Here is a 230,686-nt window from a genome sequence, read left to right on the forward strand (position 1 = left end):
GACGATCAACACGATGGTCGACCAGCTGTCCGCGTTCGCCGACGAGGTCACCAGGGTCGCCCGCGAGGTCGGCACCGAGGGCAACCTCGGCGGGCGCGCGCAGGTGCGGGGGGTCTCCGGCGTCTGGAAGGACCTCACCGACAACGTCAACTCCATGGCGGACAACCTGACCTCACAGGTCCGCAACATCGCCCTCGTCTCCACCGCCGTGGCACAGGGCGACCTCGGCAAGAAGATCACGGTGGAGGCGAAGGGCGAGATCCTGGAGCTGAAGTCGACGATCAACACGATGGTCGACCAGCTGTCCGCGTTCGCCGACGAGGTCACCAGGGTCGCCCGCGAGGTCGGCACCGAGGGCAACCTCGGCGGGCAGGCCCAGGTGCGGGGCGTGTCGGGCGTCTGGAAGGACCTCACCGACAACGTCAACTCCATGGCCGTGAACCTGACCTCACAGGTCCGCAACATCGCCCAGGTCACCACCGCCGTCGCCAACGGCGATCTGTCCAAGAAGATCACGGTCGACGCGCGCGGCGAGATCCTCGAACTGAAGGACACCGTCAACACGATGGTGGAGCAGCTGCGCGCCTTCGCCGACGAGGTCACCCGCGTGGCCCGCGAGGTCGGCACCGACGGCCGGCTCGGCGGACGCGCCCGGGTGCTGGGCGTCTCGGGGGTCTGGCGGGACCTGACCGACAACGTCAACTCCATGGCCGACAACCTCACCTCCCAGGTCCGGAACATCGCGCAGGTGGCGACCGCCGTGGCGCAGGGCGACCTGTCGAAGAAGATCGACGTGGACGCCCGCGGCGAGATCCTGGAGCTGAAGACCACCATCAACACGATGGTCGACACCCTGTCCTCCTTCTCCTCCGAGGTCACCCGCGTGGCCCGCGAGGTGGGCTCCGAGGGCCGGCTCGGCGGCCAGGCGCGGGTCGAGGGCGTCTACGGCACCTGGAAGCGGCTCACGACCAACGTGAACGAACTGGCACTGAACCTCACCACCCAGGTCCGCGCGATCGCCGAGGTGGCCTCCGCGGTGACCCAGGGCGACATGTCCCGTTCCATCACCGTGGAGACGCAGGGCGAGGTCACCGAGCTGAAGGACAACATCAACCTGATGGTGGCCAACCTCCGCGAGACCACCCGCGCGAAGGACTGGCTGGAGTCCAACCTGGCCCGCCTGGCGGCGCTGATGCAGGGCCACCGGGACCTGATGGAGGTCGCCGACCTGATCCTGTGCGAGCTGACGCCGCTGGTGAACGCCCAGTACGGCGCGTTCTTCCTGGCCGACCCGGACGAGGACGGCACCTCTCTCCGTACCACCGTTCCCGCGAAGGGACTGGCGTTCATCGCCGGGTACGGCGCGTCCCAGGAGACCACCGTCGAGACCGGCGGTCTCCCCGTGCACGGCCTGGTCCGCCAGGCGGCCCGCGAGAAGAAGCGGATCCTCGTCAAGGAGGCCCCGCCGGACTACATCAAGATCAACAGCGGGCTGGGGGAAGCGGCTCCGACCAGCGTGGTCATCATCCCGATCCTCTTCGAGGACAAGCTCCTCGGCGTGATCGAGCTGGCGTCCTTCTCCCGCTTCTCCGATGTGCACCTGGCGTTCTTCGACCAGTTCGTGAACACCATCGGCGTCGCCATCAACACGATCATCGCCAACTCCCGTACGGAGTCCCTGCTCGGCGAGTCCCAGCGCCTGGCCATGCAGCTCCAGGAACGCTCGGACGAACTCCAGAAGCAGCAGGCGGAGTTGCAGCGTTCGAACGCCGAACTGGAGGAGAAGGCGGCCCTGCTGGCCACGTCGTCCCAGTACAAGTCGGAGTTCCTGGCGAACATGTCGCACGAACTCCGCACCCCGCTCAACTCCCTGCTGATCCTCGCGAGGCTGCTGTCCGACAACCCGGACGGCCATCTCTCCGACCAGGAGGTCCAGTTCGCGACGACGATCCACCGCTCGGGCTCGGACCTCCTGCAACTGATCAACGACATCCTCGACCTGTCGAAGATCGAGGCCGGCCGGATGGACGTACGCCCCAAGCGGCTTCCGCTCATCAAACTGCTCGACTACGTCCACGCCACGGTTCGCCCGCTCACCCTCGACCGCGGGCTCGCCTTCGAGCTGGCGGTCGGTGAGGACGTACCGCGCGCGATGTACTCGGACGAGCAGCGCCTCCAGCAGATCCTGCGCAACCTGCTCTCCAACGCGATCAAGTTCACCGCGACGGGCCGGGTCGAACTGCGGGTGCACCGGGTGAAGGACCCCGAGCACCGCTGGGGGTCCCCCCGCTCATGGGGGTCCCCCCGCTCGAGCGAAGTCGAGAGTGGGGGAGAAGCCGAGAGTGGGGGAGTCCAGGGCAGTGACGAGGTGGTCGCCTTCGTGGTCTCGGACACCGGCATCGGTATCGCCCCGGAGAAGCTTCCGGTGATCTTCGAAGCGTTCCAGCAGGCCGACGGCACGACCAACCGCAAGTACGGCGGCACGGGACTGGGCCTGTCCATCAGCCGGGAGATCGCGGGCCTGCTGGGGGGCCGTATCGTCGCCGAGAGCGAACCCGGCGAGGGGTCCACGTTCACGCTGTACGTCCCGGTCGTCAGCCCCGGCTGCTCGGCGACGGGTTCGACCTCCGCGGAGGCGACGGGTTCCACCTCCGAGGGCCTGCCCTGGCCGGCGCCCGAGGATCTGTCGGCCGAGTCCTACCCCACCGCCCACGACGCGGACGACTCCTGGCCCGCGCCCACCAAGCTGGAGGCGTGGAAGGCGGGACGCGCGGGCCGGGTCCTGTCCGGGCGCCAGGTGCTGATCGTCGACGACGACATCCGCAACGTCTTCGCCCTCACCCATGTCCTGGGCCGGGTCGGCATGCCGGTCCTCTACGCGGAGAACGGCCGCGAGGGCATCGAGACACTGGAGCGCAACCCGGACGTCGAACTCGTCCTGATGGACATCATGATGCCGGAGATGGACGGCTACGAGACCATCGCCGCCATCCGCCGCACTCCCCGCTGGACAGGTCTGCCCATCGTCGCGCTCACCGCGAAGGCGATGCCGGGAGACCGCGAGAAGTCCATCGCGCGGGGCGCCAACGACTACGTGCCGAAGCCGGTGGACGTCGACCAGTTGCTCACCGTCGTCTGCGCGCTCCTGGACCCCGCGAGGGCGGAGCCGCTGGGGCACGCAGATGCCGAGGGTGCTGTGGCCCCGCCCGCGGACCACTGAATGAGGCCACCCACTCGCATGAGCGCTCGTCACTCACACGGGGGCTCATCACTCACACGGGACTCACACGGGCGCTCGGTGCGCGACCAGCCACAACGAACTGGCAGCCGCCAGGCAGCTCCCGCCGCCCCGCCTAGCCCCGCCGTTGACGTGCTACGTCTTTGCCGCCCCGCCGTTGACGTGCCACGTCTTTGCTGGCGCGGTACGCCTCCGCTGACGCCCTACGCCTCCCGCACCCCCGCGTACATCTCATCGATCAGGTGCTTGTACTCCCGCTCCACAACCGGCCTCTTCAGTTTCAGACTCGGCGTGATCTCCCCGTGCTCCACATCGAGGTCCCGAGGCAGCAGCCGGAACTTCTTGATGGTCTGCCACCGCTGGAGCCCCGAGTTGAGCTCCTTCACATACCCCTCGACCATCGAGACCGTCGCCGGCGCCGCGACCACCTCCGCGTACGACTTCCCCTCCAGCCCGTTCTCCTTCGCCCAGTCCAGGATCGCCACCTCGTCCAGGGCGATCAGCGCCGTGCAGAAGTTCCGGTCGGCTCCGTGCACCAGAATGTTGGACACGTAAGGGCACACCGCCTTGAACTGTCCCTCGACCTCCGCGGGCGCGATGTACTTGCCGCCGGACGTCTTGATGAGGTCCTTCTTGCGGTCGGTGATCCGCAGATACCCGTCGGGCGACAGCTCGCCGATGTCCCCGGTGTGGAACCAGCCGTCCGACTCCAGCACCTCGGCGGTCTTCTCGGGCAGCTTGTGGTAGCCCTCCATGATGCCGGGCCCGCGCAGCAGGATCTCGCCGTCGTCGGCGATCCGCACCTCCGTGCCGGGCAGCGGCTTGCCGACGGTGCCGGTGCGGTAGGCCTCGCCCGGGTTCACGAAGGAGGCCGCGGAGGACTCCGTGAGCCCGTAGCCCTCCAGGACGTGGATGCCCGCTCCGGCGAAGAAGTACCCGATCTCGGGCGCGAGGGCCGCCGAGCCGGAGACGCACGCCCGCAGGTTCCCGCCGAACGCCTCACGGATCTTCGCGTAGACGAGCGCGTCGGCGACCTTGTGCTTGGCCTCGAGCCCGAAGGGAACGGACATCGATCCGGTGCGCCGGAAGTTGTCCTGCGCGGTCTTGGCGTACTCGCGCGCGACCTCCGCGGCCCACTGGAAGATCTTGTACTTGGCGCCGCCGCCCGCACGGGCCTTCGCGGCGACCCCGTTGTAGACCTTCTCGAAGATGCGCGGCACGGCGGCCATGTACGTCGGCTGCACGGCCGGCAGATTCTCGATGATCTTGTCGACCCGGCCGTCCACGGCGGTGACGTGCCCGACCTCGATCTGCCCGGACGTGAGCACCTTGCCGAAGACGTGCGCGAGCGGGAGCCAGAGGTACTGCACGTCCTCGGCGCTGATCAGCCCGGTCGCGGCGGTCGCCTTCGCCATGTACGACCAGTTGTCGTGCGGGAGACGCACACCCTTGGGGCGGCCGGTGGTGCCGGAGGTGTAGATGAGGGTGGCGAGCTGGTCCCTGGTGATCGCGCCGACCCGCTCCTTGATCAGGTCGGGGTCCTTCTCCAGCCGGGCCGCGCCGCGCTTCTCCAGCTCGTCGAGGGTGAGGATCCAGTCGGCGGTCTCGACCCCGGCCGGGTCGATCACGACCACATGGGTGAGGTCGGGCAGCTCGGCCTTCTTCTCGACCGCCTTGGCCAGCTGGGCCGCGTCCTCGGCGATCAGTACCCGGCTCTCGGAGTCGGAGAGGATGAACGCCGACTCGTCGGCGTTGGTCTGCGGATAGACCGTCGTCGTGGCGGCACCGGCGCACATGATGCCGAGGTCCGTGAGGATCCAGTCGAGCCGGGTCGAGGAGGCGAGGGCGACGCGCTGCTCGGGCTGCACACCCAGTTCGATCAGGCCGGCCGCGATGGCGTAGACCCGCTCGGCTGCCTGCGCCCAGCTCAGCCCCTTCCAGTCGTCCGGGCCCCGGCCGGAGGCAGGCGGCACGGGATAGCGGTATGCCTCGGCGTCCGGTGTGGCCGCCACGCGCTCCAGGAAGAGGGTCGCCACGCTCGGCGGACGGTTCTCGATCAGGGTCTGTGTGTCGCTCACGACATCCTCCGGGGCCCGCTGCTGTGCGGCTGGCTCATAAACGGCTGGGACTTGCGGCTGGGACTTGCGGCTTGGGGCTGGGGTGCGGCTGGGGCGTGCGGGTTTGGTACTACCAGCTGGGTACGGGCAGCTGGGGCTATGCGGCTGTCCTCACCCGCGAGTCGTTGTTAACTCGCGAGTAACCACCGAGCAGAGATCAGGGTAGAGCGCGACCGGCCGGTGCGTAAGGGGCGACGGCCTGTCACTTTCCACAGAGAGCGACGCTACGCACGCGTAGTGGCCCACCGCGTAGACACGCGGCAGGCCCCTGTTTGCGCGGTGAACGACGCCTACTTCTTTCCCTTGCCGGATCCCGCGTTCTCCTCGCTGCTCAGAACGGCGATGAACGCCTCCTGCGGAACCTCCACGGAACCCACCATCTTCATCCGCTTCTTGCCTTCCTTCTGCTTCTCCAGCAGCTTCCGCTTACGGGAGATGTCACCGCCGTAGCACTTGGCGAGGACATCCTTGCGGATGGCGCGGATGGTCTCGCGGGCGATCACCCGGGAGCCGATGGCGGCCTGGATGGGGATCTCGAAGGCCTGGCGCGGGATCAGCTCGCGCAGCTTGGCGACGAGCCGTACGCCGTACGCGTACGCGGCGTCCTTGTGGGTGACGGCGGAGAAGGCGTCGACACGGTCACCGTGGAGCAGGATGTCGACCTTCACCAGCTGGGCGTCCTGCTCGCCGGTGGGCTCGTAGTCCAGGGAGGCGTAACCGCGGGTCTTGGACTTCAGGTTGTCGAAGAAGTCGAAGACGATCTCGGCGAGGGGAAGCGTGTAGCGGATCTCGACGCGGTCCTCGGAGAGGTAGTCCATGCCGAGGAGGGTGCCGCGGCGGGTCTGGCAGAGCTCCATGATCGATCCGATGAACTCGCTGGGAGCGAGGATCGTGGCCCGGACGACCGGCTCGAAGACCTTGTCGATCTTGCCCTCGGGGAACTCGCTCGGGTTGGTGACCGTGTGCTCCTTCCCGTCCTCCATGATCACGCGGTAGACCACGTTGGGCGCGGTGGCGATGAGTTCGAGGTTGAACTCACGCTCCAGGCGCTCACGGATGACGTCGAGGTGCAGCAGTCCGAGGAAGCCGACGCGGAAGCCGAAGCCGAGGGCCGCGGAGGTCTCCGGCTCGTAGACCAGAGCGGCGTCGTTGAGCTGGAGCTTGTCCAGCGCCTCGCGGAGGTCGGGGTAGTCCGAGCCGTCCAGCGGGTAGAGGCCGGAGAAGACCATCGGCTTGGGGTCCTTGTACCCGCCGAGGGCCTCGGTGGCGCCCTTGTCCTTGCTGGTGATGGTGTCACCGACCTTGGACTGACGGACGTCCTTCACACCGGTGATGATGTAGCCCACCTCACCGACGCCGATACCGTCGGCCGGTGTCATCTCGGGGGACGAGACGCCGATCTCGAGGAGCTCGTGGGTGGCGCCGGTCGACATCATCTTGATGCGCTCGCGCTTGTTGAGCTGGCCGTCGATGACGCGGACGTAGGTGACCACGCCCCGGTAGGAGTCGTAGACCGAGTCGAAGATCATCGCGCGGGCGGGGGCGTCCTTGACGCCGACGGGTGCCGGGACGTCCCGCACGACACGGTCCAGCAGCGCCTCGACGCCCATGCCCGTCTTGGCGGAGACCTTGAGAACGTCCTCCGGCTGGCAGCCGATGAGGTTGGCGAGTTCCTCGGAGAACTTCTCGGGCTGCGCGGCCGGCAGGTCGATCTTGTTCAGCACCGGGACGATGGTGAGGTCGTTCTCCATCGCCAGGTAGAGGTTGGCGAGGGTCTGGGCCTCGATGCCCTGGGCGGCGTCGACGAGGAGGACCGTCCCCTCGCAGGCGGCGAGCGACCGCGAGACCTCGTACGTGAAGTCGACGTGACCCGGGGTGTCGATCATGTTGAGGATGTGCGTGTCGTTCTTGTCATGGGTGGGAGCCCACGGCAGACGCACGGCCTGCGACTTGATCGTGATTCCGCGCTCACGCTCGATGTCCATGCGGTCGAGGTACTGAGCACGCATCTGCCGCTGCTCGACCACACCGGTCAGCTGGAGCATCCGGTCGGCGAGCGTGGACTTGCCGTGGTCGATGTGCGCGATGATGCAGAAGTTGCGGATCAGTGCCGGGTCGGTATGGCTCGGCTCGGGCACGTGGCTGGGGATCGCGGGCACGCAGGGTCCTGATTCTTGAGGCGTCCGCAGTGTCTGCGGTCTCGGGTCGGATCGATACGTAGCCTCCATCGTCCCACGGGTGCGGGGCAGCGATCGGTTTGCCCCAATGCGGTGCCCGACGCGTGCCCGACGCGTGCCCGACGCGGCACCCCGATACGGGGGCGGCCCGACGGCCGGTTTGGGCTGTCCGTCGGCCCGCTGGTACTGTGAGGGGCTGTGTCTCATGCCCTCTCAGCACGAGGCACAACCCAAGAAATCATCGGTGCGGGGCCCGTGCGGTTCCGTGCCAGAACCTGTAGAGGCTCATTCGTGGCGAACATCAAGTCCCAGATCAAGCGGATCAAGACCAACGAGAAGGCCCGGCTGCGCAACAAGGCCGTCAAGTCCTCCCTGAAGACGGCGATCCGCAAGGCCCGTGAGGCCGCTGCCGCGGGTGACACCGAGAAGGCCACCGAGTACCAGCGCGCTGCCGCGCGCCAGCTCGACAAGGCCGTCTCCAAGGGCGTCATCCACAAGAACCAGGCCGCCAACAAGAAGTCGGCGCTTGCTTCGAAGGTCGTCTCTCTCAAGGGCTGAACCCTTCTGATCTGACCGGATCCCACGGGATCCGACTCGCCGGAACGACTCAGAGCGGGCCCTCTCTCCTCCGCTCCCGACCGGCACCCTCGGGTCCGCGCACGGCCTGCGTTCGCCACGCGGGCGCGGACCCATCACCTTGAACGCGTGACAGCTTGCAACGAAGGCCCCGGAGCCTGCCCTTCCCCAGGGCGGCCCCGGGGCCTTCAGCGTGCTTGCCCCTGCGGTGTGCAGGTGAATGCCGCGCGCGGTGAATGCGGCGCGTCGATGGTCACGACCAGAACGCGTTGCCCGTGTCGATGTCCTCGACGCACTCATCGAGGTCGGTCATCTTGTCTCCGACGATCCGGAAGACGATGCCTCCGTTCTCGTCGATGTGCTTGTCGCCCCGGTCCGCGGTGAACCGGTGCACGGAGACGGCGTGCCCCCGGCCGTCGACGAACACGTTGAGCAACGCGACCCGGAACGACCCACCCGTCTCCGAGTAGAGCCGGCCGTAGTAACCGTCGAAGATCGAGTCGACTCCCTTGAAGTCCCCCGACAACGGGTGCGAACCGGGCACATGGTGCGTGCAGTCCCCGGTCATCATCCCGCGCAGGGTCTCCATGTCCCCGCGCTGAAACGCCTCGTAACCCTTCCGAACGAGCGCGGCATGCGGATGCTCAGCCATGCCGACCGCCACCTTTCCTTGTCCGGCGATGTACGGCTGACACGACCGATTCTCCTCCGGTGAGCGGGAAGGGCCATGTGGATCACGGGGGGCAGGAGCCGACGGCTGTGGCTGTGGCTGTTGCAGTGGCAGTGGCAGTGGCAGTGGCCGTAGGTTCGGCGGACCGGGGAGCGGCGAGCGGCGCTCCGCTACCGTCCTCGCGAGCGGGCCGCCCTCGCGATGGTCACCACGGCCTTCTCCAGGGCGTACTCCGGGTCGTCCCCGCCGCCTTTCACTCCCGCGTCCGCCTCGGCGACGGCTCGCAGGGCGACGGCGACACCGTCCGGCGTCCAGCCCCGCATCTGCTGCCGGACTCGGTCGATCTTCCACGGCGGCATGCCCAGTTCCCGAGCGAGATCGGCCGGCCGGCCACCACGCGCCGACGACAGCTTGCCGATCGCCCGTACGCCCTGCGCCAGCGCACTCGTGATCAGCACGGGGGCGACACCAGTGGCCAGTGACCACCGCAGCGCCTCCAGCGCCTCCGCGGCCCTCCCTTCCACCGCGCGGTCGGCGACGGTGAAGCTCGACGCCTCGGCCCGCCCGGTGTAGTACCGCCCGACGACGGCCTCGTCGATCGTCCCCTCGACATCCGAGACCAGCTGGGACACGGCGGACGCCAGCTCCCGCAGTTCACTTCCGATGGAGTCGACCAGCGCCTGACATGCCTCAGGCGTCGCGGACCGCCCGACCGCCCTGAACTCTCCCCGCACAAAAGCCAGCCGATCGGCCGGCTTCGTCATCTTAGGGCACGCCACCTCCCGTGCCCCCGCCTTGCGCGCGGCATCCAGCAGCCCCTTGCCCCTGGCCCCGCCCGCGTGCAGCAGCACGAGGGTGATCTCCTCGGCGGGCGCCCCCAGATACGCCTTCACGTCCTTGATCGTGTCGGCCGACAGATCCTGCGCATTGCGTACGACGACGACCTTCCGCTCCGCGAAGAGCGACGGGCTCGTCAGCTCCGCGAGCGTCCCGGGCTGCAACTGGTCCGAGGTCAGGTCCCGCACATCCGTGTCCGGGTCGGAGGCCCTGGCGGCCACCACCACCTCCCGCACGGCACGGTCGAGCAGCAGGTCCTCCTGGCCCACGGCGAGTGTCACCGGGGCGAGAGGGTCGTCATGAGCAGTCTTGTTGGCCATCCCGCACAGCATCGCACGCGCCACTGACAACGCAGCCGACCACCGAGCGGCTCAGCCACGGGCAGTCTTACCGTGGAAAGCGACACCCGCAAAACGCGGGTGAGCGCACAGCGCCACGAGCCCCGCACACCTACCATCCGGAACCCAGACCCCGGACCCGGCACACCCAGCACCCAGCACCCAGCACCCAGCACCAGTACGGGCCGCCTGATCGCCAGGCCCCGCTCCTGCCCCTCAGCCCCCGGCAGGGCTACGGCTCCTCCCGCCACCCCTCCCACTCCCCCACAAACGCATCCAGCTCACGGGGATCCAGCCGACCGTCCTCGTCCCGCAGGACAACAAGCCACTGTGCGTCTTCGGCATCGTCCTCACCGGCCAGCGCATCCCGCACCAACTGCGGCTCCTCGGCCAGCCCGAACCGCTCCCCGAGTGCCGCCGCCACCTCCTCCGCGGCATCCCGGTCGGGCAGCACCAGCACATGTGTCACATCGCTCACGCGGCCATTGTCCGGCACCCCGCCGCGGACCAACCCCACGTCAGCCCTTGGGCACGATCTGCACATCCAGCTCGACCCGAATACTCGGCCCCACCACCGCGATCCCCCGCGCCAGCATCGTCTGCCAGCTCACCGTGAAGTCGTCCCGGCGCAACTCGGTCGTGGCCCGGCACGCCGCCCGCATCTCGCCCTCCACGCCGTTGCCGAGTCCGAGGTACTCCGTGTCGAGCGTGACCGTACGCGTGACCCCGTGCAACGACAGCGCCCCCGTGACCGCCCACCGGTTGCCGCCCTTGTGCACGAACCGATCGCTGTAGAACTCCAGCGTCGGAAACCGCCGGACGTCCAGGAAGTCCGCCGACCGCAGATGGTCGTCCCGCATCCGTACGTTCGTGTCGATGGACGCCGCGTCGATCACCACATGCATCGCCGACTGCTCCACCCGGTCGCCGATCCGTAGCGCCCCCGCGAACGAGTTGAACCGACCGTGGATCCGCGCCAGCCCGATGTGCCGCGCGGTGAACGCGATCGAGGAATGCGCCGGCTCGATCTCCCAGTCCCCCGACGCGGGCGGCTCCGGTGGTCGGGCGACCTGGAGGGTCACATCACCGAACGAGGCGAGCGCGTTCTCCCCGACCATCGCGGTCGCCCGGTACGGCGTGTACCCCTCCGCCGACACCGCGAGCCGGTACTCCCCTGCCGGCACCGTCGTCACGAACGACCCGAACGGATCCGTCCCCCCGCTGACCACTTTGCGCCCCATGCTGTCGCTGACCGCGAACTCGGCATGCGCCACCGGCTCGTTGACCGGGTCGAGTACCCGACAGCTGAGGACTCCGGCGGTCGGCGGGGTCCGCACCGCCGCCAGAGGACTCGCCCGTTCCGCCCGGTTCGTACGTCTTCCCAGCCAGCGACCGATCATCTTCGACACTCCTGCGACTTGAGATCACTGCTGCCGAAGACGCATTCGACCACCGATGGGTCTTTCGAGGCAACACGGGCTCACATCATGGGAAACCAGCCTGTGTGGTCAGAATCAGCCGTTCTGGTTGGTTTTCGCCTGCTCGTACCGGGACGTGCGACTGCGGCGCAACGCACGACCTCGACGTCAACGCGGCGCGAGCCGCGAGAATCCCCTCGTTCACCGAGAGAGAGGAAGTCAAGACCTCAGTCTCGCGCCACCCGAAGCTCTCCACCGCCCGTACCGCCGCCCGTACCGTGGCCTTCCACGACACCGGTACGGCCGCCATCTCCGCCATCCGTACCGTCGCCTCCTCCGGCGACCGCGACCGCCCCGCCCCGATCGGTCCGCAGCACCGTCGCGCCCCCGGCCCGCAGCGCCGCGACCGTACTCGGGGCCGGGTGGCCATAAGGGTTGTCGGCACCCACAGAAATGAGGGCCAGCCGCGGAGCGACCCTGCGTATGAGTCCGGGGTCCTGGTAGGCCGATCCATGATGGGCGACCTTGAGGACATCCACCCCCGCCAGCGCCACACCCGCCGGTGACCGCAACAGCGCCTGCTGCGCCGGAGGTTCGAGGTCCCCGAGTAACAGGAACCTCAGCCCTGCCGACCGGACCAGCAGGGTGACACTGGCGTCGTTCGGCCCCTCCGGCTCCGGTTCCGACCCCGGGCGCGGCCACAGCACCTCCCAGGAGAGCGCTCCGGCGCGCCTCAGCTCTCCGGCCGCGGCCCGCGTCACCGGAATCCGCCGGGCCGCAGCCTCCCTCCGTACGAACTCGGCCTGGTCCACGGGATCCTCGTAGCCCGTGGTCTCGATGGCGCCCACCGATCGTCCGCGCAGCACTCCGGGCAGCCCGGCCACGTGGTCGGCGTGGAAGTGGGTCAGTACGACCAGCGGGACCCTGGTGATACCGAGCGAGCGCAGACAGTGGTCGACGAGCGCCGGATCAGGTCCGGCGTCCACCACCACCGCCGTGCCCTCGCCCGCTGCGAGTACCGTCGCGTCGCCCTGTCCCACATCGCACATCGTCAGCCGCCAGCCCGGCGGCGGCCAGCCCGTGATCACCCTGGTCAGCGTCGGTGGCTGCACCACCACCAGCACGAGCAGCAGCCCGCATGCCCCGCACAGCCAGGGATGCCCCAGCAGCCGTCGGCCGACGAGCAGCACGACCACCGTGACAAGGAGGAGCAGCCCCGCCCCCGCCCAGGTGCCCGGCCAGTCCACTCCTCCTCCGGGCAGGGCCGCCCCGGTACGTGCGATCTCCGCGATCCACTCCACGGGCCAGCTCGCGCACCAGGCCGACGCCTTGGCCACCGGCATCGCCACCGGTGCCGTCGCCAGCGCCGCGAAGCCGAGCACCGTGGCGGGCGCGACCGCGAACTCCACGAGGAGGTTGCACGGCACCGCCACGAGGCTCACCCGTGCCGACAGCACGGCCACGACGGGCGCGCACAGGGCCTGCGCGGCAGCCGCGGCGGCCAGCGCCTCAGCCAGTCGCGGCGGCACCCGCCGCCTGCGCAACGCGAGGCTCCAGCGGGGCGCGAGCGTGAGCAGGGCGCCGGTGGCCAGCACGGAAAGGAGGAAACCGTAGCTGCGGGCCATCCACGGGTCGTACAGCACAAGGAGCAGTACGGCCGTCGCCAGCGCCGGGATCAGCGACCTGCGGCGCCCGGTGGCGAGCGCGAGCAGCGCGACGGCTCCGCAGGCCGCGGCCCGCAGCACGCTCGGGTCCGGCCGGCACACGACGACGAACCCGAGCGTGAGCACTCCCCCGAGCACCGCGGTCGTCCGCAGCGACATCCCGAGGCGGGGCGCGAGCCCGCGCCGCTCGACGTGCTGGGCCAGCCCGGGTGGCCCGACGAGCAGGGCCAGGATGATCGTGAGGTTGCTCCCGGAGACGGCGAGCGTGTGCGCGAGGTCGGTCTCCTTGAACGCCTCGTCCAGCTCCGGAGTGATCCGCGCGGTGTCCCCGACCACCAACCCCGGCAGCAACGCCCGCGCATCCGCCGACAGCCCGTCCGTGGCCTCCCGCAGCCCGGCCCGCAATCCACCCGCGAACCGCTGCGGCCCCGACGCCTCCTCCACCACCTCCGGCGCCGCCCGCCCCCGAACCCGCAACACGGCCGCGACCCGGTCGCCACCCGTCAAAGGGGGCGCGAGCCGCGCGGTCACCCGCACCCGCGTGGACGGCAGCAACCCCAGCCACGGCGAACGACCCGGCCCCTCAGCCCGGGGATTCAAGCCGGAGCTCCCCCCTTGGACCGCGGAACGCGAGTCATCCGTCGCCCCGTCAACTGCGGGCCGCAAGCCACCCACCGCCCCCTCAGACCCCGGGCGCAAGCCATCCATGGCCCCCTCAGACGCCGAACGCAAGCCCGCTGCCGCTCCGTCGACCGCAGGTCGGCCGGTCCCATCGGCGCCCGCGTCGACGAACATCAACACCGGCGTGCGTGTCGCCACGGCTCTTCCATCCGCCGCCTCGACGCGCCGCACGTCGGCGTTGATCAACACGGAGGTCGGAGCCGCGTGGTTTCCTCGGATCCGCGGCCGGGTGAGCCGGGGATCCGAGGTCACCACGACCTCCGCGGTGACCGTGGCGTACTGCCGTGCCAAGGCGGGCACCGGCCCTCTTCTCAGGTCGGCCCCGTGCAGCCCGGCGGAGACGGCGGCTGCCGCCACGCAGAGCAGCACGCCGGCGATCGAGACCCGCGCCCAGGTGACCGGCGCGAGGCGAGCCCCCGCACCGGTCGCGCGTGCGGGGCGACGACGCACCCGCCCGGTCACGAGAAGGACACCGACCGCGACGAGACACAGGGCCACCAGGCCGCTGACCCACTCCGGCGACGCGTTCAGTGTCAGCGCGGCCGTCGCCCAGGCCGCCAGCGCGGGCGGTACAAGCCGTAGATCCGTCGGCCCTTCCTGTCGTGGGTGGGCGGCCCCGAGCCGTTTCCCGGAGGTGGCGTGGACGGCAGGGCGGACCCCGGGAGCCTCCTGGGGCCCAGGTCCGGGCTCGGGCGGCATCTGGAGGCCGCGCTTGATCCCCGTACTCATGGCCGCACGAGATTCCGCAGGTCGGCAAAGCGGCGGTCGCCGATGCCGTTGACCTCACGCAGCTCGTCCACCGAGCGGAAGCCGCCGCGCTGGGCGCGGTAGTCGATGATGTGCTGGGCCAGGACCGGGCCGACGCCGGGCAGGGTGTCGAGCTGGTCCACGGTGGCCGTGTTGAGGGAGACGGGAGCCGCGGGTGCCGCTCCCGCCACGGAGCCGGCCACGCCGCCGACGGCCGGACCACCGCCCGAGGCCGGCACCGAGGGGGGAGCGGGTCCCCCGACAATCACCTGTTCCCCGTCCACGAGGAAGCGGGCGCGGTTGAGGCCGTCGATGTTCGTCCCGGGTCGCACTCCACCGGCCGCGCGCAACGCGTCGGCGACCCGTGAACCCGCCGGAAGGCGGTGGATTCCGGGATCGCGGACCTTGCCGCCGACGTCCACGACGATCTCCGCCGCCGTCCCCACGGCACTCGGCGCACCGGCCGGCACGGCGGGGGCCGACTCCTCGCCCTGCTCTCCCTCGCCGTACGCCTGAGCCGCCCGCACCACCTCGGGCGCCCTGACGGATTGGGTACGACCGGCCCAGAAGTGCTGCACGGCGAAGGCCGCGGCCACAACCAGCAGCACCGTCAGCGCGAGCACACCACGCCGTTCCAGACCGCACCGCGTCTGCAGCCACACCGGCATCCGCTCCCGCAGAGCCAACCCGGCCCGCAGCCGGCGCCCCGCCACAACAGCCCCGGCCCGGTCCCCCAGATCAACTTCCGGGTCGCCGAGGGCGTTGTCCGCGGCGGCGAACCCTCCCGGAGTCAGCCGGTCAGGGGGAGCCACGCCTTGTGCGCCCATGCCGCCACGGGAAGCCACACCCCCTGGAGCCAGACGCCCTCGAGAAGCCACACCCCCCACGGGCACGCGCCCCGGGGGAGTCGAACCTCCTACCGCAGCCCCAGCGGGCCGCGCTCCCCCGCCCCCGCCATCCCCACCGGCACCACCGGCACCATCAATACCGGTGCGGATACCAGTGCCGGCACCGGCAACCCGCCCCTCCTCACCCGGCGACCCCTTCCCCGAGTCCCGCCCCTCCCCCGCGCGTTGGGCGAACAGTGCCTCCGCCCTCCGGCGGAGTTCCTCGGCCGAGGCGTGCCGATGTCGGACCACACGGCCACGCAGGGGCGGTCGGCGGTGACGGGTACGGGCCCGGCCGTCGGAGGCGGGTCCACGTCCCGGTCCACTGGTTGCGTTCGTCGTCCGTGAACCTGATCGAAGTGCCATGCGCCGAGGATCAACCACATCGCCACTTCCGCGATGATCTTGGTCAATTCCCGGGGATTACCACCTAGTTGTGGATAACTCTGCCACTCACACGGGTGACCGAGCCCCACCGGATGTCCACACCGCATGCGATACCGTCCACACCGCGCTCCATACCGTCCACACCGCAACCGCTCTGCGGACACCCGACCCGCCGGTTCATCTCACCGCGGCGAGACCACAACCCCCAGCAACCCAGGCCCCGTATGCGCCCCGATCACCGCCCCGACCTCACTCACATGCAGATCCGCGAGCCCCGGTACCCGTCCCCGCAAGCGGTCCGCGAGCGCCGACGCCCGGTCGGGGGCGGCCAGATGGTGAACGGCGATGTCCACCTGCGCGCTGCCGGCCCGGTCGGCCACGATCTCCTCCAGGCGGGCGATGGCCTTCGAAGCCGTCCGCACCTTCTCCAGGGGCTCGATCCGGCCGCCCCGGAGCTGGAGCAGCGGTTTCACCGCGAGCGCGGACCCGAAGAGGGCCTGCGCCGCACCGATCCGGCCGCCACGGCGCAGAAAGTCGAGGGTGTCGACGTAGAAGTAGGCAGACGTTCCCGCGGCCCGTTTCTCCGCCGCTGTGACCGCCTCGTCCACCGTGCCGCCCGTCTCCGCCGCCTCTGCCGCGGCGAGCGCGCAGAACCCGAGGGCCATCGCGACCATCCCGGTGTCGACCACTCGCACCGGCACCGGCGCCTCACGCGCCGCGACGACCGCCGCGTCGTGTGTACCGGAGAGTTCGGCGGACAGATGCAGGGAGACGATGCCGGTCGCGCCGGACTCGGCTGCCTGGCGATAGGTCTCGGCGAACACCTGGAGGCTGGGGCGCGAGGTGGTGACAGGCCGTCGCTTCTGAAGCGCCTGGGCCAGGGAGCGGGTCGAGATCTCGGTGCCCTCTTCCAGCGCCTGGTCACCCAGGACCACGATCAGAGGTACCGCGGTGATGCCGTGGCGCTCCATCGTCCATTGCGGCAGGTAGGCCGTTGAATCGGTGACGATCGCGACATGGCGGGACATGAGCTGGAGGTTACCTGGCGTAGCGCCCACGCGGCAGCCCGACCCCTCTCACCTGGGCACACCTGGCCGGATCAAGTCGTGCTCTCAGGGCGGGGCTTCTTCTGCCAGGGGTAGGTCAGGCGCGGGCTCGGCGGGGTGATCGCGGGCGGCGTCGGCTCGGCGGTGTGCGCCCGAGGTGTCTCCGGCCAGGTCTGCCGGGATGCGGTGGCGTCGGCGGTCGGGGCCTCCGGCCATGGGGGCGGCGGGGTGGTCGCCGTGGCCATGGGCTCCGACGTGGTCCAGTGCCGCAGCGCTCCGGCCTCCACGTCGATCTGTGTGCTCAGCGAGTCCAGGTCGTCCTCGGCGAAACGGCGGGCCCGGTCACGGGCCGCCCAGCGCAGCGAGTCCGCCGACTTGACGATGCGCTCGGTGCGCTCGCGCAGCCCGGGCAGCCGCTCGGTGAGTGTGCGCCGGTCGGGCTCGGACTCCAGGCGCCTGAGTTCGGCGTCCAGTTCGTGTCCGTGCGCGCAGAGCCGCTCGAAGAGGCCGAGGGACTCCTTGAGGGACTCGTCCTCGGTCACGCCCGCGTACAGCGCGTCCTGGGTGGCACGCATCGACGTGCGCAGCTTCAGACGCAGCTGGGCGATCTCGCCTGCCGGGCCGGGCTGGGCGAAGGACTTGGCCCGCAGGGTGTGGTCTTCGACCGTGCGGCGGGCCTGAGTGATGGTGCGGTCCACTCCGCGCTTGGTGGCGCCGACCACCTTCACCGTGGCATAGACGCCGAGCACCACGAAAAGCACGAAGAGCAGGGCGACCACTGCGAACACTGCTTCCACCAGCTCCTCCTCGGACCGTCACGGCACACTCCGCGCCGCTCTTCAACGGTAAACGCAACGGGCAGGTCCGGAGTTCCAGAAAAACCCCGAACCTGCCCGTAGGGGACGACCCCGATACGCTCACACCCGACCCGTGCGCCCGACCCGTGCGCACCACCCGTGCGCCCGCCGGAATCGCCCGCGCACTCACTCACACGGACGCCGCCGACGTACGCCTGCGCAGGAGACGGACCCCTACACGCGAGGAGACCGACTCCTACACCAGGAGACCGACCCCTACGCCAGGCGTCAGACCTCTACGCCCGACGACGACCCCTACGCCCGGAGACGGCCCCCTACGCCGGAACGATGTTCACCAGCTTCGGCGCCCGCACGATCACCTTGCGGATCCCCGCCCCGTCCAGCGCCGCCACGACCTTCTCGTCGGCCAGCGCGACCTTCTCCAGCTCGTCCTCGGAGATGGCCGGCGAGACCTCCAAGCGGGCCTTGACCTTGCCCTTGACCTGGACCACGCAGGTCACGGTCTCGTCCACGACGTACGCCGGGTCGGCGACCGGGAAGTCATGGTGGACCACCGATTCGGTGTGGCCCAGCTTCCGCCACAGTTCCTCGGCGACATGCGGGGCCAGCGGCGCGACCAGCAGCACCAGCGGCTCGGCGACCGAGCGCGACACCGCGCCGCCCGCCTTGGTCAGGTAGTTGTTCAGCTCGGTGACCTTGGCGATGGCGGTGTTGAACCGCAGACCCTCCAGGTCCTGGCGCACCCCGTCGATCGCCTTGTGCAGGACCCGCAGGGTGTCCTCGCCGGGCTCGGCGTCGGAGACCGTGACCTCACCGGTCGCCTCGTCGACGATGTTGCGCCACAGCCGCTGCAGCAGCCGGAACTGGCCCACCACCGCGCGCGTGTCCCACGGCCGGGACACGTCCAGCGGGCCCATGGCCATCTCGTACAGCCGCAGCGTGTCCGCGCCGTACTCGGCGCAGATATGGTCCGGAGTGATCGCGTTCTTCAGGGACTTGCCCATCTTGCCCAGCAGCCGGGAGACCTTCTGGCCCTGGTAGTAGTACGCGTCGTCGCGCTCCTCCACCTCGGCGGCCGGTACGGCGATGCCGCGGCTGTCGAGGTAGACGTGGGCCTGGATCATGCCCTGGTTGAACAGTTTGTGGAACGGCTCGGCCGAGGACACATGACCCAGGTCGTACAGGACCTTGGACCAGAAGCGGGCGTACAGCAGGTGCAGTACGGCGTGCTCGGCGCCGCCGACGTACAGGTCGACGCCGCCGTGCGGCTGACCCTCGCGGGGGCCCATCCAGTACTGCTCGATCTCCGGGTCGACCAGCTTCTGGTCGTTGTGCGGGTCCACGTAGCGCAGCTCGTACCAGCAGGAACCGGCCCAGTTGGGCATGGTGTTGGTCTCGCGGCGGTAGCTTCGCAGACCAGCGCCGTCGCCCAGGTCCAGCGTGACGTTGACCCAGTCCTCGTTGCGCGACAGCGGCGTCTCCGGGGACGTGTTCGCGTCGTCCGGGTCGAAGGTGCGCGGCGAGTAGTCCTCGACCTCGGGCAGCTCCAGCGGCAGCATCGACTCGGGCAGCGCGTGGGCGATGCCCGCCTCGTCGTAGACGATCGGGAAGGGCTCGCCCCAGTAGCGCTGCCGGCTGAACAGCCAGTCGCGCAGCCGGAAGTTGACCGTGCCCTCGCCGATGCTCTCGCGCACCATCCACTCGGTGATGCGCGCCTTGGCCTCGGCGACGCCCAGGCCGTCCAGCGAGATGTCGCCGTTGGAGGAGTTGATGATCTTCGCTTCGTACGAGGCGAAGGCGTTTTCCCACGTCGTGGTGTCGGTTCCGCGGCCGTCGGTCGGCTCGACGATGCAGCGGATCGGCAGCTCGAAGGCGCGCGCGAACTCGAAGTCGCGCTGGTCGCCGGCCGGGACGGCCATGATCGCGCCGGTGCCGTAGCCCATCAGGACGTAGTCGGCGATGAAGACCGGGACCTGCTCGCCGTTGACCGGGTTGGTCGCGTACGCGCCGATGAAGACGCCGGTCTTGTCCTTGGCCTCGGCCTGCCGCTCGACGTCGGACTTCGTGGCGGCTTGCGACCGGTACGCGGCGACGGCCTCGGCCGGGGTCGCGTGGCCGCCGGTCCACGCCTCGTGCGTGCCCTCGGGCCAGGCGTCCGGCGTGAACTTCTCGACCAGCGGGTGCTCGGGGGCCAGCACCATGTAGGTGGCGCCGAACAGGGTGTCGGGACGCGTGGTGAAGACGGTGATGCGCTCGCCGTCGATCGGGAAGTCGACCCGGGCGCCTTCGGAGCGGCCGATCCAGTTGCGCTGCTGCAGCTTGATGGCCTCGGGCCAGTCCAGCGCCTCCAGGTCGTCCAGCAGCCGGTCGGCGTAGGCGGTGATGCGCATGTTCCACTGGCGCAGCTTGGCCTTGAAGACCGGGTAGTTGCCGCGCTCGGAGCGGCCGTCGGCGGTGACCTCCTCGTTGGCCAGCACGGTGCCCAGGCCGGGACACCAGTTGACGGGCGCCTCGGAGGCGTACGCCAGCCGGTACTCACTCAGGACGTCGGCCTTCTCGGCGGCGCTCAGCTCGCTCCACGCGCGCGTGTGGCCCGGTACGGCGCGTTCACCGGACTCGAACCGGGCGACCAGCTCGGAGATCGGGCGGGCCTTCCCGGCCTCGTCGTCGTACCAGGAGTTGAAGATCTGCAGGAAGATCCACTGGGTCCACTTGTAGTAGTCCGGGTCGATCGTGGCGAACGACCGGCGCCTGTCGTGGCCCAGGCCCAGCCGTCGCAGCTGGGACTTCATGTTCTCGATGTTGGCCTCGGTGGACACGCGCGGGTGCGTGCCGGTCTGCACGGCGTACTGCTCGGCGGGCAGACCGAAGGCGTCGAAGCCCAGGGTGTGCAGGACGTTGTGGCCGGTCATGCGCTGGAAGCGCGCGAAGACGTCGGTGGCGATGTAGCCCAGAGGGTGGCCGACATGCAGGCCGTTGCCGGAGGGGTACGGGAACATGTCCATGATGAACTTCTTGGGCTTGGCGACCAGCTTCGGGTCCCCGGCCAGGTCACCCTTGGGGTTCGGCGCCGCGTAGGTACCCTCGGCGTCCCAGACGTCCTGCCAGCGTGCCTCGATGTCGGCCGCCATGACGGCCGTGTAGCGGTGCGGCGCGGCCACCTCGGCGGTGACAGCGGGGTTCGTCTCGCTCATGATCCTCAAAGCTCCATCGATCGTCTCTGCCGGCGGCGTGACTCAGGAAACGAAAAATCCCCTCGCACAGGAGGGGACGCCGCGCCGATGCCGACCGCGGTCTCTCACCAGCGGTCGGGACTGATCAGCGCGGCCCGCTAAGCAGAAGGCGCACGGCACGCATGCGGTCAGAGTACCGCAGCCCTTGAGCACAACGCGACGCGCCTACGTATGCCTTCTTGGCACCGGGTGCTGCCCCCACAGCCCCTGCCGGGCGTCACCGCTCACACGTGACAACAACTGAATCAAGGCCAAAGGTTACTTCGCGTAACAACCACTAAGGGACATCACCACGGCCTCACGGCCGTTCGATGCCAACGCAATAGCTCAAACCTCGTACCGTTCGGTATGGCGCCACTTAAAGTTCGGCAGCGGGACCGCTTTCCCGAAACTGCTCGGAGTTGCCCCCATGAACCCTCGTCGTAGTAACAGCTCGCTCCCCCAACCGGGCCGGTCGGCCTATGGGGTGGCGTCGGCTGTCGTCCTGCTCCTCATACCCGTGGTCGTGCTGGTCGGAGGTGAACGGTTCCGCGACTTCCTGAACTTCGGCGCGGGCGTGCTGTCCCTCGTATCACTCAGCTGTTCGGTGATCTGGGGGCTGGTCGCCCAGGACCGGATCTTCCTGAACACACGCCAGCGGATCGTCGGGCAGGCGGTGCACCGGACGACCGCGGTCGCCTCGATCGCGTTCCTGCTGCTGCACATCACCACGAAGATCGCACTCGACCACACACAGCTGATCGCCGCGGTGATCCCCTTCTCGCTCGGCGTGACCGGCACCGCGGGCCTGATCGGCCTCGGCTCCCTGGCCGGCCTGCTCATGATCTTCGTCGGCATCACCGGCGCCCTGCGCAGCAGGTTCGCCTCCCCCGCCCCGGTGGCGGCCCGCTGGCGCGCCATGCACATGCTGGCCTACCCGGCCTGGTGCGCGGCGCTGGTCCACGGCCTGTACGCGGGCCGCACGGCCAAGCCGATCTTCGTGATCATGTACGGCTTGTCCGTGCTCGGCGTCGCCGCCGCCCTCGCCCTGCGCGCGGCCCCGCGCCCGGTCAAGCGCAAGGTCGCCGACCGGATCGCCGCGATCATGGGCACCTCGGAGCGTCCGGGCCGCGAGGAACTGGACGCCAGCCGGGCCCGGCGGGCAGCGGAGGCCACAGGCTCTGGCTCCCTGCCGGGCTACGAGAGCCAGCGCGGCACACGCTCCCAGACGCGCTCGAACCCCGCGTACGAGGCTCCCGCAGGCCCCGCGGCCCCGGAGCCCGCGAACGGCTTCGCGGCCGCCTACCGCGCCGTCTCCACGCCCTCCCGCCCGCCTCAGCAGCCCTTCACGGCCGACCAGACCGCGCGCATGGACCTGCCGATGGACATGCAGCCGACGGAGGCGATCCCGCGCATGGACAGCGGCGGCAGCACGTCGGGCAACTGGCCGATCCCGTCGCCGCCGCCGGTCGGCGAGGCGCCCCCGTCGGCCTACGACCCGCTCAACGACACCGGATACAACATCCCGGCCTATGGCAATTCGGGCGCATCCGGCTACGGGTCGAGTGATGTGTACGACACCGCTGAGACGAACGCCGTCTACGGCGCGTACTACCCGAACGACACGTACAACAACAGCGGTCCCGCCACTGAACCATCGCCCGGTGCCTCGCAGGACTTCAACGCACCGGGTTCGGGCGAACCTTGGAACATGCCTTCCGGAGGCTATAGGTGAACGAGGCCCTGCCCGACGTCCCAGAAGTCCGCGTGGTCGGTCTTCCCGTGCTCACGTCGGGTTTCGACCTTGTCGAACGACTCGATCTGCCCATGCACCTGAAGGTGCACGGGCCGCTCGAACCGATGGGCGGAGAGCAGCTCGCGCAGCTCTCCGAACGCATCAACCTGAAGGGCCGCGGCGGCGCGGGCTTCCCCTTCCACAAGAAGCTGCGCTCGGTCGCCGAGGCGGCGATCAAGCGCGGGGTACGGCCGGTCGTCGTCGTCAACGGCAGCGAGGACGAGCCGGCCTGCCGCAAGGACACGGTGCTGATCAACCGTGCCCCGCACCTCATCCTGGACGGCGCGCTGCTGGTCGCGGAGGCGCTGGGTGCCCGCACGCTCGTGATCGGGGTCACCCGGGAGTCGACCCAGCGCTCCATGGAGGCCGCGCTCTCCGAACGCGGCCTCAGCAACAGCCGGAGGTCGGCGCTGCGCGCGAGCGTGCAACGCAATCCGGTGCGCATGGTCACCGGTGCCGCCGCATCGCTGATCCGCTCCATCGACGGTGGTCCCGCGATCCCGCCCGGCCGCAAGGTCAGCGCCTCACAGAACGGCGTCGGCGGCGCCCCCACACTCCTGTCGAACGCCGAGACGTTCGCCCAGCTCGCGATCGGCGCCCGCATCGGCCCCGAGCGCTACGGCAACACCGGCCTCTACGACGAGCCGGGCACCGTCATGCTCACGGTCTCCGGCGCGGTCGCCCGCCCCATGGTGATCGAGGTCCCCACGGGCGTGCCGCTGCGTTACGTCCTCCAGCTCGCCGGTGCGCCGCCCGTTCCGCAGGGCGTGCTGACCGGCGGCTATCACGGCAAGTGGATCGACGCGGCGACGGTCAACGAGGCGATCGTCTCCCGCAACTCCCTGGATGCGGTGGGCGGTGCGCTGGGCGCCGGCGCGATTATGCCGATCACTCAGGAGACCTGCCCGCTGGGCGAGTCGCTGCGGGTGGCGCAGTGGCTCGCCGAGGAGAGCGCGGGACAGTGCGGCCCCTGCTACCTCGGCCTGCCGGCCGCCGCGCGCGGCATGGAGGACATCATCAACGGCGGCGGACCGGCCGCCCTTGAGGCCCTCAAGCAGGTCGCCAAGAACGTGAAGCGGCGCGGCGCGTGTTCACATCCCGACGGCTCCGCGATGTTCCTGGAGTCGACCATCAAGGCGTTCACGGACGACCTGGCCGCCCACGTCCTCGGAAACGGCTGCGGACGGCCCGTGGAGGGCGTTCTGCCGCTCTTCGAGGGCGGCCAGATGCCCACGGGCATCCCGGGCGGCGGCGAGGCCGAGGAGAACAGCCCCAGCCGTCAGAAGATCTACGTCGACTGGACGCTGTGCCGGGGCCACGGCCTGTGCGCGGACATCCTCCCGGAGGTCTTCGAACTCGGCGCGGACGGCTTCCCCACAGTCGCGCAGGCCCAAGTACCGCGCTACGCCGAGGCGAAGGCGCTGCGCGCGGTCCGTCGCTGCCCGGCGCTCGCACTGCGCCTGGAGGAGGACACCCGCGGGCAGGCCCCGTCCCGCAACCTCCCGGTCCTCTCCCAGGGCCGCGGTCGCCGGGCGCTGGGCCGCTGAACCACCGCGCCACCGCCAAGGGGCCGCCCGGGATCGGGCGGCCCCTTTCCATGCAGGCCCGGTCTTTCAACTGTCCCTGAAAACGCGAAGATCCCGCCGGATCGAGATGATCCGGCGGGATCTGGCTGTGGAACCAACTGTGGAGCTAAGGAGAATTGAACTCCTGACCTCCTGCATGCCATGCAGGCGCTCTACCAACTGAGCTATAGCCCCTTGTGGCCACGCGGCTGAACCGCACATTGACCGCGCCACCCGGTTTCCCCGGCGGCGACGCCAACATTACCGGGCCACCGGGGAGAGCACCAAATCGTTTCCACTCTGTCCGGATCGGGACGCTATGTCCACTCCACTCAAGCCGTGACGAACGAATAGAACCGCTTGAGCGTGCAGTGCTCTTCGAGGAGCCGACCGTAGATCGGCTCGCCCTCCAGTTCGCGGTACGTCTCGATCGGGTCGCCTTTTATGATCAACGCCCGCGCGCACTCCTCGCACCAGTACTGGTACTCGGGGTTGACCGGCTCCATGTCACGGACAATCGGCGTACCACTGCCGCACCAGTCGCACTTTCGCCTGTGTGCACCCATCGATCAGCTCCAGCTGTGGCCGCAGGCCGTGCACACGTAGGAAACCCCACCGTTGTCACCGAGCACTTGGGCCACATGGACAGAACCGCAGGAAGGGCAGCTGAGACGGATCACCGTGTCCCGTGTCGACGCTGCATCAAGGAGGTGGCCGACCTCCTTGAGGATGCTCGAAGGCATCACTGCTCCTTCCCGTCGGGCCGCGCTCCCTTCCGGCCGTTTGATTCTGCCACGGCCGGGCCAATACGGTCAGCGACGCCTCAGTACCAGTCCGGACACGGCACCCACGGCGGCGGTCCCGGCCAGCGCGAACATGCACGCCAGTAGCGCCTCCGCAGAGGTATACGCCCCGAAGACCCCGAGTGACTCAACTCGGTTCAAGAACAGCGTGCCGAACAGTGTGGCGAACACCGCGACTCCGGTCAGCCGGCCGAACTGCGTGACGGTGGCGAGCAGACCGCCGGCGTCCGCCGCGCCCTCGGGCGCCACCGTCACCGGCGCCCGGGGGCGCGTCGGAGCATGCCCGAATGCCGGATCGTGGTCCGCACGCCGGACGACGAGGAGACGGAGCGGCGCACGGCTGCGCTGAGGGCGCGGCGGACGTCGCTGGGGCCGTCGACGGACATGAAAAATCCCGCCCCCTGGGGGACGGGACCTTCGTCGAACGATCTTTGACAACTCGGCAGAGTGTCGATCTGTGATGCTGAGTGGAGCTAAGGAGAATTGAACTCCTGACCTCCTGCATGCCATGCAGGCGCTCTACCAACTGAGCTATAGCCCCTCGTGCCACGCGGCGAGCCGCATGGTGTTTCGCCCCGCTCAGCGGGGCGAACAAGAAGAACTTTAGCCTGTGACCTGCCGGAAAGTGAAATCCGGGTTTCCGGGTCCGTGGTCCCGCTACGCCGAGGCCGTAGGGCCGCTGCATCGAGGCCGTGGGGCACGGGGCCATGGGGGCGTCAGGCCGTGGGGCGGCTCAGTCGTCGTCGCCCAGCACCGGCTCCGGGAGGGTGCCGGCGTTGTGCTCGAGGAGGCGCCAGCCCCGGGCGCCCTCGCCGAGGACGGACCAGCAGCAGTTGGACAGCCCACCGAGGCTCTCCCAGTGCTGGGACTCCAGGCCGAGGAGACGACCGATGGTGGTGCGGATCGTGCCGCCGTGGCTGACCACGACCAGCGTGCCGTTCTCGGGCAGCTTCTCGGCGTATCGCAGCACGACGGGAGCGGCACGGTCGGCGACCTCCGTCTCCAGTTCGCCGCCGCCTCGGCGCACCGGCTCACCGCGCTTCCACGCGGCGTACTCGTCGCCGAAGCGGGTGATGATCTCCTCGTGCGTCAGCCCCTGCCAGACGCCCGCGTAGGTCTCCCGCAGGCCCTCGTCGCGGGCCACCTCCAGGCCGGTGAGCACGGCGAGCTCGGCGGCCGTGTTCGCGGCCCGCCGGAGGTCGGAGGCGACGACCGCGTCGGGCTGCAGGGAGGCGAGCAGCCGGGCGGCGCGGCGGGCCTGGCCGACGCCGGTCTCGGTGAGCTCCACGTCCGTGGTGCCCTGGAAACGGCTCTCCACGTTCCACTGGGTCTGGCCGTGCCGCCACAGGATGACGCGGCGGCCCCGGCCCGGTCTGCGCCGGCCACCCGACGGTGCGCTCACCGCAGCTCCCCGAACTCTGCGGCGTCCTCCTCGGCCCGCAGCTTGGTGTGCGCCTCGCCCTTGCCGCGGGTCGCCTTGGCGTCGGCGGGCAGCTCCAACTCGGGGCAGTCCTTCCACAGCCGCTCCAGGGCGTAGAAGACCCGCTCCTCGCTGTGCTGGACATGGACGACGATGTCGACGTAGTCGAGCAGGATCCAGCGGGCCTCGCGGTCGCCCTCGCGACGCACCGGCTTGACGCCGAGCTCCTTCGAGAGCCGCTCCTCGATCTCGTCGACGATCGACTTGACCTGGCGGTCGTTGGGGGCGGAGGCCAGCAGGAAGGCGTCCGTGATCGACAGGACGTCACTGACGTCGTAGGCGATCACATCGTGGGCGAGCTTGTCGGCGGCCGCTTGTGCGGCGGTGGTGATGAGTTCAAGGGAGCGGTCAGTCGCGGTCACTACATGGCTTTCGGTCGGCGGTCACTTGGCACCAAGGGTCTCACGGACCGCCGAGGGCACCCCACGTGATGGTCGCTTCACGTGGGGTGCCGCCCTCATCTCCGTGCGGTGCCGCCTCTCTTCGGGCCCTGTCCGAAAGCGTCGGGCCCCGTCCGAAAGCTTCGAGCCCTGCCCCAGGTGCTTCGGTCCCCGCCCTAGGAGGAGGACCCCGGCTGGTAGTCCTGGCCGAGAACCACGGTGACGTCGCCCGAGGAGACCGTGCCCTTGCTGACGGAGCTGAGGGGCAGGCCCAGGGTCTTGGCGACCTCGGTGGCGTTCTCCTTCTCGGCGGCGTCGGCGTAGACGACCCTGGAGGAGGTCCGGGCGGCGGTGGCCGTACCACCGTCCAGGAAGGTGAAGCCGCCGTTGAGCAGCACCACACGGGCCTTCTCGGCGTTGTCCTTGACGCCGCTGGCGTTCTGCACGGACACGCTGACGGCCGCGTCCTTGTCGGGGCTCTTCGCGGTGCCGCCGAGAACGTTCTTGACGACGCTCGCGCCGGCCTCGGCGCTCAGGGTGCCGTCGTTCTGGACGGGCACGAGAGCCGTCTTGTAGTCGCCGCCCTTGGCACGGTCGGCGAGCTTGGCGAGGAAGGTACCGAGGTCCTTGTCGGTCAGCGGCGGGTCGAGGATCTGCGCCAGTGTCTGCACCGTGGTGGTGGCGCCCGTGGGGTCGGAGGACACCTTGCGCAGCACGCCCTGCATGACCTGTCCGAACCGCTCCAGCTGGGCGTCCTGTGCCTCTCCGGAGGCGCTGTAGGTGGCGTAGGCGACGGCCGTCTTGCCACTGAGGGTCTGTGCCTTCCCCTTGCGGACCAGGGGCGCCTGGCCCTTCTTCTTGGCGGCCGGGTCGGGCACGTCGGCGTTGGTGTCGACGTCGATGTTGCCGACGAGGTCGACGAGGTTCTGGAGGTAGGGGGTGTCCAGGCGCCAGGTGCCCTCGATGTCGGTGCCGAGGACGGTGTCGAGGGCGCCACGGGTGCCGGAGGAGCCGTCCTCGTCGACCGACTTGGCGAGGGTGGTCGTGGTGCCGTCGTCGTCGGTCACGACGAGGGAGTTGGGCAGCAGCACGGTGGTGCCCTGCTTGGTGGTGGTGTTGTTGACGAGCAGCGCCGTGGAGGTGCCGCCCTTCGAGGTGTTGTGAAGGTGGACGACGAGCACGTCGCGGTTCTGTGCGCCGCCGGCCGTCGCGGTGTCGGTCTTGCCGTCGGACGACGACGACAGGCCCGGCAGCTTCCCGGCGTACCAGAGGTAGCCGACCCCGCCGACCGCGACCAGTGCCAGGACCACGACGAGGGCGACGAGTCGGCTGCGGGCGCGGCGTTTGGCCTCCTCACGGCGCTCGGTGCGGTTCTCGGTGAAGTTCAGCCAGTCGATGACGTCCTCGGAGTCGCCGTCGGGCTCCTCCACGAACGCGAACTGCTCGGCGTGGGGGTCGTGTTCCTCCTCGCCCGCCTGCGTCCGGCCGGGCTGGGCGTGCTGGTCCGTGTCGCCTCCGGCGCGCTGGTCCCGCCCGGGGGCGCCGGGTTCCTGGGCCGGGCCGGTCTGCTGCGGGATGTAGGCGGTCTGCTCGGCGACCCGGGGCTGCTGCCCACTGGCGGCGGTCCGGCCGTAGGGGTCGTACGAGGATGCCGGGCCGCCGGTCTGCTGGGTGCCGGTCGCGTACGGGTCGTAGGGCGGCACGGGCGCCTGCTGACCGGTGCCGTACGGGTCGTACGTCGGCGTCTGCTGCCCGCCCTGGGCGTAGGGGTCGTATCCGTAGCCCTGCTGGGTGTACGGGTCGTACGGCTGCTGGGCGGCCCGCTGAGGCTGCTGCGGAGCCTGTTGGGACGGGGCCTGTTGGGCCTGCGCCTGTTGGGACGGGGCCTGTTGGTAGACAGGTTGGCCGTATTCGTCATAGCCGACGAGTACGTACTGGTCGTCCTGACGGCCGCCGTAGCCCGCGTCGTATCGGTCGTTCACCGGTGCCCCTCTCGGCTCACTGGCCGCGGTACAGCTCACGCTTGTCGATGTAGCGCACGACTCCGTCCGGCACCAGATACCAGACGGGGTCGCCCTTGGCGACTCTCGCACGGCAGTCGGTGGAGGAGATGGCGAGGGCGGGGACCTCGACGAGCGAGACACCGCCTTCGGGGAGTCCGGGGTCGGACAGGACGTGGCCCGGCCGGGTGACCCCGATGAAGTGCGCAAGGGAGAACAACTCCTCCGCGTCCCGCCAGGTCAGGATCTGGCCGAGGGCGTCGGCGCCGGTGATGAAGAAGAGGTCGGTGTCGGGGTTGAGCGCCTTCAGGTCACGCAGGGTGTCCGTGGTGTACGTCGGACCGCCGCGGTCGATGTCGATACGACTGACCGAGAACTGGGGGTTCTCGGCGGTCGCGATGACCGTCATCAGATAGCGGTCCTCGGCCGCGGAGACCTTGCGGTGGCTCTTCTGCCACGGCTGGCCGGTCGGGACGAACACCACCTCGTCCAGGTGGAACTGCGCGGCGACCTCGCTGGCCGCCACGAGGTGCCCGTGGTGGATCGGGTCGAACGTTCCGCCCATGACGCCGAGTCGCCGCTTGCCGGGGTTCGACGGGCCGTTGCCCGGACCGACCGGCAGCCGCTTCCCGCCGCCGCTCACCGAACCGCCGCCACTGACCGAGCCGTCACCGCCGCTCGCGGAACCATCGCCGTCGGCCCCCGCCGGACCTCTTCGGCCGACGCTCGAACCGTCTGCGGCAGCTCTCGCCCGACCGTCCGCGGCGCTGCTCGCCCCGCTCCCCGCGCTGCTCTCCGCGCGGGTACCGGTGGCGTTCACCGCCGTACGGTCTTCCGTGCCGCTCGGCGTGTCATTCGCCAGACCGGTAGGCATGTCCTGCTCTCCCATGCGTGCAGACCCTACCGGCCCGACCTGAAGACACCGGCCGACAGATCCCCCCGGATTCCCCACGGACGGCCCAGGAAGGGGACCTTTGGGACGCGTGCCGGACTCCGGCCGGGCTCGTGCCGGACGCCCGCCGAGCCGCTGACCGGGCTCAGCGGTCGCGGTTGAAACGGGTGGTGATCCACAGCAGAAGCAGCAGGACGAACAGGGCACCGCCGCCGGTCAGCAGGGGGTTGAGGCTCTCGTGGTTGCCACCGTGCTCCCCGCCCTCGGCGGCGAGGGTGACCAACTGGGCAGCGGAGCTGTGGAAGCTCATCATCGGCAGGACCTATCCGGTGTGGGCGGGATAAAGATGTCGGCCCATCGTAAGCGGGCGGCACAACAGCGATCACGCCGACTCCATCATTGGGCCCCCGAGGCGCGTTCATGCCGGGGTCCGACATCCCTCGTGCCGGCCCCCGGCATCCCCCTGCCGGCCGTCGAAGGAACCTCCGCGCCGTCTCAGTCGTCTTTCCGCTTGTAGCCCCGCAGCAGGAACCACGCGGTGAACGCACAGCCCAGCACCATGACGACCAGGACGATCCGGAGCAGATTCCCGGCCCCTTGTTGCACGGCGACGCTCGCGGCCTCGGTGAGCCAGGTGGCCGGGGGGTTGTGCTCCATGGCGCGGAACTCCTTCGCTGTAGTGCCCGTCCACGGTATCTCCGCCTAGGGTGGGCTCTGCTTCGGGGGCGCAAAGGGCCACACAAAGCTCCGCAAAGGGCCACACACACGCACATGGGGGAAGACATGTCCGACGGCCACCAGCACAACGGGCACGAGAAGGTGCCGAGCAGGCAGCGCAAGCGCTTCCCGGGGGTCTCCTCGCGTGCATACGAGCACCCTGCCGACCGCTCCGCCCTGGTGGCGCTACGCAAACTGAGCGGGTTCGACACGGTCTTCAAGGCCCTCAGCGGTCTGCTGCCCGAGCGCAGCCTCAGGCTGATGTTCCTGTCCGACTCGGTGCGCGTCTCCGACGAGCAGTTCGCACACCTCAACGACATGCTGCGGGACGCCTGTTACATCCTGGACCTGGAGAAGGTCCCTCCGATGTACGTCACCCAGGACCCGAAGCCGAACGCGATGTGCATCGGCCTGGACGAGCCGATCATCGTCGTCACCACGGGACTCGTCGAACTGCTCGACGAGGAGGAGATGCGGGCGGTCGTCGGCCACGAGGTGGGGCACGCGCTGTCCGGCCACTCGGTCTACCGGACCATCCTGTTGTTCCTGACCAGCCTCGCCCTGAAGGTGGCCTGGATCCCGCTGGGCAACCTCGCGATCATGGCGATCGTGACCGCGCTGCGCGAGTGGTTCCGCAAGTCGGAGCTGTCCGCGGACCGCGCGGGTCTCCTGGTCGGCCAGGACCTCACGGCCTCCATGCGCGGCCTGATGAAGCTCGCCGGCGGCAACCATCTGCACGAGATGAACGTGGACTCGTTCCTGAAACAGGCCGAGGACTACGAGGCCGGGGGCGATCTACGGGACTCCGTGCTGAAGATCCTGAACGTGCTGCCGCGTTCCCACCCGTTCACCACCGTGCGGGCGGCCGAGCTGAAGAAGTGGTCCGAGTCCCGCGACTTCCAGCGGATCATGGACGGCCACTATCCGCGGCGCAGCGAGGACAAGGACACCTCGGTCACGGACTCGTTCCGCGAGTCGGCGGCGAGCTACGCCACCAACGTCAAGGACTCCAAGGACCCGCTGATGAAGCTGGTCAGCGACATCGCCGGTGGGGCCGGGGACCTGGGCGGCCGGGTGCGACGCGGCTTCGGCGGCTTCACGGGTTCGGCACCGCCGAAGGACCAGCCGCCGAGGGACACCTCCCCGAGCGACGAGGGCTGATCAACTCCGGACAGTTGGGCCGGCCTGAGAGGCGCGGGAACCGCGCGACCAGTCCCCATCGACCAGCTCCCGCCGACCGCGCCGCGACGAACCGGCGAACGGGCCCTGAAGGACGAACCGGACTCCCCCGGTTCACACCCGACGAAACCGGCCTCGCCCCGGGTTCACACCTTCGGCTGCGCGCTGGTCGCCAGTGACCCGCACAGGGCCGTCGCGCCGCCTGTCGCGTACGGGTCCGTGCCGGCCGGGCCGCCCGCCTTGGCTGTCTGGCCGGCGAGCAGCGGGTGCAGATGGTCGGTGGTGTCCTCGGCGCAGGACAGCGGCCCGGCCTGCACGTAGGAGACGACGAGCTGGGCCGTATGCAGCCGCAGGTCGTCGCGGTCGAAGCGGAAGTGCAGCTCGCGCCGGACGGTGAACAGGGAGGCCTCCGCCTTGCTGTCGGCGCCGGCGGGCCGCAGCGCGTAGACGAAGGTGTGGTCCGCGGTCACCTCCAGCGTCGCGGAGTCGGTCTCGGCAGCCTGCAGGGTGCCCTGGACCCGGATCTTCCAGTCGGCCAGCTCGGCGACGGACGTGTCGAAGCGGACCAGCCAGCCAGTGGGAGCGCGCCGTCCGTCGGCGACCGGCTGGGCGAAGCTCTGGTCGAACTGGTCGAGCTGGTGCGTGTCGAGAAGGACGCGCACGGGGCGGACCTGCTCGCCGGTGAGGACATCCGGGTCGAGCGAGGAGCGGACGAGGTAGTCCTTGGCGGTGGTCAGGGCGGCGAACACCTGACTGTCCGAGAAGTGCGCCGTGCGGCGGGAGGCCGGCAGCGGTATCCCTTGGGCGCCGATGCGGTACGGGGCGGCCGGACTGTGCGCGTACAGGACCTCGGGGTCGGTGTGGCCTGGCACCTTGCCCTGCGGGGCGAGCGGGATCACGGTCATCTGCAGCGGCTCGACGGGCCGCTGGGCGGCGGGGGCCTGATAAGGGTGGCGGACGCCCATGTAGATCGCGGTGCCGAAGGCGACGGCGATCAGCAGGACCAGGATCAGCGCCTGCCGGGGCAGCCCGCGGCGGAGGGGCGGCCTGCGGCGTACGGCGGGCCTGTGGTCGGCCATCCGCTCCTGGGCGGAGAACTCCTGGAGGCGGGCAGCTCGGACGAACGACTCGTCGAAGACGACGGATCGGTACTCGTCCTCGCCACTTCCGGGGCCGCCCTCGGGTGCCCCCTCAGGTGGTTCTCCAGGCCCTCCCATATCTTCAGGGTAGGTCGCCGGGAGCTCAGGTAAACGCCGTGATACACGACAAGTTCTGACAGGTTCTCACCAGGACAGGCCATGAGCTGCAGGGAGTCACTCAGGGCGTACGCGGGACCGCGGACACGGCCGGCTGGGAGTAGTCGGCGGACGCGGACGGCGCCGCCGCGGTGCCCTGCTCCAGTCCGGTGGAAGCGGGTGGCGGAGGCTGGTCCCGGTCGCCGGAGGAGGCGCTCCGGTAGACCGCGGCGAAGGCCAGCGCGACCATGCCGATCCCCATCACGAGGGCGAGCAGCCAGGCGACCGGACGGTGCCAGCGGACCTGTTTGCCGTACGTCCCGGAGGTGCCGTAGCGGCCTTCGAGGACATCGGCGTCGTCCAGGTCGTCGAAGGCCGGATCACGGCCGAACCCGCTGGGGTCCTCGGAGACGAACCCGTCCTCGTAACGCTCGCGACTGCCGTGGGCGCGGCGGGCCTCGGCCTCGGAGGCCTCCGCTCTCGCCTGCGCGGCGGCCAGGAGGCGCTCGACGGCGGTGGGCTCGTGCACCACGGCCGCACGTACGAAGGCCTCGTCGAACACCACGGAGGCGAACTCTTCGTCCGACACCCCGCGGTCGTGGTCGTCGTCGGGCTCCCAGCCGTCAGGGAACGGCATGCCCCCCACGTCCTCCGGCACGGATCCAGAGTAGACCTGGGGGGTCATTTTGGGCAGACGGTATGGAAATTCATCCAGTGGATGAGACACCGCTTCTGCGGCACGAACGGGGGTGCGGCGCTCGTGCCGGACGCATATGCCTCACCGCACGCCCCCGCCCCTCACCGCACGCTCCCGCTCCCCTCACACCGCACGCTCCAGCCCGCCCCGCGCCTCAGCGCCGTACGTGGCCGTCACCCGTGACGATGTACTTCGTGCTGGTCAGCTCCGGAAGACCCATCGGCCCGCGGGCGTGCAGCTTCTGCGTGGAGATGCCGATCTCCGCGCCGAAACCGAACTGGCCGCCGTCCGTGAAACGGGTGGAGGCGTTGACCGCGACCGTGGTGGAGTCGACCAGCTGGGTGAAGCGACGGGCGGCCTGCTGGGAGGTCGTGACGATCGCCTCCGTGTGGCCGGAGGTCCACAGCCGGATGTGCTCGACGGCCCGGTCCAGGGAATCCACCACCGCGGCGGCGATGTCGTAGGACAGGTACTCCATCTCCCAGTCCTCCGGGGTGGCCTCCACGACCGTCGCCTTGGAGTCCTTGGCGTACGCCAGCACCCGCTCGTCGGCGTGCACGGTCACGCCCGCCTCCGCCAGGGCGTCCAGGGCGCGCGGCAGGAACTCGGGGGCGATGTCCTGGTGGACCAGGAGCGTCTCGGCCGCGTTGCAGACGCTGACCCGGCTGGCCTTGGAGTTGATCAGGATGTCGATCGCCATGTCGAGGTCGGCGTGCGCGTCGACGTAGACGTGGCAGTTGCCGGTGCCGGTCTCGATGACCGGGACGGCGGACTCGGCGACAACGGTCTGGATCAGGGAGGCGCCGCCGCGCGGGATGAGGACGTCGACCAGGCCGCGGGCACGCATCAGCTCGCGCACGCTCTCACGGCTCTCGCCGGGCACCAGCTGTACGGCGTCGGCGGGCAGACCGGCACCGCCCACGGCGTCCCGGAGCACCCGGACGAGCGCGCTGTTCGACTCGTACGCCGAGGCCGAGCCGCGCAGCAGGACCGCGTTTCCGGACTTCAGGCACAGCGCCGCCGCGTCCACCGTCACGTTCGGGCGGGCCTCGTAGATGATCCCGACGACACCGAGCGGGACGCGGACCTGGCGCAGGTCGATGCCGTTGGGCAGGGTCGAACCGCGGACGACCTCGCCGACCGGGTCGGGCAGCGCGACGACGTCCCGTACGTCGGCGGCGATGGCCCGGACCCGCTCCGGGGTCAGGGTCAGCCGGTCGATGATCGCCTCGCTGGTGCCGGCCTCGCGGGCCTTGGCGATGTCCTTGGCGTTGGCCTCGACGATCTCGCTCGTACGGACCTCCAGCGCGTCCGCCATGGCGAGGAGCGCGTCGTCCTTCTCGGCCCGCGGGAGCGGGGCGAGGTCGGCGGCGGCGGCCTTGGCACGGTAGGCGGCCCGGGTGACCGGGGACATGGAGTCGTACGGCGAGAGCGTGGTCATGAGGGAAGCCTAGTGCGCCTCGCAGGCACGTCCACCGGGCATCCCACACCCCGAGACAAGCCCCGCAGAGCACGTAGACCGCTCAAAAGGGGTGTACGCCCACCGGGGTCGCGGGCGCCGGGCCGTACCCCTTGGAGATGCGGTGGTGGTAGGTCTGGCGGTCGATGACCTCCAGGCCCACGATCTCCCACGGCGGAAGCCCCGCGGTCTGCCGGTGCTCGCCCCACAGGCGCAGGGCGACGGCGGCCGCGTCGTGCAGATCTCGGGCCTCCTCCCAGTACCGGATCTCGGCGTGGTCGTTGGCGTATCTGCTGGTCAGGAGGAAGGGGTGGTCATGGGCGAGCTGCTCGAGAGCGCGCCGGACCTCCTTGAGCGGGGCCTCCTCGCCCGAAACACTCAAGGTGACGTGCCACAGGCGGGGCAGGTCCTCGGGCTCGCCCTCGTAGCGGGCGCCGGCCGCGACGCTCGTCAGGGCACGCTCCTCGCCGACCGCGCGCGAAGAAGCGCCGGCGGCACCACCGGCCCCACCGCGGGACGTCGCTACCCCTGTCCCAGGGCGCACTCGTCTCACGACGGCCTCCTTCACGCAAGGAACGACCTCGGGGGTCGGTCGGAATGTTTCCCTGGGACAAAGTTCAGCAGCCCGCAACGACTCGTGGGGCGGTTTTGCGGAACGTCCACCTCAGGGCGACACTCTCGCCGGGTCGTTCACCCCGTTTTCGGGTGTCCCGTGCCCGCCGACGGACCGGGCGACGCCGTACCCGACCCAGGCCGGGCACCCGGAAGGCGGCAGAGACGGGCACCACGAGCCGGGCAAGTCACGCACCCCAACCGGCCGAGTCACGCGCCACCAACCGACCAGGACGCCCTTCACGAACCGACCGAGACGCCCATTCACCAACCGACCGGGACACGCATTCACGAGCCGCCCCACGCCGAAGCTCAGGGACGCCGAAGCTCAGGGATGCAGGATCACCAGATCGTCCCGGTGGACGACCTCGCGCTCGTACGCCGGGCCCAGATCGCGGGCGAGTTCCCGGGTGGAGCGGCCGATCAGCAGGGGAATCTCCTTGGCATCGAAATTGACGAGCCCGCGGGCCACCGCATGCCCCTCGGCGTCGCACAGTTCGACGGGATCGCCTGCGACGAACTCGCCCTCGACGGAGGCGATCCCGGCCGGCAGCAGCGACTTGCGCCGGTCCACGACCGCCTTGACCGCGCCGTCGTCCAGCGTGAGCGATCCCTGCGGGGTGGACGCGTGCTGCAGCCACAGCAGTCGGTCGGCGGAGCGCTTGTCGGCGGGGTGGAAGTAGGTGCCGGTGTCGCCGCCGGACAGCGCGACGGCCGCGTGGATCGTGCTGGTGAGCACCACCGGGATACCGGCGGCGGCCGCGATCCGGGCCGCCTCGACCTTGGTGACCATGCCGCCGGTGCCGACACCCGCCTTCCCGGCGCTGCCGGTGTCCACCCCGGCCAGGTCGGACGGTCCCCGCACCTCCGCTATCCGCGAGGTCCCCGGCCTGCTCGGGTCGCCGTCGTACACACCGTCCACGTCGGAGAGCAGGACGAGGAGGTCGGCGTGGACGAGGTGGGCGACGAGGGCGGCGAGGCGGTCGTTGTCGCCGAAGCGGATCTCGTCGGTGGCGACGGTGTCGTTCTCGTTGACGATCGGGAGCGCGCCCATCGCCAGGAGCTTGTCGAGCGTCCGGGAGGCGTTGCGGTGGTGGGCGCGGCGGCTCATGTCGTCATTGGTCAGCAGCACCTGACCGACGCGCACGCTGTAGCGGGCGAAGGAGGCGGTGTAGCGGGCCACCAGCAGGCCCTGGCCGACGCTGGCGGCGGCCTGCTGGCGGGCGAGGTCCGTGGGACGGCGGCGCAGGCCCAGCGGGGCGAGCCCGGCGGCGATGGCACCGGAGGAGACGAGGACGATCTCCCGCTCTCCGCCGCTGCGGCTCTTGGCGAGGACGTCGACGAGCGCGTCCACCCGGTCGGCGTCCAGGCCGCCGGAGGCGGTGGTCAGCGACGAGGAGCCCACCTTGACGACGATCCTGCGGGCCTCGCTCACGGCCTGCCTTGCCCCTGCCACGTGCTGACCGTCCCCTCGCGTCACTCCGGGTGCCCCGCCCGCAATGTACGCGAAGGGGACCCGAGGACGCGCACGGGTTCCAGTCCCCGGACAGCCGTCCGTGACCGGCCGGTCACCCACCGCGCAGGACCGTGGAGGCGGCGCACCGCCCCACCTCCACCCACCTCGACCCGCACCGGCTCCTGTCGGCCGGCCTCTGCCGTCCACCTCTGCCGACCTCTGCCGACCTCCGCCGGCCGCCACCGTCACCCGGGGCTTCCGGTCACGTCATGCGCGTGTCGTCTCGCGGTCGGTGCGCGTTAACCCATTCGTCCGTCATACGACGACTTTGACGACTTTGGAGTGACCGCAGTGCTCACACGTCTCCCCCGTCGGCGGTTCCCGGCGAGGGCCCTCCGGCGGCGGCCCGCCCTGCGGCTTCCCAGCCGCCGGACCACGGTCGGAGGCCTTGCCGCGGCTGTTCTGGCGGCGGCGTTCGCCGCCCAGACCGTGGCGGCCCTGCGTCCGCACGTCCCGCTGCTGCTCGCCGCGACGGCCGCCTCACTGGCCATGGAAGGCGTCCTGTACCGGTGGCAGCCGGGCCTGCTGTCGCTGTTCGCCACGTCGCACGCGGACCTCACCCTGCGGCACGTACTGCGGGACCTGCTGCTGGTGGTCGGTCTGCTGCGGATCGGGGAGCAGGACCGGGAGACGGCGTACGCCCCGCTGGTCGCCGGACTGCTCGTCTTCTACGGACTGCACTGCGCGCTCCAGGCGGTCTCCGTGCTGGTCCGCCGTACCCGCACCCTCCCGGTGGTCACCCGGAACATCGACGCCTCCGCACTGCGCCTGTCTCCGGCCCCGCCCAGCCTGCTGCGCCGCTCCGGACACCGGCTGACGGCCTACGGCCTCCCGTCGACCGCCGGTCTGCTGGCCACCGCGGCGACCGGCGATCCCCGCTGCGCGGCCTTCGGTGTCGCGGTGTCCGTCGGGCTCACGCTGAAGGGCCTGTACGGCCTTCTCGTACGGCTGCTCCCGAGCCGCCGGCCGGCCGGTGAGCAGGAGGTCCTCGACTGGTTCGACGCGTGGCTGGCCCGGTACCGGCCGACCGTGGGCCTGTACTTCTCCGGCGGGACGTCCTCGGCGTACCAGGCGAACATGTGGCTGGAGCCGCTCGCGAAACTCGACGGGCGCCCGCTGATCGTGCTGCGCGAGCGGTTCATGGTGCAGAAGATCGCGGCGCCGGACGTGCCGATCGTCTGCCTGCCGAAGGTGTCGACGCTGCTGCGGCTGGAGCAGTCGACGCTCCAGGTCCTCATCCACCCGTCGAACTCCGGGAAGACCTCGCAGGTCCTGCGTATCCCCACGGTCAAGCACGCCTTCGTCAACCACGGCGAGAGCGACAAGCTGTCGTCCTGCAACCCGTACGTGAAGGCGTACGACGAGGTGTGGGTGGCCGGCCCGGCGGCGCGGGAGCGGTACGCGCAGGCCGAGGTGGGTGTCGAGGACAAGGACGTGGTGGAGATCGGGCGCCCGCAGTTGGATGCGGTACGGCCGTACGCGGGCCCGCCGACGGGGAAATACACCACCGTTCTGTACGCACCCACCTGGGAGGGCTGGGACGGCAATCCGGGCAACACGTCGGTGATCGAGGCCGGCGGGAACCTCGTCCGGGCGCTGCTGGCGGATCCCGGCGTACGGCTGCTGTACAAGCCGCATCCGCTGACGGGATCCGTGGATCCCCGTGCGGGGGCGGCGGACCTCAGGATCCGGGAGCTGGTTCGGGTGGCGAACCGGGAGCGGGCGGGCAGACGGCCGTCGGAGGACAGCGAACTCGCGCTGCGGACACGGGAGTTGGACCGGCTCACCACAGCCGCCTGCCGGGCCGGGGCGGACCAGGCCGAGCGGATGCTGGTGCAGTCCGCGCCCGAGCCGGGGCGGGCGGAGGCGGTGGCGCGGGCGACGGCGGCCTGGGAGAAGGCGTACTGGTCCTCGTTGCCGGCGTGGGAGCACCAGATCGTCACGGCCGCCCGGCCCGAGCTCTACTCCTGCTTCAACCGCGCCGACCTGCTGGTCAGTGACGTGTCGAGCGTGGTCAGCGACTTCCTGGCGAGCGGCAAACCGTACGCGGTGGCCAACACCAGCGGCCTGGCGGAGGACACGTTCCGCATGACCTTCCCGACCGCCGGCGCGGCGACCGTGCTGACTCCGGACGCGGCCGGGGTTCCGAAGCTGCTGGACGCGGTGCGGCACCCCGAGCGGGACGAACTCGCGGGTGCACGAGCCAAGTTGAAGCGACACCTGCTGGGACCGGACGAACCGGCCGCCCAGGCCCGCTTCGACGACGCCGTACAGGCTCTGGGTTCGGCGGCCCGGGAACACCGGGCCCGGATGGCGGAACGACTGGCGCCGGAAATCCCCGGTCCACGCCACGAGACCGCACCCGAAGCCGCGGGTATGCCGGAGTAGGCCACCGCACCCGACTCTCACCCCGGCACCCCGGCACCCCGGCACCCCGGCACCCGAATCCCCCGCGCCTCGCGCCCGCACGCCCTCGCGGCGAGACAGGCCGCGGACGGCCCGCCGGAGAGCTGCGCCGTGCAGCCTGCTGCCTTCTTACGCCGCCGCGGCCCGCTCCCCCGACGCGTTCGGGCGGGTGAACAGTGTGCGGCGGACCTTGCGGACCGCACTACGCAGGAGGATTTCGAGGGGGGCCTCGCGGTAGCCGGGGAAGGCGCGGGCCTCGCGGGCATCGGCGAGGTAGACCGAGTCGGGGATGTCCGCCGCGGCGTCGCGGAAGTGCGGGTAGGCCAGGTAGAGGCGGCGGCCCTTCTTCTCCAGGACGGCCGACGCCTCCTTCCTGGCCTTGACGAACGCCACCACGTCCGTGAGGAGGTCGGGCCGCCCGGCCGCCACGAGGTGCAGCCGCAGCCGTTCGTGGACCTTGAGGCGGCGGGCGACGTCCTCGTTCCAGTAGGCCGCCATCAGCGGCTGCGCCAGCTGGAACTTGCGCCGACGGATTTCCTCGCTGTCCGTGAGGAACTTCGGCCCGAACTGCGGGAGCAGCGTGACCAGGAAGGGGCGGACCATCAGCACGTCCCGCTTCGGACCCGGCGGAAGCATGTCCGCGATCAGCGTCATCAGGGCGCGTGCGGAGTCGAAGCGCAGGGTGTAACTCCCGCTCTTCGTCACGTGCTTGCCGTCCTCGCGGCCCACCAGGTAGTAGCAGGTGTGGTCGGCGACCACGGACACGCCGTCGGCCCGCAGATACGCCTCCATCGTGAACAGCGCGTCCTCGCCGGTCCACAGGGACTCGTCGAAGCGCATGCCGTGACGTTCCAGCAGCTCCCGGCGGAACAGCTTCTGCGCGCTCAGGGTGAACTTGATGTTGGAGGAGAAGACGTCGGTCCGCTTGAGCGACGTACCCCACATCGACTTCGGCGCACTGCGGTTGACGCCCTCGACCTTGCCGAGGACGACGTCCGTGCCGTTCTCGTCGGCCATCGCGACCATCCGCTCCAGGGCCTCGGGGCCGAGCCGGTCGTCGGCGTCGAGGAAGAAGACGTACCGCCCGGCCGCCTTGCCGAGGCCGACGTTGCGCGGGCCGCTGGGGCCGCCGGAGTTGTCCTGGCGGACCACGGTGACCGGCATGGGCGCGCGGGCGGCGAACTCCTCGAGGTACTCCCCGGTGCCGTCCTTCGAACCGTCGTCGACGGCGATGACCTCGATGCGCGTGGGGTCGATGGTCTGCGCCTCGACGGATGCCAGGCACTCGACCAGATACGGCATCGCTTCGTACGCCCCGATGATCACAGTCACATCAGGCTGCGCAACGGTCACTCTTCCCCCTCGTCACAGAAAATTTCCCCCGTATCGCCTCACTGGCAACCTCGTAGACGGTCGACCTGGGGAAGCGGTTGCCTCTTCAGCACGCCCAAGTGATCCACTTCACATGCTGAATCGACAGGTTGTGGGTAGAGATGGACGCCCTTACCTACGCAACAGGGCCCGGTTTTCGAGGATCACTCCTCGAAAACCGGGCCCTGGGGCGAAAAACGCCGGGTGGTCAGCCCGCCGTCACACCGTCCGACTCACCCGTCGGCGTCGGCGACGACCCCGGCGCGGGCATCGCGTTCATCAGCTCCGCCTGCCCCACCTGCTCCGCCTGCCCCGCCTGCTCGGCCTGCTCCACCTCGGCCTGCGCGGCCTCCGTGACCGCCTCGGCGGCTCCGGCGTCCACCGCTCCGGTGTCCACCGCTCCGGTGTCCACCGCTCCGGCCGCCGTGTGTGACTCCTGGCCGACGTTGCGCGTCTCGGCCTTGATCGCGAGGTTCGCCACCGCGGTGTTGAACTGCTCGATGGAGGTCGGCTCGTCCGGGCCCAGCAGGTAGTGCTTCAGCTCGCTGCGGTCCTCGGCCAGCGGGTCGGCCGAGGAGTCGCGGACCGCGTCCAGCAGCGTGCCCAGCTCGGCCGCGCTGTTGGTCAGGATCACCGCGGCGCGTACGGCCGTGTTCTGCCGCTTGAACTCCTCCGCGCCGAGCTCGCCGGAGTCGGTGACCGCGTACGGCTTGCCGCTGGCGATGAAGTCGGAGACCACGCTGGAGATGTCGGAGACCATCGCGTCGGACACGTTGAAGCAGTCGTACAGACGCGGCTGGGCACCCGCGATGACGCGGTGCTCCCAGTCGGGGAAGGAACGCCAGTACGCGTCGTTCCACTCGGCCCGCAGCCGGGCGATCTCCTCGTACTTCTTGACGTCGGTCACGCCGTCCCGGGTGGCCTCGGCCTCGTCGCCCTTGTCGCCGCCGCTGCCGGTCAGCGCGGCGATCCGGGCCTCGATCCGGGCCAGGTCCGCCGTGGCCGGCGCCTGTACGGCCGCGTCGGTGGTGAAGCGCGGGTCGGCGGCACGCTCGGTGGCGGCCTTCTCGACCAGGGCGACGATCCGGCGGTGGGCGGCGCCCGCCAGGGCGCTGACGGTGCCGGTGAAGGGGTGCGGCTTGTACAGGACGCGGACCGGCGGGTCGGCCTTCACCAGCTTCTTCACGATGTTCTCGCCGGCGAGAACGATCGAGGTGTTGCCCGGGTTGCCGTCCCAGCCCTCCCAGGTGGGCGCGTACAGAACGGTCGGGCAGGGTCCGTCAGGGGCTCCGCCGGGGCCCTCGGACACGCCCTTCCAGAGCTGGATCGGCGCCAACTGCGGGCGTCCGACCTCGACGATGTCGTCGTCGCGGACACCGACGTCGGCGATGGCGTAACGGTCGCGGCCGGCCCGGCCGGCGGTCCACACCTCGTCGTACACCTTGCTGAACGGGTTGACGCTGGCCAGCTTGTCGCTGTCGCCGTGGCCGATGAAGACGTGCTTCATGGTCGGGACGCGCAGCATGTGGATGTTCTTGCCGACGTTCGCCGCGTACAGCGTCACACGCACCGTGGACAGGTCCATGTTCATCAGGTGCACCCCTCCGGGCACGCAGATGACGGGGACCGTGGTGGGCGCCAGGTTCTGCAGTATGACCCGCTCACGCAGGATGATCAGCGGCCTGGAGTCCAGCTGCTCCATGGCCTCCAGCCACATGTTGACCTGGTAGACGGAGTCCTTGGAGCCGGAGAAGTACAGCACCGTCTCCGGCTTGTACTCGTGCAGCCAGGCGTCGACCGCGGCCAGGACCTTCTCGGCCTTCGGCGGGACCTTCGCGCCGCGCACGTACCGCATCAGTGCGAGGACGTACAGGGAGCCGAGGACCAGTGTGACGCCGATGCCGATGAAGCCGGGCACGGCGGAGTCCAGCTCCGCGGCGACGAGTATGCCGACCACGGCCGCGAGGTCGAGGTGCAGCATCTTCTCCGCCGCCCGGCTGAGCAGGACCTTCGGCGGGGCGTCCGGGATGCGGATGCGGGAGGCCAGGTCGACGTTGCGGGTGGCGACCGGCATCCGGCGACGGTTGCGGATCAGGGTCGCCAGAGCGCCGTGCGGGGCCTGGAGACCGTAGAACGCGATGAAGCAGGCGGTCGCACCGTAGAAGACCAGGCTGTCCGAAAGGTCGAGCCGGGCCAGCAGCAGGATCAGCAGGAGTTGTCTGATCAGGAAGCGGATCGACAGACCTGCGCGCACCTTGCTGAGGCGGTTGATCAGATAGCTGCCCTTGCGGTGCAGATAGTGGTCCGCCAGGTACGTCACGGCGGTCGCGGCCGCGAAGGCGGGAACGCTCGGGACGAGCGCGGCCAGCATGATGGCGGGGAAGCCCGCCACCATGAGGATCGCCGCGGCCAGTTCGGCCGCGCTGCCCACCCGGGCGACGCGAATAGCGGTCGATATCACGGAGAACCTGCTCTGAGAGGGGTGCCGGTTGCCATTGCCGAAAAGGTTCAGAAAGCGGATTGTGAAGACTCCGGAATTTTACGGACTCAGGCCCCTGCGAATGCACCGATAAGGGGCAGCCACAGAGGCCTGAACAACAGATGACTATTTGCCGTTGATTATGCCACGCCATCCTGGCGGTCAAGGACACTGGCCAGGGCCGCGTCGAAACCGGAGGCCTGCCCGGCCGCCGCCGTCGGGTCCTGCTGGCGGACGTCGATGACGTGTCCGGTCAGCTCGGACAGCAGCACGTCGAGCGAGGTGCGGGCCACCGCCTCGGAGGACAGCAGACTGCCCGCGGGCTCCTGGCCGAAGGCCTTGGTGCGCATCGGCGTGGCGGTGCGCTCCGGGTTGACGCAGTTCACCCGAATGCCGTCACCCGCCCACTCGTCGGACAGGGCCTGGGTGAGGTTCACCATGGCGGCCTTGGTCGAGGAGTAGAGGCTGTACTCGGCACGGCCGCGGGTGTAGCTGCTGGAGGTGTACAGCAGCAGCTGGCCCTTGGTCTCGGACAGGTACTTGTACGACGACCGGGCGATCTGCACCGGGGCCAGGTAGTTGACCTTCAGCGCTTCCTCGATGGTCGCGTTGTCGGTCTCGGCGAGCTTGCCGATACGCAGCACGCCCGCGGTGTTGACGACGTAGTCGATGCGCCCGGTCTCGGCGTACGCCTTGGACAGGGCGTCGTCGACCTCCTCCGGGTTCTCGACGTGGGTGCCGGTGGTGGAGCGGCCCAGCGCGTACACCTTGGCGCCGTAGGACTCGGCGAGTTCACCGATGTCCTTGCCGATGCCGTACGAACCGCCGAAGACGACGACCGTCCTGCCGGTCAGCAGTTCACGGTAGAGGTCCTCGCCCTTCTGCTCCGGGGCCGCCGTGGAGGCCAGCTGGAACAGCTTGTCGGCGATGAAGACGTCGACCGGCTGGGTGACCTTCATGTTGTACTCGTCGCCCGCGACGACGTGGATCGGCACGTCCGGAAGGTACTTGAGTACGACCGAGCAGTCGTCCGTGGCCTGGAAGTTGGGGTCGTCGGCGGCGACCTCGTAGGCCCGGCGGATCGTGGACAGCTTGAACGCCTGGGGCGTCTGGCCACGGCGCAGCCGGGAGCGGTCCGGGATCTCGGTGATGAACTCACCGTCGTCGCCGTGCTTGCGCGTGACGATGATGGTGTCCGCGGACGGGATGGCGACGTCGACGGCCTGGAAGCGCTCGAGCGCGGTGACGCAGTCGTCGATGACGCGCCGCGACAGCAGGGGGCGTACGGCGTCGTGGAACAGGACGTTGCGGTCCTCGCCGTCGGCCAGCCCCTCACCCAGGGCCGCGATGGCCCGTTCGGTGGTCTCGTTCCGCGTGGCGCCACCCTCGATGATCTTCTTGACCTTCTGGAACCCGGCCTTGGCGACGATCTTCTCGATGTCGGGCACATAGCCCGGCGCCATCAGCACGATGATGTCGTCGATCGAGTCGGCCTTCTCGAAGGTGGTCAGGGTGTGCTCGATGACTGCCTTGCCGGCGATCTTCAGCAGCTGCTTGGGGATCGACAGACCCACGCGCTGGCCGGTGCCACCGGCCAGGATCACTGCGGTGGTACGGGGCTTGGCTATGCGCTGTGACACAGGGTGACCTACCTTGGGGCGACAGGGAACGTGGAAATGGTCCCACTCCCGGTTACCGCAGTGCAAGGTGAGCGCCGTTCGCTGCATATGTGCGCGCAACCTGGCATTCATCTCGCACCGCTGGTGACGGCGGTGGGCCGTTCCACCCGTAGGGGCTAACGCCCGCATTCGTCGCTGTGAGTAACCCCACAGACCTTCGACATCGCGGAGCGTAACATCCAGTGGGCTCAGCGTCCGCACGGCCCCTTCGGACAGCGGTGCCCGAACACCTCGGGAGCGATCAGGGGCTCCAGGGACGGCTACCCGGCGGGTTTCGGCACGGCGGACGGCGGGGCGGCCGGCAGGGCGGACAGAGGGACGGGATCGCCCAGGGCACGTACCCCCATCCGGGTGATCCGCCCGGCCGTCCGGGCGGCGATTCCGGCGGCGACGATTCCGGCGGCCTTCACGGCCCAGCGCGGGGACGGGGTCTTCACGTCACAGGGTCGGGGAGCGCACGCGTTATTCATATGCGCCATATACGTCGCGAGGGCCGGGAGCGGACGCATTTATGTGTGTTACGGCGCTTTACGCAGCAAGGCGCCATATCGGGCGGACTGGGAACAGAGCTCCTCCGGGAGCCCATTCCACGGAATTCCTTGTGGTGATTCCGCAGCACTTCGGTCTTGTCGAGGGGTGCCCGAGACAGGACCGGGAGAGGCCTGGGACCCCGACGAGTCCCAGGCCTCCGCAGCGGCAGCGTCAGACGAGCTTCACGCCGGGCCTGCCGGCGTCCACTCGCAGCGTGGCCAGCGTGCTGGGTGCGGACTTCGGCTGGAGCACCGTGTCGACGACCCGGACCTGCGCGTCGATGCGGTCGCGGCGGATGTCGAAGAGGTGGTAGCCGCGGTGGGCGTCGATCACCTTCCAGTGCGGGTTGTCCGGCATGCGCGGGTCCCACTCCTTGTGGAAGGCCGCATGGTCCTGGTCGCCGTTGCTGGAGATGGAGGTACCGACGAACTCGGCACCGACCACCGCGGAGTCCGCCTTCGCGTAGTCCTCCTTGAGGTCGCTGATCATCGTCAGATGGCGGTCGCCGGACAGCACGACCGGGTTGCGGACGCTCTTGAACTCGTCGAGCAGCACGTTGCGTTCGGCCTGGTAGCCGTCCCAGGCGTCGTAGAACCAGAGCTTGCCCTCGCCGATCTGCAGGTCCGTCTCGGCCATCATGATCTGCGAGGCGATCAGGTTCCAGCGGGCGGGCGAGCCGTGCAGCCCGTCGAGGAGCCACCTCTTCTGCTGGGCGCCGAGCATGGTCAGCTTCGGGTCCTGGGCACCGGCCTGGCTGGTCGCCTGGTCGCTGCGGAACTGCCGGGTGTCCAGCACGTTCAGCCGGACCAGCCGACCGAACTCCAGGCGGCGGTGCATCCGGATGTGCGGCCCGTTCGGCACGGCCGTCGCACGCACCGGCATGTGCTCGTAGTACGCCTGGTAGGCCGCGGTCAGCCGCGACACGAACGCGTCGTGCGGCTGCTTGGCCGGATCCTGCGGGATCTCGCCGGCGAAGTCGTTGTCGACCTCGTGGTCGTCGAAGGTGACCACGAAGGGCGCGCTCGCGTGCATCTCCGCGAGGTCGGGGTCGCTGCGGTACTGGGCGTACCGGTTGCGGTACTGGGTGAGGCTGTACGGCTCGCCGGTCCCCTCGTGCCGTCGTACGGCCGTCGCCGAGGGCGCCGACTCGTAGATGTAGTCGCCGACGAACACGACCACGTCCGGATCCTGGGCCAGCATGTCGGCGTACGGCGTGAAGTAGCCGTTCTGCCAGTTCTGGCAGGAGGCGAGCGCGACCCGCAGGTTCTTGCCGGAACTGGTCGCGGCGGGGGCGGTGCGGGTGCGGCCGGCGCGCGAGAGCTGGCCGCCGGTGCGGAAGCGGTACCAGTACGTACGGCCCGCACGCAGGCCCCGTACATCGACGTGAACACTGTGCCCGTAAGCGGTCCGGGCCAGGGCGATGCCCCGGCGGACGACCTTTCTGAACCGCTCGTCCTCGGCGACCTCCCACTGCACGGGCACCGTGGCGTCCGGCATGCCGCCGCCGTTGAGCGGATCGGGAGCCAGCCGGGTCCAGAGCACCACACCGTCGGGCAGCGGGTCGCCGGACGCCACTCCGAGGCTGAACACACCGTCGGGCAGCGCGTTTTCGGCCGCTCGGGCGGTGTCCGGCAGCCACAGCCGGGCGGAGGCCGCGCCGCCGAGTACGGCGGCGCCGGCGGCCAGGAATCGGCGTCGGTCGGACGGTAGTGATCCGGTCATCGGGCGAACTCCCCTGCCTCGCTCGTCTTCTGGACCTTTGGAACCTCGCCCGCCGGGCGGTCCGCCCGCTGAACGCAGGACATCGCGTACATGACAGATGGGTAGACAACGGTAGACCCGTTGCGGCAAAGGAACCACACAGTGAACGTTAGTTGGTCACAACGGGTCTTACGGGTCGTCAGTTGCCGTTTCGTCGGGCTTTGTTCAGCCGACGGGCCGGTCCGGTTCGCCGGGCTTCGTTCCGCCGGCCGAGCGTCCGTTCGGGTGCTCCGCTCCGTACGCGAACCCCGAGCCCAGCCGTGCCTTCGCCGCGACGGTGCCGAGAGTACCCGCGCCGAAGGTGAACGCGCCCGTCGCCGTGATACCCGACGCCGTCGCCCTGAACGTCCCTACCGATCCGGCGTTCGTGTTCTCGCCGGTGGCGCCGACCGCCGGCAGGGCGAGGGCGACCGGGCCGGCACGTCGGCCGCCGCGAGAGGAAACAGGATCGGGCACGTCGACTCCGGCCGCCGAAAAGGGCAGCCGACTGCGGAGAGGTTCAAGATCCTCATCCGCGCTGCCCGGTACGACGAACCGGAGCGATGGTTGCTTGCCCTTCCCGTATGCCGAAGCTTTCCCTGGACTTGACTCGTCCTGTCGGCGGGCCGTGGGCCTGGTGTCGCAGCAGGGACTAGAACGGCTCGAAGTCGTTGAACTCCTGCGTCGCCTCGTCCCGTTCGGCCTGCTTGTCGCGGCGTCGCTGCGTGGCGGGCCGGGGCTCCTCCAAGCGGTGGTCCTCGCCACGGCGGCCGAGCATCTCGGCGCCGGCCATCATCGTCGGCTCCCAGTCGAAGACGACCGCGTTGTCCTCGGGACCGATCGCGACCCCGTCGCCGGACCGGGCGCCCGCCTTCATCAACGCCGTTTCCACACCGAGGCGGTTGAGCCGGTCGGCGAGGTAGCCGACGGCCTCGTCGTTGCTGAAGTCGGTCTGCCGCACCCAGCGTTCGGGCTTCTCGCCGCGCACCCGGAACAGTCCGTCCTCCTCCTGGACGACGGCGAAGCCGGTGTCGTCCACGGCCTTGGGCCGGATGACGATCCGGGTCGCCTCCTCCTGGGGCTTCGCGGCACGCGTCGTGGCGACCAGCTCGGCCAGCGCGAACGACAGTTCCTTCAGCCCCATGTGCGCCACCGCCGACACCGCGAAGACGCGGTACCCGCGGGCCTCCAGGTCCGGCCGCACGATCTCGGCGAGGTCCTTGCCGTCCGGTACGTCGATCTTGTTCAGGACGACGATGCGGGGACGGTTGCCGAGACCGCCGTACTCGCTGAGCTCCGCCTCGATGATGTCGAGGTCGGAGGACGGGTCACGGTCGGACTCCAGGGTGGCCGTGTCCAGCACGTGCACCAGCACGCTGCACCGCTCCACGTGTCGCAGGAACTCGAGCCCCAGGCCCTTGCCCTGGCTGGCGCCCGGGATGAGCCCCGGCACGTCGGCGATCGTGTAGACGGTGGACCCGGCGGTCACGACGCCCAGGTTCGGTACGAGGGTGGTGAACGGGTAGTCCGCGATCTTCGGCTTGGCGGCACTCAGCACCGAGATCAGCGAGGACTTGCCGGCGCTCGGGTAACCGACCAGCGCCACGTCGGCGACCGTCTTCAGCTCCAGGACGATGTCCTGCAGACCCCCCGGCTCGCCCAGCAGCGCGAACCCCGGCGCCTTGCGGCGGGCGGAGGCCAGCGCCGCGTTGCCGAGGCCGCCCCGGCCGCCCTGCGCGGCGACGTACGACGTCCCGTGCCCGACCAGGTCGGCGAGGACGTTGCCCGCCTTGTCCTGCACGACCGTGCCGTCCGGCACCGGCAGCACCAGGTCCTGACCGTCCTTGCCGGAGCGGTTGCCGCCCTCGCCGGGCTTGCCGCTGGTGGCCTTGCGGTGCGGGGAGTGGTGGTAGTCGAGGAGGGTGGTCACGGACTGGTCGACGGTGAGGATCACATCGCCGCCGCGTCCGCCGTTGCCGCCGTCGGGCCCGCCCAGCGGCTTGAACTTCTCACGGTGGACGGAGGCACAGCCGTGACCTCCGCTACCCGCGGCGACATGCAGCTCGACGCGGTCCACGAAGGTGGTCATGGGATGTGCCTCCAGTTACGTACGGAATTGTTCTTGGATCAACACGCGAAAGGCGGACCCGCTTCCCGTGAGGGAAGTGAGGTCCGCCTCGCGAAAGCTTCCGATCAGGCGACCGGAACGATGTTCACGACCTTGCGACCACGGCTGGTGCCGAACTCCACCGCACCGGCCAGCAGCGCGAACAGCGTGTCGTCGCCGCCACGGCCGACGCCGGCGCCCGGGTGGAAGTGGGTGCCGCGCTGGCGGACCAGGATCTCGCCCGCGTTGACGACCTGACCACCGAAGCGCTTCACGCCGAGGCGCTGAGCGTTGGAGTCACGACCGTTACGGGTGGACGATGCGCCCTTCTTGTGTGCCATCTCTCCTCAGTCCCTTACTTCGCAGCCGCGGGGATCTCAGTGACCTTGATCGCCGTGTACTGCTGGCGGTGGCCCTGACGACGGCGGTAACCGGTCTTGTTCTTGTAGCGAAGGATGTCGATCTTCACACCCTTGTGGTGGTCCACGATCTCGGCCTGGACCTTGATGCCGGCCAGCACCCACGGGTCGCTGGTCACAGCCTCGCCGTCGACAACGAGCAGGGTCGAGAGCTCGACCGTGTCGCCAACCTCGGCAGTGGGAATCTTGTCAACCTCAACGATGTCGCCGACAGCAACCTTGTGCTGGCGACCACCGCTGCGCACGATGGCGTACACGCAGATCTCACTCTCGCTCGGGAACGGCACCCCCGCAGTCCAGCCGCACGAGACACGAGCAGCCTCTCCTGAGCACCCAGTGCCCTGGAGGATGAGGTTTACGGGGATGTGACGCGTCTAGGGACACGCCGACGGTCCAGGTTACGGGGCCGCGGCCGAAGGGGTCAAACCGGGGCCGCGGCCGGTCACCTCGGGGCGCTTCGGTCGCCGAGGCTCTCCCGGTAGGCCACGCACTCCTCGTAGGAGGGCAGCAGTCCCTGCTCGCGGGCCTGGGCCAGGGTGGGCGCCTGCTCGTCCTTGGCGGAGAGCAGCGGGGCGATGTCCGCGGGCCAGTCGATGCCGAGGGCCGGGTCGAGCGGATGGATGCCGTGCTCGCGCTCGGGGGCGTAGCCCTCGGAGCAGAGGTAGACGACGGTGGCGTCGTCGGTGAGCGCCATGAAGCCGTGACCGAGGCCCTCGGAGAGGTAGACCGCGTGGTGGTCCTGGTCGTCGAGGCGGACGGCCTCCCACTGGCCGAAGGTGGGCGAGCCGGTCCGGATGTCCACGATCACGTCGAGGACCGCGCCGCGTACGCACTTGACGTACTTGGCCTGGCCGGGCGGCACGTCCGCGAAGTGGATACCGCGCAGCGTGCCCCGGCTGGAGACGGACATGTTGGCCTGGGCCAGGGTGAACGGGTGGCCGGCCGCCTCGGTGAAGGGAGGCGCCTTGAACCACTCGTGGAAACTGCCCCGGCCGTCGGGGAAGACCTTCGGCTCGTGCACCCAGGCACCGGAAAGGGAAAGGGGTCGCATCGCGGGGTCCTCAGCTCTTGTTCTGCTGGTTCGTCAGGGCGCGCTTGATGCGCCCGGCCGCCCGGCGCCACAGCGGACGCGAGGCGGGCTTCTGCTGCGGGGCGGACTGCTTCCCCGACTTGGCCGGCGGGGTGTGCCGGTCGATCACCCGGGCGACGCCGTCGGCGTCCACCACCACGTCGACCGGGAGCCGGGTCCAGCGTGCCGCGCCACGGGCGGCGGACGGTACACCGATCCGGACCGCCCAGCGGCGCCCGATGAGCCGATCCAGCGGTAGCGGGGCGCTCACGGTACGGCCGTCCACCACGGCGTCGGCGGGGAATTTGCCCACGTTCTTGCGCTCGAAACGCAGCCGCACCGGGTCCGTGCCATCCGGATCCGCGCCATCCGGGTCCGTGCCATCCGGATCCGCGCCCTTGGCCGCGAGGTGCAGCGGCAGCGGGAGCCGGACCATGGAACCGTCGACCACGGCCGCGGCCGGGTCCATCAGCGCCACCGCCTCGCGCTCCAGTTTGTTGGTGTGCTGGTCGACGTCGAGGGAGAGGTTGCCGGGCCCGTCGGTCCAGTACGGCAGGACCAGCCGTCTCGGCGCACCGGTGAGCGCGGCCAGGCGCCCACCGTCCACGTCCTCGCCGCGCACCGCGCCGAGCCGGGTCTCCTTGCTCCAGCCGCAGGACTTGATGCGCATGTGCAGGTCCCAGATGCCCTTGTCCAGGGGGGCGCCGGCGGCCGCCGTCTCCGGGTCGAGCACGGCGCGTGCCGTGATCCGCTGGCGGAAGGAACCCTCGCCCGCCTCCAGACGGTGCGGTTCGCACTCGACCGGCAGGTAGTACTGCGTGGCGTCCTCGCGGTGCCGGACCACCAGGTCCACGTCGCCGCGGTCCACCGGGGCGTCCAGGGCGATGTCCTGGCCGGCCAGTGCCTCCAGCGCCTTGTCGGAGAGCGGCAGGCCGAGCAGGTCGCGCTCACCGTCCCGGCGGAAGGTCATCGGGGCGCCGTCGACCTGGTACTCGGCGTCGAAGCCGATGTTCAGAACGCCGCCCTCCCACGCCAGGGAGGACAGGTTGCCGGTGGGCTTGATGCCGGCCTCCCAGCGGGCGAGTGCCCGGATGTCCTGGTAGAGGTCGGCGGCGATGAGTCCGGCCACCACCCGCTGGGTGGGGGCGACCTTGGCGAACACGCCCGGCCCGAAGCGTTCGGTGACCACGCCGCGGATCTCGCGGTACAGCTCCTCGGCATAGTCCTCGGGGAGCTTGAGGAGCCGCGCGCCGCGCAGCCGCTCGACCATCTCGTTGCGCAGCCAGCGACTGTAGAGCTTGTCGCGCAGCGGACCGGGCTCGGTGAGCTCCTCGACCACGTCGAGAGCCTCGCGGAGGTTCCCGAAGTAGCCGGCCGGGTCGAAGCGCTGGAAGCCGGCGTTGGAGCCGTCGTCGCGGGTGATGTGGTAGTAGCACAGGTAGTCGCCGAGGACGGCGACACTCTTCGCCCGGAGATACGCCTCGGCGACGAAGACGTGGTCCTCCAGCCGCCGACGGCCCTCCTTGAAGCGCATGTTGTGCTCGTTCAGGAACTCCCGGCGGAACATCTTGTGCGGGGTGAGGCTGTCGATCAACGGCGCGTTCGCCACCGTGGCGCGCGGCCGGTTGACGCGGAACAGCTCCTGCGGGACCGGGCGGCCGATGCCCGCCATCTTGCCGACGACCACGTCGGCGTCGTTCGCCTTGCCGTAGTCGTACATCCGCTCCAGGGCCTCGTCGCCGAGCCAGTCGTCGTGGTCGACGAACATCACGTACTCGCCGCGGGCGGCGTCGACCCCGGTGTTGCGGGGGCGGCCGGACCAGCCGGAGGACTCCTGGTGGATGACGTGCATGTGAGGGTGCTCGGCCGCCAACTGGTCCAGGCGGGCAGGCGTCTCGTCGGTGGAGCCGTCGTCGACGAAGAAGACCTCGAACTCGTCGGGGGTGAGGCTCTGACGCAGCAGGGACGAGACGCAGTCCTCGACGTATTTGCCGGGGTTGTAGACCGCGATGACGACGCTGACCTTGGCTGTCACGCCGGGTTCTCCTTCTCGCGGACCCGGTGGATCTCCGGGAACGCCTGGGTGAGGGCCGCGCGCCAGTCGCGCAGCGGCTCGATACCGGCCGGTCCGAAGCGCTCGTGGCCGAGCACGCTGTAGGCCGGGCGGGGGGCGGGACGGGTGAACGCCCCGCTGGTGGTCGGGCGGACCCGGTCCGGGTCGGTGCCGAGCAGGCGGAAGATCTCCCGGGTGAAGCCGTACCAGCTGGTCTCACCGGAGCTGGTGCCGTGGTAGATCCCGGCCGGGGCGGTGCCGGCCAGGGCTCCGCGTCCCAGATCGAGCAGCAGACCGGCCAGATCGGCGCTCCAGGTGGGCTGGCCACGCTGGTCGTCCACGACGTCCAGGGTGTCGCGCTCGCCCGCCAGACGGATCATGGTGCGGACGAAGTTGGGGCCGCCCGCGCCGTACAGCCAGGCGGTGCGGACCACGTAGCCGCGGTCCGGGAGGGTCTTCAGGACGGCCTGCTCACCGGCGAGCTTGGTGCGGCCGTACGCACTGCGCGGGTCGGTGGGGGCGTCCTCGGCGTACGGGGTGGTGGCGTCGCCGGCGAAGACGTAGTCGGTGGAGACGTGGAGCAGGACGGCGCCGGTCGCGGCGCAGGCGGCGGCGAGGTGGGCCGGGCCGTCGCCGTTGATGCGCAGCGCCTCGGCCTCACGGGTCTCGGCGTCGTCCACGGCGGTCCAGGCCGCGCAGTTGACGACCACGGCGGGGCGGTGCCGCTCCAGCGCGCGCTGTACGGCCGCGGGATCGGTGAGGTCCAGCGCCGCGCGGTCCAGCGCGACGGACTGCTCACCGTCGGCGGTCAGCCTGGCCAGCACGTCCTGGCCGAGCATGCCGCCCGCTCCGGTGACCAGCCAGCCGGCCGGCGCGCTTGCCCGTCCTTGGGTCGGATTCATGCTTCTGCTGTGTCCTCTGTACGGGTACGGGGTGGCGCGGGTGGACGGGACGACCCGGGTGCGGGGGACGGCCCTGGTGGGCGACGGGACAGCCCGGGCGTGTCGGTCACGGCCCTGGTGTGTGGGACCACCCTGGTGTAGAGGACGGTCTGGGCCACCGCCGGGTTCCCGGCAGCGCCCGGAACACGGGAACGGGCCCGGGGCGGACCCGGGCCCGGTATGACGGCGGGCGCGTCAGCCGAGGGCCGCCCGTTCCTTCAACGGCTCCCACCAGGCGCGGTGGTCGCGGTACCACTGGACCGTCTCCGCGAGGCCCTGCTCGAAGCTCTTGCGGGGCTCGTACCCGAGTTCCTCGCGGATCTTCGTGCAGTCGACGGAGTAGCGGCGGTCGTGGCCCTTGCGGTCCTCGACGTACTCGACGCTGGTCTCCCAGTCGGCGCCGCACGCCTTGAGCAACAGCCCGGTGAGCTCCTTGTTGGAGAGTTCGGTGCCGCCGCCGATGTTGTAGACCTCACCCGCGCGGCCCTTGGTGCGGACCAGCTCGATGCCCTGGACGTGGTCGTCGATGTGCAGCCAGTCGCGGACGTTTGCGCCGTCGCCGTACAGCGGGACCTTCTTGCCGTCGAGAAGGTTGGTGACGAAGAGCGGGATGACCTTCTCGGGGAAGTGGTGGTGCCCGTAGTTGTTGGAACAGCGGGTGACGCGGACGTCCAGGCCGTGGGTGCGGTGGTACGACAGCGCGATGAGGTCGCTGGAGGCCTTCGCCGAGGAGTAGGGCGAGTTGGGCTCCAGCGGGTGGGTCTCGGGCCAGGAGCCCTCGTCGATCGAGCCGTAGACCTCGTCGGTGGAGATGTGCACGAAGGTCTTGATGCCGGCCCGGTGCGCCGCGTCGATGAGCGTGTGCGTGCCGACCACGTTGGTGCGGACGAACTCCGCGCCGCCGTCGATGGAGCGGTCGACATGCGACTCGGCGGCGAAGTGCACGACCTGGTCGTGCTCGGCCATCAGCTTGCCGACCAGCTCGGGATCGCAGATGTCGCCCTGCACGAAGGCGAACCGCGGGTGCTCGCGCACCTCGTCGAGGTTGGCCGGGTTGCCCGCGTACGTCAGCTTGTCCAGGACGGTGATCGCGACATCACCGGGACCCTGGGGGCCGAGCAGTGTACGGACGTAGTGCGAGCCGATGAAACCGGCACCGCCGGTCACCAGGATCCGGGTCGGGTGGGCGGGAGAGGGGGCCGTCATGAAGAGATCTGCACCTTGCTGTGATCACCGAGCACGAGCCGGTGGGCCTTGGGGTTACGGGGAGCGGGCGTCACCTCGACGTCCCGCCCGATGAGCGAGGCCTCCACCCGGCGCACACCGGTCACGGACGAACCGCGCAGCACGATGGAGTACTCGATTTCGCTGTCCTCGATACGGCAGTCCTCCGAGACCGAGGTGAAGGGGCCGACGTACGCGTCGTTGACCACCGAACCGGCGCCGATGATCACGGGTCCGACGATCCGGCTGCCGCTGACGCGGGCGCCCTCCTCGATGCGTACCCTGCCGATGATCTCGCTGTTCTCGTCCACCGTGCCCGCGTTCAGCGGCTGCACGGTCTCCAGGACGGACCGGTTGACCTCCAGCATGTCGGTGACGTTGCCGGTGTCCTTCCAGTAGCCGGAGATCGTGGTGGACCGGACGTCACGCCTCTCGTCGATCAGCCACTGGATGGCGTGCGTGATCTCCAGCTCGCCGCGCCAGGAGGGCTCGATGGAGCGGACGGCCTCGTGGATGGCCTGGGTGAACAGATAGACGCCGACGAGCGCCAGATCGCTCTTGGGCTGCTTCGGTTTCTCCTCCAGGTTCACCACCCGGCCCTCGCCGTCGAGTTCCGCGACGCCGAACGAGGTGGGGTTGGGGACCTTGGTCAGCAGGATCTGCGCGTCGGGTCGCTCCGCGCGGAACTCCTCCACCAGACCGGTGATGCCACCGACGATGAAGTTGTCACCGAGGTACATGACGAAGTCGTCGTCGCCGAGGAAGTCCTGGGCGATGAGGACGGCGTGGGCGAGGCCCAGCGGCGCCTCCTGCGGGATGTAGGTGACCTTGATCCCGAACTGGGAGCCGTCGCCCACCGCCGCGCGGATCTCGTCCGCGGTGTCCCCGACGACGATGCCGACCTCGTCGATCCCGGCTTCGGCGATCGCTTCGAGGCCGTAGAAAAGCACAGGCTTGTTGGCGACCGGCACCAGCTGTTTGGCTGAGGTATGAGTGATCGGGCGGAGGCGGGTACCCGCTCCCCCGGAGAGCACGAGAGCCTTCACGTAATGCGCCCCAATACTGTGCACTTACGGGGATAAAAATCCCGGCTTGTACGAATTTAGCGTCAATCTCGGCTCACATCATAACCTTGCCGAGGGATCATTGATTCACCTTTCGTTCACACCCTCGTCCCCTGGGTGAACGAAACGCGCGGAGTAAAACGTAATCCGCCCCCGGTCGTCGAACCGGGGGCGGACCACGTTCTTTTCGGTGCGGGCCGTCAGTCCTCGTCCGCCGAGGTCGAGACGGACGGGACCGGCTGCTGCTCGGCCGCCGCCGTCTTCTTCGACGCCGCCTTCTTGGCGGTCGTCGTCTTGACCGCCTTCTTGGCCGTCGTCTTCTTCGCGGCCGTCTTCTTGGCCGCGGTCTTCTTGGTGGCGGCCTTCTTCGCCGTGGCCTTCTTGGCCGTCTTACGGGCCGTCTTCTTGGCCGGAGCAGCGTCGTCCGCCGCCGCTTCCTCGGTCGGCTCCTCCGTGGCAGCCGGCTCCTCCGTGACCGCCCGCTCCTCCGCGGCAGCCGGGACGACCACGACGGCCGCCTCCTCGGACGCGGTGGGCGCGGTGGCCTTGCGCACGGCGCGGCGCCTCGGCCGGGCCGGGGCGGCGCTCTCGGCGGGTGCCTCGGCGACCGACTCGGTCTGCTCGGCGGCCGCTGCGACCGCAGCCTGATCGACCCCCGGTTCGGGCGCCACGGGTGCGGTCTCGGCGACCGTCACGACGGCCGCCTCGGCTCCCGCGGGCGAACCAGCCGGCGCGGACGCCTTACGGGTCGCGCGACGCCGGGTACGGCCCTTGGGTGCGGCCTCCTCGGCGGACGGGGCCGGAGCCTCGACGACCGGAGCCTCGACGACCGAAGCCTCGACGACCGGGTCCTCCGCGGCAGCGGGCTCGGCGTGCGCGACCGCGGCCTCCTGCGGCTGCACCGGACGCTCGATCTCTTCCTGGACCGTCACGTCCTGGGCCGTCGGAGCGTCGGCGCGCGTGTCGGCCTTCGCCTCGGCCTCCGCCTCGGCGCGCCGGTCACCGCGTCGGCCACCGCGGCGGCCGTCCCGCCTCTCGACGCGCCTGTCCTCGCGCGTCTCGTCCCACTTGTCGCCGCGGCTGTCGTCACGGCTGTCGTCGCGGCTGTCGTCGCGGTTGGGCGTGCCCGCCGGAGCCGACGCCCGTCGGCTCGCCCGGCGCCGCGAGCGCCCCCGGCCGGCCGCGGCCTCCGCCTCGGCGACGCTGTTGTACAGCTCCTCGTCGGGCACGAACGCGGGCTCGGCCAGCGCCACCGGCTCGGCGACCTCCGCGGCGACCTCGGCCTCGCTCTCCTCCAGAACCTCAGGAGTCTCGACGTCCGTCTCGTGCTCGTGGACGTCACCGCCCCGCCCGCGCTTGCGGCGCTTGCCGCCGCCGCCACCGACGGCGGACGGCTGCTCCATGTGCACGATGACACCGCGGCCGTTGCAGTGGACGCAGGTCTCGGAGAACGACTCCAGCAGCCCCTGGCCGACCCGCTTACGGGTCATCTGCACGAGCCCCAGCGAGGTCACCTCGGCCACCTGGTGCTTCGTACGGTCGCGGCCCAGGGACTCCAGCAGGCGCCGCAGGACCAGGTCGCGGTTGGACTCCAGGACCATGTCGATGAAGTCGATGACGATGATGCCGCCGAGGTCGCGCAGCCGCAGCTGGCGCACGATCTCCTCGGCCGCCTCCAGGTTGTTCCTGGTGACCGTCTCCTCGAGGTTGCCGCCCTGACCGGTGAACTTTCCGGTGTTGACGTCGACGACGATCATCGCCTCGGTCCGGTCGATCACCAGCGAACCGCCGCTGGGCAGCCAGACCTTGCGGTCCAGCGCCTTGGCGAGCTGCTCGTCGATCCGGTACGTGGCGAAGACGTCGACCTCGGAGGTCCACCTGGACAGCCGGTCCGCCAGGTCGGGCGCGACGTGCGCGACGTACCCGTGGATGGTCGACCAGGCCTCGTCGCCGCTGACAATGACCTTGGTGAAGTCCTCGTTGAAGATGTCCCGCACGACCCGGACGGTCATGTCCGGCTCGCCGTACAGCAGCGTCGGCGCGTTGCCGCCGTTCTTGGCGTTCTTCTGGATGTCCTCCCACTGCCCCTGCAGCCGCTCGACGTCACGGCGCAGCTCGTCCTCGCTCGCGCCCTCGGCGGCGGTGCGCACGATGACACCGGCGTCCTCGGGGACGATCCTCTTGAGGATGGTCTTCAGCCGGGCCCGCTCGGTGTCGGGCAGCTTGCGGCTGATGCCCGTCATCGAGCCCTCGGGCACGTACACGAGGTAGCGGCCCGGGAGGGAGACCTGGCTGGTCAGACGGGCTCCCTTGTGTCCGATCGGGTCCTTGGTGACCTGCACGAGGACCGGCTGGCCGGACTTCAGGGCGGACTCGATGCGGCGCGGCCCATGGGCCATGCCCAGCGCCTCGAAGTTCACCTCACCGGCGTACAGGACGGCGTTGCGGCCCTTGCCGATGTCGATGAACGCGGCCTCCATGGACGGCAGCACGTTCTGGACCTTGCCCAGGTAGACGTTGCCGACGTACGAGGTCGCCTGCTCCTTGTTGACGTAGTGCTCGACGAGAACGCCGTCCTCCAGGACGCCGATCTGGGTGCGCTCACCGCTCTGCCGGACGACCATCACCCGCTCGACGGCCTCACGGCGGGCCAGGAACTCGGCCTCGGTGATGATCGGAACGCGTCGGCGGCCCTGCTCACGGCCTTCCCGGCGGCGCTGCTTCTTGGCCTCCAGACGCGTCGAGCCCTTGATGGACTGCACCTCGTCGGACGGCTCGGCGGCCTTGCGCGGCTCCCGGACCTTCACGACGGTGCGCTCGGGGTCGCCCTCGTCCGGCTCGGTGTCGGGGGACGTGTCCCCGGCACGACGACGCCGGCGCCGACGCCGGCGGCTGCTGCTGGAGCCACCGGAGTCCTCGTGGTCGTCCGCGTCGTCGGTCTCAGCGTCCTCCTCGACCTGTTCCGCGGTGTCCTCGGCGTTGTGCGCGGCCTGGGCGACGGCCAGGTGCTCGGCATCGCCCTCCTGGCCCTCGCCGGACTCGGCGTCGGCATCGCCGGAGTCGCCCCGGCGACGGCGACGGCCGCCCCGACGGCGACGACGGCGGGAGCCGGTCTCCTCGTTGTCGTCCCCATCGAGGTCGACGGTCTCCGCGGACTCGTCGCTCTCGTCGCTCTCGTCGGTCTCCTCCGGCTCCTCCTCCACGGCGGAGGCGGTGGGGGCGGCAGCGGCCCGGTCCTCGGACTCCTGCGCGAAGCCGGAGCCCCGGCGGCGGCGCCGGCGACGCCCGCCGCCCTGCTCCTCGGCGAAGTCCTCGGAGTACGGCTCGGTGTCCTGCTCGGGCTCCTCGACCACGTCGGTCTCCGCCTCGGCGGCGGCTTCGGCGGCGGCCCGCTCCAGCGTCTGGAACTGCGGCTCGGTGAACACGGGCGCCTGGAACACGGCGACAGCCGGCCGCGTGGGCCGACGCGGAGACTCGTCCTCGGTGGTCTCGCCCCCGGCCGGCCGCGCGGGCGCGGCGAAGCCGGTCGCGGCCTTGCGGGTGGCCCGCCGACGGCGACGCGGCGTGGCGTCCTCGACGGGCGCCTCGTCTGCGGCGGCCTCGGACTCGGTCTCCGGAGCATCGGCCGAAGCGGCGTCGGACTCGGTCTCCGGAGCACCGGCCGAAGCGGCTTCGGCCCGGGTGCCTCGACGCGCGGCACGGCCGCGGGTACGACGCGGCGCTGCGCCCTCGTCCCCGTCGGTCTCGGCAACCACCGGCGTCTCCACGGCGGCCTGGCTCTCCTGCGCGGCGGTCACGGCGTCGGTGTCGACCGCCGCGTCCGCGAGGTCCACCGGCTCCCCGGCGCTCTCGACGGCCTGCGCCACCTCGACGCTCTCGGCACCAAGGGCAACATCGGCGGTTTCGGCCGACTTCGGCGCCCCGGCAGGTGCGGCAGCCCGACGCCCGGACCGCCGACGCGTACGCCCGGCAGGCGCGGCGTCCTCGGTCGCGGCGGCCGGAGCCTCGGCGGCCTCGGTCACCACATCACCGGCGGTACCGGCGGATGCGGGCACCACGCTCTCCGCCGCCTCGGCCGCGACCGGCGCCGCCGCGGGCGCGGAGACCCGACGGGTGGCCCGCCGACGCGTGCGAGGCGGCGCGGCCTCCTCGCTGTCCTCGGCCACCGGCGTCCCGCTCGGCGTCTCGGCGACAGCCGGGCTCTCCGCGGTGGCGGGCTCGGCGGCAGCGGTCACGGGTACGACGACCTCGGCGACCTCCGCTGCCTGCGCGGACGCAGGTGCTCCGGCGGGTGCGGAAGCACGCCGCGTGGCCCGCCGACGCGTACGCGCGGCAGGCGCGGCCTCGGCTCCACCGGCGGTCTCCACCGCGGCCGCCGCCGCCGGCATCTCCTGAGCCTCAGCGGCCTCGGCACCCTCAATGCCCTCGGCGCTCTTCTGGTCCTCGTCGGTCACGAGATTCTCGTCAGCCACGAAGTCCTCGGCCGTTGCGAGGTCCTCGGCCTGCGCGGCCGCGATGGCCGGCGCGACGGTCTCGGCGGGAGTCTCCTCGACACCGACCGGCGGACCCGCCGGTCGGGAAGCGGCACGGCGCCGACGACGCGGCGGCAGGGTGTCGCTGGGGGTGTTCGGTTCGGAACCCTCGGTGGGTTCGGTCGGTTCGAGCATGCGGGCTTGTCTCCCGTCAGGCTCCCGGGCGCCGCACCTGGTCCGGCGTCGATCATGTCGATCGCCGTTGACGTCCGCGGCTCGCGCGATGCGCGGTGCCGCCGTCCGGGGCGCGGGCGCCGCACGGGAGCTCTCTGTGTCCTGTCTCACCGGTTCCGTACGCCGATTGCGTACGGCCTGGCGAAAGTCTTGTGGTCGGTGCGCTGCCCGACCCAGGTGGCTCCCGAGTACGAGGGCGGCGCTACGACATCCGTCCCTACGCGGAACCTTCCTTACGCCGGCGCCGTCGCGGCGGCAGCGGGTACGGCCTTTGAGGGGGCCGTCGCTGCCTCGCGGTCGGGCGCGAGCGGGTCGGTCACCGTGCCGGTCTCTTCATCGAACAGCCCCTGCGCCAGCCTGGTCACCGCTGCGGCGACCGGCGGCGCCAGGTCGGCCACGGCGCGAAGACCGGACAGGACGTCGTCGGGTCGTACGGCAGGCGTCACGTGCCGAACAACCAGCCGCAGTATCGCACAGGGCTGGTCGGTCGGCCTATCGGCCTGCGAACTGTGTGTTTCCTGTGAACTGTGTGTTTCGAGCCGGACGACCGCCGAGCGGGCGTCGAAGGTCCGGACGCCGTTCTTGGTCGTGCGCTGCACCTCGACGGCCTCGGCGGTGTTGAAGGCGGCAACCGCCCGCTCCGCCTCCGCCGGGTCCACGCCGTCCAGCCTGAGCTCCCAGACGGAAGCCGTGAGCCGGTCGGCGAGTCCCGAGGTCCGTACCTCGACGGCGTCGATGACATCGAGCCCCGTGGGCATCGACTCGTCGAGCAGAGCTCTCAACCGCTCCGGGTCACGCGCCGCGGTGAGCGCGATCTCCAGATACTCCGCCTCACTGCCCGTGCCGGTGGGTGCGGCATTGGCGTACGACACCTTCGGATGGGGCGTGAATCCCGCCGAATACGCCATCGGCACCTCGGCACGGCGCAACGCACGCTCGAAGGCGCGCTGGAAGTCACGGTGGCTGGTGAACCGGAGGCGGCCGCGCTTGGTGTAGCGCAGTCGGATGCGCTGCACCGCGGGTGCGGGCGGCGGGCCTTCGGGCTGTCGCTTGCCCAGTGTCGTTCAGTCCTTCGTGAGAGCGGTCGTACTGCTACCAAGAGTACGTGTCTCGGCGCCCATCGGTTCCCGCCGGTCCACCACCTGCGGTTGCCCCGGATCCCCGAAGAGCATGCGCCGGAAGTCGGCCCGCGCCTGCCGTACGGACTCGCGGGCGGCGACGAGGGTCTGCCGGGCGGCCCGCCCCACGGCACGGGCTGCGTCGGCCGCGGGCCGCAGCACCAGGTCCCGTACGGCGTGCCCGACCGGTGTGAGCACCCTGCGGTACACCCATCGCACCGGCTCGACGAAGATCCACCGGAAGAGAGTCCCCAGGAACCGTCCGACAGCGAGCGAGATGTGCCCGGCGATCCGCCAGGCGTGCCCGAGCGCGTCCCCCACCTCGCGCGCGATGACGGCCAGGACGCGTCCGACGGGGGTGAGGATCCAGCGCCACACGGCGAGCGCGGGCAGCACGAACAGGATCCGGGTGGCCCAGTGGAGAATCATGCCGACCAGCTGGACGAGCCCGGTCACGCACCAGGCGACGGCCCGGCCGACGGGCGCGAGGATCCACTCGTACAGCCATAGCGCGGGTACGACGATCAGATACCGCGCGAGCCAGACCACGGCGGTGTACACACCGAGGCCGAGGGCGGCGAACACGGCCCCGACGCCCTTGAGCAGCCACCTGATCCCGTGCCCAAGCGGGGTCAGCACGCGCGCGTGCACCCACGCGAGGGCGTGGCCGGCCGGAGTGAGCACGTAGCGGTACAGCCACGTGAGCGGCACGACGACGAGCACGTTCCCGAGCCAGCCGAGCGCCTTGCCGACGGGGACGAGGAGATAGCGCCAGAGGGCGACCGCGGGCCAGAAGAACAGGGCTTTGCCGAGCCATAGCAGGGCCCGCCCGAGCGGCCTGAGCAGGGTGTCCCTCAGCACGCGCCCGACGACGGCGAGCACGTCCCACACCATCCGCACCGGCATGACCAGCACAAGCACCACGATCCGCACAGGAATCCGGATCGCGACGACGAGGCACCCTTCGGGCGCCGCCTGCCCTGGCGGCCGATCTGGTGGTTTCTCGAGGTCCATGACGACGTAGACGCCACAGCCGCCCGTCCGGATCCCGTACCGCGCTGGTTGCTCCACGCCTCCTCGAAATCCCCACTTCGACCGGCAACGACGAGCCCGAGGCCAGGCGTTCGCGTTGCGGGCTACGTCGACCGGGTGAACAGTGGATTCATGGGCCCGGGTCCTCAACGGATGAAGCACCCACCACGCGAAGCGCATCTGGAACCTCTATGGCCAGAACCTTTCGGCGACGCGCCTTTCACAGCGTCAACGCATCCTTCCTGGTTGCGGCTCTCGCCCTTCCAGCGGGTCTGACAGGTGCGGTGACAACGCTTCAGGCCCCCAGCGCGAGCAGGCCGCAGTCGCCCGCTGAGACACCGCCTCCGTCTCCCGTGGACCCACCTCCCCCGGACACGCCGCCTCCCCCGGACACGCCGAGTGGTCCGGCGACGCCTACGGCCCCCGACACCCTGCCCGCACCGAGTGATACTCCGTCGCCGGATTCGGGGCACACACCGCCCTCTGACCAGCCGTCACAGCCGCCAGGTTCCGATGACGCGGGCCGAGCGGCGTCCGACCCCCCTGCGGAACAGACGAAACAGATCGACGACGTCATGACGCGTCTGGACGAGACGAAGGGTGACGTCCCCGAGGAACTCGTGCCGACTGTTGACGAATTGACGACCACTCTCGAAGCGGTCCAGGACCCGAAGACGTCGCCGCAGGACAGACAGGGAGTCATCGAGAGCGTCAAACAGCTGACCATCGCGCTGAAAGCCATCGGTGACGACAGCACACCCCCCAAGCTGCGGAAACGGTTGATCCCGTTCGTGAAGCAGGCGTCCGCCGCACTGAAGGTGGGTTACGCTCGGCGAGTTCCGGCCGAGGCGCGGTCCTTTCTCCTCATGGTCGTGAAGCGGACGACGTCCACGCTGAGCATGATCTGCGCCCCCCGGACGCCGCAGAAGCTGCGAGACCAACTGATCGCGACTTCGGAAGTGGTGAACCACACGGTGAGTTCGGGAGTGCTGAACCACACGGTGAGTTCCGGAGAACTGAACCCGACAGTGGCGGCGCGCTCCGGTACGGAGAAATCTGGTTGGTTCGCGTTGCAGCTGAGCGCCGCGGTGCAGACAGCCGCAGCCCAGCCGATGCCCCGGGAGAAGAAAGATGCCCTCGTGGGGACCGCGTACAAGCAAAGCAAGCAACTGAAGGTGCTCTCCGACCACAAGACGTCAACGAAGGACCGAACCGAAGCCGCTAAGGACATGCAGAATCGGTCCACTCGGTTGAGGCACCAACAGGAAGCTGCCGCCTCGGCTCAGGGGCAGCCGAAAGACCCTATCGGCAAGGCGGCCGAGGTCTGCACCAACGCTATATTCAATACGGTGCCGGAGCACAGAATCGCCCAGAGGCTGCAAAACCTGATTCCCGATAATTGGACACCAAAAGGAGTCAAGGATTTCTGGAAGGCTCGGGCAGAGGGAGACAAGATGCTCGACGTCCTCGCCCAGTTGCAGAACGACAAACGCGTCCACGCACCGGTCAAGATCGCGTCGCTCATCACCCAGCTCGCCAAGCTGGTTTCGAGGAGCGAACTGTTCTCCACCATCGGCTCTCCGGATTCCGGCTACTGCCAGGCGACAGCCATGTACCTCGACACCGACTTCGGGATCGCAGTCGGAACCTGGCTCGAGTAGCTCGGCCACCCTCAGACACCGGAAGAACTCAGCAGTTCCGCGAGGGGCACTTCAGAGTTGACGTGCGCCTCGGCAGCCCCGTATCTTTCCGACTCTCTCTGTGCCTCCTGCTCCAGATGCGTCTCCCCTTTGAAGTTGTATGACGAGATGATCGACGTGGGGGAGCGCCCCGGAATCCAGACCGCCGTCACATAGCGCGGTCTGCGCGTCAGATTGACGAGGTTGTTGTTGTGTCGCACCCTCCCGTGGTAGAAGACCTGCGGGATACATCCATTTTCCGGGGGGCAGTAGTACTGCCTGTCGTCCGCATCCCATGAATAATGAGGAGTTTTGAACTCCTCCACGTCGAGCTTTCCTCGGTCTTTCCTCATATAGGAGACCGTCAAGTCGAGGCTCACAACGTCGTACGTAGCATCCTTGGGCAGCTGCACCACGTGCTTGCTCGTGTATTCCTGCCCGGTTTCGAGACGATTGCCAGGTCCGTAGAAACGCCCGCTGCTGATCGTGGTGTACAGGAGTTGACCGACGTGAAGTTCCGCTTCCCCTGAATCCTCGCCCCGCTGGCCCGCGCTCTCTTTCCACTCCTGCATCAGGCTCCCGAGGGGAGGGTTTTGGTTGTAATCGGCGTCTCTGCCGCGGACCGTGTAGACGTCATTGACGATGTACACCGGAATCCCTCCGGTGTTCTTCATGTAAAGCGTCAGGGGGACCTGGAGGAACCCGAGCGAACGATCCAGCCGCGGCTTTCCGAACTCCGCCTTCATCGTGAGATGCATCGGGGCCGCCGTGGGCTGGTACATGGTGGAATACGCCAGGCTGACGCCGGTCAGGAGCGCGGTGGCGACCACTGAGGCCGCGAACCTCTTGGGCTGCGGGACTCCCTTCCACGAGGTGTTGCGCACGAGGAGGCACAGCGCCCAGAGGGACCAGCACCAGAGGGGCATGAACACCAGCACATAAGGCGTGAACTCCATCTCCTCGAGCCACATGAACAGCAGGAGACTGTCGGTGGCCAGGGCGATGAGCACGCCGAGCAGGACGATCGCCCCAGAGACCCGGAACTGCCGCCTCCCCCCGTAGTCGAGTGCCGCGACGGCCGCCACACCCTGCACGGCACCCGACAGGACGAACAGCACCCCACTGATCCGTTGCGCAAAGGTCAGGGCCCCGGAGGCGTCCGGCCATCCGACGACCGCGCTGAGGGCCATGGACGCGAGCAGCCCGGCCACCAGGACCACGGTGACCGCGCGCCGTCTCCCGGCATGGTCGGGCCACGTCCCGCTGTCGCCTCCGCGCCAGCAGAAGAGTGCCGAATCCTCCAGATCGAGGTCCTCGGGGTAGCCGAGGCGTCCGACGATTTTCCGCAGTTCGCCCGCTGACCAGGCACGGCCCACCGTCTCGCCGTTCACGACGACCCGGCGCAGCCCACGGCTGTCGGGTGGCTCGACAACGACCCAGGGACGGATGCTCCTCATGGCCCCAGGTTCGAACCCGGAACAGCCCGGTGCACGCGGGGCTACCCCGTTCGGCCGCCGGAGCCCGAGCGGCGACCACCCGCTCCAGCCTCAACCGACCTCTGTGGGCGGCTCCGTCGCGAGAACCTGTCCCACCGTGTCGGCGAGGGTGAGGTGGACGAGGGCGAGTCCCTGGGCATCATCAGGGCCGACTCGGTCTGGGACCTCGGCGAAAGCCCAGGCACTATGTGCCCATGATTACACTCACGAAGGAAGACGGCCCGGCCGACCTGGACGGGGTGACCCATCTGTCCATCGGGGTCTCCTGGGACCCCACCGCCGGCAGCAGCGGCGGAGTGCTGGGCAAACTCCGCCGGAAAACCGGCACCGACCTCGACCTGATCGCCATCGCCATGCACGACGGGGACCCCGTGCGCCTGGCGGGCCTCGACTCCCTCGACCCCATCGGCAACGGCTCCCTCCTGCACAGCGGGGACAACCAGACCGGCCGCGGGGACGGCGACGACGAGACCGTGACGGTCGAGTTCGCGAAGATACCGCCCCACATCACCTCGATCATGTTCGTCGCCGCCGCCTACAAGAAGGGCAGCTCCTTCCAGAAGGCACGCAACATCAGCTTCAAGGTGTACGACGCGACCGGCGGCACCTCGCAGCAGGTCGCAGACATCTGGCCGAGCATGCTCACCACGGACAACGGCTGCGCCGTCGCCAAAGCCGTCCGCTTCGGCGACACCTGGAAGCTCGAAGTCATCAACGTCACCGGCAAGATCAAACAGGGCGACCAACTCGCCCTGATGCGCTTCGCCGCGAGCAAGTAGCCGTCAACGGACCGCACGCGGCCAGGACCGCCACCCCACGGAAGCCCTGGCCGCGCGGCTCGGGTGCCCGCGCCCACTCCCGGCCCACCGCGTGCGCGCAGCCGATCCGTCCCGATCGATCAGTCGGCGACGAGGGAGAACTGAATCTTGATATAAAAATTTGATCTACAGCTGCTTGTTCAATCTGATACTTAATAATCAAGCCCTGCGGGGCGCACTGTAGTGAAAGGTCGCCAATGCCCGGCGCGCGCGATTGCACATCCAGTCGCCGGGCATAAAGCATGAGCGGACGAAGTTGATCATACTTGATCACTATCACGCATGCGACTCGCAATCGAGAGACCTTGCACTACCCTCAAGGACGTGCAAACTGTCGAAGCAATCAAATGGGCCCTCCTTGGCGGTGCATGCTCGGAGGCGCTCATCACCTTGGAGCAAATCGCAAAGGTGAGCGAAAAAACCCTGAAGTGGCCCTACCGGAAGAATGAAATTCCGATCCTTTGCACCGCCGTAGGAATTCGACTCTTCCTGGGCGGAACCCTGGCATCAGTAGTTGTATCAGAATTACAATTCTCGGTCTCCGCGAAGGTTGCAGCCTTTGCACTCGGAGCAACCGCACCACTCGCCTTCGCTCGAGTGATCAAAATTCTGCGACTCTTCAACCCGCGAGGAGGTGCCGCACTCAGGAATCTACTTCAATTCATCAATATGCTGAATCAGCAGAACACTCAACTCGGGCCTCCGGCAAACGACCGGCCTCCGACAAACGACGGCCCTGTCGCAAACAACCAGCCTCCCGTGAACGACGGACCTCCCGCAAACGAAACAACCAGGGTACCGAACCAGGCCGAATCACCTGAAAATCCTCAGGCCGATACACCGGACGAAACAGGAGAAAAAACCGATGCCGAACAGTAAACTGAATCAGCTTTTCTCACTTTTGGCTGAGGACGAGAGCGGCAGGGAGTTCACGGATTCCAAGAGGTACGGGATAATTGCCGCCCTGGCCGGAGAGCCTCCTCGACGTGGCGAGATCCAGTCGACGAAACCTTTGCCGGACGACCGTGAGAGCGGTTACTTACTCTCGGCACGGCATCGGAAACCTGCCATCTTGGCGAGCATCTTCGCACTCGCCCTCGGCGTGTTGGTGGGCGCTACGCTGCCATTTTCCTGGTATCCCGCTCCGAGCCCTCCGAGCTACGAATTCCCACCCATCACCCATCCGAGCATTCGGACCATCTACTCGGTAGAACAATCCCTCAATGATTCGGCTGTCAATTCGTCGATGAGTCCGGACGGAACGACCCTTGCTGTGGGTACGAAAAAGGGGGTGGTGAGTCTGATCGACACGGCAGACCCTGACCGCAAACCCCTTCAGCTCGAAGACTCAGGGACGATCACACACACTACCTTCAGCCCGAACGGAACCATTCTGGCGGTCGGGAACAGTGAAGGAAAGATCAGCCTCTGGCGCACAGCAGATCCTTCTCTTGATGCACCTGAGGAGACTCTGGCCATGCGCGAGGACGGAAAGTCTGGAGGCGCGGTAGCCGATATCGCCTTCAGCCCCCGTGGCGACCTGCTGGCAGTAGGAAGCAGCAGTGGGATTGTGCGCATCTGGAAAACGCACCACTCGAAGCCCTCCGAGGTGGTGGCCGGCCCCAGTCTGTTTGACTCGGTCTCTCGCCTTGCGTTCTCACGGGACGGTCACTTCCTCGCGGCCGGCGGCATCGACAAGACGGTGCAGCTGTGGGACATGAGCGCGCCGGGCAACCCCCTCGTCACGTCATACAACACAATCTCCTCGTCGGGGGACATCAACGCTCTCGCCTTCACCACGCGAGACCGCCTCGCCGTGGGCAGCGCAGACGGTGTCGTCTCCATTTGGAATGTCGCACAGCCGGAGAAGCCCAAGAAGATGTCCTCGTCGAAACCTCGCGGATCCACCAGTGATCTCACGTTCGACTCACAGGGGCGAGTGCTCGCAGCCAGTAACGCGAATGGGACCGTCTCGTTGTGGGAGGACATCGCCGACCTCGAAAGCCCCATCGTGCTGGGGAATGAGGAATCCCACTCAGGCCTCAGCAGCGTGAACTTCAAAGGCTCTCAGGACGTGCTGGCCGTGGGCGGGAGCAACGGATCAGTTCAGTTCTGGTCCAAGGCCTGGAAATAGAAGTGGCTCGCAGCGCGCGATCGAGCCCCCTCCCGTCGACGGGAGGGGGCTCAGAAGTACGCAGAGGCCGTTCCGCGGCATCCGACGGGATCAGTTCGGAGCCGGCTTCTTCACCGTCAGCGGCAGCAGCTTCTTACCAGTCGGCCCCACCTGAATCTGTGTGTCGAGGGCAGGGCACACCCCACAGTCGAAGCAAGGCGTCCACCGGCAGTCCTCGACCTCCGTCTCGTCGAGGGCGTCCTGCCAGTCCTCCCAGAGCCAGTCCTTGTCGAGGCCGGAGTCGAGGTGGTCCCAGGGCAGGACCTCCTCGTAGCCACGCTCCCGAGTCGTGTACCAGTCGACGTCGACGCCCAAGGGGGCCAGCGCCTTGTCGGCGCACCGCATCCAGCGGTCGTACGAGAAGTGCTCGCGCCAGCCGTCGAAGCGGCCGCCGTCCTCGTACACGGCCCGGATGACGCCACCGATGCGGCGGTCGCCCCTGGACAGCAGGCCTTCCACGATGCCCGGCTTGCCGTCGTGGTAGCGGAAGCCGATGGAGCGGCCGTACTTCTTGTCGCCGCGGATCTTGTCGCGGAGCTTGGTCAGACGGGCGTCCGTCTCCTCCGCCGACAACTGCGGGGCCCACTGGAACGGGGTGTGGGGCTTGGGGACGAAGCCGCCGATCGACACCGTGCAGCGGATGTCGTTCGCGCCGGAGACCTCGCGGCCCTTCTGGATGACGCTCATCGCCATGTCGGCGATCTGCAGGACGTCCTCGTCGGTCTCCGTCGGGAGGCCACACATGAAGTACAGCTTCACCTGGCGCCAGCCGTTGCCGTAGGCGGTGGCCACCGTGCGGATCAGGTCCTCTTCCGAGACCATCTTGTTGATGACCTTGCGCATGCGCTCGGAGCCGCCCTCGGGGGCGAAGGTCAGGCCCGACCGACGGCCGTTGCGCGTCAGCTCGTTGGCCAGATCGACGTTGAAGGCGTCCACTCGGGTCGAGGGGAGGGACAGGCCGATCTTGTCCTCCTCGTAGCGGTCCGCGAGGCCCTTGGCGATATCGCCGATCTCGCTGTGGTCCGCGGACGACAGGGACAGGAGGCCGACCTCCTCGAAGCCTGTCGCCTTCAGGCCCTTCTCCACCATGTCGCCGATGCCGGTGATGGAGCGTTCCCGGACCGGACGCGTGATCATGCCCGCCTGGCAGAAGCGGCAGCCTCGGGTGCAGCCGCGGAAGATCTCCACCGACATGCGCTCGTGGACCGTCTCCGCGAGCGGGACCAGCGGCTGCTTGGGGTACGGCCACTCGTCCAAATCCATGACCGTGTGCTTGGAGACGCGCCACGGGACACCCGACCTGTTCGGGACCACGCGCGCGATACGACCGTCCGGGAGGTACTCGACGTCGTAGAAGGCCGGGATGTACACCGAGCCCGTCTTCGCGAGACGGAACAGGACCTCCTCGCGGCCTCCCGGACAGCCCTCCGCCTTCCACTCCCGGATGATCCGGGTCATGTCCAGCACGGCCTGCTCGCCGTCGCCGATGATCGCCGCGTCGATGAAGTCGGCGACCGGCTCGGGGTTGAAGGCCGCGTGACCGCCGGCCAGGACGATCGGATCGTCGATCGTGCGCTCACGGGACTCCAGCGGGATGCCCGCCAGGTCCAGCGCCGTGAGCATGTTCGTGTAGCCGAGCTCCGTGGAGAAGGACAGACCGAACACGTCGAAGGCCTTCACCGGCCGGTGGCTGTCCACCGTGAACTGCGGGACGCCGTGCTCCCGCATCAGCGCCTCCAGGTCCGGCCACACGCTGTAGGTGCGCTCGGCGAGGACGCCCTCCTGCTCGTTCAGGACCTCGTAGAGAATCATGACGCCCTGGTTGGGCAGACCGACCTCGTACGCGTCCGGGTACATCAGCGCCCAGTGGACTTCGCACGACTCCCACGGTTTTACGGTGGAGTTGAGCTCTCCGCCGACGTACTGGATCGGCTTCTGCACATGCGGGAGCAGAGCTTCGAGCTGCGGGAACACCGACGCAGCGACTTCGGCAGGCATCTCGCGACCTTCGTGAGCGGGACAGGACTGACAGGGGTGACCATCCAGCGTAACGCGATCGCGAGGGCCCTTTGCACGGCCGAAGGGCCCGAGGGGCCACCGCCGCCCGTGCCCGGGACGCTCAGAGGGCCGCCGCGCCGTCCCTGATCCCCGCCCAGAACCCGGGCAGTTGCGCCTCCACGGCCGCCGCGCGCCGCTCCTCGCGCCCGTACAGCAGTCCGTACGTGAACGCGCTCTCCCCCGCCGTGTGTGCGACCGCGGACAGCTCACACAGGGTCTTCCGGGTCATCACGCTGTCCTGGTGGTCGCCGAGCAGGGTCTGCAGGGACTTCATGGATGTGGCCAGGCTCTTGGCCGGGCTGCCGAGGGCCAGGGTGGCGGCCTCGGCCGCGTAGCGGGCGCGCTTGGCCCGCTTGCGGGCCTCGTGCACGGCGAGGTCCCGCTCGGAGCCGGACGCCGACTCCAACGCCTCCTCGACGAGCCAGGAGACCTTGCCGAGTTCCTTGCGTACCGCCTCGGCGATCACCTTGCCGGGTTTCTTCCCGGCCGCCTCCCGCAGCGGCGGGTCGGCGATCAGCGCGTCCAGGGTGTCCAGCAGGGCGAGGTAGCGCGGGGAGTCCAGGACGCCGATCAGCCGGCCGCGCGAGCCGCCGTGGTTCTCGTCGGCCCACCGGCCCAGCCGGGCGCCGACGGGGCCGGAGACCAGGGTGTCGGGCACGTCCGCGAGGGCCGCGGTCAGACGTTCGGTCAGTACCTCGCGGTCCCGGTCCACGCCCAGCTCACCGGCCAGCCACTTCAGCTCCTCGCCGACGGGGTCGGTGGCGGCCCGGTCGAGCACCTTGCCGTACGACCTGAAGGTGCCGCGCATCCGGCGGGTGGCGACGCGCATGCTGTGCACGGAGTCCTCGACGTCCTGGCGTACGGCCGGGTCGAGCTCGACGATCGCGTCCCGCTGGGCCCGGAGGTACGTGAGGATGTGGTCTGCGGCGGTCACGGGTGGTTTCCGGGACGCCGGCGCACTCTTCGCCGTCGATTTCTTCGCCGTCGATTTCTTCGCCGTCGATTTCTTCCCGGTACCCTTGCGGGCCTTGGGAGCCGTTTCCGACAGCGCCCGCGCCAGCTTCGAAGCGGACGCGGACGGACGTACCCCCGCCTTGCGCAACCGCCTTTCCACCGTGTCCAGGAAGACCGGGTCGATCCCGTCGCCGAGTTCCACCTCGATCTCGGTCCACTGGGCCTCGCCGTCGCCCCCGGTCAGCCGTTCGGCCCGGACGGCGTCCACGCTGACCTCGGCGAGCAGCCGCCCCTCCCCGTCGACGAGGTCGCTCATGTCCCGGGCCGAGCGCAGCCGGACCACGGGCACCAGCTCGGCCCCCCGGACCCGGGAGCGGACCAGTCCGGCGAGGTCGTCGGGGAGGGAGTCGGACAGCGGTGCCCGCAACTCGTCCCGTACGCCCGGGGCCACGGGGAACTTCAGATGCCAGCCCGCGTCCGAACCTCCCGTGCGACGGCGCAGGGTGATCGAGGACGCGGCGAGGCGTTGATCGGCGGTGTCGTAGTAGGTGGCGTCCAACAGCGCGACACCCTTGTCGATCACGGCCTCGACCCCGGCGACGCCGGTCAGGTCGGGGAGCCCGCTCTCGTCGGATGCGTACTTCCGCTCGATCTCGCGCTGTCTGTCCACCATGGCCTGAATCTACTGCTCTGCCGGCGGTTGGGGCAGGGGCAGGTCCCTATGCGGACATCGGGCGCTGTACCCGGATCGACTGCAGCAGCCCGACCGCCACCCAGACCGAGAACATGGACGAGCCTCCGTACGACACGAACGGCAGCGGCAGTCCGGTGACCGGCATGATCCCGAGGGTCATGCCGATGTTCTCGAAGGATTGGAAGCCGAACCACGCCACGATCCCGGCGGCGACGATCGTGCCGTACAGCTCGGTCGTCTCGCGGGCGATACGGCAGGCCCGCCACAGCACGACCCCCATCAGCACGATGATCAGGCCGGCGCCGACGAAGCCCAGCTCCTCGCCCGCGACGGTGAACACGAAGTCCGTCTGCTGCTCGGGCACGAACTGGCCGGTGGTCTGCGAGCCGTGGAAGAGGCCCGAGCCCGTCAGGCCGCCGGAACCGATGGCGATACGGGCCTGGTTGGTGTTGTAGCCGACGCCCGCCGGGTCGAGGCTGGGGTTGGCGAAGGCGGCGAACCGGGCGATCTGGTACTCGTCCAGGACGTGCAGCTGCCACATGGCGACCGCCCCTGCCGCGCCCGCGCCGAGCAGTCCGAACACCCACCGGTTGGAGGCGCCGGAGGCGAGCAGCACACCCAGCACGATGATCACCATGACCATGACCGACCCGAGGTCGGGCATCAGCATCACGACGAGCATCGGTACGGCGGCCAGCCCGAGGGCCTGGAGAACGGTGCGGTGGTCGGGGTAGGGCTTGTCGCCCGCGTCGACCCGCGCCGCCAGCAGCATCGCCATGCCCAGGATGATCGTGATCTTCACGAACTCGGAGGGCTGGAGCGAGAAGCCGCCGCCCAGCACGATCCACGAGTGGGCGCCGTTGACCGTCGAGCCGAGCGGGGTCAGCACCATCAGGATGAGGAACACCGAGGCGCCGTAGAAGAGCGGCACGGCCGTGCGCAGGGCACGGTGGCCGACCCAGATCGTGGCGATCATCAGGCCGAGCCCGATGCCGGTGTTCAGGAAGTGCCGGAGCAGGAAGTAGTACGGGTCACCCTGGTTGATCTCGGTGCGGTTGCGGGTCGCCGAGAAGACCAGGAGCGAACCGATCCCCGAGAGCGCCAGCGCCGCCAGGAGTATCGGCCAGTCAAGTCGGCGGGCGAGCGAGTCGCGGGCGAAGACCCGCGTCCAGCCCGCTCGTTGGGGTCCGTACCCGGAGACGGAGAAGCTGTTCGCGCCCGTCATGTGAGCATCCTCCGGCCTCCCTTGCCGCGCGGTCTCCGTCGCCGGCGGGTGTTCTGGTTGCCCGTGGTGGCCGTCGGCGCCGTGCCCGGTACCTGCTGCCCACCCGGCTCGGTCACGGCCTTCTTGCCGGCTTTCAGCTCCTTGGCCGGGTCCTTGGCGATCTTCGGGGCGGTGATCGAGCCGTCCGCCTTGATCTTCGGCAGGCTCTTCTGCGGGGCGGGCAGCAGCGCCTTCTTGTTGTCGATGGAGCCGTCGGCCCGGACGCCGTACAGGGCGCTGTAGATGTTGCGCACGGCCTCACCGGAGGCGCCGGAGCCCGTGCCGGCCTGGGAGATCGTCATGACGATCGTGTAGTCCTTGGAGTAGGTGGCCAGCCAGGACGTGGTCTGCTTCCCGTAGACCTCCGCCGTACCGGTCTTGGCGTGCAGCTCGATCTTGTCCTGGGGCCAGCCCTGGAACTTCCAGGCAGCGGTACCGCTGGTGACGACACCCGCGAGGGCCTTGTTCATGCCCTCGTGCGTGGCCTGGCTGATCGGGAGCTTGGCCCTGACCCGCGGCTTGATCTCCTGGACCGTCTTGCCGTCGGCGCTGACGATCGCCTTGCCGATGGTCGGGACGTACTCGGTGCCGCCGTTGGCGAGCGCCCCGTAGATCATGGCCTCCTGGATCGGGGTGACGAGGGTGTCGCCCTGGCCGATGGAGTAGTTGATCGAGTCGCCCTCGCGCATCTTGTTGCCTTCAAGGCAGTTCTCGTAGGCAATCTTCTCGACGTAACTGCCGTCTTTCTTACCGGTCCTGCACCAGGACTCCTTGTTGGCCTTCCAGTAGGCCTCTTTCCACTGGCGGTCCGGGACGCGGCCGGTGACCTCGTTGGGCAGGTCGACGCCGGTCTCCTTGCCGAGGCCGAACTGGTGGGCGGCCTTGTAGAAATAGTCCTTGGGCTCACCCTTCTTCGGGTTGATGCCGCCGTCCCTCTTCCACTCGCGGTCGGCGAGGCCGTAGAAGACGGTGTCGCAGGAGACCTCCAGGGCACGGCCGAGCGAGATCGGCCCGAAATTCTCCCCCTCGAAGTTCTTGAAGACCTGGCCGCCCACCGAGTACGAGCTGGTGCAGGGATAGCCGCCGTCCCACTCGTAACCGGCCTCGACCGCCGCGGCCGTGGAGACCACCTTGAAGGTCGAACCGGGCGCGGACTGACCCTGTATGGCCCGGTTGAGCAGCGGGTAGTTGGAGTCCTTGCCGGTGAGGATCCTGTAGTCCTTGGCGGAGATGCCGCCGACCCAGGCGTTCGGATCGTACGTCGGGGCAGACGCCATCGAGACGATCCGGCCGGTCTTGGCCTCCATCACGACGACGGCGCCCGAGTCGGCCTTGTAGTTCTCGCCGGTGATCTTGTCGAACTGCTTGCGGGCGGTCTTCATCGCCTGGTGCAGCTCGTACTCGGCGACCCGCTGGACTCGGGCGTCGATGCTGGTGACCAGGTTGGAGCCGGGCTGGGCGGCGTCGGCCTCGGCCTTTCCGATGACCCGGCCCAGGTTGTCGACCTCGTACCGGGTGACGCCCGCCTTGCCGCGCAGCTCCTTGTCGTACTGGCGCTCCAGACCCGACCGGCCGACCTGGTCGGAGCGCAGATACGGCGAATCGGTGTCCCGCGCCTTGGTGATCTCCTCGTCGGTGACCGGGGAGAGGTAGCCGAGGACCTGAGCGGTGTTGGACTTGCCGGGGCTCGCGTAGCGGCGCACGGCCTGGGGTTCGGCGGTGATGCCGGGGAAGTCCTCGGCGCGCTCGCGGATCTGCAGGGCCTGCTTGACGGTGGCCTCGTCGGTGATGGGGATCGGCTGGTAGGGCGAGCCGTTCCAGCAGGGCTGCGGTGTCTTGGCGTCACACAGCCGGACCTTCGCCATGACCTCCTGCGGCTTCATGCCGAGGACGCCGGCCAGCTTGGTGAGGACGGCCTTGCCGTCGTCCTCCATCTTCAGCAGGTCGGTGCGGGAGGCGGAGACGACCAGCCGTGTCTCGTTGTCGGCGATGGGCACTCCGCGGGCGTCCAGGATCGACCCGCGCACGGCGGGATCGACGACCTGCTGGACGTGGTTGCCGGAGGCCTCCTTGGCGTACTCGTCGCCCTCCCGGATCTGGAGGTACCACAGGCGTCCGCCGAGGGTGCCGAGCAGGGAGAGGACGAGGATCTGGATGACAACGAGCCGGATCTGGACCCGTGGGGTCCGGCCGGTCTCGGGGATGTTGGTCACTGCGGCCGCCTCCCCCTCTCCGTGTGCGGGCGTGTGCGTGCGGACGTGCGTGCGGACGCATGATGCGCGTACGCATGATGAACGACGAGCCTGTGAGGCCACGTTCCACCGGAGCGTCCTCGTTCGGGTGACCTCTCCACTGGCGCGCTCCGCGCGCTGGCGCCCGCCCTCACAGCCGCTTGACCCCCTTGATGCGGCCCGCCCGTGCGGTACGGGTCCGGGCTCTGGTCTTCAGGCTGCCCAGGCCGCCGCGCTGGCCGCCGATCTTGAGGCCGGTGCCGGAGGAGAGCCAGCCGGAGGAGATGTCGGTGGTCTTGCCGGCGCCGGAGTTGGACTCGGCGAGCGGGTCGTTGTCCGCGCGCCGGGCCAGGGCCATGATCCCGGGCACGACGAACGGGGCGAGCAGCAGGTCGTACAGGCCGGCCGTGAACAGCAGGCTGTCAAGGCCGACATGGCGGGCGGCGGTGTCGCCGACGAGGGCGCCGATACCGGCGTACAGCAGGGTGGAGCCGATCGCGGCGGCCACGACCACCATCATCGGGCCGGTGGCCGACTTCAGGCGGCCGGTCTCCGGCTTGACGAGGCCGGCCAGGTAGCCGATCACGCACAGCACGAGGGCGTAGCGGCCGGCCGCGTGGTCGGCGGGCGGGACGAGGTCGGCGAGCAGTCCGGCGCCGAAGCCGACGAAGGCGCCGCCGACATGGCCGTAGACCATGGCGAGGCCGAGGACGGTGAGCAGCGGCAGGTCGGGGACGGCGCCGGGGAGGTGGAGGCGGGCGAGGACGCTCACCTGGACCATCAGGGCGACGACGACCAGGGCGGACGAGAGCAGGATCCGGTTGACACGCATGGGCTACAGCTCCTACTGCTCTTGCTGGATCTCGCCGTCGACCGGCGCGTTCGCGGACGGGGTGACGGTCACCGTCACGGTCGGCGTGGGGGTCGGCTTGGGTTTGGCGGGGAGCACCGTGTCGCGTGGGTCCTTCTTCGGGGCCTCGACGACCACACCGACGACGTCGAGCTTGGAGAAGCTGACGTACGGCGTGACGTAGAGGGTGCGGGTGAGGTCGCCGCCGGAGGGGTCGACGCGGGAGACGACGCCGACCGGGACGCCGGGCACGAAGGGCTTGTCGGCCTGCGAGCCGAAGGTGACCAGGCGGTCGCCCTTCTTGACCTCGGCCTTGCCGTTGAGGAGTTCGACGCGCAGCGGGCGGTCGCCCTGCCCGGAGGCGAAGCCCAGTTCGTCGCCGGCCTCCATGCGGGTACCGACGGTGAAGTCGGGGTCGTTGGCGAGCAGGACGGTGGCGGCGTCGGGGCCGACGGTGGTCACCCGTCCGACCAGGCCGTCCCCGTTGAGGACGGTCATGTCGCGCCGGATGCCGTCATGGGCGCCGACGTCGATGGTGATGGTCCAGGAGAAGCCCTGGGCCGCTCCTATGGCGATGACCTGGGCGCCCTTGATGCCGTACTGGCCCTCGCCGGAGATCTTCAGCATCTTGTCGAGCTGGGTCAGGCGGGAGCGGTTGCGGTCGTCGCTGCCGAGCTTCGCCTTGAGGGCCGCGTTCTCCTTCTCGAGCCCGGCGAGCCGGTCGTGGCGTTCACCGGAGTCACGGATGGCCGATACGGCGTTGCCGACCGGGTCGACGGCGGCCGACACGCTGTTCTCGATCGGGCCGAAGACGGTGGCCGCGGCCTGGCGGGCACCGTCGACCGGTGAGTCCTCCCCGCCGCGGATGTCCACCGTGATCAGCGCGAACGCGACGGCGACCAGCAGCACCAGAAGGAGCCGGCTCTCTCGTGTGTCCCTCACGTGCGGCGGCCGTGCCTTCCTCAATAGGAATGTGCAGAGGTTCAGTGTTCAGGTGTTGAGGGTGCAGATGTCGAGGTGCCAGGTGGTGTCAGGTGGGGCGTATTCAGGTCTTCACGTGTGCAGGTCTTCGTTTGTGCAGGTGTTCACGTGTGCAGGTGTTCACGTGTGCACGGCCGCAGGTGGGCAGAGGCTCACGGACGAGCTTATGCCTCTATATCAACGGTCCGCCGCACGAGAGAAGATCCTCTCGTACGGCGGAATCGAAGAGTTACCTCAGCCTGCGCGGCTGGGCGTCCAGGACCTGCTGGAGCGCCTCGAACTCCTCGACACACTTGCCGGAGCCGAGCGCCACACTGTCCAGCGGGTCCTCGGCGATGTGGATCGGCATACCGGTCTCACGCCGCAGCCGCTCGTCCAGGCCGCGCAGCAGCGCTCCGCCGCCGGTCAGAACGATTCCCCGGTCCATGATGTCGCCGGACAGCTCCGGCGGACACTTGTCCAGGGTCGTCTTGACGGCGTCGACGATGGCGTTGACGGGTTCCTCGATCGCCTTGCGGACTTCGGCGGCCGAGATGACGACGGTCTTGGGCAGCCCGGAGACGAGGTCCCGGCCGCGGATTTCGGTGTGTTCGTCAGCGTCGAGGTCGTACGCCGAACCGATCGTGATCTTGATCTGCTCGGCCGTCCGCTCACCCAGCAGGAGGGAGTACTCCTTCTTGATGTGCTGGATGATCGCGTTGTCCAGCTCGTCGCCCGCGACGCGGATGGACTGGGCGGTGACGATGCCGCCGAGGGAGATGACCGCGACCTCCGTGGTGCCGCCGCCGATGTCCACCACCATGTTGCCCGTGGCCTCGTGGACCGGCAGGCCGGCACCGATGGCCGCGGCCATGGGCTCCTCGATGATGTGCACCTGACGGGCGCCGGCCTGGGACGACGCCTCGATGACGGCGCGGCGCTCGACGCCCGTGATGCCCGAGGGCACGCAGACGACGACCCGCGGGCGAGCCAGATACCGCCGCTTGTGGATCTTCAGGATGAAGTAGCGGAGCATCCGCTCGGTGATCTCGAAGTCGGCGATCACGCCGTCTTTCAGCGGACGCACGGCAACGATGTTGCCGGGAGTGCGCCCGATCATCTTCTTCGCTTCGGCACCGACCGCGAGAATGCCACCGGTGTTGGTGTTGATCGCGACGACGGACGGCTCGTTGAGTACGATCCCGCGACCCCTGACGTACACCAGCGTGTTGGCGGTCCCGAGGTCGACAGCCATGTCACGGCCGATGAACGACATTGAGTTCCCCATCAGGATTCTTCTGGCCTTCCGAGCTGCTTTGAGGGCTTTTCAGGTCGGCGAGGTGGGTGCGGTGACGTGAAGGCTCCCATCGTAGACGCGCCTTCGCGAACACTGCGTGAGGGCCTCCGCCATTGTCAGCAGATGACGTACGGGTCCGCTTCTGGAGACGGGCGTTCGGGGACACGCGTTCCCCCGATCGGCCACGCATATGCCTGGGAGTCAAGGAGTCCGGGGGCTGGAGCCCCGGACTCCCGGGTCGGCCGCTCGGAGCGTTACGCGCGGCCGGGGAAGAAGATCTTCACCTCACGTTGGGCGGACTCCTCGGAGTCGGAGGCGTGGATCAGGTTCTCACGGACGATCACACCGTAGTCGCCGCGGATGGAGCCCGGCGCGGCGGCGATCGGGTCGGTCGGACCGGCGAGCGCGCGGACGCCCTCGATGACCCGCTCGCCCTCGACGATCAGCGCCACGACCGGACCGGAGGCCATGAACTCCACCAGCGGCTCGTAGAAGGGCTTGCCCTTGTGCTCGCCGTAGTGCTGCTCCAGGGTCTCCTCGTCCAGGGTGCGCAGCTCCAGCGCGGTGATCTGCCAGCCGGCCTTGCGCTCGATACGGCTGATGATCTCGCCCGTCAGGCCACGAGCGACGGCGTCGGGCTTGAGCAGGACGAGGGTGCGCTGGCTCACGTGGGCTCCTTGATCAAGGGGGTGCGGGATGATGAGGTTACCGGGCGGGTCCGGGCCCGTGTAACGCAGTGTCAGGTTGCGCGGTGGGCGTCGCGTTGTGTGGGGCGCTGCCCCCGGACCCCGCTTCGGCCCTGAAGAGGCCCGGCGCCGCCACAGGCGATGTCCGCCCCGTCGCGGCACTCGTCCTCAACGTCCTCACACACCGGACGGGCTGTTCTCGGCGGCCTGCGCCGCGAAGCGGGTCTTCGCCTCGTCGATCTTCCGTCCGTAGTGCACGGACGCCCACCACAGGGCGGCGAAGACCGCGCCGAGGAGGAACATCGACGGGACGACGACGCCGGAGGCGATCAGGGCGATCTGCAGGGCCCAGCCGAGCACGATGCCGCCGGGGCGGGTCACCATGCCGCAGAGCACCAGGCACAGGAACATGGCGATGCCGCTGACCGTCCACACCGTCGCCGTGGACAGGTCGGGGTCCTTCATGGCGACCAGTCCGGCGAAGCCGATGACGAAGAGCTCGCCGATCAGGGTCGATGCACAGAGCGTACGCACGGGTGGTCAGCCCCTCCCCAGGAGCAGTCGGGCCTCGCCGACGGTGATGACGGATCCGGTGACGAGCACCCCGCCGCCGGTGAACTCGCCCTCCTCCTCGGCCAGCGTGATCGCGGCCTCCAGGGCGTCCGGCAGCCGCGGCTCGACCTGCACCCGGTCCTCGCCGAACACCTCGACGGCGATTCCGGCGAGTTCGTCGGCGTCCATGGCCCGGTGGCTGGAGTTCTGGGTGACGACGACCTCGGCAAAGATCGGCTCGAAGGCCTCGAGCAGTCCGCGCACGTTCTTGTCCCCGCTGGCCCCGACCACGCCGATCAGCCGGCTGAAGTCGAAGGCCTCGCGGACCGCCTCGGCGGTGGCGCGGGCGCCGGCCGGGTTGTGGGCGGCGTCGAGGACGAGGGTCGGGGACCGCCGTACGACTTCGAGGCGCCCCGGTGCGGAGACGGCCGCGAACGCCTTGCGGACGATGTCGATGTCGAGCGGCTCGGGCCGCTGGGAGCCGACGCCGAAGAATGCCTCGACGGCGGCGAGGGCGACGGCCGCGTTGTGGGCCTGGTACGGGCCGTGCAGCGGGAGGTACACCTCGTCGTACTCCCCGCCCACCCCGCGCAGGGTGACCAGCTGCCCGCCGACGGCGACCTGCCGGGAGACGACCCCGAACTCCAGCCCCTCGCGGGCGACGGTGGCGTCGACCTCGACGGCCTTCTTCAGCAGCACCTGGGCCGCGTCGACCGGCTGCTGGGCCAGGATCACGGTCGCGTCCTGCTTGACGATGCCGGCCTTCTCGACGGCGATCGCGCCGGGCGTCTCACCGAGCCGGTCGGTGTGGTCGAGGTCGATGGGGGTGACGACGGCGACGTCCCCGTCGATGACGTTGGTGGCGTCCCAGGAACCGCCCATGCCCACTTCCACGACGGCCACGTCGACGGGCGCGTCCGCGAAGGCGGCGTACGCCATCGCCGTCAGCACCTCGAAGAAGGACAGCCGGTACTCCTGCTGCGCGTCGACCATCTCGATGTACGGCTTGATGTCGTGGTACGTCTCGATGAACCGCTCGGCGGAAAGGGGCGCCCCGTTCAGGCTGATCCGCTCGGTGATCGACTGGATGTGGGGGCTCGTGTACCTGCCGGTCCGCAGCTCGAAGGCGCCCAGCAGGGCCTCGATCATGCGGGCGGTGGAGGTCTTGCCGTTGGTGCCGGTGATGTGGATCGAGGGGTACGACCGCTGCGGCTCGCCCAGTAGGTCCATCAGCGCGGCGATACGGCTGACGGAGGGCTCCAGCTTGGTCTCGCCCCAGCGGGTGGCGAGCTCCGTCTCGACCTCGCGCAGGGCCTTGTCGATCTCGGGGTCCTTCGGGCGCGCGGGCACGTCGGCCTCCGGCGGCCCGCCCTGCGTGCGCAGGGTGCGGCTGCCGGCCTCGATCACCGCGAGATCCGGATCCCGGTCGGTCTCGGCGGCGATGATCTCGTCGAAGGAGCTGTCGTCGTGCGGGGGCTGGTCACTCACGAGGTCAGTCTACGTACACGCGGCTGCGGGCCCGACGCTGTACAGATGCCGTGGGTGGCAACAGCATCTGTACGGCACCAGGCCCGCGCACCGACGCGTCAGTGGAGAGCACTGCGCATGGTCCGGACCCACCGAGGCCGGGTCCGGATCACCTCCGCGTCGGCGGAGAGCAACGTCGGTCAGCTGGGCGGCAGCTTGGCCAGCTGGTTCTCGAGACGCGAGATGTCCTCGTCCGCCTTGGCCAGCCGCGTCCGGATCTTCTCCACGACGTGGTCCGGGGCCTTCGCGAGGAACGCCTCGTTGCCCAGCTTGCCCTGTGCCTGCTGCCGCTCCTTCTGCGCCGCGGCCAGGTCCTTCGCCAGCCGCTTCCGCTCCGCCACCACGTCGATCGCGCCGGAGAGGTCGAGGGCCACCTCGGCTCCCGAGACCGGCAGGGTCGCCGTCGCCGTGAAGGCGTCGCCCTCCGGCTGAAGGCGAAGAAGCTGGCGGATGGCGGCCTCGTGGGGCGCCAGCGTCGTACCGTCCAGCGACAGACGGGCCGGGACGCGCTGGCCGGGCTGGAGGCCCTGGCTGTCACGGAAGCGGCGGACCTCGGTGATCACCTGCTGGAGGGTGACGATCTCGCGCTCGGCGCCGGCGTCCCGGAAGCCGCTGTCCGTCGGCCACTGTGCGATGACGAGCGTCTCGCCGCCGGTGAGAGTGGTCCACAGCGTTTCCGTGACGAACGGGACCACCGGGTGCAGCAGCTTCAAGGTGACGTCCAGGACCTCGCCCAGGACCCGCTTGCTGACCTCGGCGGCCTCGCCGCCCGCCTGGAACGTCGTCTTCGACAGCTCGACGTACCAGTCGAAGACCTCGTCCCACGCGAAGTGGAACAGCGCGTCCGACAACTTCGCGAACTGGTAGTCCTCGTAGAACGCGTCGACCTCGGCGACCACGGAGTTGAGTCGGGAGAGGATCCAGCGGTCCGTGGCCGACATGGCGGACGGCTCCGGCAGCGGGCCGTCCACCGTCGCGCCGTTCATCAGCGCGAAGCGCGTCGCGTTCCAGATCTTGTTGGCGAAGTTGCGGGAGCCCTGCACCCAGTCCTCGCCGATCGGGACGTCGACACCGGGGTTGGCGCCACGGGCGAGGGTGAAGCGGAGGGCGTCGCTGCCGTACTTGTCCATCCAGTCCAGCGGGTCGACGACGTTCCCGAAGGACTTCGACATCTTCTTGCCGTTCTGGTCACGGACCATGCCGTGCAGGGCGATGGTGTGGAACGGCGGGGTCCCGTCCATCGCGTAGAGGCCGAACATCATCATCCGGGCGACCCAGAAGAAGAGGATGTCGTAGCCGGTGACCAGGACGGAGTTCGGGTAGAACTTCGCGAGCGACTCGGTCTGTTCGGGCCAGCCGAGCGTGGAGAACGGCCACAGGCCGGAGGAGAACCAGGTGTCGAGGACGTCGGTGTCCTGGTGCCAGCCCTCCGCTTCGGTCCCGGGGGGCTCCTCGCCGGGGCCGACGCAGACGACTTCGCTGTCCGGCCCGTACCAGACCGGGATCCGGTGGCCCCACCACAACTGGCGTGAGATGCACCAGTCGTGGAGGTTGTCGACCCAGTCGAAGTACCGCTTCTCCATCTCCTGCGGATGGATCTTGACCTTGCCGTCCCGGACCGCGTCGCCGGCCGCCTTCGCCAGCGGGCCGACCTTGACCCACCACTGCAGGGACAGGCGCGGCTCGACGGTGGTCTTGCAGCGCGAGCAGTGGCCGACCGAGTGGACGTACGGCCGCTTCTCGGCGACGATCCGGCCCTCGGCGCGCAGCGCGGCGACGATGGCCGAGCGGGCCTCCAGCCGGTCCAGGCCCTGGAAGGGGCCGTGGGCGGTGATGACGGCGTGCTCGTCCATGATCGTGATGGCGGGCAGGTCGTGGCGCCGGCCGATCTCGAAGTCGTTCGGGTCGTGGGCCGGGGTGACCTTGACGGCGCCCGTGCCGAACTCGGGGTCGACGTGCTCGTCGGCGACGACCGGGATGGAGCGGTCGGTCAGCGGCAGCTTGATGAGCTTGCCGACCAGGTGCTTGTACCGCTCGTCGTCCGGGTGGACGGCGACGGCCGTGTCCCCGAGCATGGTCTCGGCCCGGGTGGTGGCGACGACGATGGTCTCGTCGCCCTCGCCGTACTTCATGGAGACGAGTTCGCCGTCGTCGTCCTGGTACTCCACCTCGATGTCCGAGATGGCGGTCAGACAACGCGGGCACCAGTTGATGATGCGTTCGGCGCGGTAGATCAGCTCGTCGTCGTAGAGACGCTTGAAGATGGTCTGGACGGCCTGGGAGAGCCCCTCGTCCATGGTGAACCGCTCACGCGACCAGGCGACACCGTCGCCGAGGCGCCGCATCTGCCCGCTGATCTGCCCACCGGACTCGGCCTTCCACTGCCAGACCCGCTCGACGAAGGCCTCCCGCCCCAGATCGTGCCGGGACTTGCCCTCCTTGCCGAGCTCCCGCTCGACGACGTTCTGCGTGGCGATGCCGGCGTGGTCCATGCCGGGCTGCCACAGCGTCTCGTAACCCTGCATGCGCTTGCGGCGGGTGAGGGCGTCGATGAGCGTGTGTTCGAAGGCGTGCCCGAGGTGCAGGCTGCCCGTGACGTTCGGCGGCGGGATGACGACCGTGTACGGAGGCTTGTCGCTCTTCGCGTCGGCCTCGAAGTAACCCCGCTCCACCCAGCGCTCGTACAGCGGCCCCTCTACGTCGGCCGGCGCGTACTGGGTCGGCAGTTCGGTGGGGGGCGCTGATGGCTGCTGCTGAGCGTTCTCGGTCACGGGCCCAGTTTAGGGGTGTCACGGGGCAGTCCCGAAACGCGTTTGTTCTGTAACGGTGGGAGCCCGGACGCCGTCCGGGTACGGCCGCTGCGCCAGGATGTCCCGGATACCCAAGCATGTGGAGGGGAACCCAGGAATGAGTCACAACCAGCCGGGCCCGTACGGCGAACAGCCCCAGCAGCCTGGCCCGTACGGTCAGCAGCCGGGCCCCTACGGCCAGCCGCCGCAGGCTCCTCCCGCCCAGCCCGGCTACGGCTACCCGCAGCAGGCCCCTCCGGCCCAACCCGGCTACGGCTACCCGCAGCAAGCCCCGCAGGGCCTTCCGCCCCAGCAGCAGCCTTACGGGCAGCAGGCCCCCTACGGCCAGCAGCCGCCGTACGGCCAGGCTCCGTACGGGGCCCCGCAGCCGCCGGAGCCGGCCGGGGGCAAGAAGAAGACGGGCCTGATCATCGGGGCGGTCGCGGTGGTGGCCGCGATCGCGGTCGGTGCGTACTTCGTGATCGGCGGGGGCGGGGGCTCCGCCGGTTCGGCCATCGCCGACGACGGGGCACACAAGCTGACGACGCCGGCGACGATCATCGACGGGGAGTACAAGAAGAGCAACATGATGGAGGCCAGCGAGTTCTCCAAGCAGGACCTCAAGGACTTCGAGTCGTGGGGCGTGCAGAACGCCAAGGGCGCCAACGCGGGCTACATGGCGGGCACGGGCGACGCCATGAAGAACGTGATGTTCGCCGGCGTCTACGGCACCGTCGACGACCCGGAGAAGGTCGTCGACGCGATGTTCTCGAAGGTCAAGCAGGAGGCCGCGAAGGCTTCCGACTCCGGGGGCAAACTCCTGGGCAGCCCCGAGGAGTTCACGCCCGCCGGCTTTGAGAACGGCGTGATGAAGTGCCAGGCGGTCGAGTCCAGCCAGCAGGGTCAGAAGTTCACGATGCCGTTCTGCATCTGGGGCGACCACAGCACCGTCACCCATGTGACGTTGTACGACGCGGCCGCCGTGGTCTCCGGTAAGAACACCCTGCTGAAGGACGCGGCCGACCTGACCGCCAAGGTCCGTAAGGACGTGCGCGTGAAGGCGTGACGGCGCGGACGTCACTCCGGTGACGGCGCGGGCGTCACCGGAACGACGAGGGGCCCCGGTCCGTCGACCGGGGCCCCTTCCTGTCCGTCCTGTCGGCGGTCAGGCCGTCTTCTGCTCCCCCGGCCCCCGACCCCGCGAATCCCGCGGGATCAGCGTCGGGTTGACGTTGGAGAGGACCACGTCGGCGGTGATGACCACGCGGGCCACGTCCTTGCGGGACGGGACCTCGTACATGACGCCCTGGAGGACTTCCTCCATGATGGCGCGCAGGCCGCGGGCTCCGGTCTGGCGGAGGATCGCCTGGTCGGCGATGGCCTCCAGGGCCTCGCGCTCGAAGTCCAGCTCCACGCCGTCGAGTTCGAAGAGGCGCTCGTACTGCTTCACGAGCGCGTTGCGCGGCTCGACCAGGATCTGGAGGAGCGCCTCGCGGTCGAGGTTGTGGACGGAGGTGATGACGGGCAGCCGGCCGATGAACTCGGGGATCATGCCGAACTTGACCAGGTCCTCGGGCATGACGTCCTCGAACTGGTCCTTGGCCTCCAGCTCGCGCTTGGAGCGGATCGTCGCGCCGAAGCCGATGCCCTTCGCGCCGGCCCGGGACTCGATGAGCTTCTCCAGACCCGAGAAGGCGCCGCCCACGATGAACAGCACGTTCGTCGTGTCGATCTGGATGAACTCCTGGTGGGGGTGCTTACGGCCACCCTGCGGGGGGACCGAGGCCGTGGTGCCCTCCAGGATCTTCAGCAGGGCCTGCTGGACGCCCTCGCCCGACACATCGCGGGTGATCGACGGGTTCTCGCTCTTCCGCGCGACCTTGTCGATCTCGTCGATGTAGATGATCCCGGTCTCGGCCTTCTTGACGTCGTAGTCCGCCGCCTGGATCAGCTTGAGCAGGATGTTCTCGACGTCCTCGCCGACATAGCCGGCCTCCGTCAGCGCCGTCGCGTCGGCGATGGCGAACGGGACGTTGAGCATCCGGGCCAGCGTCTGCGCCAACAGGGTCTTGCCGGAGCCCGTGGGGCCCAGCAGGAGGATGTTGGACTTCGCCAACTCGATGGCGTCGTCACGGCCTTGGGCGCCGCCGTTCTCGCCGGCCTGGACCCGTTTGTAGTGGTTGTACACCGCGACGGAGAGGGCCTTCTTGGCCTGCTCCTGCCCGACCACATAGCCCTCGAGGAACTCGTAGATCTCGCGGGGCTTCGGGAGTTCCTCCCAGCGCACCTCGCTGGTCTCCGCGAGTTCTTCCTCGATGATCTCGTTGCAGAGATCGATGCACTCGTCGCAGATGTACACACCGGGCCCTGCGATGAGCTTCTTGACCTGCTTCTGGCTCTTGCCGCAGAACGAGCACTTGAGCAGATCGCCGCCGTCACCGATGCGTGCCACGGTGTGCTTCCCCTTCGCCTGGGAGACGCCTAGGTCCAGCGGCTCCTGGTGCTGCCTTATGTCCGACGGTACCTTGCCGAGCCCTCCGTTCGGGCCCCCCTTGGCGCGGTTCACTTTGACGTGCAACGTGTCAAACCATGCCAAGGGGCGGCAGACAATACAGCTTCCGTGTCAGAGCACGGACGCGTTGTTCATTTTCCGGGTGGAGATGATCTGGTCGATCAGACCGTACGCCAGCGCGTCCTCGGCCGTGAGGATCTTGTCGCGCTCGATGTCCTCGCGGATCTTCTCGATCGGCGTGGTGGAGTGCTTGGCCAGCATGTCTTCCAGCTGGGCGCGCATCCGGAGGATCTCGTTCGCCGCGATCTCCAGGTCGGAGACCTGGCCCCGGCCCGTCTCGCTGTAGGGCTGGTGGATCAGCACCCGGGCGTTCGGCAGCGCCATCCGCTTGCCGGGCGTACCGGCGGCCAGCAGGATGGCGGCGGCGGAGGCCGCCTGGCCCATGCAGACCGTCTGGACGTCCGGCTTCACGAACTGCATCGTGTCGTAGATCGCGGTCAGCGCGGTGAAGGAGCCGCCGGGGCTGTTGATGTAGACCGAGATGTCCCGGTCGGGGTCCATCGACTCCAGGCACAGCAGCTGTGCCATGACGTCGTTGGCGGAGGCGTCGTCGATCTGCACACCGAGGAAGATCACACGCTCTTCGAAGAGCTTCGCGTACGGGTCGTACTCGCGGACGCCCTGCGAGGTGCGCTCGACGAAGCGGGGGATCACGTAGCGGGACTCGGCTGCGGGGCCCGTGTACTCGGCGCGTGTGCGGTCGTACAGGCCGTTGCCGGGGAAGTCGTTCACTGTCTGTCTCCTAGGGGCTCAGGCGGTCGGCTGGGGGCTTGCTGGGGCCGTTGCCGGTCCCACGGGGTGGTCAGACCCCGGTGCCGCCGCCGCCCGGGATGCCGGCAGCCGTGCTGATGACGTCGTCGATGAGGCCGTACGCCTTGGCCTCCTCGGGGTCGAACCAGCGGTCCCGGTCCGAGTCACGGGTGACCTGCTCGACGCTCTGGCCCGTGTGCTGGGATGTGAGCTCGGCCATGCGCTTCTTGGTGTGCAGCAGCCGCTCGGCGTGGATCTTGATGTCCGACGCCGAACCCGCCAGACCGGCCGAGGGCTGGTGGATCAGGATCTCGGCATTCGGCAGCGCGAAGCGCTTGCCGGGGGTGCCCGCGCTGAGCAGGAACTGCCCCATGGAGGCGGCGAGGCCCATCGCGATCGTCATCACGTCGTTCTTGATGAACTGCATGGTGTCGTAGATCGCCATACCGGCCGTGATCGAACCGCCCGGGCTGTTGATGTAAAGGTTGATGTCCTTGTCGGGGTCGGCCGCGGCAAGGAGCAGCAACTGTGCGGTGATCTTGTTGGCAATGTCGTCGTCGACCGGCTGGCCGAGGAAGATGATCCGCTCGTTGAGCAGCCGGTTGTAGACCTGATCTCCGAGGCCACCACCGATGGAAGGCTCGCCGGCGGCTGAAGGCATCAGATTCGTCACGTATCCACCTGCTCGTCTTACGACGGCGTCGGGGCCGTCTCACGTTTCCCTGCGGGGCTGGAGCCGTTCGGGGACTCCACTGCCCTTCTGTTCATGGACCCTAACGCGCGGGTCCCTTCGGAGAATCCCGGGAAGGGTGGTGTTCGCCGGGGGCGTAGCGGCGTGCGGCTTTCGGTTCGCGGGCGGTCGCGGGTTGCGGGGCTACGGGTTGCGGGGGCTGCGGTTTGCCGGGGAGCCGGTCGCGCAGGTCCCCGTGCCCCTGGGTGGGCCCTCCTGCCGTACGACAGGAGGGCCCCGGGGTCATGCGACCCCGGGGCCCTCCCTACGACCTACCAGGCGCCGTGGGCTCAGCCCTCGGTCTTCTCCTCGGCCTTCTCCTCGGCCGGGGCCTCGGCGGAGTCGGTGGCGGCCTCGGCGGCCTCCGTCTCCTCCTCCTCGTCGTCCTCCAGGTCGATGATCTCGCCGTTGGTGTCCTTGACCGTGGCCTTCTCGACCACGACGGCCAGGGCCTTGCCGCGGGCGACCTCGCCGACCAGCAGCGGAACCTGACCGCCCTCGACGACCGCCTGGGCGAACTGGTCGGGGGACATGCCGGAGGAGGCCGCGCGCCGCATGAGGTGCTCGGTGAGCTCCTCCTGGCTGACGTTGAGCTTCTCCTGCTTGACGAGCTCGTCGAGGACGAACTGGGTCTTGATGCCCTTGACCGCGGCCTCGCGGGTCTCGGTCTCGAACTCCTCCTCGGTCTTGCCCTGGATCTCCAGGTACTTCTCGAGGTCGAGGCCCATCTGGCCGAGCTGGTGGTGCTCCAGGTTGTGCTTGCGGGTGTTGATCTCGTCCTCGAGAAGCTTCTCGGGGACGGGCACCTCGACGAGCTCCAGCAGCTTCTCCAGGACGCGCTCCTGGGCCTGCGTGGCCTGGTCGTACTGCTTCATGTTCTCAAGGCGCTTGCGGCTGTCCGCCCTGACCTCTTCGAGGGTGTCGAACTCGGAGGCGAGCTGCGCGAACTCGTCGTCCAGCTCGGGCAGTTCGCGGGCGGCGACCTGGGAGACCTTGACGGTGACCTCGGCCTCCTTGCCGGCCGCCGAACCGCCCTTGAGCTCGGAGGCGAAGGTGGCCTCGCCACCGGCCTCCAGGCCCTTCACGGCGTCGTCGATACCTTCCAGCAGCTCACCGGAGCCGATGGTGTAGGAGACGCCGCTCGCGACGCCGTCCTCCAGCACCTCTCCGTCGACCTTGGCCTCCAGGTCGAGGGTGACGACATCGCCGTCCTCGGCGGCCCGCTCGACCGGGGAGGTCGAGGCGAAGCGCTCACGGAGCTCGGTCACGGCCTTGTCGACGTCCTCGTCGCTGACCTCGATCGGGTCGACCTCGACCTCGATGCCGGAGTAGTCCGGGATCTCCACGGTCGGGCGGACGTCGACCTCAGCGGTGAAGTTCAGCGTCTCGCCGTCCTTCAGCTCGGTGATGTCGACCTCGGGCTGGCCCAGGACGTTGAGGTCGGCCTCGTTGACCGCCTCGGTGTAGAACTTCGGAAGCGCGTCGTTGACGGCCTCTTCCAGCACGGCGCCACGGCCGAACCGCTGGTCGATGACGCGGGCGGGGATCTTGCCCTTACGGAAGCCCTTCACCGTGACCTGCTGGTTGATCTTCTTGTACGCCGCGTCGAGGCTGTCCTTGAGCTCCTCGAAGGGCACCTCGACAGTGAGCCGAACCCGAGTCGGGTTCAGGGTCTCCACGGCGCTCTTCACGGTTCGGTCTCCTTGTGGCTGACTTCTTGGTTTCTGCCGAAGCCAGAACGGCTCCGACGGATTCGCCGCCCGGAGGACTTCGTTAAGGAGAGACACACGGGCGTGCAGCTTGCATAGTAACGGCAGCGGCGACACGGCCCCAAAGGCGATCACGGAACGCGATCACTCGAAGTGACCGCGCCCATGACCGTGACGGCCGGGGACGGCCGATCGATCGTCGGGGTGGCGGGATTTGAACCCACGGCCTTCCGCTCCCAAAGCGGACGCGCTACCAAGCTGCGCCACACCCCGTGCTGGTGCGAGACGTAGGGTACATGCCCGCGGGCAGCAAAGCCGCCGTATTAACAGGGTGTGCGACGAGGCGGGACGACCCGCTACGATGCTTCCTGTGCCGCGATCACGGATCGGGGCGCGCCCGTGCGGGCGTAGCTCAATGGTAGAGCACTAGTCTTCCAAACTAGCTACGCGGGTTCGATTCCCGTCGCCCGCTCCATACGACTCAGGGCCAGGTCAGAGGGTTGTTTCCTCCACCTGGCCCTGAGTGTTTGTTTCCGGGGGTCGTGTCGGCCCGAGCGTGTCCCCCGCGTGCCCCGGCAACGGCACGGATGTTCGGAATCCTCGGTACCCCGGCACGGTGTGGTTGTCCACAGCACGGCCGGCACTCGTCCCGCTCCGATCCGACGAGGCCTCCGGCCAGGTCGTGCGACAGCCGGACGGGCGACAACCTGACAGGCGATGTCGACTTCTCGGCGGTGGCCGGTGCGGGTGCGAATGCGGATACAGGAGGCCTCGCCTAGAACTGGATCGAGTTGAGGGTCTCCGCTATCGAGTTCAGGAACCGCTGGATGTCGTCGGCCATGCCGGTGGAGGCGAGGAAGAAGCCGAAGAGCACCGCCACCACGGCTGGGCCGGCCTTGATGGAGCCTCCTCGGATCAGCACCACCATGATGATCCCCAACAGAAGCACCACTGACAGCGAAATGGCCACAACTGATCACACCCTCGGTCGGTCCCTCTCCCGGCCCGGGGATGCAGCCCCGCGCACCCCCGCCAGAACCATCGTGCCACCAACACGGCCCGCATATGCGGGCCGTGACCCAACGTTGGCCATGACTGCCCGGGATCGCCACCCGGCCGCAGGCCCGGAACGCCTTCCACCGGAGCTTCCGTACAGCAATTCGACAGGGCACCCGGACAGGGCTTCGGCCCGACGGTTTCCGTGTCCACACACCGCGGGCGCGGCGTATTCGAGTTTCGGCCGCAGCAGGTACGGGCGACCTGTACGGCATGCCTAATTTGCACTGTTTAGCGGGGATGCATCCGGACACGTGCGTCAGGTACGTCACCTACGGCCACCTCTATAGCCACCTCCCGAGCCGCCTGGGGTGTGGCGGTCATCACGCGGGCGGCCAGGCCGACTTCGGGTGAACGCGGGGATGCGAAAACGTCAATCAGGAACGACTTCGCGGGTTTTACGAAAGCACATGGCCAGGGCTAGGGTGCCTCAGATGTTCCACGCCGCCTCGTCCCCCGCAAACGCAGCGAGGTCCCTGTGACGAATCCGCTGCGACCGCACGGCCAGAACCGAGCGCCACTCCCCCCGGCACAGTCGTCGGCGGACGGAGTGCCGAGTCCGCGCTCTCCGCGGAACCACCACGGCGAACAGGCCTCTTCCCGACCCTCGACCGGCGGCACCAGCGCCGGCACCCGGCCCGGCAAAGAGCGCGACGCGTTCTTCGACAACGCCAAGTACCTGGCGATCGTCCTGGTCGCCGTGGGCCACTCCTGGGAGCCCATCAAGGGCGACAGCCGGATCCTGGAGAGCCTGTACACGGTCGTGTACTCGTTCCACATGCCGGCGTTCATCATCATCTCCGGCTTCTTCTCCCGCAGTTTCGACCTGCGCGCCGACCGGCTCAAGCGCCTGCTCACCGGTGTGGTCGTGCCGTATGTCGTCTTCGAGACGGCCTACTCCCTCTTCAAGCGCTTCGTCGACCACGCGCCCGGCCAGGAGATCAGCCTGCTGGATCCCTGGTATCTGACCTGGTTCCTGTGTGCCCTGTTCATCTGGCGGCTGACCACGCCGATCTGGAAGCTCGTGCGCTGGCCGCTGCCGATCGCCCTCGGTGTCGCCATGCTGGCGTCCGTCAGCCCGGAGATCGGCGACGACCTCGACCTCCAGCGCGTGCTCCAGTTCCTGCCGTTCTTCGTGCTCGGCCTGTGCATGAAGCCCGAACACTTCCGGCTGGTGCGCCGCCGCTCGGTGCGGATCCTGTCGGTGCCCGTGTTCGCGGCCGCGCTGGCCGTCGGCTGGTGGGCCGTTCCCCGGATGAACACGGCGTGGTTCTACCACCGTGACGCCGCGCAGGAGTTGGCCGCGCCCTGGTGGTCCGGGCCGGTCATGGTCCTCGTACTGTTCGGCTGCTCGGTGCTGCTGACCGCCTGCTTCTTCGCCTGGGTGCCGGGCCGGACGATGTGGTTCACGGCCCTCGGCGCGGGCACCCTCTACGGCTATCTGCTGCACGGCTTCCTGATCAAGGCCGGCGAGTTCGGGAACTGGTTCGACCACGCCTGGCTGAAGCGTCCGCTCGGCGAGATCTTCGTGAGCGTCCTCGCGGCCGCCGTCGTGACCCTGTTGTGCACCCCGCCGGTGCGCCGGGTCTTCCGGTGCGTGATGGAACCGACGATGGAGTGGGCGTTCAAGCGGGACTCCGCCGACGTCACGCGCGGGCGTGGGAAGCGTGGGACGACCGAGCAGAGTGCACTTGAGCGCGAGAAGGTCAACGCCTAGTCTTCGGCCCTCGCCATCCGTCCTGGCCATCTGTGCTCGCCGCCCAGCCTCCTCTCCCGGCTCATCGGCCGGTCCATCGGCCTGACCGAGAAGCGCGCATCCGCGTGTACTTCTCGGTCAGTCGTATGTGGTGGGCTCGTCCAGGATCGGCAGAGGCAGAGGCAGAGGCAGAGGCAGAGGCAGAGGCAGAGGCAGAGGCAGAAGTGTCCGCGTCGGGGCGGGTGCCTCCTTCAGCCGTCGCGCCTCAGCCATCGCGCGTCAGCCGTCCCTCCTCAGCCGTCCCTCCTCAGCCGTCCCTCCTCAGGCGTCACGCCTCAGCTCTCGCCCTTCAGATGTCTCATCAGCCGCTCGAAGTCCTGCCAGCCCGACAGGTCCGACGGATCGCCCGGCAGCGGGTAGTACAGCGCGGGACGAGTCCGTGGGCCCAGTTCGCGCGGGGCTTCGGCGAGCGGGGTGCGGCGGGCCCGGTCGCCCGGCATGGTGCGGACCTCCTCGGCGCCCAGGACGAAGGCGTACGGCACGCCGGGGCCCTCGAAGCGGGGCGGGACGGACAGGTCACGGCGGGCCCGGCGGATCTGGACGAGCATGGACTGCAGGTCGTGCCGGGTGGCGAGGGCCTCCGCGGCGGCCTGGACGGCGTCCGTCGGGACCTGCTCCCCGGGGCCGTACCCGAAGGCCAGCGTCACGTCCTCCTCGACGCCGCCCTTGGTCCGGGTGATACGGACCGTCGCGAGTCCGGGGCGTTCCGGGGTGCCGACGACGACCAGCCAGGTCGGCGCCGGCGAGCGCTCGTACGCCACGTCGGTCAACTGGCGCAGGGACCAGGGGAGGTTGGCGGGTTCCTCGGTGCCCCAGCCGGACGGCGGCTCGCCGGTGATGTGCTGCCAGACGGCTTCCACGGCGCCGCCGAGGACGAGGCGGTCGTCGGCCGGGTGCACGGTGCGGAAGGAGATCGCCAGCTGGCGTTCGCCGGTGTCGCCCTGTTCGGCGAGGCCCTCCTGGAAGGTGGCGGCGACCGGGGTGCGCGGGTCCTCCCGGGTCGCGTCCGGGGGCACGACCGTGGCGAAGAAGCCGTTCTTCCACTCCAGGACGGCTCCGGACAGACCGTCGAAGTAGCCGTCCCGCTCGTCCTGCACCACCCAGCGCGAGGGCCAGCCCGGCAGGGCAGCCCGGACCGCCGGGGAGAGGCGGGTGCCTGCGGGGGTGACGATCTGGAGGCCGAGTTCGGCGTTCGCGGCGGCGCGGAACGCGTCGGAGAGCCAGGCGGTCATGGCGACCACCGGGCGGTCCTGGATGATGACGGCGACCTTGTCGGTGAGGACGTCCACGGCGGGCTGCGCGGCGGCCGGCACCGGTGCGACGCTCATGCCGTCCGTGTTCACCACGGCCAGCGACCAGGCGACGTCGGGCGGCCAGGCGGTGCCGCCCACCAGGGTGGCGAGCCGGGCGGCGAAGGTGCCGGCGAGCTGCTCGGCCTCCTTCACGCCGGTCGTGGCGCGGGCCTCGGTCCACCAGTACGGCACCTCGGGCGCGCTCGCCCCGAGCAGCCGTTCGGCCTCGCCCCTGACCTGCACCAGCAGGGGCGCCTCGACGGAGACCAGCGGGCGGCCCTGCTCGTCGCAGAGCTGCACCACCGCGCCCTCGCCCTCGGTGCCCACCAGTCGGTCCGGGCCGCCGGAGAGGAGCCCCGCGATCACGCTCAGGGGGTCGGGCATCTTCTTCGTGAGGGTGATGACGTCCTTCGTCATGGATTCACCTGGTCCCCGTGTAGACGGTCTGGATCAGCCGGTTCGACTGGCCCCTGCGGACCAGCACCCCGCGGCCGGGCGGCTGCGCGCTCGCGTACACACCGGGGAAGAGCTGGCCCTCACTGCGGTCGCCCGACATCACCAGCGCCGAGGAGCCGGACTCGCGCAGGCCCTGCAGCATCGGCTCGTACAGGCCCCGGGAGGCGCCCGCGACCCGGCGGGTGAGGATGAAGTGCAGGCCGATGTCGACGGCCGAGGGGATGTACGGCACGAAGGGCGCGAGCGGCGCCTGGCCCGCGGTGGTGAGGACGTCGTAGTCGTCGACGAGGATGACGATCCGCGGGCCGGAGAAGCTGCCCGGCTCCAGGTCCTCGCTGTCCGCGCTCTCGTCGGGCAGCCGCTTCTCCAGTTCGCCCGCGATGCCGGCGGCGAGGCCGGCGGCGAGCTTGGAGTTGTAGGCGTAGCCGCCCCGGTACTCCTCGGGGATGGCGCCGCGCAGACCGCGCCGCGGGTCGAAGACGCCGAAGACGAGCTCGTCGTCGCCGTAGCGCTCGATCAGGCCCTGCGCGATCACCTTGAGCAGGTTGGTCTTGCCGCACTCGCTGTCACCCATGATCATCAGGTGCTGGTCGTGCTGGAACAGGTCGAGCAGGACGGGCGCCAACTGGGTCTGGTCGAGGCCGATCGGGACGCGGCGCGGTTCGGCCGCCGGGCCGGGCAGCAGCTCCGGCTCCAGGACGTGCGGCAGTACCCGCACCGGCTGGGCGACCTCGCCGGTCCAGGTGGCGCGGAGCTGGCGGGCGGCGCGTTCCAGGACCGCGCCGAGGTCGGCGGTGTCGGCGAGGCCGTCGACGCGGGGCAGGGCGACCTGGGCGAAGAGCTTGCCGTCGGTGAGGATGCGGCCCTTCTCCTCCGGGGAGAGGGTCTCGCCGAGCTTGCGGTCGATGCTGGACTCGCTCGGGTCGTTCAGGCGCAGCTCGACCCGGGTGCCGAACTGCGACTGGGTGGCGATGCGCACGTCGTTCCAGCGGAGCATGCCGGCGACGACGTGGATGCCGTAGCCGCCGCCGCGTTTGAGGATGTCGACGACGGCGTCGTCGAGGTTCTCGAAGTCGTCGCGCAGGGCGCCGAAGCCGTCGATGAGCAGCACGATCTCGGTGGAGGCCAGCTCGGGCACCCGGCCCGCCGCGCGCAGGGTGCGCAGCTGCTCCAGCGAGTCGATGTTGTGGATGCGGAAGAGTTCCTCGCGCTGGTCGAGCATGGCGCGTACGGAGTCGATGGTGCGGGCGGCGCGTTCGCGGTCGGCGCGGCCGGCGACCCCGCCGACGTGCGGGAGGCCCGACAGGGCCTGCAGTCCGCCGCCGACCAGGTCGAGGCCGTAGACGCCGACCTCCTGCGGGGTGTGCGTCAGGGCCAGGGAGAGGGCCAGCGAGCGCAACAGGGTGGTCTTGCCGGACTGCGGGCCGCCGATGACCGCCGCGTGGCCGCCGGAGAGCGTGAGGTCCAGGTACCACTGGCCCTGCTGCTGCCTGGTCGGGTCGTCGATGATGCCCAGCGGCACCTGGAGCGGGCCTTTCCGCTTGGCGAGCTGCATGCCGCGCGCGCCCACCTCCACCGGCCCGGCGACCTTGTCGAGGGGGACGGCGGCGGGCAGCGGGGGCAGCCAGATCTGGCGTACCGGCCGGGCGCCCGCGTTCTCCAACTGGTCGATGAGGACGCCCAGTTGCGTGGGACCGGTCTCCCGGCGTCGCGTCTTCGGCTCCTCGGCGCCCGAACTCCCGTCCTGGCCGAGCGTGTTGTACGCCTCGTACGCCAGGGCCAGCGGCCCGGTGTCCTCGGCGTCGCGCTGCACGGGGCCGCTGTAGGCGCCCGAGACATAGCTGGCCTTGAACCGCTCGTAGTGGCTGGTGTCGACCTTGAGGTAGCCGAAGCCGGGCAGCGGGGGCAGGTGGAAGGCGTCCGTGGTGTCCAGGACCGTACGGGACTCGTCGGCGGAGAAGGTGCGCAGCCCGAGCCGGTACGACAGGTAGGTGTCCAGGCCCTTGAGCTTGCCGCCCTCGATGCGCTGACTGGACAGCAGCAGGTGGACGCCGATGGAGCGGCCGATGCGGCCGATGGACAGGAACAGGTCGATGAAGTCCGGCTTGGCGGTGAGGAGTTCACCGAACTCGTCGATCACCACGAACAGGTGCGGCAGCGGGTCCAGGTCGGGGCGCTTTTCGGCGCGCAGGGCGGCGTAGTGGCCGATGTCGGCGACGTTGCCCGCGCTCTTGAGGACCTGCTGGCGGCGCTTGACCTCGCCGGCCAGCGAGGCGTGCACCCGCTCGACCAGGCCGGCCTGGTTCTCCAGGTTGGTGATGACGCCGGCGACGTGCGGGAGGTCCGCGAAGGGGGCGAAGGTGGCGCCGCCCTTGTAGTCGACGAGGACCAGGGAGAGGTCCTCCGGGGCGTGGGTGGCGACCAGGGCGAGGACGAGGGTGCGCAGCAGCTCCGACTTGCCGGAGCCGGTGGCGCCCACGCACAGGCCGTGCGGGCCCATGCCGAGCTCGGAGGACTCCTTCAGGTCGAGCAGTACGGGCTCGTGGGAGTCGCTGATGCCGATGGGCACGCGCAGGAAGGCGCGTTCGCCGCGCGGCGCCCACATACGGTTCAGGTCGAGGTCGGCGACGTCGTCGATGCCGAGCAGTTCGGCGAAGTCGACGGGGCCGGTGAGCGGTGCGTCGACCATCGACTCGGCGGACAGCCGCATCGGGGCGAGCATCCGGGCGAGGCCCTCGGCGAAGGGGAGGCCGATCTCGTCGACGGTGCCGTGGGCGCTGATCGGCTCCGGCATGCGCAGGTCCTCGATGACGATCTGCTCGCCGTCGACGGTGATGCGCACGCCGACGCTGCCCGGCTCCTGGATCCGCTGGTCGAGGAGGTGCAGCACGGTGATGCTCATGTCCCGCAGGCCGACCGCGTCGTCGGGACGCGGCAGGTCCACGGCGTCCTGACCGTGCCCGTCGGCGACGACCAGCAGCCGGGAGGTCATGGCGAGGGCGTCCTTGCCGGACAGACCGCGGCGCACCTCGGCCGCGTAGGAGGCGCGGTGGCGCAGCTCGGGGCCGATCTGGCGGGCCAGTTGGGGCAGCGAGGGCGCGATGCGGCGGGCGGCGACGGGGCCGTCGAACTGTTCGCTGTCGAGCAGGTGGGGCAGCCACTTGGCCCACTCCCAGTCGACGATCCGGTCACCGGGCGCGGCCAGCGCCATGGCCACGTCGTCGGGGGCGTGGGTGGCGGCGGCCTGGACGAGGAGCGCGCGAACGACCCGGAGGGTGTCCTCGCGGCTGCCGATGACGGTGATGTTGCCGACCCGGTCGAGCGGGACGGTCAGCGGGAGTTCGGTGCCGTTGCCGAAGCGGGACACCAGCGCGGAGGCCTCGTTCAGCATGAACTGGTCGGGCGGGGTGAGCACCGAGGAGCTCTGCTGGCCCACCTTCAGGTCGCGCACCGGCATCTCTCCGGTGCCGACCCGCACCCGCAGGAAGTCGGCGTCCGTCCGGCGCCGCTCCCACAGCCGGGCGGGGTCGCGCACGATGTCGTACAGCGCGTCCGGCGGCGGGTTGAGCACGCCCGTGCTCTCGCGCCGCTCCCGCTCCTCCTTGGACAGTTCCTCGCGCGTGTCCTCCAGGTAGGAGAGGTAGGCCTCGCGCTGGGTGCGGCGGGTCCGCTGGGCCTTGCCGCGCTGGGAGAAGACCATGACGAGGGAGCCGGCGATGGTCACGACGAGGATGATCGCGCCCAGCCCCGCGAACTGGCTGTTGCGTACGACCGTCATCATCACGACGGACGACATCACACCGGCGACGGGCAGCAGCGAGGTCGCTATGGAACCCGTCTTGCCTTCGGGCAGGTTGGGCGGCGCCTCGATGGTGCGCGGCTCGGGGGAGGTCGGGGGCCGGGTGGTCCGGGCCGGCCGGTGGATCAGTCGGGTGCTCATCGTTGTTGTTGCCTTGTCCTCAGTGGTCCTCTGGATCCCTTCGTGCAGGGGTGGTTCAGCGGCTCTTCTGCGAGAGCTGGAAGACCTCCGCGGCCAGCCGGGTGGCCGCCTCCCGGGTGTCCCGCGCGAGCAGTTCGGTGCGGATGGCGCCGCCCGCCGCCAGGTGCCGGTCGTACGGCAGCACCCGTACGCTCGCCCCGGTCGTCTTCAGCTGCTCCGCGGCCTTGCCGAGGTCGACGCCGCTGTGCGGGACCGTTTCGGTGAGCACGACGACGGTCGTGGTGGTGATGTCCCGCGGCAGCCCGCGCATCCACTGCAGGACGGCGTGTGTGCTGGCGACGCCCTCCAGCGTCGCGGGCACGGTGAGGACGCGGGCCTGGGCGGCGGACAGCGCGGTGCGGGCGACCTCGGCGGGCATGGTCTCGCAGTCGACGACGGTCACCCCGAAGTAGCGGCGCATCGACACCATGACCCGCTCGTACGCCCGGGTGTCGAGCATCGCCCCGACCTGTCCCTGGCTGCCGGGCAAGAGCCAGGCGTTGTCGGGCAGTTTGACCAGGTAGCCGGTGATGTCGAGCAGCGTCATCTGCGGTTCGACGACGTCCGCGAGGTCGCCGGTGGTCCACCGCAGGGTCTCCGCGCCGAGCCTGATCGGCAGCGAACCGAGCGCGGGGTCGGCCTCCAGGGCGAGGACCGGGTCCTGACGGTAGTGCGCGTACGTGGTGGCGAGCAGGGCGGCGACGGTCGTCTTGCCGGAGCCGCCGCGGATGGACGTCACCGCGATCTGCCGGCCGGTGGTGACCGGCTGCTGCAGCACCTCGGCGGTCGCGGTGGTCTCGGCGACCTCGCGTGCGGCCGAGGAGGACACGGTCCGGCGTACGGCGCGCAGGGCGCGGGCGCTGAACGACTCCCCGCGCCGCGGTCCCCGCCCCGCGGAGGCGAGCTTCTTGTCGACGACCGGGCGGGAGTCAGGGGTGGCGCGGGGGGAGCGGGCGCGGGGCGCGGGTGCCTGGGGTTGGCGGGGCTGGGGTTGGCGGGGCTGGGCGGGTTGTTGTTGGGGATACGTCTGCTGGGGCTGGGGCTGGGCTTGCTGCGGCTGCTGGGCGTAGGCGGCGGCTTGGTCGCCGTAGGGCTGCTGCTGCGGGTAGCCGTAGGGCTGCTGGCCGTACGGCTGTTGCCCCTGGGCGGGGTACCCCTGCTGTGGGTAGCCGTACGGCTGCTGCGGCTGTGGCTGCTGCTGATGCGGCTCTTGTGGCTGTTGTGGCTGTTGTGGCTGCTGCGGCCGGCCGGGGTCGGCCTGCTGCGGGTAGCCGTAGGGCTGTTCGCCGTACGGCTGCTCCGGCCGGCCGGAGTCGGCCTGCTGCGGGTAGCCGTAGGCCGGGGCCTGGCCCTGCTGCTGAGGCTGGGCGCCCTGCTGCTGAGATCGAGGTCCCTGCTGCTCAGGCGGCTGTGGCTGCTGCTCCGGCTGCGCGCCTCCTTGTTGTTGAGGTTGCGGAGGTTGCGGAGGTTGCGGGATGCGCTGCTGGGCCGCGCCGCCTCTCAAGTCGCGCAGCACGTCGCTCTGCCAGTTGTCCCCGTTCGGCATGTCGCCCTTCTCTCCTGCTACGCCGCCGCCTCGTCGGCCCGCCCTGAGCGACGGCGCGGCGGCGTCTGGTCTTCGAAGCATCAGAAGCCTCTGAGGCTTCAGAAGCCTCAGAACTTGTCGAGCAGTTGCCCGTAGATGCCGAACGCCCCGATGGCGAGCGGGAACAGCCCGATCACGCCCAGGGACTCGATCAGGTCGGCGAACCGCCGCAGCCGTACCTGGACGTGCTCCGGCGGCTCCATCGCGAGGACCAGCAACGGCAGCAGTGCCGCCGCGGCGAGCAGGACGAGCGCACCGGCGCCTCCCGCGTGGTCCAGCCACAGCACCGCGAGCCGTACGACGAGCAGTGCCGCCGCCCCGAACAGCGCCACGACCTCTGCGACCAGCGGGAACGCCCGCGCCCGGGACAGCAGCACGACGGCGGTGAGGGAGGCGAGAGCCACCGTCCAGACGGTCGGCTCCTTCCCGGTGGTCAGCAGCCAGCCGCCGGCGGCGGCCGAGGCGGCGGTGACCAGGGTGGCGAGGGCGAGCCCGCGGTGGGTGGCGGCGAGGGCGTTGCCGACCTCGTGCCGGCTCACCGAGGTGCCCGAGGAACGCTTGTCGTCGAGCGCGGTGAGACCCGAGGCCATCAGAGCGAACCGCGGCAGCAGCCCGAGCAGGACGACGGAGACCACGGCCATCACGGCACCGATCCGGTCCGCCCGGTCCTGTGCGAGGGCGACGCCCTCCCACACGGCGGTCACCCCGACGATCGCTCCGGCCCCGATCAGCCCGCCCCGGCCGAGCGGCGAACAGTAGGCGAGCAGCACGAGGGTGACCACCAACGCGGCGGCGACGCCGGCCAGCCGGGCGGCCCCGGACCAGTCGTAGGCGTCGGCGGCGGTCCAGGCGGCCAGCAGGCCGAGCCCGCCGGAGGCCAGCAGCAGTGCGGTGGCCAGGCCCCGGTTGCCCTCGCCGATCTTCGCGATCGCCGCACCGACGACCAGGAACAGCGCGGTGACGAGCGCCAGCCCGGTGGCCACGGACTCCAGCGCGAACTCGCGCCGGGCCAGCAGGGCCGCGATCACGGCGAACACGACCGTGGCCACACCGGCGGCGGTACGGCGTACGGAGGGACGCCAGCGCCAGCCGCGCAGGTCGAGGTCGTCCGCGACCTGGTCGGTGACGTCGTGCACGACCGGAGCCGGCGGTGCGGCGTGGGCACGTACCAGGCGCAGCACGGCGCCGTCGGGAACCTCCGCCGACGACAGCGTGGCGTCGTGCGGCAACGCGGATCCGTCGGAGGTGATCAGCTGCCGGGTGGTCGGCCGGGACGCGGCCCGGTCGTCGAGCAACTGGAGTATGTCGGGGAGCAGCTGGCCGATCGGAGTGTCCGACGGCAACACGATGTCGGCGCGTCGCCGCTCACCGATCAGAGTGACCCTGCTGAGCTGGGTCCGGAACGAAGTCGCTGTGCTCACCACTCACCGGAACCTATCATCGCGTCGTTTCGGCCATTGTCGTTCGCCTGCATGAGCACGCTGGCCGTGCACACCCTGTTCACCGCTTCTCCGCGCCCTTGCCGCCGGCGCCGCTCGGGTCGGCGTCGGACGACGGGTCGTACAGCTGCTCCTGCTGTTGTTGCTGCTTCTCCTGATCGGCCTTCTGCTTCGCCAAGGTGGACTGGAGAAAGGACCAGCCGATACATCCGGCGCACAGTACGGCCGCGATCGCGATACCCGCGAACATCTTGCCGAACCGCTCGTCCGCCGTACGCCGGCCGCGCTGCGCGCCGAACAGCAGTGCGTCGCGCATCCGGCGCCGGCGCACCGCCACCGACTCCAGCAGCTGGCTGTCGTAGTCCCGTGACATTCAAGTCGTCCTGTGTAGGTGGGTGGGTGGGGAGGTTCCTGGGGCGGGCCCGGCCCGCAGAGCGTCAGTCGCCCGCAGCCAGGCCGAGCCGCTTCCGCATGGCGGCGTACTTCCGCCTGAGCCGCCGGGCGGTGTGCTCGTCGAGTACGGCGAGACGGCCCGGGTCGGCGTTGTGCGCGAGGTCGGACGCCTTCACCAGGCGGGCGCCGGGAACGGCCAGAATCCGTTCGGCGTACGCCTCCTGCTCCTCGTCCGACCGCTTGGTCATGGCCCGTACGACGTCCTTGGTGTCCTGCGGCAGCGCGGCGGTTTCCAGCCATTCCTCGCTGAGCACACCGTCCTCCAGGGCGTCGTGCAGCCAGGCCGCCGCGACCAGCTCATCGCCCCCGCCACGGGCGCGTACGCCCTCGGCGACGGCCGACAGGTGCTCGGCGTAAGGCCGTCCGGCCTTGTCCGTCTGCCCGGCGTGCGCGGCACGGGCGACGGCCTCGACCTCGCTCAGACTCATCTCCGCCCCGGTCCCGGGCGGCCTCTCCTGCGGCATGCGGATCCCCCCTGGCGTCGCTTCCGCAACATAAGACATGAACGCGCCACGCGTACAGCCGGAATACGGGAGTGTTCGGGAGCCTCTCACGGCTTTTCACACCCCTCCCGTCAATCCCGTCACGATCATGAAGACCACCCACAGCACGGGAACGAGCGCGACGTACGCGCGCGGCCGCCGGCGGATGGGCACGCCCGGGTCGTAGCGCGGGCCGAGCATCCCCGGCCCCGGGGCCGGGAGCTGCCTCACCCTGCGCACGGCGAGAAGGTTCCGGACCAGCGTCAACGGGGCGAAGACGAACAAGGAGAAGGGACTCCACCAGCCCACGCAGAGCGTGTGCGTCGTCAGCGTCCGGTACACGGCCAGCCCGCAGGTGAAGCACATCGGCCCGTCCATCCTCTTGAACCCCATGAAAATGACGAGGCCGCGGTGGGCGCGGAAGGTGACCTCGGCCGCGGGGGAACCTCCGCAGAACCTGCACATGGGCGAGGCGGGGTGGAGGGCTTCCAACTGAGCGATGACGGCACGGGAAGGGTTGACGTCGGCGGAGGGCTGCTCGGCGGGAGGATCGGCGTCGACCGCGGGATGGTGGGCGGACGGATCTGCTTCGGGCGCGGGATGGTGGGCGGACGGATCTGCGTACCAGGCACGGAGCGAGGTGGCTATGGCGTCCAGGAGCCCGTTCTCCACGGCCTGGGCGATCTCCCCGTCGCTCTTCCGCTCCGCGCTCACGACCGCGGTGGCGGCGCGTACGGCGTCGGCGGGCCGCAACCCTCCTTCCGGTGGAGCTTGGGGCAACGGACTGTGCATCCAACGGTGTTCGGGATTCACGGCGCCGACGTCCCACAGGGCGCGAACAGCACGCTTGAGCGGCTCGCTGTAGAGAGGGAACGCAACGTGGATGGCGCCGCTCGGCGACTTCTGACCCCCGCCCCACTTCACGTCCCGGTCCTCGTCGGTGAGCGCGTCGAAGGCGTCGGCGAGTTCCTGCCACGCCTGCGCGTCGTCACGGTCGAGCTGGGCGAGCAGGCGTCGGTCGTCGGCCGGGGTGACGACACGGGAGACATCCTCGAGCGCGGAGACACCGGGGGCCTCGGTGACGGCCCCGGCTCCGGGTTCGCGGCTGAGGAGGTTGAGGACGCCGAGGGGGGTGAGGCCCCGTGCGTGGGCCTCACGGACCTTCGTGTACCACTCCAGCCCCGCCTCGTAGGCACCGGGACTGCTGGCCTTCCGATGCATCCACTCGACCTCGATGGCATCGCCCCAGGCGTATCCGACGACTTCGCCGTCGGGGGCGGTGACGGTGACGTAGTGCACGGGGTTGGTCATGACGCTCAGGCCTTGGGGGCCGTTACCTCCGCAGATACTCGGTTCAGGCGCGGGCTCACCTGAATGTCAGTCGCGCTGGGCGAGGGCCCTGACCGCGGCGGAGTTCGGGGCCCCTTTCTCTGAGCGCGACAAGCGTCGGAGCCTCAGCTTGGGAGCCCGGAACGACATGGCTCCTCTCGCTGTCATTCGCACCTTGCACGAGCTCCGCGAGCAGTGCCGTCGGGGCGAGCCCCCGAGCCTTGCCGTCACGCAGAGCCCGCACCCATGAGGCACCGGCGTTGACGGCGTTGGGCGAAAGCCCCGGCGGCACCACGAAGCCGGCCGCACCGTCCTTGTCGTTCGCCCACACGTAGCCGATGACGGTGCCGGTCAGGTCGGCAACGCTGACGTGGGTGACCGGCCCATCGGTATGACGGCTGTACCTCGCCGGACCCGCCACCTGCTTGAACTGCCAGTCTTCCTCGAAGCGCGAGGTGAATGGTCGTTCGCCCATCACTTAGTCACCTTTGGCGAGAGCCTCGACCGCGGCGGCGTTTGCGGCGTCGGTGAGGGAGCCGGGAAGGGGGCGGCCCTTGCCGGCAGTCTCCAGGGCGCCGTACAACTCGGCGAGGGCCTGGGACGGCTGAAGGCCCCGCTTCTTGGCATCGCGCAGCCGACGGATCCAGAAGCCGCCTTCGTTCGCCGCACGGGGGCCACCAGCCTGCCGCGGTTCATACGCAGCGGCGTCCTCGCCACCGGCCCAGAGGTACCCGAGGACCGAGCCGTTCTCCTTGTCGACGACGGTGAAGTACCGCACCGGATTCTCGGTCCAGTCCTGATAGCGCGCCGGACCGCCCGGCTGCTCCCTGAACATCACGTCTTCTTCGAAGCGCGAGGGTTTCGGGTTCTCACTGCTCATTAGTCCACGTTCCTTGAGTCGTCTGCCCGGTCCGGGGGCACGGCTACGGCTACGGCTTCGGCTTCGGCATGACCTCGCCGTAGACCTGCCACTTCCCGGCCGCGTCCTGGAAAACGCGCGTCACCTTATACCCCGTACCACGAGCGAGCAGCAGCTCCCGCTCCCCCTTGTTCGCGGAGATGTGGTCGATCCAGAGAGCAGGTGTGCCCTTGGGCACCCGCAGGTGCAGGTGCACGGGCTGGAACGCGAAGGCCGGGTCCTTGCCGAGCGACGTGGAGGTGTATCCGGGGTCGTCGAAGAAGTTACCTTCCATTTCGAGTGGCGATCGCAGCTTGAGGTAGCTGACGTCGGTGCCTCGGACGATCATGACGTTCTCGGGCACGGGGTGGGAGCCCATGACCCGGTCCATGTTGTCGACGACGTGCTGCATGCCGTCGCTCAGCTTCACACCTTCCCGAAGCGGGTCGTTGATCTGCGTGTAGTAGTGGTCGCTGTACGTGTGCAGCGCGTTATGAGCCTCGGGGTCGAGGTTGTCGAGGAAGTCGTTCCAGTTCGCGTCGCCGTACGCCTTCCCCGCGTCGTTACTGGCGCTGGGCCCGAGGTTCGTGCCGTCCGCCAGCTCGGCCTGGGCCACCGCGTGCTTCTCCGCATCGGTGGCCAGGCTGTCGAAGTCGTCCGCCGACATGTGCGGCTTGTATTCGAACGGCTCCCCGGCCCCATGCCCCGGAACATCCGCGCCCTGGTGCCCAGGAGCGGCAGGAGTATCGGTGCCGTGGGCAGCGGCATCCCCGGTGTCCGCGTGGTCGCCGACGTGCGCGGCATCATCCGTGTGACCGACAGCGTCGTCACCGTGGCCCGCACCGTGCGAGGCGTCGTCGGTGTGACCGCCTCCCGGGAGGTCGTGCCCGGTGCCGTGGGGCGTGTCCGGGGTGCCGTGGCCACCCGTGCCGGGGACGTCATGGCCACCGGCGTGCGGCGTGGTGGTCGGGATCTCGTGTGCGGGGGCTGCCGCGCCCTGGTGGTACCACGGAGTCGCGGGACCCGGGTGTCCGATACCGCCGGGAACGTCGTGACCGCCCGTGTGCGGCGGCGACGTCGGAGTGTCATGCGGCGTGGTGGTCGGCGTCTGGTCGTACGCCGACGGCGAGGGCACCTGGTCATACGCGGACGGCGACGGCGCGTGGTCGAACGGGGACCCCGACGGCGCATGCCCGTACGGGGAGCCCGACGGCGTCTGCGCGTACGGGTTCGTGACCGGCGCCTGGTCATACGCGGACGGCGACTGTACGTGATCGTATGGGGAACCCGACGGCGCATGCCCGTACGGGGACCCAGACGGCGCATGTCCGTACGAACTCGGCGACGGCGCATGGTCGTACGCGCCCGACGACGGTGTCGAGTCGAAGGCACCACCCGGCGTGTGACCTGCGGCCGTGACCGGAGTGTGCGCGGGTGCGTTGTAGTGGCCGGCGCCGGGAGGCGCGTTGTAGTGGCCGGCGTTGTCGACCGTGTGTGCGGCCCCGTCGGCGCCCGCGTGGCTCGCGGCGTACGACGAGGTGGGGGCGCCCTGGGTCGTCCAGTGGGCCGGAAGGGTCGGCGTCGTCCCGTGGGGGACCGTCGGGGTGTTGGCCTCGTAGTGCACCGGCGTCGTGTCGATGGAGCCGTTGGGCGAGATGAGGTTGCCGTTCGGGTCCATCAGGCGTCCGTCGGGCAGAGTGACGGCTCCGTCCGGAAGGGTGGGGATGTCGATGTTGCCGACGCCCTTCAGCCCCTTCGCGATGTCGCCGATCTTCGACAGACCCGCACCCGCGCCCTTGGCGATGTAGGTCATCGGGTCGATGACCTTCCCGGCCTTGCCCGCAACCGACAGCACCTTCGCCACCGCACCGGCCTTGCCCGCACCCGACACACCGGCTCCGGCACCACCCGTGAACACGGTCGTCAGGACGTTGAAGGTGACCGCACCAGCGGCACGACCGGGGTTCTTGCCCCACTCGTCCCACGCCACCAGCGCCTTACCCGTCTCCTTCATCGCGGTACGCGAATCACGGATCCAGGACGGGAGCTTGTCGTCAGGCACCAACCAGAACGCCGTACCGACACCCGGAATCGACGCGAGAGCCAGACCGGTCGCCAACTGCGCCAGCCCCTTCCACGCCTGACCCATCGCGTCCCAGCCACCGAAACCGACCAGCGTGCCCAGACCCTTGATCGTCCCCCAGATACCGTCCACGATCAGGCCGTCCCACACGAACGACTTCACCCAGTGGCCGACCTCGTACCAGTGATGCTTCTCCTCCACCGGGTCACCCCAGGGAAGCTTCGCGTTCTTCAGATCGTCCGCGTTGAACCCGTACTGGTCCTTACGGTCCGAGCCGTCCCCCGCGACCATCTGCGTGCCGCCCCACAACGCGGTGATCTTGTTGTGGCAGGTCCGCTCCGCCGCCCAGAACGCCGCCACCGTCGCCGTGATGTCGTCGCGGATCTGGTTGTGCTCGTCGACCTTGTCCTCGTCGTACTCCCAGTCGTCATCGTCCTTCACCGACGAGACGAACGTGGTCGCCTTGGTCTTCAGCTCCTTCAACTTCGTGACAAGAGGCTGAACCTCGGTGGCATACGACGACAACGCACCCGAGACGGTCTCGAGATCGGTGGCGAAGTCATCCGCCCGCTCCTTGACCGGCTTGGTCGTCGCGAAGAGTTGCTCCGCCTCCGGGGCGGTGTAGTACGCCGACAACCCCTGGAACTGGGAGTGGACGTCACCGCCCGTACTCCGGACATGCGTCGCGTCCTTCTTCAGGTCCGCGTAATCCGTCTCCAGCTGCGGCAAGCTGCCCGTGAACTGAGGAATCTTCTCCGGCTGAATCACGACTTGCCCACCCCCGGCATATCCAGCTTCGGCTCGGCCAACGCCTTGCGCTGCGCCTCCGCCGCCATCTCCTGGTCACCGTTCAGGTAGGCGGTCGTCGCGTCCACCGCACCCTGCAACGACTTCCCCGCCCGCGCCGCCACGTACTGCAGATCCTTCGACGCCCGCTCCGCATACTGCGACAACGCCAGCGCGACGAGACCACCCGCCGCCTTCTCCCCGCCCTCGCCACCACCACCCTCGGCAGTGATCGTGCCCGCGCTGGTCGCCGCCGACGTCAGGTGCTTCCCGAACGCCTTCGCGTACTTCTCCAGATCCGACGCCGTATCACCGGTCGTCTTCAGGACATGCGAAATACCCTGCGGCTTCAAATCCCAGCCCGACACCGAAAACCCCCGTTTCCCTAAACTTCCGTGAACGCGAACCCGAACCCGAAACCGGACGCGAACCCGGCCTCGGACCCGTCCGTCAGCCGATGTTGTTGACCGCGGCCTTCGCCCGCTGGATCGTCGACTGCGCCGTACCGTCGTTCTTCTCCAGCGTCGACTTCAGCAGACCGATGATGCTCTTCACCTCGTTCGAGGCGTTCGTCCACCGCTGTTCCTTGCCGTGGTACTCGTCCGCCACGCCATCCGCCGTGAAGTCCGCCATCGCCGTCTTCACCTGACGGTCACGGTTCGCGATCACCTCTTCCAGACGACCGATCACCACCTGGATGTTCGACTGCGCATCCGCCGACGCGTTGATGTCGTACGACCGACGATCAGAACCCGAACCCGCCATCACACACCACTCCCCGAGAAGCCACACAAAAGGAAACAACCAGACAGACAGAAGGAAGGAAGGAAACCGGCAAACCGGGAGCGAAGCCTCAACAGCCCGGAACGCCCCGGCCACGCACGCGACTCAGCGGAAACGAGCCCCGTCGAAGTTGGCGGCACCCATCTGCTGCTTCGCGTTGTCGCCCTGCTCCTGGTCACCCGAGCTGAACGCCGAGTCCATCCCGGACTGACCGCCCAGGATCGCCGCCAGCGACGAGTTCAGGTCGGAGGTGATCCGGTCCGCCCGACCCTTGAACTGGTCGAACATCGCCCGACCCGAACCGTTGAACTTGCCCTCCAGCGGCGTCGCCGCCTGCACCAACTGCCGGATCAGCGAGCCGAGATCATCACTCGACCCCCGCGAATCACGCTGCAGCTGCGACAGCGTCTGCGCACCCATGTCGAACTTCATTACGCCTCCCCCGTACCGTCTGCTGCGGCGACCACTTCCCGGCCCACCGCAGAAGTTACTTCCAGCCATCTGTATCAAGCCGACAGCCGCCTGCGCAATCAGGGCCCCCAGCACCTGCACAAGCTCCACAACTCGGCAGGGGTCCCGTTAACCGGAGAGGTGAGCGAAGTCACCCCTCGGCCGCGCCATGTCACCATCGACCACCTCCGCTCACTCACTCCCTCGATGCGGTGCGGGGGCGGCCGGCGACGTGGAGGGTGCGGGTGGCCCGCACGCGCAAGTCGTTCCGACGCAGCACGCCGTGCGGGCCATGGTCGGCCGTCAGAGCAGCCAGCGCCTAGAGGTCCGCTCGAAGAGCATCCGCTGGGGCGGCCGAAGTCAGGCAGCAGCTGCCTGAACTGCCCGTCCTCCCCGGCGGCCACGCACTACGGTGGGATACATGCCCGAGCCCTCCGTGCGGGATTTGCCGAGGTACCGGGCGGGCTCCTGCGCCAATCTCTCGGCGCGAGGCCGCACAGCGTCCTGGACTGCTCGTGCGGGATCGGTACCCAGGCCATCGGCCTGGCCCTGGCCGGGCACCAGGTCATCGGCAGCGACCTGAGCCCGGTTGCCGCCGCGCGCGCCGCCGCCGAGGCGGCGGCCCGGGGCAGCCGGCTTCCGGCCGCTGCGGCCGACATGCGCCAACTGCCTTTCAAAGAAACGTCATTCGACGTCGTCCTGTGCGCGGACAACTCGCTCACTCACCTGCTCTCCGGGCAAGATCTCCGGGCGGCACTCCTCGGCATGAGACGGGTACTCCGAGACGACGGACTGTTGGTGATCACTGTCCGGGCCTACGACGAGACGCGCCAGACCAGACCCACGGCGACACCTCCCCAGGTCTCGGAGACACGCGACGGCCAAGTGATCACCTTCCAGCTGTGGCACTGGCACGAAGACGGCGAGCGCTACGACCTGGAGCACTTCCAGCTCACCCCCGCGGAGAACACCTGGCATGTCCGATGCCGCCGGAGCACCTACTGGGCGCTGACGCCCCCGCAGCTGACAGAGTTCGTGGCTGAAGCCGGCTTCACCAACATCACCTGGCACAGTCCGGCCTCCAGCGGGTACTACCAGCCCGTGCTCACCGCACACCGCGCTCCCTCAGCGCAGTAGTCCAGACATCGGTTCCGCCCTTCCTGGCTCTCCATTCCTCTCTGGCAAACCGGTGAACGTCGCAGGTCACAGCACTAGTTGGAGACGTGAGGGCTCGCCAGCGCAGCTCCGAAGTATCCCTTGCTGCTTCTGACGGTGATTCCCGCGCTCTTGCCGCACAGGTTGACCGAACCGCTCAGAACCGGACCGGAGGCCGAGCCGCGGGCGGTCCACAGGCAGCCGTCGCTGTTCTCCGTGGGTACGCCGACGACTGTCTCCGCCTTGCCGTCCCTATTGAGGTCGGCGAGATGGACGGTCGCGCCGAACTGGTCGCCGGTCTCCGCTGCGCCGGGCACGCCGGCCGTGTTCTGGGTGTATCCGACTGCCTTGGTTGTGGTCAGGCCGGAGGCGGAGCCGCGCAGCAAAACGGAGGTGCCCGCCATTTTGAGCTTGCCGACCGCCTCACTGGGAGAGCCGACGAGGACGTCGGCGTACCCGTCGGCGTTGACGTCGCCGACGCTGAGTGACTGTCCGAACTGGTCGCCGTCCTCAGCGGCTCCCGGGACTCCCGCCGTGTCCTGGTGGAAGACCTGCGGCCGCTGGTCGACGGTGATGCCCTGCGCGCTGCCGTAGAGGACCTGAATTTCGCCACCGCGGTGCGCCGCGCCGGTCGCGTTCATAACGGAGTCGTCATCCGCGATACCAGTGACGAGGTCGCCGTAGCCGTCACCGTTGATGTCACCGATTTGGCCGGCGTGGCCGTCGGCGTGGGGAAGTTCGGTGGGCCAATTGGCGAAATAGTCGTCAGTCGGGGGACCGTTGTCGAGGTACACAGATCCGCGGAGGTCGTCGTCCGAGGGACCAGGCAGCCAGAAGCGCTCCGCTCTGCCGTCACCGTTCACGTCGCCCATCACCACCCCACGGGTACCGCTAAGGCGCTCATCCAGATAGTTGGAGGCTGCCTTGCCTGTACGGGCGAAGGGACCGCTGTAGGAGGCGCCCTCGCATCGCGAGCCGATGGTCACCTCCGGGGCGCCGTCCCCGTTCATGTCGCCTGTGGCCAGGGAGTTCCCGAAGCCGCAGTAAGTGCGGCCGTCCCCATATCCGGCTGGCGGAGAGATGGCCGCGCCGCCCGAGAGCCCGCGGGGCCCACCCCATACGACGGTCGCAGAGCCCCGGGAATCCTTGTCGCCGACCTGCTCCCTCGGGGTGCCGACGATCAGATCCGCGTACCCGTCCCGATCCAAGTCGGCGCTGGTGACCGTCGTGCCGAAGGCGTCCCACTCCTCCGGGACGCCAGGGATGCCGGAGGTCGCCTGTGTGATGACCGTCCGGCGCGTGGTGCTCACTGATGAGGCCGACCCGTACAAGATGACGACCGCGCCAGCTTCCTCCAGGCTGCCATTGGCGGCGTAGGGCGCACCGATAGCCAGATCCCGGTAGCCGTCACCGTTGAAGTCGTCCTGGACAGCCGCGGTGTTGGCCCCCTTGTAAGGGCTGGTGGCGGCAGCCGTCGTCGGGGTGAGGGCAACGGCGAGAAGGGGGGCGAGCACGGCGGCGGCCGTGGCTGCTCTGCGCAACGGAACTCCTTGACGGAAGGACGGGGACTGCAAGGAACGCGGTACGACTGAAGCGACAGCACGTGAAGCTCAGTCGACCTACTGGACACACCAGAGGCCCTCATGGTTGTGCGCGCATCCCTCCCATCTCAGGGCTGCACCTGCACCGCCGTCTCGATAGCTCTCAAGCCTGCTGATCTGGGGGGACTCGGCAAAATTTGAACCTGCAACCTTCTGATCCGCAGCTCCAGCCGGATCGGCCGGTGACGGCCATGCGGCCGCTACGAGGCTCCGGAGGGACGCTACCGGGCGCGGACGATTGCCGGGGTTGCGGTACCTGACTGCTGTACCGCAGGATCCCGACGGGGGTGACCATGGAACGGCATGCGCTGGAGAAGCTGGAGGTCTCCCGGCCTACGCTGCCATGGCGATCACACGGCGGAGTCGGGCTTGAGAGCCTCGATGAATGCGACGAAGGCCCGGGTCGGGAAGAGGAGGGCGGCGTAGGCGGGGTCCTTGGAGTCTCGTATCGCTACTCGGGTGAAATCGTTTGCGATCTCTACGCAGGCGTTGCCGTCGCCGCTGCCGGAGTAGGACGACTTCCGCCAGTTCTCGGGGGTGGTCACCGGGAGCCTCACAGTTCCTTGGCCAGCGTCTCTGGAACTCTTAAGGATCCTGGGTCATCGCGTGGCCTCGAGAGGTGGAAGCGGTGACGAGCGCGGAGGGTTCCGGGCCGATCCTTGGGTAGAGCCCGTGTGCGGCATCACTGGCGGTGACGCGGTGCCAGCGTCTGGACTGTGTCCGGCTCTTTCGAGTCAGGCACACCCGGGGATCGCTGCCCCGCCGGACGCTGAACCGGTCACCGCAGATGAAACACGATGCCAGTGGCGGGGACCGCGCGCACTTCAAGCACGCGGCGTGTATGTCAGGTAGAACGAGAGTCAGTCCATCGGGTTACGCCCGAGCCGGAATCAACTTGCCGCAGCTTCCCCAAGCCAATCGCCGCACAGTTGGAGACCCTGTGGATGAAGTCTTGTGACCGATCGGGGTCGAGTGACATCGCCTCCACTCTACGGAAAAGTGTTCGGTATACGCCGAGTTGGGCTTCGGAGTCGATGAAGAGTGTGCCGTGCGGGCCGTCGCGGACCACGGTGTCCAGCCTGGGGACGGCGCAGCCGGCGTACACCATGGCGGCTGTGATGTCGGCGAAGTCGTCGAGGTCGAAGGGGATGACACGTACGGCGACATGCTCAGCTTCGGAGAGCTCCAGGACGCGGGCAAGCTGAGCGCGTGAGGTGACCTTGCCGCCGACCCTGATCCGCAACGCTGCCTCATGGACCAGCGCCTCGTACGTCACCGGGTGGGGCTTCTCAAGGATGACCCGCCGCTGCATTCGATGGCGGACGCGCAACTCAAGCTCATCCTCAGGAAGTTCGGGAACCCTGCGCGAGAAGAGGGCCCGGCTGTAGTCCTCCGTCTGCAGAAGCCCCGGGACGTGCAGGAAGTCCACATCCCACCGGTAAGCGGCGTGGTGCTCCAGCTCGGACAGGTCCAGGAACGAGGTAGGCAGAAGGCCTCGGTACTCCTCCCACCAGCCGCGCGTCCGGTCGGTGGCCATCGCTGCCAAGGCATCGACCAACGCCTCGTCCGTACACGCGTAGTGGGCCGCAAGGCGGCGAAGCCGCTGCTCGCTCACTCCTGTGATGCCGGACTCGATCTGACTGATCTGGACGGAGTTCACGCCGAGCAGCCCTGCCGCCTCGCGCGCACTGAGGCCGGCCACGTCCCGGAGCCTGCGCAGTTCGACCGCCAGACGCAGAATGATGCCGCCCGAGAAGTCGACGGGCAGGAACTCGGCTTTAGGCAGGAGGTCAAACTCTCCGCCATGTCCTGGCGAGGCACTGGCGGCTACTTGACGCCGATGACGCGTACGTTGCCACCCTTGCTGCGCATCCACTCCTCAAGCTCGCCGCCAGACAGCTCTCGAGATCCTGCCTTATCGACAACGACCGCAGGACCAAAAACGGATCCGGTCATCGCTTCGATCTTTGTATTCTCATCCAGCGTAACTTGGAACGAATTCTCATCGACAACAGAGTCACGGAGATCAGCTGAACGAAAATCAACATGCAACAGCGACGACCCCATGAAGCGCGTACCGCGACAACTCGCACCTGAAGCGTCGACGTCACAAAGAGAGGCCTTTACCAAGTTCGCAGCATCCAGATTGGCATTTCGCAGAATGGCATCATCCAGATTGACCCGCACGAGCGAAGCACCTGTGAGATCAGCTCCGGTGAGGTCCGCTCCCTGCGCATCCGAACGATACAGCTCAACTTGGACGAGCGTCGCGTTTATGAGCTTCGCGTCGGTGAACCATGACTCAGAGAAGTCACCGTACGAAAGGTCCGCACCGCTGAAATCAAGCCCCACGGCGTCAAGCCCACCTTCTCCTTCAAGCCACTCCCGCAACCGCTGAGCGGCGCTCTCGTTCTGCGGCAGCCCTACGGGAGCCCACCCCTTACGGGTACCAGATGACATCGTCTCCCCAGCCATTCTTTTCCACAATGGACGTCACGTCGTCGATCGCTGCCTGATTCGCGTTTCTAATATCCAGAATAACAATCCGTCCCTTCGCGACTATTTGTTCATGAAGTTTGTTGACCCATCGCCCATTGTTCGCTGGATCATACGCACCACGGAACGGCTTCGACTTGTCGCGGACATTGTTGAACGGCGGCCAGTCCGAGTGCACTCCCTTGATGTCATAGTACCGGCCAGTGCTCGGCGAGTAGAACTCACCGCGGTCCGCCTCAGTGGGCCGTTGGATGTCATCTGGTAGCCGCTGCTGCTCCCGAAGGTCTAGGCCCACACGCCCCTCGTCTTTCGAAGGTTCTGATATTCCGCCATTCTTGTCCGGGTCACGTTGCAAGGCGTCGAAATCTTCTGGGCTGCGCTGTGCGACCTCATCCAGATGTTGCCAGTGCGCCGCGCGTTCCTCCGGCGACATTTCGGGCAACGGATCGTTCTCGCGGGGGCGGTCCGCTCCCGTTCCGGCATCGGGTCCATTCGGCCCATCACCACCAGTGGCCGGACCGTCGTGGCCACCATTTACAGGTTCATCGGCGTGACCACCGATCGTCGGCTGCTCGTTGTCGCCACCCGTGATTTCGTGCCCGCTGCCGCCAGACGGCTCATGGGGACCGCCGTCGTGTTCACCACCATGACCGGTCGGCGGTTCGTGACCGGCAGACGGGCCCGCGCCATGCTCGTGACCTGTTCCGCCAGGGAGGTGGTCGCCCGCGCTGCCGCCGGGGAGATGGTTGCCCGCTGTGCCGACGGGGTGGTCTCCTCCAGCATGGACTGCGGGCACGTCGCCGCCCGCGTGCACCGCCGGTGCGGTAGGCACCTCCTCCCCGACCCGCCCCACGGCGCCGAGGTCGCTGCCCAGACGGACGTGTCGGCCTGCCTGGTCGGCGGTGTGGGCGCCCGCGCCCACCAGTGCCGGTTCCTTCACCGGGGAGTCGACTCGTGGCACGTCCGCGCCCGATGCCGGGTTGCCCGAGGTCGGCTTGTCGACCACGTCCGTGGGGGCGTTGTCGACGGTGTCGATGACGTTGCCGTGGTGGTCGAGGAGGTTGCCGTCGCCGTCCATGTAGTGGGCCGGGGAGCCCTCCACGCTCGGCAGTTTCGTCGTGCCGGCTGGGAGGACCGGGGTGTCGTGCGGGAGTTGGATGGTGCCGTCGGGCAGCTTGGTCGCGCCTTCCGGGATCGCCGTGCCCTCGGGGAGGTGCAGGGTGCCGTCGGGGAGCTTGACCGCCCCCTCGGGCAGGGTGAACGCACCCTCCGGCAGCGTCGGGATGTCGATCGCGCCGACGCCCTTCAACCCCTTCGCGATGTCGCCGATCTTCGACAGACCCGCACCCGCGCCCTTGGCGATGTAGGTCATCGGGTCGATGACCTTCCCCGCCTTCCCGGCCACCGACAGGACCTTCGCCACCGCGCCCGCCTTGCCGGCACCCGACACACCGGCTCCGGCACCACCCGTGAACACCGTCGTCAGAACGTTGAAGGTGACCGCCCCGGCCGCACGACCCGGGTTCTTGCCCCACTCGTCCCACGCCACCAGCGCCTTGCCCGTCTCCTTCATCGCGGTACGCGAATCACGGATCCACGACGGGAGCTTGTCGTCAGGCACCAACCAGAACGCCGTACCGACACCCGGGATCGAGGCAAGAGCCAGACCGGTCGCCAACTGCGCCAGGCCCTTCCAGGCCTGGCCCATCGCGTCCCAGCCACCGAAACCGACCAGCGTGCCCAGGCCCTTGATCGTCCCCCAGATACCGTCCACGATCAGGCCGTCCCACACGAACGACTTCACCCAGTGGCCGACCTCGTACCAGTGATGCTTCTCCTCCACCGGGTCACCCCAGGGAAGCTTCGCGTTCTTCAGATCGTCCGCGTTGAACCCGTACTGGTCCTTACGGTCCGAGCCGTCCCCGGCGACCATCTGCGTGCCGCCCCACAACGTCGTGATCTTGTTGTGGCAGGTGCGTTCCGCCGCCCAGAACGCCGCCACCGTCGCGGTGATGTCGTCGCGGATCTGGTTGTGCTTGTCGACCTTGTCCTCGTCGTACTCCCAGTCGTCATCGTCCTTGACGGAGGAGACGAACGACGTGGCGTCGGCCTTCAGCTGCTTCAGCTTGTCGACGAGGGGGCGGACCTCCGTCGCGTACGACGACAACGCACCCGACACCGTCTCCAGGTCCGTGGCGAAACCGTCCGCCCGCTCCTGCACCGGCTTCGTCGTCGCGAACAACTGCTCCGCCTCCGGAGCCGTGTAGTACGCCGACAGGCCCTGGAACTGGGAGTGCACATCCACGCCGGTCTTACGGACGTCACCCGCGTCCTTCTTCAGGTCCGCGAAGTCCGTCTCCAGCTGCGTCAAGTTCCCCGTGAACTGGGGAATCTGGCTTGGCTGGATCACCGCTTGCCCGCCCCCGGCATATCCAGCTTCGGCTCGGCCAACGCCTTGCGCTGCGCCTCCGCCGCCATCTCCTGGTCACCGTTCAGGTAGGCGGTCGTCGCGTCCACCGCACCCTGCAACGACTTCCCCGCCCGCGCCGCGACGTACTGCAGATCCTTCGACGCCCGCTCCGCATACTGCGACAACGCCAGCGCGACAAGACCACCCGCCGCCTTCTCCCCGCCCTCGCCCCCACCGCCCTCGGCGGTGATCGTGCCGGCGCTGGTCGCCGCCGACGTCAGATGCTTCCCGAACGCCTTCGCGTGCTTCTCCAGGTCCGACGCCGTATCACCGGTCGTCTTCAGGACATGCGAAATACCCTGCGGCTTCAAATCCCAGCCCGACACCGAAAACCCCCGTTTTCCTGAACTGCCGTGAACGCGAACGCGAACTCGAACCCGGGCTCGGACTCGGACCCGGGCTCGGACTCGGACTCGGCCCCGAACCCGGGCTCGGCCCCGAAGCCGAACCCGAACTCGGACCCGTCCGTCAGCCGATGTTGTTGACCGCGGCCTTCGCCCGCTGGATCGTCGACTGCGCCGTACCGTCGTTCTTCTCCAGCGTCGACTTCAGCAGACCGATGATGCTCTTCACCTCGTTCGAGGCGTTCGTCCACCGCTGTTCCTTGCCGTGGTACTCGTCCGCCACGCCATCCGCCGTGAAGTCCGCCATCGCCGTCTTCACCTGACGGTCACGGTTCGCGATCACCTCTTCCAGACGACCGATCACCACCTGGATGTTCGACTGCGCATCCGCCGACGCGTTGATGTCGTACGACCGACGATCAGAACCCGAACCCGCCATCACACACCACTCCCCGAAGTCTGGAAGAAAGCCCACACAGAACGAAGGCCAAGCTCAGCGGAAACGAGCCCCGTCGAAGTTGGCGGCACCCATCTGCTGCTTCGCGTTGTCGCCCTGCTCCTGGTCACCCGAGCTGAACGCCGAGTCCATCCCGGACTGACCGCCCAGGATCGCCGCCAGCGACGAGTTCAGGTCGGAGGTGATCTGGTCCGCCCGACCCTTGAACTGGTCGAACATCGCCCGACCCGAACCGTTGAACTTGCCCTCCAGCGGCGTCGCCGCCTGCACCAACTGCCGGATCAGCGAGCCGAGATCATCACTCGACCCCCGCGAATCACGCTGCAGCTGCGACAGCGTCTGCGCACCCATGTCGAACTTCATCACGCCTCCCCCGTTGGATCCTTACCATCAGGTCGTGTCCATTACATCTCTACCAACTCCCCGATCGCCCATGCAATCAACAATCGGCGGTAGTTACAGAGGCAGCACAAACACAAGACCACGACACGAGGGCGTATGCGAGCAAACGGTTAATAGGCGGACGTTGTGGGCGGTATGGGTGGTACGGGCGGTGCGGGCTGCACGAAGGCCGCCGTCGGTCCCTCGCGACAGATCAGCAGCAGCGCCCGGTCGTCGTTGACGTCCTTCGCCACTGCCTCGATCAGGTGCCAGGCGGCTCCGTGGAAGCCGCCGGCGACATAGCGGTCGGCCTCGCCGGTGAGGCGGTCTATGCCCTCGACTATGTCGCGGTCGGACGTCTCCACCAGTCCGTCCGTGAACAGCATCAGTACGTCACCGGGGCGGAGGGAGCCCTTCACGGGGTCGAACTGCGCGCCGTCGTACACACCCAACAGCGGGCCCTCGGCCGCTTTCTCCTCCCAGCGGCCGCTGCCCGCGCTGAGCTGGAGCCCCGGCGGGTGGCCGGCGGAGTACAGCTCGTAGTCGCCGGAGTCGAGGTCCAGGACCAGGTGGATCGACGTCGCGAAGCCCTCGTCCCAGTCCTGGCGGAGCAGATAGCCGTTCGCGGCGGGGAGGAAGGCGTGCGGAGGGAGCGAGCCCAGCAGGCCGCCGAAGGCGCCCGACAGCAGCAGCGCCCGCGATCCCGCGTCCATGCCCTTGCCGGACACGTCCGTCAGGACGACCTCCAGGGTGCGGTCACCGTTCGTCCGGGCCGCGACAACGAAGTCCCCGGAGAACGACTGGCCGCCGGCCGGGCGCAGCGCCATCTCGCGGTGCCAGCCCTGCGGGAGTGGAGGGAGCTTGCTCTGGACGCGGATGCGTTCGCGCAGGTCGAAGAGCATGGTGCCGCCGCGCCGCCACGGCACGCCGACCCGGCTGCGGAACTGGGCGATCAGGAGACCGAAGAACCCGCAGGCGGCGACCACCAGGACCACGCCCGGAGTGACCCGGGAGGGGCCCTCCGTGTACGGGCCGAGCTGCACCGACTCCACGATCAACGCGGTCGCCGCCGCCGCGTACAGGCCGAGCAGGCTCGCCGGGCGCAGGAGCAGCCCGCCCGCGACGATCGGCAGGACCAGGGCGGCCGGTGAGCACCACACCGAGTTCATGAGCGTGGTGGCCGCGATCAGGGGCACCGTGATGAGCAGGCCGGCCAGCGCGACCCAGTCCGAGCCGTCGCCGCGGAAGTAGTCCACGGCGCTTCTGCGCATGCCGACGCGGGCCCGGTGCCACTGCATCTTCAACCGGGCCGTGAACGTCTCGGCTTCCGCGCGCCGCCCTCGTCCTGCTGCCATTAGTTCGGGACCCTATCCATCGGACCAGCCGCTTGGCACGGGAGGTCCCACTTGTCCCCCGTCCGAGGCTGAACTTCACAGTGAACTTCACAGAAGGCCGCCGCGCTGCCATCACGTGGAAATTCCCTGGCCCGCCCCGCGATGCCTTGATAGGCATGGTCCATGGTGACTGACTGCGGGGCGGGCTGTGGGGCGGGATGCGAGACCGGCCGCGGGACCGGTTTTCGTGCTGGTTGTGGTGCTGATTGCGGTGCTGACTGTCGTGTCGGCTGCCGCGCCGGCTGCCGTGTTCGCTTGGTGCTGATGGCGAGTGCCGGCCATGGCTCCTGACGTACGCGTTCTGCGGCAGGACGACTGGCCTCGTTGGCGGCAGCCGGACGGGTGCGGGAGCTGCGGCAGGGGGCGTTGGCGGAGGCGGCGGTGGGGTTCGGGTCGCCGGTGTCGCCGTGGCTGCCGCACGGTTTCTAGAGCCGGGCGTGGTGGGACCGGACTGGGCCGGGCCGGGCGTAGTGGCTCCAGGATCCAGACCGGTTCGGGCCGGGCGTGGTGGATCCAGACCGGTTCGGGCCCGGCGTAGTGGATGGGGACCGGTTCGGGCCCGGCTTGCGACCGTCGGAGGGTTCCTGGGGTTCTCAGGGTTTCTGACAGGTCGGGCACCAGAAGAGGTTGCGGGCGGCGAGGTCGGCGGTGCGGATCTCGCCGCCACAGATGTGACAGGGCAGGTGGGCCCTGCGGTAGACGTAGACCTCGCCACCGTGGTCGTCGACGCGTGGCGGGCGGCCCATCGCCTCCGGGGTGTGTTCCGGGCGGACGGTGTCGATGCGGTTGGTGCGGACGCCCTCGTGCATGAGCTCGACGAGGTCCTTCCAGATCGCGTCCCACTCGGCCGGGGCCAGGTCCTGGCCGGCGCGGTACGGGTCGACGTGGTGCCGGAAGAGGACCTCGGCACGGTAGACGTTGCCGACCCCGGCGACGATCTTCTGGTCCATCAGCAGAGCGGCGATCGTCGTACGACTGCGGGAGATCCGCTGGTAGGCGGCGCTCGGGTCGGCGTCGTCGCGGAGGGGGTCGGGGCCGAGGCGGTCGTGTACGGCCTGCTTCTCGGCGGGGGTGATCAGGGCGCAGGTCGTGGGGCCGCGGAGATCGACGTACGACGTGTTGTTCGCGACGCGGAGACGGACCGTGTCCGTGGGCGCGGGCGCGGGCGCGGCGCCGAAGGTGACCTTGCCGAAGAGGCCGAGGTGGATGTGCACCCAGTCGCTGTCGCGGAAGCCGAGGAAGAGGTGCTTGCCGTGGGCTTCGGTGGTGGTGAGTTCCGTGCCGGTGAGGAGGGCGGCGGCGTCGGTGAACTTGCCCTGGGGGCTGGTCACCCGCGGTGCCGTGCCGACGAACGCGGCGGAGTAGTCCTTGGCCAGCCGGTGGATGGTGTGCCCTTCCGGCACGGCGTTCCCTTCCTTCGCGTCGCCCCCGGGGCTCAGCCCGGCCCCCGCTCTGGAGGCTGCCGCCCCGGACCCGCTACCGAACACTTGCCCCCACCCTTCAGGGTGGAGGTGTAGGGCATCCTGAGCCCAGCGGCCCGGAGGGCCGCAGCGGCACTGCTAAATTCGCCTTGTCCGACAACGTAGTTGGCGGACCTACCGCCGGACTGGCGGGACGTCAAGCCTGTGGAGACCTTGTCAGACCACCCTCGGGTGGCAGGGGCCGATGAAGCAGGAACCCAAGGGAGCACCGCGTAGCGGTGCTGACCGGAATCGCCTGCGTTCACGCAGGCGAGGATGTCAATGCTGCGGATGGTGCGCCGGGATCGGCGGCAGGTCGCCCGTCGTCTCGTAGGCGGCCAGCATCTCGATGCGGCGGCTGTGCCGCTCGTCACCGGAGAACGGGGTGTTGAGGAAGGTCTCGACGAACTTCGTCGCCTCCTCCTGCGTGTGCATGCGCGCGCCCACCGCCACGACGTTCGCGTCGTTGTGCTGGCGGCCCAGCGACGCCGTCTCCTCGCTCCAGGCGAGCGCCGCGCGCACGCCCTTCACCTTGTTCGCCGCGATCTGCTCGCCGTTGCCGGAGCCGCCGATCACGATGCCGAGGGCGTCGGGGTCGGCCGCCGTACGCTCCGCGGCGCGGAGGCAGAACGGGGGGTAGTCGTCCTGGGCGTCGTAGATGTGCGGACCGCAGTCCACGGGGTCGTGGCCGGCCGCCTTGAGCCAGTCGACGAGGTGGTTCTTGAATTCGAAGCCCGCATGGTCGGAGCCGAGATACACGCGCATGGGACGAGTGTGACACGAACGTTTCGGGGCAGCAGCCTCGGGGGTTCGGCGCGAAAACTCCAGGCAATGCTACGAAAGCTCAGGAAAAGCTCAAGTAACGATCCGGATTCAAAGGTTCACCTAACCCTTTGCCTCCGATTCACTGGACCGACTCGTTCGCCCTCGTACACCGCTCGTACGGGGCCAGTTCAACCGGCGCAAAGGAAATCCGCCCATGACGTCGCAGCCGACCCTCCCCCAGGCCGGTCACGCCCCAGGAGCCCCCGGTGAACCCGGCGGTGGCCTCCAGGCAGGCCTCAAGAACCGTCATCTCTCGATGATCGCCATCGGTGGTGTCATCGGGGCCGGACTCTTCGTCGGCTCCAGCTCCGGTATCGCCACCGCGGGCCCCGGCATCCTTCTGTCATACGCCCTGGTCGGCACGCTCGTCGTGCTGGTGATGCGGATGCTCGGTGAGATGTCCGCCGCCAACCCGACCTCGGGTTCCTTCTCGGCGCACGCCGACCGGGCGCTGGGGCGCTGGGCCGGGTTCTCCATCGGCTGGCTGTACTGGTTCTTCTGGGTCGTCGTGCTCGCCGTCGAGGCGACCGCCGGGGCCAAGATCCTGGAAGGGTGGGTGCCCGCCGTACCGCAGTGGGGGTGGGCGCTGATCGTGATGGTGGTGCTGACCGCCACCAACCTCGTCTCCGTCGGCTCCTACGGCGAGTTCGAGTTCTGGTTCGCCGGGATCAAGGTCGTCGCGATCGGTGCGTTCATCATCGTGGGCGGGCTGGCCGTGTTCGGCGTGCTGCCGGGCGTCGACAGCGACAAGGCCGGACTGGGCAACCTCACCGACCACGGCGGGTTCCTGCCCAACGGGCCCGGCGCCGTCCTCACCGGTGTACTGCTGGTCGTCTTCTCCTTCATGGGCAGCGAGATCGCCACCCTCGCCGCCGGTGAGTCGGAGGACCCGCAGCGGGCTGTGACAAAATCCACCAACAGCATCATCTGGCGTATCGGCATCTTCTACCTCGGCTCGATCTTCGTCGTCGTGACTCTGCTGCCGTGGAACGACAAGTCGATCGCCGAACAGGGCTCCTACGTCGCCGCCCTGGACTCCCTCGGCATCGCGCACGCCGGTCAGATCATGAACTTCATCGTGCTGACCTCGGTGCTCTCCTGCCTCAACTCCGGCCTGTACACGGCCTCCCGGATGGCCTTCTCGCTCGGTGGGCGGGGGGACGCCCCGAAGGCGTTCGCGCGGGTCAACGGCCGGGGTGTGCCGATGGCGGCGATCCTCGCGTCGGTCGTGTTCGGCTTCGTCGCCGTTTTCTTCAACTACCTGTCCCCGGACAGGATCTTCCTCTTCCTCGTCAACTCCTCCGGTGCGGTCGCACTGTTCGTGTGGCTGGCGATCTGCTTCTCGCAGCTGCGCATGCGGAAGATCATTCAGGCCGAGGCGCCGGAGAAGCTGGTCGTGAGGATGTGGCTGTACCCGTACCTGACCTGGGCGACGGCCGCGCTGATCGTGTTCGTCCTGGGCTACATGCTCACCGACACCGAGCACGACGGCCGGGAGACCGTGCTGTTGTCCCTGCTGGTTGCGGCGATCGTGCTCGTCATCGCCTTCGTGAAGGAGCGCGTCCAGAGCGGTCGTACGCCCAGGAAGGGCTGAGCGCGCCGCAGGCGCCCGACGCCGAAGGGGCTGTACCGCACGCACGTGTGCCGTACAGCCCCTTCGGCGTCTCACAGGACCGGCCTGGCGCCGAGAGACGCCGGGACACCGGGAAACGCGGCAGAGGCTCGCCGGGTTGACGTCGCAGTACGACGACCCGGCGAGCCTCTGCCGCGGGAACTCGGGAACTCCGGAACTCCGGAACTCCGGAGTCAGCGCTTGAGCAGCTTCCAGGCGGTGGGCAGGACGCCCATCGCCAGGGCGGCCTTCAGGGCGTCGCCGATCAGGAACGGGGTGAGGCCGGCCGCGATCGCCGCGGAGGCCGAGAGGCCGGCGGCGTAGGCGAGGTACGGAACACCGACGGCGTAGATGATCGCCTCGCCCACCAGCATGGTGCCCGCCATGCGCGGCACCGAACGGTCGGCGCCGCGGCGGGCCAGGGCGCCCACGGCGACGGACGCGAGGATCATGCCGAGGATGTAGCCGAAGGCGACGGAGACACCGGAGGTGCCGTTGGCGAACCACGGCACTCCGGCGAGACCGGCCAGCGCGTACAGGACGAGCGCGGACACCCCGCGGCGGGCGCCGAGGCCGGTGGAGACGAGCAGCGCGGCGAAGGTCTGGCCGGTCACCGGGACCGGGGAACCGGGCACGGGCACCGCGATCTGGGCGGCGAGGCCGGTGAGTACGGCGCCGCCGGCCACGAGGGCGATGTCCCGGACGCGGGAGGCGGGGAGCAGGTCGGCGAGGACCTGGCCGGTGCGGGCGGGGGCGACGGCGGTGCTCATGGGGACTCCGCGAGGGTGTGAACGGCGGGGGACACGGTGACGCTATCCCAGGCGCCTCGCGCCGTTCACCGTGAGCGCTCGACAAAGGGTGGAGCGGGGGCTTGGTGGGCTCTGCACAAAGAGTGGGAGTTACACCCGGTTCGACGTGATGCCGGTCACTGAGGTGGAGTGGTGCGGGCGACGCCCAGGGCGCCCTGGACCTCTGTAGGGTTCCGCCAACGCGTCCGGCTGCGTGGAGAGCAAGTGCCGTCTGCCGTCCGGGCGGCGGTGGGGTGTGACGGGGCTTTCGTCGACAGCGTGGACATGTGCCCTCACGCCCGTCGGTCACCGTCCGGGCAGCGGTGGGGGCTTTCGCCGGCCGCGTGGAGGCCGGCCGCGTGGACATGTGCCGTCTCGCCCGTCGGTCGCCGTCTGGGCAGCGGTGGGGGCTTTTGCTAGCTTCGTGCGCATGCTTGCCCAGGCTCGGAACTTCTCGTCGCGTCGCTATGTCGACCTGCGACGCGTGGGCACAGCCACCTGTCGCCGCCCCTGAGGCGGGCGGAACGGCTCCGGCGCGCCTCGACGCATGAGACGGCGCAGTGTCGGACCCGTTCCTGAGGAAGACTCCCATGCCCCGTACCGCGGCACCCCCTCTCACCTCCCCCGTACCCCGCGCCGCCGACAGCGACCGGCGCCGGACGAACGCGAGCGTCGTCCTGCGGTCCGTGCTGGAGCACGGGCCCGTCGCCCGCAGCACCATCTCCCGGCTGACCGGGCTGTCCCCGGCGTCGGTCACCGACTACTGCGCCCGCTTCACCGAGGCCGGGCTCATCCGTGAGGCCGCCGCGCCCAGGCGCTCCCAGGGTGCGGGCCGCCCACATGTGCCCGTCGACCTGGACGACTCCCGGTTCGTAGTGGGCGGAGTCCATGTGGCCGTGCCCTACACGACGGTCGCGGTGCTGAATCTGCGGGGCCAGGTGCTGGCCGAGCGGCGGTTGAAGCACGAGGGTCACGAGGGTACAGAGCCCGCGTCCGTGCTGGAGTGCGCCGCCGACGGGCTGGTGGCCCTGCTCGACGAGTTCCCGGGGTACCGGCCCCTGGGCGTCGGCTTCGCGGCCGGCGGCTGGGTGGACGGGGAGACCGGGACCGTCGTCGAGCACCCGCTGCTGGGCTGGCGCGAGGTCCCGGCACGGCAGGTGATCGGCGCCCGCGCCGGGCTGCCGGTCCATGTGGACGGGCACGCGCGGGCGTTGGTCAACGCGGAGCGGCTGTTCGGGCGGGGGCGCGGCAGCCGGAGCGTGCTGCACCTGTTCGTCGGCAACGTGGTGGACGCGGCGTTCGCGACCAACGACGCGGTGCATCACGGCCCCCGCTCGCAGGCCGGCGCGATCGCCCATCTGCCGGTTCCGGGCGGTACGGAGCCCTGCGACTGCGGCCGAACCGGCTGCCTCCAGGCCGAGTTGAGCGAACGGACGCTGTGCCGCCGGGCCCGTGCGGCGGGCGTCATCGCCGGGGTGAACCCGATGCGTGTGGTGGCCGCGGCGGCGGGCGGCGACGTGAGGGCCGTAGGGCTGCTGGTGGAGCGGGCGCGGACGGTGGGCCGGGCGGTGGGGCTGCTGCTGGACGTGCTGAACCCGGAGCGGGTGGTCGTCACCGAGATCGGGATCATCAGCCGTGAGGACTGCCTGCTCGCGCTGCGCGAAGCGGTCGGACCGAACCGCGCGGCGGACGTGGTGCCGACGAGTTTCCCGGATTCCGTGCTGGCCATGGCGGGCGGCGCGGTGGCGCTGGACGTGCTGTACCGGGATCCGCTGAGCCTTCCCTGCCGGGATCCGCTGAGCCTCCCAGCGGCACCGAATTAATTCAGAAAGTCGGAATGTTGACAGGGGGTGCGCATGACCGGGAACATCCTTCTCATGAGCTGTCGCACCCTTTGTTGCTGACGCGTTGACCGCCCGGAGCGCCGCCTTCTTGCCGCGCCCGGAGCGCCTCCTTCTTTCCGCGTGAATTCCTGTTCCGGTTTCCCTCTGCCCGGCTCTCCTCTGCCGGACTCCCCTCTGCCTGGCTTTCCTCTGCCCGGAATTCCGCGTGCCTCATCGCCTTCACCACTTCGTCCTACGGAGTTCCTCTCATGCCATCTCTGTCTGCCTCCGGCGTCGACCGGCGGCTTTTCCTGACCTCACTGCTCGGTGTCACCGCCGCCGCGGCCGGCCTGAGCGGCTGCGCGCAGAGCAGCGCCGCCACCAGCGCACAGGGCGCCCCGTCCGCTCCGCTGGCCGACAAGGTCCCGGCCGGTACGAGCCTGAAGATCGCCTCCTACCAGAACGTCCAGCAACTGCAGTTCAGGCTCGCAAAACTGGGTGACCTGCCGTTCAAGGTGAGCAGCTGGGCGAACATCGGCGCCGGTCCCGACGTCATCAACGCCTTTCGCTCCGGCTCCCTGGACGTCGCCGCCAACGCGGGAATCCCGCCGATCCAGGCGCATTTCCAGGGGTACGACGCGAAGATCGTCGCGATCGATATCACCCGCAAGCCGAACTACCTCTTCGCCACCAAGCCCGGCAGCGAGATCCGCACGGTCGCGGACTTCAAGGGGAAGAAACTCGCCTTCTCGCAGGGGCAGGCGCAAGGTGTCGTCCTCCTGCGGGCGCTCAAGAAGGCGGGGTTGGCCTACGACGACGTGAAACTCGTCCCGCTGACCAGCAACCAGTTCCTGACCGCGCTGCAGTCCGGCCAGGTGGACATCGCGCCGCTCGCCAACCAGCAGGCGCCCGCCTATCTGAAGCAGTACGAGTCCAGGGGCGCCCACGCCGTCACCACCGACGTGGTGGACCTGCTCAACCTGCTGTGGGCGCCGGTCTCCGTCCTCGACGACCCCGCGAAGGCGGCCGCGGTCGCCGCGTACATCCCGTACTGGGCCAAGGGCCAGGTCTGGCAGTACGAGCACCCGGACGTCTGGAACGAGGAGTTCTACGTCAAAACGCAGAACCTGACCCTCCCACAGGCGCAGTCGATCACCGAGCTGGCCAACAAGCCGTTGTTCCCGACGAGTTGGGACGAGGCCGTCAAGTGGGAGCAGGAGACGGCCGATCTGCTGGCGGAGGGCGGTTTCGTGAAGAAGTTCGACGTGGCCTCGCTGTTCGACCATCGCTTCGAGGGTCTCGCCGCGAAGTCCGTGTCGGCGGAGTACCGGAGGTGAGCGCCATGACCACGACCACGGCCACGGCCGCCGTCGCGGCCCCCGAGGTGAGCTCTCCGGTCCGCAGGCGCCGCCGGCTCTCCCCGGGCAAGCGCCTGCCCGCCTCCCGGCTGGTCGGCCCGGTCCTCTTCCTCGGCCTGTGGGCCGCCGCCTCCGCCGCCGGACAGCTCGACCCGGCCGCGATCCCGGCGCCCTGGACGGTACTGAAAACCGGAGCTCACCTGTGGGCCGCCGGGACCTTGCCGACCGACATCCTGACCTCACTCCAACGGGCCGGATCCGGCTTCGCGATCGGCCTGACCGCCGGAGTCGCGCTAGCCCTGGCCTCCGGGCTCACCCGGGCCGGGGAGGCGCTGATCGACGGGACCGTGCAGCTCAACCGGGCGATCCCGACCCTCGGTCTGATCCCGCTCTTCATCCTCTGGCTGGGCATCGGCGAGACCTTCAAGATCGCGATCATCGCCATCGTCGTCTATGTCCCGATCTACCTCAACACGCACGCCGCCCTGTCCGGCATCGACCACCGGTACGTCGAACTCGCCGAGGTGCAGGGCCTGTCGAGGTTGGCCTTCGTCCGGCAGATCGTCATCCCGGGCGCGCTGCCCGGCTTCTTCGTCGGGCTCCGGCTCGGGGTGACCGGTTCCTGGCTGGGCCTGGTGGTCCTGGAACAGATCAACGCCACCAGTGGACTCGGCTACATGATGTTCCAGGCCCAGAACTACGGCCAGACGGACGTCATCCTGGTCGGCCTGGCCATCTACGGCATCTTCGGCCTGGTCTCCGACAGCGCGGTCCGTCTGATCGAACGGAAGGTGCTGTCATGGCGACGCACACTGAGCAGCTGACCCGGCCCACCGTCCAGCTCCGGGGCCTGACCCGGTCGTTCGACCGGCGCACGGTCCTCGACAGCATCGACCTCGACCTGCCGCCCGGGCAGTTCACGGCCCTGCTGGGACACAGCGGCTCCGGCAAGAGCACGCTGCTGCGGGCGATCGCGGGCCTCGACCACGAGGTCGTGGGGAGCGGCCACCTCACCGCCCCCGAACGGGTGTCCGTGGTCTTCCAGGACTCGCGGCTGCTGCCCTGGCGGCGGGTGCTGGACAACGTACTGCTGGGAACCGACGGAGAGGACAAGGGGCGGGAGGCCCTCGTGGAGGTGGGCCTGGAGGGCCGCGAACGCGCCTGGCCCAACGAGCTGTCCGGCGGGGAGGCCCAACGCGCCGCCCTCGCTCGGTCGTTGGTCCGGGAACCCGAACTCCTGCTGGCGGACGAGCCGTTCGGTGCCCTGGACGCGCTCACCCGCATCAAGATGCACGGGCTGCTGCGTGAGCTGTGGAAACGGCACCGGCCCTCCGTGCTCCTGGTCACCCATGACGTGGACGAGGCGATCGTGCTCGCCGACCGGGTGCTCGTGCTCGACCAGGGCCGTATCGGCCTCGACCTGACCATCGACCGCCCGCATCCGCGCTCCTACCGGGATCCGCGGCTGGGCGAGCACCGGGAGCGGCTGCTGGCCGCGCTCGGCGTAACGGAGGACCACCGATGACCAGACAGCTCCACCTCAACGCGTTCCTGATGAACACCGGCCACCACGAGGCGTCGTGGCGGCTACCGGAGAGCGACCCGTACGCACACACGGAACTCGACCACTACGTCCGTCTCGCCCGGATCGCGGAGCGCGGCACCTTCGACTCCCTGTTCCTCGCCGACGGACCGCAGCTGTGGGGGAACCTGGCCCAGCGCCCCGCCGGCGCCCTGGAGCCGCTCACCCTGCTGACCGCCCTGGCGACGGCCACCGAGCACATCGGTCTGATCGCCACCGCCTCCACCTCGTACAACTCTCCCTACAACCTGGCCCGCAGGTTCGCCTCCCTCGACATCATCAGCGGCGGCCGGGCGGGCTGGAACATCGTCACCACGGCCGGTGCGGAGGCCGCCCGCAACTTCGGTCTGGCGGCCGAGCCCGCGCACGCCGAGCGGTACGCCCGTGCCGCGGAGTTCCTCGACGTGGCTCTGAAGCTCTGGGACAGCTGGGAGGACGACGCGATCGTCGCGGACAAGGCGGCCGGCGTCTGGGGCGACGACGCGAAGATCCACCCGCCCCGGCACCAGGGGACGTACTTCAGCGTCGCGGGGGCGCTCAACGTCCCCCGTACGCCACAGGGTTACCCGCTGCTGGTGCAGGCGGGGTCGAGCGAGGACGGGAAAGGCTTCGCGGCCCGGTACGCGGAGGCCGTGTTCACGGCCCAGCAGACCATCGAGGACGCACATACCTTCTACGCCGACCTCAAGTCCCGTACGGCGGCGACCGGTCGTGATCCCGACCACATCAAGGTGCTGCCGGGTATCGTCCCGGTGCTCGGTTCCACGGAGGCGGAGGCACTGGCGGCCGAGCAGCTCCTGGAGGACCACATCGTGTACACACACGGGACGACCCGCCTGGAGGGGCTGCTGCAGCTGGAGCCCGGGACGCTGGAGTTGGACGCCCTGCTCCCCGCCGACCTGCCCCCGGAGAGCGCGATCGAGGGCGCCAGGAGCCGCTACACCCTCATCGTCGAACTGGCCCGGCGCGAGCGGCTCACCGTGCGGCAGCTGATCGGGCGGCTCGGCGGCGGGCGCGGGCACCTCACCTTCGCCGGGACGCCCGAGCAGGTCGCCGACGAGATCGAGACCTGGTTCACCCGGGGCGCCGCCGACGGCTTCAACATCATGCCGGCCGTACTGCCGTCCGGCCTCGACCTGTTCGTCGACCACGTCGTCCCGCTCCTGCGCACCCGCGGTCTGCTCCGTGCGGAGTACGGACCACGCCGCACCCTGCGGGACCGCTACGGCCTGCCACGCCCCGCGAACCAGTACGTCGACTCCCCCGCGGCATCCGCTCTCGTCTGAAAGGACACCACCGGCCTGAGCCTCCCTCGCCCTCGCCCCAGCCACCGGCACGGCCCCCACGTGACACACGTGGGGGCCTGCTTCTTGCCCACACCCCCCTTATTGTTGCTAGCCTGCACCTGCAATTAATGTGCAATAAGAGCTCGGAGGGGACCTGCCATGCCCGTCTACACGCTTCCTGAACTGCCCTACGACTACTCGGCGCTCGCCCCCGTGATCAGCCCGGAGATCATCGAGCTGCACCACGACAAGCACCACGCGGCCTATGTGAAGGGCGCCAACGACACGCTGGAGCAGCTCGCTGAGGCGCGGGACAAGGAGCAGTGGGGCTCGGTCAACGGGCTGGAGAAGAACCTGGCCTTCCACCTGTCCGGGCACATCCTGCACAGCATCTACTGGACGAACATGAGCGGCGACGGCGGCGGCGAGCCCCTCTCCGGGGACGGTGTGGGCGAGCTCGCGGACGCCATCACCGAGTCGTTCGGCTCCTTCGCCGGGTTCAAGGCGCAGCTGACCAAGGCCTCCGCGACCACCCAGGGCTCGGGCTGGGGCGTGCTCGCGTACGAGCCGCTGAGCGGGCGACTGATCGTCGAGCAGGTGTACGACCATCAGGGCAACGTCGGCCAGGGGTCCGTGCCGATCCTCGTCTTCGACGCCTGGGAGCACGCCTTCTATCTGCAGTACCGGAACCAGAAGGTGGACTTCATCGAGGCGATGTGGCAGGTCGTCGACTGGCAGGACGTGGCCCGGCGTCACGAGGCCGCGAAGTCCCGCGCGGACGTCCTGCTGCTGGCGTCCTGACGGCACGGATCCGGGTCCGGACCCGGTAGAGCGTCCTGCCTCGTGATCGTCTTCTCACCCTTCACGACGGCGGGCGGAAAGAGGGAAAACCCCCGCGAGGACATGACTCGCGGGGGCTTTCCGGCGTGATCGGGACCGGTGGGCTACACCCATCGGTCCCGGTGGGCTACACCCTGTCCGGCTCGCACGGCACGTTGAGGGAGAGCAGCGCGGCACCACCGTCACTGTCCATGCGCAGTTCACTGATCGCCGCGTTGCGCAACCGCGGGAACACTCTGCGGTACTCCCCGGCCGGGATCGACAGCACAGTGCACAGGACGAGACGGAACAGGGTGTTGTGGGCGACCACGAGCACCCGTTCGCCGGGGTGGGCGGCGGCGATGCGGCGCAGGGCGTCGGACCCGCGGACGGCAGCCGCCCGTGGGTCCTCGGCACCGGGGAAGGGGTTCCCTACCGGGTCGGCGCGATAGGCCTCCGCGGCGGCCGGGTCCTCGGCCGAGAACTCCGTGAGCGTCCGGCCCTCCAGCACGCCGAAGTCGCACTCGCGCAGGCCGGGTTCGCGATGCGGGGCGAGGTCCAGGGCGCGGCAGGCGGGGTCGGCGGTGGCGACGGCCCGGGAGAGCGGGGAGGTCCAGATCGCGTCGACGGGGTGGGCGGCGGCCCAGCGGCCGAGGGCCTCCGCCTGGGCGCGGCCGGTGTCGGTGAGGGCCACGTCACTGATCCCCGCGTAACGGTTCTCGGCGTGCCAGATGGTCTGTCCGTGCCGGGCCAGCAGCAAGGTCGTCGTCATGGTCCAGCAGTATCCCGGTCCAGGCGGGTGCGCGTGTGGGCCGCGACGGGGTCCGGGAGCCAGCCGCGGGCCGTCAGTTCGTCGACGAGGCGGGCGTACGGCTCGGCGAACAGGGCCGTGCGGGCCGGGCGCGGCTCGACGACCGTACGGATGCGGACCATCCGCTCGGCGGTCTGCGCGAGCGGGGTCCCGATGGTTCCGTGCAGGGCCAACGCGGCCATACCCAGCGCCGGTTCGGTCTGTTCCGGTACGCGGGCCGGGCGGCCGAGGACGTCGGCACGGAGCTGGTTCCAGTACGCGCTGCGGGCGCCGCCGCCGGTGAAGGTGAGCGGTCCGTCCAGGGGGGCGCCGAGGTGGTGCAGGTAGTCCAGGCACAGGCGTTCCGTGAAGGCGACGCCCTGGAGGAGCCCGGCCCACAGGTCGGCGTCCTCGGCGGGCTCGCCGAGCCGCAGGGCGGTGGCGTCCGGCGCGCGGAACGGGAACCGTTCGCCCGGGGACACGAGCGGGTACGTGAGCAATCCGGACGGCTCGAAGGCGGCCGCCCGCCGGTCGAGCGCGCCGGGGTTCGCGTCCCCGAAGGCCGCCGTGAGCGCCCCCGCACCGACGCTCGACGCCCCGCCGGGCAGCCAGGTCCCGTCCGGGGCACGGTGGTTGTAGACCACGCCGGTGGAGTCCCGGACCGGGGCCGGGGCGGCGCCCTTGAGGACGAGGGTCGTGCCGAGCACCGAGTTCCAGGAGCCGGGCCGCAGGGCGCCCGAGGCGATCTGGGCCGCGCAGCCGTCGGTCATCCCGGCGATCACGGGCGTACCCGCGGGAATGCCGGTGGCGTCGGCGGCGGCCGGGCACACCTCTCCGAGGCGGGTGCCGGGGCGTACGACGTCGGGCAGGGCGCCCTCGGGCAGGCCCGGCGCCTGCGGCCAAGTCTCACGCCGCACGTCGTAGGCGGTCTTGAGGGCGTGGCTGGAGTCGGTCGGCACTGGGCGGCCGACCAGCCGTGCGGTGATCACGTCGGGCTGGTGGGTGACGCGGCCCGGGCCGTGGGCGTCGGTGAGCCACAGCGCCTTCGGCAGCGCCCAGGTGTCCTGCACCGCGAGGCCCGCCTCCCGCAGCCGCGCCGCCTCGGCCGCCGCCCGCGTGTCGTCGTACATCAGCGCCGGACTCACCGGCCGTCCCGAGCCGTCCGTCAGCAGCACCGTGCCGGAGGTGCCGCACACCGCGAGCCCGCCGATCCGTACGCCCGGGACGGCGGCCAGTGCCGCGCGGGACGCCTCGCACACCGCCCGCCACCACTGGCCCGGCTCCTGCTCGTGCCGCCCGCCCTCCCGGCGCCCGGCCAGTGGCGTGGTGCCGCTGCCGAGGACCGTGCCGTCCCCGGTGACGGCCAGCGCGCGCACGCTCTGCGTGCCCAGGTCGATCCCCAGCCACGCCATGTTTTCCTCCGCCATCCGGACCTCCACCTGTACGGGGTCTATGCGTACCCGGGCGAGCGGCTCAACATCGTGTCAGGAAGCGGGCGAGCGGAGGGCAACGATGAACGAACGGAACGGTCCGGTGCGTGTCGTGGCGGCCGGCGACCACTTCGTCCTGCCGGGACTGATCACCCAGGCGGTCGGTCAGGAAGTGGGCGAACGGCCGTTGGAAGTACGGGAGTTGATGCTCGGTTGGCCGCTGGAGCCGTTCGGTCCGGTGGCCGAGGTGCAGGAGGCGAGCGACGCCGAGGACGAGATGATCGAGGCGCTCTCCGACGGGCGCGAGGTGCTGGTCACCCAGATGGGCCCGGTCACCGAACGGGTGCTGGCGGCCTCTCCCGACCTGCGTCTGGTCGTCGTCTGCCGGGGCGGCCCGGTCAACGTCAACCTGGAGGCGGCGAAGTCCCACGGCGTCCGGGTGTGTTTCGCGCCCGGCCGCAACGCCGCCGCCACCGCCGAGTTCACCGTCGGCCTGCTGCTGGCGGCCCTGCGCCGTATCCCGCAGGCTCACGACCTGCTGGCCCGGCGGGGCAGCTGGGAGGGCGCCGCCTTCTACACGTACGAGCACAGCGGCCTGGAACTGGAGGACCTGCCCGTCGGACTGATCGGGTACGGGGCCGTCGGCAGCCGGGTCGCCCGGGTGCTGTGCGCCTTCGGCGCGCGGGTGATGGTGTACGACCCCTATGTGCGCGGCGAGATCCACGGCCTGCGGGTGTCCTCGCTCGACGAGCTCCTGTCCCGGTCCCGCGTGGTCACCCTGCACGCCCGTCTCACCGCCGAGACCCGCGGTCTGCTCGGCGCCCGTGAGCTGGGTCTGCTGCCGCGGGGCGCGGTGGTGGTGAACGTGGCGCGCGGACCGCTCCTGGACGAGGGCGCGCTCTGTGACGCGCTGGAGAGTGGGCAGGTGTCGGCGGCGGCCCTCGACACGTACGAGCGGGAGCCGCTGCCCGCCGGCTCACGGCTGCGGGCTCTCGCCGAGCGGGTGGTGCTGACCCCGCACCTGGGCGGCGCCAGCCGCGCGGTCGCGGAGAAGGCGGCGGCGATCGCGGCCGCGGAGGTGGGCCGCTGGGTGCGCGGGGAGCCGCTCGCGCACTGCCTGACGTGACATCCGTGACATCAGCGACTCCTGCGACTCCTGCGACTCCTGCGACTCCTGCGACGAGCACGACAACCGCGACGAGCGCCGGCGCGGCGCCCACGACAACCGCGACGACCGCGACGACCCGCGACGCCCTCAACGACCCGCGACGACCCGCGACGACTGGCCGAGGAGGCCCACATATGTACGTCGGTATCGACGTCGGCACGTCCATGGTGAAGGCCGCCGCCTTCGACGTCACCGGCCGTGAACGGGCCGTCGAGTCCCGCCCGGTCCGTCTCGATCTGCACGACGGCCGGGTCGAACAGGACATGGAGGAGGTGTACGGGGCCGTCGTCGCCGTCCTCGAAGCGCTGACGGCACGCGTGGCGGAGCCCGTCGAGCTGGCCGGGCTGACCGGCCAGGGCGACGGGGTGTGGCTGGTGGACCCGGAGGGCCGTCCGGTACGGGCCGCCGCCTCCTGGATGGACGGGCGGGCCCACGAACTGCTCGACCGGTGGCTGGCGGACGGCACGTTCGAAACAGTGTTCCGGCGGACCGGCAGCGCCCTGTTCCCGGGCAGCCCGGGTCCGCTGCTGGCCTGGCTGGACCGGCACGAGCCGAAGTCCCTGGACTCGGCCGCCGCGGCCGTCTTCTGCAAGGACATGGTGTTCCAGCGGCTGACGGGAGCGTCCCGGGCGGTGACGGACGTCTCGGACGCGTCGATGCCGTTCCTCGACCCGAGGACCCGGACGTACGACGAAGGGGTGCTGGAGCTGCTGGAGCTGACCCACCGGCGTGACCTGCTCGCCCCGGTCGCCGATCCGATCGCGGTGGGACACACCCGGGGCGAAGGCCTGCCGCCCGGCGTCCGGATCAGCAACGGCCCCTACGACCTGCCCGCGTCCGCGCTCGGCGCCGGGGTCACCACACCCGGGGACGGTCTCCTCATCGTCGGCACCTGTCTGGCCGCGCTGGTCGCGACGACCGACCTGGACCTGTCCGGTGAACCGGCCGGCCTGTACATCTCCACCGACCGGCCCGGCCACTGGCTACGCGCGCTGCCCGCGATGGTCGGCACGGCCGCCCTGGACTGGGTGCTGTCGACGACCGGGGTGCGCCACGAGGAGGTCGACGGCCTGCTGGCCGAGACCCCGCCCGGCGCGCACGGGGTGCGGGTACTGCCGTACTTCGCGCCCTCCGGCGAACGCGCCCCCTTCGTCGACCCCCATCTGCGGGCCGAACTCACCGGTGTCTCCCTGGAGTCGACCCGGGCCGACCTGGTACGAGGGGTCTGCGAGGGCATCGGCTACGCGGCCCGGCACTGCCTGGAGGCCGCCGGTCTGATGGGCTCGCTGGCCGTCTGCGGCGGCGGCACCCGCAGCCCCGCCTGGATGCGGCTGCTCGCCGACGTCCTCGGCCGGCCCCTGAAGGTCGTCGAGGGCGAGGTGGGCGCCCGGGGCGCGGTCCTCGCGGCGGCCGAGCGCTACGGGGTGACGCTGGACGCGTCCACCTGGACCCGCCCGACCAGCATCGTCGAACCGGACACGGACCGGGCCGCGTACTACACCCAGGGATACGAAGACCACCTGACCCGGCTGACCGAGGCCCGAAAGCGGTCCCAGCCGTGACCGGCCCCGGCTCACGCGCGGCGGGACCGGTTACCGGGGCCCCGGACACGCGACCGGACCGGTTACCGGGGCCCCGGACACGCGACCGGACCGGTTACCGGTGGCCCGGACACGTGACCGGAAGGTTTCCCGGGCTCCCGTCCGGTCGCCGGGGGCCTACGTTCCCCGCGCCGCGTCGTCCGACCGGCGCGACCCGAAAGCCAGGAGGCGCTCATGACGTTCGTGCGATGCCCCAGCCCGACCTGTCACGACAAGCTGCAGGACTTCCAGGACCTGAAGGGTGACCCGGAGATCGCGGCGGCCGAGCTGGTACTGCTGCCGAAGCTGAAGAAGGGCGACCATTTCGTCGCGAAGGCCTTCCACCGCTGCCACAACGGCAGCTGCCGCCGCGTCCAGAAGAAGAACGACTGGCAGGTCGGTACCTACCTGCCGGAGGGCTTCTGACTCCACGTCGACAGGTAGCCGCTGCCGGTCCTCCGGACGCCTACAGGTTGCTGAAGTCCGGGCCCTTGGTCCGGGTCCGCTTGATCTCGTAGAAACCGGGGACCGAGGCCACCGCGAGGGTGCCGTCCCACAGCCGGGCGGCCTCCTCGCCCTTGGGCGCCGGGGTGACGACCGGGCCGAAGAACGCGATCTGCCCGCCGTCGGAGCCGGGCACGGCGATGACGGGCGTGCCGACCTCCTGGCCGACCTTGTCGATGCCCTCCTTGTGCGAGGCACGCAGCTGGGCGTCGAACTCGAAGTCCTCCTGGTCGGCGTAGTCGATCAGGTCGGCGGGCAGACCGACGTCCTTCAGCGCGCCCGCTATGGCCTCGACCGTCGGACCCTCGTCGTTGTTGTGAATGCGGGTGCCGAGCGCGGTGTACAACGGGCCGAGGACGTCGGCGCCGTGCTTCTGCCAGGCCGCGGTCACCACCTTCACCGGCTTCCACGCCTTGGTGGCGAGAAAGTCCCGGTACTCCTCGGGCAGCTGGTCGAGCTTCTCCTCGTTCAGCACCGCGAGGCTCATGATGTGCCAGCGCACCTCGATGTCGCGGACCTTCTCCACCTCCAGCACCCAGCGGGAGGTCATCCAGGCCCAGGGGCACGAGGGATCGAACCAGAAGTCGACGGGGATCTTTTCGGAGGCGTTCGCGATCTCGGACATGACTCTCCTCGCAAGCCGGTTTTTTACGCGCAACACCGACACTGGCCATGTCATTCCCGCCCGCCGAGGTTCGGCGGCCCATGGCAGGATCAGCCCGTCCTCATACTGAACACCACCCGAGGGAGCGCCCCCGTGCCCGGTGAGAACCTGTCCCGCGACGAGGCCCGGGAACGGGCCGCCCTGCTGTCCGTCGACGGTTACGACGTGTCCCTCGACGTCCGCACGGCGGTCGGCGACCACACCGGGGACGGACCGCGGGCCTTCCGCTCGGTCACCACGATCCGCTTCCGGTGCAGCGAACCCGGCGCCTCCAGCTTCGCTGACCTGATCGCGCCGCGTGTGACCTCCGTCTCCCTCAACGGCAAGGACCTCGACCCGAGCGAGGTCTTCGACGGCTCCCGGATCGTCCTGGAGGATCTGTCCGCCGACAACGAGCTGGTCGTCGACGCCCAGTGCGCCTACTCCCGCACCGGTGAGGGCCTGCACCGCTTCGTCGACCCGGAGGACGGCGAGGTCTACCTCTACACGCAGTACGAGCCGGCCGACTCCCGCCGGGTCTTCGCCACCTTCGAGCAGCCGGACCTCAAGGCCCCGTTCCGCTTCGAGGTGCGGGCGCCTGAGGAGTGGACGGTCTGGAGCAACGGCGCCGGTGAACGCGCCGACGGGGTGTGGCGGTTCGCGGAGACGAAGCCGATCTCGACGTACATCACCTGCGTGGCGGCGGGCCCGTACCACTATGTGACCGACTCCTACGAGCGGGTCCTCGATGACGGTACCCGCCTGGAGATCCCCCTCGGCGCCCTGTGCCGCAAGGGCCTGGCCCCGCACTTCGACGCCGACGACGTGTTCCTGGTGACCAAGCAGGGCCTGGACTTCTTCCACGACCACTTCGACTACCCGTACCCCTTCGGGAAGTACGACCAGGCGTTCGTGCCCGAGTACAACCTCGGCGCGATGGAGAACCCGGGTCTGGTGACCTTCCGGGAGGAGTTCATCTTCCGGGGCAAGGTGACACAGGCGTCCTACGAGGGCCGGGCCAACGTCATCCTGCACGAGATGGCCCACATGTGGTTCGGCGACCTGGTCACCATGGAATGGTGGGACGACCTCTGGCTCAAGGAGTCCTTCGCCGACTTCATGGGCGCGTTCGCGCTGGTCGGCGCGACCCGCTTCGAGAACGGCTGGATCACCTTCGCCAACCGCCGCAAGGCCTGGGCGTACCGCGCCGACCAGCTGCCCTCCACCCATCCGATCACGGCCGACATCCGCGACCTCCAGGACGCCAAGCTCAACTTCGACGGCATCACGTACGCCAAGGGCGCGTCGGTGCTGAAGCAGCTGGTGGCGTACGTCGGCCAGGACGCGTTCCTGGAGGGCGCCCGCCGCTACTTCAAGCGGAACGCGTACGGCAACACCCGTCTGGGTGATCTGCTGTCGGTGCTGGAGGAGACCAGCGGCCGGGACATGGCCGCGTGGTCGCGGGCGTGGCTGCAGACGGCCGGGGTCAACTCGCTGACCCCGCAGGTGCTGTTGGCCGCGGACGGCCGCGTCGACGAGGTGGCGGTGGTGCAGGAGGCCGCCGAATCGCACCCCGAGCTGCGCCCGCACCGGGTGGCGGTGGGTCTGTACCGCCGTTCCGCGTCGGGTGAGCTGGAGCGGTACGCCCGTGCAGAGGCGGACGTCGACGGTCCGCGGACCGTCGTGGCGGAGCTGGCCGGCGCGGAGGCCCCCGAGCTGGTGCTGGTCAACGACGACGACCTCACCTACTGCAAGAGCCGCTTCGACGCGACCTCGCTGGAGACCCTGAAGGCGCACCTGGGCGAGCTCACCGACCCGCTCGCCCGGGCCCTGTGCTGGTCCGCGCTGTGGAACATGACCCGCGACGCGCTGCTGCCGGCCCGGGACTTCATCGACCTGGTACTCCGCTTCGCGGGGCGCGAGTCCGGCGTCGGGGTGCTGCAGATGCTGCACGCGTGGTCCGAGTCGGCGATCGTCCACTACGCGGCTCCCGCGTGGCGGACCGAGGGCGCCGCGCTGCTCGCCGAGGGCGCCGAGCGTGAGCTGCGGCGTGCCGAACCGGGCAGCGAGCGCCAGCTGGCGTGGGCGCGGTTCTTCGCCCGGACGGCTGCGGACCGGCGCGACTTCGACCTGCTCCAGGGGCTGCTGGACGGCACCTCGGCCATCGAGGGGCTGGCGGTCGACCAGGAGCTGCGCTGGGTGCTCCTGGAACCGCTCGCGGCACACGGCCTCGCCGACGACAGCGCCCTGGCCGCCGAACTGGCCCGCGACGACACGGCGTCCGGCAGGCGTCACCAGGTCCGCTGCCTCGCCGCCCGCCCCTCGGCGGCGGTCAAGGCACAGGCGTGGGCGCAGGTGGTGGAGTCCGACGCCCTGTCGAACGCGCTGGTCGAGGCGACGATCGCGGGCTTCGACCGGCCCCCGCACCGAGAGCTGCTGGCGCCGTACGCGCAGAAGTACTTCGACGTGATCGAGCGGGTGTGGCGGGAGCGGTCGATCCAGATCGCGATGCACGTCGTCCAGGGCCTGTTCCCCTCGCTCCAGGACTCGCAGGCGACGCTGGACGCGACGGACGCCTGGCTCGCCGCCCACGAGGACGCGGCACCCGCGCTGCGCCGGCTGGTGCTGGAGGCGCGGGACGACCTGGCACGGGCGTTGCGGGGACAGGCGTTCGACGCGAAGGCATCGGCCGTGAACTAGCGTCGCGCCAGGCATGAGGCGGGGCAGAAGGCAGGCAGAGCCGGGGCGAGAGGCGGACAGGCGGCGGGCAGAGCCGGGGCGAGAGGCGGACAGGCGGCAGGCAGAGCCGGGGCGAGAGGCGGACAGGCGGCAGGCAGAGCCGGGGCGAGAGGCGGACAGGCGGCGGGCAGAGCCGGGGCGAGAGGCGGACAGGCGGCAGGCAGAGCCGGGGCGAGAGGCGGACAGGCGGCGGGCAGAGCCGTGGCGAGAGGCGGACAGGCGGCGGGCAGAGCCGTGGCGAGAGGCGGACAGGCGGCGGGCAGAGCCGTGGCGAGGGGCGGGCAAGAAGGCGGAGCAACGGGCGGGCAAGAGGCGGAGCCTTGGCCAAAGTCTGGGCGTGTCGTCACCGTTACGGAATTCAGGCAACAGACGCCGTAACCTCTGGGCCGCACCAGAACGGACCAGGGGTTTTCCGCGCGCATTCGGCGTCCGAACACCCGTCCTTTAGTGCGGCCTTGTCCTGATTTGTCGACGGGTGTGTAACAACGGTTCAAGGCCGGATCGATGGCGGGAATCTGCCGGTCATGAACCACAACACCCCGGTCCCCCCGCTCTCCCCCCGCCCCCTCCGGAACCTCTCCGAGGCGCACCGCCGGGTACTGACCACCGCCCGTCTCCGCTCGTACGGCCTCTCGGCCGCGGAGGTCAACGAGCAGTGCCGCCCCGGCGGCCCCTGGCAGCAGATCCTCCCGGGGGTCTTCCTGCTCCACTCCGGCCCGCCGACCAGCGAGGAGCGGCTGCACGCGGTGCTGATGTACGCGGCGCGGGAGCAGACCGGCGGGGTTCCGGCCCAGCCCGGCCAGGACGACCCGCGCCGACCGGTGTACGGGGACGCGATGATCACGGGCCTGGCGGCGCTGACCCTGCACGGTTTCACCTCTCCCCCGCCGCTGCTGTCCCTGGACCGCATCGACGTCCTGGTCCCCCGGATGCGCCGGCTGCGCTCGTCGGGCTGCGCGCGGCTCGTCCGTACGGCCGCGCTGCCCACGCCGGATCCGGTGACGGGCCTGCCGGTCGCGCCGGTACCGCGGGCGCTGGCCGACGCGGTGGCGGAACTGGCGGACGCGGATGCCGTACGCCGGCTGCTGACCGAGGCCGTACGCGGCAGGCACTGCGAACCGGCGGCGGTGGTACGGGAGTTGAACAACGCCAAGTTGTTGAGCCGGCCGCACGTGGTGGACGCGGTCGACTCCCTCCTCGCGCAGGGCCGGGCGATCGCCGAGAGCCGCCTGTACCGGATGGTCCGCGAACACGGCCTGCCCGACCCGGTGTGGAACGTGGACCTGCGCCTCCCGGGCGGCCCGCACCTGGGCGGCCTCGACGCGTACTGGCCGGCGCAGGCGGTGGGAGTCGAGCTCGACACCCGCGCCCCCCGCCAGGGCCATCGGCAGGACGACGACGCCCTGTCGTCCGAATACGCCCGCAAGCGCGAGCACTTGGAGCGGCTGGGCATCACGGTCGTCCACATCACCCCGAGGAAGCTCCGGGAAGCGAGGGAACAACAGGCGACGGTGGTGCGCACGGCCCTGATGGCGGCGGGCGACCGAGATCCCGCCGCGTATGTCGTGGTCCTGCCCCGGTCGTGAGGGGCGAGGCAGGACCGGGAGAGGAGCGGAGGGGAGCGGAGGGGAGCGGAGGGGAGCGGAGGGGAGCGGAGGCGAGTGGGGAGGGGGCGAGTGGGGAGGAGGGGCCACAGGGCCGTCGGGATCCGGCCCGGCGGCCCTTTCCTCGCTCTCGTCGTCCGGCTCCCCCGAGCGCGTCAGCTCTTCCTGAGCACCAGTTCGGTGTTCCGGTCCTGTGCGTCGCCACCGAGGGTCAGGTTGGCGCCGGGTGCGTTGTAGGACAGCTCGCGGTAGAGGGCCGCGAGGCCGGTCTGGGAGAGGTCGGTGAAGTCCGTGCGGTGCGGGGCCGCGGACTCGACGCAGGTGGTGAAGATCGAGAGGGTGCCGTCCTTGTTGTCCGCCAGCTCGATGACCCGGGCCAGTTGCGGGAAGTCCACGTGGGAGGCGGTGGAGATCTCCCAGAAGGAACGGCCGCCGGACGCCGGGTGCGGGGTGATCTCGTTGCGGTGGATGTGTCCGTTCACCCAGGCCAGGACGTTGGTGTGGCGGCCGAGGAGGGCGATGAGCTCCTGGCCGTTGTGCCGCCGCTCGCCGGGGCGGGCCGGGTCGGGGCGGGTGTTCGTCATCGACGTGCTGGTGTGGTGGCTGAAGACGACCGCGTAGGAGTCCTTGTTCTCCCTCAGCGTCCTGTCCAGCCACATCAGCTGGGCCGTCCCGACGGAGCCCTGGTAGTGGCCGCCCGCGTCGGTGGTGTCGAGGCTGATGCCGATGACGTCGTCGGCGATGCGGAAGCTGTAGTACTGGGTGCCCGCGTCGAGGTTGGCGGTGGAGTAGCCGTGGCCGACCGGGCCGAGGCCGCGGTGGGCGGGGTCGAGGTGGGCCCGGATGTACTCGGTGGCGGTGTAGGGGGCGCGCCGCTCGTCCGGCGTGACCGAGCGCATGTCGCGGGTGTGGGCCTTGAGGAAGTCGCGGAAGGCGGTTCCCTTCGGGTCCTTGGCGTCCTTGATGGCGTTCTGGAGCTTCTTCGCCTCGGACGCGGACACGTTCATCAGCTTCCTGCCGCCGGCCGCGTACTCGGCGAGCCACGAGTCACCGTGGCCGTAGCAGCCGAGCGGCATGGCGTCGTGGTTGCCGACGGTGGAGTACCAGGGCAGGTTGAGTCCGGGGCTGTTCAACTCCCGCAGAGCAGCGGTGAGATAGCCCTGAAGGTGCGGGAAACCGAGCTGCTTGTCGGCGTCGCGCACGGCCGCGTCAGGCTGCCAGTACTGCTTGAGGCCGCTGTTCTGCACGCCCTCGTAGTGCCGCGGGTCACCGGAGTTGGCGGTGACCCGGCCGCCGCTCATGATCTTCAGGAACCAGTCCAGCTCGGTCTTGGCGTTGTTGTCGGTGTTGTCGCCGGTGGTCATGGCGAAGTGGAGCGGGGCGCCGGTGACGGGGGCTCCCCGCAGCGCGTTGATGCGCTCCACGAGCGATATCGCGCCGGGCACGGTCAGCGCCTCGTGCGGCCGCCAGGCGTGCCGGTCGGTGGAGCGCAGGTACTCCAGACGCATCGGGTGCTGGGCGTCGATCAGGTGCATGTCGGTGATCTGCACGAACGCGGCGAGCGTGGTCCGGCGGCCGGCCCGGCCCGTCTTCGGCGCGGCCAGCTCGGAGCGGACCCTGCGGCTCCAACCGGGGCCGTCGCCGAGGCGGCGGTAGCCGGAGCCGGTGCGCGGGGTGGCGACGGAGGCGAGGGTGGTGCCGCGGGTGTACGGGGCCAGGGGTGCGGCCGGGGCCATGGGGGTCCCCCCGGTCGAGCGAAGCCGAGACTGGGGGAGGGACTGGGCCACGGGGGCCTCGGCGGCCTCGCCCGCTTCCGTGCCCATGGTGGGGGCGGCCTGGCTGTCGGTGGGCCGCAGGGCGTAGCCGACGCCCGCGGAGAGGGTGACCGCCGCGGTGGCGGCGAGAACGGTACGGCGGTTGGTCCCGAGTGCGGAACCGGCGACAGAGCGTGTGCGCGACATGGCGCGATCTCCCCAAGTGCGAACGCGTCGGCAGTGGTCGCGGGTGATCGCTTTCGCGAACATCCCGCTCACTACCGATCGTTGACACCGGGTATGGCCTGCGCGTGAACGAGGCGGCAACACGCAGCGCCGATCACCGTACGTGGATCTTGGACTACCCCGCGCACCCTCGACCGGCCCCCGGACGGCCCGGGGGCGGCTACTCCGTGTTCATCTTTCGGGGTAGGGGAGCTGTCCCGGAGGGGGTTCCACCGGTGGCGGCGCGAGGTGCCCGGCGGCCGGCCGCTCGGGAGCCGACCGCTCGGCGGGTTCGAGGTGCCCGGCGGCCGGCCGCTCGCGCCACAGCCGGAGCCCGGTCTCGACCATCGGTACCCGGTTCAGCGCGGGCACGGCGTCCAGGTCGTGCCAGGCGGCCATGTCGGTGGAGCCGCCGATCTCGTAACGCAGCTCACCTCCGGTGACCCTCCCCTCGTAGACGAGCCGTACGCCGTGGTGGTCGACGGCGCGTCCGACGCGGCGGGGGAAAACCCTGCGGCTGGAGTCCACCCCGAGCAGGCCGGCGACCTCGATGCGGTAGCCGGTCTCCTCGGCCACCTCCCGCACGACGGTGTCGTAGGGGTCCTCGCCGTGCTCCATGCCGCCACCGGGCAGCACCCACTCCGGCGGCCCGCCGTCCAGCGCCGGGGAGCGGGAGAGCAGGAGCTGTCCGTCGCGCACGCATATGGCGTAGGCCGCCACCCGCAACTTCCTTCGCATCCAGGGACGTTAACCCGCCGACGGTCGCGTCCAGGGCGACTTGCCCCTTTTCGCGGCGACAGTGGTGCGCACGGCCCGGATGCCGGCGGACGGCCGAGATCCCGCCGCGTATGTCGTGGTGCTGCCCCGCCAGTGACGGACCGGGGCAGCCGTCACTACGGCACAAGACGTGCCCGTACCGTCTTGCCGGCGTCTGCACGCAGGAACCAGTCCAACTCGGCGGCGAGTTGAGCTACGACCAGCAGTCCACGGCCGCCCTCGCCCTCTGGCTCCTTTCTCATCTGCGGAAACACCCGTACCGGATCCGACACATCGATGGTGAGCGCACTGCCCCCCAACTCCATGATCCGCAGGAACAGTTCATGCCCGGGGATTCGAGCGTGCCGTACGGCATTGGCGACCAGCTCCGAGGTGACGAGGACGGCGTCGTCGATGTCTCCGGGCCACAGCCACATGGTGAGCCGACGGCGGGTGTGGAGGCGGGCGAGGCGGACACTGCGCAGCGTCATGGGGACACCCCTCCCCTCACCGCGTTTCCTCTACGACGCCGCAGCGCGCGAAAACGTTCGGCGCGCGCTCGGGAAATCGTGGGGAACCCGTTCGGAGGCGTACGTCACATCGCGGCGCCGGGCGGCACAGCTTGCGGCGCGGAGCGGTCGTAGGGCGAATTTCTGCAGCTCAGGGGAGGGGCGGCAGGAGTTCTGTAGCCGTCACATGACCTGGTGTGTCCCAGCCCTCGGGCATGGCGGCCAAAGAATTGGACAGGTAGGCCCATGTCGGCCGCATCATGGAAAAGCCTCGGCCACGCAACATGCACGTAATGACACACAGAGGGAGTCGTCGTGAGGGTCGGAATCGTCGGAGCCACCGGTCAGGTCGGCACGGTCATGCGCGGAATCCTCAAGGAGCGGAACTTCCCGGTCACCGAGCTGCGCCTGTTCGCCTCGGCCCGCTCGGCGGGAACGGTCCTGGACGGCGTGACGGTGGAGGACGCGACCACCGCCGACTACACCGGTCTCGACATCGTGCTGTTCTCCGCGGGCGGCTCGACCTCGAAGGCGCTGGCCGAAAAGGTCGCCTCTCAGGGTGCGGTAGTGATCGACAACTCCTCCGCGTGGCGCCGCGACCCCGAGGTACCGCTCGTGGTGGCCGAGGTGAACCCGCACGCGATCGCCACCCGCCCCAAGGGCATCGTCGCCAACCCGAACTGCACGACGATGGCCGCGATGCCGGTCCTCAAGCCGCTGCACGCCGAGGCGGGCCTTCAAGCCCTGGTCGTCGCCACCTACCAGGCCGTGTCCGGTTCCGGTCTGGCCGGTGTGGACGAGCTGTTCGAGCAGGTCAAGAAGGTCGGCGACGACGCGCCGAAGCTGACGCACGACGGTTCGGCGGCGGAGTTCCCCGCGCCGAACAAGTACGTCGCCCCGATCGCGTACAACGTGCTTCCGCTGGCCGGCTCGATCGTCGACGACGGTCTGCACGAGACGGACGAGGAGCAGAAGCTCCGCCACGAGTCCCGCAAGATCCTGGAGATCCCCGGACTGAAGGTCTCCGGCACCTGCGTGCGTGTCCCCGTCTTCACCGGCCACTCCCTCCAGATCAACGCCCGCTTCGCCCGCCCGATCACCGTGGACCGCGCCAAGGAGCTGCTCGGCGGCGCCCCCGGCGTCGCGGTCACCGAAGTCCCGACCCCGCTCCAGGCGGCCGGCCAGGACCCCTCGTACGTGGGCCGCATCCGCCAGGACGAGACCGTCGACAACGGCCTCGCCTTCTTCGTCTCCAACGACAACCTCCGCAAGGGCGCCGCGCTGAACGCGGTGCAGATCGCGGAGCTGGTGGCGGCGGACCTGAAGGGCTGACGCCTTCCGTACGCGCCAAGGGCGCCCACCGATGTTTACCGCGAGGTGACCGGTGGGCGCCCTTTCGCATGCTCAGAGAGCCAGATGCCGCCGCAGCGCCGCGTCGATCTCGGCCATGCGTTGCCGAGGTACGGAACCGATCGGCCGCAGCAGCCGCTCAGGGGTGAGCGCGCGTACTTGCTCGCACTGCACCTTGGAGTTTTTCAGGAGACCGCACTCCCCGGAAGGCAGCAGCACCTGGAACGGGTAGACCCGAGAGGTGTTGGTCGTCAAGGGCACCAACGTGACCACACCCCGCCCGGTCCGCTCCACCGCCGCGTTGGCGCCGTCGTTCGAGACGATCACCGCCGGGCGCGCCTTGTTGGCCTCACTGCCGCGGATCGGTTCGTAGTCGACCAGGTAGATGTCACCGCGCTTCATCAGTCAGTCCGTCCCCGGAGAACTGGTCCCAGAACTTCGCGTCCTCGCTCCCGTCCCACTCGGCGAAGGCCTCCGTGTACTCCTGCTCCAGCTGCGCTTGCCGCAGCAGCTCGATGGCGGCGTGTATCACGGCGGAGCGGGATTCAGCGTCCGTGCGTGACGCGTAATCGTCGACGAAGGCCACATCCTCCTGCGGGAGGCTCACACTGATCTTCATACCCAAACGGTAGCAGGGTATGACCGCTAGGGCTACCGCTAGTACTACCGTTCGGCAGCTACCTCTTGCCTACCTCATAGAGGAAACACCCGTACTCCACCGCCCGCACATGCACCAGCGCCACCTCCGGATCGGCGAACGCCTCCGTGAAGGCCGCCGTGAATGCCTCGAATACGTCGAACTCCTCGAACTCCTCGAACCCCTCGGGCCTCTCCACCAGCCGCCCGCCCAGGATGTACCCCTCGGCCGAGTACCGGCGGACCGTCCGGTGGTCGTCGGTGAAGGGCAGCCCGGCGTCCGGGGCCGGGCCCACACACTCGTCCGCGTGGATGAAGACGGGCCCCTGCTCGTCGTACGCACCCGGGTCGGCACCCGTCCTTGCCGCCCAGCGGCGCAGCGGGGCGTAGGAGACCAGGGCGATCCGCTCTCCGGGTGCGCTGCGGCGCAGGCAGCAGCGGAGCGGGGCGCCTCCCTCGTCGTCGATGACGGGACCCGTCTCGCGTCCCGCGTCGTCGATCATGCGCAGTTCCTTCAGGACCACCGGGTCGACAGGCTGTGCGAAATACGTCGTCATGTCTTCAGGCTCGCGCCTGTCCGGCCCGCTCACCGGCGGGAAATGGACATCGCTTTCCCCGCACCTCCCGTGGAAGGATGGCCGAACCCACCCATAACGAGGAGATGACCGCGTGCCTGGCACAAACCTGACTCGCGAAGAGGCGCGGCAGCGGGCGAAGCTGCTCACCGTTGACTCGTACGAGATCGATCTCGACCTCTCCGGCGCGCAGGAGGGCGGTACCTACAGGTCCGTGACCACGGTGCGCTTCGATGTCGAGGAGAGCGGCGCGGAGAACGGCGCGGAGAACGGCGCGGAGAACGGCGCGCAGTCCTTCATCGACCTGGTCGCCCCGACGGTCCACGAGATCACCCTCAACGGCGACCAGCTCGACCCCGACGAGCTCTTCGTGGACTCCCGGATCGCGCTGCCCGGGCTGCTGGAGGGCCGCAACATCCTGCGGGTCGTCGCCGACTGCGCATACACCAACACCGGCGAGGGGCTGCACCGGTTCGTCGACCCGGTCGACAACCAGGCCTACCTCTACACCCAGTTCGAGGTGCCGGACGCGCGCAGGGTCTTCGCGAGCTTCGAGCAGCCCGACCTGAAGGCCACCTTCCAGTTCACCGTGCGGGCGCCCGAGGGCTGGACGGTCATCTCCAACTCGCCCACCCCGGAGCCGACGGACAGCGTCTGGGTCTTCGAGCCGACGCCGCGCATCTCTACGTACATCACCGCGCTGATCGTCGGCCCGTACCACTCGGTGCACAGCGTGTACGAGAAGGACGGCCAGTCCGTGCCGCTCGGCATCTACTGCCGGCCCTCGCTCGCCGAACACCTCGACTCGGACGCCGTGTTCGAGGTGACCCGGCAGGGCTTCGAGTGGTTCCAGGAGAAGTTCGACTACGCGTACCCGTTCAAGAAGTACGACCAGCTGTTCGTACCGGAGTTCAACGCGGGCGCGATGGAGAACGCGGGCGCGGTCACCATCCGCGACCAGTACGTCTTCCGGTCGAAGGTCACCGACGCCGCGTACGAGGTGCGCGCCGAGACGATCCTGCACGAGCTGGCCCACATGTGGTTCGGCGACCTGGTCACCATGGAGTGGTGGAACGACCTGTGGCTGAACGAGTCGTTCGCCACCTACACCTCCATCGCCTGCCAGGCGCACGCCGCGGGGAGCCGCTGGCCGCACTCCTGGACCACGTTCGCCAACTCCATGAAGACGTGGGCGTACCGCCAGGACCAGCTGCCGTCCACGCACCCGATCATGGCCGAGATCAACGACCTCGACGACGTGCTCGTCAACTTCGACGGCATCACGTACGCCAAGGGCGCCTCCGTACTGAAGCAGCTCGTCGCGTACGTCGGCATGGACGAGTTCTTCGCGGGCGTGCAGGCGTACTTCAAGGCGCACGCGTACGGCAACACGCGCCTGTCCGACCTGCTGGGTGCCCTGGAGAAGACCTCCGGGCGTGACCTGAAGGCCTGGTCGAAGGCGTGGCTGGAGACCGCCGGCATCAACATCCTGCGCCCGGAGATCGAGACGGACGCCGCCGGTGTCATCACGTCCTTCGCCATCCGCCAGGAGGCCCCGGCCCTGCCCGCCGGCGCGAAGGGCGAGCCGACGCTGCGGCCGCACCGGATCGCGGTCGGCCTGTACGAACTCGACGACGACAGCGGCAAGCTGGTCCGCGACAAGCGCGTGGAGCTGGACGTCGACGGCGAACTGACCGCCGTACCGCAGCTGGTCGGCAAGCGCCGTCCGGCGGTGGTGCTGCTGAACGACGACGACCTGTCGTACGCCAAGGTCCGCCTGGACGAGCAGTCCCTCGCCTTCGTCACCGCACACCTCGGCGACTTCGAGTCCTCCCTCCCCCGCGCCCTGTGCTGGGCGTCGGCCTGGGACATGACCCGGGACGCCGAACTCGCCGCGCGTGACTACCTCTCCCTGGTGCTGTCGGGCATCGGCAAGGAGTCCGACATCGGCGTCGTGCAGTCGCTGCACCGCCAGGTGAAGCTGGCGATCGAGCTGTACGCCGACCCGGCCGCCCGCGAGACCCTGCTGACCCGCTGGACGGACGCCACGCTGGCTCACCTGCGGGCGGCGGCACCGGGCAGCGACCACCAGCTGGCGTGGGCCCGCGCGTTCGCCGCGACCGCCCGTACGCCGGAGCAGCTGGACCTGCTCGACGCTCTGCTGGAGGGCACGCAGACGATCGAGGGCCTGGCCGTCGACACCGAGCTGCGCTGGGCGTTCGTCCAGCGACTGGCCGCGGTGGGCCGCTACGACGAGGCGGAGATCGCCGGCGAGTACGAGCGCGACCGGACGGCCGCCGGTGAGCGGCACGCGGACACCGCCCGGGCCGCCCGCCCGACCGAGGAGGCCAAGGCGGAGGCGTGGGCGTCGGTCGTCGAGTCCGACAAGCTGCCCAACGCCGTCCAGGAGGCCGTCATCGGCGGCTTCGTCCAGACCGACCAGCGGGAACTGCTCGCCCCGTACACGGGCACGTACTTCGAGGTCGTCAAGGACATCTGGGAAACCCGCTCGCACGAGATCGCCCAGCAGATCGCGGTCGGCCTCTACCCGTCCCTCCAGGTCTCCGAGGAGACCCTGCGCCTGACGGACGAGTGGCTGGCCTCCGCGGAGCCCAGCGCGGCCCTGCGACGGCTGATCTCCGAGTCCCGCGCGGGCGTGGAGCGCGCGCTCAAGGCACAGGCGGCGGACGCGGCGGCGGCGGCCGAGTAGTCGTCGTCCGTACGGCGGCTAGGGGGCTCCCGGACTGTGCCGGGCCCCCCCAGCCGCCGTTTTCACGTGCGGGCAGTCGCTCGCCCAGTGCTCCACCGTGAGCCGGTCCTTGCGGGCGGTGCCCTGCTCCTCGTACGACGCGGACGTCTTCGGCGTGATCAGCACGAACCGGCCGCCGCGCAGGGCCTCGTAGAGGCGGCCTCTCTCCAGGGCCACGTCCGGGACGCGGTAGCCCGTCAGGTGTGCCCCGACCCCGAGCAGGCTCCGACCCGGGCGGCGCTCGCGGCGACCCAGCTGCTGGGGCTGGGGCTGGCGCTGACGCGGTACGTCCTGCGGCTCCCGCCGTCGGTCGCGCTGGTCCGGGAGGAGGTCGTCGCCTGGCTGGGGCCGACCGTACAGCGATACCTCACGGCGCCCAGTCCTTGAAAGTGACGGCCATGCGCTGCGGGTGGCGAGGAGGACGGCCTGCCCTGGGCATACCAAGGGCGCCGGCCTCGTCCACGTACGGCGGATGCGGGTACGTCGGCGGGGGCGGCGCCCTGAGGGAAGCGTGCGGGCAACCGGCGCGGGGCTCGGGCTGCGACGCTCCGGTCAGGCCTTGGCGTCGGCCTTGGGCTTGGTCTTGATGTTGCGGGTGGTCACGCGGTGCGACTCGTGCGACTTGTCAAGGACCAGCACCAGGCCGGCGATGACCCCGAACAGCACGAGGGGTGCCACGACATAGAGGCCCAGCGTCTCGATGACGCTCAGGCCGGTGCCGGGATCGTCGCCGTCGTCGCGGGTCAGCGCGAGCGCGGGGGACGACATGAGCAGCATCATCAGCGTCGTACCGGCAGCCAGGGCGCCGGCGCGCAGGGCGTTCTTCTTGTCCACGGTGCCAAAACTATCGAACGGCGGATCGGGGCGCTCCTCCGGGGTGCCGTATGAGGAGCCGGGGGGTGCGGTGCCGGGGGGTGCGGTGCCGGGGGGTGCCACGTCGTCCATGTGTCGTCGGTCCTGGGCCTGACCGCCGTTCCGGGCCGGGCGCTGTACCGCGCGGGGAGGTTCGCATCGGCAGCCTCGACGCGATGACCGTCAAGCTCCGCGACATCGGTGCCGTTTCCTCCACTTGAGCCCGGAAAGGCGTGGGTTCGGCATTGCCCTCACGACTGCCGCAGTACCTCCACCAGCGCCCGCAGCCTCGCCGATCCCGCCAGCTCCTCCAGGGTCACCGGGCGGCCCTCCCTGTCCGCGATCGGCAGGCGCCAGTTCGGGTACTGGTCCCAGGTTCCCGGGATGTTCTGGGGGCGGCGGTCACCCACGCCGTCGGGGAGCCAGATGCCGAGCATGCGGGCCGGGGTGTCGAGCAGGAAGCGGTGGACGGCCTGGATCTCGGCCTCCTCCGAGGCAGGATCCGAGGCGAGGCCGGAGGCAGGGCCCGAGGCGGGATCCGAGGCAGGGTCCGAGGCGGGATCCGAGGCCCGGTCTGAGGCGGGATCCGAGGCCCGGTCTGAGGCGGGGTCTGAGGCAGGGCCCGAGGCCGGGTCTGAGGCAGGGCCCGTGACGCCCGTCGCGCTCTGGAGGAGGCCCAGGCGGGTGAGCTCGGCCAGCCACTCGGCGATGTCGGCGGACGCCTCGGCCCGTTCCTCCTCCAGGGGGCGGGTCAACAGCCCCAGGCTGTCGCGGAGTTCGACGTGCTCGCCGGTGAGGCGGGACGCGGTGGGCGGCAGGTCGTGGGTGGTGGCGGTGGCCAGGCAGTCGGCACGCCAGCGGTCGGGCAACAGCGGGCGCCCGTCGCCCTCCCAGTCCCGCTCGAACCACAGCACCGACGTACCGAGCACCCCCCGCTCGCGCAGCGCCTCGCGCACCCCGGGTTCCACCGTGCCGAGGTCCTCGCCGATGACGACGGCCCCGGCCCGTGAGGCCTCCAGCACCAGTACGGCGAGCATGGCCTCGGCGTCGTAGTGGACGTACGTACCCTCTGTGGGCGCTTCGCCCAGCGGGACCCACCACAGGCGGAACAGGCCCATGACGTGGTCGATGCGCAGGGCGCCGGCGTAGCGGAAGAGGGCCCGCAGCAGCGAGCGGAACGGCTCGTAGCCGGACTCGGCCAGGCGGTCCGGGCGCCAGGGCGGGAGGCCCCAGTCCTGGCCGCGCGCGTTGAAGGCGTCCGGGGGCGCGCCGACGGACATACCGGCCGCGAAGTGCTCCCGCTGCGCCCAGGCGTCGGCGCCGCCGGGGTGCACCCCTACCGCGAGGTCGTGGACGACCCCGACCGGCATGCCCGCCTCGCGCGCCGCGCGCTGGGCGGCGGTGAGCTGGGTGTCGGTGAGCCAGGCGAGCCGGGAGTAGAAGTCGATCCGGTCCGTCAACTCTTCGCGGGCGCGGGCGGTTTCGGCCGAACGGGGGTCACGCAGGCCGGCCGGCCACTGGTGCCAGTCGGAGCCGTGGACCTCGGCGAGCGCGTACCAGGTGGCGTGGTCCTGAAGGGCCTCGCCCTGTTCGGCGAGGAAGTCGCGGTGGGCGGCGCCCCGACCGGGCCCGAGCGGCACCTTCCGCACCAGCTCCAGCGCCGCACGCTTCAGCTCCCACACCGCGTCCCGGTCGATCAGCGCGCCCTCCTCCAGTACCGAGGCACGCAGACGGTCGGCCCGCTCCAGCAGGGTCCGCAGGCCTTCGCGGTCCGGCGCGTAGGCGTACTCGGGGATGTCCTCCACCCGCAGGTGGATCGGGTCGGGGAAGCGTCGCGAGGAGGGGCGGTAGGGGGAGGGGTCCGTGGGGGCGCCGGGTACGGCCGCGTGCAGCGGGTTGACCTGGACGAAGCCTGCGCCGAGCGCGCGACCGGCCCAGGAGGTCAGTTCGGCGAGGTCTCCGAGGTCGCCCATACCCCAGGAGCGGCGGGAAAGGAGGGAGTAGAGCTGGACGAGCAGGCCGTACGAGCGTCCGGTGGGCGCGGGCAGTCGGGGCGGGGCGACGATCAGGTGGGCGTCGGCGGTGCGGCCGTCGGGGGCGGTCGCGGTCAACCGGTGGACTCCGGGCGGGAGTTGGTCGGTGTCGGCGCGGGTCTCGCCCTCTTCGGTGGTGATGCGCAGCCGGGTGCCGGGCGGGAGGGCGCCGAGGACCTCGGGCGTACTGCCGCTCCAGCCCACCACGGTCGGCGGCAGCAGCCGTGCGCGCAGTTCCTCCTCGCGGGCGGCGAGCGCGGCGCGCACCGCCTCGGGCGTGTCCGCGGCGACGCCCAGGGCGGCCAGGGCCCGGGTGACGGCGGTGGCCGACGCCACGACCGTACGGTCCGGGGAGGGGCTGTAGGAGGTGGCGACGCCATGCAGCGCGGCGAGCCGCGACAGCTCCTCGGCGAGCGGCTCGGCCTGCCGCGGCGTGGTCATGAACGGCTCCGCGTGGTCATGTGCAGCTCCGCGTGGTCAGGTACGGCTCCGCGTGGTCAGGGGCGGCTCCGCATGGTCAGGGGCGGCTCCGCATGGTCAGGGGCGGCTCCGCATGGTCAGGGGCGGCTAGGCATAGTTATGTTCCCGCTCCGCGCCGTCATCTACTACTCCGAGTAGGCGTCGGATTCGCTGGTCAGCGGGGCGGCGTCGGCGAGGGGCGGCTCGCTGGTGAGGGGCTCGGCGTCGGGCAGGGGCGGTTCGCTGGTCAGAGGGGCCTCTCCGCCGGCACCCTCCGCGCTGAACACACACAGGTGGAGATCGGCTGCGGCGGACGACTCCGCCTCGGACAGGGCGGGGGCGAAGGGGTCCGCCTCGGGTTTGGAGAGCGCCGAGAGCAGAAGATGCGCCGATGCGGCCATGGGGGCCTCCTTGTCGAGTACGACGAGCGGATACCGCAGCACTACCCAGCGGTCGCTGGGGCAGACGTACACGAAGGAACAACGTGCCTCTCGTCACATCCTGTTCCGGTGCGACCCTTCCAGTCGGGGGCATTTGCCGCACAACAGTCATTCCCTCCGAGCCGCGGGCCTCTGCGGGCCTCTGCGGGCCTCTGCGGGACGCGCAATGCGGTGAAGCTCGTGAACCAGGCGCTCGGAGGTCGTCGATAGACCAGGTGTGAGACTGTTCCGCCCCATGGGGGGCCACCCGGAGAAAGACCAGGGAGACGCGGAGGGCTCTGACGCGGCGCTGTTGCGTGCCGTCGCGGGCGGGGACTCGGCGGCGATGGCCGCGCTGTACGACCGGCACGCCGGGTGGCTGCACGCGCGGCTGACCCGGCGCTGCGCCGATCCAGAGGTCGTGCGCGAGGTGCTGCAGGACACGTTCGTGACCGTGTGGCGGTCGGCGGCCGGACATCGCGGCAAGGAGGCTGGCGGCTGGCTGTGGACGATCGCCGCGCGCCGCCTGGTCGACGCGCGGCGGGCACACGAGCGGGCGGCGCGGGTGGCGCCGTTGGAGCGGGCGGACGGCGGCGGGTACGAGGCGGCCGCGGTCGCACCGTCCGCGGAGGACCGGGTGCTGGCGGCGCTGGAGTACGGCGATGTCGGCACCGCCCTGGACCGCATCTCGCCCGAGTTGCGCGAGGTGCTGCGCGCGACGGTCGTCGACGGGCTGACCACCCGCGAGACAGCACGCCTGCTCGGCATCCCCGAGGGCACCGTCAAATCCCGCGCGATGCGCGCCCGCGCCGAACTCCGCGCGGTTCTCACGCAGTTGAACCCGTCCTCGATGACGCGGTCCTCGATGACCCCGCCCCCGATGGGAGGCCCGGCATGACCGTATGGCACGCGTCCGACGACCTGGTCGCCCGCTACGGCGACGGCACCCTCCCGGAACCGGATGCCTGGTCCCTGGAGAAACACCTGGAGAGCTGCGCCGGGTGCGCGACCCGCGTCTCCCGGGCAGTACGGCAGACGGTGGCGGGGGTGGCACTGGCGGAGGTACGGGAGGCGGTACTGGGAGCGGCTCCCGCACCGGCTCAGGCACCGGCACCGGCACCCGTACCCGTACCCGTACCCGTACCCGTACCCGTACCCGCCAAGAAGTCACCGCTCCCCTCCCTCACCCGCCTCACCCGCCTCACCCACATCCCTCGCCTCCCCCACATCCTCTGGGCCGCCGGCCCCGCAGTTCGCGGCGCCTGGCTCTCCGCTGTGCTGCTCGTCGCCTTCGGGGCCGTGGCGCTCGCGTACGGCGCCGACGTCACCGGCGTACGACCGCTGCTGCTGACCGTCGCACCGGTCGTGCCGGTCGTCGGGGTCGCCCTGTCCTACGGGTCGCACGCCGACCCGCTGCACGAGATCGCCGCCGCCACGCCGTCCTCCGGACTGCGGCTGGTGCTGACACGGACGGCCGCCGTGCTGGCGGTGAGCGTGCCGCTGCTGACGCTCGCCGGGCTGCTGGTGCCGTCGTCGGGGGCACCGGGCGCGGCAGCCTGGCTGCTGCCCGGGCTCGCGCTGACGCTGGCCTCGCTGGCCCTGGCCGGCTACGTCGGCTTCCGTCCGGCGACGGCCGTGACCGGCGGGGGCTGGCTGTGCGCCGTGCTCGCCCCGGCGCTCGCCACCCCGGACGGTCGGCTCACGGCCCGGCTGACCGAGCAGCTCGCGTACTGCCTCGACGGCGCCCAGGCCCAGGGCGGCTGGGCGGCGGCGGCTGTCCTGTCCGCCGTCCTGCTGGCCGCCCGCCGACCCGCCTACGACCGCCTGGAGACGCGTTGAGCCCGGCCGGGACCCCGTCTGTCCCCGCCCCCGTCTGCCCTCCCCTGGCCGCCCTCCCTGCCGTCGCCCCCCTCTCTGCCTTCCCTGCCCTCTCTGCCTTCCCACCCCTGGAGAACCGTTGAGCACGATACGAGTGATCGGACTGCGCGTCCGGCACCGCAGAACCGTCGCCCTCGACGCGGTGGACCTCGACTTCGGCCCCGGTGTGCACGGGCTGCTCGGTCCGAACGGGGCCGGCAAGACCTCGCTGATCCGGATCCTCGCCACAGTCGCCGCGCCGACCGGCGGCCGGGTGGAACTGCTCGGGGACGACATCAGCGACCACCGAAAGCGGGCCGCGGTACGCCGTCGGCTGGGTTATCTGCCGCAGGAGTTCGGCTACTACCCGGGGTTCACCGTGCGGGAGTTCGTCGCGTACGTCGCCTGGCTGAAGGAGATGCCCGCCGCCGTCGCCCCGGCCGCCGTGGAACGGGCCGTCGCCCGCGTCGGGCTCGCCGACCGCATCGACGCCAAGGTCAAAACGCTGTCCGGCGGCATGATCCGCCGCGTCGGCATCGCGCAGGCCATCGTCAACGACCCGGACGTGCTGCTGCTCGACGAGCCGACCTCCGGTCTCGACCCGGAGCAGCGCGTGGAGTTCCGCGAGTTGCTGCGCGAGCTGGGCGGCTCGTCCACCGTCCTGGTCTCCACCCACCTGGTGGAGGACGTGGCCGCGGCCTGCACGGAGGTCACCCTCGTCGAGTCGGGCCGGGTCGCCTACCGCGGCACGCCCTCCTCGCTCGCCGCGCTCGGCGAGTCCGCGCTCGGCGAGTCCGCGGACGGTGTCGCAGACGGCGTCATGGGCGTCGCGGGCGTCGCGGGCGACAACCCGATCGAGCGGGGCTACACGGCGGCCCTGCGCACGCACCGCGCGTCGGCCGCACCCACCACACCCGCCACACCTGCCGCGTCCGCGTGGGAGAGGACGGCGCGATGACCCTCGTGGCGGCGAGAGAACGAGAAGGATCGATCCGCCCCCACCACCCCCTGCGGGCCGAGGTGGTCCGCGGCTTCGGGCCCTGGGCCGGCGCCGCGGTCCTGGTGACAGTGGCGGTCGCGCTGGGCGCGAGCGCGCGGCAGTGGCAGGGCGGCTGGGCCGAGACCCGGGAGCACCTGCACACGGTGGCCGGGATGCTGGGCGTGCCGCTCGCCCTGGCCGCGGGCTGCTGGCACGGCGGACGTGAACGCCGACGCCGTACCGGGGAGCTGATGGCGACGGCCGCGCGCGCCCCGCTCGCCCGGCTGCTGGCATCGGGACTGCCGCTGATGCTGTGGGTGATCGTCGGGTACGCGGTCGCGGTCCTGCTGGCCTGGCTCGCCACCTGGTACTGCGCCACCGGCGACAGCCCGTACGTGATCGCGCCCCTCACGGATGCGGCGGTCCTCGCGTCGGCCGTCCTGGCGGGCCAGGTCGTGGGCCGGCTGGTGGCCTGGCGGCTCGCGGCACCGCTGCTGGCGTTGGGCGGGTACGTCGGCATCGGCATGCTCGCGTACGGCAGCGGCACCAACTCCTACGCGCCCCTGTCGCCGGGCGTCGACGGTATGCCCGACTCGGTCCCGGTGTGGTGGCAGCCGCTCGCGATGGCGGCGTGGGCGGGCGGTCTCGCGGGCGCTGCCGTCCTGGCGTACGCGGCCCGGCGCCGGGCCGTCGCCCTGCTGCCGCTGGCCGCCGCGGTCGCCGCCGGCACGCTGCTGGTGCAGACCGGCGAGGACGCCCTGTGGCGCACCGGCCCACTCGCCCGCCGCCAGGTGTGCGACACCTCCACCACCCCGCAGATCTGCGTGAACGCCCGCTACGAGGGCCTTCTCCCGCAGGTCAGGAAGGCCCTGTCCGGGCTCACCGGCCGACTGGAGGGCGTCCAGAATCTGCCGGTGCGGTTCGAGGACAGGCCGGGGGCTCCGGCGCGGGACGAGGCGCAACTGCCGACGCTCACCCCGATCGGCTGGTCCGTCGTACGGGGTGAACTCACCGATCCGCAGCGGTACGCGTGGGAGGCCGGGATGTTGCTGTACGGCCGGTCCGAGTGCGACCGGGCCGACCCGCGCTGGGATCCGGTCGACAGTGCCGTGGAGCATTATCTGGCGCCCAGCCCGGAGGAGAAGTACTTCGACGATCTGCTCGCCGGGAACGGCGCGGCGGACCGCGCGAGGCTCAACGCCCGGACCGCGGCCCGCGCCCGCCTGGAGGCGATGGGCGAGGACGAACGCCGGGCCTGGCTGTCGGAGTACTTCGCGACGACGGACCAGTGCGACGGGAGCGGGGTGCCGACGCTGTGAGCCGCGACGTCCGCCTCTACGCCCGCGCCCGCTCCACCACCTCGCGCGCCACCTCGCGCGCCACCCCGCTCGCCGGCTCGCTCCTGTACGCCCGCTCGCGTGCCGTCCCGCGCGCCCTCGCCGCGCTCCTCGCCACCGCGGCCCTCGCCGTAGCGGCGTCCGACGGTCTGGACGCCTACGTGGACCCCGAGCGGCGGGTGCCCGTGGTGGCGCTGGCCCCGCTGTTCGCCGCCGCGGTGATCGGGACGAGCCTGCACACCGCCACCGACGAACTGGATCGTACGGCGGTCCGCCCCTGGTGGCGGCGGCGCCTGGTCCATCTCCTGGTATTGACGGCGCTCACCACGGCCCTGCTGCCGTTGGCGGTGCTCGGACACGCGTCCGTTTTCGGCCCGCCCGCGATGATCCGCAACACGCTCGGCTCGACGGGCCTCACCGCGGCGGCGGCCGCCCTGCTCGGCGCCCGGCTGAGCTGGCTTCCGGCGTTCGGCTATGTCAGCGCGGTGTACCTGGGGTCCGCCGGGGCCCACGGGCGGTGGAGCACAGTGTGGGCGTGGCCGGTGCAGCCGGGCGGCGGGACGGGCGCCTGGGCCGCGGCGGCGGTCGTCTTCGTCGCGGGCGGGGCGCTCTACGTCGTTCGGGGGGCGCGGGCGGAGGCCGGGCCCCCCTGAGGGACCCGGCGCCCCTGAGGGACCGGGCGCTTCTGAGGGACCCGGCGCCCCTGTGTGACGCCCTCACCCCGCAGGGTCCCACGCCTCCACGGGCCCCGCGCCACGGACGGAACCGACCACATTCCCGTCCGGCGTGGGGCCCTGGAAGCCATCGGGATCACCAGGTGCCACCGGTGGCAGTGCGGGCGTCACCGGGTATGCAAAAGCCCGGATCATCGTCAGGCGGAAATGCCGTCGATCCGGGCCAGGGCGTCGTCCGCGCCGAACGGTTGCAAGTACGGCAGCCAGCGCGGATCCCTATGGCCGGTCCCGATGATGCGCCAGGCCAGGCCGGTGGGCGGGGCGGGTTTGTGGCGCAGCCGCCAGCCGATCTCGACGAGATGGCGGTCGGCCTTGGTGTGGTTGCAGCGACGGCAGGACGCGACGACGTTGTCCCAGACGTGCTTGCCCCCGCGGCTGCGCGGGATGACGTGGTCGACGCTGGTTGCGACGCCACCGCAGTACATGCACCGGCCCCCGTCACGGGCGAAGAGCGCCCGCCGGGTGAGAGGAACGGGCCCCCGGTAGGGGACCCGCACGAATCGCTTGAGCCGGACCACGCTGGGTGCGGGAAGTGTGACGGTCGCGCTGTGCATGAAGGCGCCGGACTCCTCAAGGCACACGGCCTTGTTCTCCAGGACGAGGATGAGCGCTCGGCGGAGCGGTACGACGCCGAGCGGCTCGTACGACGCGTTCAGGACCAGGACATGCGGCACGGGTGGCCTCCTTGGACGCCGGCGGCGCGTGGCTCGCGCCGGGACGATTTCGTAGTCAGTCTCCCCTCATGCCTGGTGGAAGCGCCACCATGTCCCGGTAACGGGCTGGGAGTGTTTTCGACCACATCAGCTTCCTTCCCAGGGTCACGAGCGGTTCATCCCACCTGTTCATCCCCAGGTGGGCGGGTTATCTCTCCCGAACATCGCAACAGTCCGCACACGTTGCCCCGATAGTGTGGTGAGCCTGCCCCGCCGGTGACCTTTTCGTGACCTTGAACCACGACGTACGCCCACGCCGTACGGAACCTGACCGCGACCGGAGGGGCGGACCGCTGCACTGGAGGTACCTGCCGTGTCCTTGTCCGCCGTCCTGTCGGCCGCTGCTCCGTCGCCGTCGCCGTCCCCCTCGGGGACGCCGACCGCTCCGGTCGTGCCATCGCTCCAGGACGCCCAGAAGAGCGCGACGAACGCCGCGGGCTGGATCGAGGAGAACTGGTCCACGTGGCTGGCGATCGGCCTCAGGGTCCTGCTGATCATGCTGATCGCGACGGTGCTGAGAGTCGCGGTGCGGCGGGCGATCACCAAGCTGATCGACCGGATGAACCGCACGGTCCAGTCGGTCGACGGCACGACCTTCGGCAGCCTGCTGGTGAACGTGGAGCGCCGCCGTCAGCGCTCACAGGCCATCGGCTCGGTGCTGCGCTCGGTGGCGAGCTTCCTGATCCTGGGCACCGCGGCCCTGATGGTCCTCGGCACCTTCGAGATCGACCTCGCCCCGCTGCTGGCGTCGGCCGGTGTCGCGGGTGTGGCGATCGGTTTCGGCGCACGGAACCTGGTCACGGACTTCCTCTCCGGCGTGTTCATGATCCTGGAGGACCAGTACGGCGTCGGCGACACGATCGACGCGGGCGTGGCCTCCGGCGAGGTCATCGAGGTCGGCCTGCGGGTGACCAAGCTGCGCGGCGACAACGGCGAGATCTGGTACGTCCGCAACGGCGAGGTCAAACGCATCGGCAACCTGTCCCAGGGCTGGGCGACGGCCGGGGTGGACGTGACCGTCCGGGCCGACGAGGACCTCGACAAGGTGAAGCGGACCCTGAACGAGGTCAGCGAGAAGATGAGCAAGGAGGAGCCCTGGAACGAGCTCCTGTGGGGCCCGATCGAGGTCCTCGGCCTCGACAGCGTCCTGCTCGACTCGATGGTCGTGCGCGTCTCCGCCAAGACCATGCCCGGCAAGGCCCTCACGGTCGAACGCGAACTGCGCTGGCGCATCAAGCGCGCCTTCGGCGCGGCGGACATCCCGATCGTGGGCGGCACCACCGTGCACCCCGAAGAGCAGCCCACCGACCCGACGGCCGCGGTGGCGGCCCCCTCGGTGTACTCCAACACGACGTCTCCGCAGGCGGAGGCGGCCTCCCCGATCGTGCAGCCGAGGACGACGCCGAAGTAGGGGTACGGCGGGGGTACGACCGGCCAAGTTCCGCACGTACGCCGCCGCCGGCGTCCCCGCCTACGCCCTCATCGACCGGCACAGCGGGACGGCCCACTGCCACACGGACCCCGTCCTCCCGGCGACGATCCCACCGAGGCCCACTACGGCACCGACACCAACGTGGACCTCGGACAAGGAGGAGACACGGCAACGGACAAGGGGGCCGCTGCGCAAAACTCGGCCAAGCTGATCGACACCATCCGCCAGGAGACGTAGCCCATGAACGAGTTCGACTTCACCAAGTCCAGCTACAGCAGCACCGCCGGCGAATGCGTCGAAGTCGCCCGCAACATCCCCCACACCGTCGCCGTCCGCGACTCCAAATCCCACGACGGCCCGATACTCCGCCTTGCCCCCAAAGCCTGGGCAGAGTTCACCGCGTCATTCGCCTGAGATTCCGCCCTCCTTCGTCCTCCCAAGCCAGGCAGCACCCTCCAAAGACCCAGGGCACCCTGTCCGTGGGCTCGACCATCGGAGAGACCACTGGCGGTTCGCCTCACTATGTGGCGGGGGTAGCGTCTGAGTGTTGCCGCAGAACGGAGTTCGCCGTGTCGCAGACCATCGAGGAGCACACCGGCGCTCGGATCGCCCGTATCCGGAAGCAGCGCGGCCTGACGCAGCAGGGGCTGGCGATGCGCGCTCACGTGTCGAAGTCGCTGTTGTCGAAGGCCGAGTGCGGACAGAAGCCCGCCTCCCCGGCTCTTGTCGCTGCCTGTGCCCGCGCGCTCGGCGTCTCCGCGTCCGAGTTGCTGGGGCAGCCGTACGCCAAGGAATTGCGGCGCGACCACATGGATGCCCTGATCCAGCCGATTCGTGAGGGGCTGGAGAACTGGGACATCGCTCTGGAATGGGAGACGGCTCCGCGCCCGGCCGCTTTGATCTGGACGGATGTCCAACAGGCTCTGGAGCAGCGCCGTCAGGCGCAGTACACGGACATGGTGCGCAACCTGCCGGTGCTGATCGACGAGTCGGTGCAGGCGGTGCACACCAGTACCGGGGAGGGGCAGCGGCTGGCCTACGAGTGTCTGGCGGAGACGTTCCGTTGACTGAGGCACTCGGCAACGTGCACCGCATCGCGGTGAGCCGCGGAGCACGCCTGCCCACACCCGCCGACGACGATCTCGACACCGTGGACGACCTGGAGGACGACGAAGACCAACAGGACAGCGCGCATCCCGTCGCCTGCCGCTGACTGCACCCCGCGACTCCCCGTCCCGGCCGGGACGGGCGGTGAAATCCCCGGAGCGCCATAAGTCTCCGGGGATTTATGTCCCCGGAGCGCTTGGCTCCTGGACGAGGGCTCGCCTGTTCCAGGCTCATTTGGAGTGAGCAAGAGCCAGATACGACAACCTGATCCCAGGGTGTCGTGTCGGCAACGGCGGTCCTGGTTGCACCGGCTCAGCGGGCCGTCCACCGGTCCATCTCCCGCGCCCGCGTGTCCAGCGCGGTGACGACGGCGGCTGACGCGGTCCGGGGACTGCCGGGAAACCTGCACGTCGCGCAGGACGCCACCACACACATGGCCGGACCCCGGTTCGGGCATCTCCAGCAGGATTCCCGCGCGTCGCACTCGCCGGCCATGGTCCGGCCCCAGCCGCACAGCCCCACGTAACGACTTCGTTTCCCGCCACTGGCCGGTATTGACGCCTCCCCCGCCCTCGGCCTACCTTCCTCCCACCGATAGGAAAGTTTCCTAACAATGGTTCCGAGATGGACTTCCCGATACACCACTGGGAAGCTGGGCAGCCGAAGGGCAGGTGTCGACAATCATGGCAGGAACCACCGGTACGCCGGGCACCCCTCGCGTTCTGCGGGCCATGAACGACCGGGCGGCGCTCGATCTCCTGCTGGAGCACGGACCGCTGTCCCGCACCCGGATCGGCAAGCTCACCGGCCTCTCGAAGCCGACCGCGTCCCAGCTGCTGGCCCGCCTGGAGGCATCCGGGCTGGTCCTGGCGACCGGCACCAGCGAGGGCCGACCGGGACCCAGCGCTCAGCTGTACGCGGTGAACCCCGCCGCCGCCCGGGTCGCCGGGCTCGACGTCACCCCGGCCGGTATCCGGGCCGCGGTGGCCGACATCACCGGCCGCACCATCGGGCAGTTCGAACTGCCGACCCCCGGCCGCAGCGCCCACGGCGCCGTGGACCGCGTACTGCGGGCCATGGACGGGGCGGTCAAGGACGCCGGTCTGCACCGCACCGACATCAACCGGCTCGTCATCGGCACCCCCGGCGCCTTCGACCCCGGCACCGGCCATCTGCGCTACGCCCCCCATCTGCCCGGCTGGCACTCGCCCGGCCTGCTGGCGGAGTTGGCCGCCGCGCTCGGTCCGATCCCCTTCGAGGCGGAGAACGACGTCAACCTCGCCGCCGTGGCCGAGCAGCGCATCGGCGAGGCTCGCGGCTGTGAGAACTTCACCCTGCTCTGGGGGGAGCGAGGCTTCGGTGCGGCGGTCGTGATCGGCGGCCGGCTGCACCGGGGTGCCACCGGGGGCGCGGGCGAGGTCGCCTTCCTCCCCCTGCCCGGGGCCCCGCTCATCCGCAATGTCGCCCGCAGCAACTCGGGCGGCTTCGAGGAACTGGCCGGGCGCCGGGCCCTGTTGAGCCTGGCCCGCGAACACGGGCTGACGCCGCCACCCGGCGGCAGCCTCACCGAGAAGGCCCAGGCGGTGGTCGCCGAGGCGGCCCGCACGACCCCGGGAGCGGGCGAAGCCATGCTCGCCGAGTACGCGACCTGGCTGGCGACCGGGCTCGCCGCGGTCGTCACGGTGATCGATCCCGAACTCATCATCCTGGCGGGCGGGGTGATCACGGCCGGCGGGGAACCCCTGCGGGCCCTGATCCAGTCCGAGCTCGCCGAGCTGGCCGTACCCCGGCCTCCCATCCGCCTCAGCACCACACCCGGCAGCGCCGTACTGAGCGGAGCCCTGCAGTCCGCCCTCGCCGCCACCCGCGACGAGGTCTTCGACACCACGGATCGCAGCCCTTGATCCGCACCATCGGGTGAGCGGCCCGACGGCGTGACCGATCGGACCGTCCGAGCCCTTCGACACCCCGCGTGAACCCCGCCCTCGCCGGCACACCCCCGCCGCGCAGTACCCGTTCCCGTTCCTGCTCCCGTTCCCGTCCCTGCTCCCGTTCCCGCCCCTGCCCCTGCCCAGAGGAGTTCCGTCATGCCCAAAATCAGCCGTGTCTGTCTCGCCGGCGCGGTCACCACGCTCGCCCTGACCGCCTCCGCCTGTACCGGCTCCAGTACGTCCGGCGCGAACGACGACGTGAGCAAGCCGTCCACCATCACCTTCTGGCATCCCTGGAGCGCCCCCAACGAGGTCAAGGCCATCGAGGCGAACGTCGCGGCCTTCGAGAAGGCGCACCCCACCATCAAGGTCAAGATCGTCGGCAATGTCGACGCCGACAAGGTGAACCAGGCGCTGCGCGCCGGCGGCTCCAACGCCCCCGACGTGGTGGCCTCCCCCGAGACCAGCAACGTCGGCAAGTTCTGCTCGTCCGGGGTCTTCGCCGACCTCAAGCCGTTCCTCGCGAAGTCGAAGATCGACACCGCGAAGACGTTCCCCAAGCCCATGTTGGACTACACCCAGTTCGAGGGCACGCGCTGCGCGCTGCCGCTGCTCGGCGACGCGTACGGCCTCTACTACAACAAGACGGCGTTCGAGAAGGCCGGCATCAAGTCCCCGCCGAAGACGCTCTCCGAGTTCAAGGCCGACGCGGTCAAGCTGACCAAGAGCAAGGGCGACAGCTACTCCCAGCTCGGCTTCATGCCGAACTTCCACGGCTACGAGGTCACCGTCCCGCACCTCGCGGCGCAGTGGGGACCCGAGTACTTCACCTCCGACGGGAAGTCCAACGTCGCCAAGGACCCGACTTTCAAGGGGCTGCTGACCTGGCAGCAGGACATGGTGAAGTCGCTCGGCGGCTTCAAGAAGCTGGAGAAGTACCGCTCCACCTTCGGTGACGAGTGGTCGGCGCAGAACCCGCTGCAGACCGGGCAGATCGCCATGAACATAGACGGCGAGTGGCGCGGCGGGATGATGGAGGACGCCGGTGTGAAGTTCGACTGGGGCGTCGCGCCGTTCCCCGTGCCGGACGACCAGGCCGCCACCTACGGCAAGGGCTTCCTGACCGGCACGGTCATCGGTCTCGCCAGTACCAGCAGCAAGCAGAACGCCGCCTGGGAGCTGGTGAAGTACATGACCACCGACACCGACGCGGTCGTCTCCTTCGCCAACGCCATCAACAACGTCCCCTCGACCTTCGAGGCGCTGAAGTCGCCGAAGCTCAAGAACGACGTGGCGATGAACGCGTTCGTGAAGATCGCCCAGAACCCGAACAGCAACACCACGCCCGCCGCGGTCAACGGCAGCGCCTACGAGGAGACGCTGCAGAATCTCGCGTACGACTACGAGTCCGGGAAGTCCAAGGACCTGGACGCGGGTCTGAAGAAGACCGCCGGACAGATCGACACCGACATCGCCAAGGCGAAGTAGTCCCATGGCGACCGTCTCCGGCCACGCGACGGCGCTTCGCTCGAAGCGCCGTCGGGAGGGGCTGCGCACGCTGGCGTTCCTCTCCCCCTGGCTCATCGGTTTCAGCGTCTTCTTCGCCTATCCGCTGCTCTCCACCGTCTACTTCTCCTTCATGAAGTACGACGGCTTCCGGCCGCCCACCTTCAACGGCCTCGCCAACTGGACGTACGTCTTCAGCCAGTACCCGTTCTTCTGGGCCGCGATGCGCAACACCCTGTGGCTCGTGGTGATCATGGTGGCGTGCCGGGTTCTCTTCGGGCTCGGGATCGGGCTGCTGATCACGAAGATCAAGACGGGTGCGGGGCTGTTCCGTACGTTCTTCTACCTTCCGTACCTCGCCCCGCCGGTGGCCGCGACCCTGGCCTTCGCCTTCCTGCTCAACCCGGGCACGGGCCCGGTCAACCAGGTGCTCGGCGATCTGGGCCTGCCCCAGCCAGGCTGGTTCAACGACCCGGCCTGGTCGAAGCCGGCGCTGACGCTGCTCGCTCTGTGGGGCATCGGCGATCTCATGGTCATCTTCATGGCGGCGCTGCTCGACGTGCCCAAGGAGCAGTACGAGGCGGCCGAGCTGGACGGCGCGGGGGCCTGGAAGCGGTTCCGGTTCGTCACGCTGCCGAACATCTCCCCCATCATGCTGTTCGCCGTCGTCACCGGTGTCATCCAGACCATGCAGTACTACACACAGCCGCTCATCGCCGGTAAGACGGCCAGCGGTGTCATCGGCGCCGGCGCAGGCCAGATCTACGAGCCCGGCTATCCGGGGAAGTCCACGCTCACGCTCCCCCAGCTCATCTACACCCTGGGCTTCCAGCGCTTCGACACCGGCTCCGCCTGTGTGGTCGCTCTCGTCCTGTTCGCTCTGTCCATGGCGTTCACCGCGCTGCTGATGCGCCGCCGCAGCGGCCTGATCACGGTGGAGGACTGATCCCCATGACCAACACCGTCACCGCACGCCCCACTGCCCCTTCGGCCGGCGGTCCGGCCTCCCCGGCCGGCCGTGGCCCGGCGGAGCGCGCCGCCCGCCGCCGGGCGCTGCTGCACTGGATCGGCGTGCACTCGCTCGGTATCGCGGCCGCGCTGTTCTTCGTGCTGCCGTTCGTCTTCATCCTGCTGACCTCCCTGATGGACGATCAGCAGGCGCTGACGAGCGCGCTGTGGCCGCGTTCCTGGAACTGGGACAACTACGCGCAGGTGTGGAACGCCCCCGGCTTCCTCACCTGGTGGCGCAACACCCTGCTGTACGCGGGTCTGGGCACGGCCTTGACCGTCGTCTCCAGCGTCCCGGTGGCCTACGCCCTGGCCAAGTTCCGCTTCCGCGGGCGACGCATCGCGATGATGCTCGTGATCTCCACGATGATGCTGCCGCCGCAGGTGATCATCGTGCCCATGTACCTGTTCTGGGCCAAGCAGATGCATCTGACCGGCACCCTGTGGCCGTTGATCATCCCGATGGCCTTCGGCGACGCGTTCAGTATCTTCCTGCTGCGTCAGTTCCTGCTGACCATCCCGGACGAGTATCTCGACGCGGCCAAGGTCGACGGCTGCGGTGATCTGCGCACCCTGTGGCGCATCGTCATACCGCTGGCCAAGCCGGGCATCGCCGCGGTCGCCCTGTTCCAGTTCTTCTACTGCTGGAACGACTACTTCGGCCCGCAGATATACGCCAGCGACAACCCGGCGGCCTGGACGCTGAGTTACGGGCTGGAGTCCTTCAAGGACAATCACCACACGAACTGGAATCTCACGATGGCCGCGACCCTGCTCGTCATGGCGCCGGTGATCGCGGTCTTCTTCTTCGCGCAAAAGGCCTTCATCGAAGGCGTGACACTGACAGGAGTCAAAGGGTGAAGCTGGCCGTCGTCGGCGGAGGATCGACCTACACACCGGAACTCATCGACGGATTCGCCCGGTTGAGCGACACCCTGCCCATAGAGGAGCTGGTCCTCGTCGACCCGGCCCTCGACCGTCTGGAGCTCGTCGGCGGGCTGGCCGGACGCATCTTCGCCCGGCAGGGCCACCCCGGGCGCATCACCACGACCGACGACCTCGACGCGGGTGTCGAGGGCGCCGACGCGGTGCTGCTCCAGCTCCGCGTGGGCGGACAGGCCGCCCGGCAAGAGGACGAGACCTGGCCGCTGGAGTGCGGCTGCGTCGGCCAGGAGACCACCGGCGCGGGCGGCCTCGCCAAGGCGCTGCGTACGGTCCCCGTGGTGCTCGACATCGCCGAGCGCGTCCGGCGGGCCAACCCGGACGCCTGGATCATCGACTTCACCAACCCCGTCGGCATCGTCACCCGCGCACTGCTCCAGGCCGGTCACAAGGCGGTCGGACTGTGCAACGTGGCGATCGGCTTCCAGCGGAAGTTCGCCGGAATGCTGGGAGTCACGCCGAGTGATGTGCACCTGGACCATGTGGGCCTCAACCACCTCACCTGGGAAACCCATGTGCGACTCGGCGGCCCCGAGGGCGAGGACGTCCTGCCGAAACTGCTCGCCGAGCACGGCGACACCATCGCCGGCGACCTGCGGCTGCCGCGGGACGTCCTGGACCGCCTGGGCGTTGTCCCCTCCTACTACCTGCGCTACTACTACGCGCACGACGAGGTCGTACGGGAACTGGGTACGAAACCGTCCCGGGCCGCGGAGGTGGCGGAGATGGAGCGGGAGTTGCTGGAGATGTACGGCGACCCGACCCTCGACGAGAAGCCGGCGCTGCTCGCCAAGCGGGGTGGCGCGTACTACTCCGAGGCCGCTGTGGATCTCGCCGCCTCGCTGCTTGGTGGAGGCGGCAGCCCCTACCAGGTCGTGAACACGTACAACAAGGGCACACTGCCGTTCCTGCCCGACGACGCCGTGATCGAGGTGCAGGCGGCGGTGGGGCACACCGGAGCCACCCCCCTGTCGGTCGCGCCGGTGGACCCGCTGTTCGCGGGGCTGCTGGCGAACGTCACCGCGTACGAGGACCTGGCCCTGGAAGCCGCTCTGCGCGGTGGCCGCGACCGGGTGTTCCGGGCGCTGCTCGCCCATCCCCTGGTCGGCCAGTACGCGTACGCCGACGGCCTCACCGACCGGCTGATCGCACACAACCGGGAGCACCTCGCGTGGGCGTGAGAGCACAGGTCCTCGCCGTGGACGCAGGGAACAGCAAGACCGACGTCGCGGTCGTGGCGGGCGACGGGAGCGTGCTCGCCACGGCCCGCGCCGGCGGGTTCCAGCCCCCCGTCGTCGGCGTCCGGGAGGCGGTCGACACGGTCGCCGAGGCCGTCGGCCGGGCCTTCGCCGAGGCGGGCGTCGACTCCGTGGACCATGTCTCCGCGTGTCTCGCCAACGCCGATCTGCCCGTGGAGGAGGAGCAGTTGGAGGCCGCGCTGCACGCCCGCGCGTGGGGCACGAGCGTGGTGGTCCGCAACGACACCTTCGCGATCCTGCGGGCCGGTGTGGAGGAGCCGCGCGGTGTGGCCGTGGTGTGCGGCGCGGGCATCAACTGCGTGGGCATGCGGCCCGACGGCCGCGTCGCGCGCTTCCCCGCGCTGGGCCGTATCTCCGGTGACTGGGGCGGGGGCTGGGCCCTGTCCGAGGAGGCTGTGTGGCACGGGGCGCGGGCCGAGGACGGGCGGGGCGGTCCGACCGCGCTGGCCCGCACCCTGCCCGCGCACTTCGGCCTCGGCTCCATGTACGCGCTGATCGAGGCCCTGCACCTGGGGCACATCGAGAACGCGCGGCGCCATGAGCTGACGCCGGTCCTGTTCGCCACGGCGGCAGGCGGCGACCCGGTGGCGCGCGCGCTCGTCGACCGGCTCGCGGACGAGGTCACGGCCATGGCGGTCGTCGCCCTGACCAGGCTCGGTCTGCTCGACGAGGAGACCCCGGTCCTGCTCGGCGGCGGTGTCCTGGCCGCCCGCCACCCTCAACTCGACGACCGCGTGCGGGAACTGCTGGCCGAGCGCGCCCCCAAGGCCGTACCCAGCGTCGTCACCGTGCGACCGGTCCTCGGTGCCGCCCTCCTGGGGCTCGACCACGAGGGCGCCCCCGCTCTGGCGCACGCCCGCGTGCGGGAGTTTTACGAGAGGGGCTGAGCGCCCCGGGAACCGGAACAGTTCAGGTTGGCGTATTCATGGGCAGGGGGGTGCGGGATCTTCGCTGCGCTGCGATCCGGGCAAGGCCCTACTGCGATCCGAACAAGATCGCATCAAGGCCTGTGCGGATGTCGGTCCCGGCGGCGATACTTACGGCCGTGCACCTTTTTCCCGCGCTTCCTGGCGTTCGGGCGGAGGTGACCGGCCGATGACCATGGGGGAGGTCAAGTGACGTATCAGCAGCAGGGGAGTGCGGCGCCACCGGGGCCGCCCGCGCCCACGATGCCCGCGGTGCCGCCGCAGGCGCCGCCGCCCGGCCCCCCGCCGGGTCCGCGGGGCCGGTCCGCTTCGCCCGGCGTGGCACCACCGCGGCGTACGGCGTGGGCGGAGGGCGTCGACCAGCTGCGGGCCGCGGCGACCACCGAGCCCGGGCGACTGCGCATCATCGGCGCCGTCCTCGCCCTCCTCGTCGTCGCCTTCGGCGCCGTCACCGCCTTGCAGACGGCCGACCGGTCGGCCGCCGCCGACGACGTGCTGAACAACAGCCAGCCGCTCAGCTCTGCCGCGGCCGACATCTACCGCTCGCTCGCCGACGCCAACACCACGGCCTCCAGCGGCTTCCTGGCCGGCGGCCAGGAGACGGCGGCCACCCGTGACCGGTACGAGAAGGACATCGGCAACGCCGCCGAAGGCCTGGTCAAGGCCGCCGCCAGCTCCGACCCCGGCTCCCCGGCGGCGGCGACCGTGGCCCGGCTGAACCGGCTGCTGCCGGAGTACAAGGGCCTGGTCGAGCGGGCCCGGACGTACAACCGGCAGGGTTATCCGGTCGGCGGAGCGTATCTGCGCTACGCCAACGAGAAGATGCAGAAGCAGATGCTCCCGGAGGCCGAGGACCTCTACACCAAGGAGAACCAGCGGCTGCGCGCCGACTACGCGGACGCCACGCCCTACCCATGGGCGGCGATCGGCCTCGGCGTCCTCGCGCTCGCCGGTCTCGCCTACGCCCAGCACCGCAACTACCGGCGCACCAACCGGGTGCTGAACCACGGCCTGGTCGCCGCCACGGCCACCGCCACGGTGGTCCTGCTGTGGCTGGTCGTCGGCCACAGCGTCGCCCGCGCGGATCTGAAAGCCTCCTACGCGGGCGGCGTCCGCTCGGTGGAGGTGCTGAACGACGCTCGCATCGCCTCCCTGAAGGCACGCGGCAACGAGAACCTGACGCTGGTCGCCCGCGGCGCGGAGACGAAGCAGGTGGGCGGCAAGGTCGTCGACGCCTACGACTACGACTTCAAGACCGACATGGACGCCCTCGGCAAGGGCCTGGCCAAGGCGGCAAAGCTCGCCGACGACGCCTCGGGCGCGAAACCGGTCACCGCGGCCGTCGGCAACATGAAGGTGTGGAAGGACCGCCACGGCGAGGCCCGCGGCGAGGATGAGAAGGGCAACTACGCCACCGCGCTGGCCAGGGTGATCGGGCCCACCGGCGCGACCGGCGAGTGCTTCGACAGCGTCGACGACAACCTCGACAAGGCGCTCGCCCACGAGACGGCCGAGTTCGAGCAGGCGGCCGGTGACGGTCTGGGCGCGATGACCGGGCTGTCGGTGGGCGCGGCCGTGCTGGCGGTCCTCGGCGCCGCGGGTGCGGTGCTGGGCATCGGGCGCAGACTGTCGGAGTACCGGTGAAAGGGGGCGTGACGATGCGCGGACGACGACTGCCGGCCCGTCTGAAGGGCTGGGGCGGGGTGGGGGCGATGGCGATCGTGTGTGCCCTCGTGGTGGCCTGCGCGCTGCTGCTGCCGCCGGCCCTGTCCCACGGCGACGGCACCACCGGCGCCGGTGGCCCGGGCGGCACCCGGGCCACCGCCCGGGCCACCCAGGCCAGGGCGGACGACGGCTGCCCGACACCGGCGATGAAGCAGGCCCCGGAGAAGCAGACCCTGTCCCCGTCGCGTGCCGACGGCAAGACCATCGAGGCGATCAAGAACCGTACGGGGAAGCGCAAGCTGATCGTCGGCGTCGACCAGAACAGCTACCGCTGGGGCTACCGCGACCCCAACAGCGGCGGCACCGGCGATCTGGAGGGCTTCGACATCGATCTGGTCCACCGGATCGCCCAGGACATCCTCGGTGACGCGGACGCGGTCCAGTTCAAGGCCATCCCGACCGACCAGCGCGTCCCGGCGATCCGGAGCGGCCGCGTCGACATGGTCGTCCGCACGATGACGATCAACTGCGACCGCCTCCGTGAGGTCGCGTTCTCCGCCCCCTACTTCAGGACCGGTCAGCAGGTCCTCGCCCCCAAGTCCTCGAAGATCACGGGCTACGACGGCTCGCTCGCGAAGAAGAGGATCTGCACGGCGGCGGGCTCCACCGCCCACACCCAGCTGGTCGAGGACCAGAAGGCGAAGACGCTGGTCTCCACCGCCGACCTGAGGACCACGGTCCCCAACCAACTCGACTGTCTCGTAAGGCTCCAGCTGGGCGAGGTCGACGCGGTGGTCACCGACGGCGCGCTCGCCGCGAGCCAGGCCGCGCAGGACCCGACGGTCGAGCTCAAGGGCAAGCCCTTCAACACCGAGTACTACGGAGTGGCGATGAAGAAGGACGCGGACGATCTGGTACGCCGGGTCAACCAGGTTCTGGTGGACTTCCGCAAGGACACGGCCGACGGCTGGCAGGTGTCGTACGACAGGTGGCTTTCCGCGACACTGGGCAAGGTCTCCACGACATCGAAACCGCCCTCACCGGCGGAGTACCTGCGCACGAGCTGACGGCTCCTCAGCAACACCTGCATCACATCATCAACTCATCAACTACTGACGGACACGGATTCTTCAGACGACCGACTGACGACACAGGACCGGCTGACGGCACACGACCGACGGACGGCACACAAGCAGCGAGAGGTGATCGATGGGCGTCACGGACCCCGCCGGGCCGGTGATGGACCGGGACGAGGTGGACCGTGCGCTGGCGCGGCTCGGCGCGGAGCACGAGGCGATCGAGACCTCGCTCCTCGCCCTCCAGGACCACGCGGGCCGCAGACTCCTCGAAGGCGCCGAGCTCACCGGTGTCACCAAGGAGCGCTGGCAGGCCGCGGATGCCTCCATCACGCTGCTGTGGGCGTACTTCGACACGTACACGGACGCGTTGCACTCCGCCCGCGGTGTCCGGGCCCGGCGCCGCTGGTCCAGCCGCGAGGACCTGGCCGAGCTGACCGAGCTGCTGCGTGGTGAGTCCGTCACGGTCGCGGGCTCGGCCACGGCGACCGCCAACGCGCCCACCCTGCACGGCGGTGCGAGCAAGCTGAGCGAACGGTTCTCGCTGGTCACCCTGGTGGACCGGATGAACGAGCTGTACGCGACCTCGCTGGACATGGTCGTCGCCGCCGACGCGGTGTGGTCGGCGCTGCCCGCCCGGATCGATTTACTCGCCGCGGAGCTTCAGCGCACCCGCCGTCTCGCCCACTCGGTCGGCGTGCGCCCCGGCGAACACCCTGCCGGTGACGACCTGGAACGCATCACCAGCACGCTGACCCACCTGCGCGAGCAGGTGATCTCCGACCCGCTGGCCTTCTGGACGCCCGCACCGGGCAGCTCGGCCCCGGGTGGCGGCAAGCCGGACACCACGGTGTACGACCGTGAGGCGCGCGCCCTGGAGGACGTACGCCGGGAGATCGACGCCGTGCTCACCGTCCGGCAGGACGCCGAGGTCCGGCTGGTAAAGCTGCGGGACGTGCTCTCCCGCGCGGACCGCACGCTCGCCGAGGCGCGCCTCGCGCGCGGTGAGGTGCTGGCGAAGATCGCCGCCACGGAGGTGCCGGTGGTGGGCGGCCCGCCGACCGCGCTGCAGGAGCAGCTGGCGACGGCCGCCGAGTACCGCAGACACGCCCAGTGGCACCGCCTGTCCCCGCTCCTGGACTCCCTGGAGCAGAAAGCGGAGGACGAACTGCTGCGCGCCCGCGAGTCGTTGACCGAGGTCACCGCGCCCCTGGCGGTCCGCGCGGAACTGCGCGGCCGCCTCGACGCGTACAAGGCGAAGGTCGCCCGGCACGGCCTCGCCGAGGACCCGTTCCTCATCGAGCGGTACGACGCGGCCCGCCGCATGCTGTGGAGCGCGCCCTGCGACCTGCGGGTCGCCGAACAGGCCGTCCTGCGCTACCAGCGGGCGGTCGTCGAACTGTTCGGCGCCCCGCGGGTGTCCGGGCAGGGCGGACCCGAGGACCGTAGGGGGGAGTCGTCGTCATGAGCCAGGCGGAGCAGAACCAGGCGGAGCAGAGCCGGGCAGGGCAGAGCCAGGAACAGCAGAGCCAGGCAGAGCAGAGCCAGGCAGAGCGCGGTCAGGCGGAGCAGAGCCAGGCTGGGCAGAGCCAGGCGCAGCGGCCCTGTCAGCGGCCCAGCTGCGACGGGGCGTACGAGGATGTGGGCGGCGGCGAGCTGTACTGCGACACCTGCGGTCTCGCCCCGGTCGTCTCGGCGACCGGCTGGGTCGGCTCACCGCCCACCGGGATCGCGGCAGGCGGCCACGGCTCCACGGGGTCGTCCGGCACCAGTTCCCCCTCCAGCGGCCGCAGTTCGCGTACGTCCCCGCAGTCGTCGAAGTCACGGCGCTCGGTCTCCGGGCGGCTGTCGCGGTCCCTGTCGGGCAAGGGCACGGGCCGCTCGGTGTCGGTGCGCAGCTCCGGCTCCGGTTCCGGGTCCTCCAGCCGCGGGCGGCTCGGCGCGGGCCTGGTCGACGTGCCGGGGGTGCCGCGCCCCGATCCGCGGGTGATGGTGCTGGAGAACCCCGAGGTGCCCGAGCGCAAGCGGTTCTGTTCGCGCTCCGACTGCGGGGCACCGGTGGGCCGCGCGCGTGGTGACCGGCCCGGCCGCACGGAGGGCTTCTGCACCAAGTGCGGCCACCCGTACTCCTTCGTACCGAAGCTGAAGACCGGCGACGTCGTGCACGGTCAGTACGAGGTCGTGGGCTGTCTGGCGCACGGCGGCCTCGGCTGGGTCTACCTCGCCGTGGACCGTGCGGTGTCCGACCGGTGGGTGGTCCTCAAGGGCCTGCTCGACACCGGCGACCAGGACGCGATGGCCGCCGCGATCTCCGAGCGGCGCTTCCTCGCGGAGATCGAGCACGCCAACATCGTGCGGATCTACAACTTCGTCGAGCACCTCGACCAGCGCACGGGTTCGCTGGACGGGTACATCGTCATGGAGTACGTCGGCGGCAAGTCCCTCAAGGAGATCGCCAACGCCCGCCGCACACCGGAGGGCAGGCGGGACCCGCTGCCGGTGGAACAGGCGTGCGCGTACGGCATCGAGGCGCTGGAGGCGCTCGGCCATCTGCACAGCCGCAACCTGCTGTACTGCGACTTCAAGGTCGACAACGCCATCCAGACCGAGGACCAGCTCAAGCTGATCGACATGGGCGCGGTGCGCAGGATGGACGACGACGAGTCGGCCATCTACGGCACGGTCGGCTACCAGGCTCCGGAGGTCGCAGAGGTGGGCCCCTCGGTCGCGTCCGACCTCTACACGGTCGCGCGCACCCTCGCCGTCCTGGCCTTCGACTTCCAGGGTTACACGAACGTCTTCGTGGACTCCCTGCCCGACCCCGACAACATCGCGGTCTTCCGCCAGTACGAGTCGTTCTACCGCCTCCTGGTCCGCGCCACCGATCCCGACCCGGCCGGCCGCTTCGCCTCCGCCCAGGAGATGGCGGAACAGCTGACGGGCGTGCTCCGGGAGGTCGTGTCGCTGCAGACCGGCCGGGCACGGCCGGCGCTCTCCAGCCTGTTCGGCCCCGAAGTCCGCGTCGTGGACACGGAGTTGTTCCCGAAGCTGGACGGGGAGGTGTCACGGCTGGGGGCGCGGGTGACGCCGGTGAGGCGCCGAGGCCGCAGGGGCGCCGCGGGCTCGCCCGTCTCCCCGGCGGGCTCGCCCGCCACCCCAGTCGGCTCGCCTCATCTGCAAGCGGTTTCCCATCAGGCCGCTCCCTCCTCTTCCGCCGCGCCTCCCTCTTCCGCCGCGTTTCCCTCTTCCGCCGCGTTTCCCTCGTCCGCCGCGTTTCCCTCCTCCTCCGCCGCTCTCTCCTCTCCGGCCGCTCGCCCTCACCTTTCCGTCGGGGTCGAGGGCGGGGTCGGGGTCGGGGTCGGCGGAGCCGGGCGGACGGGTGGGGCGGCCGCAAGCGCTCCGGGTCTGGTGAAGCCCGTCGACTCCCCCGCCGCGGCCCTGGCGTTGCCCGTACCGCACGTGGACGTCGCCGATCCGAACGCCGGTTTCCTGGCGGGTCTGATGACCACCGCTCCGGCCGAGCTGCTCGGCGCCCTCGCCGCCGCGCCGACCCCGTCCAGCGAGACCCGGCTCAGGCAGATCCGCGCCTGGCTGGAGAACGGCGACACCCACACCGCGCACGAGTCCCTGCTCCGGTTGGAGGAGGAGCGGCCCGACGACTGGCGGGTCGTCTGGTACCGGGGCGTGGCCGCCCTGGTGACCGGCGACGAGGAGGCAGCCGCGCTGACCTTCGACGCGATCTACGACGCCTTCCCCGGCGAGATGGCCCCCAAGCTGGCCCTGGGCCTGTGCGCGGAGGTGCTCGGCCAGCTGGACAACGCCGCCGAGTACTACCGCCTCGTCTGGTCGACCGACCCCAGCTATGTGAGCGGCGCCTTCGGTCTGGCCCGCGTCCAACTCGCCGCCGGGGACCGCCGTGGCGCCGTGAGAACGCTGGAGTCGGTGCCGGAGTCGTCCATCCACTACACCGCCGCGCGCGTGGCCGCCGTACGGGCAAGGCTGCGACAACGCACCGCGATCGCCTCCGACGTACCCTTCCTGGACGATCTGATCGCCGCCGCCGGTCAGGTCGAGGCCCTGGATGCGTACGGTCTGGATCCGTCCCGGCGAGAGCAGTTGTCGGCGGAAGTTCTCGGCTGCGCGCTGGACTGGATACTCTCCGGTGGCCAGGGTTTTGTGCCTCCCCCCACCGCCGGGGGACGGGTACTGCTCGGCAGTGGACTGGACGAGCAGGGCCTGCGCTTCGGCCTGGAACGTTCGTACCGCACGCTGGCCCGGCTGGCGTCGGGCGGCGAGGAGAGGATCGACCTGGTGGAACGTGCCAACCGTTACCGCCCCCGGACATGGGTGTAGTTGATGTCGCAGATGCCCCAGCTGTCCGCCTGCCCGAGCTGCGAGGAACCGCTCGACTCGGGTGACCGTTTCTGCGGTGCGTGCGGATATGACCTGTCCGCCGTGCCCGTACGGCCGGACGACAACCCGACCATCGCCATGAACGGCAGCGCGCCGCCCCCACCGGGCGGCGCCGCCGGTGCGCCCTGGCCGGTGATCCCCCAGCCGGGCGGCGCCGCCGAACCGGCCCCCCCGACGCACCCCCCGGCACACCTGCCGGCGGGCCTCCCGGGCACCGGCCCGGAGGGCACCGCCTTGCCGTCGATGCCACCGCTGCCGCCACTGCCGCCACTGCCGGCGCAGCCGCCGCACCCGGGATCGGAGCAGCCGCCGCTCACCGGTTCCCCCGTCTCCCCGGCCCCAGGCGTCCGCTTCGACCGCCCGGCGGAGCCCGAGGAGTACCCGCTCCAGGCACCGGAACCGCGCGCGACCGCCGGTGTGCCCACGCCGCCCGAGGGCACCCAGGTGTGCGTGGCCTGCCGGGCGGGCCGGGTGGACAGCGACGGCTACTGCGAGAACTGCGGGCACGCCCAGCCGCGCGAGCGCGACCACATGGAGCAGGACGCCGGCCCGGTCGCCGCCGTCAGCGACCGCGGTCTGCGCCACCACCGCAACGAGGACGCCTTCGGCCTCGGCTGTGCCGCGCTGCCCGACGGCTCGTCCGCGGTCCTGGCGATCGTCTGCGACGGGGTGTCCTCCGCGACCCGCCCCGACGACGCCTCCCTGGCCGCGTCCCGGGCCGCGAGCGAGACCCTGCTGGCCGCCCTGCCGCAGGGCACCCACCCGCAGCAGGCCATGCACGACGCGATCGTCGTCGCCTCCCGCGCGGTCAACTCGCTGGCCGACGAACCCGCCACCGCCCGCGAGCACGCCCCGCACCAGAACGCCCCTGCCTGCACCCTCGTCGGCGCGGTCGTCACCTCCGGTCTGCTGGTCGTCGGCTGGGTCGGCGACAGCCGCGTCTACTGGGTCCCGGTGGACCGCAGCGCGCCCCCGGCCCGGCTCACCGAGGACGACTCCTGGGCCGCCCAGATGGTCGCCGCGGGTCTGATGAACGAGGCGGAGGCGTACGCCGACGAGCGCGCCCACGCGATCACCGGCTGGCTCGGCGCGGACGCCTACGAACTGGAGCCGCACACCGCTTCCTTCAAGCCGGACCGGCCCGGGGTGGTGGTGGTGTGCACCGACGGACTGTGGAACTACGCGGAGGCGGCCGAGGAACTGGCCCAGGTCCTGCCGCTGGACGCCGCCGTGCGCCCGCTGCACAGCGCCCGCGTCCTGGTCGGTCACGCCCTGGACGGTGGGGGCCACGACAACGTAACAGTGGCCGTCCTGCCGTTCCCGGCCCCGCCTCAGGGGGCAGGATCCGCCTGAGGCCACACGCACGGGTCGCACGGGTTGCACGGCCTTGCGTCTCGTGCGGCTCGTGCGGCTCGTAGCGCCAGGACGCCTCGACGGACCGGAGGGGACCGGTCCGTCACATCGTCATCGCCCCGCATCCGTGGGGCGTTCAAGGGGGACGTTCATGGGGGACGTCCCACGGGGGACGGTCAAGGGGGATGTGAGTAGGCATGGCCAATTTCTCGAAGTCGAACGTGCCGCAGTTCTCGGTGGACGTGTACCAGAACGAGTACCTGCCCGAGGGCGGCCGCGAGGTCAACGCGATCATCACGGTGACCGCCACCGGCGGCGGTACGGTCGGGAGCGCGGTCGCGGCGCCCCACCTCTACGCGCCAGGGCAGGGCCCGTCCGCGGCCGTGGCGATCATGGTCGACTGCTCGGGCTCGATGGACTACCCGCGGACCAAGATGCGCAACGCCCGGGACGCCACGGCCGCCGCGATCGACACCCTGCGCGACGGTGTGCACTTCGCGGTGATCGGCGGCACCCACGTGGCCAAGGAGGTGTACCCGGGCGACGGTCGTCTCGCGGTCGCCGACGCCACCACCCGCGACCAGGCCAAGCGGGCCCTGCGCAAGCTCAGCGCGGGCGGCGGCACCGCGATCGGCACCTGGCTGCGTCTCGCCGACCGGTTGCTGTCCTCCGCGGACGTCGCCATCCGCCACGGCATCCTGCTCACCGACGGCCGCAACGAACACGAGTCGCCGGAGGACCTGAAGGCCTCCCTGGACTCGTGCGTCGGCCGTTTCACCTGTGACGCCCGCGGAGTGGGCACCGACTGGGAAGTGAAAGACGTCACAGGGGTCGCCTCCGCGCTGCTCGGCACCGCCGACATCGTCGCCGACCCGGCCGCCCTCACCGCCGACTTCACGCACATGATGGAGACGGCCATGGGCAAGGAGGTCGCGGACGTCGCCCTCAGGCTGTGGACCCCGGTCGGCACCACGGTGAAGTTCGTCAAGCAGGTCGCTCCGACGGTCGAGGAGCTCACCCACCGCCGTACGGAAGCCGGCCCGCGCGCCGGGGACTACCCCACCGGGTCCTGGGGCGACGAGTCCCGTGACTACCACGTCAACGTCGAGATACCGGCCGCCCACGTCGGCCAGGAGATGCTCGCCGCCCGGGTCTCCCTCGTGGTCCCGCAGCCCGAGGGCACCTTCCAGAGCCTCGGCGCCCAGGGTCTCGTACGGGCCGTATGGACCGACGACATGGTCGCCTCCACGTCGATCAACCCCCAAGTCGCCCACTACACGGGCCAGGCAGAACTGGCACAGGCCATCCAACAAGGGCTGGATCTACGCAAAGCGGGCGATACGGATGGAGCAACGGCCAAACTGGGCCGGGCCGTTCAGCTCGCCAGCGCCTCCGGAAACGCGGATACTGCGAAACTGCTTGCGAAGGTGGTGGACGTGGTCGATGCCACGACAGGTACTGTGCGACTGAAGGCGAAGGTCGAGAACGCCGACGAGATGACTCTCGAAACCCGGTCGACAAAGACTGTTCGTGTAAAAAAGTGACTTGAACGAGTTGCGAGCCTGGCCCCTCGGGGTTGGAGAAATCCGGTCATAACGGCCGGCCAAGGAGAGGGGGAAGCGCCGACATGCCGACCTGCCCGAACGGACACCAGTCGGGTTCCGACGACTGGTGCGAGGTGTGCGGTCACCGCATGGCCGGAGCCGTGCCCCCGCCCCCTCCTCCGCCGCCCCCCGGCGGTGGATACGGCTTCCCGCCGCCCCAGGGCACCCAGCCCGGTCAGCCCGGCGGACGTCCGCCGCACCTGTCCGGCGTACCGGACCCCGAGCCGGAGCTCTGCCCGCAGTGCCGTACGCCCCGCGAGGGCGGCGCACCGTTCTGCGAGGAGTGCCGGTGGAACTTCCTGACCAACACGGCGACCTCGTACACCCCGGCCGCCCCGCCCCCGCCGGCGCCCGGCCCCAACCCGGCCGCCCGCTTCCAGCAGCAACCGGGCCCGTCGTACGGCAGCGGTGACGGGTACGACTACCAGAGCTCCCGCCCGTCGCAGGTGAACCGCCCCGCCGAGCCGATACCGCCGGGCGCGCCGTTCGGCGGCCAGCAGGGGCCGGGTGGCCCGGGTGGCCAGGGCCCCGGTGGGCCTGGTGGGCCCGGTGGGCCCTCCGGTCCGGGCGGACCCGGTGGTCCCGGTGGTCCCGGCGGCCAGCAGGGCTTCGGCGGCCCCGGTGGCCCCGGACCCGGTGGTCCAGGTGGCCCCGGTGGTCCTGGTGGCCAGGGCGGTTACGGCGGTCCCGGCGGTCCCGGTGGCCAGCAAGGCTTCGGCGGTCCCGGCGGTCCGAATCCCGGTGGGCCGGGTGGCCAGGGTGGTTACGGCGGGCCCTCCGGTCCAGGCGGCCCCGGCGGCCAGCAAGGCTTCGGCGGCCCCGGCGGTCCGGGTCCCGGTGGCCCCGGTGGCCCCGGTGGCCAGCAAGGCTTCGGCGGTCCCGGCGGTCCCGGACCCGGTGGTCCGGGTGCGCCCGGCCCCTTCGGTGCCGACCCGTCGCGGCCGGTTCCGCCGCCGCCCGGGCCGACCCCGCACGGCGGCCCCGGAGGTCCCGGCGGCCCCCAGGCACCCCAGGCACCCCAGGCGTTCCATCAGCAGCCCGGCCCGTCGGGTCCCTCGGCCCCGCCCGGGTTCCCGCAGGAGAACCGGCCGCAGCAGGGCGGTCCGTCCTTCGGCGGCGGCAACGACGACTGGGTGATCTCCCCGCCGTCGGGTGGCCCCGGCGGCCCCGGCCAGGGCCCCGGCGGTGGTTACGGCTACCCGCAGCCCGGCTCGGCGCAGTCCCCTCCCGGCAGCGGCTACCCGCAGCAGCCGACGACGTGGACGGCGACGATCGGCCCGGACCGCGACTACTTCATGGCGATGATGCAGCGCTCCGGCCCCGAGGCCACGGGCCTCAACCTGCCCGCGTACTCGCCCGAGCAGCAGCGCACCCTCTCCGGCAACCAGCTCACCATCGGCCGCCGCCGCCACTCCACCGGCGACACCCCCGACATCGACCTGTCGGTGCCGCCGGAGGACCCGGGCGTCTCGCACCAGCACGCGGTGCTGGTCCAGCAACCGGACGGTTCCTGGGCGGTCGTCGACCAGAACTCGACGAACGGTACGACGGTGAACGGCGGCGAGGAGCCGATCCAGCCGTTCGTGCCGGTGCCGCTTCAGGACGGGGACCGGGTGCACGTGGGCGCCTGGACGACGATCACGATCCGGCGCGGTTAGATCCCACCAGGCCGCGGCTTGATCCCATCAAGCCGCGGCAGGTTCCGTCAGGCGGGAGGCGGCCAGGCGTCGTCAGTTTCCTTCAGGTGGGAAGTGGCCAGGCGTACGGCCCCTCCGGGTCGTCCAACCAGGCCCACTCGTGCTTGGCGCGGACCGTGATGCCGTACCGCTCGCGCTGCGGCTGCCCCTCGCGCTCCCACAGCGCGTAGACCTCCCGCGGATCGAGGCGACCGCGCGTCAGGGCGAGCAGGAACCGGAACAGTTCGTTCTCCCTGGCCCGGCGCGGCAGTCCGCCCAGCGGAGTCGGCGGCGGCTCGGGCCCGCCGCCGCGCAACGGCACGAAGTAGACGGGCGTGTGCAGAAAGCGTCCCTCGGCGTGCCCTGCGTCGCGCACGGTGAGAGCCACCAGGCCGGTGCCGAGCGGGGTCAGGATCCGGGCGCCGGGGCGGCACTGGGCGAGCCAGGCGCGGGGGATCGACGGGAGCGCGCAGGTCGCGACGATCCGGTCGAAGGGGGCACGTTCGGGCACGCCTCGCGCTCCGTCGCCGGTGACCACGACCGGGCGGTACCCGGCTGCGGCCAGATGCCGCCGGGCCGCCTCGGTGATCTCCGGTTCCAGATCGACGGTGGTGACGAGGTCGTCGTCGCCGAGCCGGTGCGCGAGCAGGGCCGCGTTGTAGCCGGTGCCGGCGCCGATCTCCAGGACTCTGTCGCCGTCCGTGATCCGCAGTTCGGCCAGCATCATCGCCATCAGCGAGGGCTGGCTGCTGGAGGAGACCAGTTCTCCGTCCCGCAGCCGGGTGGCCAGCGGGGTGTCGGCGTACACCCCGCGTACCCAGCGCTCACGGGTGCGCGGGTCGGGGCTCTCGCCCCACTGGCGTTCGTAGCCGTCGATGCCCCCGACGTAGTAGTACGGCACGAACAGATGCCGCGGCACCGCCTCGAACGCCTCCCGCCACACCGGGTCGGCGGCCCAGGCTCCGCTCGTGTCGATCTCCCGCACCAGCGCCGCCCGTGCCGACGTGGCGAGGTCGTCCAGGTCTTTGTCGAGAACATGCGCGCCCATGCGTCCACTGTCCTGCGGGAGCCGCAGAGAAGCTAGCGGTCCCGTCCGCACCCGCCCGGCCCCCTCCCGGTCCTTGCCCGGTCCTCGCCCGGTCCCGGCCGTGGGTCCTAGGCCTTGAGACCTGGGTCCTGCGGTCTGAGAACATGGAGGGCGTGAAAGAGATCCGGCGCGGCACGCTGCAGACGCAGACCTTCTACGAGCAGGTCGGCGGGGAGGAGACCTTCCGCCGCCTCGTCCACCGTTTCTACGAGGGAGTCGCCGAGGACCCGGTCCTGCGGCCCATGTATCCCGAGGAGGACCTGGGCCCGGCCGAGGAGCGCCTCACGCTCTTCCTGATCCAGTACTGGGGTGGCCCGACGACGTACAGCGACAGCCGCGGCCACCCGCGCCTGCGCATGCGGCACGTCCCCTTCACCGTGAACCGAGAGGCGCACGACGCCTGGGTGAGGCACATGCGGGACGCTGTCGACTCCCTCGGCCTGTCCGAGGAGCACGAGGAGACGCTGTGGAACTACCTGACGTACGCGGCCGCCTCGATGGTGAACACCCCGGACTAGCGTGATCCGCAAGCCGAGGACCCGGGCGAGAGCGTACGGACCCGACCGCACCAGCGTCCGCACGGTCACCGGCGGCCCGTCGAACAAGGTGCGCGCGGCGTTTCCGCACGGCGGTGTCGGCGACCTCACGGCCCTCCGCGGGCACGTCGGCCCGGACGATCAGCGCGGTGTCGGCGGTGTCGGCGGCGTTGCGGGGATCCCGCAGCCCGCCGACTACGGCCGGTCCCTGGACATGCGCGACCTCGTGGCCTGGAACCGGAACTGGGCCCGGAACCGGAACCGGACCACATCGGCGTCTGTCCGGGTCTGTCCGGCGAAAGCAACCGTAAGGGAGGAGCGGACGTCAGCGGCCATCAGGGGGAGGGCCGGACGACAGCGCCCGTGACTGGTGAGCGACGACAGCGCCCGTAGCCGATCAGCCGCTGATCAGTCGTCGATCAGCCGACCACGACACCCGCTGAGGGCCGACCGGGACACCCGCTGATGTGGTCAGCCATACACCCGCTGATAAATGATCAACGCACGCTGACGCCGAACGCCCCGAGCCCCGTCCTGCGTACGGCGATCGACCCGTACGGCGTCCGCAGCCTCAGCCACGCACCCGACGAGAACAACGCCAGATCCTCCGCACGCCGCGTCGGCCGCAGGAACCCCAGCGACTGCGCCGCGTGCACGGCCCGCACCGGCAGCCCGGTCCGGCCGACGGCCCGGGACCAGATCTCCCGCCCGATCCGGTCGAGCTCGGCCCGCGTACGCCGCTCGGCCGCCAACTCCTCCGTACGGGAGCGGAATTCGGCGACGCCCCCGGCAACCATCGCCCGCAGCGCGTCCGGCTCCGGCAGCCCGGACTCCGCCTGCCAGCCACCGCGCGGCGGCAGTACCCCGGCCCACGGCGGACCGGTGACCGCGTCCGGCACGACGGCGGTGGCCGCCGACTCGTCGACGGATTCCAGCAGTTCACCCGCGGACACGGTCACGTCCAGCGTGACGTCCAGACCGTTCTCATACGGCTTGGCGAGCCGTACCGCACGGATCGCCAGCACCTCGAAGGACGGCGGCCGGCCGAAGACGGCGAGCGCGGTGCCGGCCGCCTGGAGGCGCACCGCGGCCGAACGGTCGTAATGGAGCAGCCGGGAGAGGAAGGCCGCGAAGTCCGCCGCCTCCCCCTCGTCGGCCAGGTGGAGCACCGTCATGCGGCGACGGCCTCCGCCTCGGAGTCGTCGGTGTCGTCGGAGTCCATGTACTCCGTCAGGAACTCGCGTTCCTCCGCGGTGATCCGCCGCGGCCGCTGTGCCTCGAAGTCGAACGGCACGATCACCGTGGAGGCCTGGACGTAGACCTGGTCCGGGTCCTTGACCTCGTAGGTCAGCGTGAAGGAGGCCGCCCTTATCCGCGTGACCCACAGCTCGATGTCCACGGGCGTGTGCCGGTGGACGAGCTGCCTCTTGTAGTCGATCTCATGGCGCGCCACCACGGACCCCTGCTGGAAGTCCTTGTCCGGGCGGAACAGGAAGTCGATACGGGCTTCCTCCAGGTACCGGAGGAAGACCACGTTGTTGATGTGGCCGTACGCGTCCATGTCCGCCCAGCGCAGCGGGCAGCGGTAGATGTGCCGCAAGATCGATCAGTCCCGGGTCAGCTTCTTGTAGGTGGCGCGGTGCGGACGCGCGGCGTCCGCTCCGAGCCGCTCGATCTTGTTCTTCTCGTACGAATCGAAGTTGCCCTCGAACCAGAACCACTTGGAGTCACCCTCGTAGGCGAGGATGTGCGTGGCCACCCGGTCGAGGAACCACCGGTCGTGGGAGACGACCACGGCCGCACCCGGGAACTCCAGCAGCGCGTTCTCGAGGGAGGACAGGGTCTCGACGTCGAGGTCGTTCGTGGGCTCGTCGAGGAGCAGCAGGTTGCCGCCCTGCTTCAGGGTGAGCGCGAGGTTGAGCCGGTTGCGCTCACCACCGGAGAGGACACCGGCGGGCTTCTGCTGGTCCGGGCCCTTGAACCCGAAGGCGGAGACGTAGGCGCGGGACGGCATCTCGACCTGGCCCACATTGATGTAGTCCAGCTCGTCGCTGACCACGGCCCACAGGCTCTTCTTCGGGTCGATGTTCTCGCGGCTCTGGTCGACGTACGAGATCTTGACCGTGTCGCCGACCTTGATCGTGCCCGAGTCGGGCTCTTCCAGACCCTGGATCATCTTGAAGAGCGTGGTCTTGCCGGCCCCGTTCGGGCCGATGATCCCGACGATCCCGTTACGCGGCAGCGTGAACGAGAGATCATCGATCAGGACCTTGTCCCCGAAGCCCTTGTTGAGGTGGTTGACCTCGACGACGATGCTGCCGAGCCGCGGGCCCGGCGGGATCTGGATCTCCTCGAAGTCCAGCTTCCGCATCTTGTCGGCCTCGGCGGCCATCTCCTCGTAGCGGGCCAGACGCGCCTTGGACTTGGCCTGCCGCCCCTTGGCGTTGGAGCGGACCCACTCGAGCTCTTCCCTGAGCCGCTTCTGCCGCTTGGCGTCCTTCGCACCCTCGACCTTGAGGCGGGTGGCCTTGGTCTCCAGGTACATGGAGTAGTTGCCCTCGTAGCCGTGCAGACGGCCGCGGTCGACCTCGCAGATCCACCCGGCGACGTTGTCGAGGAAGTACCGGTCGTGGGTGACGGCCACCACGGTTCCCGCGTACTTGGCCAGGTGCTGCTCCAGCCAGTTCACCGACTCGGCGTCAAGGTGGTTGGTGGGCTCGTCGAGGAGCAGCAGATCGGGCGCCTCCAGCAGCAGCTTGCACAGCGCGACGCGGCGCTTCTCACCGCCGGAGAGGGTGGTGACGGGCCAGTCGCCGGGCGGGCAGCCGAGGGCGTCCATGGCCTGTTCGAGCTGGGCGTCGAGATCCCACGCGTTGCTGTGGTCGAGATCCTCCTGGAGCTTGCCCATCTCGTCGAGCAGAGCGTCGGAGTAGTCGGTCGCCATCAGCTCGGCGATCTCGTTGAACCGGTCGAGCTTGCCCTTGATCTCGGCGACACCCTCCTGGACGTTCTCGAGGACGTTCTTCTCCTCGTTCAGCGTCGGCTCCTGCAGCAGGATGCCGACGCTGTAGCCGGGAGCGATGAACGCGTCACCGTTCGACGGCTGCTCGATCCCCGCCATGATCTTCAGAATGGTCGACTTACCGGCACCGTTCGGACCGACCACACCGATCTTCGCGCCGGGCAGGAAATTCAGGGTGACGTCGTCAAGGATCACCTTGTCGCCGTGCGCCTTGCGCGCCTTGCGCATGGTGTAGATGTACTCAGCCAAGAGAAACCGTCCGGCAGCTTGAAATCTGGCAGTTAGCAGATACACCCCATCTTGCCGCACCGCCACCCCTGGGTCCTAACCCGTATGGGCGGGGGGCTGTGAGCTGGGGGTTCACTGGGGGTGACTGGGGCTTCGTCACTGGGTCTCCAACGCTTCGGTAAGCGCTTCGCTGAACCACCGGTGGCTGACGAAGGGCCCCACGCCCCGAGCAACCCGGTTCGGGCTCCGAGACGCAGTCTCCTGGTTCTTGCCGGTCAGCCCTGGGTCAGCCCTGGGTATCCCGCCTGCGTACGACGATCAGTGCCGCGCCGCCGAACACGACCAGGGCGATGGCCACGCCCACGATCATCGGGGTCGCGGCGGAGGCGCCGGTCTCGGCGAGGTTGACGTCCGCCGTGGTGGTTCCCACCGTCACGGGGCTCGGCTCGCTGAGGGTCTGGATCGTGACGCCGGTCGCGCTGCCCTGGGTCCGGCAGTCGAGGACGCCGGTGAAGCGCTTGTCGAAGCCGGCCGCCTCGATCGTGAAGTCGTACGCCTGGTCCTCCTGGAGCGGGACCGTCACCGTGCGGGACTCGCCCGCCGTGATGGTGTGCTCGGCACCCAGCAGGTCGAAGGTGAACGCCTCGTCGCCCTCGTTGGCCGCGGTGATGTCCAGGCCGCCCTTGGCGCAGTTCCTGGCCGCGGAGAGGGCGGGTATCGCACCGGTCGCAGCCCAGCTCGCGCCGGCCTTCGCCGAGACCGTGGACTCGCTGGAGCCGGCCAGGATCTGTGTCTGGCTGCGGCTCTCGGAGGTGAAGGCACGGCCGACCGGCACGGTCGTGGACGCCTGGACGGTCAGGTCCGCCGAGCCGGCGGGGGCGTCCTCAGGCACCTCGAAGAACAGCTGGCTGCCGTCGAGCGCGGAGGTGGCGTCCTTTCCGTCCTTGCCGATGATCCGCACCCCGCTGGTGGCGGCGTCCGCCGGCGGGGCCACCGTCACCGCGGACGCGTTGGTGTGCACGGTCACCGGGCCCAGCAGCGCACCGGGCCGGCCGGAGACCGCGGGCGGGTCGAGTGTCAGCGACGCCGCGGGTTCCGTCATGTTCCGGGCGCTCTTCTCCAGGTAGTCCGCGAGCTTCTCCGCCTGCGGGTCGAGGGCGTCGACGTCCGCGCCGTCCGAGTAGCGCCAGATGGCCACCTGGGTGCCGGCCGCCGCGTCCTGCTCGGTGAGCCCGCTGCCCACACGCGCCGTGGCGGCGAGCGCGGCGAGGTCGTTGACCTGCGGGTAGGAGTTCTGCAGGATCCACCGGATCCTGCCCGCGTCCTTGTTGGCGCCGAGCGAGGTGCCGCTCCACGGGGTCTCGTGGTACTTGGCGTCCCGCTGGGTGGGGTTGTGCAGGTCGACGCAGTACGTCTGCAGCATGCCGCCGCCCTCGACGGACATCTCGAACAGGCCCGCCGACACCGTCAGGTCCCCGGTCTCGCCGTGGATGACGGCGTCGCCGTACGTCTTCAGACCGCCTATGGAGGCGGTCGCCCCGCCTTGGTTCTGCGCGGTCTCGTCCGCCGATGCCGTACCGGCGCCGGCGAGCACACCGGCGGCGACGAGACCGGACACCAACGTCGCGGCGACGAGGCGGACCGCCCCTCGCCTGCGCGGCGACGGCGCGAAGAACGAAGAAAACACAGAATTCCCCTTCGAGCAGGACCCGTTGACGTGGGGGTTACGGTCCCACCAGCAGAATCAGAAGCTCCGAGAGCTACGTTCGGCATCCTAGGGACCGGGCGCACCAGGCTTCCCAGTGAGGCAGTCGGACCAGTGATCCGACTCGGAATCGTTATCGCCGAGACCACCCACACGAAGGGCTTATCGACAAATCCACCGGCGTCGCACGGAACGCATTCACCGATAAGCCACAGGTCGGTCAGGTCGGTCAGGTCGCTTCAACTCGCGTCAGGTCGCATCAGATCCCGTCAGGTCGGGTGAGACCCGGTGGTGGGTGACGTCATGTCACCGCCGCGGGCTCCCGGTGCTGTGGGGCGGCCGGCTCGGCGGGAGGAGTCTCCCAACTCGGCTCCGACTTGGGAGTCTCCCAACTCGGCTCCGCTTGTGACGATGCGCCGGCACCGGCCGTCACCGCCTCCCCCGGTTTCGTGCGCCGGAAGGCGGAGGTGCCGCGCGCCATGTCGTGACCGATCGCCACCGCGTCGATGTCCGCCGAGGTCCAGCTCTGCCCTTCCCGCAGCTCCGTACGCACCTTCAACCTGCCCTGCACCATGACCGGGTCACCCACGTTCAGCGAACCCGCCGTGTTGGTGGCGAGCTGCCGATTGGCCCACACCGTGAAGAAGTTGGTGTGGCCGTCCGTCCAGGTGCTCTTCTCGCGGTCCCAGTAGCGCGCGGTCACCGCCAGCCGGAACCGCGCCGACGCCCCCGACGCCAGCTCCCGGTACACCGGCTGCGTCGCCACGTTGCCCACCGCGCAGACCATCGTCTCGTTCATCACGAACCCCTCCCTCACCCGGCCGCTGACGCCGGGCAGACACGCGTACGGGCTCGTCCCGTACGGCTGCTTCCGTCTTCCGTCACGACCGCGTCCGCCGCGATCGCGCGAAATCCAGACTGCCTCCGCCGGGCCGAGCCCGCTGAGCCCTGTGGACCACCGCCCGCCTGTGGAAAACTCCCTCACCTGAACGAGGGACCGTGACGAGGTGACGAGGGCGGTCCTGGTCTGTCGGCGAGGTGAGCCGGTGACCGGGTGACGAGGGGAGTCCTCACCCCGGCCCCGCCCCCATCCCGGCCCCCACAATCCGCCCGTACTGCTCGCGGACCTCCCGGTACCGCAGCAACTCGGCCGCCACCGGATCCAGCACCCGGGCCCGACCGCACCCGGCCGCCGCCTCCCGCAGTCGCCGCTCCGCCTCCGTCCCGTACCGCCGGGCAGGCCCCCGCGCGGCGATCCGGCAGCTCCATTCGACGAGCGGGCCGCCGATGATCCCGGCCAGCATCAGCAGCACCGGCACGCCGAGGTTCGGCGCCATGAAGCCGATGATCTGGCCCACCAGCCACAGTCCGCCGACGACCTGGAGGATCGTCATCGACGCCTGCGCCAGCACGGCCGCCGGCCACCAGCCGGGTCGCGGCGGCCGCACCGACGGCAACCCGGCCCGCGCCGCCAACGCGTCCAGCGCCTCGGGCAGTCCCTGCGATCCGCGTACGGCCGCCTCGCGCACCGCCAGTGCCCAGGGAGCGGGCAGCCCGGCCGAGGCGCGGTCGGCGAGCGTCCGTACCGCCTGCTCGACGCGCTGACGGGCCGTGGCCTCCTCGTCGACCTGCGCACGCAACAGCAGTCGTCCGGTGGGGAGCTCGCTCCGACCCTGGTGCCAGTGCCACAGCCGCAGCCAAGGGGTTCCGCACGCGCGGTTGGCGTTGCGCTGCCACGCGCGTTCGGCCGCCTCACCCGCCGCGGTGGCGCCCACCGCGTCCGCGAGCCGCGCGGCGAACTCGTCCCGCGCCTCCTCACTGAGCCCGGTCCGCCGCCCGGTGGCGTAGACGGACCGCAGACGCCACGCTGCCGCGTCCACATCGGCCGAGATCCGACGCGCCGCGGCCCCGCGCTCCGCCAGGAACTGACTGAGCGCCTCCCGCAGTTCACCGACCCCGTCCCCGGTGAGCGCCGACAACGCGAGCACGGTGGTGCCCGGTTCGCCGTACTCCCCCAGTGCGATCCCGTCCTCGTCAAGCAGGCGCCGCAGGTCGTCGAGGACCTGTTCGGTGGCCTCCCCGGGCAGCCGGTCGATCTGGTTGAGCACGACGAACATGACCTCCGCGTGACCCGCCATGGGCCGCAGATAGCGCTCGTGCAGGATCGCGTCGGCGTACTTCTCGGGGTCGACGACCCAGATGACCGCGTCGACCAGCGCCAGGACGCGGTCCACCTGTTCGCGGTGCTGCACCGCGGCCGAGTCGTGGTCGGGCAGGTCGACCAGGACGAGCCCGCGCAACTGCGCCTCCGCCTGCGCGCTCTGCACCGGGCGCCGCCGCAGTCGACCCGGGAGGCCGAGACGGTCGATGAGACTCGCCGCGCCGTCGCTCCAACTGCACACGATGGGTGCGGCGGTGGTGGGCCGTCGTACGCCCGTCTCCGAAATGGTCACCCCGGCGAGCGCGTTGAACAACTGCGACTTGCCGCTGCCCGTCGCGCCCGCGATCGCGACCACGGTGTGCTGCCCGGACAGCCGCCGCCGTGCCACCGCCTCGTCGAGCACCCGGCCCGCCTCCGCGAGCGTCCGGCTGTCAAGGCGCGTACGGGACAGCCCCACCAGTTCCCGCAACGCGTCGAGCCGCGACCGAAGCGGCCCGTCGTAGGCGAGCGGGGTGACGGTCTGGGCACTGGACACTCTGGTCTCCATGACGACGGGCTGCGCCGCGGTCTCGTCGGTGACACGCCGCGCGATCAGACCGTCGTCCCAACCGGCTTCGGGGTCGGTACGGCCGGGAGCGTCCGTAGGCGGCGAGGTGTCCGTACGAGTCGAGGTGTCCGTATGACCGGAGGCGGAGCTGTTGCGCGCCACGCGCGCGTGGCAGCCGTTCGGGATTTCCTCGCGAGCTGTCGGCTCCTCCGGAGCTGCGGGAACTTCGGGAGCGGCCTTGTCGGCATGTCGCTTCCCGGCTGCCTCGCTGTCCGGATCCGCCTCCTCAGGGCGGCCGTACTTGGACCTGCCCTCTTCGTAGACGGCGTTTTCGGAACGCTCCTCCTCAGGACCCGTGTCACCCGAGCACCCTGCGTGATCCCTATGGCTTGTGTAGCCGGTGTGGCCGGTGTGGCCCATGTAGTCGGCATGGCCCGTCTGGCCCGTGTGATCTGTGTGGTTCATGTGGTTCATGTGGTCCGTGTGATCTGCATGGTCCGTGTGGTCCTGGTCTGTGACGGCGGTCACCGGTCACCTCTCCTTCTGCAGTACGGACAGCGCGGCGATGAGTTCGGCCTGCGGTTCGGGGTGGACGTCGAGGGCGTCGAACGGGGCGAGGCGGCGCTCGCGCTCGGTGTGCACGACCCGGTCCACGTGGTCGGCGAGCAGCCGCCCGCCCCGGTCGCGGAGCCGCAGCGCCCCGTGTGCGCCGATCCGCTCGGCGAGGCCCTCGCCGGCCGAGCGGGCCCTACGGCCGCCCAGCAGGGCGGTGGCGACGAGCGCGGCGATCACCTCGGGGTCCGGGGCGATGCTGCGGTCGAGGTCGCGGATCTCCTCCTCGGCGTACTCCTCCAGCTCCCGCCGCCAGCGGCGTACGGCCAGTCCGATGCGGTGTTCGGGGCTCTCCAGGGACGGGTCACGGCCGGTCAGCTCCGGGGCGCCGGCCGCCGGTTCGCGCCGCCAGGCGTCGTCGACGCGCTCGTCGGCGGCGGTGACGGCGCACAGCAGGAGGGCGCCGAGGCTCTCCACGAGCGCATCGAGGAGCTCACCGGCGGTGCAGTCGAGCGGGAAGGCCCGCCAGCGCTTCAGGGCGTCACCGGCGAGTACGGCCCCGGCCTGCAGCCGCCCCCGCACGCGCGCGTGCTCGCTGTCGTACGCCGATTCGACCGCGGAAGTGAGCCGCAGCGCGGCCGCGTACTGAGCGGCGGCGGCGCCGGCGAGCTCGGGCATCCGGGACTTGAGCGAGTCGAGGACGCCGTACGCCGTGCGGGCCAGGGAGTACTGACGAGCCGCCGGATCCTGCGCCTGATGGATCAGCCAGGTCCGCAGCGATGCCACGGCGCTGGCCGGCAACAGCCCGCCGCCCCAGGCGGACTCGGGCAGTTCGGGCACGGTGAAGCGGGGTACGTCGCCGAGGCCGGCCTTGGTGAGGAGGGCGGCGTACTGCCGCGAGACCTCGGCCACGACCTGGTGGGGTACCCGGTCGAGGACGGTGACGAGGGTGGCGTTGTACTCCTTGGCGGTGCGCAACAGGTGCCAGGGCACGGCGTCGGCGTAGCGGGCGGCCGTGGTGACCATCACCCAGATGTCGGCCGCGCAGATGAGTTCGGCGGCGAGGCAGCGGTTGTCGGCGACGAGGGAGTCGACGTCGGGCGCGTCGAGGAGGGCGAGGCCCGGCGGCAGGGTGTCGGCGGTCTCGATGCGCAGGACGCGCGCGGGATCCTCGCCGGGCAGCAGGAGTTCGTCCCCGGGTTCCTGGTGGGGCACCCACACGCGGGTGAGGTCGGGCAGCACGCGCATTCCGCTGAACCAGTGATGGTCCTCCGGATGGCAGACCAGCACCGGCGTGCGGGTGGTCGGCCGCAGCACGCCCGCCTCGCTGACACGGCGCCCGATGAGCGAGTTGACGAGTGTCGACTTACCGGCCCCCGTGGAACCGCCGATGACGACCAGCAAAGGCGCTTCGGGCTGTCTCAGCCGGGGCACCAGATAGTCGTCCAGTTGGGCGAGTAGTTCGTCGCGGTTGGCACGCGCGCGTGCCGCCCCCGCCAGGGGCAGCGGGAAGCGAGCGGCGGCGACACGGTCGCGCAGGGCGGAGAGTGCGTCGAGAAGCTGAGGCCGTACGTCCAAGGTCACCACATGCGAAGAATGCCCAATTTTAGGGGAATTCTGAAGCATATGCGCATGTCTGCGCGCCGATGGGACACAAGGGATGGAAGGGGCGACTGGGACATGGGCACAGTCCAGGCATAACGAGTGCACAACACCCGGGGCGTGAGACCCCAAAAGCGGTGCACGATTCGTACCTGCCTGCGATTATCGGGAGCGCTTCACTGAACCTCCACATCGAGTCACGGAGGCGAAGCAACAGGGACAAGGACGCGGGAGCCCTATTCTTGTCCCCGGCGACGTCACGGAACGACCCACACCCGGGCACCCACGACAGAGGCCACCACATCCGGCCCCCGTAGCTCAGTGGATAGAGCAGGCGCCTTCTAAGCGCTTGGCCGCAGGTTCGAGTCCTGCCGGGGGCGCATACCCCTCTCACCTGCGGAAACGCGTGAGGGGCTTTTACGTTTCCGGATGCACATCGCTCTAGAGCAGGCGCCTTCACCTGTCCGCAACCGCGGGTAACGGTGTAGCACCGGGTAGCACACCTTCGCTATCGTGGACAGCATGACAGCGCAGCCGGAGATCACTCAGCGCGATCTGCGCACCCGCTCCAAAGAGATCATGGACGCCGTCCAGGGAGGACAGGCGTTCACCGTCACCCGCGACGGGCATCGTGTCGGCGAGCTGATCCCGCTCCGCGGCCGTCGCCGCTTCGTTCCCCGCGCCGAGTTCGCGGCCATGTCGCGTACCGCCCCTGACATCTCGCTGGACGCCTTCCGCGACGACCAGGACGCCGTCGTCGAGCAGGAGTTGGACGACCCGTATGCCCGTTGAGCACGAGCAAGGCCTGCTCGACACCAACATCATGATCCTGCGCAAGTGGATCGACACCGACGAGCTACCTGCCGAGATGGCCATCAGCGCCATCACCCTCGCGGAACTCTCCGCAGGGCCCCACCAGGTGCGCGGCGGCGAGCAGAGCGACTACGACGAACACGCCGAGCGGGCCCGCCGCATGGACGTCCTGCAGCGCGCCGAAAACGAATTCGACCCCATCCCCTTCGACGTGGAGGCGGCCCGCATCTACGGCAGAATCTGCGCCGCCGTCGTCTCCACAGGCCGCAAGCCCCGTCGCCGTGTGGCCGACCTGATGATCGCCGCCGTCGCGGCCGCCGAGGGACTCCCCCTGTTCACCACCACCCCCGACGACTTCAAGGGCCTCGATGACTTGATCACCATCGTGCCCGTCACCCGGCCCGAGATCCTGCACGACCGGTAGTACCCCGTCCGGCCCCGCCCCTGCGCCGGAAGCCAAGGTGGTTCCCACTCCCGGTCGCGGACACCACCGCCCGTCACCAACTCACGTCACGCGAGAGCTCCGTCTGCACGGAGATGGCGCCCGGAGCCTCGGTGCCGGCACGCACCCATACAGTTATCCGATGACGCCGATCAAAAAGTTCCAAGTCACCCTCGACTGTGCGGAACCCGAGCGGCTCGCTCGTTTCTGGTGCGAGGTGCTGCGGTACGTCATACCGCCGCCACCGGCGGGGTTTGCCACTTGGGACGATTTCAAGCGCTCACAGCCACGTGAGCAGCGGGATTCCTGGTCCGCCTGCAGTGACCCCTCAGGAGTGGGCCCGCGACTGTACTTCGAGCGCGTCCCCGAAGGGAAGGCCGCCAAGAACCGGCTGCATCTTGACGTGCGGGTCGGCACCGGACTCGTGGGTAAAGAGCGCCTCGCCGCACTTGAGGCCGAGTGCGCCCGACTGGTCGCGCTCGGCGCCGTACACGTGCGAACGCTGTTTGCCGATGACGAGAACGAGTCGTGCATCCCGATGCAGGATATCGAGGGCAACGAGTTCTGTATCGACTGAGGGACCGCGAACGTGTCCTCGTCCTGCCCCCCATGGGTCAGGACGAGGACACACGGGACGGTAACCGGCCAAAGGTGCCCCGGAAATGACAGCAAGCGCCTTGACGATCTTCGTTCGCGAGGGACCTGCGTCTACGCCGGTGAGCACATCGCTTAGGCCCTGACACCTTCTAAGCGCTTGGCCGCAGGTTCGAGTCCTGCCGGGGGCGCCCAAAAGATGGCTGGTCAACGCCCGTGCGGGCGGCCAGCGGGGTCACCGTCCGCGCGGTCAGATCCGTCAGCTGGGTGGCGGTCGCGGCCGGGATGGTCACCTGGATCTGAATTTCGCGGCGCGTACGTAGGTAGCGGACCTCCAGCCGGTAGGCGTCGTAGAGCTGTCGCTGGGCCTCTTCGGACAGCGTGCCCAGCCGGACGCCGAGCTGGGGCAGCAAGTTGATCAGCTCCGGAGTGGCAGGAGGCCGAGCAGGAGGCGCTCGGCGGGCTGGCCCAGGCGCTGCGGGTGGTGGACCTGGATCACCCGGAGATGGACTGGGAGTTGCTGCGGTCGGCGGACCGGGCCGTGCACCGGCTGCGGCATGCCGAGCGGCGCCGGTCCCGGGAGGTTGCCGGTGGGGACGGGACGTCGGTCCGGCTCGGCCGCCTGCACGCGTCCCACGGCAGCTGCGCCGAGGTGGGCGGTTCTCTCCTGCCGGGTTCGACGGACGGGGGTGAGGAGTTCGGGGTTCTGGTGCGGGCGATGAGCGAGGGAGTCATCGACCGCGCGGAGGCCGAACTGATCGCCCGCAGCCGCTTGGCGGGCTAGTCGATGACTCATCTCGCCGCCCGCAGCGAGATGAGTGTGCGCCAGCTCTACCGTCGCCGCACTGCGGCCGAGCAGCGTCTGGTCGCGCATCTCGCCCTGGACGGCCGCGAGGCGTAGCCGTCGTACCGGAGGAAAGATCTTCGTCTCCGGATGGCAGAGCGGGGCGGCCGAAGTCTCCATACCCGGCAGAAGACCTTGTTCCGCTTCCGTGGCCAGGAGTCGGAGCAAGGGGATCCCTGGCGGGCCGGTTCAGCCGGCCCGCCCGAGGGTCCCGTGGGTGCCGGTCCGGGTGGCCGTCTTCGTGCTGACACCACCCGAGACAACCCGTCTCGGCGAAGGCCGGAAGCGCTGGTCAGGAAGTTGATCGATATTGCCCGTGCCTGCCCAGAGCGGCTCCGGAGTCTCACGGAGCGCCATGCGACTCCGGCTGATCCTGACGATCTCCGTCCCCGCGTAGCGACGCGGTTCCACGCGTCCCGGAACCATGCGAAGCCGCAGTACCTTGGCCGCCATGCATGTAGGAAGCGAAGAGACCCGGCTGATCTGTGTGCGCGGGAACTCAGCAAGCGGGAAGAGCTCAGTAGCAGCCGGAATCCGTTCTCAATTCGGCCGTGGGATCGCCCTGGTGGGACAGGACAACATCCGCCGTGTCCTACTCAGGGAGCGGGACCGCCCGGAGGCCGCGAACATCGGCTTGATCGACCTGACCGCGAGATACGCGCTGGACGCCGGGTACCACGTCATCCTCGAAGGCATCCTCTACGTCGCACACTACGGCGACATGCTCCAGCAGTTGATCGCCGACCACCAGGGCCGGACGCACTGCTACTACCTTGACGTCCCCTTCGAGCAGACGTTGGAGCGGCACGCGACCAAGCCAATCGCCGACGACGTCAACGAGAGCCAGCTACGCGAGTGGTTCCGGCCCCTCGATCTCCTGCCCGGCGGTATCGAGACCGTCCTCGGTTGTGACAGCAGTCTGGATGCGACCGTAGACCGCATCATGAAGGACTCGGAGCTCGCCGTTCTTGCCGAGACACCACGCTGACCACACATCGAGCGACGGCTCGGAACCGGTCGAACTCAGCGGGGGCGACGCTCCTTTCGCCTGTCACTCTTCGGACTGAACCGCGAGCAACGTCGCTACCTCCCCCGCACAGCCCCAGGACAAAGTGACCCCAGCTCCTCCATGGCCGTAGTTGTGAATCACAGGAGTTCCTGCACGCCGGTGATCGGCCTCGACCCGAACCTCGGGGCGCGTCGGCCGCTGTCCCACGCGGTGCTCGATGACGCGGGCCTTGGCAAGGCGAGGATCGATGGCCGCGTTGCGATCGACAACGCCGCGCGCGGCCGGTTCCACAGCCTCGGCGAGGTACTCATCCTCGATCGCCGTACCTCCCAGGACGATGGTGTCGCCGTGCGGGTAAGTACAGACGAGTTCCGGGGAGTACCCGGTGTCCTCGGAGAAGAACTCTGTGATGCCGGGGTTCTCGACGACGACGTGCTGGCCTTGGATGGGCCGGAGTTCAGGGTCTGCGGCCAGGAGGGCGGCGCCCATCCCGGAGCAGTTCACGACGGCCGCTGCCTCGGTGATGTCGTCGAGGGAGGCGAGGGTGCGCTGCTCCAGGGTGCCGCCCGCCCTCTGGGGCGCTGGTGTGTGGCTTCCCGAGGTTTGCGACCACAGCAAGCCCGGCCGCTGAACAGCGCCCACTGCACCTACTGCCCCGCTTCCGGAACAACCGGCACCAGCCGCGTCCGACCCTCCACCCGCACCGTCGCGCAAATCCGCAGGTCAGCGCCGTGCGCGTGACCAGCCATGTTTTGGGGCACCTGCCGGGGGCGCCACTGACATCACGTCAGAGTGGCTGCGTTTCGCCTGGTCAGACCGCGTCTGGCCCGAATGGATTTCCAGCGTACGCCGATTCGCCATGCAGCGCCGGAGTCCGGCCGACACGGGGCCCCTACGGGCGTCTGCCCCCCCCCCAGCGTCCCCCCTGCCGACGGCGGCGGCTGAATCCCGGTTCTGGATCCTGACCCGGTTCGGGCGGTCGAGTTCTGACCCACCGGGTCCGGTTGCCGGCGTTAACCGGCCGCAGCGCCGACGGAGCCATGTGGGGCGAACTCGGCGGCGCCGACCAGGTCAGGCGACGGAGCCGCGCGCAAGGTCTTCGCGCGCGACGGACTGAACGCCTCCATGGCCTCCGTGGCCCGTGAGGCAGGCGTGGGGATCGCCACCATGTTCCGCCGCTTCCCCACCAAGGAAGAGCTGGTCGCCGCCGTCTTCGCCGACCGTATGGACGCCTACGCCGACGCGGTCGCCGCCGCCCTCGACGACCCCGACCCCTGGCACGGCTTCACCGGCTACATCGAGACCGCCTGCGCCATGCAGGCCGCCGACTACGGCTTCGCCGACGTCCTGACCACGACCTTCCCCACCGCCAAGGCGATGGAGCAGCGCCGCAACGAGGCGTACGAGGGCATGGTCGAACTCATCGGCCGCGCCAAGGCCACCGGCCGTCTGCGTGCGGACTTCGACCCCTCGGACCTGGTCCTGATCCACATGGCCAACGCCGGTGTCGTCAACGCCACCGGCGAGGCCGCCCCCGACGCCTGGCGACGCGTCGTCGCCCTCATGATCCAGTCCCTTGAGGCTCCAGCCCGCGGCCCCCTGCCCGCCTCACCCGAACACGACGCCCTCTACCGGGCCATGCGCCGCGCCGGCCCGGCGGGCACCACCACACCGCAGCCGGGGTGGAGCGGGCGCGGGTTCGGGGTGGAGCGGGCGCGGGGCCCGGGGTGGAGCGGGCGCGGGGAGCGGGGTGGAGCGGGCGCGGGGAGCGGGGTGGAGCGGGCGCGGGGAGGAGCAGGCGCGGGGAGCGGGTGCGGGCCGGAACGGGCGCGCTACGCGTACCGGTAGATCCGGTCGTGGTCCTCCAGCTCCTCCGGTGTCACGTCCCACGGCGGCAGCTTCTCCTGCCATGCGACGACCCTGCCGTGCTGGGCGTCGCCCCGAGGGAGCGGCTCGGCGGGAAGGTAGCGGGCATCTCGGTGCCGCTGCTGCCAGCGGGACCACTGGAGGTCGACGAAGGCGTGATGCAGCCAGAAGACCGGGTCGTTGACGGACGCGCTGCTGACCATGTGGCCCCCCACCCAACGGTGGACCCTGTTGTGGTTGCGCCACGACGCCGGGGGGCGCCCGGGCCCCCACCCCTCCATCCTGTTACGGAATCCCTTGGCGGAGGTGGAGTCCCAGGGAGCCTGGTCGTACAGGGCATCGGCGAGAGCCGCCTCCAGTTCCGCGGACGTCGGCAGGGCGATCGGGTTCTTGGCCCGGCCCAGATCGCGCGTGAGGTACCGGGTGTCGGTCACCCCTTCCGTGATGGTCCACTGGCCGTGACGGAAGGCGAAGGGCCCCGACATGACCTGCCGGTCGGAACTCCGCCCGGTGCCCCCGAGCAGATCCTCGGTCCACGGCAGGGCCGTCCGGCTGCGGTCGCGGGTCCAGTCCCAGTAGGGCACCGTCACCGAGTCGTCCACCCGGCGCAGCGCCTGCTCCAGATCCAGCACGAACTTGCGGTGCCACGGCAGGAAGGAGGGCGCCATGTGGGCGGCACGCAGGCCGCTCTCGCCGTCGGACACGAAGTGCTCGATGTGCGTGCGCACGAACTCGCCGTACTCACCGCGGCGTTTGAGCTCGAGCAGCGCGTCGACGAACCGGCGCACCTCGGAGCGGGTGAGCGTGCTGACGTCCTTACGCGTGTACACCATGGAGATGGTCCTCCAGAGATCCCGGACGCCCGCTCGGCGTACTGCTGTCGTCCCCGCGTCCGCCGGATCCGCCCGGCGCCTCCAGCTGTGCGGTGGGGCCCAGTTCGTCCACGGCGGCACGCGCGGCGGCGAGTGGGGTCGGATACGACTGGTAGTGGTCGATCATGGTCATCCAGCTGCCGTCCGCCCGGCGCATCAGGTGCAACGGGCGTCCGTCCACGGTGACCTGCCACATTCCGGAGGCGTGGTCCCCGGGGGCGCCGACGTCGTACCCGATGACGGTGATACGCCGCCCGCGATACGTCTCGGCGAACCACGCCTTCTGCGGCATCGATCGTCCCGAGGCCGACGGGGGCGACAGGAGTGACAGAGCCGACAAGGCCGACGCCGTCGCCGCCGTGGTGCCCGAGGCGAACAGTCCCCACAGCATCCACCGCCGCCCCACGGGCTTCGCGGGGTACGAGGTGGTGGTCACCGGTCTGGTCAAGGTTCCTCCGAAGTCACAGCGGAGCCCGCGGCACGTGATCCGGGACGTCGCACCGAGGGTCCGCACACTCGGAGCGACATCGGTCCCGGCTGTCCGCGGGCACCGGCTCGGTTCTACAGTCCGCGGCCGAACAGGGAGAAGCTCGTCTGCTGGGTCGCGCTCTGCCGCTGTGCGTTGTGGGCGCTGGGCAGGGCCTCCTTGCCGTCCGTACCGAGCGCGCTCAGGGGCTGCGTCGGCTGCACCCTGACGGGCCCCCCGGCGACCTCCTTGACCACTCCGGCAAGGCCCATGTCCTTGGCCGCGGTGCCGTCGTGGGCGACAGCGGGCGCGGCGGCAGCGGCGGCAGCAGCCACGGCCATGGCCCCGGCGACGAGGGCGGCAGCCTTCAGAGACTTCATGGTGGGTCCTTTCTTCGGCGAACGCGCAAATCCCCGGAGGGAATTGCTTCCCCGCGTTCAACGAGCCCGGAGAGTCCTGGAAACTCCCTTCCGGGAAACTTCCCCTGACGCATGCAAAGGCTCACCCACAGGAATGATCTTTTCCGTGCGACTTTTCCCATCCTCCTACGAACGGCCGACGTGCGGCGCGCCGAAAGACGCCGAAGGCCGACTCCGCACGGTGCGGAATCGGCCTGTTCGAAGCAACACTCGAAGCGCCGGAGCGCCGGAGCGCCAAGGGGAGCCGAGGAGCGCCAGTTCAGGCGACGGCGGACAGCGAGGACCGCGGCATCGTCACTTGCCCAGCGGCAGACCACCGAGCAGCGACTTCTGACCGGTCAGAGCGGAGGCCGGGTCCTGCAGCGTGTTCGTCACCGGCTTGGTGTTCTTCGCGACGTCGAGCCCGCCCGTGCCCCGGGTCAGCGTCTTCACCGCGCCGTTCAGGCCGGAGACCGGCGTGTCCACGGCGAACGCGGGCGCGGCTGCGCCGGCGATGACAAGGGACCCGGCAACAACAGCGGCAGCCTTCAAAGACTTCATCGTGTTCCTTTCTTTCGGCAGGTAAACAGCCGGAGGGAATGCTGACGTCCTACCCAACGAGCCCCGGACGATCCGGAAACCGGGCAGCCCGAAGATTGCCGAGTCCTCATATGAGATCCCGGAAACACGGAATCGGAAGGCCGGGGACACGAACGAGGAAGAGCTGAGGAGAAGAAGAGCGGAAAAGCGGCTCCACCGAACCATGGAGCCCGGCCCCGCCGCCGAACCATGAGGCCCGCCGACGGAACGACAACGCCTCACCCACGGAACGACAGCGCCTCACCCACGAAGCGCCTGTGCCTCACCGACGGAACAACAGCGCCTTGGCCACAGAGCGACAGCGCCTCACCGACGGAGCAGGGGGCCCTCGCCATCGGAGCGGGACGCTCTCGCCCTCGACCGGCTGTTCCGGCGTGACCGAGCAGACACCAGGTCACATTTCACCACTCCGACACTTTCGCCGGGTTTCACCGAATTTGTTCCTTTCGCGTCTAGAGTTGCACATCTCCGGCGTGCCCCCTACGGCACGAACGCACCTCTCCTTCATGCCGTCCTCCTCTCGCCCTCATGCCTCGCACACTTTCCGGAAGGGCAACCCCGGTCATGCGCAACTCCCTGTTCCCCCCGCTGCGTCATGCGACGGTCGCCACCCTTGCCCTGGCCGGGATCTGCGCACCCGGCGCCCTGGCCGCCCCCGCGGCGCCGCCGTCACCGGAGAAGGACCGTCTCCCGTTCACGGAGCGGTACCACGCCCTCCAGCACGGCGGCATCGTGCGCGCGGCCAACGCCTCCGTCAGCTGCCGTGCGGCACAAGCGGTCACCGCGGGATCGAAGGCGCCCTCTTGTTCGTCCGTACGCAAGGGCAAGGCCGCCGGGGTGAACGGCCACTTCGGGATGACCTACATCGACGTCGACAAGGACCCCAACACGTACAACTCCTCGCGCGCGGAGGTCCGTCTGCCCAAGGGGTCACGGGTCAGCTACGCGCGGCTGTACTGGGGCGGCAACCTCCGGGTCGGTGAGCAGAAGCCGCAGAAGGACAACGGGCGCGTGCTGATCGCCGAGCCCGGCGGGGCCTACAAGGAGCTTCTCGCGGACACGGTGGTCGGCCACCGCGTGGCGAACGGCGCGGACGCCTTCCAGGCTTCGGCGAATGTCACTCGGCTGGTGCGGGACAGCAAGCCGGGCCTGTACACCGTGGCGCAGGTGAATGTGGCGAAGGGGAGGTCGAGGGCGGGCGCGTGGGGCGGCTGGACGCTGGTGGTGGCGTACGAGAACCGGGCGCAGCCGCTGCGGCGTCTGGCCCTCTGGGACGGCTTCGACGCGCTGCACTCGAGAAACTCGAAAGACTCGAAAACGGGGCTCGGACTCGGGAGGTTCGGGCTGCGCTTCCCGGCGGGTGCCGGGGGCCGCGCGGGCCTGGTGACGTACGACGGCGACCGTGGCCTGAGCGGCGAAAGCCTCCGCCTCACGACCACCCGTAGGGCCGCGGGTGCCGAGCGCACCGCCGTCACCGCGCTCACCGGCCCCGCCAACCCGCGCGGCGACGTCCTCAACTCCACGATCAGCCAGCCCGGGACGTTCCAGCCGAAGCGGGTGCCGGCGTACGCCAACACCCTCGGCTACGACTCGGACGTGTTCGATCTCGCACCGGCTCTGCGGCACGGCGGCAACCGGCTGGCCTTCCGGCTGACTTCGCCGAAGGACCAGGCGTGGGCGGGCGCGCTGTTCGCCGCCGTAGACGCCCAGCGGTGAGCGTACTTCTTCCGAACCGAGCGCCACTGTCAGCGAGGACATCGCGCATGCATCTGTCAGCAACCGGCCCCCGGCCGCGGGTCCTTCACGTCACGCAGCCCGTGGACGGCGGAGTCGCCCGGGTCGTGACGGACCTGGTGAGGGCTCAGCTCGCGGCCGGTCTCGCCGTCACGGTCGCCTGCCCCGGCGGCGCGCTCGCCACCGGACTGCGGACGCTGGGCGCGGACGTACGGCACTGGCACGCGACGCGGTCGCCGGGTGCGTCGCTCGTCCGGGAGGTACGTGACCTCACGGGCCTGGTCGACGAGGTGCGGCCCGATCTGGTGCACGCGCACAGCGCGAAGGCGGGACTTGCCGGGCGGCTCGCGGTGCGGGGGCGTCTGCCCACCGTGTTCCAGCCGCACGCCTGGTCGTTCCAGGCGGTCGACGGGCTCACCGCGACGCTCGCTCTGCGGTGGGAGCGGTGGGGAGCGCGCTGGGCCTCGCGCGTCGTGTGCGTCAGCGAGGCGGAGCGGGCGGCCGGGGTGCGCGCCGGGATCGACGGGCGGTGGCGCGTCATCCCCAACGGCGTCGATCCGCAACGCTGCAGACCCGCCCCGGCCGGTACCGCGCCCGGCAGGCCCGCCCCTGCCGGTACCTCGCGCGGCGGGCCGCCAGCGCTGCGTGCGGTCGATCCCGCGGCGCCGCTCGTCGTCTGTGTGGGTCGCCTGTGCCGGCAGAAGGGGCAGGACGTCCTGCTGGAGGCGTGGCACACCGTCGTGCGCCACGTGCCCGGCGCGCGTCTCGCCCTCGTCGGTGACGGGCCGGACCGTGAGCTGCTGCGCGGGCGGGCGCCCGCCTCGGTGATGTTCGCGGGAGACGTCGCCGACGCCGTCCCCTGGTTGCAGGCCGCGGATCTCGTGGTTCTGCCGTCCCGCTGGGAGGGTCTGGCGCTGGCCCCGCTGGAGGCGATGGCCTGCGGGCGGCCGGTGGTGGTCACGGATGTCGACGGCGCCCGCGAGAGTCTGCCGCCCGCGCTCGCCCGGCACTGCCTGGTTCCGCCCGAGAGTCCGGCGCTGCTGGCCGGGGCGGTCGCCGGACTGCTCCTCGATCCGCCGCTGCGCGAGTCGCTCGGCCACCAGGGCCGCCGGTTCGTGCTGTCCAGGCACGACGTGCGGCAGGCCACCGAAGCGGTGGCGGACCTCTACCGCGACCTGATCGGTCCATGGGCACCGGCCCCCTTCACGCCCACCGAGCAGCAGAGGGAGTCCATCCACTCGTGACCGCGGAAAGCACCGTCCCCTTCCCCGGCGCCCAGCACCAGGACCGCGGATTCTCGTCCGTCTCGGTCATGCCGCCCCGCGGCGCCGCCCCCGGTTTCCGGTACCCCGTCCGCGGGCGGCCCGCGCGGCTCGCCTCGCCGGTGCCGCTGCTCCTCGCGGACGGCGTGGCCGCCTTGCCGGCCGGCCTGACGCTGCTCGGAACGCCGCTTCCCGCGCTGTCCGTGAGCCTGCTCGTGGCCGCGTCGCTGCTGCCGCGCCCGGACGGCGTGCGACCGCCGGCGGGGATCCTGGACGAACTGCCCGCCGTCTGCGGCCGGATCGCGGTGACCTGGCTGGCGCTCGCGGCCCTCATGGCGGCCTACCGGCCGGACCACGCGCTGTCTGTCCACATCCTGCTGGCGGGCTTCGCCGTGCAGGCGGCGGTGGGCTGCGCGCTGCGCGGGGCCGTGCACGCGAGGCGTCGCACGGCGCTGCTGCGGCACCCGCACACCGCGCTCGTCATCGGCCCGGCGGCGACGGCGCAGCGCGTGGCCGCGGCCGTCCTGCGGCACCCGGAGTGCGGGGTGCGCCCGGTGGGCGTCGTCGCCGACCGCCCGGACGGCACCGGAAGTCTGCCGGTGCTGACGACCGGTGAGGAGGTCCAGCGGGCGACCATCCAGAACGGGGTGTCCGCGGTGCTGGCCGTCCACCCCTCCGTACGGACCGAGCAGGGACCGCTGCTGCGGGCGCTCGCCGAATCGGGCTACGTGATCTGGGAGGTCGACACGGACACGCCCTCGTACGGGTCGAGAGGACGGCTGGCCGGGTTCCCCTGCCGGCGCCTGCGGATGGCGGCGCCGCGCCACGTCGGCGTGGGCAAGCGCGCGCTCGACATCCTCGTGTCCGGGACGCTGTTGCTGCTGATCAGTCCGGTGTTGATGGCCTGCGCGGTGGTGCTGCGGATCTGCGACGGGCCCGGCGTGGTGTTCCGGCAGGAGCGCATCGGCAAGGGCGGAAAGCCGTTCACGCTGCTGAAGTTCCGCACCCACCGTCCGGCCGACGCACACGAGGCGGCGACCCGGTGGAGCGTGGCGAACGAGCACGAGATGCGCGGGTTCTGCCGCATGCTGCGGCGGACCTCGCTCGACGAACTGCTCCAACTCTGGAACGTGCTCCGGGGCGACATGAGCCTGGTCGGGCCGCGCCCCGAACGCCCGTACTTCGTGGCGCAGTTCAGTCGCGCCCACCCCGGTTACGCGGCCCGTCACCGCATGCGGACCGGCATCACCGGCCTCGCCCAGGTCCACGGGCTGCGCGGTGACACCTCGATCGAGGACCGCTGCCGGTTCGACAACGCCTACATCGACGACTGGTCGTTGTGGCAGGACGTCTGCATCCTGCTGCGTACGGCCGCCGCGCTCGTGCGGCCGACGGGGAGCTGACCGCCATGCGTCGTTCCCTGCCCCCGCTGCCCCTCCGTATCGCCGCACGGCCCCTCCGTATCTCGGCGCTGCCCCTCCGTATCGCCGCGCTGCCACCGGTACTGACCGTGGTCGCCGTGCCGGCCCTGCTGGCCCTGCCGACCTCCGCGGCCGGCGGAGACGGCCCGGGTCCCGCCGACGCGGTGTCCGGGCTGGTCGTGCTGTACTGCGTGGTCCGTCTCGTACGGGACCGGCGGCGCCCCCTGTCGCGTACCGCCGCGGTGGTGCTGGGCCTGCCGGTCGTCGGGGTCACGCTCGCCGCCCTGGGGGCTCTGTCGCCCGCGGACGGGATCACCGGCCTGGGCCGCTACCTGCAGATCTTCGTCCTGGTACCGGCGGCCGTCCTGTTGCTGGTCCGGGGCCGACGCGACTTCCTGCTGCTGGCCTGGTCGTTGGTGGGGCTGGCCCTGTGTCAGGGCGCCGTCGGAGTGCACCAGTACGTCACCGGGACCGGTGCCTCCTACCAGGGCGAGAACATCCGCGCCGTCGGCACCTTCGGGCCGCAGGACGTGATGGGCATGGCGACGGTGGTCGCCGTCGGCCTGGTGTGCGCGGTCGGTCTCGCGCTCGGGCAGACATCCCCACGGCAGCGGATCGGCGCCGTCGCCTGCGCACTGGCGCTGCTGCCCCCGCTCGCGCTGTCCTTCAGCCGGGGTGCCTGGATCGCGGCGGCGGTGGCCTGCGCGCTGCAGCTGGTGCTGGCCGGGCTCCGGCGCGCGCTCAGGATCGGGGCGGCCGTGGCCGCGGCGTGTGTGGTCCTGGTGGGTGGCCTGGGGGTCGGCAGTGAGCTGCTGCAGGAGCGGATCGACAGCATCACGCAGGTCACCGACGCCCCCGACCGGTCCGTCGCCGACCGTTACGCGCTGTGGTCTGCGGCCACCGCCATGTGGCGCGACCGCCCGCTCACCGGCGTCGGGCTGAAGGGCTTCCCCGAGTACCGGGACGGGTACGCCTCGCCGGAGCTGTCGTCGGGGAGCGACACCGAGGGCGCGGGCTCCGCGTACCTGCGGCAGCCGCTGTTGTCGCCGCACAGCATGTATCTGCTGGTGCTCAGCGAACAGGGCCTGATCGGGCTGCTCGGTCTCGCCGGAAGCTGGCTGGCACTGCTGGTGGGCGGGCTGCGCCGACTGCGCCGGGCCTGTACCTCGACGCCGTACGGAACGGAATGCGGGCTCGTCGCCTGCGGACTGATGGTCCGGCAGCTGATCGACTTCGTGTACGGCGACATCGGCGGCCCCTCCACGGTGCTGACCTCCGTGTGCTTCGGCCTGGTGGCGTGGTGGGCACTGGCCGGGACCGAAGAGGCCGAGGCCAGGACGCCGGCCGCGACGCCCGGGAGGGTGAAGGAGGCCGTCGGGCGATGACGGTGACGCCTCCGCGCACCCCGCAGGCCGCCGGGACTCCGAGCAAGGGGCCGGCCGTGCTCGCGATGCCGGCCGTCCGGCGGACCGATGACGGCGGCGACCTCGCCGCGGACACCGGAGGGTTCCTCGCCAGGGCCACCCTCATCACCGCGTCGCTGTCGGTGGGCGGGGCGCTGCTCGGTCTGGTGCGGGACCAGGCGCTGGCCCGGCTGTTCGGGGCGGGCAGCGAGACGGACGCCTTCCTGATCGCGTGGACCGTGCCGGAGTTCGCGGCCACCCTGCTCATCGAGGACGGGCTGGCCTTCGCGCTGATCCCGGCGTTCAGCATGGCGCTGGCCCGGCGCGCTCAGGGCGCTCCCGGTGACCCGGTCCGCTCTCTGGTCTCCGCCACCCTGCCCCGTCTGTGCCTCGCCTTCGTCGCAGTGTCCGCGTTGATCATCGCCACCGCCCCCTACCTGGTCACGTCCCTGGCGCCCGGCCTGCCCGACCCACGCACCGCCGTCGACTGCACCCGGCTGACGGCGACCTGCGTGCTGAGCTTCGGACTCGCGGGGTACTGCAGCGCGGTCCTGCGGGCGCACCGCCGCTTCCTGGCGCCCGCGACGATCTACGTCGCCTACAACACCGGCATCATCGCCTCCATGCTCCTGCTCGGCCAGCGCTGGGGCGTGCGTTCCGCGGCGGCCGGGGTCGCGGTGGGCGGCTGCCTGATGGCGGCGGTACAACTTCCGTCCCTGTGGCGACAGTTGAAGAGCCGCGCGCCGGCCACCGAGGGTGCTGGGGCCGCGGCACGACCGATGTCCCTCGTCCTGGTCACCACGGTTCTCCTGTTCGCGCTGTGCCGCCAGTCCCAGGTCCTGATCGAACGCTTCCTCGCCTCCGCACTCCCCGCCGGGGCCATCTCGCACCTCAACTACGCGCAGAAGGTGGCCCAGATCCCCATGACGCTGTCGCTGATGCTGTGCACCGTCACCTTCCCGGTGGTGGCGCGGGCCCTCGCCGACGGTGACCTCGCACGGGCCCGCGCCCGCGTGGAGCGGGACCTGGAGCTGGCGTCCTGCCTGGTGCTCCTCGGCATGGGCGTGGTGATCGCCTGCGCCCCTCAGATCGTCGAACTCCTCTTCCAGCGGGGCGCGTTCACCGCGCGGGACACGGCGGCGACGGCGGACGTCCTGCGGGTGTACGCCCTCGGGCTGCCCGGCCAGACCCTGGTGGGCGTCCTGATCCGCTCGTACTTCTCGACCGGACGCCCCATCTGGTACCCGTTCTTCGCGATGGCCGCGGGCCTCGTCGCCACGTCCTGGATCGGAGCGGCGACCGTGGGCTCCTGGGGCGTGTCGGGGATCGCCGCCGCCAACGCCGCGGGCATCACCGTCACGGCCGCACTGCTGCTCGCCGGACTCGCGGGGAGGCCGACCGCCGGGAAGGCGACCTGGGGGAAGCCGACCGCGCGGAAGCCGACCGCTCGGGAGCCACACGCGGGGAAGCCGACCACGGATGCCGCGCCGCACGCCGGCGTCCGCGGAGTCCCGATCCGGGTCCCGCAGGTTCTCGCCGAGCTGAGCAGGCCCCTGCGGGCGGCGGCGGTCGCGACGGCCGCGGGAATGTTCGCCGCCGCCGGGCCGGACTCCCCCGTGGCGGGCCTCGCGGCCGGCTGCCTGACCGTGACCGCTGTCTTTGTCCTGCTCGGCCGAGCCCTGGGCGCCCAGGGCTGCACGGCCGCGCTCCAGTCCGCAGGTTCCGTCACACGAAGGCTGACACATGGCCGTTCGGCTTGATTCCGGCACCGGCAGTCGCCCCCCGGTGCGCCCCGCGGCGGTCCCGTGGGTGGCGATGTACCACTCCGTGGGTGACTGCTCGGACGACCCGTACCGCATCACCGTCACACCCGAGCGGCTGGAGCAGCAGCTGGCCTGGCTGCGCCGGCGCGGACTGCGCGGCGTGGCCCTGCGCGAACTGCTCGACGCCCGCGCCCGGGGAAGAGCGCGCGGCCTGGTCGCTCTCACCTTCGACGACGGCTACGCCGACTTCCTCACCCACACCCTTCCGGTACTGCACCGCTGGAACTGCGGTGCCACCCTGTTCGTCCTGCCCGGGCGGCTCGGCGACGTCAACTCGTGGGACCCGCTGGGCCCGCGCAAGGAGTTGCTGACCGCGGACGGTGTCCGGCACGCGGCCGCCGAGGGCGTGGAGATCGGTTCGCACGGGCTCACGCACCTCAATCTCACCCGGGTCGACGACGGCGTCCTGAAAGCCGAGGTCGCCCACAGCAGGGCGCTGCTGGAGGAGCTGACCGGCGCTCCGGTCGACGGTTTCTGCTACCCGTACGGCAAGGTCGACCGGCGTGTCGCCGCCGCCGTACGCGAAGCCGGTTACGCCTACGCCTGTGCCATCGATCCCGGCCCGCTGACCGGCCGGCACGCCCTGCCCCGCGTGCACGTCGGCCAGAACGACACGGCGTGGCGGCTCCATCTCAAGCACCGGCTGCACCGGTTGCGCCGGCGTCCGGTGAAGGGCGTGTGACATGAGAGCGCTGCACATCATCACCGGCCTCGGCACCGGCGGCGCCGAACAGCAGCTCCGGCTGCTGCTGCGTCATCTTCCCGTGGAGTGCGAGGTCCTGGCCCTCACCAACCCGGGCGCTGTCGCGGCCGGGCTGGTCGCCGACGGCGTCCGCGTGCGTCACCTCGGTATGCGCGGCAATCGCGACCTGTCCGCCTTTCCGCGCCTGGTCCGCCTGATCCGCGACGGCGGCTACGACCTGGTGCACACCCATCTGTACCGGGCCTGTGTCTACGGCCGGCCGGCCGCCCGGCTCGCGGGTGTCAAAGCCGTCGTGGCCACCGAACACTCCCTCGGCGACTCCCAGATGGAGGGCCGGAAGCTGACCGCCGGCGTCCGCGCGCTCTACCTGGCGGGGGAACGGCTCGGTTCCGCCACGGTGGCCGTCTCCCCCACGGTCGCCGACCGCCTCGGCCGCTGGGGCGTGCCCGCACCGCGCATCGAGGTGGTCCCCAACGGCATCGACCTGGCCCGGTTCCGCTTCGACCCGGCCCGGCGTCGGCGCACCCGCCGGCACCTCGGGCTGCCGGAGGAGGCGTACGTCGTCGGCGGGATCGGCCGGCTCACCGCGGGCAAACAGTTCGACGTCCTCGTCCGGGCGATCGCCCGGCTTCCCGGCGACCACTGGCTGTTGCTGGTCGGCGGCGGCCCGCAGGAGAGCGTCCTGCGCCGCACGGCCCACGAGGCCGGCGTGGCCGACCGCGTCGTGTTCACCGGCGAACGCCCCTACCTGCCCGACGGTTCGGGCGGCCTCGACCTGCCCTCCCTCACCTCCGCCATGGACCTGCTCGCCTCGCCGTCCCCGGAGGAGTCCTTCGGGCTGGCGGTGGTGGAGGCCCTGGCGTCCGGCCTGCCCGTGCTCTACGCCTCCTGCCCGGCGATCGAGGACCTGCCCCCGCAGGCCGCCCCCGGCGCCCGGCACGTGCGCGGCGGACCCGCGGCGTACGCACGTGCCGTCGCCGAGGTCCGCGCGGCCGGCCCCGGACCTCGCACCGCCCCGGACGCCGCCCGCCGTTACAGCATCGCCCGCAGTGCCGCCCGGCTCATGGACGTGTACGCGGCGGCGGTGTCCCGTTCGTCGTCCCCCTCACCTCAGGGAGTCACCTCGTCATGACCGACCACTCCACACGGCTGCGGAGGCTGAGCCTCCGAACCCGCCGGACCGTCCTGTCCTGGTCGCTGCTCGCGGCCTGCACGCTCGTGGGCGGCGCGCTCGGCGGCGCCTACGGTGTGTACCGGGGCCCCGTGTACACGGCCACCAGCTACGTCGTCGTCGTACCGACGAACCCGTCCGACGCGGGCTCCGCGCTCGGCTTCGCGCAGGCGTACGGCCGGGCCGCCACCCAACTCGCGGTGCTCCTGGACGCACAGGCACAGGCGGGTGTACCGGTCAGCACGATGCAGAGCAACGTACGGACGTCGACCTCGCCGGACGCGCCGGTCGTCGCCGTTTCCGCCACCTCCCCGCGCCCCGCCCTGGCCTCCGGCATGGCCAACGGGGTCACGCGCGCGCTGACCCGGCACGCCAACGACACCGAGGAGAACACCCACGTCCGGCTGGTCGAGTTCTCGCAGGCGGTGCGGCCGACCGTGCCGACGTCCGCGTCGCCGGTGGTGACGGGTGCCGTCGGCGCGAGCGCGGGCGGCCTGCTCGGCGGCCTGCTGCTGCTCGTCAGGCCCCGCAGGCCCGAAAAGCACGCCCTGCCCCCGGCCTCCGTCCCAGGACCGGCCGTCGCCGCCGAACTGCACTGACAGCCCTGCGCCAGCACGCACCGCTGGCACCCGAAGCGTGAACGGAGCGCCCGGTGAAGTCCGCCTTCTCCACCGAACTTGTCACCGAAGAAACCGACTTCGCCGAACTGGCCGCGGACTGGGAACGGCTCTACCGGCGGTGCAGTGCGGCGACCCCGTTCCAGAGCCACGCCTGGCTGCACTCATGGTGGCTGTCGTACGGCCGGCGTGGGCGGCTGCGGCTGTTCCTGGTACGGCAGGACGGCGACCTGGTCGCCGCCGCGCCCCTGATGCTCGAACACCACCCATTCCCGGTGCTGGTCCCGCTCGGCGGGACCATCTCCGACCACACGGACGTGCTGATCGACGACGAACGCGCCGACGGTGCCGCCGCCGCGCTCGCCGAAGGCCTCTCGGCTGCCGCCCGCACCGCGCTGATCGACTTCCGCGAGGTGCGTCCGGGCGGCGCGATCGAGCGGGTGTACGACTGTTGGGGCGGCCCCCGGCTGCGGATGCAGGACTCCCTGTGCCTGGAACTGCCGGCAGTGCCCATGGACGAGCTGGTCTCCCGGCTCCCGTCGCGCACGGCCCAGCGGGTGCGGGCCAAGCTGCGCAAGCTGCGGGCACTCGGCGTGGAGCGGCACGTCGTATCGCCGGACGACGTGGACGCGGCGCTGCGGAGGCTGCTGGAGCTGCACCGGCTTCAGTGGGACGGGCGCAAGGTGACGTCGGAACATCTGCGGAGCCGGTTCTGCGAGCACCTGGTGCGGTCGGTGGGGCCGATGGTGCGTTCCGGCAACGCGGTGGTCACCGAGTTCCGGATCGACGACGACGTGCTGGCCGTGGATCTGACCCTGCTGTCGCGGCGCCTTGCGGGCGCCTATCTGTACGGCGCTCATCCGCGCCTGCGCGAACACAAGGCGGACGTCGCCGTGATGCTCCTCGACGCGTGCACCCGGCACCTGCACGCCGACGGGCCGAGCACCCTGAGTCTGCTGCGCGGCAGCGAGTCCTACAAGCACCACTGGCGCCCCGAAGCGGTCCCCAACAGGCGGTTGTTGCTGGCCCAGCGGCGCACCGCACCCTTGATGACGGCGGTCGCCTGGGACGTGGTCGTGCGCCGACGCGGCAAGGAGTTGCTGCATCGCCTGGGAAACCTGGCCGGTGGCGGCGGACCCAACCCGCAGGCCGCCGCCACCGAAGCCCCTCACCGGGAGTGCAACCACCAGTCGGGACGCAGACACAGCAGTCCGCCGGGCCAGCGCTTGATCAAGTCGCCGAGAACCAGCGGCGAGCACACCGGCGGAGGCGGCTCTGCGACGGACGCGGTGGGAGTGGCCGAAGCGGTGGGCCGGCCCAGCCGGAAGAGGGCCGACCGGTAGACCAGGGACGAGAGGGTGTGCGACCCGCACCGCCAGACGCCGTGCGGGCAGTAGTCCGTGATCGTGTTGTACACCGGCTTGTGCTGGTCGATCCACGCGAGCATGCGCCGCACGTACCCGGGGTCGTCACCGTTTCGGAAGAGACCCCATTCGGGATAGGAAATGGGCTTGCCGTGCAACGTCGCGAAATCCACCTGCGCCTGGAGTCCGTAGGGCTCCGTCACCTGCTCGTCGAAGGAGATCCCGCGCGGTTGGTCGTACGAGTCCATTCCGATGATGTCGACCGTGCTGTCCCCCGGATAACACTGGGTCCAGGCAACGGCGTCCAGACCGCGGCTCGGTGCGAAGTCGAACCGGAACCGCTGGCCCGGCACCGACCGCATCGTGGTGACGATCCTGTTCCAGTACGCCTTCCAGGCCTCCGGATCCGGCCCGCAGCGGTGGGTGTACGTCGAGCCGTTCATCTCCCAGCCGAGCACCACCACCGTGTCCGGCACCTGCGCGGCGACCAGCCGCTCGGCGAGAACACGGAAGTGGTCGTCGAACTGTCCCGCCGCGCCCTGCCGCAGCAGCAGCCGGACGTCGTCGTCGGACAGATCCTCCTCGTTGCGTTCCTGCATGGGCACGTTGAGGACGAGCATCCGGTTGTCCTGCTCCGTGCGCCAGCGCGCCCACGGGGCGAGGAAACGGGGATCGCCCTCGATGTCGCTCCAGCTGTCGCCCGGCAGATACGTGTGCCCGACGCGCACGTCGGCACCGCCCAGCCAGCGGCTGAAGCCCGCGATGCGGGCCACGCCCAGGGGTCCGGAACCGAGGAAGGCACCGAACGCGGGGGTCTCCGCCAGGGGCACCGGCGTGGTCGTCCCGGTGGCGGGCGCGGGCGTGAGGGGCGTCGACGGCTCGGGAACGGAGAGGGCCGGGGTGGTCACGGGTGGTGGCGTCACTGTCGGTGCGGGCGGTGTGATCACCGCCGTTGGTGTGGTCACCGCCGGCGCTGGGGCTGTGGTCACCGCGGGCGCGGGTGGTGGGGTCACCACGGGCGCGGGTGGTGTGGTCACCACGGGCGCGGGTGGTGTGGTCACCGCGGGCGCGGGTGGCGGTGGAGTCACCGCGGGCGCGGGTGGCGGTGGGGTCACCGCGGGCGCCGGCGTGACCCGGTTCGGAGCGGGGGTGCCGGTCAGGCGCACCGTCCCCGCTGCGAAGCCGGGATGGGACGCCAGCGCGGCCGAGGCGACGATCGTCGCCGCGACGACCATCAGGCGGCCGGTCCGGACCCGGCTCTGCTGTGGGGCCATTCCTGCTCATCTCCTCTGCTGTACCGCTTCTTCTTCCTTGTGCATCGGCATTTTTGACGCACAATCACCTGAAGTCAGTCATATGAAATGAAAGACCGCCACCGGCCCTATGGCTTTCGAGTGCCTTGCTCGCCCGGACGGGTGAGCCGATATGAAGGAACGAAGTCCGTGTCGCTGCTCGACACCCGCGTCCCTGCCGTTGTGCTGCGGATCGACCGGAACCCCTTTCACCACGGAACCCTGGGGGCCGTGCGCTCACTCGGCAGAGCCGGAGTGGAGGTGCACGTCGTCGCCGATTCCGCGGGAAGTCCCGTGTCCCGCTCACGTTTTGTGCACCGGATGCATTCCCCGCCGCCGCTCGGGGCGTCCCCCCGCGAGATCGCCGATGTGCTGCGGCGCGTGGCGGCCCGGATCGCTCGCCCCGCGGTCCTGGTTCCGATGGACGACGCCGGCGCGATCGCCGTGGGCCGCGACCGCGAGGCGCTCGCGCCCTTCTTCCTGCTGCCGGACGTCTCCGGTGAACTGCCCGAACGCGTCGCCGACAAGGCCGAACTGGCCGCCGTGTGCGCGTCCTTGGTCATTCCGCATCCGGTGACCCTGGTCCCGGACGGCCCGGCGCAGGCCGTCGCAGCCGTCCGGCGGCTGGGTCTGCCGGTGGTGGCGAAGTGGAGTCGGCCCTGGTTGCTGCCATCCGGCAGCGGACTGCGCAGCACGACGGTGGTGACGTGCGGTCAGCAGGCGCTCCAGCTCTACCTGCGCACCGAGGAGGCCGGCAGCCGGCTGCTGCTGCAGCAGTGGCTGCCCCCGGGCCCGGGCCGCGACTGGTTCGTCCACGGGTACGCCGACCGCTCCGGCGTCGTCCGCGCGGGCGGAGCGGGTCTCAAGCGGCAGGCCTGGCCGCGCGGTGCCGGGCTGACGGCGGTCGGCTGCTGGACGCCCAACCCGCAGCTGCGGGAGCTGGCCGAGCGGCTCACCCGTGAACTGGGCTACCGGGGCGTGTTCGACCTGGACTTCCGGCACTGCGCCACGACGGGCCGCTACCACCTGCTGGACTTCAACCCGCGTCCCGGCGCCCAGTTCCGGCTCTTCTCCGACGCCGCCGGTCTGGACGTCGTACGTGCCCTGCACCTCGATCTGACACGCCGTCCGCTGCCGGCGGGAGCGCCGCGGGAGGGGCGGGTGTTCGTGGTGGAGAACTACGCGCCCCTCGCCGCGCTACGACCGGTGCCCGCCGGGCGCGAACTGGCCTGGCAGGCCGCGGACGACCCCGCTCCCGGCCGGGCGATGTGGGCCCTGTGGTCCCGCCATGTGTTCCGCAGACTGCGTCGGCGGCCGCCCGCGGTCGCGGTGGCGCCCCCTTCGGTGCCCCCTTCACTGCCCCCGGCTCGCCGGAACGCCGGACCGACTCCGACCGACAACGAGAAAGCGAGCAGCCGCTGATGTACGACCTGCTGGTGGTGGGCGCCGGCCCGTACGGCCTGTCCATCGCCTCCCATGCCGCAGCCGCGGGACTGAACGTGCGTGTCCTCGGCCGGCCCATGGCCTCCTGGCGGGACCACATGCCCGCCGGCATGTTCCTGAAGTCCGAACCCTGGGCTTCCAACCTCACGGACCCGCAGGGCCGTTGGCGACTCGACGCGTACTGCGCGACTCAGGGAATGACGGCTCGTCACGCCGAGCCGATTCCGGTGGCGACGTTCGCCGCATACGGGCTGTGGTTCGCGCGCAACGCCGTCCCGCCGGTGGACGAGCGCATGGTGAGCCGGGTGGCGGCCCACCCGGCCGGTTTCGAGGTGGTCACCGAGGACGGAGAGGTACTGCACTCCAGGACGGTGGCGCTGGCGGTGGGTGTCATGCCCTTCGTGGAGATGCCGAGTGCGCTGCGTGGCCTGCAACCCGCACTCGCCTCGCACAGCAGCCATCACAGTGACCTCGACCGCTTCCGCGGCAGGGACGTCACGGTGATCGGCGGCGGCCAGGCGGCTCTGGAGACGGCGGCCCTGCTCGCCGAACAGGGCACCCGCGTACGGGTACTGGCCCGGGCCGACCGGCTGTGCTGGAACGACGTACCGCCCCTCTGGGAGCGTCCCTGGTGGGAGTCCGCCCGTCTGCCGCACAGTGGTCTGGGCTGCGGGTGGCGCAACTGGTTCTACGCCGAGCGCCCGGACCTCTTCCGGCGCCTGCCCGAGTCGGTCCGTGCCCGCGTCGCGTCCACGGCACTGGGTCCGGCGGGCGCCTGGTGGGTACGGGGCCGGGTCGAGCGGACAGTGGAGGTGCTGCTGGGCCGGGAAGTCGCCGCGGCTCGTGCGGTGCCCGGCGGCGTACGGCTGGAGATGGCGGGCCGGACCGGGGAGCCGCTCTCCTTGGAGACCGAGCACGTGATCGCGGCCACGGGGTTCCGAGCGACCCTGGACCGACTGGGCCTGCTCTCCGCCGAACTGCGGGGCGACCTGGCGGTGGCGGCCGACGGCTCCGCCGCGCTCGGGCGGAACTTCGAGTCCTCACACCCGGGGCTGTTCCTCGCCGGTCTGCTGACCGCCTCCGCGTTCGGCCCTGCCATGCGTTTCGTGCACGGAGCGACCTTCACGGCCACGACCCTCGTCCGAGGGGTGCGTCACCGGCTGGGCGGTACCCCGCTCGCCGTGACACCGCCGCCGCGGGTGGGCTGGAGACCCGCGGAGACACCGTCGCAGGCACGCTGCTGACGGAGGGTTCGCTGCGAGTGCCGGACGCGGTCGGTCCGGCACCCGCAGGGGAGCACTACCGGCGGGAGGCGCTCCGGCTTCGCCGGTACAGGATGACGCCGCTGGTCATCAGGAGGGCGGCCATGCCCGAGGCAGCCATCGTCTGGGTTCCGGTGCCGGTGTCGGGGAGGGAGGGCAGCTGCCCCGGGGGTGCCGCGGGCGGTTGCGTCCACGGCATGGTGGACGGGGTGTGGGAGGCCGGTGACACCGAGGTGGGCGGCGTCTTCACCGGCGGAGTGGTCCGCGGCGTCACCCGCGGAGTGGTCGGCGGTGTCTTCACCGGCGGGGTGGTGGGGGGATCCGTGGGCGGCGTCTCGTCGTCGCCGTAGCCGCCGGCGTCGCCGCCGCTGTTGTCGCCACCTCCGGTGTTGCCGCCACCGCCGCCGGTGTCGCCACCGCTGTCGCCGCTGTCGCCGCCACCGCCGCCGGTGTCGCCGCCACCGCCACCGCCGCTGTCGCCGCCACCGCCGCTGTCGCCGCCGCCGCTGTCGCCGCTGTCGTCCCCGCCGTAGCCACTGTCGTCGCCACTCCCGACGACCGACCCGGGGCCGCCCGCACCACCGTGCACGACGCCCGGCCGGGAGCCGCCCGTATCACCCTGTCCCGTGCCTCGCCCGGTACCGCTGGCGTCGCCCTGTCCCACGCCCTGCCCGGAACCGCGCGCGCCGGCACCCCCGGTCCCCACGCCGGAAGCGCCGGCATCGGCCTTGCCGCCGGCGCCCTGCTGACCACGGACGTAGTTGTTGTTACCCATGCTGGCACTGTCACCGTGGCCGGAACCGTGGGCGGCATCGGCCAGCGGAACGTCGGGGGCGCTGTGCCCGGCCGAGGCACCGAGGGAGTCCCCCGGAATCCCACCGGCCTGCGAGTCCGCGAACGCCGGGATGCCCCACAGCGACAGGATGCTCGTCGCGGCACCGGCCACGATCATTCCCTTGCTCAGGTTCTGTCGCACTCTGGTCGTCTTTCTGATCGAAGGAGCGTGAAGAGGAGAGAGGGCAGCTGTGCGAGTCGTCAGTTCTTCCTCCGGCGCCTGCTGTTGCGCCGGGAAGCAGCCTCACGCCTGCCGTAGTTTCGCTGCCATCTGATTTTCTGGCTGGTCCAGTGGTGAGATCCGGTGAAGTGCCAGTAGCGGCACTCCGGGCAGAGATAGATGCGGTCCGGGATTCTCTCCAGCAGCGGCTGCTTGACCAGCCAGATCCTCGCCTCGGATTCAGTGCGGAACGACGCTTTTCCTGATTCCGGACAGTGCGGCATGATGATCGTATCGCTCATGTCCCCTCCGAGGCGCGATTCAACTCACACCCTCTTCAGCAGAAGGATGAAGTCGATGGTGCCTCAGCGGGAAAAACCGCACCAGGCGGATACCACTCATTCGGCCGAGCAGCCGCCGGATTTTCATCCGCTTGGACCCATAGGACGATTTGCGTTCATTGCTACCGACGGTCGTATCTTTTATGTGAAAAGAGTCAGCGACCATCCAAAGGATGGCCGCTGACTGTATTGAGGCACCTCTGCGCGCAGGCCGGTGATCTCTCCCTGAACCAGCCGCCGGACGGTCAGCCGGTCATTGCGGCGGCGCGACCACGGTGCAGAAGTTGCCGATGTTCTGGGTCAGGTCGCCGCCGACGGTGATCGGCGCGTTGATGGTCACCAGCGAGGACTGGAACGCCTGGTCACAGTCCACGAGCTGGGTGTTGCCGACCGGGGCGGGGGGCGGCGTGTTGCCGCAGTCCGCCGCCTGGGCGGTGCCGGCGGCCGCCAGGCCGACGCCACCGAGAACACTGGTCACCATCATGACCTTCTTGAACCTGCGCACGTAATACCTCCGTGTGTTGACTTTCGACCCCTCGTGCCGGGTCGACCAGCACGACAAGGGGATGTCGAGCTCTTGCCGCCTCGACATCCCCTTGTTCGCGTAGGAGTACCGACTGGCGCCGGCGTCCCGGGATCAGCCGTCGATGTGCCCGATCACCGTGCAGAAGTTGCCGATGTTCGTCTCCGAGTCACCGGTAGTCGCAACGGCGACGGGGGCGAAGAGGGCGCCGCCGTCAAAGCTCTGCTCGCAGTCGACGAGCTGCAGGTTGTCGATGTTCGGGTCGCCATTGGCGCTGGCAACACCGCTGCCGATGAGGCCAATGCCGCCGACCATGACCGCCACGGCCGCAGCCTTCTTGAGCTTGTGCATCGTGTCTCCGATTTCTCTACGCACACGACCATCCTTACGGTACGCGCACGACTCGTCACAGACAATAACAGGCAACTCCCGGAATCCCGCATCTCAAACACACCCAATTGAGGTATGCCATCGCGATTACTAACGTCATATAAATGTGAATTCACTGGATTGGCGGCCCCTCGACCGGTCGCCATGAACACCACCAGCCCGGATGCCACGAACGCAAAAAAGCACCCCCGGCAGACACGCGAACAAGGACCTCAATATCCTCGTCCGCACCCGCCGGAGGCGCTTCCTTGGCCACCCCGGAGACTCGACGTCCCCGACGGGCGCCCTAAAGTCAGTCCTCGATGGAGCCGATCACCGTGCAGAAGTTGCCGATGTTCGTCTCCTGGTCACCGCCGGTGGCGCCAGTGACAGGGGCGAAGGCGAGGCCGCCATCGAAGCTCTGCTCGCAGTCGACGAGCTGCAGGTTGTCGATGGACGGGTCGCCATTGGCGCTGGCAACACCGCTGCCGATGAGGCCAATGCCGCCGACCATGACCGCCACGGCCGCAGCCTTCTTGAGCTTGTGCATCGTGTCTCCGATTTCTCTACGCACACGACCATCCTTACGGTACGCGCACGACTCGTCACAGACAATAACAGGCAACTCCCGGAATCCCGCATCTCAAACACACCCAATTGAGGTATGCCATCGCGATTACTAACGTCATATAAATGTGAATTCACTGGATTGGCGGCCCCTCGACCGGTCGCCATGAACACCACCAGCCCGGATGCCACGAACGCAAAAAAGCGCCCCCGGCAGGCATACGAACAAGGACCTCAATGTCCTCGTCCGCACCCGCCGGAGGCGCTTTCTGGCCACCCCCGGAGACTCGACGTCCCCGACGGGCGCCCTAAAGTCAGTCCTCGATGGAGCCGATCACCGTGCAGAAGTTGCCGATGTTCGTCTCCTGGTCACCGGTGGTGACGCCGGTGATGGGAGCGAAGGCGGTGCCGGCGTCGAACGACTGGTCGCAGTCCACGACCTGCAGGTTGTTGACGGCGAAGTCGCCGTACGGGTCGTCGTAGTGGCCGCCGCCGGCGCTGGCAACGCCGCCGCCGACAAGACCGATGCCGCCGACCATGACCGCTACGGCGGCGGCCTTCTTGAGCTTGTTCATGGTGTCTCCGTTTTCTTCACATACACACGGCCGTCCTTACGGACCGTGCCTGACTCGTCACAGACGATAACACACACCTCACTTACCGCCTCATTGCTCGCAGACCCAACAGAGTGCAACTAATCGAGCTATTAACTCTTTTCGGACAATCGGTCGGGACGTAAGGCCTCGATCTCAACGGTTCCGGCGGCAGGGAGGCGGGCTGCCAGCCCTCGTCCCTCGTCGTGCCGTGCCTGCTCATGGCCTCGGCGAGCTGACGTACGTCCTTGTCCCCGGTCCGCGTCGCGAGGCCGGCGGCGCGGTCCTGGAGTTCGCCGAGGCCTGGTCTCCGGGGAGGGAGGACCAACGGCCGTCTCCCTGTCGGAGGGCGTCGGCGAAGTACGCGGCGACGGCCGCGACCTGGAAGCGGGGGCCCGCCTCCTCCTCGGAACCGGCGAGGGAGCCGGTCTCCAGGCTGCCGGACTCCTCGTGCGGTGCGCGGGTGCCGGGGTCGGGCCGGCGGACGGTCGCCGTGGCGAGGTGGCCGTCGGCTCCGGATGGGTGTCGACACGGCCACGATCATGCTTGCGGGGGCTGCTGACCGATGGCAGGCGTACGTCGGTCGAGCCGATGGCCGCGCGGCTCGGTGCGGACGGGACCCGGCAGGCGCTGTCCATTTCATCACCACCAGTCCGTGGAACCCGGCCCGCATCCGGGCGAAATCGGCCTGGCGGATGGAGGAAGCGACCGGGCCGGAGGCCCTGGTCTTCTACGACACCTGGTTCCTCAAGGACGGGACGGCCTCGGCCTGTTTGTCGCGGCGGTACACCGGCACCGCCGGCAAGGGCACCAACTGCCAGGTCTGCGTGCGCAGGCGGCGCGGCTCCAGCCGGCCGTGGTTGACCGCGTCATCCTGTCCGGGTTCTACGACCCCTCAGCCTTTGGCCGCGGACTGCTTCCCCGCCCCCTTGGCGTCGCCGGGGGCCGCGGCGGGCTCCCGGCGCTTCTCCTTCGGAATGGCCGCCAGGACCAGGGCGATCACCAGCATGACGCCACTGACCACGAACACCGTCTGCATCGCCTCGGCCATGCCGTGGAGGAACGGCTTGGCCAGCCTCGCGTCGGCGTGGTCGAGGAAGGAGCTGTTGTCCAGCGGTACGTCGCCGTCCCTGGCGCCGAGCAGCACCTTGTTGGCGGCCTGCCCGGTCACGGACGGATCGTGGACCGCAGCCTCGTAGGCGGGGTCGGAGGGCGCGTCACGGTAGGCGGCGGTCACCCTCTCGCTGACCGCGCCGAAGAACATCGACAGGAAGACGGCGATGCCCGCGGTACCGCCGATCTGTCGGAAGAAGGTGAACGAGCCCATGCCCGCACCCATGTACTGCGGTTCGACCCCCGTCTGGATCGCGATCAGCATGACCTGCCAGCACAGGCCGACGCCGAAGCCCATCACCCCGGCGGCGATGGCCGTCTGCCACAGCGCGGTCTCCGCGGTGAGTGTGGAGAACCAGAAGGTCGCGACGACCATCAGCACGAGGCCGGAGAGCAGAACCACCTTGTAACGGCCCGTTTTGGTGACGTACGGGCCGGCGATACGCCCCGCGATGACGATGCCGAGCGTCTGGGGCAGCATCATCAGGCCTGCCCACGTGGGCGACAGGCCCTTGACCATCTGGAGGTACAGCGGCAGGACGGACAGCGCGCCGAACACGGCCGCCCCGACGAGGATGTTCACGCCGTTGTAGACGGAGAAGACCGGGCTGCGGAACATCGGCGTGGGCAGCAGGGCCGCTCCGCCCGCCCTCTTCTGCGCCAGCAGGAAAAGCACAAGACCGACGGCTCCCAGACCGAACAGAGCGAGCGTCCCTCCGGCGGTCCAGCCCCACTTGGGGCCCTGTTCGACCGCGAAGAGCAGCGGCAGCAGACAGGTGACCAGCGCCAGCAGCCCTGCGACGTCGAACTTGTGCGGCGTGCGGTTGGGCTGGATGCGCACCAGTACGGCGATGAGCAGCGCGGCCGCCAAGCCGATCGGCACGTTGATGTAGAAGGCCCAGCGCCAGCCCGTCACACCCAGGAAGCTGTCGAGCCCGGCGAAGAACCCGCCCGCGACGGGGCCGACGACCGCAGCGATACCGAAGACGGCGCCGAACCAGGCCTGGTAGCGGCTGCGTTCGGCGGGCGGCACCAGGTCGGTGAGGATCGCGAAGGCGAGACTCATCAGGCCGCCCGCGCCGACGCCCTGGATGCCGCGGAAGACCGCGAGCAGGGTCATGGACGGGGCGAGGGCGCACAGCACGGAACCCAGGACGAAGACGCCGACGGCGGTGCAGTAGACCGGGCGGCGGCCGTATATGTCGGAGAGTTTGCCGTACAGCGCCGTCGTGATCACCGAGGTGATCATGTACGAGGTGTTCGCCCAGGCCTGCTCCGAGAGGCCGTTGAGATCGTCGGCGATGGTGCGCAGCGCGGCGGAGATGATCGTCTGGTCGAGAGCGGACATGAACAGGCCGAGCAGCAGCCCCAGCATGATCAGCCGCATCCTGCGTCTGTCCACCGTGCCGGCACCGGAATCAGGTGTGGGTGCACCTGGCTTCGCTGTGTCTGTCATCGGGCTTTCTTCCTTCGGATCGCGGAGCTGGGGGCGGATCGCGGAGCTGGGGCGGGACCGATGCGCTTACAGGTTCGGACCGTGTACGGGTAGGGATCGCGCACAGGCGCGGACCGCGCACGCGCGGGCCGGGGCCGCGCGGAGAGTCGGGCCGCTGCGTCCGGACCAGAATGAAACCTCTAGTGCGCTGGAGGTCAAGAGATGTCCCGCGCAGGCCTGCCCCGGCGGCCGGCTCGGACCGGCGGCTCCCGTACCGCGGTTGCTTCCAGCACCACTCCAGGGAGGCTCGACACCCGCTCCCTAGCGTCTGCGGGCATGAGATTCCTTTTTGTTTCCGGAGGAAGCGCGGGGGCGGTCTTCCCCATCACCCCGCTGGCGCTGGCGGCGCGCAACGCCGGTCACGAAGTGATCGTCGGGGCGACGGAGAACGTCATGCCACTGGTCGCGGCGACGGGGCTGCCCGGGGCGGCGATCACCTCCCGCACCATGTACGACTTCATGCAGCGCGACCGGCACGGCAATCCGATGGAGATCCCCAAGGACCCGCACGAGCGGAACCTCTTCAACGGCCGGGGCATGGCCCGCCTCGCCCTCGGCAGCATGGAAGGCCTGGCCCTCCTGATCGAACGCTGGCAACCCGACGTCCTGGTCGCCGGAGCCCTCTCGTACGCCGCGCCGCTGATGGCCCACCGATTCAGCCTCCCCTGGGTGCGTCACGCGCTCAACATGGGTGAGCCCTCCATCATCGACCTGTCCGCGGCCGCCGAGCTGGCCCCGGAGCTGGAGCAGCTGGGACTGGCTTCCATCCCCGACCCGGACATGTACGTCGAGATCTGCCCGCCGGGCGCACGGCGGCCCGACGCGGGTCCCGTCCAGTTCATGCAGTACGTGCCCTTCAACACCCAGCGGGCATTGGAACCCTGGATGTACACCAAGGGCGACCGGCCGCGCGTGCTGGTCTCGGCCGGTAGCCGGGTCAGCGCCGACTACGAGGCCGACGCACTCTCCGCCCTGGTCGAGAAGGTCGCCGGGCTCGACGTCGAGCTGCTCATCGCGGCGCCGCAGGAGATGGCGGACGCGCTGGGCGACCTGCCGGACAACGTACGCGCGGGCTGGCTGCCGCTCGACGTCGTACTGCGCACCTGCGACCTGCTGGTGCACAGGGCAGGCGGCAACACGATGCTGCACGCCATCGTCTGCGGCGTCCCGCAACTGGTGATCCCGGCCATGCCCAAGCAGGTCGGAATGTCGGCCAGGCTGGCGGAGTACGGCGCCGCGATCATGCTGACCGCCGGACAGGACGACTCACCCGAGAACGTCGCCAAGGCATGCCGGGAGCTGCTCGAGGACCCGGCGTACAAGGCGAGGACCACGGAGCTGAGCAGGGAGATCGCGGGCCTGCCGACGCCGCACGACGTCACGATGGCCATCGCCGAGATGGTCCGCGCACGTATCGGCGGGTGAATCCGACACGCCGAACGCGCGACGGGTGCACCGGCCGGCGCTCACGAGCTGTCCGCGCGGATGTCCGGACCGGGGCGGCGCGCTGATCCACGCCTTGACATGCAGTGCACTTGAGGTTGCACGCTTACGCGCATGCATGCTGTGTGGATGAAAGAATACGGTCCCCCCGAGGTGCTGGTGGCCGGGGAGGCGCCGGACCCCGTCGCCGGCGAGGGACAGGTGGTCGTCGAAGTAGCCTTCGCCAACATCACCTTCGTCGAGACCCAGATCCGGTCCGGGTCCTTACGGATTCCGGGCGCGGCCGCCGATCTGCCGACCATCCCCGGAAACGGAGTGGGGGGCACCGTCCGATCCGTCGGACCCGGCGTCGACCCCGGACTGGTGGGCAAGCGGGTGGTGACCGGTACCGGAGGATCCGGCGGCTACGCCGAGCAGGTGTCCGTCCCGGCGGCCGGCGTCATCGAGGTCCCCGACGGTCTGCCCCTGGACACGGCGGTGGCACTGCTCGCCGACGGACGGACAGCGACAGCCCTGTACCGCTCGGCCGCGCCACGCGCCGGCGAGCGGGTGCTGATCGAGGCCGCTGCGGGCGGAGTGGGATCGTTGCTCGTCCAGCTGGTGACCCTGGCTGAAGCCACAGCCGTGGCGACCGCAGGCGCGCCCCACAAACTGGACCAAGCCCGCGAACTCGGCGCCCAGTTCGCGTTCGACTACACGAAGCCGGACTGGGCCACGCAGGTGCGGGAGACGGTCGGTGAGATCGACGTCGTCTTCGACGGCGTTGGCGGGGACATCGGCCGCGCGGCTTTTGAACTGCTGGCTCCCGGCGGTCGCATGTTCAGTTTCGGTATGGCCGCCGGAGCCTTCCCGGAGATCGACGAGGCCGAGGTGGTCGCCCGCGGCGTGACGGTACGCCGCGGCGTACCTGTCACACCGGACCAGGCGCGGGCGCTCACCACGAGCGCTTTGGAGGAGGCCGCGGCCGGAAACCTGCGGCCGGTCATCGGGCAGCGGTTCGCGCTCGATGAGGCAAGGCGGGCACACGCGGCGATCGAGGGGCGAGCGACGCTCGGTAAGACGCTGCTCGTACCCTGACACGACCTCACAGCCGGTGCCGGGGGCTTTCCTTCCAAGCCCCCGGCACCGGCTGTGGCCGCAGGTACGGGCACGGGTGCGCCGCAGCGGCTCAACCGCTGCCGGCGTCAGCCCCACGGCTGCCGACGCGATGGCGGGGCATTGCCCGGGCGCACCCTCGCTGAAGATCGTTCCCGCACCGCCAGGCCGAAGGCACCGTGAATGCAGGGCGTCTGCCCTGGGAAAACGGCCCTTCCTCGAGTGAAGCTCAAGCCCCGTTCCATCCCGACCGACCATTTTGTAGCTCGTGCGACTCAAGGGATGTCAGTTCTCAAGTACTGGCATTCCGGGAACCGAGTCGGCCCAGACCGAGCCAGATGAGGACGGGAAACGATCATGATCACAGCGAGTCATGCGCGAAGGGCGGTCGTCGCGGCGGTCGCGGTAACGGCCACGGCGCTGATAACCACCGGGGGCTCAGCCGCGGCGGACACGACCGCGGCCAACCCATACGTCTGCCAGATCAACGCGACACCCGGGCTGCCCTATTCACTGGGATTCACGTCCTCGGCGCCGGCGCAGGTGAAGAAGAACCGGAACTTCACGGTGAAGGTCACGCCTGACGCGATCACGCCCAACCCGGTGCACAACGACTACTCCTACGACCTCACCCTGAAACTGCGGCTGCCGAGCAACGCCCGCCTGGTCTCCTACCACCTCACCGGCGGCGACACCGCCGTGACGTCCCACGTCTACGGTGACGATCTTGTCCTGGAGGCGGCCGGTCCCTTCCCGGCCAAAGCCCCGTTCCAACTCCCCACGGTCGGACTGACCCTCAACGCGGCCGACGCGGGCGTGGTGACGACTTCTCCGGGCGGCACCGGGTACGACGACTACGGATTCGGCTGGGATTTCGTGCCCTCGGCCGAGGAAGCCCCGCACGTACCGAACCCGAGCAAACTGCGCTGCTACCCGAACCCGGCGCGGCCGATCACCGTGACCACCGTCGCCTGACAACGGAACAGCCCGTTTGACACCGCTGGTAGGGCCCGCGCTGGTTTTGGCGGGCCCTACCTCGAGGCGAGATCGGGCCAGGTGCGAGTGTGCGACAACGGCCGAAGCCACGGCTACGACTCGCGGCCTCGAACCGGGATGGCATTCTGCGACAACACGGCGCCAGAAGCGCCATGTGTTCGGCACGCCTGACCGCTGACTCTGGTCGGGAGGCGCGCCGGACGGTTCCTGGTGGAGGCATGTCGTGATGAGTACGGCATTCAGCTTTTTTTACTGAATTGCTTGGGGGATTTTATGGATTTAGACGTTCCCATGAATATAAGGATCCTTGGGCCACTCACTGTGCACATGAACGGGCAATCGATCGTCCCTAGTGCGGCAAAGCCGCGGCAACTGCTCGCACTGCTGGCCATCAGAGCGGAAAGCGTGGTCACTGTTCCCACGCTCATGGATGAGGTGTGGGGTGACGCGATACCGAAGAGCTCGGCCACCACGTTGCAGACCTACATCCTTCATTTACGCCGCATGATACGCACGGCGCTGCGTGAGACGCAGGAGGGCGTGGGCCCGGAGCAAGGTGGTGAGGCCAAGGAGATCCTCGCCACGTGTCTGGGCGGCTACCGCCTGGCCGCCTGCCCGCGGAACAGTGACGTGAGCGAGTTCCAGTCGCTGGCTTCGCGGGGCTCTCACGCACTGGAGACAGGTGATGCCCGCACCGCGTCCGCGGTATTGGGCCGGGCACTGGCGTTGTGGCACGGTCCGGCACTGGTGGACGTACCGGTCGGGCGGGTCCTGAGCGTGGAAGTGCTCGGACTGGAGGAACAGCGCACCCGCGTGCTGGAGCAGCGCATCGAGGCAGATCTACAGCTCGGACGGCACGCGTCGCTCCTGGCGGAGTTGCGCATGCTGGTCGCCAGGCACCCTATGAACGAGAACCTGGCAGGACAGCTTATGAGGGCGCTGTACTGGTCGGGCGGCGCCTGGCGGGCTTTCGAGACCTACCAGCTCCTGCGAAGAACGCTCGTGGAAGAGCTCGGAGTGGAGCCTTCCCGCCGTCTGCAGCGACTGCACCAGGAAATGCTCTGCGGCGGCCCGGAGACCTAGACCTGGATATTCAGCGGAATTGGGCGACTTGACACCCCGATGGCAGAGAGATGCCGCTGACCTGTAAGGACGCGAGTGTCTTCGTCGTATCCGCTGCAAGAATCAGGGCACCAATTCCCGGCGGCACCGGAAGAAACTGGCCACCTTCGAGAAGAAGGCCAGCCGGCCGCTGCCGGGATTCATTCGCAGTGTATCGGGCTTCAGGACTCCGCTGAGGAATACGTGATTCGAGCAGGGGGCGGATGGGGCGATCTCCCGGCTCGGAGCGACTGGGCAGCGCGCGGACGCGTGCACTGTTCGAGGCCACCGCGAAGCCGACGGTTCCAGCCGGTCATGATGAGGTGTTCTGGCGTGCCCTGCGCAAGTCGTCGTGGACGGCACGGTGTTCGACGTGCCCGCCGGCACGGACGACGCCGCGGCCTTCGATACCCCAGCCGGCGGGGTGTTGTCGCAGGCCCGCCTGGTCGCCCCCGCGGTGCGCGGCGGCATGGCCCTGATCGGGCCGCCTTCGGCTGCATCGAGGTCGGCGAACGCACCCTGTTCGAGCGGCTGCTGGGCAAACGGACCGAGGGCATGCTGCTGCCGGCCGACCGGGGCTTCCCCCTCCGCCCGCCCCTGCTCGTCACCACGTTTCCGCGGGTCCACCTGGATTGGACCGGCCCTCTAGGCCGGCTTCCCAGAATGTCCTGTGACCAACGCCCGGGACGAAGGCGCAAGTGAAGGATTGCCATGAAGGCGCTGATTCTGTCCGGAGGAGTGGGGACCAGGCTGCGTCCCTTCACCTATTCCATGCCCAAACAATTGGTACCCGTCGCCAACAAGCCGATATTGGTGCACTGTCTGGAAAACATCCGAGTGATCGGTGTCAAGGACGTGGCCATCGTTGTCGGCGACCGCGCGCAGGAAATCCGCGCGGTTGTCGGGGACGGCTCCGCGTACGGCCTGAACGTCAGCTATATCCAGCAGGAGGCGCCGCTCGGCCTCGCCCACTGTGTCTCCATCGCGGAGGATTTCCTCGGCGACGACGACTTCGTGATGTACCTGGGCGACAACGTCCTCGCGGAGGGGATCGCGGAGTCCGCCCGATCGTTCGCCGCGGATCGGCCCGCCGCCCAGCTGCTGCTCACCAAGGTGGCGGACCCGAGCGCCTACGGCGTCGCGGAGGTGGACGCAGAAGGCCGCGTCCTCGCTCTGGCCGAGAAGCCGCAGCGGCCGAGCAGCGACCTGGCGGTGATCGGGGTGTACTTCTTCACCGCCGCAGTGCACGACGCGGTCCGGGCCATCGGCCCCAGTGCCCGCGGCGAACTGGAGATCACCGACGCCGTCCAGTACCTGGTGGAACGCGGCGACCGCGTCGTCGGCCATGAGTACGCCGGCTACTGGAAGGACACCGGCAGCCCCGAAGATCTGCTGGACTGCAACCGGGTGCTGCTCGACAGGCTCAGCCACGGAATACGCGGTGAGATCGACGCGGCCAGCACCGTCGAGGGGCCGGTGGTGGTCGAGGCCGGGGCCGTCGTGCGGCGCTCGCGTCTCGTCGGGCCGCTGGTCATCGGCGCGGGCAGCGTCGTACAAGACAGCGAGCTCGGCCCCGGTACCGCCCTCGGCCGCGACTGCGTACTGGAGGACGCCGGGATCCGTCACTCCATCCTCCTCGACGGGGCGTCGATCCGGGGCGTGCGGGGCCTGTACGGCTCACTCGTCGGACGCTCGTCCACCGTACGCGCCGGAGGTTCGGCCGGCCTCCGGCTCATCATCGGCGACCACACCCGGGCGGAGGTGACGGCATGAGGATCCTGGTCACCGGCGCCGCCGGTTTCATCGGCTCCCACTACGTCCGTGAGGTCCTCGCGGGCAGGTACCCGGAATCCGACGACATCCGCGTCACGGTCGTCGACCGGCTTACCTACGCGGGCCGGCGTGACAACCTGCCGGCCGTGCACGAACAGCTCGACTTCGTGCAGGGTGACATCTGCGACCGAGACCTCCTCGACCGGCTGCTCCCTGGCCACGAGGCCGTGGTGCACTTCGCGGCCGAGTCCCACGTGGACCGCTCACTCACCGACCCGGGCGAGTTCATGCGTACCAACGTCATGGGCACCCAGCAGGTACTCGACGCGGCCCTGCGTGCCGGGGTGGACCGGGTGCTGCACGTCTCCACGGACGAGGTGTACGGATCGGTGGAGAGCGGTACCTGGACCGAGGACAGCCCGCTGCTGCCCAACTCCCCCTACGCCGCGTCCAAGGCGGCAAGCGACCTGGTCGCCCGCGCCTACCACCGCACGCACGGGCTCGATGTCCGCATCACTCGCTGCTCCAACAACTACGGCCCGCACCAGCACCCCGAGAAGCTCCTCCCCCGCTTCATCACCCGGCTGCTGACGGGGCACCAGGTCCCCTTGTACGGCGAAGGACACAACGTGCGCGAGTGGCTGCACGTGGACGACCACTGCCGGGCCCTGCACCTGGTGCTGACCAAGGGGCGCGCGGGCGAGATCTACAACATCGGCGGCGGCAGCGGTATGAGCAATCGCGAGATGACCGGGCGGCTGCTCGAACTCCTGCATACGGGGTGGGAGAGGGTGCGCCACGTCGAGGACCGCCTCGGACACGACTTCCGCTACGCGATCGACGACTCAAAGATCCGTGAAGAGCTGGGCTACGCGCCCCGCTGGTCGATCGAGAGCGGACTGGGTGCGGTCGTGGACTGGTACCGCGACCACCCCGACTTCTGGCGCGACCGGGCCTCCTGACGCCGGGCCGGCCTGGAGGTGTGCCCACCGCACGTCCCGGGCTCCACCAGCCTCACCTCCGACGGCAAGGGGACGGAATTCCGCCGACGAGAACGGAACTCACATGTCCACACCGCGAAGCCGTGCCCGCACCGCGGCCATCGCCGTCCCGCTGGCCCTCACGGGCCTGGTGGCCACCGTTCCCAGCGCCCAGGCCGCACCGGTGAAGACCTATTTCGCTGCCGCGTCGGCACCACGACCGGCCTCGCGTACAGCGGGCACGTCGACGCCGTCGCCGCGGCCACCGTCGGGCCGGGCGCGACCTTCGACGTCACGCTCGATCCGGCCGCGATCACCCCCAACCCCGGCCTACGACCAGGAGGTCAAGAACGTCGCCCTGCGGTTCAATGTGCCGGCCGGGCGCGAAGGTCCTTTCCTACGGGATCGCCGACGGTGGCGCCGCGGGCACGTTGCGGCTGGAAGTGGACGGCACCAAGGCCGTGCTGCGCGCCGCCGGCCCCTACGCGGCGGACACCGCCTTCGATCTGCCGAAGGTCACCGTCAGGCTGAAGGCCCCCGTCAGACGCGGCAGCCTGGAGACGGCCTTCGGCGGCACCTCGCACGACGACCCGGGCTTCAGCTGGAGTTTCATCTCGTCGAA

At 70.0% G+C, this 230,686-nt stretch carries 191 protein-coding genes, 5 tRNA genes and 9 pseudogenes (1 of these 205 cut by a window edge); 81 read left to right on the forward strand and 124 right to left on the reverse strand.

Going from position 1 to position 230,686, the window contains the following annotated elements:
• Positions 1-3,220: HAMP domain-containing protein (locus tag M2271_RS05505; RefSeq protein ID WP_280885965.1), on the forward strand; the 3,220-nt coding region annotated here is incomplete at its 5' end.
• A gap of 221 nt (positions 3,221-3,441) precedes the next feature.
• On the opposite strand, the gene M2271_RS05510 is transcribed toward M2271_RS05505, so the two are convergent.
• Complete coding sequence (locus M2271_RS05510; protein ID WP_280885966.1) at positions 3,442-5,316, reverse strand: AMP-dependent synthetase/ligase; 1,875 nt, start codon at positions 5,314-5,316, stop codon at positions 3,442-3,444.
• A gap of 329 nt (positions 5,317-5,645) precedes the next feature.
• Positions 5,646-7,514, reverse strand: coding sequence for a translation elongation factor 4 (lepA, locus tag M2271_RS05515; protein WP_280885967.1), 1,869 nt, complete (start codon positions 7,512-7,514; stop codon positions 5,646-5,648).
• A gap of 309 nt (positions 7,515-7,823) precedes the next feature.
• On the opposite strand from lepA, the gene rpsT reads away from it, so the two are divergent.
• Positions 7,824-8,090 (forward strand): 30S ribosomal protein S20, encoded by a 267-nt coding sequence (gene rpsT, locus M2271_RS05520; RefSeq protein ID WP_280885968.1) that lies wholly within the window; start codon positions 7,824-7,826, stop codon positions 8,088-8,090.
• 271 nt (positions 8,091-8,361) lie between these two features.
• On the opposite strand, the gene M2271_RS05525 is transcribed toward rpsT, so the two are convergent.
• The 9 genes from M2271_RS05525 to leuS form a co-directional block, all read right to left on the reverse strand.
• Complete coding sequence (locus M2271_RS05525) at positions 8,362-8,760, reverse strand: nuclear transport factor 2 family protein (RefSeq protein WP_280885969.1); 399 nt, start codon at positions 8,758-8,760, stop codon at positions 8,362-8,364.
• Between the two features lie 188 nt (positions 8,761-8,948).
• The gene (gene holA, locus M2271_RS05530; RefSeq protein ID WP_280885970.1) at positions 8,949-9,935 is read right to left on the reverse strand and encodes a DNA polymerase III subunit delta; all 987 of its coding nucleotides are present in this window, start codon (positions 9,933-9,935) and stop codon (positions 8,949-8,951) included.
• A 250-nt stretch (positions 9,936-10,185) separates the two neighbouring features.
• Positions 10,186-10,431 carry a hypothetical protein gene (locus M2271_RS05535; protein ID WP_280885971.1) on the reverse strand — a complete coding sequence of 82 codons (246 nt, stop codon included), beginning with the start codon at positions 10,429-10,431 and terminating at the stop codon, positions 10,186-10,188.
• A gap of 40 nt (positions 10,432-10,471) precedes the next feature.
• On the reverse strand, positions 10,472-11,353 hold the full coding sequence (locus tag M2271_RS05540; RefSeq protein ID WP_280885972.1) for a YceI family protein: 882 nt from the start codon (positions 11,351-11,353) through the stop codon (positions 10,472-10,474).
• Positions 11,354-11,598: 245 nt separating this feature from the next.
• A complete protein-coding gene (locus tag M2271_RS05545; RefSeq protein ID WP_280886224.1) occupies positions 11,599-14,415 on the reverse strand; it encodes a ComEC/Rec2 family competence protein in 2,817 nt (938 codons plus the stop codon).
• A gap of 26 nt (positions 14,416-14,441) precedes the next feature.
• Entirely contained in the window at positions 14,442-15,716 is a 1,275-nt protein-coding gene (locus M2271_RS05550; RefSeq protein ID WP_280885973.1) for a ComEA family DNA-binding protein, read from the reverse strand.
• A gap of 203 nt (positions 15,717-15,919) precedes the next feature.
• The gene (locus M2271_RS05555; RefSeq protein ID WP_280885974.1) at positions 15,920-16,765 is read right to left on the reverse strand and encodes a DegV family protein; all 846 of its coding nucleotides are present in this window, start codon (positions 16,763-16,765) and stop codon (positions 15,920-15,922) included.
• Positions 16,766-16,836: 71 nt separating this feature from the next.
• A complete protein-coding gene (locus M2271_RS05560) occupies positions 16,837-17,580 on the reverse strand; it encodes a hypothetical protein (protein WP_280885975.1) in 744 nt (247 codons plus the stop codon).
• Positions 17,581-17,915: 335 nt separating this feature from the next.
• Positions 17,916-20,795, reverse strand: coding sequence for a leucine--tRNA ligase (gene leuS, locus M2271_RS05565; RefSeq protein WP_280885976.1), 2,880 nt, complete (start codon positions 20,793-20,795; stop codon positions 17,916-17,918).
• Between the two features lie 448 nt (positions 20,796-21,243).
• On the opposite strand from leuS, the gene M2271_RS05570 reads away from it, so the two are divergent.
• Both M2271_RS05570 and M2271_RS05575 read left to right on the forward strand, forming a co-directional pair.
• A complete protein-coding gene (locus M2271_RS05570) occupies positions 21,244-22,548 on the forward strand; it encodes a cytochrome b/b6 domain-containing protein (protein ID WP_280885977.1) in 1,305 nt (434 codons plus the stop codon).
• Complete coding sequence (locus tag M2271_RS05575) at positions 22,545-24,155, forward strand: NADH-quinone oxidoreductase subunit NuoF family protein (RefSeq protein ID WP_280885978.1); 1,611 nt, start codon at positions 22,545-22,547, stop codon at positions 24,153-24,155. The genes M2271_RS05570 and M2271_RS05575 overlap by 4 nt, the downstream gene beginning before the upstream one ends.
• A 140-nt stretch (positions 24,156-24,295) precedes the next feature.
• Here the strand turns inward: M2271_RS05575 and M2271_RS05580 are convergent.
• The 11 genes and pseudogenes from M2271_RS05580 to M2271_RS05630 form a co-directional block, all read right to left on the reverse strand.
• Positions 24,296-24,368, reverse strand: a tRNA-Ala gene (locus M2271_RS05580).
• A gap of 137 nt (positions 24,369-24,505) precedes the next feature.
• Positions 24,506-24,739 (reverse strand): hypothetical protein, encoded by a 234-nt coding sequence (locus M2271_RS05585; protein WP_053750770.1) that lies wholly within the window; start codon positions 24,737-24,739, stop codon positions 24,506-24,508.
• A gap of 246 nt (positions 24,740-24,985) precedes the next feature.
• Positions 24,986-25,228 (reverse strand): annotated as a pseudogene (locus M2271_RS05590) (MFS transporter); the annotation flags it as partial.
• A complete protein-coding gene (locus tag M2271_RS05595; protein ID WP_280885979.1) occupies positions 25,228-25,362 on the reverse strand; it encodes a hypothetical protein in 135 nt (44 codons plus the stop codon). The gene M2271_RS05595 and the pseudogene M2271_RS05590, both read right to left, overlap by 1 nt.
• Positions 25,363-25,444: 82 nt before the next feature.
• Positions 25,445-25,517 (reverse strand) — tRNA-Ala (locus tag M2271_RS05600).
• A gap of 192 nt (positions 25,518-25,709) precedes the next feature.
• Positions 25,710-26,378 (reverse strand): histidine phosphatase family protein, encoded by a 669-nt coding sequence (locus tag M2271_RS05605; RefSeq protein WP_280885980.1) that lies wholly within the window; start codon positions 26,376-26,378, stop codon positions 25,710-25,712.
• On the reverse strand, positions 26,375-26,818 hold the full coding sequence (gene rsfS, locus M2271_RS05610; RefSeq protein WP_280885981.1) for a ribosome silencing factor: 444 nt from the start codon (positions 26,816-26,818) through the stop codon (positions 26,375-26,377). Before rsfS ends, M2271_RS05605 begins: the two co-directional genes overlap by 4 nt.
• A gap of 194 nt (positions 26,819-27,012) precedes the next feature.
• A complete protein-coding gene (locus M2271_RS05615) occupies positions 27,013-28,818 on the reverse strand; it encodes an LCP family protein (protein WP_280885982.1) in 1,806 nt (601 codons plus the stop codon).
• 16 nt (positions 28,819-28,834) lie between these two features.
• Positions 28,835-29,401, reverse strand: coding sequence for a nicotinate-nucleotide adenylyltransferase (gene nadD, locus M2271_RS05620; protein WP_280886225.1), 567 nt, complete (start codon positions 29,399-29,401; stop codon positions 28,835-28,837).
• 472 nt (positions 29,402-29,873) lie between these two features.
• Positions 29,874-30,041 (reverse strand): hypothetical protein, encoded by a 168-nt coding sequence (locus M2271_RS05625; protein ID WP_280886246.1) that lies wholly within the window; start codon positions 30,039-30,041, stop codon positions 29,874-29,876.
• A gap of 182 nt (positions 30,042-30,223) precedes the next feature.
• Entirely contained in the window at positions 30,224-30,385 is a 162-nt protein-coding gene (locus M2271_RS05630; RefSeq protein ID WP_280885983.1) for a hypothetical protein, read from the reverse strand.
• A gap of 126 nt (positions 30,386-30,511) precedes the next feature.
• Between M2271_RS05630 and M2271_RS05635 the strand changes: the two genes are divergently transcribed.
• On the forward strand, positions 30,512-31,606 hold the full coding sequence (locus tag M2271_RS05635) for a M48 family metallopeptidase (RefSeq protein WP_280886226.1): 1,095 nt from the start codon (positions 30,512-30,514) through the stop codon (positions 31,604-31,606).
• A 164-nt stretch (positions 31,607-31,770) separates the two neighbouring features.
• Here M2271_RS05635 and M2271_RS05640 read toward each other — a convergent pair whose 3' ends face one another.
• The 5 genes from M2271_RS05640 to proB form a co-directional block, all read right to left on the reverse strand.
• Entirely contained in the window at positions 31,771-32,841 is a 1,071-nt protein-coding gene (locus M2271_RS05640) for a hypothetical protein (RefSeq protein WP_280885984.1), read from the reverse strand.
• 100 nt (positions 32,842-32,941) lie between these two features.
• Positions 32,942-33,544, reverse strand: coding sequence for a hypothetical protein (locus M2271_RS05645; protein WP_280885985.1), 603 nt, complete (start codon positions 33,542-33,544; stop codon positions 32,942-32,944).
• 166 nt (positions 33,545-33,710) lie between these two features.
• Positions 33,711-34,997, reverse strand: a complete 1,287-nt coding sequence (locus tag M2271_RS05650) for a glutamate-5-semialdehyde dehydrogenase (protein ID WP_280885986.1) — start codon at positions 34,995-34,997, stop codon at positions 33,711-33,713.
• A gap of 82 nt (positions 34,998-35,079) precedes the next feature.
• Complete coding sequence (locus M2271_RS05655; RefSeq protein WP_280886227.1) at positions 35,080-35,559, reverse strand: hypothetical protein; 480 nt, start codon at positions 35,557-35,559, stop codon at positions 35,080-35,082.
• Between the two features lie 396 nt (positions 35,560-35,955).
• On the reverse strand, positions 35,956-37,062 hold the full coding sequence (gene proB, locus M2271_RS05660) for a glutamate 5-kinase (protein ID WP_280886228.1): 1,107 nt from the start codon (positions 37,060-37,062) through the stop codon (positions 35,956-35,958).
• A gap of 432 nt (positions 37,063-37,494) precedes the next feature.
• Between proB and M2271_RS05665 the strand changes: the two genes are divergently transcribed.
• Positions 37,495-39,531, forward strand: a complete 2,037-nt coding sequence (locus M2271_RS05665) for a hypothetical protein (protein WP_280886229.1) — start codon at positions 37,495-37,497, stop codon at positions 39,529-39,531.
• Positions 39,532-39,678: 147 nt separating this feature from the next.
• Here M2271_RS05665 and M2271_RS05670 read toward each other — a convergent pair whose 3' ends face one another.
• The 17 genes from M2271_RS05670 to M2271_RS05750 form a co-directional block, all read right to left on the reverse strand.
• Entirely contained in the window at positions 39,679-40,902 is a 1,224-nt protein-coding gene (locus M2271_RS05670) for a glycosyltransferase family 2 protein (protein ID WP_280885987.1), read from the reverse strand.
• A gap of 226 nt (positions 40,903-41,128) precedes the next feature.
• On the reverse strand, positions 41,129-43,381 hold the full coding sequence (locus M2271_RS05675; protein WP_280885988.1) for a hypothetical protein: 2,253 nt from the start codon (positions 43,379-43,381) through the stop codon (positions 41,129-41,131).
• Between the two features lie 158 nt (positions 43,382-43,539).
• Positions 43,540-45,039 (reverse strand): bifunctional cytidylyltransferase/SDR family oxidoreductase, encoded by a 1,500-nt coding sequence (locus M2271_RS05680; protein ID WP_280885989.1) that lies wholly within the window; start codon positions 45,037-45,039, stop codon positions 43,540-43,542.
• Between the two features lie 299 nt (positions 45,040-45,338).
• The gene (locus tag M2271_RS05685; RefSeq protein WP_280885990.1) at positions 45,339-45,515 is read right to left on the reverse strand and encodes a hypothetical protein; all 177 of its coding nucleotides are present in this window, start codon (positions 45,513-45,515) and stop codon (positions 45,339-45,341) included.
• A gap of 265 nt (positions 45,516-45,780) precedes the next feature.
• Positions 45,781-47,331, reverse strand: coding sequence for an alkaline phosphatase D family protein (locus M2271_RS05690; RefSeq protein WP_280885991.1), 1,551 nt, complete (start codon positions 47,329-47,331; stop codon positions 45,781-45,783).
• A 204-nt stretch (positions 47,332-47,535) separates the two neighbouring features.
• A complete protein-coding gene (locus tag M2271_RS42460; protein ID WP_348539146.1) occupies positions 47,536-47,826 on the reverse strand; it encodes a hypothetical protein in 291 nt (96 codons plus the stop codon).
• Between the two features lie 175 nt (positions 47,827-48,001).
• Entirely contained in the window at positions 48,002-49,438 is a 1,437-nt protein-coding gene (gene obgE, locus M2271_RS05700; RefSeq protein WP_280885992.1) for a GTPase ObgE, read from the reverse strand.
• A 104-nt stretch (positions 49,439-49,542) separates the two neighbouring features.
• A complete protein-coding gene (gene rpmA / locus M2271_RS05705) occupies positions 49,543-49,797 on the reverse strand; it encodes a 50S ribosomal protein L27 (protein WP_280885993.1) in 255 nt (84 codons plus the stop codon).
• A gap of 14 nt (positions 49,798-49,811) precedes the next feature.
• Complete coding sequence (rplU, locus tag M2271_RS05710) at positions 49,812-50,132, reverse strand: 50S ribosomal protein L21 (protein ID WP_280885994.1); 321 nt, start codon at positions 50,130-50,132, stop codon at positions 49,812-49,814.
• Between the two features lie 185 nt (positions 50,133-50,317).
• The gene (gene rfbC, locus M2271_RS05715) at positions 50,318-50,926 is read right to left on the reverse strand and encodes a dTDP-4-dehydrorhamnose 3,5-epimerase (protein ID WP_280885995.1); all 609 of its coding nucleotides are present in this window, start codon (positions 50,924-50,926) and stop codon (positions 50,318-50,320) included.
• A gap of 10 nt (positions 50,927-50,936) precedes the next feature.
• Positions 50,937-52,979: a glycosyltransferase gene (locus tag M2271_RS05720; protein WP_280885996.1), complete on the reverse strand. Its 2,043-nt coding sequence runs from the start codon at positions 52,977-52,979 to the stop codon at positions 50,937-50,939.
• Entirely contained in the window at positions 52,976-53,899 is a 924-nt protein-coding gene (gene rfbD, locus M2271_RS05725; protein ID WP_280885997.1) for a dTDP-4-dehydrorhamnose reductase, read from the reverse strand. The genes M2271_RS05720 and rfbD overlap by 4 nt, the downstream gene beginning before the upstream one ends.
• A 234-nt stretch (positions 53,900-54,133) precedes the next feature.
• A complete protein-coding gene (gene rfbB / locus M2271_RS05730) occupies positions 54,134-55,144 on the reverse strand; it encodes a dTDP-glucose 4,6-dehydratase (protein WP_280885998.1) in 1,011 nt (336 codons plus the stop codon).
• Positions 55,141-56,208 carry a glucose-1-phosphate thymidylyltransferase gene (locus M2271_RS05735; protein WP_280885999.1) on the reverse strand — a complete coding sequence of 356 codons (1,068 nt, stop codon included), beginning with the start codon at positions 56,206-56,208 and terminating at the stop codon, positions 55,141-55,143. Before M2271_RS05735 ends, rfbB (M2271_RS05730) begins: the two co-directional genes overlap by 4 nt.
• Positions 56,209-56,426: 218 nt before the next feature.
• Entirely contained in the window at positions 56,427-60,893 is a 4,467-nt protein-coding gene (locus M2271_RS05740) for an Rne/Rng family ribonuclease (protein ID WP_280886000.1), read from the reverse strand.
• 272 nt (positions 60,894-61,165) lie between these two features.
• The gene (locus M2271_RS05745) at positions 61,166-61,948 is read right to left on the reverse strand and encodes a TIGR03936 family radical SAM-associated protein (RefSeq protein ID WP_280886001.1); all 783 of its coding nucleotides are present in this window, start codon (positions 61,946-61,948) and stop codon (positions 61,166-61,168) included.
• A gap of 48 nt (positions 61,949-61,996) precedes the next feature.
• Positions 61,997-63,064, reverse strand: a complete 1,068-nt coding sequence (locus tag M2271_RS05750) for a hypothetical protein (protein ID WP_280886230.1) — start codon at positions 63,062-63,064, stop codon at positions 61,997-61,999.
• A 593-nt stretch (positions 63,065-63,657) separates the two neighbouring features.
• Between M2271_RS05750 and M2271_RS05755 the strand changes: the two genes are divergently transcribed.
• Positions 63,658-64,743, forward strand: a complete 1,086-nt coding sequence (locus M2271_RS05755; RefSeq protein ID WP_280886002.1) for a hypothetical protein — start codon at positions 63,658-63,660, stop codon at positions 64,741-64,743.
• A gap of 11 nt (positions 64,744-64,754) precedes the next feature.
• On the opposite strand, the gene M2271_RS05760 is transcribed toward M2271_RS05755, so the two are convergent.
• Positions 64,755-66,152, reverse strand: a complete 1,398-nt coding sequence (locus tag M2271_RS05760) for a hypothetical protein (RefSeq protein WP_280886003.1) — start codon at positions 66,150-66,152, stop codon at positions 64,755-64,757.
• Positions 66,153-66,451: 299 nt separating this feature from the next.
• On the opposite strand from M2271_RS05760, the gene M2271_RS05765 reads away from it, so the two are divergent.
• The 3 genes from M2271_RS05765 (at position 66,452) to M2271_RS05775 (ending at position 69,209) form a co-directional block, all read left to right on the forward strand.
• Positions 66,452-67,036, forward strand: a complete 585-nt coding sequence (locus M2271_RS05765; RefSeq protein WP_280886004.1) for a TerD family protein — start codon at positions 66,452-66,454, stop codon at positions 67,034-67,036.
• A gap of 363 nt (positions 67,037-67,399) precedes the next feature.
• Entirely contained in the window at positions 67,400-67,954 is a 555-nt protein-coding gene (locus M2271_RS05770) for a hypothetical protein (RefSeq protein WP_280886005.1), read from the forward strand.
• On the forward strand, positions 67,941-69,209 hold the full coding sequence (locus tag M2271_RS05775) for a hypothetical protein (protein ID WP_280886006.1): 1,269 nt from the start codon (positions 67,941-67,943) through the stop codon (positions 69,207-69,209). Before M2271_RS05770 ends, M2271_RS05775 begins: the two co-directional genes overlap by 14 nt.
• Before the next feature lie 90 nt (positions 69,210-69,299).
• Here the strand turns inward: M2271_RS05775 and M2271_RS05780 are convergent, their stop codons facing one another.
• From M2271_RS05780 to M2271_RS05830, 11 genes are all read right to left on the reverse strand, one after another.
• Positions 69,300-71,246 carry a TIGR03960 family B12-binding radical SAM protein gene (locus M2271_RS05780; protein WP_280886007.1) on the reverse strand — a complete coding sequence of 649 codons (1,947 nt, stop codon included), beginning with the start codon at positions 71,244-71,246 and terminating at the stop codon, positions 69,300-69,302.
• Positions 71,247-71,367: 121 nt separating this feature from the next.
• On the reverse strand, positions 71,368-72,933 hold the full coding sequence (locus M2271_RS05785) for a CYTH and CHAD domain-containing protein (protein ID WP_280886008.1): 1,566 nt from the start codon (positions 72,931-72,933) through the stop codon (positions 71,368-71,370).
• A 46-nt stretch (positions 72,934-72,979) separates the two neighbouring features.
• Positions 72,980-74,179, reverse strand: coding sequence for a rod shape-determining protein RodA (rodA, locus tag M2271_RS05790; RefSeq protein ID WP_280886009.1), 1,200 nt, complete (start codon positions 74,177-74,179; stop codon positions 72,980-72,982).
• Positions 74,176-76,431 (reverse strand): penicillin-binding protein 2, encoded by a 2,256-nt coding sequence (gene mrdA, locus M2271_RS05795; RefSeq protein WP_280886010.1) that lies wholly within the window; start codon positions 76,429-76,431, stop codon positions 74,176-74,178. The genes rodA and mrdA overlap by 4 nt, the downstream gene beginning before the upstream one ends.
• 169 nt (positions 76,432-76,600) lie before the next feature.
• Positions 76,601-77,281: a rod shape-determining protein MreD gene (mreD, locus tag M2271_RS05800; protein ID WP_280886011.1), complete on the reverse strand. Its 681-nt coding sequence runs from the start codon at positions 77,279-77,281 to the stop codon at positions 76,601-76,603.
• Positions 77,282-77,293: 12 nt separating this feature from the next.
• Positions 77,294-78,241 carry a rod shape-determining protein MreC gene (mreC, locus tag M2271_RS05805; protein ID WP_280886012.1) on the reverse strand — a complete coding sequence of 316 codons (948 nt, stop codon included), beginning with the start codon at positions 78,239-78,241 and terminating at the stop codon, positions 77,294-77,296.
• A gap of 268 nt (positions 78,242-78,509) precedes the next feature.
• Positions 78,510-79,535 (reverse strand): rod shape-determining protein, encoded by a 1,026-nt coding sequence (locus M2271_RS05810; RefSeq protein WP_280886231.1) that lies wholly within the window; start codon positions 79,533-79,535, stop codon positions 78,510-78,512.
• 275 nt (positions 79,536-79,810) lie between these two features.
• Complete coding sequence (gene ndk, locus M2271_RS05815) at positions 79,811-80,224, reverse strand: nucleoside-diphosphate kinase (protein ID WP_280886013.1); 414 nt, start codon at positions 80,222-80,224, stop codon at positions 79,811-79,813.
• Between the two features lie 195 nt (positions 80,225-80,419).
• Entirely contained in the window at positions 80,420-80,776 is a 357-nt protein-coding gene (locus M2271_RS05820; protein WP_280886014.1) for a DUF4233 domain-containing protein, read from the reverse strand.
• A 6-nt stretch (positions 80,777-80,782) separates the two neighbouring features.
• Entirely contained in the window at positions 80,783-82,282 is a 1,500-nt protein-coding gene (locus M2271_RS05825; RefSeq protein WP_280886015.1) for a folylpolyglutamate synthase/dihydrofolate synthase family protein, read from the reverse strand.
• 179 nt (positions 82,283-82,461) lie between these two features.
• Entirely contained in the window at positions 82,462-85,092 is a 2,631-nt protein-coding gene (locus M2271_RS05830; protein ID WP_280886016.1) for a valine--tRNA ligase, read from the reverse strand.
• Positions 85,093-85,228: 136 nt separating this feature from the next.
• Here M2271_RS05830 and M2271_RS05835 point away from each other — a divergent pair, with 136 nt between their 5' ends.
• A complete protein-coding gene (locus M2271_RS05835) occupies positions 85,229-86,176 on the forward strand; it encodes a hypothetical protein (protein ID WP_280886017.1) in 948 nt (315 codons plus the stop codon).
• A 99-nt stretch (positions 86,177-86,275) separates the two neighbouring features.
• Here M2271_RS05835 and clpX read toward each other — a convergent pair whose 3' ends face one another.
• From clpX to M2271_RS05860, 5 genes are all read right to left on the reverse strand, one after another.
• Positions 86,276-87,562: an ATP-dependent Clp protease ATP-binding subunit ClpX gene (gene clpX / locus M2271_RS05840; RefSeq protein WP_030928598.1), complete on the reverse strand. Its 1,287-nt coding sequence runs from the start codon at positions 87,560-87,562 to the stop codon at positions 86,276-86,278.
• A gap of 171 nt (positions 87,563-87,733) precedes the next feature.
• Complete coding sequence (locus M2271_RS05845; protein ID WP_280886018.1) at positions 87,734-88,414, reverse strand: ATP-dependent Clp protease proteolytic subunit; 681 nt, start codon at positions 88,412-88,414, stop codon at positions 87,734-87,736.
• 70 nt (positions 88,415-88,484) lie between these two features.
• On the reverse strand, positions 88,485-89,093 hold the full coding sequence (locus M2271_RS05850) for an ATP-dependent Clp protease proteolytic subunit (RefSeq protein ID WP_280886232.1): 609 nt from the start codon (positions 89,091-89,093) through the stop codon (positions 88,485-88,487).
• Positions 89,094-89,452: 359 nt separating this feature from the next.
• Entirely contained in the window at positions 89,453-90,853 is a 1,401-nt protein-coding gene (gene tig / locus M2271_RS05855) for a trigger factor (protein WP_280886019.1), read from the reverse strand.
• Between the two features lie 217 nt (positions 90,854-91,070).
• Positions 91,071-91,144: transfer RNA gene (locus M2271_RS05860), tRNA-Pro, on the reverse strand.
• A gap of 128 nt (positions 91,145-91,272) precedes the next feature.
• On the opposite strand from M2271_RS05860, the gene M2271_RS05865 reads away from it, so the two are divergent.
• Positions 91,273-91,346, forward strand: a tRNA-Gly gene (locus M2271_RS05865).
• A gap of 300 nt (positions 91,347-91,646) precedes the next feature.
• Here M2271_RS05865 and M2271_RS05870 read toward each other — a convergent pair.
• The gene (locus M2271_RS05870; protein ID WP_280886020.1) at positions 91,647-91,841 is read right to left on the reverse strand and encodes a hypothetical protein; all 195 of its coding nucleotides are present in this window, start codon (positions 91,839-91,841) and stop codon (positions 91,647-91,649) included.
• 564 nt (positions 91,842-92,405) lie between these two features.
• Here M2271_RS05870 and M2271_RS05875 point away from each other — a divergent pair.
• Positions 92,406-93,644 carry an acyltransferase family protein gene (locus M2271_RS05875; RefSeq protein ID WP_280886021.1) on the forward strand — a complete coding sequence of 413 codons (1,239 nt, stop codon included), beginning with the start codon at positions 92,406-92,408 and terminating at the stop codon, positions 93,642-93,644.
• 314 nt (positions 93,645-93,958) lie between these two features.
• Here M2271_RS05875 and M2271_RS05880 read toward each other — a convergent pair whose 3' ends face one another.
• The 13 genes from M2271_RS05880 to M2271_RS05940 form a co-directional block, all read right to left on the reverse strand.
• Positions 93,959-95,392: a DUF6177 family protein gene (locus M2271_RS05880; protein ID WP_280886022.1), complete on the reverse strand. Its 1,434-nt coding sequence runs from the start codon at positions 95,390-95,392 to the stop codon at positions 93,959-93,961.
• A 4-nt stretch (positions 95,393-95,396) separates the two neighbouring features.
• On the reverse strand, positions 95,397-99,371 hold the full coding sequence (eccCa, locus tag M2271_RS05885) for a type VII secretion protein EccCa (protein ID WP_280886023.1): 3,975 nt from the start codon (positions 99,369-99,371) through the stop codon (positions 95,397-95,399).
• A 55-nt stretch (positions 99,372-99,426) separates the two neighbouring features.
• Complete coding sequence (locus tag M2271_RS05890) at positions 99,427-100,956, reverse strand: hypothetical protein (protein WP_280886024.1); 1,530 nt, start codon at positions 100,954-100,956, stop codon at positions 99,427-99,429.
• Between the two features lie 107 nt (positions 100,957-101,063).
• Positions 101,064-102,419, reverse strand: coding sequence for a type VII secretion integral membrane protein EccD (gene eccD, locus M2271_RS05895; protein ID WP_280886025.1), 1,356 nt, complete (start codon positions 102,417-102,419; stop codon positions 101,064-101,066).
• Between the two features lie 76 nt (positions 102,420-102,495).
• Complete coding sequence (locus tag M2271_RS05900; protein WP_280886026.1) at positions 102,496-102,807, reverse strand: hypothetical protein; 312 nt, start codon at positions 102,805-102,807, stop codon at positions 102,496-102,498.
• 64 nt (positions 102,808-102,871) lie between these two features.
• A complete protein-coding gene (locus tag M2271_RS05905) occupies positions 102,872-103,351 on the reverse strand; it encodes an HD domain-containing protein (RefSeq protein ID WP_280886027.1) in 480 nt (159 codons plus the stop codon).
• 96 nt (positions 103,352-103,447) lie between these two features.
• Positions 103,448-104,680, reverse strand: coding sequence for a DUF6508 domain-containing protein (locus M2271_RS05910; RefSeq protein WP_280886028.1), 1,233 nt, complete (start codon positions 104,678-104,680; stop codon positions 103,448-103,450).
• 55 nt (positions 104,681-104,735) lie between these two features.
• Complete coding sequence (locus M2271_RS05915) at positions 104,736-105,173, reverse strand: hypothetical protein (protein WP_280886029.1); 438 nt, start codon at positions 105,171-105,173, stop codon at positions 104,736-104,738.
• Between the two features lie 3 nt (positions 105,174-105,176).
• Positions 105,177-105,578 (reverse strand): hypothetical protein, encoded by a 402-nt coding sequence (locus M2271_RS05920; RefSeq protein ID WP_280886030.1) that lies wholly within the window; start codon positions 105,576-105,578, stop codon positions 105,177-105,179.
• Between the two features lie 49 nt (positions 105,579-105,627).
• On the reverse strand, positions 105,628-108,447 hold the full coding sequence (locus M2271_RS05925; RefSeq protein ID WP_280886031.1) for an ADP-ribosyltransferase: 2,820 nt from the start codon (positions 108,445-108,447) through the stop codon (positions 105,628-105,630).
• Positions 108,444-108,833, reverse strand: a complete 390-nt coding sequence (locus M2271_RS05930) for a DUF6507 family protein (protein ID WP_280886032.1) — start codon at positions 108,831-108,833, stop codon at positions 108,444-108,446. The genes M2271_RS05925 and M2271_RS05930 overlap by 4 nt, the downstream gene beginning before the upstream one ends.
• A gap of 82 nt (positions 108,834-108,915) precedes the next feature.
• Positions 108,916-109,230 (reverse strand): pore-forming ESAT-6 family protein, encoded by a 315-nt coding sequence (locus M2271_RS05935; RefSeq protein ID WP_280886039.1) that lies wholly within the window; start codon positions 109,228-109,230, stop codon positions 108,916-108,918.
• A 123-nt stretch (positions 109,231-109,353) separates the two neighbouring features.
• On the reverse strand, positions 109,354-109,680 hold the full coding sequence (locus M2271_RS05940) for a hypothetical protein (protein WP_280886033.1): 327 nt from the start codon (positions 109,678-109,680) through the stop codon (positions 109,354-109,356).
• A gap of 486 nt (positions 109,681-110,166) precedes the next feature.
• On the opposite strand from M2271_RS05940, the pseudogene M2271_RS05945 reads away from it, so the two are divergent.
• Positions 110,167-110,835 (forward strand): annotated as a pseudogene (locus tag M2271_RS05945) (class I SAM-dependent methyltransferase); the annotation flags it as partial.
• A gap of 74 nt (positions 110,836-110,909) precedes the next feature.
• On the opposite strand, the gene M2271_RS05950 reads toward M2271_RS05945, so the two are convergent.
• From M2271_RS05950 to M2271_RS06000, 11 genes are all read right to left on the reverse strand, one after another.
• Positions 110,910-112,394 (reverse strand): FG-GAP-like repeat-containing protein, encoded by a 1,485-nt coding sequence (locus M2271_RS05950; protein ID WP_280886034.1) that lies wholly within the window; start codon positions 112,392-112,394, stop codon positions 110,910-110,912.
• A 410-nt stretch (positions 112,395-112,804) separates the two neighbouring features.
• A complete protein-coding gene (locus M2271_RS05955) occupies positions 112,805-112,999 on the reverse strand; it encodes a DUF397 domain-containing protein (protein WP_280886035.1) in 195 nt (64 codons plus the stop codon).
• 299 nt (positions 113,000-113,298) lie between these two features.
• Positions 113,299-114,192 carry a helix-turn-helix transcriptional regulator gene (locus M2271_RS05960; protein ID WP_280886233.1) on the reverse strand — a complete coding sequence of 298 codons (894 nt, stop codon included), beginning with the start codon at positions 114,190-114,192 and terminating at the stop codon, positions 113,299-113,301.
• An 89-nt stretch (positions 114,193-114,281) separates the two neighbouring features.
• Positions 114,282-114,806, reverse strand: a complete 525-nt coding sequence (locus M2271_RS05965) for a pentapeptide repeat-containing protein (protein WP_280886036.1) — start codon at positions 114,804-114,806, stop codon at positions 114,282-114,284.
• Positions 114,807-114,894: 88 nt separating this feature from the next.
• Complete coding sequence (locus tag M2271_RS05970; protein WP_280886037.1) at positions 114,895-117,360, reverse strand: hypothetical protein; 2,466 nt, start codon at positions 117,358-117,360, stop codon at positions 114,895-114,897.
• The gene (locus M2271_RS05975; RefSeq protein ID WP_280886038.1) at positions 117,357-117,746 is read right to left on the reverse strand and encodes a DUF6507 family protein; all 390 of its coding nucleotides are present in this window, start codon (positions 117,744-117,746) and stop codon (positions 117,357-117,359) included. The genes M2271_RS05970 and M2271_RS05975 overlap by 4 nt, the downstream gene beginning before the upstream one ends.
• A 142-nt stretch (positions 117,747-117,888) precedes the next feature.
• A complete protein-coding gene (locus M2271_RS05980) occupies positions 117,889-118,203 on the reverse strand; it encodes a pore-forming ESAT-6 family protein (protein ID WP_280886039.1) in 315 nt (104 codons plus the stop codon).
• 54 nt (positions 118,204-118,257) lie between these two features.
• A complete protein-coding gene (locus M2271_RS05985) occupies positions 118,258-118,584 on the reverse strand; it encodes a hypothetical protein (protein ID WP_280886040.1) in 327 nt (108 codons plus the stop codon).
• A 149-nt stretch (positions 118,585-118,733) separates the two neighbouring features.
• Entirely contained in the window at positions 118,734-119,957 is a 1,224-nt protein-coding gene (locus tag M2271_RS05990) for a PP2C family protein-serine/threonine phosphatase (RefSeq protein WP_280886041.1), read from the reverse strand.
• A gap of 632 nt (positions 119,958-120,589) precedes the next feature.
• Complete coding sequence (locus M2271_RS05995; RefSeq protein ID WP_280886042.1) at positions 120,590-121,399, reverse strand: DNA-formamidopyrimidine glycosylase family protein; 810 nt, start codon at positions 121,397-121,399, stop codon at positions 120,590-120,592.
• Between the two features lie 336 nt (positions 121,400-121,735).
• Complete coding sequence (locus M2271_RS06000; protein ID WP_280886043.1) at positions 121,736-122,221, reverse strand: ribose-5-phosphate isomerase; 486 nt, start codon at positions 122,219-122,221, stop codon at positions 121,736-121,738.
• Between the two features lie 214 nt (positions 122,222-122,435).
• On the opposite strand from M2271_RS06000, the gene M2271_RS06005 reads away from it, so the two are divergent.
• On the forward strand, positions 122,436-123,875 hold the full coding sequence (locus tag M2271_RS06005) for an amino acid permease (RefSeq protein WP_280886044.1): 1,440 nt from the start codon (positions 122,436-122,438) through the stop codon (positions 123,873-123,875).
• A 212-nt stretch (positions 123,876-124,087) separates the two neighbouring features.
• Here M2271_RS06005 and M2271_RS06010 read toward each other — a convergent pair whose 3' ends face one another.
• On the reverse strand, positions 124,088-124,663 hold the full coding sequence (locus M2271_RS06010) for a biotin transporter BioY (protein WP_280886045.1): 576 nt from the start codon (positions 124,661-124,663) through the stop codon (positions 124,088-124,090).
• Between the two features lie 608 nt (positions 124,664-125,271).
• On the opposite strand from M2271_RS06010, the gene M2271_RS06015 reads away from it, so the two are divergent.
• The 6 genes from M2271_RS06015 (at position 125,272) to M2271_RS06040 (ending at position 131,531) form a co-directional block, all read left to right on the forward strand.
• Positions 125,272-126,504, forward strand: coding sequence for an ROK family protein (locus tag M2271_RS06015; RefSeq protein WP_280886046.1), 1,233 nt, complete (start codon positions 125,272-125,274; stop codon positions 126,502-126,504).
• 269 nt (positions 126,505-126,773) lie between these two features.
• Positions 126,774-127,841, forward strand: coding sequence for an ABC transporter substrate-binding protein (locus M2271_RS06020; protein WP_280886047.1), 1,068 nt, complete (start codon positions 126,774-126,776; stop codon positions 127,839-127,841).
• Between the two features lie 5 nt (positions 127,842-127,846).
• Positions 127,847-128,686, forward strand: coding sequence for an ABC transporter permease (locus M2271_RS06025; protein WP_280886048.1), 840 nt, complete (start codon positions 127,847-127,849; stop codon positions 128,684-128,686).
• Entirely contained in the window at positions 128,662-129,387 is a 726-nt protein-coding gene (locus tag M2271_RS06030; protein ID WP_280886049.1) for an ABC transporter ATP-binding protein, read from the forward strand. The genes M2271_RS06025 and M2271_RS06030 overlap by 25 nt, the downstream gene beginning before the upstream one ends.
• Positions 129,384-130,730, forward strand: a complete 1,347-nt coding sequence (locus tag M2271_RS06035; RefSeq protein WP_280886050.1) for an LLM class flavin-dependent oxidoreductase — start codon at positions 129,384-129,386, stop codon at positions 130,728-130,730. The genes M2271_RS06030 and M2271_RS06035 overlap by 4 nt, the downstream gene beginning before the upstream one ends.
• A gap of 159 nt (positions 130,731-130,889) precedes the next feature.
• Positions 130,890-131,531, forward strand: coding sequence for a superoxide dismutase (locus M2271_RS06040; RefSeq protein WP_280886051.1), 642 nt, complete (start codon positions 130,890-130,892; stop codon positions 131,529-131,531).
• 166 nt (positions 131,532-131,697) lie between these two features.
• Here M2271_RS06040 and M2271_RS06045 read toward each other — a convergent pair whose 3' ends face one another.
• Positions 131,698-132,321 carry a histidine phosphatase family protein gene (locus tag M2271_RS06045; RefSeq protein WP_280886052.1) on the reverse strand — a complete coding sequence of 208 codons (624 nt, stop codon included), beginning with the start codon at positions 132,319-132,321 and terminating at the stop codon, positions 131,698-131,700.
• The gene (locus tag M2271_RS06050) at positions 132,318-133,766 is read right to left on the reverse strand and encodes an FGGY-family carbohydrate kinase (RefSeq protein ID WP_280886053.1); all 1,449 of its coding nucleotides are present in this window, start codon (positions 133,764-133,766) and stop codon (positions 132,318-132,320) included. The genes M2271_RS06045 and M2271_RS06050 overlap by 4 nt, the downstream gene beginning before the upstream one ends.
• 85 nt (positions 133,767-133,851) lie before the next feature.
• Between M2271_RS06050 and M2271_RS06055 the strand changes: the two genes are divergently transcribed.
• The 3 genes from M2271_RS06055 to M2271_RS06065 all read left to right on the forward strand — a co-directional run bounded on the left by M2271_RS06055 (position 133,852) and on the right by M2271_RS06065 (position 136,943).
• On the forward strand, positions 133,852-134,895 hold the full coding sequence (locus M2271_RS06055) for a 2-hydroxyacid dehydrogenase (RefSeq protein WP_280886054.1): 1,044 nt from the start codon (positions 133,852-133,854) through the stop codon (positions 134,893-134,895).
• Between the two features lie 176 nt (positions 134,896-135,071).
• Entirely contained in the window at positions 135,072-136,499 is a 1,428-nt protein-coding gene (locus tag M2271_RS06060) for an FGGY-family carbohydrate kinase (RefSeq protein WP_280886055.1), read from the forward strand.
• A 213-nt stretch (positions 136,500-136,712) separates the two neighbouring features.
• Positions 136,713-136,943 (forward strand): hypothetical protein, encoded by a 231-nt coding sequence (locus tag M2271_RS06065; RefSeq protein WP_280886056.1) that lies wholly within the window; start codon positions 136,713-136,715, stop codon positions 136,941-136,943.
• Positions 136,944-136,983: 40 nt separating this feature from the next.
• Here M2271_RS06065 and M2271_RS06070 read toward each other — a convergent pair whose 3' ends face one another.
• Positions 136,984-137,646 (reverse strand): disulfide bond formation protein DsbA, encoded by a 663-nt coding sequence (locus tag M2271_RS06070; protein ID WP_280886057.1) that lies wholly within the window; start codon positions 137,644-137,646, stop codon positions 136,984-136,986.
• Positions 137,647-137,778: 132 nt separating this feature from the next.
• On the opposite strand from M2271_RS06070, the gene pepN (M2271_RS06075) reads away from it, so the two are divergent.
• Complete coding sequence (gene pepN, locus M2271_RS06075; protein WP_280886058.1) at positions 137,779-140,364, forward strand: aminopeptidase N; 2,586 nt, start codon at positions 137,779-137,781, stop codon at positions 140,362-140,364.
• Positions 140,365-140,927: 563 nt separating this feature from the next.
• Positions 140,928-141,989 (forward strand): hypothetical protein, encoded by a 1,062-nt coding sequence (locus tag M2271_RS06080; RefSeq protein WP_280886059.1) that lies wholly within the window; start codon positions 140,928-140,930, stop codon positions 141,987-141,989.
• A 173-nt stretch (positions 141,990-142,162) separates the two neighbouring features.
• On the opposite strand, the gene M2271_RS06085 is transcribed toward M2271_RS06080, so the two are convergent.
• The 3 genes and pseudogenes from M2271_RS06085 to M2271_RS06095 form a co-directional block, all read right to left on the reverse strand.
• Entirely contained in the window at positions 142,163-143,968 is a 1,806-nt protein-coding gene (locus M2271_RS06085; RefSeq protein WP_280886060.1) for a TIGR03767 family metallophosphoesterase, read from the reverse strand.
• A 309-nt stretch (positions 143,969-144,277) separates the two neighbouring features.
• Positions 144,278-144,724 (reverse strand): annotated as a pseudogene (locus M2271_RS06090) (NUDIX hydrolase); the annotation flags it as partial.
• Positions 144,725-144,879: 155 nt separating this feature from the next.
• Positions 144,880-145,233 carry an ATP-binding protein gene (locus M2271_RS06095; protein WP_280886061.1) on the reverse strand — a complete coding sequence of 118 codons (354 nt, stop codon included), beginning with the start codon at positions 145,231-145,233 and terminating at the stop codon, positions 144,880-144,882.
• Positions 145,234-145,566: 333 nt separating this feature from the next.
• Here M2271_RS06095 and M2271_RS06100 point away from each other — a divergent pair, with 333 nt between their 5' ends.
• The gene (locus tag M2271_RS06100; protein WP_280886062.1) at positions 145,567-146,583 is read left to right on the forward strand and encodes an aspartate-semialdehyde dehydrogenase; all 1,017 of its coding nucleotides are present in this window, start codon (positions 145,567-145,569) and stop codon (positions 146,581-146,583) included.
• A 72-nt stretch (positions 146,584-146,655) separates the two neighbouring features.
• On the opposite strand, the gene M2271_RS06105 is transcribed toward M2271_RS06100, so the two are convergent.
• The 3 genes from M2271_RS06105 to M2271_RS06115 are packed head-to-tail and all read right to left on the reverse strand — an operon-like array spanning position 146,656 to position 147,794.
• Entirely contained in the window at positions 146,656-147,003 is a 348-nt protein-coding gene (locus M2271_RS06105; RefSeq protein ID WP_280886063.1) for a type II toxin-antitoxin system PemK/MazF family toxin, read from the reverse strand.
• Positions 146,990-147,220, reverse strand: a complete 231-nt coding sequence (locus M2271_RS06110) for a ribbon-helix-helix domain-containing protein (RefSeq protein WP_280886064.1) — start codon at positions 147,218-147,220, stop codon at positions 146,990-146,992. Before M2271_RS06110 ends, M2271_RS06105 begins: the two co-directional genes overlap by 14 nt.
• Positions 147,221-147,278: 58 nt before the next feature.
• Entirely contained in the window at positions 147,279-147,794 is a 516-nt protein-coding gene (locus M2271_RS06115; protein WP_280886065.1) for a DUF1203 domain-containing protein, read from the reverse strand.
• Positions 147,795-147,906: 112 nt separating this feature from the next.
• Between M2271_RS06115 and pepN (M2271_RS06120) the strand changes: the two genes are divergently transcribed.
• Positions 147,907-150,522 (forward strand): aminopeptidase N, encoded by a 2,616-nt coding sequence (gene pepN, locus M2271_RS06120; RefSeq protein ID WP_280886066.1) that lies wholly within the window; start codon positions 147,907-147,909, stop codon positions 150,520-150,522.
• 75 nt (positions 150,523-150,597) lie between these two features.
• Here pepN (M2271_RS06120) and M2271_RS06125 read toward each other — a convergent pair.
• A pseudogene (locus M2271_RS06125) lies at positions 150,598-150,771 on the reverse strand (FAD-dependent oxidoreductase); the annotation flags it as partial.
• On the opposite strand from M2271_RS06125, the pseudogene M2271_RS06130 reads away from it, so the two are divergent.
• A pseudogene (locus tag M2271_RS06130) lies at positions 150,751-150,948 on the forward strand (TetR/AcrR family transcriptional regulator); the annotation flags it as partial. The pseudogenes M2271_RS06125 and M2271_RS06130 overlap by 21 nt on opposite strands.
• Before the next feature lie 165 nt (positions 150,949-151,113).
• On the opposite strand, the gene M2271_RS06135 reads toward M2271_RS06130, so the two are convergent.
• The 3 genes from M2271_RS06135 to M2271_RS06145 form a co-directional block, all read right to left on the reverse strand.
• Positions 151,114-151,395, reverse strand: coding sequence for a hypothetical protein (locus tag M2271_RS06135; protein ID WP_280886234.1), 282 nt, complete (start codon positions 151,393-151,395; stop codon positions 151,114-151,116).
• 269 nt (positions 151,396-151,664) lie between these two features.
• Positions 151,665-153,887 carry a 4-alpha-glucanotransferase gene (gene malQ, locus M2271_RS06140; protein ID WP_280886067.1) on the reverse strand — a complete coding sequence of 741 codons (2,223 nt, stop codon included), beginning with the start codon at positions 153,885-153,887 and terminating at the stop codon, positions 151,665-151,667.
• Positions 153,888-154,051: 164 nt separating this feature from the next.
• Entirely contained in the window at positions 154,052-154,306 is a 255-nt protein-coding gene (locus M2271_RS06145) for a hypothetical protein (protein WP_280886235.1), read from the reverse strand.
• 274 nt (positions 154,307-154,580) lie between these two features.
• Between M2271_RS06145 and M2271_RS06150 the strand changes: the two genes are divergently transcribed.
• The 5 genes from M2271_RS06150 to M2271_RS06170 all read left to right on the forward strand — a co-directional run bounded on the left by M2271_RS06150 (position 154,581) and on the right by M2271_RS06170 (position 159,150).
• Positions 154,581-155,222 (forward strand): RNA polymerase sigma factor, encoded by a 642-nt coding sequence (locus M2271_RS06150; protein ID WP_280886068.1) that lies wholly within the window; start codon positions 154,581-154,583, stop codon positions 155,220-155,222.
• On the forward strand, positions 155,219-156,163 hold the full coding sequence (locus tag M2271_RS06155) for a zf-HC2 domain-containing protein (RefSeq protein WP_280886069.1): 945 nt from the start codon (positions 155,219-155,221) through the stop codon (positions 156,161-156,163). The genes M2271_RS06150 and M2271_RS06155 overlap by 4 nt, the downstream gene beginning before the upstream one ends.
• Before the next feature lie 118 nt (positions 156,164-156,281).
• The gene (locus M2271_RS06160; RefSeq protein ID WP_280886070.1) at positions 156,282-157,139 is read left to right on the forward strand and encodes an ATP-binding cassette domain-containing protein; all 858 of its coding nucleotides are present in this window, start codon (positions 156,282-156,284) and stop codon (positions 157,137-157,139) included.
• Positions 157,136-158,479 (forward strand): hypothetical protein, encoded by a 1,344-nt coding sequence (locus M2271_RS06165; protein WP_280886071.1) that lies wholly within the window; start codon positions 157,136-157,138, stop codon positions 158,477-158,479. The genes M2271_RS06160 and M2271_RS06165 overlap by 4 nt, the downstream gene beginning before the upstream one ends.
• Before the next feature lie 83 nt (positions 158,480-158,562).
• Entirely contained in the window at positions 158,563-159,150 is a 588-nt protein-coding gene (locus M2271_RS06170; protein WP_280886236.1) for a hypothetical protein, read from the forward strand.
• Between the two features lie 218 nt (positions 159,151-159,368).
• On the opposite strand, the gene M2271_RS06175 is transcribed toward M2271_RS06170, so the two are convergent.
• Positions 159,369-159,905 carry an HNH endonuclease gene (locus M2271_RS06175; protein WP_280886072.1) on the reverse strand — a complete coding sequence of 179 codons (537 nt, stop codon included), beginning with the start codon at positions 159,903-159,905 and terminating at the stop codon, positions 159,369-159,371.
• A 352-nt stretch (positions 159,906-160,257) separates the two neighbouring features.
• Here M2271_RS06175 and M2271_RS06180 point away from each other — a divergent pair, with 352 nt between their 5' ends.
• The 18 genes from M2271_RS06180 to M2271_RS06265 all read left to right on the forward strand — a co-directional run bounded on the left by M2271_RS06180 (position 160,258) and on the right by M2271_RS06265 (position 181,824).
• Entirely contained in the window at positions 160,258-161,355 is a 1,098-nt protein-coding gene (locus M2271_RS06180) for a mechanosensitive ion channel family protein (RefSeq protein ID WP_280886073.1), read from the forward strand.
• Positions 161,356-161,616: 261 nt separating this feature from the next.
• Complete coding sequence (locus M2271_RS06185; protein ID WP_280886074.1) at positions 161,617-161,790, forward strand: DUF397 domain-containing protein; 174 nt, start codon at positions 161,617-161,619, stop codon at positions 161,788-161,790.
• Between the two features lie 155 nt (positions 161,791-161,945).
• Positions 161,946-162,443: a helix-turn-helix transcriptional regulator gene (locus tag M2271_RS06190; protein ID WP_280886075.1), complete on the forward strand. Its 498-nt coding sequence runs from the start codon at positions 161,946-161,948 to the stop codon at positions 162,441-162,443.
• A complete protein-coding gene (locus tag M2271_RS06195) occupies positions 162,440-162,589 on the forward strand; it encodes a hypothetical protein (protein ID WP_280886076.1) in 150 nt (49 codons plus the stop codon). The genes M2271_RS06190 and M2271_RS06195 overlap by 4 nt, the downstream gene beginning before the upstream one ends.
• Before the next feature lie 174 nt (positions 162,590-162,763).
• Positions 162,764-163,009, forward strand: coding sequence for a hypothetical protein (locus M2271_RS06200; protein WP_280886077.1), 246 nt, complete (start codon positions 162,764-162,766; stop codon positions 163,007-163,009).
• 157 nt (positions 163,010-163,166) lie between these two features.
• Positions 163,167-164,387 carry an ROK family transcriptional regulator gene (locus M2271_RS06205; protein WP_280886078.1) on the forward strand — a complete coding sequence of 407 codons (1,221 nt, stop codon included), beginning with the start codon at positions 163,167-163,169 and terminating at the stop codon, positions 164,385-164,387.
• A 183-nt stretch (positions 164,388-164,570) separates the two neighbouring features.
• Positions 164,571-165,902: an ABC transporter substrate-binding protein gene (locus M2271_RS06210; RefSeq protein ID WP_280886079.1), complete on the forward strand. Its 1,332-nt coding sequence runs from the start codon at positions 164,571-164,573 to the stop codon at positions 165,900-165,902.
• Positions 165,903-165,906: 4 nt separating this feature from the next.
• Positions 165,907-166,866, forward strand: coding sequence for a sugar ABC transporter permease (locus tag M2271_RS06215; RefSeq protein ID WP_280886080.1), 960 nt, complete (start codon positions 165,907-165,909; stop codon positions 166,864-166,866).
• Positions 166,867-166,871: 5 nt separating this feature from the next.
• Complete coding sequence (locus M2271_RS06220) at positions 166,872-167,789, forward strand: carbohydrate ABC transporter permease (protein WP_280886081.1); 918 nt, start codon at positions 166,872-166,874, stop codon at positions 167,787-167,789.
• Positions 167,786-169,051: a 6-phospho-beta-glucosidase gene (locus M2271_RS06225; protein ID WP_280886082.1), complete on the forward strand. Its 1,266-nt coding sequence runs from the start codon at positions 167,786-167,788 to the stop codon at positions 169,049-169,051. Before M2271_RS06220 ends, M2271_RS06225 begins: the two co-directional genes overlap by 4 nt.
• A complete protein-coding gene (locus M2271_RS06230; RefSeq protein ID WP_280886083.1) occupies positions 169,042-170,016 on the forward strand; it encodes a BadF/BadG/BcrA/BcrD ATPase family protein in 975 nt (324 codons plus the stop codon). Before M2271_RS06225 ends, M2271_RS06230 begins: the two co-directional genes overlap by 10 nt.
• Positions 170,017-170,298: 282 nt before the next feature.
• Complete coding sequence (locus M2271_RS06235; RefSeq protein ID WP_280886237.1) at positions 170,299-171,699, forward strand: hypothetical protein; 1,401 nt, start codon at positions 170,299-170,301, stop codon at positions 171,697-171,699.
• A 14-nt stretch (positions 171,700-171,713) separates the two neighbouring features.
• Positions 171,714-172,787, forward strand: a complete 1,074-nt coding sequence (locus M2271_RS06240) for a glutamate ABC transporter substrate-binding protein (RefSeq protein ID WP_280886084.1) — start codon at positions 171,714-171,716, stop codon at positions 172,785-172,787.
• A gap of 142 nt (positions 172,788-172,929) precedes the next feature.
• Positions 172,930-174,264: a hypothetical protein gene (locus tag M2271_RS06245; protein WP_280886085.1), complete on the forward strand. Its 1,335-nt coding sequence runs from the start codon at positions 172,930-172,932 to the stop codon at positions 174,262-174,264.
• Positions 174,261-177,149, forward strand: a complete 2,889-nt coding sequence (locus M2271_RS06250; RefSeq protein WP_348539147.1) for a tetratricopeptide repeat protein — start codon at positions 174,261-174,263, stop codon at positions 177,147-177,149. The genes M2271_RS06245 and M2271_RS06250 overlap by 4 nt, the downstream gene beginning before the upstream one ends.
• Positions 177,150-178,562: a protein phosphatase 2C domain-containing protein gene (locus M2271_RS06255; RefSeq protein WP_280886086.1), complete on the forward strand. Its 1,413-nt coding sequence runs from the start codon at positions 177,150-177,152 to the stop codon at positions 178,560-178,562. It begins immediately after the preceding gene.
• 197 nt (positions 178,563-178,759) lie between these two features.
• Positions 178,760-180,106: a VWA domain-containing protein gene (locus M2271_RS06260; protein ID WP_280886087.1), complete on the forward strand. Its 1,347-nt coding sequence runs from the start codon at positions 178,760-178,762 to the stop codon at positions 180,104-180,106.
• A gap of 83 nt (positions 180,107-180,189) precedes the next feature.
• Positions 180,190-181,824 carry an FHA domain-containing protein gene (locus M2271_RS06265; protein ID WP_280886088.1) on the forward strand — a complete coding sequence of 545 codons (1,635 nt, stop codon included), beginning with the start codon at positions 180,190-180,192 and terminating at the stop codon, positions 181,822-181,824.
• 82 nt (positions 181,825-181,906) lie between these two features.
• Here the strand turns inward: M2271_RS06265 and M2271_RS06270 are convergent, their stop codons facing one another.
• Complete coding sequence (locus M2271_RS06270) at positions 181,907-182,890, reverse strand: methyltransferase domain-containing protein (protein WP_280886089.1); 984 nt, start codon at positions 182,888-182,890, stop codon at positions 181,907-181,909.
• A 143-nt stretch (positions 182,891-183,033) separates the two neighbouring features.
• On the opposite strand from M2271_RS06270, the gene M2271_RS06275 reads away from it, so the two are divergent.
• Positions 183,034-183,447: a globin gene (locus tag M2271_RS06275; RefSeq protein WP_280886090.1), complete on the forward strand. Its 414-nt coding sequence runs from the start codon at positions 183,034-183,036 to the stop codon at positions 183,445-183,447.
• Position 183,448: 1 nt separating this feature from the next.
• Positions 183,449-183,832, forward strand: coding sequence for a hypothetical protein (locus M2271_RS06280; RefSeq protein ID WP_280886091.1), 384 nt, complete (start codon positions 183,449-183,451; stop codon positions 183,830-183,832).
• A 130-nt stretch (positions 183,833-183,962) separates the two neighbouring features.
• On the opposite strand, the gene M2271_RS06285 is transcribed toward M2271_RS06280, so the two are convergent.
• The 7 genes from M2271_RS06285 to M2271_RS06315 form a co-directional block, all read right to left on the reverse strand.
• Positions 183,963-184,640 (reverse strand): hypothetical protein, encoded by a 678-nt coding sequence (locus M2271_RS06285; protein WP_280886092.1) that lies wholly within the window; start codon positions 184,638-184,640, stop codon positions 183,963-183,965.
• Complete coding sequence (locus M2271_RS06290; protein WP_280886093.1) at positions 184,637-185,065, reverse strand: thioesterase family protein; 429 nt, start codon at positions 185,063-185,065, stop codon at positions 184,637-184,639. Before M2271_RS06290 ends, M2271_RS06285 begins: the two co-directional genes overlap by 4 nt.
• Positions 185,066-185,071: 6 nt before the next feature.
• Entirely contained in the window at positions 185,072-186,736 is a 1,665-nt protein-coding gene (gene ettA / locus M2271_RS06295; RefSeq protein ID WP_280886094.1) for an energy-dependent translational throttle protein EttA, read from the reverse strand.
• A gap of 265 nt (positions 186,737-187,001) precedes the next feature.
• On the reverse strand, positions 187,002-188,402 hold the full coding sequence (locus tag M2271_RS06300; protein ID WP_280886095.1) for a thioester domain-containing protein: 1,401 nt from the start codon (positions 188,400-188,402) through the stop codon (positions 187,002-187,004).
• A gap of 319 nt (positions 188,403-188,721) precedes the next feature.
• Positions 188,722-189,219 carry a single-stranded DNA-binding protein gene (locus tag M2271_RS06305; RefSeq protein WP_280886096.1) on the reverse strand — a complete coding sequence of 166 codons (498 nt, stop codon included), beginning with the start codon at positions 189,217-189,219 and terminating at the stop codon, positions 188,722-188,724.
• A 271-nt stretch (positions 189,220-189,490) separates the two neighbouring features.
• The gene (locus M2271_RS06310; RefSeq protein WP_280886097.1) at positions 189,491-191,656 is read right to left on the reverse strand and encodes a YfjP family GTPase; all 2,166 of its coding nucleotides are present in this window, start codon (positions 191,654-191,656) and stop codon (positions 189,491-189,493) included.
• Between the two features lie 3 nt (positions 191,657-191,659).
• A complete protein-coding gene (locus M2271_RS06315) occupies positions 191,660-193,267 on the reverse strand; it encodes a dynamin family protein (protein WP_280886098.1) in 1,608 nt (535 codons plus the stop codon).
• Positions 193,268-193,589: 322 nt separating this feature from the next.
• On the opposite strand from M2271_RS06315, the gene M2271_RS06320 reads away from it, so the two are divergent.
• The 4 genes from M2271_RS06320 (at position 193,590) to M2271_RS06335 (ending at position 195,114) form a co-directional block, all read left to right on the forward strand.
• Positions 193,590-193,662: transfer RNA gene (locus M2271_RS06320), tRNA-Arg, on the forward strand.
• A 142-nt stretch (positions 193,663-193,804) separates the two neighbouring features.
• Positions 193,805-194,074 carry a prevent-host-death protein gene (locus tag M2271_RS06325; protein WP_187828868.1) on the forward strand — a complete coding sequence of 90 codons (270 nt, stop codon included), beginning with the start codon at positions 193,805-193,807 and terminating at the stop codon, positions 194,072-194,074.
• Positions 194,064-194,519, forward strand: coding sequence for a type II toxin-antitoxin system VapC family toxin (locus M2271_RS06330; protein WP_280886099.1), 456 nt, complete (start codon positions 194,064-194,066; stop codon positions 194,517-194,519). Before M2271_RS06325 ends, M2271_RS06330 begins: the two co-directional genes overlap by 11 nt.
• 160 nt (positions 194,520-194,679) lie before the next feature.
• Positions 194,680-195,114, forward strand: a complete 435-nt coding sequence (locus tag M2271_RS06335) for a VOC family protein (protein WP_280886100.1) — start codon at positions 194,680-194,682, stop codon at positions 195,112-195,114.
• A 169-nt stretch (positions 195,115-195,283) separates the two neighbouring features.
• Here the strand turns inward: M2271_RS06335 and M2271_RS06340 are convergent, their stop codons facing one another.
• On the reverse strand, positions 195,284-195,544 hold the full coding sequence (locus tag M2271_RS06340; protein ID WP_280886101.1) for a hypothetical protein: 261 nt from the start codon (positions 195,542-195,544) through the stop codon (positions 195,284-195,286).
• Between the two features lie 68 nt (positions 195,545-195,612).
• Between M2271_RS06340 and M2271_RS06345 the strand changes: the two genes are divergently transcribed.
• Positions 195,613-195,915 carry a hypothetical protein gene (locus tag M2271_RS06345; RefSeq protein WP_280886102.1) on the forward strand — a complete coding sequence of 101 codons (303 nt, stop codon included), beginning with the start codon at positions 195,613-195,615 and terminating at the stop codon, positions 195,913-195,915.
• 484 nt (positions 195,916-196,399) lie between these two features.
• Complete coding sequence (locus M2271_RS06350) at positions 196,400-196,963, forward strand: AAA family ATPase (RefSeq protein WP_280886103.1); 564 nt, start codon at positions 196,400-196,402, stop codon at positions 196,961-196,963.
• A gap of 63 nt (positions 196,964-197,026) precedes the next feature.
• On the opposite strand, the gene M2271_RS06355 is transcribed toward M2271_RS06350, so the two are convergent.
• The gene (locus tag M2271_RS06355; protein ID WP_348539148.1) at positions 197,027-197,626 is read right to left on the reverse strand and encodes an FAD-dependent oxidoreductase; all 600 of its coding nucleotides are present in this window, start codon (positions 197,624-197,626) and stop codon (positions 197,027-197,029) included.
• Between the two features lie 453 nt (positions 197,627-198,079).
• Here M2271_RS06355 and M2271_RS42465 point away from each other — a divergent pair.
• Positions 198,080-198,184 (forward strand): annotated as a pseudogene (locus tag M2271_RS42465) (TetR family transcriptional regulator); the annotation flags it as partial.
• 24 nt (positions 198,185-198,208) lie between these two features.
• Positions 198,209-198,832 (forward strand): hypothetical protein, encoded by a 624-nt coding sequence (locus M2271_RS06360; RefSeq protein WP_348539150.1) that lies wholly within the window; start codon positions 198,209-198,211, stop codon positions 198,830-198,832.
• On the opposite strand, the gene M2271_RS06365 is transcribed toward M2271_RS06360, so the two are convergent.
• From M2271_RS06365 to M2271_RS06380, 4 genes are all read right to left on the reverse strand, one after another.
• A complete protein-coding gene (locus M2271_RS06365) occupies positions 198,817-199,683 on the reverse strand; it encodes a tyrosinase family protein (RefSeq protein WP_280886104.1) in 867 nt (288 codons plus the stop codon). The two genes, M2271_RS06360 and M2271_RS06365, sit on opposite strands and share 16 nt — an antisense overlap.
• On the reverse strand, positions 199,667-200,170 hold the full coding sequence (locus tag M2271_RS06370) for a tyrosinase cofactor (protein ID WP_280886105.1): 504 nt from the start codon (positions 200,168-200,170) through the stop codon (positions 199,667-199,669). Before M2271_RS06370 ends, M2271_RS06365 begins: the two co-directional genes overlap by 17 nt.
• Before the next feature lie 113 nt (positions 200,171-200,283).
• A complete protein-coding gene (locus M2271_RS06375; protein WP_280886106.1) occupies positions 200,284-200,568 on the reverse strand; it encodes a hypothetical protein in 285 nt (94 codons plus the stop codon).
• Positions 200,569-200,901: 333 nt separating this feature from the next.
• Positions 200,902-201,147, reverse strand: a complete 246-nt coding sequence (locus M2271_RS06380; protein WP_280886107.1) for a hypothetical protein — start codon at positions 201,145-201,147, stop codon at positions 200,902-200,904.
• A gap of 603 nt (positions 201,148-201,750) precedes the next feature.
• On the opposite strand from M2271_RS06380, the gene M2271_RS06385 reads away from it, so the two are divergent.
• The 9 genes and pseudogenes from M2271_RS06385 to M2271_RS06425 all read left to right on the forward strand — a co-directional run.
• Positions 201,751-202,902: a DUF3344 domain-containing protein gene (locus M2271_RS06385; RefSeq protein WP_280886108.1), complete on the forward strand. Its 1,152-nt coding sequence runs from the start codon at positions 201,751-201,753 to the stop codon at positions 202,900-202,902.
• Between the two features lie 47 nt (positions 202,903-202,949).
• Positions 202,950-204,164, forward strand: coding sequence for a glycosyltransferase (locus M2271_RS06390; protein ID WP_280886109.1), 1,215 nt, complete (start codon positions 202,950-202,952; stop codon positions 204,162-204,164).
• On the forward strand, positions 204,161-205,585 hold the full coding sequence (locus M2271_RS06395; RefSeq protein ID WP_280886110.1) for an exopolysaccharide biosynthesis polyprenyl glycosylphosphotransferase: 1,425 nt from the start codon (positions 204,161-204,163) through the stop codon (positions 205,583-205,585). The genes M2271_RS06390 and M2271_RS06395 overlap by 4 nt, the downstream gene beginning before the upstream one ends.
• Before the next feature lie 5 nt (positions 205,586-205,590).
• On the forward strand, positions 205,591-206,988 hold the full coding sequence (locus tag M2271_RS06400) for an O-antigen ligase family protein (RefSeq protein WP_280886111.1): 1,398 nt from the start codon (positions 205,591-205,593) through the stop codon (positions 206,986-206,988).
• Positions 206,989-207,053: 65 nt separating this feature from the next.
• A complete protein-coding gene (locus M2271_RS06405) occupies positions 207,054-208,766 on the forward strand; it encodes a lipid II flippase MurJ (protein ID WP_280886239.1) in 1,713 nt (570 codons plus the stop codon).
• On the forward strand, positions 208,750-209,511 hold the full coding sequence (locus M2271_RS06410) for a polysaccharide deacetylase family protein (protein ID WP_280886112.1): 762 nt from the start codon (positions 208,750-208,752) through the stop codon (positions 209,509-209,511). Before M2271_RS06405 ends, M2271_RS06410 begins: the two co-directional genes overlap by 17 nt.
• A 1-nt stretch (position 209,512) precedes the next feature.
• Positions 209,513-210,664: a glycosyltransferase gene (locus tag M2271_RS06415; RefSeq protein WP_280886113.1), complete on the forward strand. Its 1,152-nt coding sequence runs from the start codon at positions 209,513-209,515 to the stop codon at positions 210,662-210,664.
• Positions 210,661-211,302 (forward strand): lipopolysaccharide biosynthesis protein, encoded by a 642-nt coding sequence (locus tag M2271_RS06420; RefSeq protein WP_280886114.1) that lies wholly within the window; start codon positions 210,661-210,663, stop codon positions 211,300-211,302. The genes M2271_RS06415 and M2271_RS06420 overlap by 4 nt, the downstream gene beginning before the upstream one ends.
• 53 nt (positions 211,303-211,355) lie before the next feature.
• Positions 211,356-212,429, forward strand: a pseudogene (locus M2271_RS06425) (GNAT family N-acetyltransferase); the annotation flags it as partial.
• Between the two features lie 59 nt (positions 212,430-212,488).
• Here M2271_RS06425 and M2271_RS06430 read toward each other — a convergent pair.
• On the reverse strand, positions 212,489-213,958 hold the full coding sequence (locus M2271_RS06430; protein WP_280886115.1) for a glycosyl hydrolase: 1,470 nt from the start codon (positions 213,956-213,958) through the stop codon (positions 212,489-212,491).
• 168 nt (positions 213,959-214,126) lie between these two features.
• Between M2271_RS06430 and M2271_RS06435 the strand changes: the two genes are divergently transcribed.
• Both M2271_RS06435 and M2271_RS06440 read left to right on the forward strand, forming a co-directional pair.
• Complete coding sequence (locus M2271_RS06435) at positions 214,127-215,398, forward strand: ATP-grasp domain-containing protein (RefSeq protein WP_280886116.1); 1,272 nt, start codon at positions 214,127-214,129, stop codon at positions 215,396-215,398.
• The gene (locus M2271_RS06440) at positions 215,398-216,663 is read left to right on the forward strand and encodes an NAD(P)-binding domain-containing protein (protein WP_280886117.1); all 1,266 of its coding nucleotides are present in this window, start codon (positions 215,398-215,400) and stop codon (positions 216,661-216,663) included. Before M2271_RS06435 ends, M2271_RS06440 begins: the two co-directional genes overlap by 1 nt.
• A gap of 55 nt (positions 216,664-216,718) precedes the next feature.
• Here M2271_RS06440 and M2271_RS06445 read toward each other — a convergent pair whose 3' ends face one another.
• From M2271_RS06445 to M2271_RS06475, 7 genes and pseudogenes are all read right to left on the reverse strand, one after another.
• On the reverse strand, positions 216,719-217,657 hold the full coding sequence (locus tag M2271_RS06445) for an LPXTG cell wall anchor domain-containing protein (protein ID WP_280886118.1): 939 nt from the start codon (positions 217,655-217,657) through the stop codon (positions 216,719-216,721).
• Positions 217,658-217,716: 59 nt separating this feature from the next.
• Positions 217,717-217,977 (reverse strand): hypothetical protein, encoded by a 261-nt coding sequence (locus M2271_RS06450; protein WP_280886119.1) that lies wholly within the window; start codon positions 217,975-217,977, stop codon positions 217,717-217,719.
• Between the two features lie 292 nt (positions 217,978-218,269).
• A complete protein-coding gene (locus M2271_RS06455) occupies positions 218,270-218,521 on the reverse strand; it encodes a hypothetical protein (protein ID WP_280886120.1) in 252 nt (83 codons plus the stop codon).
• Positions 218,522-218,653: 132 nt separating this feature from the next.
• Positions 218,654-218,890 (reverse strand): hypothetical protein, encoded by a 237-nt coding sequence (locus M2271_RS06460; protein WP_280886121.1) that lies wholly within the window; start codon positions 218,888-218,890, stop codon positions 218,654-218,656.
• 331 nt (positions 218,891-219,221) lie between these two features.
• Complete coding sequence (locus M2271_RS06465) at positions 219,222-219,458, reverse strand: hypothetical protein (RefSeq protein ID WP_280886122.1); 237 nt, start codon at positions 219,456-219,458, stop codon at positions 219,222-219,224.
• 331 nt (positions 219,459-219,789) lie between these two features.
• Complete coding sequence (locus M2271_RS06470; protein WP_280886123.1) at positions 219,790-220,050, reverse strand: hypothetical protein; 261 nt, start codon at positions 220,048-220,050, stop codon at positions 219,790-219,792.
• Positions 220,051-220,288: 238 nt separating this feature from the next.
• Positions 220,289-220,584 (reverse strand): annotated as a pseudogene (locus tag M2271_RS06475) (VWA domain-containing protein); the annotation flags it as partial.
• A gap of 30 nt (positions 220,585-220,614) precedes the next feature.
• Between M2271_RS06475 and M2271_RS06480 the strand changes: the two are divergent.
• Positions 220,615-220,898: pseudogene (locus tag M2271_RS06480) on the forward strand (transposase); the annotation flags it as partial.
• A 65-nt stretch (positions 220,899-220,963) separates the two neighbouring features.
• Here M2271_RS06480 and M2271_RS06485 read toward each other — a convergent pair.
• Positions 220,964-222,637, reverse strand: a complete 1,674-nt coding sequence (locus tag M2271_RS06485) for an MDR family MFS transporter (RefSeq protein ID WP_280886124.1) — start codon at positions 222,635-222,637, stop codon at positions 220,964-220,966.
• Between the two features lie 315 nt (positions 222,638-222,952).
• On the opposite strand from M2271_RS06485, the gene M2271_RS06490 reads away from it, so the two are divergent.
• The 7 genes from M2271_RS06490 to M2271_RS06520 all read left to right on the forward strand — a co-directional run.
• Positions 222,953-224,101 carry a glycosyltransferase gene (locus tag M2271_RS06490; RefSeq protein ID WP_280886125.1) on the forward strand — a complete coding sequence of 383 codons (1,149 nt, stop codon included), beginning with the start codon at positions 222,953-222,955 and terminating at the stop codon, positions 224,099-224,101.
• A 147-nt stretch (positions 224,102-224,248) separates the two neighbouring features.
• Positions 224,249-225,196 (forward strand): zinc-binding dehydrogenase, encoded by a 948-nt coding sequence (locus M2271_RS06495; protein WP_280886126.1) that lies wholly within the window; start codon positions 224,249-224,251, stop codon positions 225,194-225,196.
• 375 nt (positions 225,197-225,571) lie between these two features.
• Positions 225,572-226,189 (forward strand): hypothetical protein, encoded by a 618-nt coding sequence (locus tag M2271_RS06500; RefSeq protein ID WP_280886127.1) that lies wholly within the window; start codon positions 225,572-225,574, stop codon positions 226,187-226,189.
• Between the two features lie 348 nt (positions 226,190-226,537).
• Positions 226,538-227,293 carry an AfsR/SARP family transcriptional regulator gene (locus M2271_RS06505; RefSeq protein ID WP_280886128.1) on the forward strand — a complete coding sequence of 252 codons (756 nt, stop codon included), beginning with the start codon at positions 226,538-226,540 and terminating at the stop codon, positions 227,291-227,293.
• Between the two features lie 729 nt (positions 227,294-228,022).
• Positions 228,023-229,084 carry a glucose-1-phosphate thymidylyltransferase gene (locus M2271_RS06510; RefSeq protein WP_280886129.1) on the forward strand — a complete coding sequence of 354 codons (1,062 nt, stop codon included), beginning with the start codon at positions 228,023-228,025 and terminating at the stop codon, positions 229,082-229,084.
• On the forward strand, positions 229,081-230,046 hold the full coding sequence (rfbB, locus tag M2271_RS06515) for a dTDP-glucose 4,6-dehydratase (RefSeq protein WP_280886130.1): 966 nt from the start codon (positions 229,081-229,083) through the stop codon (positions 230,044-230,046). Before M2271_RS06510 ends, rfbB (M2271_RS06515) begins: the two co-directional genes overlap by 4 nt.
• A 386-nt stretch (positions 230,047-230,432) precedes the next feature.
• A protein-coding gene (locus M2271_RS06520) for a hypothetical protein (protein ID WP_280886131.1) crosses the window boundary here: on the forward strand, positions 230,433-230,686 show its 5' portion. The gene runs 73 nt beyond the window's last position; 254 of the gene's 327 nt are visible here — the first part of the coding sequence; it begins with the start codon at positions 230,433-230,435; its stop codon lies off the right edge, out of view.

The organism is Streptomyces sp. LBL, from assembly GCF_029893585.1.
Taxonomy (GTDB): Bacteria; Actinomycetota; Actinomycetes; order Streptomycetales; family Streptomycetaceae; genus Streptomyces.

What these genes read in the sequence shown, in the direction of transcription:
- M2271_RS05910 (WP_280886028.1), bottom strand. Translation starts at nt 104,680, where the DNA reads ATGACCAACCCCGTGCACTACGTCACCGTCACCGCCCCCGACGGCGAA.
- leuS (WP_280885976.1), bottom strand. Translation starts at nt 20,795, where the DNA reads ATGAGCGAGACGAACCCCGCTGTCACCGCCGAGGTGGCCGCGCCGCAC.
- M2271_RS06150 (WP_280886068.1), top strand. Translation starts at nt 154,581, where the DNA reads ATGGGGGGCCACCCGGAGAAAGACCAGGGAGACGCGGAGGGCTCTGAC.
- M2271_RS06450 (WP_280886119.1), bottom strand. Translation starts at nt 217,977, where the DNA reads ATGAGCGATACGATCATCATGCCGCACTGTCCGGAATCAGGAAAAGCG.
- M2271_RS06165 (WP_280886071.1), top strand. Translation starts at nt 157,136, where the DNA reads ATGACCCTCGTGGCGGCGAGAGAACGAGAAGGATCGATCCGCCCCCAC.
- M2271_RS06335 (WP_280886100.1), top strand. Translation starts at nt 194,680, where the DNA reads ATGACGCCGATCAAAAAGTTCCAAGTCACCCTCGACTGTGCGGAACCC.
- M2271_RS06330 (WP_280886099.1), top strand. Translation starts at nt 194,064, where the DNA reads ATGCCCGTTGAGCACGAGCAAGGCCTGCTCGACACCAACATCATGATC.
- M2271_RS05525 (WP_280885969.1), bottom strand. Translation starts at nt 8,760, where the DNA reads ATGGCTGAGCATCCGCATGCCGCGCTCGTTCGGAAGGGTTACGAGGCG.
- M2271_RS06060 (WP_280886055.1), top strand. Translation starts at nt 135,072, where the DNA reads ATGTACGTCGGTATCGACGTCGGCACGTCCATGGTGAAGGCCGCCGCC.
- M2271_RS06420 (WP_280886114.1), top strand. Translation starts at nt 210,661, where the DNA reads ATGACCGACCACTCCACACGGCTGCGGAGGCTGAGCCTCCGAACCCGC.
- M2271_RS06380 (WP_280886107.1), bottom strand. Translation starts at nt 201,147, where the DNA reads ATGAAGTCTTTGAAGGCTGCCGCTGTTGTTGCCGGGTCCCTTGTCATC.
- M2271_RS06270 (WP_280886089.1), bottom strand. Translation starts at nt 182,890, where the DNA reads ATGGGCGCGCATGTTCTCGACAAAGACCTGGACGACCTCGCCACGTCG.
- M2271_RS06085 (WP_280886060.1), bottom strand. Translation starts at nt 143,968, where the DNA reads ATGTCGCGCACACGCTCTGTCGCCGGTTCCGCACTCGGGACCAACCGC.
- M2271_RS05630 (WP_280885983.1), bottom strand. Translation starts at nt 30,385, where the DNA reads ATGGAGCACAACCCCCCGGCCACCTGGCTCACCGAGGCCGCGAGCGTC.
- M2271_RS06215 (WP_280886080.1), top strand. Translation starts at nt 165,907, where the DNA reads ATGGCGACCGTCTCCGGCCACGCGACGGCGCTTCGCTCGAAGCGCCGT.
- M2271_RS05780 (WP_280886007.1), bottom strand. Translation starts at nt 71,246, where the DNA reads ATGCCTGCCGAAGTCGCTGCGTCGGTGTTCCCGCAGCTCGAAGCTCTG.
- M2271_RS05905 (WP_280886027.1), bottom strand. Translation starts at nt 103,351, where the DNA reads ATGCCGCAGGAGAGGCCGCCCGGGACCGGGGCGGAGATGAGTCTGAGC.
- M2271_RS05750 (WP_280886230.1), bottom strand. Translation starts at nt 63,064, where the DNA reads ATGGACCTCGAGAAACCACCAGATCGGCCGCCAGGGCAGGCGGCGCCC.
- M2271_RS06210 (WP_280886079.1), top strand. Translation starts at nt 164,571, where the DNA reads ATGCCCAAAATCAGCCGTGTCTGTCTCGCCGGCGCGGTCACCACGCTC.
- M2271_RS06070 (WP_280886057.1), bottom strand. Translation starts at nt 137,646, where the DNA reads ATGTCCGAGATCGCGAACGCCTCCGAAAAGATCCCCGTCGACTTCTGG.
- M2271_RS06430 (WP_280886115.1), bottom strand. Translation starts at nt 213,958, where the DNA reads ATGGCCCCACAGCAGAGCCGGGTCCGGACCGGCCGCCTGATGGTCGTC.
- M2271_RS06050 (WP_280886053.1), bottom strand. Translation starts at nt 133,766, where the DNA reads ATGGCGGAGGAAAACATGGCGTGGCTGGGGATCGACCTGGGCACGCAG.
- M2271_RS05625 (WP_280886246.1), bottom strand. Translation starts at nt 30,041, where the DNA reads ATGATGAGCTTCCACAGCTCCGCTGCCCAGTTGGTCACCCTCGCCGCC.
- M2271_RS06495 (WP_280886126.1), top strand. Translation starts at nt 224,249, where the DNA reads ATGAAAGAATACGGTCCCCCCGAGGTGCTGGTGGCCGGGGAGGCGCCG.
- M2271_RS06010 (WP_280886045.1), bottom strand. Translation starts at nt 124,663, where the DNA reads ATGAGCACCGCCGTCGCCCCCGCCCGCACCGGCCAGGTCCTCGCCGAC.
- M2271_RS05940 (WP_280886033.1), bottom strand. Translation starts at nt 109,680, where the DNA reads ATGAAGTTCGACATGGGTGCGCAGACGCTGTCGCAGCTGCAGCGTGAT.
- M2271_RS05810 (WP_280886231.1), bottom strand. Translation starts at nt 79,535, where the DNA reads ATGTCGTTCATCGGCCGTGACATGGCTGTCGACCTCGGGACCGCCAAC.
- M2271_RS05890 (WP_280886024.1), bottom strand. Translation starts at nt 100,956, where the DNA reads ATGCCGAACGGGGACAACTGGCAGAGCGACGTGCTGCGCGACTTGAGA.
- mreD (WP_280886011.1), bottom strand. Translation starts at nt 77,281, where the DNA reads ATGCGTGTCAACCGGATCCTGCTCTCGTCCGCCCTGGTCGTCGTCGCC.
- M2271_RS06390 (WP_280886109.1), top strand. Translation starts at nt 202,950, where the DNA reads ATGCATCTGTCAGCAACCGGCCCCCGGCCGCGGGTCCTTCACGTCACG.
- holA (WP_280885970.1), bottom strand. Translation starts at nt 9,935, where the DNA reads ATGGCCAACAAGACTGCTCATGACGACCCTCTCGCCCCGGTGACACTC.
- M2271_RS06385 (WP_280886108.1), top strand. Translation starts at nt 201,751, where the DNA reads ATGCGCAACTCCCTGTTCCCCCCGCTGCGTCATGCGACGGTCGCCACC.
- M2271_RS05585 (WP_053750770.1), bottom strand. Translation starts at nt 24,739, where the DNA reads ATGGGTGCACACAGGCGAAAGTGCGACTGGTGCGGCAGTGGTACGCCG.
- M2271_RS06485 (WP_280886124.1), bottom strand. Translation starts at nt 222,637, where the DNA reads ATGACAGACACAGCGAAGCCAGGTGCACCCACACCTGATTCCGGTGCC.
- M2271_RS06015 (WP_280886046.1), top strand. Translation starts at nt 125,272, where the DNA reads ATGCCCCGTACCGCGGCACCCCCTCTCACCTCCCCCGTACCCCGCGCC.
- M2271_RS06155 (WP_280886069.1), top strand. Translation starts at nt 155,219, where the DNA reads ATGACCGTATGGCACGCGTCCGACGACCTGGTCGCCCGCTACGGCGAC.
- M2271_RS05550 (WP_280885973.1), bottom strand. Translation starts at nt 15,716, where the DNA reads ATGGCACTTCGATCAGGTTCACGGACGACGAACGCAACCAGTGGACCG.
- M2271_RS05835 (WP_280886017.1), top strand. Translation starts at nt 85,229, where the DNA reads ATGAGTCACAACCAGCCGGGCCCGTACGGCGAACAGCCCCAGCAGCCT.
- M2271_RS06115 (WP_280886065.1), bottom strand. Translation starts at nt 147,794, where the DNA reads ATGACGACGTATTTCGCACAGCCTGTCGACCCGGTGGTCCTGAAGGAA.
- M2271_RS06305 (WP_280886096.1), bottom strand. Translation starts at nt 189,219, where the DNA reads ATGAACGAGACGATGGTCTGCGCGGTGGGCAACGTGGCGACGCAGCCG.
- M2271_RS05990 (WP_280886041.1), bottom strand. Translation starts at nt 119,957, where the DNA reads ATGGCAGCAGGACGAGGGCGGCGCGCGGAAGCCGAGACGTTCACGGCC.
- M2271_RS06410 (WP_280886112.1), top strand. Translation starts at nt 208,750, where the DNA reads ATGGCCGTTCGGCTTGATTCCGGCACCGGCAGTCGCCCCCCGGTGCGC.
- M2271_RS06235 (WP_280886237.1), top strand. Translation starts at nt 170,299, where the DNA reads ATGCCCGCGGTGCCGCCGCAGGCGCCGCCGCCCGGCCCCCCGCCGGGT.
- M2271_RS05645 (WP_280885985.1), bottom strand. Translation starts at nt 33,544, where the DNA reads ATGACCCCCCAGGTCTACTCTGGATCCGTGCCGGAGGACGTGGGGGGC.
- M2271_RS06110 (WP_280886064.1), bottom strand. Translation starts at nt 147,220, where the DNA reads ATGAAGATCAGTGTGAGCCTCCCGCAGGAGGATGTGGCCTTCGTCGAC.
- M2271_RS06185 (WP_280886074.1), top strand. Translation starts at nt 161,617, where the DNA reads ATGAACGAGTTCGACTTCACCAAGTCCAGCTACAGCAGCACCGCCGGC.
- M2271_RS05595 (WP_280885979.1), bottom strand. Translation starts at nt 25,362, where the DNA reads ATGTCCGTCGACGGCCCCAGCGACGTCCGCCGCGCCCTCAGCGCAGCC.
- nadD (WP_280886225.1), bottom strand. Translation starts at nt 29,401, where the DNA reads ATGGGCGGAACGTTCGACCCGATCCACCACGGGCACCTCGTGGCGGCC.
- M2271_RS06470 (WP_280886123.1), bottom strand. Translation starts at nt 220,050, where the DNA reads ATGAACAAGCTCAAGAAGGCCGCCGCCGTAGCGGTCATGGTCGGCGGC.
- M2271_RS05880 (WP_280886022.1), bottom strand. Translation starts at nt 95,392, where the DNA reads ATGACGAAGGACGTCATCACCCTCACGAAGAAGATGCCCGACCCCCTG.
- M2271_RS06000 (WP_280886043.1), bottom strand. Translation starts at nt 122,221, where the DNA reads ATGCGCGTGTATCTCGGCTCCGACCATGCGGGCTTCGAATTCAAGAAC.
- M2271_RS05935 (WP_280886039.1), bottom strand. Translation starts at nt 109,230, where the DNA reads ATGGCGGGTTCGGGTTCTGATCGTCGGTCGTACGACATCAACGCGTCG.
- M2271_RS06360 (WP_348539150.1), top strand. Translation starts at nt 198,209, where the DNA reads ATGGACGCCTACGCCGACGCGGTCGCCGCCGCCCTCGACGACCCCGAC.
- malQ (WP_280886067.1), bottom strand. Translation starts at nt 153,887, where the DNA reads ATGACCACGCCGCGGCAGGCCGAGCCGCTCGCCGAGGAGCTGTCGCGG.
- M2271_RS05545 (WP_280886224.1), bottom strand. Translation starts at nt 14,415, where the DNA reads ATGCCGCCCGAGCCCGGACCTGGGCCCCAGGAGGCTCCCGGGGTCCGC.
- rfbB (WP_280886130.1), top strand. Translation starts at nt 229,081, where the DNA reads ATGAGGATCCTGGTCACCGGCGCCGCCGGTTTCATCGGCTCCCACTAC.
- M2271_RS06020 (WP_280886047.1), top strand. Translation starts at nt 126,774, where the DNA reads ATGCCATCTCTGTCTGCCTCCGGCGTCGACCGGCGGCTTTTCCTGACC.
- M2271_RS06080 (WP_280886059.1), top strand. Translation starts at nt 140,928, where the DNA reads ATGAACCACAACACCCCGGTCCCCCCGCTCTCCCCCCGCCCCCTCCGG.
- M2271_RS06460 (WP_280886121.1), bottom strand. Translation starts at nt 218,890, where the DNA reads ATGCACAAGCTCAAGAAGGCTGCGGCCGTGGCGGTCATGGTCGGCGGC.
- M2271_RS06105 (WP_280886063.1), bottom strand. Translation starts at nt 147,003, where the DNA reads ATGAAGCGCGGTGACATCTACCTGGTCGACTACGAACCGATCCGCGGC.
- M2271_RS06405 (WP_280886239.1), top strand. Translation starts at nt 207,054, where the DNA reads ATGCCGGCCGTCCGGCGGACCGATGACGGCGGCGACCTCGCCGCGGAC.
- M2271_RS06415 (WP_280886113.1), top strand. Translation starts at nt 209,513, where the DNA reads ATGAGAGCGCTGCACATCATCACCGGCCTCGGCACCGGCGGCGCCGAA.
- M2271_RS06065 (WP_280886056.1), top strand. Translation starts at nt 136,713, where the DNA reads ATGACGTTCGTGCGATGCCCCAGCCCGACCTGTCACGACAAGCTGCAG.
- M2271_RS06325 (WP_187828868.1), top strand. Translation starts at nt 193,805, where the DNA reads ATGACAGCGCAGCCGGAGATCACTCAGCGCGATCTGCGCACCCGCTCC.
- M2271_RS05850 (WP_280886232.1), bottom strand. Translation starts at nt 89,093, where the DNA reads ATGCCTTCAGCCGCCGGCGAGCCTTCCATCGGTGGTGGCCTCGGAGAT.
- M2271_RS05640 (WP_280885984.1), bottom strand. Translation starts at nt 32,841, where the DNA reads ATGGGAGGGCCTGGAGAACCACCTGAGGGGGCACCCGAGGGCGGCCCC.
- M2271_RS05985 (WP_280886040.1), bottom strand. Translation starts at nt 118,584, where the DNA reads ATGAAGTTCGACATGGGTGCGCAGACGCTGTCGCAGCTGCAGCGTGAT.
- M2271_RS06240 (WP_280886084.1), top strand. Translation starts at nt 171,714, where the DNA reads ATGCGCGGACGACGACTGCCGGCCCGTCTGAAGGGCTGGGGCGGGGTG.
- M2271_RS05765 (WP_280886004.1), top strand. Translation starts at nt 66,452, where the DNA reads ATGATTACACTCACGAAGGAAGACGGCCCGGCCGACCTGGACGGGGTG.
- M2271_RS05980 (WP_280886039.1), bottom strand. Translation starts at nt 118,203, where the DNA reads ATGGCGGGTTCGGGTTCTGATCGTCGGTCGTACGACATCAACGCGTCG.
- M2271_RS05635 (WP_280886226.1), top strand. Translation starts at nt 30,512, where the DNA reads ATGTCCGACGGCCACCAGCACAACGGGCACGAGAAGGTGCCGAGCAGG.
- M2271_RS06245 (WP_280886085.1), top strand. Translation starts at nt 172,930, where the DNA reads ATGGGCGTCACGGACCCCGCCGGGCCGGTGATGGACCGGGACGAGGTG.
- M2271_RS06490 (WP_280886125.1), top strand. Translation starts at nt 222,953, where the DNA reads ATGAGATTCCTTTTTGTTTCCGGAGGAAGCGCGGGGGCGGTCTTCCCC.
- M2271_RS06095 (WP_280886061.1), bottom strand. Translation starts at nt 145,233, where the DNA reads ATGACGCTGCGCAGTGTCCGCCTCGCCCGCCTCCACACCCGCCGTCGG.
- M2271_RS06275 (WP_280886090.1), top strand. Translation starts at nt 183,034, where the DNA reads ATGGAGGGCGTGAAAGAGATCCGGCGCGGCACGCTGCAGACGCAGACC.
- M2271_RS06025 (WP_280886048.1), top strand. Translation starts at nt 127,847, where the DNA reads ATGACCACGACCACGGCCACGGCCGCCGTCGCGGCCCCCGAGGTGAGC.
- M2271_RS06510 (WP_280886129.1), top strand. Translation starts at nt 228,023, where the DNA reads ATGAAGGCGCTGATTCTGTCCGGAGGAGTGGGGACCAGGCTGCGTCCC.
- M2271_RS06505 (WP_280886128.1), top strand. Translation starts at nt 226,538, where the DNA reads ATGAACGGGCAATCGATCGTCCCTAGTGCGGCAAAGCCGCGGCAACTG.
- rfbC (WP_280885995.1), bottom strand. Translation starts at nt 50,926, where the DNA reads ATGCGACCCCTTTCCCTTTCCGGTGCCTGGGTGCACGAGCCGAAGGTC.
- M2271_RS05740 (WP_280886000.1), bottom strand. Translation starts at nt 60,893, where the DNA reads ATGCTCGAACCGACCGAACCCACCGAGGGTTCCGAACCGAACACCCCC.
- obgE (WP_280885992.1), bottom strand. Translation starts at nt 49,438, where the DNA reads ATGACCACCTTCGTGGACCGCGTCGAGCTGCATGTCGCCGCGGGTAGC.
- M2271_RS05555 (WP_280885974.1), bottom strand. Translation starts at nt 16,765, where the DNA reads ATGTCCCGCCATGTCGCGATCGTCACCGATTCAACGGCCTACCTGCCG.
- rfbB (WP_280885998.1), bottom strand. Translation starts at nt 55,144, where the DNA reads ATGACGGCCCCCTCTCCCGCCCACCCGACCCGGATCCTGGTGACCGGC.
- rodA (WP_280886009.1), bottom strand. Translation starts at nt 74,179, where the DNA reads ATGACGGGCGCGAACAGCTTCTCCGTCTCCGGGTACGGACCCCAACGA.
- M2271_RS06220 (WP_280886081.1), top strand. Translation starts at nt 166,872, where the DNA reads ATGACCAACACCGTCACCGCACGCCCCACTGCCCCTTCGGCCGGCGGT.
- M2271_RS06035 (WP_280886050.1), top strand. Translation starts at nt 129,384, where the DNA reads ATGACCAGACAGCTCCACCTCAACGCGTTCCTGATGAACACCGGCCAC.
- M2271_RS06145 (WP_280886235.1), bottom strand. Translation starts at nt 154,306, where the DNA reads ATGGCCGCATCGGCGCATCTTCTGCTCTCGGCGCTCTCCAAACCCGAG.
- M2271_RS06005 (WP_280886044.1), top strand. Translation starts at nt 122,436, where the DNA reads ATGACGTCGCAGCCGACCCTCCCCCAGGCCGGTCACGCCCCAGGAGCC.
- M2271_RS05920 (WP_280886030.1), bottom strand. Translation starts at nt 105,578, where the DNA reads ATGAGCAGTGAGAACCCGAAACCCTCGCGCTTCGAAGAAGACGTGATG.
- M2271_RS05900 (WP_280886026.1), bottom strand. Translation starts at nt 102,807, where the DNA reads ATGTCACGGGACTACGACAGCCAGCTGCTGGAGTCGGTGGCGGTGCGC.
- M2271_RS05775 (WP_280886006.1), top strand. Translation starts at nt 67,941, where the DNA reads ATGCCGAACAGTAAACTGAATCAGCTTTTCTCACTTTTGGCTGAGGAC.
- M2271_RS06040 (WP_280886051.1), top strand. Translation starts at nt 130,890, where the DNA reads ATGCCCGTCTACACGCTTCCTGAACTGCCCTACGACTACTCGGCGCTC.
- M2271_RS05785 (WP_280886008.1), bottom strand. Translation starts at nt 72,933, where the DNA reads ATGGTGGACAGACAGCGCGAGATCGAGCGGAAGTACGCATCCGACGAG.
- M2271_RS06055 (WP_280886054.1), top strand. Translation starts at nt 133,852, where the DNA reads ATGAACGAACGGAACGGTCCGGTGCGTGTCGTGGCGGCCGGCGACCAC.
- M2271_RS05570 (WP_280885977.1), top strand. Translation starts at nt 21,244, where the DNA reads ATGAACCCTCGTCGTAGTAACAGCTCGCTCCCCCAACCGGGCCGGTCG.
- M2271_RS06365 (WP_280886104.1), bottom strand. Translation starts at nt 199,683, where the DNA reads ATGGTGTACACGCGTAAGGACGTCAGCACGCTCACCCGCTCCGAGGTG.
- M2271_RS06375 (WP_280886106.1), bottom strand. Translation starts at nt 200,568, where the DNA reads ATGAAGTCTCTGAAGGCTGCCGCCCTCGTCGCCGGGGCCATGGCCGTG.
- M2271_RS05540 (WP_280885972.1), bottom strand. Translation starts at nt 11,353, where the DNA reads ATGATCGGTCGCTGGCTGGGAAGACGTACGAACCGGGCGGAACGGGCG.
- M2271_RS06265 (WP_280886088.1), top strand. Translation starts at nt 180,190, where the DNA reads ATGCCGACCTGCCCGAACGGACACCAGTCGGGTTCCGACGACTGGTGC.
- M2271_RS06465 (WP_280886122.1), bottom strand. Translation starts at nt 219,458, where the DNA reads ATGCACAAGCTCAAGAAGGCTGCGGCCGTGGCGGTCATGGTCGGCGGC.
- M2271_RS06285 (WP_280886092.1), bottom strand. Translation starts at nt 184,640, where the DNA reads ATGACGGTGCTCCACCTGGCCGACGAGGGGGAGGCGGCGGACTTCGCG.
- M2271_RS06045 (WP_280886052.1), bottom strand. Translation starts at nt 132,321, where the DNA reads ATGACGACGACCTTGCTGCTGGCCCGGCACGGACAGACCATCTGGCAC.
- M2271_RS06260 (WP_280886087.1), top strand. Translation starts at nt 178,760, where the DNA reads ATGGCCAATTTCTCGAAGTCGAACGTGCCGCAGTTCTCGGTGGACGTG.
- eccCa (WP_280886023.1), bottom strand. Translation starts at nt 99,371, where the DNA reads ATGAGCACCCGACTGATCCACCGGCCGGCCCGGACCACCCGGCCCCCG.
- M2271_RS06030 (WP_280886049.1), top strand. Translation starts at nt 128,662, where the DNA reads ATGGCGACGCACACTGAGCAGCTGACCCGGCCCACCGTCCAGCTCCGG.
- M2271_RS05915 (WP_280886029.1), bottom strand. Translation starts at nt 105,173, where the DNA reads ATGGGCGAACGACCATTCACCTCGCGCTTCGAGGAAGACTGGCAGTTC.
- M2271_RS05650 (WP_280885986.1), bottom strand. Translation starts at nt 34,997, where the DNA reads ATGACCACGCTCTCGCCGTACGACTCCATGTCCCCGGTCACCCGGGCC.
- M2271_RS05755 (WP_280886002.1), top strand. Translation starts at nt 63,658, where the DNA reads ATGACGCGTCTGGACGAGACGAAGGGTGACGTCCCCGAGGAACTCGTG.
- M2271_RS06440 (WP_280886117.1), top strand. Translation starts at nt 215,398, where the DNA reads ATGTACGACCTGCTGGTGGTGGGCGCCGGCCCGTACGGCCTGTCCATC.
- M2271_RS06350 (WP_280886103.1), top strand. Translation starts at nt 196,400, where the DNA reads ATGCGAAGCCGCAGTACCTTGGCCGCCATGCATGTAGGAAGCGAAGAG.
- rpmA (WP_280885993.1), bottom strand. Translation starts at nt 49,797, where the DNA reads ATGGCACACAAGAAGGGCGCATCGTCCACCCGTAACGGTCGTGACTCC.
- M2271_RS06400 (WP_280886111.1), top strand. Translation starts at nt 205,591, where the DNA reads ATGCGTCGTTCCCTGCCCCCGCTGCCCCTCCGTATCGCCGCACGGCCC.
- M2271_RS06250 (WP_348539147.1), top strand. Translation starts at nt 174,261, where the DNA reads ATGAGCCAGGCGGAGCAGAACCAGGCGGAGCAGAGCCGGGCAGGGCAG.
- M2271_RS06500 (WP_280886127.1), top strand. Translation starts at nt 225,572, where the DNA reads ATGATCACAGCGAGTCATGCGCGAAGGGCGGTCGTCGCGGCGGTCGCG.
- M2271_RS06205 (WP_280886078.1), top strand. Translation starts at nt 163,167, where the DNA reads ATGGCAGGAACCACCGGTACGCCGGGCACCCCTCGCGTTCTGCGGGCC.
- M2271_RS05690 (WP_280885991.1), bottom strand. Translation starts at nt 47,331, where the DNA reads ATGACCGGATCACTACCGTCCGACCGACGCCGATTCCTGGCCGCCGGC.
- rfbD (WP_280885997.1), bottom strand. Translation starts at nt 53,899, where the DNA reads ATGAATCCGACCCAAGGACGGGCAAGCGCGCCGGCCGGCTGGCTGGTC.